The sequence below is a fragment of the Nocardioides sediminis genome (assembly GCF_003047295.1).
Taxonomy (GTDB): Bacteria; Actinomycetota; Actinomycetes; order Propionibacteriales; family Nocardioidaceae; genus Nocardioides; species Nocardioides sediminis.
This window is the reverse complement of sequence record NZ_PZYZ01000001.1, coordinates 339093-564197: the sequence shown is the minus strand read 5'-3', so window position 1 is coordinate 564197 and position 225105 is coordinate 339093. Positions and strand designations below refer to the sequence as shown.

Below are 225105 nucleotides of genomic sequence, written 5' to 3'. Positions count from 1 at the left end.
GGCCTCCCCCGGAGACGTCCAGGGTCTCCTTGGGGAAACGGGCGTGCCCGCCCGTCACGTAGCTGATGATCCCCACGGAGTCGTCGGCGAACCGGATCGTCGCGTGCAGGTCACCGCCCGTCGCGGCCGGGGCCTGGACCGCGTGCACCTCCACGGGGGGCTGGCCGGTGACGGCGCTCAGCAGGTCGACGAAGTGGCCCCCCTCCCCCGCGAACCGCGAGCCCTCGAGGCCCTCGTCCAGGTACCAGCTCGACGGGGCCAGGCGTCCGGCGCTGACCAGGTACCGGGCGCTCACCGGTCCGTCGACCCTGCCGAGACGCTGCTGGAGGTCGACGACCAGGGGGGCGAAGCGCCGGTTGAACCCCACCATCAGCCGGTCGTTCCCGGTCCGCTCGATCGTCTCGACCACCTGGTCGACCTGGTCGAGCGTGAGCGCGAGCGGCTTCTCGACGAAGACGGCCTTCCCGCGCTCCAGCGCCCGGCACACGAGGTCGGCGTGGGAGTGGTGCCGGGTGACCACGAACACCGCGTCGATGGCCGGGTCGTCGAGCACCGCGGCCGCGTCAGTCCTGGCGGTCCCGAAGCCGAACTTGCGCTGGGCGTTGATGGCCGAGAGCGACCGGGTGGTCGCCACCGCGGCGAGCTCCACGCCCTCCTGCCGTGCCAGCTGCGGCAGGAGCATGGACGTGGCGTAGTTGCCGGCGCCGATGAAGCCGAGCCGCACGTCCCTGCCCGAGACCCGCGGCGCCGGCCGCGGCGCGGGCGCGGCGGCCGACGGCGCCGGGCGAGCGACCTCCGGCCGGGACGGCTCGACGGCCGCCTGCGGGTACTCCAGCAGGAAGCCGACACCGTCGAGCTCGCCGGTCCGCAGCTCCTCGTAGAGCGAGGCGGCCTCCCCGATGCCCCGGATGCCCGACACGAGCGTCGCGACCTCGACGCCGTCGCTGGCGATCAGGTCGAGGAAGCACGCCAGGTTGCGCCGCTCGGTCCACCGGACGTAGCCGGCCGGGTAGTCGATCCCGTCGAGCTCGTAGCGGTCGTCGTACCTCCCCGGTCCGTAGGACCGCGAGAACCGGACGTCGAGCTCCTTCTCGTAGTAGTCGTTCCACGGCAGGTCCAGCCGGGTCTTGCCGATGTCGACCACCCGGGCCCGGTCGCGCGCGAGGCGGGCGGCGAGCTCGACCGGGCCGTTGGACGAGCCGCCGGCCGCGAGGAACACGTGGTCGGCACCGAGGCCCGCCGTCGACGCTGCGAGTGCCTCGCTGATGACGGCCACCCCGTCGGGGTCGGGCCCCGCACAGGCGATGGCACCCGCCTTCTCGGCCATCCGGCACCGCGCCGGGACCGTGTCGACGCCGACGACGCGGACCCCCGCGGCCACGAGGAGCCGCACGACCAGCTGGCCGACGAGCCCCAGCCCGATCACGCACGCCGTCTCGCCCAGCTGCACCTCGCCGCGGCGTACTCCCTGCATGGCGATCGCGCCCACGGTGGCGAAGGCGGCGTGCTCGGGAGCGATGCCGTCGGGCACGGGGACGCACAGGTTGACCGGCACCCAGTTGAGCTCCGCGTGCAGGGCGAACTCGTTGCCCGCGGCAGCGACGACGTCACCCACGGCGATGTCGGTCACACCGTCGCCCACCTCGACCACGACGCCGCACAGGGAGTAGCCGAGCGGCGTGTAGCTGTCCAGGCGGTTCATCGCCTTCTGGTAGGTCGCGAGCGGACCCTGCTGGGCCACCGAGTCGACCAGCTTGCGGACCTGGTCGGGCCGGGCCCGGGCCTTGCCCAGGAGCGACAGGCGGGCCTCGCTCACCTTCATCATCTCGGTCCCGGTCGAGATGAGCGAGTACGTCGTGCGCACCAGCACGCCCCCCGGCCGGCACGCCGGCGGGGGCACGTCGAGGACGGCGAGCTCGCCGGTGCGGTAGTTCTGGGCCACCTGCCTCATGCCGCGGCCACCCCCTTCTCGCGAGCGTTGCGGTACCAGAGCTCGAGGCTCAGCAGCTGCCACACCTCCTTGGAGCGGTCCCGTCGTCCGCTGCGCTGGTCGGCGACCAGGCGGAGCAGGGGCTCACGGCGTAGGAACCCGGTCCCGACGAGCTCGCCACCGACCAGCACGTCGTCGACGACCTCCCTGAGGTCGTTGGTCACCCACGCACGCAACGGCGCCCCGAACGACGCCTTGGGCCGGTCCACGATCTCGTCGGGCAGCCAGGTCCTGGCCACGTCCTTGAGTGCGGCCTTCTGCACGCGCCCACGGATCTTGGCCGGTCCCGGGAGGGAGAAGGCCGCCTCGAACACGAGCGGATCCACGAACGGCACCCGCACCTCGGTGGAGGCCGCCATGCTGGCCCGGTCGGTGTAGGTCAGGTTGAGGCCCGGCATGAACAGCCGGGAGTCCGCCAGGCACATCCGGCTGACGTGGTCGCCGAGTTCGTTGTCGTCGTAGACCTCCCGGTGGGCGTCCAGGACCCGGTCGACCTGTCCGGCCAGGTCCGGAGCGAGCAGCTCGAGCAGCTCGTCGCGCCCGTGCAGGGTGTAGCTGCGTCGGAACGCCTCCTCCTCCGGCAGCTCGGCGAAGCTGAGGAAGCGCTGCGCCCACCGCACCGTGCGGAGCCCGCGGCCGCCGGCGACCACGGGGAGCCGATCCACGACCGGGGCGACCACGCCACGGCGCAGGGGTGCCGGCAGCCGGCGGTAGCGCGCCGCCAGGACGCACGCCAGGTGCTTGCGGTAACCCCCGAAGAGCTCGTCGGCGCCCATGCCGGAGAGCAGCACCTTGACCCCGCCGGCGCGGGCGGCGTCGCACATGAGCAGCGTGTTGATGGCTGCGGGGTCCCCGATCGGCTCGTCGAGGATGTCCACCATGCGTGGGAGCAGGTCCACCACGTCCGGCGCGATCTCGATCTCGTGCAGGCGGATCCCGAGGTGGTCGGCCATCCTCCGCGCGTAATGGGCGTCGTCGGGCATCGCCTCGAGACGATGGTCCTGGGCACGGAAGGCGATCGTGTAGGCCTCGATGCCCGGGTCGCTGCGGTGGGCCAGCGCGGTCACGATGCTGGAGTCCAGCCCACCGCTGAGGAAGGACGCGACCGGCACGTCCGCCACCAGGTGTGCCTGCACCGACGACTCGATGGTCGCCCGCAGGTCTGCCGGCGCGCCGGCAGCGGCCCGGGCGGCCACGTCGGCCGGGCTCCAGTACTCGCCGCCCACCGCCGTGCCGTCGGGCCGGTACTCGACCCACGTCCCGGGCGGCAAGCGGTGTACCCCCTGCACCGCGTCGTGCTCCTGCGGGAGCCAGTAGTACAGGACGGAGGCCACCATCCCGGCAGGGTCGACACGCAGCTCGTGGCCCAGCGCCGCGACGACGGCCTTGAGCTCGGAGGCGAACACCACGCCGTCTCCCCGCCGCATGACGTACAGCGGCTTGATGCCGAGCGGGTCACGCGCCAGCGTCAGCCGGCCGGTGGCGGCGTCGTGGATCGCGAACGCGAACATCCCCCGGAAGCGGGGCAGCGCGGCGGTCCCCCAGGCGCGCCACGCCTCCAGCACCACCTCGGTGTCGGAGTCGGTCGTGAACTGCACGCCGAGGGCCGCGAGCCGGGCGCGCAGCTCGCGGTAGTTGTAGAGCTCGCCGTTGTAGCTGAGCGTCAGGCCCTGCTTGGACATCGGCTGGTCAGCCGCCGACGAGAGGTCGATGATCGACAGCCGCCGGTGGGCCAGCTGGACGCCGCTGGTCGGCTCGACGAGCTCCAGCACGCCGGACGCGTCCGGACCGCGATGGGCCAGTACGTCGATCATCGTGCCCACGACCACCTTGCCGTCGGGCTGCTGGAAGGCACCCGCCACGCCGCACATGGCTCAGCCCTCCACCGGCACGAGGACGGGACGGCCGACCAGGCCGGCGAAGACCCGCAGGTAGGCGGCCTCCTGGTGCCTCCAGGCGAGCTTGTCCAGGATGCGCGCCCGGCCGCGCGCCCCGAGCCGCCCGCGCTTCTCCGGGTCGTCCACGAGCGCCACCAGCTCTTCGGCGAAGGACTCCGCGCCGTCCTGCGCGTAGACCGCAGCGTCCTGGGCCGAGACCCTCGTCTCCTTCAGGTCGAAGGCGACGACCGGCAGAGCGAACGCCATGTACTCCATCGTCTTGTTCATCGTGGAGACGTCGTTGAGCGGGTTCTCGGGGTCGGGGCACAGGCCGACGTCAGCGGTCCTCAGCACTGCCGCCACGGTTTCGTCGGGCACCCGGCCCGTCAGCTCGACGTGGTCCCGCAGTCCCAGCCGGTCCCGCTGCGCGACCAGCTCCTCGAAGCAGTCGCCCGATCCCATCAGCGTGAAGGCGATGTCGGTGCGGCCCCACCGGTTGACCACGACGTCCGCCGCAGCCAACGCCAGGTCGACCCCGTCCTGCGGTCCCATGACGCCGAGGTACGCCGCGAGGTGGGCATGGCCGCGTCGCCGGGCGGGGTCCGCGGGGCCGGGGCTCAGCCGCTCCGGGTCCGGTCCCGTCCTGACCACCGTCACGTGCTCGGGCCGCTTGCCGCCGCGACGCCGGGCGATCTCGGCGTACGAGTCGTTGGTGGAGACGACCCGGTCGGCGGTCCTGAAGGTCATGCGCTCCAGCCAGAGCAGGGCGCGCAGCGGGAGGCGGGACCCTGTCGGGAACCGGGACTCGTACAGCTCGGGGCACAGGTCGTGGTGGTCGAAGACGAAGGCCGACCCGTCCAGGAGGCGCAATAGCCTCGCGAGCGGCCAGAAGATGTCCGGCGGGTTGCACGCCTGCACGACCGCGAAGGCGCCGCCGCGGCGGCGCTCGTCCAGGGCCCGGATGGTGGTGGCGAGGAAGGAGTGGGTGAACTCCGCGACGAACCCGATGCCGCCCTTGCCCGGGGCGCGCGAGCGGTAGGTCCGCACGGTCACTCCGTCGATCACCTCCCGGCGCGCGGACTCGGGACCTCGAGGGCAGATGACGGTGACGTCGTAGCCGGCGCGGGTCAGCGTCCCGCACTCCAACCAGACGCGACGGTCGAAGGGCACGTGCAGGTTCTGCACGATCACCAGCACCCGGGGCCGCCCGTGGGCGCGGTGGACCTCTCGCGCCCGAGTCACCAGAGCACCCCTTCGTACCCGGCGAGCCCCTCCACCGCCGGGCCGAGTCCCCCGTTGAGGTCGATCACCAGTGAGGGGTCCGCCGCGACCGTGGCCGCGACCACCTCCGGCCCGCCGTCGGAGACGATCGCCACGTCGGCCCCGTCCAGCGCCTCCTCCGGCGTGTCCGTCAGCAGCCGGCCGAGGTGCGGCAGCCGCTCCTCCACGTGCCGGAGGTTGGCTCCCACCAGCCGGGCGGGGTTGACCAGCGGGTCGTAGATGCGCACGTCGAACCCCTTGCCGATCAACCGCTCGGCGAGGTCGACGTTGGGGCTCTCCCGCAGGTCGTCGGTGCCGGACTTGAAGCTGAGCCCCAGCAGGGCGACGCGGCGCTGCTCCGTCGCCAGGACGCGGTCGACGGCGGCACGCAGGACCAGGTCGTTGGTCTGCATGACCCCCGACAGGAGCGGGGCGTCCACGTCGTCGATCCGCGCGAGGTGCAGCATCGAGCGCAGGTCCTTGGGCAGGCACGAGCCGCCGAAGGCGAAGCCGGGCCGCAGGTAGCGCGGGGAGATGTTGAGCTTGGTGTCCCGGCAGAACAGGCTCATCACCTCGCGGGTGTCCACGCCGTGACCGCGGAAGACCCGGGCGACCTCGTTGGCGAAGGAGACCTTGGTGGCGTGGAAGGCGTTGCACGCGAACTTGAGCGCCTCCGCCGTGGCGACCGACACCCGGTGGCACGGCGCGTCGACGAACCCGAAGAGCTCCTCGAGCTGCCCGCTGGCGGCCACGTCGTCGCTCCCGACCACGATGTAGGGCGGCTCGAAGAAGTCGCTGACCCCGAAGCCCTCGCGCAGGAACTCCGGGCACATGGCCGTCGCGACCGCCCAGCCGTCCGGGAGCGGCCCGGCGAACCGGGGGGCGACCAGCTCCTCACCGGTGCCGGGTGGCACCGTGCTCCGGATGACGACGGTGTGGTGCCCGCCCGGCGGCGGCGTCGCCACCTCCAGCGCCCGGCGTACGTCGTCCAGGGCGCGTTCCACGTAGGCGAGGTCGGTCGCTCCCCCGGGCGCCGACGGCGTCCCCACGCAGATGAGCGAGACGTCGGCGCGCTCGAGGGCGGGCGCGGCCGTCGTCGTGGCCCGGAGACGGCCGGCGGCGACCGCCTCGGACACCAGCGGGGCGAGCCCGGGCTCGACCACGGGACTGGCGCCGCCATTGACGGTGTCCACCTTGCCCGGGTCGACGTCCACCCCGACCACCTCGTGACCGCCGGAGGCCAGGCACGCGGCGGTGACCGTCCCGACGTAGCCCAGTCCGAAGACAGCAACCCTCATCCGTCGTTCCAATCTCGTGCGGATCACGTGCGCGGGCCCCCGACGGGCCATGCTGATCAGACGCCCGGGGGAGGAACCGCAGATCTCTCGCCCATTCCCCCAACTTTCGGGATGGGCTCCCGACGCCCCGCGGGGCAGTCCCGCGGGCGCACCGAGGTGACCGTCCACGGCGCGGCGACCGGGCTCGGCGTGGCCTCGAGGTGGGCGACTCCGCCATGATGTGCCGCATGCCGCACACACACGAACGCCCCGCCCGCTGATGGCCACCTCGCTGCGCAAGGAGCTGGCGTACGACGCCGAGGCCGACGCCGTCGCCGCCATGCTCGTCGACGCCTCCTTCCGTGAGGAGGTGCTGGCGCGCATGCGGGTCCTGCGGGGATCCGCGACCGTGGAGGACCGCATCGTCAGGATCGAGCAGGTGCAGTCGGCGGCCGGCATCCCGTCGTTCGCCCGCAAGATCGTCGGGGACGAGATCGACATCCTGCAGGTGGAGGACTGGACGGCCGGTCACACCGCCGAGGTCCAGGTCACCATCCCCGGCAAGCCCGGGGACATGAGCGGGACGGCCCGGCTCGAGCCGGCGGGGGGTCGGACCCTCGAGGTCGTCGAGCTCACGATCACGGTCGGCATCCCCTTGGTCGCCGGCAAGATCGAGAAGCTCGTCGCCGACATGCTGCACAAGGCCCTGGACAAGGAGCACGAGGTCGGTCGGGAGTGGCTGGCCCGATGACCCCAGGTCCGCTCGCCTCGGCCTACGGCCCGCTCGCCGACGTGGTGGCGGGGCTGGGCGACGCGGACGCCTGGACCCCGACCGGTTGCCTCGGGTGGGTGGTGCGCGACCTCGTGACCCACCTGCGCGCCGACACGGTGCGGGCGCTCGTGGCGGTCCACACGCCGGCCGGCCGCGCCGCCGACTGCGACGCCGTGCGCTACTGGGCGGACTGGGGAAGCGACGCGGACGCCGACGAGGAGACCCGGCGCTGGACGCGCGCCGAGTCGCTCCCCTGGTCCTGGACGGGTCTGCGGGACCGGTACGTCGAGTCCGCGGCCGCGGCGGCGCGCGCGTTCGAGGCGGCCGACCCGGCCGCGGTCGTCGCGACGCAGGGGCACGCGCTCACCGTCGCCGACCTGACCAGCACCCTGGTCGTGGAGGCCACGCTGCACCACGTCGACCTCGTGACGTCGCTGGACGCCCCGGGCCCGCCTCCGGAGGGCATGACCGAGGTGCGCCGCGTCGTCGAGGCCCTCCTCGGTCCGGCGGCGTCGGTCTCCGGCTGGACCGACGAGCGGGTGGCCCTGGTCGGCACGGGGCGGGCGGTCCCGACGTCCGACGAGGTCGCCGACCTCGCCGGCGCGCGGGTCCCCGTCTTCACCTGACCTGCGTCAGTCGTCCTCCTCGTGGCGGCGTCGCCAGACGACCACCGCGAGGAGCACGACCGGACCGAACGCGAGCAGGAGCGTGAGCGCCTGCTCGTAGGGGTGCAGGGACCCCATGTGGAGCACGGTCACCTGCAGCCCTCGCTCACTCGGTGTCCATGTAGGGGTAGCGGTGGTCGGTCGGGGGCACGAAGGTCTCCTTGATCGACCGCGGCGAGGTCCAGCGCAGCAGGTTGACCGCGGCGCCGGCCTTGTCGTTGGTCCCCGACGCCCGGCCGCCGCCGAAGGGCTGCTGCCCCACGACCGCACCGGTCGGCTTGTCGTTGACGTAGAAGTTGCCGGCCGCGAAGCGCAGGGCGTTGCGGGCCCAGGCCACCGCCGTCCGGTCCTGGGCGATGATCGCACCGGTGAGGGCGTACGGCGCGAAGGACTCCATCTGGTCCACGACCTTCTCGAAGCGGTCGTCCTCGTAGACGTGCACCGCCAGGATCGGGCCGAAGTACTCCTCGGAGAACATCTGGTCGGTCGGGTCGGTGGACACCACGATCGTCGGACGGACGAAGTAGCCCACCGAGTCGTCGGTCTGCCCGCCGGCCAGCAGCGTGAGGTGCTTGTTGGCCCGCACCCGGGCGATCGCCTTCTTGTGCTTGGCGAACGCCCGGTCGTCGATCACCGCACCCATGAAGTTGGAGAAGTCGGTGACGTCACCCATCGCGAGGCCCTCGGTGTCGGCCACGAGCTGGTCCTTGATCTTGTCCCAGACCGAGCGGGCGACGTAGGCGCGGGAGGCGGCCGAGCACTTCTGGCCCTGGTACTCGAAGGCACCGCGCAGCATCGCGACACGGGCGACGTCGGGGTCGGCCGACGGGTGGACGACCACGAAGTCCTTGCCGCCGGTCTCGCCGACGATCCGCGGGTAGGCGCGGTAGGAGGAGATGTTCTCCCCCACGGTGCGCCACAGGTGCTGGAAGGTCGGCGTGGAGCCGGTGAAGTGGATGCCGGCCAGGTCGGGGCTGGCGAGCGCCACCTTGGAGACGTCGAGCCCGTCGCCGGGGAGCATGTTGATGACGCCGGGCGGCATGCCGGCCTCCTCCAGCAGCTCCATGGTCAGCGACGCGGCGAGCTGCTGGGTGGGCGAGGGCTTCCACAGCACGGTGTTGCCCATCAGCGCGGGCGCGGTCGGCAGGTTGCCGGCGATCGCGGTGAAGTTGAACGGGGTGATCGCGTAGACGAAGCCCTCGAGCGGGCGGTGGTCCGTCCGGTTCCAGATGCCGGGGCTGTTGGCGATCGGCTGGTCGGTGAGGATGCCGCGCGCGTAGTGCACGTTGAAGCGCCAGAAGTCGATGAGCTCGCAGGCCGAGTCGATCTCGGCCTGGAAGGCCGTCTTGGACTGGCCCAGCATCGTCGCGGCGTTGATCCGCTGGCGCCACGGGCCGGCCAGCAGGTCGGCGGCCTTGAGGATGATCGCGGCCCGGTCGTCGAAGGACATCGCCTGCCACTCCGGGGCCGCCGCGGCCGCGGCCTTGACCGCCGCCTCCGCGTCCTTGGTGGTCGAGTTCTTGAACGTGCCGAGCACGTGCTGGTGGTCGTGGGGCTGGACGACCTTGATCTCCGCGCCCCCGCCGTTGCGCCGGCGGCCGTTGATGTGGGCACGCAGGGTGTGCTGCTTGGCCTCGAGCCGCGCGAGCTCGACCTTCAGGGCCGCCCGCTCCGGCGTCCCGGGGGCGTAGGTGAGGTTCGGCTCGTTGACCGGAGCCGGAGGTGTGGTGATCGCGTCCATGGGGCCGACCCTAGCGACCCCCGATCATCCCTTCGAGCAGCCCCGGGACCTCCTGGGTGGCGTACCAGGCGAGGTCGTCGTCCGGGTCCGCGTCGTCGTCGGTGTCCACGTGCACCGACGCCACGAGCCGCCAGGGCACCGATCGCGTCCCGTCGGGGGCCTCGACGACCAGCACGACGCGACGTCCGGGGCCGGGAAGCAGCGCCGCCGAGGCGTCGGCGGCGGTCATCAGGGCGGCGTACTCCGCCTCCTCGGACTCGTCCTCAGCGGTGATCGGGTCGGCGTCCACGGGCACGGCCTGCCCGGCGAGGTAGTCCGCCAGGAGCTCCGGGGTGGCCGGGACGTAGGCGCGGACGCTCATCGGCGCTCCTCCTCGCGACGTCCCCGCGGCGCCCTCTTGCGGGCGTCGCTGGCCGACTCGGCGAGCTCGTCGAGCGCCTCGACCAGGCACTGGCCGAGGGTGTCCACGTCCGGCACGGCGTCGCGGTCGGCGGTGATGCCGTAGAAGACGCCCCCGTTGTACGACGTCACGCCGACGGCCAGCGTGTGCTCGGGCAGGAGCGGGTGGACCGGGTAGGTCTCCACCATCTCCGCCCCCGCGGCGTACAACGGGAACTGCGGTCCCGGCACGTTGGTGACCGAGAGGTGGAACCCGCGCCGGGCCTCGGCCGCCGCGACCCGCGACCCCAGGGCGTGGAAGGTCGTGGGAGCGAAGCCGGAGATGCCCGCCAGGCGCCGGGCCGAGACGGCGCGGCCGGTCTCCTTGTGCGCCCGGAAGCCGTAGCTGACCTGGTGCAGGCGCACCACCGGGGACGGCTCGCTGATCGGCAGGTTGACGAGGTGGCCGGCCACCTGGGTGCCCAACGAGGTGGCCTCGAGGTCGTCGTCGATGACCGACATCGGCACCATCGCCCGGATCGTGCGCACGCCCGCCATGGACTCGGTGCGGGTCATCAGCCAGCCCCGGAGCGCGCCGGCGACGGTGGCGAGCACGACGTCGTTGATGGTCCCGCCGTGGACGCTGCGGATCCGCTTGTAGACCTCGAGCTCGGTGCGGACGGCGAGGAAGCGTCGCTGCTGGGACAACGGCCGGTTGATCGGGCTGCCGTGGACCGTGCTCCGCCCGGCGAGGGCGCCGGCGACCCCGCCGACGCGGTGGGCGACGGCGCTGACGGTGCGTGCGGCCGACTCGGCATTGGCCTGCACCGTGCGGACGGCGGTGCCGGGCCGCTCGAGGGTCTCGGTGAGCGCGCCCACCGCCAGCCCGAGCGCCGTCGGGCGGCGACGCGGCTGCCACTCGTCGTGGCCGAGGTCGGGCGCCTCCGGGGTGGTGTCCAGCAGCACCTGGCCGATGTCGACGGTCTCGCGGCCGTCCACGAGGATCTGGTGGCTCTTGGTCAGGACCGCCACGCGGCCGCCCTCGAGGCCCTCGACGAAGTAGATCTCCCACAGCGGCCGGCTGCGGTCGAGCGGTCGGGACGCGATCCGCGCCACGAGCTCGCGCAGCTGGTGGTGGTCGCCGGGACGGGGCAGGGCGGAGCGGCGTACGTGGTAGCCGATCTCGAAGTCTGGGTCGTCCACCCAGACCGGGTTGGCCAGCCGCCCGGGCACGGGCTGGAGGCGCTGGCGGTAGCGCGGCACGAAGGCGATGCGGTCGGTGATGAGCTGGACGAGGCGGGCGTGGTCGAAGCCGGACTCACCGGGGTCGAAGATCTCGACCGTCGCGTTGTGCATCGGCGTCGAGGGGGACTCGGTGGCCAGCAAGGCCAGGTCCCGCGGCCGCAGCCGCTCGGTCATGAAAGCCCCTTCGTCGTGGTGTCGGACACTCCTGGCCGCCCCGGGGACGGCCCGGGCGGCGGCCGTGTTGCTCCACGTGGGATTCTGGCAGAGGCTCCCACCCCGAGCGTGCGGAGTCCAACGCCGACACGGGGTCCTCGGCCCCGACGCCGACCCGACGGAGGACACACATGCGCGCGACGCGGCTCGCCCCGCTGGCCCTGACCCTGCTGCTCGCCCTGGGCCTCACCGCCTGCGGCGACGACAGCACGACCGAGCCGGAGGCCGGCACCAGCGAGACGCCGTCGGCCACGTCGAGCCCCACCGAGAGCACCAGCGAGGGCGAGTCTGCCTCGCCCGACGACTCGACCCAGTCGCCGGAGCCGAGCCGCCCCACCATCGAGATCACCTTCGATGGCGACACCGTCGACCCCAACGGCGAGCGCGTCGAGGTGCCGATGGGCGAGGAGATCGACCTCGTCATCACCGCCGACCGACCCGGCGAGCTCCACGTGCACTCCACGCCCGAGCAGGAAGTGGCCTACGAGGCCGGCACCAGCACCCACTCGCTGGTGATCGACCAGCCGGGCGTCGTCGAGGTCGAGTCCCACGACCCCGCGCTCGTGGTCGTCCAGCTCGAAGTCCGCTGAGGTGGGCGGGAACCCGACCGGCGACCTCCTCGCCCACGGCATCGGCGGCGCCAAGGACCTGCCCATCCCGCTCGAGCTCGCCATCGCGGGGGCGGTGGCCGCGCTCGTCGTGTCCTTCACCGTGCTCGCCGTGGCCTGGCGCAGCCCGCGGTACGACGCCGCGACCAGCGGCCGCCCCGCCCCCGCGTGGCTCGACCGGCTCACGTCCTCGACGCCCTGGCGGGTGGTGCTGCGCGCCGTGGGCTTCGCGTTCTTCCTCTACGTCGCCGCGGCCGCCGTCTTCGGCCAGGACACCTTGGTCAACCCGTTCCTCGGCGTCTTCTACGTGCTGCTGTGGGTCGGCCTCGTGCCGGCGTCGGTCCTGCTCGGGCCGGTCTGGAAGGCGCTGAGCCCCAGCCGGACCATCAATGCGGTCCTGGCCCGGGTCTCCGGCACCGACCCCGAGGTGGGCATGTACGCCTACCCCGAGCGGCTGGGCTACTGGCCGGCCGCCGTGGGGCTGTACGCCTTCGTCTGGCTGGAGCTCGTCTACCCGCACTCCACCGAGATCGGTCCGGTGCGGCTGTGGTGCGCGGTCTACCTCGGGGTGATGCTGATCGGCGGTGCGCTGTTCGGCAACCGCTTCTTCGAGCGGGCCGACCCCTTCGAGGTCTACTCCTCGCTGGTGGCGAAGCTCTCGGTCTGGGGCCACCGCGACGGCCGGCTCGTGCTGCGCAGCCCGCTGGCCAACCTCGACACCGTCCCCGTCGCGCCCGGCCTCGTGGGCGTCGTGGCCGTGCTGTTCGGCAGCACGGCGTACGACTCGTTCAAGGAGGCCAGCCCCTGGGTCCGGTTCGTCCAGACGACGTCGATCCCGTCAGGGCTCATCGACAACGTCGCACTGCTCGTCTTCTGCGTGGGCGTCGGCGTGATCTTCGCGGCCGGGGCCATGGCGACCGGGGTCGGGCCCGGGACGAGGCGCTCGACGCTGCCCGACCTCTTCGCGCACTCGATCGTGCCGATCATCGTGGGCTACATCATCGCCCACTACCTGACCTACCTCGTCGAGTACGGCCAGACGACGCTGGTGCAGCTGAGCGACCCGTTCAGCCGCGGCGACGACTACCTCGGCACGGCCGATCTCGCGGTCAACTACTGGCTCTCGTTCCACCCTGACTTCCTGGCCCGGCTCAAGGTCGGGGCGGTCGTGGTGGGTCACGTGCTCGGCGTGATCGCGGCCCACGACCGGGCGGTCAGGATCCTCCCCCGGCGCCACCAGCTCACCGGGCAGCTCTCGCTGCTGGTGGCGATGGTGTTCTTCACCGTGGGCGGGCTCTACCTGCTGTTCGCCGCCTGAGCCACGCGGGTGTCACCGGACCGACGTACGCCGGTGGGGCGGTGCGTCAGCTGACACCCGGGACGGGTCCGTAGGGCCAACCCTGGGGGTAGTAGTTGATCACGGTGATCGACTCGCAGGTCTCGCGCTCGGCGCGGATCTTGTCGAGCGGGTCGATGCGGCCGACGTAGATCACGCGGTCGTTGTTGCCCTCGCGGGACGTGCCGATGTCGTCGTAGTCGTCGCAGTAGAACTCGTCGCGGGCACCGTCGTCGTACAGGTAGATGGTGTCGTTGCCCTGCTCGCCGAACACCGAGTCCTCGCCGGGGCCGACGAAGAACGTGTCGTCGCCCGGGTCGCCCTTGACGTAGTGGTCGTTGCCGTCGCCGTCGATGACGACGTCGTCGCCGTTGCCGCCCTGCAGCGCGTAGTCGTCGCCGGGGCCGCCGTCGATCCAGTCGTTGTCGTCGAGGCCGAGGAGCTTGTCGCGGCCGTCGCCGCCGCGGATCACGTCGTTGCCCGGGCCGCCGTTGATCTCCGGCAGCCGGGTGGCGGCCTTCTTGTCCTTGTTCTTGGACTTGTCGGGGGCGATCCCGTCGTCGCCGGGTCCGCCGTCGAGCACGTCGTTGCCCGGCCCGCCGTTGATGTTCTCGGCACCGTCGGCGCCGTAGATGCTGTCGTCCCCGGACGCACCGGCGAGCTGGTCATCGCCGAGACCACCGTCGATGGTGTCGTTGTCGCCGTTGCCGTCGATGCGGTCGTTGCCGTCGCCGCCGGCGATCGAGTCGTTGCCCGTGCCGCCGTCGATGCGGTCGCCCTCGGTCCCGCCGTCGATCGTGTCGTCACCCGCGGCGCCGACGAGCCAGTCGGCACCCGCGACGCCGTAAAGGGAGTCGTTGCCGCCCTGGCCCTGCAGCTTGTCGTTGCCGCCCTGGCCGATCAGGGCGTCGTTGCCGGGGCCACCGATGAGGGTGTCCCTGCCGGCGCCGCCGTCGAGCTGGTCGTGGTCGGCGCCGCCGTAGACGGTGTCCCGCCCGCCGCGCGACGAGACCCGGTCGTTGCCGGACAGCGCCTTGATGGTGTCTGCCTTGCCGGTGCCGTTGATCCGGTCGGCCGTTCGGGAGGCCGTGATCTGGGCACCGATGGCGGGTCCCGCCACCAGGGTGAGGCAGATGGTCAAAGCTGCAGGCGCGCCGAGGCGCGCGCGGATACTCTGCATGGGAGTACTCCAAAGACGGGTTGACACCGGGGGGACCACCCAGTGTGCCCGCTTGAGACTCTCTTGTCAGATTCTTGAGGAAGATGGCCTCGTCCGACTAGTCAGCCCACGCCACGCCGGCGACCAGCTCGTCGACCCCGTCGCCGACCGGGCGCTTCAGGGGTCGCTGACTCCGGCCATGTCGCGTCGACCAGGGCGTCGTAGGCGCGCAGCAGTGATGAGTCGCCGGTCTCCGGCAGCGCACGCCCCGCGACCAGCGCACGGTCGGTGGCCGCCCGGTCGTCGGGCAGGAAGTGCAGTCCCAGCACGCGGGAGAAGCCCTCGACCATGCCGGCGATCTCCCGCTCGGACCAGCCCAGGCTGGGCCGCATCCGGTTGACGACGACCCGCACCGGCGCGCCCCCGGTGCGGTCGCGCAGCTCCACGAGGCCGCGCGCCAGCCGCGACAGGCCGACCGGGTCGGCGGACCCGACGACGACCACCTCGTCGGCGAGGTCGAGGGCGGCGAGGGTCATCGCGTTGCGCGAGGGGCGCGAGCCGAAGTCCTGCCCCGGCTCGTCCTCGAGGCTGAAGCCGGTGTCCACGACCACGTCGCCCCGCTCGAGCGCGCGTTCGAGGGTCTGCTCGAGGGCCGTGGCCCGCACCTCGAGCCACCGGTCGGCGCGCGGCAGCCCGGTGACGACACGGAGCCGGTCCCCGACCCCGCGGCAGGTCGAGTCGAAGCGCTCCGCGAGGTGTCCCGACCCGGCGAGGCGGGCCGCGGAGAGGATGCCCGAGACCTCGTCGAGGATGCCGAGCTGCTGGGCCACGCCGCCGCCGTAGGGGTCGGCGTCGACCAGCACCGTGTCGCGTCCGCGCTGGGCGAGCAGCGAGGCCATGGTGACGGCGGTGGTGGTGCGCCCCGGGGCGCCACCCGACCCCCACACCACCACGAGGCGGTGCTCCGGTGTCGTCGCGGGCGCGGGCTCGCCGAGATCGCCGGGCTCGGCGCGGACCCGGGTGTCGGCCACGCCCTCCACCGTCGTGACCGCCCCGGCGAGCGTCGCCAGGTCGTCGAAGGCCACCAGGGCACCGATGTCGACGCGCTGCGCGCGGGTGAGCACGTCGGGGTCGTCGGTGCGGGAGACGACGGCGACCGGGCGCACGGCGTAGCGCCGCAGGTGGGCCACGGCGGCGGGGTCGAGGCCCGGCGCCTCGAGCCCGACCACGGCGACGTCCGCCTGGCCGCTGGTGGCCGTGGCGAGCAGGTCGTCGACGTCGACGCAGCGCTTGAGCACGACGACCCCGTCCTCGCCGTCGAGGCGGGTGAACGCCTCGGACTCCCAGGAGGCACCCGAGGCCATCATCAGCACGCAGATCACGGGTCAGCCCTGCCCGAGGACGCGCACCCGCTGCTCCTCGCTCGCCGCGAGGAGCTCGGCGAGGGCCTCGGACTCGCCGCGCGGGACACCCAGCACGAGCTGGCGACCGCCGCCGACCGACCCGAGCGACTCGGTCGCGGTCGGCGCGTCGATGACCACCACGTCGCTGAGCACCGGCCCGGACGGCCGGTTGCCCCGGCCCGAGTCCGGCCCCGGCACCACCCACAGCTCCACCACCGAGCCGGTGGTGATGCCGCTGGGCACGAGCTCGACGGGGAACGACAGCGACAGGCTCACCGTGCCGGTGTCCTCGGCCGAGCCGAGCGCCCCTGCGGGGACGAGCTCGCCGGCCCCGAGGCCGCGCACCAGCTGCAGCTCGTCGGGCAGCGGGTCGTCGGTCGCCAGGTAGCGGTCGAGGTCGGAGGGCTCCGCGAACCGCACGGACGACGCCACGAGGTCCTGGGCGGTCAGGGTGTCCCCCGCGGCCAGGTCGGAGGCGGCCGACCACACCGTCACGGAGTCGTCGGCGCCGCCGAGCAGGCGGGCGCCCGCCACCACGGAGACGGCGACCAGGGCGACCCCCACCCACAGCCGGGGATCCCGCCAGCCGGGCGGCCGGGCGCGGGTGGCCGGGATGACGGGGGCGTTGGGGGGCAGGTCGACAGTGGCGCGGGTCCGAGACACGGCGACATCATGTCCACCTACGCCGTTTCCCACACCTCGTCCTCCACAGGCGAGCCGGCGACCGCCGGAGCGCTCCCGTCCCGTCCACAGTCCCGCCGGGTCGTCGCGCGACGCGTGCCGGAGTTTGGCACGATGACCCCATGCCGGACTCGCCCCGCTTCCTCACGCTGGCCGACGTGGCCGAGGTGCTCAACACCTCCAGCGCGCAGGTCTACGCCCTGGTCCGCCGGGGCGACCTGCCCGCCATCAAGATCGGCGGGCGCGGGCAGTGGCGCGTCGAGGGCTCCGAGCTGGAGAAGTTCATCGAGCGGATGTACGCCGAGACCAAGACGTTCGTGTCCGACCACCCGTTCGTGGAGAGCGACGCAGGGCGCGGCGAGGCGGGACAGCCGGGGCAGCCGGGCTAGCCCACCTCGCCGTCGAGGGTGACCTCGACGGTGCGGTCCTCGCCGTCGCGACGGACCGTGAACTCGATCGTGTCGCCGGGCTGGTGGGTCCGGATGGCGACGATCAGGGCGATGCCGTCGGTGACCGGCTCGCCGTCGACCCGGGTGACGACGTCGTCCGCGAGGAGCCCGGCGTCCTCGGCGGGCGTCCCGTCCATCACCTCGGTGATGACCGCGCCCTCGGAGTCGCGGCCGCCGGTGCGGACCTGTGCGCCGATCACGGGGTACTGCGCCTCGCCGGTGGCGAGGATCTGGTCGGCAGTCGTCCGCACCTGCTCGATCGGGATGGCGAACCCGACGCCGATGTTGCCCGACGACTCCCCCATCAGGCTGCCACCCGTGGTGGCGATGGCGGAGTTGACGCCGACGACCTCGCCGGCGAGGTTGACGAGCGGTCCGCCCGAGTTGCCGGGGTTGATGGCGGCGTCGGTCTGGACGGCGTTGATGTAGGACGACTCGTTGTCGGAGTCACCCGTGGTCACCGGCCGGTTGAGGGCGCTCACGATGCCCGAGGTGACCGTCTGGCTCAGGCCCAGCGGCGACCCGAACGCGACGACCGGGTCCCCGACGTTGAGCACCGTGGACGAGCCGAGCGCAGCCGGGACCAGGTTGTCGACCTCCTCGACCTGGAGGATCGCCAGGTCGTAGACGGGGCTGCGGCCGACGACCGTGGCCTCGTGCCGCTCGCCCTCCGCGTCGACGACGAGGATCGGACCCTCGTCCTGCGCGGCGGAGGCGACCACGTGGTTGTTGGTGACGATGTGCCCCTGGCGGTCGAGCACGAAGCCCGACCCAGTCGCCCCGCCGGCCTCGCCGTCGAGGGAGGCGAGGATTTGCACGGTGCTGGGCAGGAGTGCCTGTGCGACGGCCGGCACCGAGCCGTTGTCGGCCTCGAGCGGCGCGGCGTCGCGTGTCTGCACGGCGTCGAGACCGCCGTCGTACCGGCCGTCCTCCTCGCCGAGGCGGTCGTAGCCCAGGGCACCCAGGAACCCGCCGAGCAGGCCGACCACGAGCGCCAGCACGGTGACGGCGGGCCACACCCACCGCGAGACCGGCCGGCGGTCGGCGGGCGGCTGCAGCGGCAGCGGCGTCGTCGCGGCCTCGCCGGCGAAGAACCCGCCGAAGGAGCGCGTCTCGCCGGCCGCCTGGCCGGGGCCGCCCGGCCCCCAGGACTGCTGCGGGATGGGCGACAACGGCGGTGCGGGGTAGGGCTGCTGGGCCCCCTGCTGGCCGCGGTGGGGCGGCGGGGTCGGGGCGGGGTCTGCCGTGGGGCTCGGCGAGGCCTGCGGAGGCTGCGACCCTTGGCTGGGAGGCGTCCACCCGGAGAGCGGCTGGGTCGGCTCCCCGTCGTGCACGGGCTCGTCCACCGGCTCGTCCACCCGCGTCCCGTGCTCCCCGGACGCACCGAGGCTCACCTCGGGCAGCGGGTCGTGCTGCTCGGGCGGGGTGCGGTGGTCCGGGTGCTCCTGGTCGCTCACGGAGACAGTGTCCCCCGCGCCGCGATGTCGCCGAGCAGGTGGCGGACGGAGCGGTCCTGGCCGGACGACTGCTGCGAGCCCTGGCGAGCCGGGTCGAGGATCGAGCCGGACACCGAGGAGGGCGAGGGTGCGGGCGTCCGCGTCCGGCGTACGGGACGCACCTTGGCGTCGACGCTCGAGGTCGTCGTGGGGCGGTTGAGGTCGGTGGCCGGCGCGCGCCGCTCGACCTGGGGCGACCCCGCGGCGCCGAGGGCGAGCACGCCGACGACGGCCGCGCCGGCGGCCCCACCGCCGATCGCGGCCAGGCCCCGGTGGCGGGGGCGGGAGCCGGTGGGGAAGGGGGCGGGGCGCATCGCCGACGTCGGGCAGAGCAGGGAGTCCTTGAGCCGCGCGGGCGCGCCCTCGCCGTCGTCGAGGGAGAGCCGCGCCAGGCGGGTCTTGACCCAGCCCTCGCGCTCGACGAGGTCACGGCAGGGGTGGCACGCGTGGACGTGCTCCCACAGCCGCTCCTCCTCGGCGGCCGGCAGTCGGCCGTCGAGCAACGCGCTGACGCGGGACCCGAGGTGGCTCACCGGGCGACCCCCACCTCGTCGGCCGGCGCCGGGCCGGCGTACCGCTGGCGACCGTCGACGGGCGCCCGGTGCGCCAGCGCGCCACGCAGCATCGCCCGGCCGCGGTGGATGCGGGAGCGCACGGTGCCGAGCTTGGCGTCCATGATCTCCGCGATCTCCTCGTAGGTGAGGCCCTCGACGTCGCACAGCACGACGGCGGCCCGGAAGTCGGGGGGCAGCGTCGCGAGCGCGCTCTCGATGTCGTCGTCGAAGGTCTGGTCCGCGTACGCCGCGTCGGGCGCCGGCGACGCGCTCTCGAGGCGGGCGGCGCGCTCGTCGGACAGGGCGTCGAAGCGGATCCGCTGCTTGCGGCGTGCCCCGTCGAGGAACAGGTTGGTGGTGATGCGGTGCAGCCAGCCCTCGAAGGTGCCGGGGGTGTAGGAGTCCAGCGAGCGGAAGACGCGGACGAAGACCTCCTGGGTCAGGTCCTCCGCGTCGTGGCGGTTGCCGGTCAACCGGTAGGCCAGGCGGAAGACGCGGTCGGAGTGCTGCTCGACGACCTCGTCCCACGTCGGGACGACGCCGACGCCCCGGTCCGTGCTGCCGGTGCCGGTCGGGTGGTCCACGGTCTCCCCCTGCTGGGTGGTGCGGCGCTTGAACAGTGCTCTGGCCTTCCTCAACCTAGGGACCGGTCCTGAGAGGACCCTGTGAGCCGACCCCCCACGTTGCTGGGAATCTCGCGGGGACCACTGGTGGCTGCCCTGCACAACGGTCGGACCGCCCCCCGTGTTCCCGGCTGCCCCGGCCCGGCGCTGCGCGATAGAGTCGCCGCACCTTGACGCGCCGCAGCGACCCGGCTGCCGTGCGCGTGCGACCCAGGAGGCCACCATCACCACGCCGATCAAGCCCGCGAGCTGGACCTACGCCGAGGAGTTCGTCACCGAGGACGACGTCCTGGCCGCCGCCCGCTCCCGCGCCGAGGAGGTCGGGGTGACCCCCGTCAGCCCGGGTGCCGGCGCCGCGCTGCGCTTCCTCGCCTCCGTCCTCGACGCCCGCGCGGTGGTGGAGATCGGCACCGGCACCGGCGTCTCCGGGCTGTGGCTGCTGCGCGGCATGCGTGCCGACGGCGTGCTGACGACGGTCGACATCGAGGCCGAGCACCAGCGGCTGGCCAAGGAGACGTTCGGCGAGGCCGGCGTCCCCGCCAACCGCGCGCGCACCATTGCCGGCGCCGGGCTCGACGTGCTGCCGCGGCTCACCGACGGTCACTACGACCTGGTCTTCTGCGACGGCGACAAGCGCGAGTACGGCGAGTACCTCACCGAGGCGCTCCGGCTCCTGCGTCCCGGCGGCGTGGTGGCCTTCGACAACGCCCTGTGGCACGACCGGGTCGCCGACCCGGCCCAGCGGGACGAGGAGACGGTGGCGATCCGCGACCTCGGGCGGACGGTCGCCGCCCACGACTCGCTGATGTCGGTGCTGCTCCCCGTCGGCGACGGCCTGCTGTGCGCCAAGAAGGTCTGGTCGCCCGAGGCCTGAGGCCCGACGACCCGCGGGCCACCTCGGGCGCGGCCGCGGTCAGGCTCGGGCGGTGGCGGTGAAGCCGTCCCAGCCCTCCGCGACCGCGACGACCTCGCACTCCTCGACGAGGATCGGCGGACTGCCGATGATCTGCGAGCCGGGGGCCTCGGCCGCTCCCTCGACGAAGGCACGCTGGAACTGCTCCCGGGCCTCGTCGGAGCCGAAGACGTAGGAGCCTTCGAACCACTCCCCGCGACGCATCCGCCACGTCTTGAAGGCGAGCCCGGCCATGCCGGTGAAGCGGGCGTGAGAGGTCTCGGCGACGTACGACGCCAGCCGCTCCTCGACACCCTCGGGCGCGTCGACCAGCGACCAGCGCACGGTCAGGCCCCTCACCGGCCCACGCCCTCGAGCGGGGACTCCGAGCCGAGCCAGGTGAGCAGGAGGCGCGGACCGAAGCCGGTGGGGCCGGTCGTCCACTCGTAGCGCTCGGCCGGGGCCTCGGCGATCGAGGCGAAGTCGATGTGCGCCCACGGCACGTCGCCGGCGAAGTGCTGCAGGTAGAGCGCGGCCGTGATCGCGCCGGCACCGCCGGCGGCGTTGTCGCCGTCGGCGACCCGCGAGCTGACCTTCTCCTCGTAGTCGGCGACCAGCGGCATCCGCCACAGCAGCTCGCCCGACTCGGCAGACGCCGCCGCGAGCGCGGCGGAGATGCCCTCGTCGTTGGCGAAGTAGCCGCCCGTCCCCTGCCCCAGGGCGACCTTCATCGCGCCGGTCAGGGTGGCGACGTCGACGAGCACGTCGGGCTCCACCTCGGCCACGGCGTAGGCCATGGCGTCGGCCATCACGAGACGGCCCTCGGCGTCGGTGTTGTTGACCTCGCTGGTGCGGCCGCCGTAGTGGCGGACGACGTCACCGGGTCGCATGGCGGAGCCGCTGATGGCGTTCTCCGCCGCCGGCACCAGCCCGACGACGCGCACCGGGCAACCGACGTCGCGCAGCGCGGCCATGGTGGCGAGCACCGCGGCGCCGCCGGACATGTCGCGCTTCATCGACAGCATGCTCTCGGCGGGCTTGATGTCGAGGCCGCCGGTGTCGAAGGTGATGCCCTTGCCCACCAGGGCGACCGTGGGGGTACGCCGCCCGGCGCCGGGCGGGGTGTAGTCGAGGCGGATCAGCCGCGGCGCCGAGTCGGACGCGCCGCCCACGGCGAGGATCCCGCCGAAGCCCTCGGCGGCCAGGGCGTCCTCGTCCCAGACCCGGACGTCGAGGCCGGCCTCGGCCGCCAGCTCCTCGGCCTGCTCGGCCAGCCACGCGGGGCTTTTGAGGTTGGCGGGCACCGTGGCCAGCATCCGGGAGCGCCAGCCGGCACCGCCAAGAGCGATCGCGCGCACCAGCTCGTCGTCGTACGCGCCGTCGTGGTCGTCGACCCCGGCGAGGACGACGCGGCCGACGGGCCGTTCGGCCGGGCCGCCCGAGCGCCAGTGGAAGGCGAAGGAGCCGAGCGTCGCACCGACGACGAAGGCCGCCAGGGCGCCCTCGGGCGCGATGGCGGTGATCGAGGTGACGACGCTGCCGCGGTCCTTGGTCGCCCGGGCGACCGTGGCGCCGGCGCGCCGGAAGTCGGTCACGGTCTGGTCGCCGAGGCCCACCAGGAGGACCAGGGCGACCGCGTCGGACACGACGGGGACCGTGGTCACCTCGCCCGTGCGACCGGTGGCACGGCTCGACTCGAGGACGCCGAGGAGGTCGACGCCGAGCGCCTCGGACGCCTCGTCCGCACCGGGCCCGAGGAAGACGTCACCGTCCTCGCCGGGAAGGACCGGGAGGGCCCAGACCTCGGCGCCGCCGATCTGGTGGGGCAGTGCCGGGCTGAGTGCGAACTCCGGAGGGGAGACCTGCGAAGGGAGCTGGGGGGATACGGCCACGATCAGCCGACGACGTCCTTGAGTGCGTCCCCGAGCGCGCCCGCCTCCTCGGCGTTGAGCTCGACCACCAGGCGTCCACCACCCTCGAGCGGGACGCGCATGACGATGCCGCGGCCTTCCTTGGTGACCTCGAGCGGTCCGTCCCCAGTCCTGGGCTTCATGGCGGCCATCGGCGCAAACCTCTTCCTGATTCAGCTCAGTGGGCCGCGGGGGCTCCACATGCGAAATCGAGGCGGCGGGCCGCCTCGACGAAGTCGATCGTCATCCATTATCCCTCATGTCGCAGGTGATCGGCACCACAGGGCTGGCAGACTCCCGCCCATGCATGCCCGCTCGGCCCTCTTCGACGTCTACGGCGACCACCTGCGCACGCGCGGGCACCGTGCGGCCGTCGCTGACCTGGTGCGGCTGCTCGACCCCATCGGCATCGCGGCGCCCGCCGTCCGCACGGCGATCTCGCGGATGGTGGCGCAGGGATGGCTGGAGCCCGCCACCGTCGACGGGGCACGCGGGTACGCCGCGACGCCGCAGGCCATCCGCCGCCTCGAGGAGTCGGCCGACCGCATCTACCGGCGGCGTGAGGAGCGGTGGGACGGCTGCTGGCAGCTGCTGCTGCTCGACCCGTTCCCCTCGCGCGCCGTGCGGGCCGCGGTGCTGCGGGACCTGCCGTTCCTGGGCTACGCGGCCCTGGACGACAAGCTGTGGGTGAGCCCGTGGGTCCGCACCGAGCTCGCCGAGACGCTCGCCCGGGCGGGCGCCACGGCCACGACGGCACGAGCGCTGGACTTCGACCCGCCGGACTCCCCCGTCCGTGCGTGGGACCTCGAGGCCATCGGGGCCCAGTACGCCGCGTGGCTCGACGACGCGGCCAGCTCGGTCGCCGCGCACCTCGCCGCCCACGAGGACCGGGACGAGGCGGCGTTCGCCGCCCGCTTCCACCTCGTGCACGAGTGGCGCAAGTTCCTCTTCACCGACCCGGGACTGCCCAGCCAGCTGCTCCCCCCGGACTGGCCGGGCCGCCGGGCGACCGACTACTTCCGTCGTGAGGCCGACCGGCTCTCGCGCGCCTCGCAGGCGTTCGTGGCCCGCACGTTGACGCCCTGATGATCGGGCAGACTGCGCGCATGACCTCGACCGATCCCGTCCTGCTCGACGTCGACGCCGGCGTCGCCACGATCACCCTCAACCGCCCCGACGCCATGAACGGCCTCGACGTGGCCACCAAGGAGCTGCTGCGCGACACGGTGCTGCGCGTCGCCGAGGACCCCGAGGTGCGCTGCGTGGTGCTGACCGGCAACGGCCGGGCCTTCTGCGTGGGCCAGGACCTCAAGGAGCACCTCGCGGGACTGCGCGGCGACAACAGCGTGCCGCTGTCCAGCACCGTGGAGCAGCACTACAACCCGACCGTCCTCGCCCTCGCCACGATGCCCAAGCCGGTCGTCGCCGCGGTCAACGGCGTCGCCGCGGGCGCCGGCGCGAGCCTGGCCTTCGCCGCGGACTTCCGGGTGCTGGCCGACTCGGCGGCGTTCAACACCTCCTTCGCCGGGGTGGCCCTCTCCTGCGACACGGGGGCGAGCTGGACGCTCCCCCGGCTGGTCGGGCGGGGCCGGGCGATGGAGCTGCTCTACTTCCCGCGCACCGTGCCCGCCGAGGAGGCGCTCGCACTGGGGCTGGCCACGCAGGTCGTCCCGGCCGCGGACCTCACGGCCACCGTCCGCGAGCTGGCGCTGCGCCTGGCCGCCGGGCCGACGGTCGCCCTCGGGTCGATCCGCCAGGCGGTCGAGCACTCCTCCGCCCACTCCTTCGAGGAGTCGCTGGCCTTCGAGGCGGACAAGATGGCGCTCACCGGGGGGACCGAGGACCACCTCGCCGCCGTGGACGCGTTCATGGCCAAGGAGAAGCCGACCTTCCACGGCCGCTGACCGGGCCGCGGAGTCACCGGCTGCCCGGTGGTTCAGTGGGTTGGCGCGTGTTACAGCGTGCGCGAACCCACTGGATCACCGGCCGCCCGGTGATTCCCGGCGGGCGCCGAGGACGCGGAGCAGCTGGCGCGGGGCCTCGACGACCATCCGGCGCCGGGGCGGCCGGGCGGCGTACTCGATGGTCAGGGCAGCGCCGGCGAAGCGAGCGTTGTACCAGCTGGTCATGGTGCCGTGGCACCGGCCACCGCAGTTTAGGTTGGTGGTCGGGAGCCGCAGGGCGCGCGCCAGCCGGCGGGCGAAGCGAGGGTCCTTGGTGTCGGTGTCGACACCGTTGAGGGGCTGGTGGAAGCTCAGCACGCGTCGTGGCCGCACCTGGCTCAGGAACCCCATCACTGCACGCGTCTCCGGCTCGCTCGCGGCCCGCGGGCCCGACTCGTAGCTGCCGTCGAGGTCGACCCAGTCGTGGGGGAAGTTGCGGTTGAGGTCGACGCCGCGAGCGTTGCGGCGGGTGTGCCGCGCCAGGCCGTCGGGGTTGACGACGGGCACGACCCACAGGTCGATGCCCCTGATCGGGCGGCCGTCGCGCAGGGCGGCGAGGATCTGCCGGGTGTGCGGCTCGTTGCCGTGCATGGTGGACAGCATCACGACCCGACGCCTGCCGGGCTCGCCCAGCCGCCAGGCGTGGATCGGCCGCCCCTGCACGGAGCGGCCGATGACGCGGTGCTCGACCACCGCCGCCGGCCGCTGGGTCGACGCAACGGCGGTCGCGGGGCTGGTCCCGCCCGACGAGGCGGTGCCCGACTGGGCCGGAACGGTGGCCAGGGCCCCGGTGAGCACGGCGCCCAGGGCGAGCGCGACGAGGCGCCTCACACCGCTGCGGTGAGGTAGGCGTAGGTGAACACGAGGACGCCGACGAGCAGACCGACGTGGGCGAGCACCGAGAGCCCCGGCCCCTCGCTCCAGCTGTCGGTGGCGCGGTCGTCGGCGTGCCGGCCACGCGTGGGGAGCCACCTCGACAGGATGAGCAGCCCGGCGACCGCCGTGACCCAGAAGAACGCGAGCGCCACGATGCCGACCACGGCGCCACCGAGGGACGAGTCCTCGGGGAAGGCCAGGAACAGCACCCACAGCAGCACGGCGACGGTGCCGGCGACGGTGTGGACCATCAGCAGGCGCCTGCTGATCTGGAACTGACCGGCGACGGCCCCTCCCCGAGCCAGTCGCAGCCGGGTCAACACCACGACCACCGCGGCCAGCGGGGTGAGGATGTAGACGAGGATCTCGATGAGCATCCGGGCATCCTGCCCTAGCCAGGGTCGGCGTCGCCACGCGGAGCATCGCCCCGCGGTGGGTCGCCGGCACCCTGATCGCCGTCCACCTGGGTGGCGAGGCGCTCGAGCAGCGCGTCCACCTCGGACATCCGGTAGCCCCGGAACGCCAGGGAGAAGCGCACCCCGCGGACGTCGTCGCCGGTGAGCGGTCCGGCCGCCGGGACGCGGACGTCGGGACGGTCGTCGTACTCCTCGGGGAGGGAGCCACCGCGTCCGGAGGCCACCACCGCGACACCACCCATGGCCAGCACCAGCAGGATCGCGAAGAACCAGGTCACGGCGTCGTCACTCCGGCCGCTCGGGGGACGGGGTGGGCACGGCGTCCGCCCGGGCGGCGACCATCATCGCCACGGCCTCGTCGACGTCGTCGGTGAGCGTGATCATGTCGAGGTCGTCGGCGCTGATCTTGCCCCCGGCCAGCACCGTGTCGCGCATCCAGGCCAGCAGGCCGCTCCAGTAGTCGACGCCCATCAGCACGATGGGGAACGAGGTGACCTTCTGCGTCTGGACGAGGGTCAGCGCCTCGAAGAGCTCGTCGAAGGTGCCCAGGCCGCCCGGGAGGACGACGAAGCCCTGGGCGTACTTGACGAACATCGTCTTGCGGGCGAAGAAGTAGCGGAAGTTGATGCCATAGTCGACCCACGAGTTGAGGCCGGCCTCGAAGGGCAGCTCGATGCCGAGCCCGATGCTCGTGCCGCCGGCCTCGCTGGCGCCCTTGTTGGCCGCCTCCATCGCGCCGGGACCGCCGCCGGTGATGACGGCGAAGTCCTCCTCGACGAGCCGGCGGCCCACCCGCTCGGCGGTCGCGTAGTCGGCCGAGTCCGCGGGTGTCCGGGCGGAGCCGAAGACGGCGATGGCCGGGCCCACCTCGGCCAGCGCACCGAAGCCCTCGACGAACTCCGCCTGGATGCGGAGCACGCGCCACGGGTCCTCGTGGACCCAGTCCGTCGGCCCCCGGGAGTCGAGCAGCCGCTGGTCGGTGGTGCCCGACTCGACCTGGCCGCGCCGCTCGAGGATCGGGCCCTTGTACCTGTCCCTCATCCGAGCCACTCCTTGAGGATCCGCTCGCACCGCTCGATGTGCTCGACGGGCACGTGCTCGTCCTGCTTGTGGGCGTACATCGGGTCGCCGGGGCCGAAGTTGACCGCCGGGATGCCGAGCCTGGTGAACTGCGCGACGTCGGTCCAGCCGAACTTGGGCGCGGGCTCGGCGCCGACCGCCTCGACGAAGGCCTTGGCGGCGGGCCGGTCGAGTCCCGGGAGCGCGCCGGCGGCCATGTCGGTCACGGTGACGTCGTACCCCTCGAAGAACTCGCGGACGAACGCCTCGGCGCCCGCCTCGTCCCGGTCGGGGGCGAAACGGAAGTTGACCTCGACCACGCACTCGTCGGGGATGACGTTGCCGGCCACCCCGCCGCGGATGCCGGTGGCGTTGAGGCCCTCGTGGTAGGCCAGTCCGTCGATGACGGGCTGCCGGGCGACGTACTCGTTGAGCCTGGCCAGGATCGGGGCGGCCTTGTGGATGGCGTTGACGCCCTTCCAGCTGCGGGCCGAGTGGGACCGCTCGCCGGTCGTGCGCACGTCGACGCGCATCGTGCCCTGGCAGCCGGCCTCGACGCTGGCGTTGCTCGGCTCCATGAGGATCGCGAAATCGGCGTCGAGCAGGTCGGGGTCGCTCTCGGTGAGCTTGCGCAGGCCGTTGTGGACCGAGTCGACCTCCTCGGCCTCGTAGAAGATGAAGGTGAGGTCGCGCTCGGGCTCGGTGAGGTCGGCGGCGAGCTTGAGCATCACAGCGTCGCCACCCTTCATGTCGCAGGTGCCCAGGCCGTGCAGGATCCCGTCCTCGAGCCGGGAGGGCAGGTTGTCGTTGAGCGGCACCGTGTCGAGGTGGCCCGCGATCACCACCCGCTCGCCACGACCGAGCTCGGTGCGCGCCACGATCGTGTGGCCACGGCGGGTCACCCTCAGGTGCGGGATCCCCTGCAGCGCGGCCTCCACCGCGTCGGCGATCTCCTGCTCGTGGTGGGAGACCGACTCGATGTCGACCAGCTGCTGGGTGAGGGTGACGACGTCGGCGGACAGGTCGATTCTCGGCATGGCCTGATTCAACCAGCCGCCGACGATCAGGCGCGGGCGACCTCGACGACGACCTCGGGCGCGTCGGCGTAGGCAACGCGGGTGGCGAGCGTCTCCTCCGCGAGCAGCGCCTCGTGGGTGCGGGCGGCGGCCAGCACGTCGGCCGGTCCGGAGACCGTCAGCGAGATCCGGTCGCTGACCTGCAGCCCCGCGTCCTTGCGGGCCTGCTGGACGGCACGCACCAGGTCGCGGGCGGTCCCCTCGGCCGTCAGCTCGGGCGTCACGACCGTGTCGAGCACCACGAACCCACCCCGGGGCAGCATCCCGACCGCGGCCCCGTCGTCGGCGGAACCGGCGACGGTCTCCAGGGTGTACTCCCCCTCGACCAGCGCCAGACCGCCGGAGGTGACGGTGCCGTCCTCGGCGACGGACCAGTCGCCGGTCTTGGAGCCCTTGATGGCGTGCTGGACGTCCTTGCCCAGGCGCGGGCCCGCGGCGCGGGCGTTGACCGTGAGCTTCTGGGAGACGCCGTACGACGCCGCCTCGGGCGCGTCCGGGGCCAGCAGGTCGACGGCCTTGAGGTTGAGCTCGTCGGCGACCAGCGACTCGAAGCCCGACAGGTCGGCGTCGGCGACGACCGTCAGCCGCGAGAGCGGGAGCCGGTTGCGCAGGCCGGCGGCCTTGCGCAGCGCCGAGCCGGACGAGCAGACGTCGCGGACGGCGTCCATCGATACGACCAGGCCGTGGTCGGCCGGCAGGTCGTCGACCAGCGGCCAGTCGGCCAGGTGGACCGACCGCCCGCCGGTCAGGCCGCGCCAGACCTCCTCGGTCGTCAGCGGCATGAGCGGCGCGGTCACCCGGCACACGACCTCGAGCACCGTGTAGAGGGTGTCGAAGGCGTCGGCGTCCTCCTCCCAGAACCGGTCCCGCGAGCGGCGGATGTACCAGTTGGTCAGCACGTCGAGGAAGGCACGCGTGGAGTCGCAGGCGTTCGCGACCTCGTAGTCGTCGAGCTGCTGGGTCATCGCGGCGACGTACTCACGCAGCTTGGCCAGGACGTAGCGGTCCATCGGGTGGGACAGAGCGTCGGTGCGCCCCAGGACACTCCGGGCGTCGTGGCCCTGCCCGTCGGAGGCCGCGTTGGCGTAGAGGCTGAAGAAGTACCAGCTGTTCCACAGCGGGATGAGCACCTGGCGCACGGAGTCGCGGATGCCCTGCTCGGTGACGACGAGGTTGCCGCCGCGCAGGATCGGGCTGGACATGAGGAACCAGCGCATGGCGTCGGCGCCGTCGCGGTCGAAGACCTCGCGCACGTCGGGGTAGTTGCGCAGCGACTTGGACATCTTCTGCCCGTCGTTGCCCAGCACGATGCCGTGGCTGAGGCACGTCTCGAACGCGGGGCGGTCGAAGATGGCGCCGGCCAGGACGTGCATCGTGTAGAACCAGCCGCGGGTCTGGCCGATGTACTCGACGATGAAGTCGCCCGGGAAGTGGTGGTCGAACCAGTCCTTGTTGTCGAACGGGTAGTGCACCTGCGCGAAGGACATCGAGCCGGAGTCGAACCACACGTCCAGCACGTCGGTGACGCGGCGCATCGTGGACTTTCCGGTCGGGTCGTCGGGGTTGGGCCGGGTGAGGTCGTCGACGAACGGCCGGTGCAGGTCGGGCTCGCCCTCGGCGTTGCGCGGCAGCGTGCCGAAGTCGCGCTCGATCTCCTCGAAGCTGCCGTAGACGTCGAGGCGCGGGTACTCCTCGGAGTCCGACTTCCACACCGGCACCGGGCTGCCCCAGAAGCGGTTGCGGGTGATCGACCAGTCGCGGGCGTTCTCCAGCCACTTGCCGAAGGAGCCGTCCTTGATGTGGTCGGGCACCCACCGGATCTGCTGGTTGAGCTCCATGAGGCGCTCCTTGACCGCGGTCACCTCGACGAACCAGGAGGAGACGCCCTTGTAGATCAGGGGCTCGCGGCAGCGCCAGCAGTGCGGGTAGGAGTGGTCGTAGGTCTCGCGGCGCAGCAGCACGGTGCCCGGCGTGACGGACCCGCCGGGCTCGCCGCGGGTGACGGCCTTGAGGTGGTCGATGATGTGCAGGTTGGCGTCGAAGACGAGCATGCCCTCGTACTCCGCGACCGGGAACGTGAAGCGCCCGTCCTTGCCGACCGGCATCACCGGCTCGATGCCCTCGCGGTCGGTGACGACCTTGTCGTCCTCACCGAAGGCGCCGGCGGTGTGCACCAGCCCGGTGCCGTCGGTGGTCGTGACGAACTCGGCCGCCACCAGGCGGAAGGCCCGCTCGTGGCCGAGGTAGTAGCCGAACGGCGGGGTGTAGGAGCGCCCCACGAGGTCGGCGCCGCGGTGGCGCGAGACCACGGTCGGCTCGTCGGCGTCGGGGAAGAGCTCGCGCTTGTACGCCGCCAGCCGCGGCTCGGCGACCAGGTAGCGCGCCGTCTCGTCGGCGCCCGGGACGGGCCCCTCCACCACGACGTACTCGATGTCCTCGCCCACCATGACCGCGAGGTTGGACGGGAGCGTCCACGGGGTCGTCGTCCAGACGAGCGCGAGCACTCCCCCGAGCTCGTCGTCGCCCTCGAGGCGCACGCCCACCGTGACGGCCGGGTCCTGGCGGACCTGGTAGACCTCGTCGTCCATGCGCAGCTCGTGGTTGGACAGCGGCGTCTCGTCGTTCCAGCAGTAGGGCAGGACGCGGAAGCCCTCGTAGACCAGACCCTTGTCGTGGAGCTGCTTGAAGGCCCACATGACCGACTCCATGAACTCGGGGTTCATGGTCTTGTAGTCGTTGTCGAAGTCGACCCAGCGGGCCTGGCGGGTGACGTAGTCGCGCCACTCGCCGGTGTACTTCAGGACCGACTCCCGGCAGGCGGCGTTGAACTTCTCGATGCCCAGCTCGTGGATCTCGTCGGTGGTCTTGAGGCCGAGCTGGCGCATCGCCTCGAGCTCGGCGGGCAGGCCGTGGGTGTCCCAGCCGAAGCGGCGCTCCACGCGGCGGCCGCGCATCGTCTGGTAGCGCGGCACGAGGTCCTTGACGTAGCCGGTCAACAGGTGGCCGTAGTGCGGCAGGCCGTTGGCGAATGGCGGGCCGTCGTAGAAGACGAACTCGTTCTCGCCGTCGGTGCCGGCCTCGCGCTGCTCGACGCTCGCCGTGAACGTGTCGTCGGCGTCCCAGTAGGCCAGCACGGCCTCCTCGATCGCCGGGAAGGCCGGCGCGCTGGGGACGGACGTCGCGGACGTGTGGGAGACCTTGGGGTAGGCCATCGGGGACTCCTGCGGGTGGTCGGTCTGGCGTCGTACGACTCGGGCTGCTGCCACGAGGACGACTGCGCCGACTTCTCGGACGCGACCGCGGTACCACCTCGCTTGCGCCGCCTCCCGGCGGTGCCGCTCGTTGTCGGCTGTGACGGGCCAACCCGTCCGGTTCTAGTGAGTCGCCGCTGGGGTGCGACGACCGTTCTTCCGGAGGCTCGCCGCTGATGACGGCTCGAACGCCTGTGCCGCGATCGTACGGCGAGGCGCGGAGGGGGCGCCAATCGGATTGCGGGCGCGGACCGGGCGCGGTTGGGTGGCGCCATGACGCAGATCGGCTTCAACGGGATGTGGCTCCCCCGTGACCAGGACCCGCGGATGAGCGACGCACCCAGCCGCGGCGAGCGCGCCGTGCTGACGGAGTACCTCGAGCACTACCGCGCGACCCTCGAGCTCAAGTGCGAGGGCCTGACGCCGGAGCAGCTCGGCACCCGGTCGGTGCCGCCGTCGACGATGTCGCTGCTCGGCATGGTCCGGCACATGGCGCGCGTGGAGCAGTCGTGGTTCCGGCGCATCCTCGAGGGCCGGCACGAGCTGCCGCGGCACTTCCAGGACGAGGACGGCGGCTTCGACTTCGGCGAGCCGACGCAGCAGCTGGTGGACGAGGCGTTCGCGCTGCTGCGCGAGGAGGTGGCGCACGCCCGCGAGGTGCTCGAGCGCACCGCCCTCGACACGCTCGTGGACGTGCACGGCGAGCAGGTCGAGGTGCGCGACGTCGTCGTGCACATGGTCGAGGAGTACGCCCGGCACTGCGGGCACGCGGACCTGCTGCGGGAGCGCCTGGACGGCAGGACCGGTCAGTAGGGACGGCCGGACCGGCCAGTGGTCCTTCGGGGTGGGCCGACTCCGTAGGCTTGCCGCCGTGACTGACGACGCTCCCCGCTCCGCCTGGGGCCACGGCCTGGTGACCCTCGACCCCGCCGACCACGTGCTCGACGCGTGGTTCCCCGCCCCCGCCCTGGGGACGCGTGACGGGGAGGACGTCCCCGACGCCCTGGTCGCGCTCGCCGGTCCCGACGACGCCCGCGGCGTACGACGCGAGCTGCGGGTCGTCGAGATCGCCGACCTCGGTGCCGCTCCGGCCACCACCGAGGACGTGTGGCTGCGGCTGCACCTGCTCTCGAGCCGGCTCGTGCGCCCCCACGAGATCTCCATGGACGGCGTCTTCGGCCTGCTGACCAACGTCGTGTGGACCAGCGCCGGACCGTGCGCGGTCGAGGGCTTCGAGCTCACCCGCGCCCGCCTCCAGCGGGAGGTCGGCCACGTGACCGTCCACGGCGTCGACAAGTTCCCGCGCATGGTCGACTACGTGCTGCCGAGCGGGGTCCGGATCGCCGACGCCGACCGCGTCCGCCTCGGCGCCCACCTGGCGAGCGGCACCACCGTGATGCACGAGGGCTTCGTCAACTTCAACGCCGGGACGCTCGGCGCGTCGATGGTCGAGGGCCGCATCTCCGCGGGCGTCCTGGTCGGCGACGGCTCCGACGTCGGCGGCGGCGCGTCGATCATGGGGACCCTGTCGGGCGGCGGCAAGGAGACCATCTCCATCGGTGAGCGCTGCCTGCTCGGCGCCAACGCCGGCATCGGCATCTCGCTGGGCGACGACTGCGTCGTGGAGGCCGGCTGCTACGTCACCGCCGGCACCAAGGTCACGCTGCCCCAGGAGGACGGCAAGGTCGTCAAGGCGCTGGAGCTCTCGGGGGCCAGCAACGTGCTCTTCCGCCGCAACTCGGTCAGCGGCGCGATCGAGGCCGTGCCGTGGAAGGGTGAGGGCATCGCCCTCAACACCGCGCTGCACGCCAACGACTAGCCCGGTGGAGCCCGCCGTGGCCACCGCCGGGAGGCCCGCATGACCACGCGGGGCAGGGTCGTCGTCGGCGCCCTGGTGGTGGCCCTCGTCGTCGCCGGCGTCGGCGTGCTGGTCAACCGGGAGGGCGGCACCCCCTTCTTCGACTCCCCCGGCTGCACCGCGGAGGTGGACGGGGTCGTCGTCGACCTGAGCCTCGAGCAGGCCGAGAACGCTGCCCTGATCACCGCCATCTCGATCCAGCGCGGCCTGCCCGCACGCGCCGCCAGCATCGCGCTCGCGACGGCGTACCAGGAGTCCAAGATCCTCAACATCGAGCACGGCGACCGCGACTCGGTGGGGATCTTCCAGCAGCGCCCCTCGCAGGGCTGGGGCACGGTGCCCGAGATCCTGGACCCCGTCCACTCGACCAACGCCTTCTACGACGCGCTCCTGCAGGTCGAGGGCTACGAGACCATGGAGATCACCGACGCCGCGCAGGCCGTGCAGAGGTCGGCGTACCCGGACGCGTACGCCGACCACGAGGCGGACGGTCGCGCCCTCGCCTCGGCGCTGACCGGCAACCACCGGGCGGCGTTCTGGTGCGACACCCCCGGCGACGCGGACGAGGCCGGCGACCGCCTCGACGGCACGGGACTGGTCCGGCGTGCGGCAGCCGTCCGGGAGGACGTCGAGTCGGCGTTCGGGCCGCTCTCGTTGGGGGGCTTCGAGCCGGCCGGGGTGTCGACGGGGCACATGGAGGGGTCCGCGCACTACGAGGGCCGTGCGATCGACATCTTCGTGCGACCCGTCAACCCGGACAACCGCAAGCGGGGCTGGGCGATCGCGCACTACCTCGTCGCCCGCGCGGACCGCCTGGACATCGAGACGATCATCTTCGACGGCCGCATCTGGCGGGCGGGCTCGCGCAGCGACGACGGGTGGCGGGACTACCGCGTGCCGTCCTCCTCCCGCGGGGACCGTGCCATCCTCGAGCACCGCGACCACGTGCACGTCGACGTCGCCGACTGAGGCGCCCTCACGGGGGACCCTGGCCGCGCCTGACCTGGAGCTCCACGCACGTGCGTGGAACTTCAGCCCTTGACGGTCCGTAGACCCCGCACTTCCACGCTGTTGCGTGGAACTCCACGAACGGTGGCGCGCGGTCTGATCCACCCCCCACAAATGGGGTAAGAGCCGCCGAGCGCCCCGTGGCGGCCGCGGCCGCCGACCTAGCGTCCCCGGCATGCGTACATCGACCATCTACACCATCGGAACGGCGCTCACCCGAGCGCAGGGAACGGACGTCGACGTCGAGGTCCTCGTCAACGGGCAGTGGCTGCGGGGGCACGTGACGGCGGTCGACGGCCACGGCCTCGTGCTGCACGGCGACGACGACGTGCTGTCTGTCCTGCGGATGGATGCCATCAGCGCCGTCCAGGTCCGACAGTCGGCGGCCTTCGAGGCCATCGAGGAGAAGGACGCGCACCACCACCAGCCCCAGGACGCCACCGTGCACCCGATGCCGGCGGCCGACGGCGGACCGTCGTGGGCCCAGCCCGAGGCCGCGTGGGGACGTCGCGAGGCGGCGCCGACCGTCGGCGTGCCGCCCCGGACGTACGACGCGGGCCCCATCGTGATGCCCGGGCCGGCGGCGCCGGTCTCCCCGAGCCGCCCGGTGGAACGCCCCGGCATCGGTCCGATCGTGGCGCCGTTCGCGCAGCCCGACCAGGGCCTGCACACCAAGCTGCGCCCGATGCGCCCGGGTGCCCTCGCGGTCGAGGCGATCTGACCCGAGGGCCCGGTCGCTAGCTGGCCGCCGCGAGGCGGGCGACCGCCGCGTCGATGCGCTCGTCGGTGGCCGTGAAGGCGATGCGGACGTGCCGGCGACCGGCGGGGCCGTAGAACTCACCGGGAGCCACCAGGATGCCCTGGCCGGCCAGCGTGGCCACGGTCTCCCAGCAGTCCTCGTCGCGGGTGCTCCACAGGTAGAGCGAGGCCTCGGAGTGGTCGATGCGGAAGCCGGCGCCCATGAGGGCCTCGCGCAGCTTGGCGCGGCGGGCGGCATAGCGGGCGTGCTGCTCGACCACGTGCGCGTCGTCGTCGAGGGCCGCGACCATCGCGCGCTGCTGCGGACCGGGCATCTGGAGCCCGAGGTTCTTGCGCACCGCGAGCAGCTCGCCCACGACCGCCGGGTCACCGGCCACGAACGCGCAGCGGTAGCCGGCGAGGTTGGACCGCTTGGACAGCGAGTGGACGGCGAGGATCCCCTCGTGGCTGTCGCCGCAGACGTCGGGGTGCAGGACCGAGACGGGGGTCGTGTCCCAGGCGCACTCGAGGTAGCACTCGTCGGAGACCAGGAGCGTGCCCCGGTCACGGCACCAGTCGACCACCTTGCGCAGGTGCTCGACGGGCAGCACCCGGCCGGTGGGGTTGGACGGGCTGTTGAGCCACAGGAGCCGCGGCACCTCGGGCCCGAGCGAGGTCAGCGAGTCGGTCGCGACCGCGCGGGCGCCGGCCAGCGTGGCGCCGACCTCGTAGGTGGGGTAGGCCAGCTGCGGGTAGACGACCAGGTCACCGGCGCCGATGCCCAGGTGGACGGCCATCGAGCCGATCAGCTCCTTGGAGCCGATGACCGGCAGCACGCCGTCGAGTCCGAGGCCGGTGACGCCGAAGCGCCGGCCCAGCCAGTCGATCGCCGCCTGCCGGGTGGCCTCGAGCCCGATGGTCGTCGGGTAGCCCGGGTTGTCCGCCGCCGCGGCCAACGCCTTCTGCACGACCTCGGGGGTCGGGTCGACGGGCGTGCCGATGGAGAGGTCGACGATGCCGTCGGGGTGCGACCGCGCGCGGGCGGCGTACGAGGTGAGCTTGTCCCAGGGGAAGTCCGGGAGCCGGGCCGAGACCCGAGAGGTCACTCGTCGTGCTCCTGCGGGGGCAGCGCGGCGACGAGGGGGTGGTCCTTGTCGATCTCACCCATCTTGGCGGCGCCGCCGGGCGAGCCGAGGTCGTCGAAGAACTGGACGTTGGCGTCGTAGTACTGCTTCCACTCCTCGGGGGTGTCGTCCTCGTAGAAGATCGCCTCCACCGGGCACACCGGCTCGCACGCACCGCAGTCGACGCACTCGTCGGGGTGGATGTAGAGCATGCGCTTGCCCTCGTAGATGCAGTCGACGGGGCACTCGTCGACGCACGCACGGTCCTTGAGGTCGACGCACGGCTGGGCGATGACGTAGGTCACCGGATCCTCCTGGAGGCAAGGGGCGAGGGGCGAACGTGACCACTCTAATATCCCGGCATGCCCTCCGCGCCGGACCCCCACACCGTGGGCAGGCACCTGCTGGGACCCCACGTCGTGGGGCAGCGGGTGGTGGTCAGGCACGTCGTCCGGGGCGAGACCGGCCCCACCGGCGGGCCGGCCCTCAACGACGTCCTGGGCACCTGCGTGTCGTGGTCCGGCGGGGTCGTCGTGATCGAGTCCGAGCGTGGTCGCGTCGAGGTGGCGGTCGCCGACATCGTGTCCGGCAAGCCCGTCCCGCCGCGCCCCTCGGTACGGCACCGCGACTCCCCGCGCTCGGTCGAGCTTCACACGCACGTGCTGTGGCCGGACCTGGTCGCCGAGCCGCTCGGCGAGTGGGTGCTGCGCTGCGCCCCGGCGTACGACGGACGGTTGCGGCGGCGGGCCAGCTCGACGCTGGCGATGGGCGACCCCGGGATGCCGCTCGCCGAGGCCGCGGACACGGTCCGCCGGTGGCACCGCGAGCACGACCGCGAGCCGATGGTGATGGCCGTCCTCGGCTCCGAGGTCGAGTCCGGGCTCCTGGCGCTGGACTGGCGGGACCTCGGGAACGGGTCGGCGCACTGCCAGGTGGCGGGGGTGGCGCGGGCGCTCCGGTCCTGCGACGCGGTCTCGGCCGGTCGCGCGGCACCGGTGCCGCGCCTCGAGGAGGAGCCCGACCGGCTGGTGGTCCACCTCGGCGACGGCGCGGCGACCGGTCGCGCGACGCTCGACGGCGACTGGGTGGTGCTCGACTCCCTCGACGTGGACCCCGGCCAGAGGCGGCAGGGGCTCGCCACGCACGTCCTGGCCGAGCTGCTCGACTGGGCGGCCTCGCGCGGCGCGCTGACCGCGGTGCTCCAGGTCGAGACCGACAACCCGGGCGCGGCCCGGCTCTACGAGCGGCTGGGGTTCGTCACCCACCACACCTACCGCTACCTCGTCGCCCCCGCCGGGACGTCCTGAGAGGCGAGGTCCCCGCACCGGGCCCGCGAATCGAGTTGCCGACCCGCCCCGCGCGGATGCATCATCAGCGCGACCGCGGTGGAGCGTGACGCCCTCCCTGCACACCGGCAGACGAGCCGCGGTCCGCGCGTCCGGCGTCACCGACGAGAGGCCGGCCGCCGAAGACTTGGCCGGCGAAGGTGTGGTGGCACCGCGACCTAGCCCCCGCCCACACCTCCAGGGCCCACGCCAACTGGAGGTCGACATGAGATCGCTCTGCACATCCCTGCCCATCCTCGCTCCCGGCTCGCCGGTCACGCTGGAGGGGTGGGTCCACCGCCGCCGGGAGCTGGCCCGGGTCACCTTCCTCGTCGTGCGCGACCGCAGCGGCCTGGCGCAGGTCGTGCTGCCCGCCGGGAGCGTCGTACCGCCCGAGGAGACGGCCGTCCGGGTGACCGGCACGGCCACCGCCAACGCGCAGGCGCCGGGCGGCGTCGAGGTCACCGAGGCCGTCGTGGAGGCGCTCACCGACCCGGCCGCGACCCCGCCGGCCGAGCTGTGGCGCCCGCAGCTCGACGTCCAGCTGCCCACCCTGCTCGACCACGCCCCGGTCCTGTGGCGCCACCCCGCCCAGCGGGCCCGCTGGGAGGTGGCCGCGGCGTCGCTGCGCGGGTTCCGGAGCAGCCTCGACGACCTGGGCTTCACCGAGATCGCCACGCCCAAGCTGGTCGACTCGGCCACCGAGTCGGGCTCGACGGTCTTCGAGGTGGACTACTTCGGCCGTCCGGCCTACCTCGCGCAGAGCCCGCAGCTCTACAAGCAGCAGCTCGTCGGTGTCTTCGAGCGCGTCTACGAGGTGGGTCCGGTCTTCCGCGCCGAGCCGCACGACACCGTCCGCCACCTCGCCGAGTACCGCTCGCTCGACGTCGAGCTCGGCTTCGTCCGCGACCACCGCGACGTGCTCGCGGTGCTGCGCGAGGTGCTGGCCGGGATGGTGGCCGGCATCGGGTCGTACGCCGCCGAGGCCGCGTCGAGGGCGGGCGCCCGCCTCCCGGTGGTGCCGGCCGAGATCCCGGTGGTCCACTTCGCCGACGCGCTGGCCCTGGTGGGCGCGCCGGAGGACGAGCCGGACCTCGCTCCCGAGCACGAGCGGGCCCTGGGAGCGTGGGCGCTGGAGGAGCACGGGTCGGACTTCCTGGCCGTCGAGGGCTACCCGATGGCCAAGCGGCCGTTCTACACCCACCCGCAGCCGGACGACGCCCGCTGGTCCAACAGCTTCGACCTGCTGTTCCGGGGGCTGGAGCTGGTCACCGGTGGGCAGCGGCTGCACCGCGCCGGCGACTACGAGACGGCGCTGCGGGCGCGCGGCGAGGACCCGGCCGCCCACGCGGCGTACCTCCAGGCCTTCCGGCACGGGATGCCGCCCCACGGCGGGTTCGCGATCGGGCTCGAGCGCTGGGTGGGCCGGCTCGTGGAGGCCGCCAACGTCCGCGAGGTCACGCCCTTCCCGCGCGACCTGCACCGGCTCTCCCCCTGAGCCGCGCGCCGGGTGACGGCTGACGGCTGGCGGCTGACGGCGTCCCGGGCAGCGTCCGACGGTCCGGCGACCGTGCCGTCGGACGTCCTGCGGGACGTCCGACGGTCCGGTGCCCGAGGCCGCCGCCTCGTCGGACGTCCCGGCCGACGTCCGACGAGTCGGCGCCCACGCGGCGTGTTGGATGGTGGGCATGAGCCTCTCGGAGAGCACCGCGCCCACCACCGCCGACCGGGTCCGCCAGGTCGTCGTCACGCTCGCGGAGGTCTTCTGCGTGCTGGGGACCCTGGTGGGCACCGGCGTCATCGGCACCCGGGTCGAGGAGTCGTCCGGCGGCGCGCTGGCGGCCGACGCGACCCTGCTGGCGCCGCTGGGACCGGCGTTCTCGATCTGGTCGGTCGTGTAAGCCGGCCTCGCGGCGTACACGGTCTGGCAGTGGCTGCCGTCGGTCGCCGCCTCCCCACGGGCCCGCGCGACCGGGTGGCCGGCCGCCGCCTCGATGGCGCTCAACGCCGCCTGGCTGCTGGTCACCCAGCAGGGCTGGCTGTGGGCGAGCGTGGCAGTGATCGTCGTGCTCGTGCTGGTCCTCGGAGTGCTGGTGCAGCGGCTCGCCGACCTCGGCCCCGGCGCGACGCCGGCGGACCGCGTGGTCGTGGACGGGACGTTCGGGCTCTACCTGGGCTGGGTGTGCGTGGCCGTGTGCGCCAACATCGCCGCCACCCTGGTCGCGGAGGGCGTCACCCCGTCGGCCCCGGTCGCCGACGCGATCGCGGTGGTCGCGCTGGCCGTGGTCGTCGGGGTCGCGGCACTGGTGCTCGCGCGCACCGGCCGCCGCTGGACGTTCGCGGCCGCCGCCGCGTGGGGCCTCGCCTGGATCGCCGCCGGCCGGCTCACCGACGACCCCGAGTCGCTCGTCGTCGGGGTCGCCGCGGTCGTGGCGGCGCTGGCCGTGCTGGCGCTCGCCGCCCGGGCACGACCGGTCGGCGCCTGACGCACGCGGGGCGCGTCCGGGCCGAGGCGGATCAGCCGACGTTGTCCTCGGCGTTCGGGTTGGTGCAGATCACCGTGTCGCTGGGCGTGTAGGTCGTCGAGAACACCTCGGGCTCGCGGGTCTCGGTGTTGGCCCCGACCGGCTCGAAGTAACGGGTGACGTCGATGTCGAAGCCCCCGTACCCCTCGTTGGCGTGGCACTGCAGCGTGTTCACGCGGCGCACCTCGGGCTCGGTGATGTTGTGCCGCTCACCGGTCGAGCTGGTGATGTCCCAGTGCTTGGTGGAGTACATCGACACCGTCACCACGCCGGACGACGACGGCGTCGACGGGGTGACGTTGGTGTCGATGAGCACGCCGTACGGCGTGTCGTTGCGGAAGCGCAGGTCGACCGCGCCCCAGGCGACGGTGGCCTCGCGACCGATCGGGTAGCGGTCGATGTAGAACGAGTGCGGCTTGTGCTCCACGTCCTCGAGGCCGGCGAAGAACATGCCGTTGAAGAGCGTCGTGGCCATCTGGGAGACGCCGCCACCGAGGTCCTGGATCAGGATGCCGTCGGAGATGACGTAGCCCTCGGTGAAGCCGTTGGCCTCGGTGCGCTCGCCGACGGTGTCGTTGAGCGAGAAGGTCTCCCCCGGCTCCAGCACGTAGCCGTCGATGATCTCGGCGGCCCGGCCGAGGTTGACGTTGCGGTACTCGGCGTGCGGGTAGTAGGTGGTGAAGGTGGACACCCGCTCCTTGATCTGCAGGGCGCGGGCCTCCCTGGTGGTGACGTCGGGACGCGCCACCTTGGCGTCGACGGCCAGGGTGCGCTCGTCGCCGGACCCGGCCACGAGCTCGAGGAAGGAGCCGGCGATCTGCTCCTCGTCGTAGGTGACGCCCGGCTTGGCGGGGACGACCTGCGGCCGGCCGTCGACCAGGGCCACGGTCGCGTCGACCGGGGCGCCGCCGACGGAGACCTTGCCCTCCAGGACGGCACCGAGCGCCTGGTCGTCCAGGCGCGGGACCAGCTCGCCGTCGACCGCCTCCATGCTCAGGGCCCGGGTGTAGTCGGCCGGCTGGAGGCGCACGGTCGACTGCTCGAAGGTCAGCGTCACCGGTCCGGAGACCGCGGCGTTGGCGAAGGAGTCGCGGGCCTCGGCGAGGTCGCCCGCGTCGATCTCGGGCTCCTGCTCGACGAGGGTGAGCTCGGCCGTCTCGCCCTCGAGCCAGGCGCCGGCGAGGGCCTCGCCGGTCGCGGCCGGGTCGAGCGCGCGGCCGGTCCGCGGCTTCGTCTCGGTGATGCGGGCCCCCTCGAAGGCCAGCGCCCCCTCCCGCGGGCTGCGCCCGTGCTCGGCGTCGAGACGGGTGACAAGTGCGCCCAGCGCGGCCTCGTCGACGATCACCTCGGCCTCGAGGTCGTCGCCGCCGGTGAAGTAGTTCCAGAGCCGGACGGGGTCCCAGCTCTCCTCGCCGCCGGCCTCGGCCACCGACGCCTCGTAGTCGACGTCCAGCCCGGCCTCCGTGGCCTCCACGGTGACGGGGGTGCCGTCCAGGTCGGCCTCGATGGGGGTGCTCACCTGGTCGGCCAGCCCGGCCCGGAGCCGGTCGGCCGCCTCGGCCTGCGGGTGGCCGCCGATGTTGACCCCGCTGACGGTGGTCCCCCGCGGCACCCGGTCGCCGGCGGCGTAGTGCGCCGCGACGTACAGCCCGCCGAAGACGACGATCAGGGCGAGCAGCAGCCAGAGCACGACGCGGCCGCCGGCCTTGTCCTGCTGGTCTCGGCCGGCGTCGACTTCGGGGGTGGAGAGGAACGACACGCCCCGCATCCTAGGTCGGGGTGGGTGAATCCCCCGGATCGTCGCGCGACCCGCGAGTAGGTCCGCTGGTGGCCAGCGCCACCAGCAGGACGACGAAGGAACCCACGAGCAGGGCGTAGCCGAGGAGGTTGCCGGGGACCAGGTAGTCGCCCTCGGGGCGGGGTGCCATCGCCCATCCCACCGCCCCCATCCAGCCGATCATGAAGCCGACCCGGGCCCACCCCCGGGGCAGGGCGCGCGTGCACGCGGCCGCCGTCGCCAGGCCGAGGAGGAGGCCCCAGCCGCGCTGGTGGACCAGCACCGTGGCCAGGCCTCCCGCCGCGCCGACGACCAGCAGCGCGAGGACGAACGCGCCCCCGCGGACCAGCCGGAGCACCGGCGTCAGAGCCCGGCGAAGAGGTCGGCCTCGAACCCGTCCTCGCCCACCGGGCCGCGCGGGCCCTTGGCGAGCACGTAGTACTCGTCGCCCCAGAAGGCGTGGCCGGACTCGGCCCCGGCGAAGAACGGCCCGTCGGGGTCGACCTGCGTGCGGTGCAGCTTGAGGGCCTCCATCTTGGTCGTGGCCCAGGCCTGCCCGTCGATGCGGGCCGAGATCAGCTCGTCGGCGGTGAAGAAGGGCCCGAGCTCGCCGTCGGGGTCCATCCCCTCGTAGGTCGTCGTGTCCCCGGTGGCCCGGATCTCGCGCAGGCTGTCGCGCATCCGCGCCTCACTGATGGCACACCAGTAGACCTTGGCCACGTCGTGGGGCTCCCCCAGGTCGCGCTTGTAGGTCGGGGCCGCGGCCAGCGCCGTGGCGTAGGTCGCGACCCGGTGCGCCTGGATGTGGTCGGGGTGGCCGTAGTTGCCGAACTCGTCGTAGGTCACCAGCACCTGCGGACGCACTTCGCGGATGATCCGCACCAGCTCGTCGGCCGCCTCGCGCAGGTCGGCGTGCCAGAAGGCGTTGTCGGGCACCACCTCGGCGGCGACCGCGTGGCCGTCGGGGTGCCAGGCCATCCCCGAGTCGTGGAAGCGGCCGAAGCCGCCCAGCCACCGGTGGTCGGTGACGCCGAGCGCGGCCATCGCCTCGGCGATCTCGCCCCGGCGGCGCTCGCCGAGCCCGCCTTCCTTGTCGTAGGCCAGGTGCTCGAGGTCGGGGACCAGCACCTCGCCCATCTCGCCGGCGGTGCACGTGACGACGGTGACCGAGCGCCCCTCGGCGACGTACCTGGCCATCGTGGCGCCGTTGTTGATCGTCTCGTCGTCGGGGTGGGCGTGCACCAGGAGCAGGCGCTGGTCTGCGGCGCCGTCCTGAGCCGGCGACGCGTCAGCGGCGTCGAGTCGAAGGGACATGCCTCCAGCCTAGGACCGCGCCCGACAGCGCGGCCTAGGTCCCCGGGGAGGCGACCGCCGCCCGTCGGGTGCCGAGCGCGACCCCGGCCACGGCGACCGCGAGGCCGACCAGCTCGAGCGGCCCGAGGGTCTCCCCCAGCACCATCCAGGCCAGCACCGCGGTCACCGGCGGGGACAGGAAGAAGAGGCTCGCGCCCGCTCCCGCGCCGCCGGCGCGCACGAGCGTCCCCAGCAGCAGGAGCCCGACGATCGAGTTGACGATCGCCAGGAACGCCACCGTGAGGCCACCGCGTACCGGGTCGCTCACGGCGTCGGCGCCCTCCAGGGCCAGCGCGAGCACCGCCAGCGGCGGCACCGACACGCTGAACTGGATGGCCGCCGACCACCACGGGTCCGGGGCGTGGCCGATCCAGCGCTGTCCCAGCGTGCCCAGGCTGAGGGTCACCGCGCCGAAGACACCCAGCGCCACCGCCCACGGTCCGCCGGCCCCGTCGATGTCGGGACCCAGCACGATGACGACGCCCGCCACCCCGATGGCCAGCCCGACCACCTGCCGCGGCGAGAGCCGCTCCCCGAGGAGGACGGCGGCCAGGACCGCGGTGAGCACGGGCGTCAGCGCGTGCAGGAGGGACGCCAGGGTGGCGCCGAGCCCGGCGTCGAAGGCGAGGTACATCGCGCCGAACTGCACGGCGTTCATCGCCAGCCCGGTGAGCGCGATCCGGCCCAGGTCGGCCCGGTCGATCCGCAGCGGCCCGCGCAGCAGCCGGGCGACCAGCAGGGCGATGACGGCGGCCACCACGAAGCGCAGCGCCAGCAGGGTGAACGGCGCGACGTGCTGCACGCCGTAGGGACCGGAGATGTAGCCCGAGGACCACACCAGCACGAACGCGGCGGCCGGCAGCAGCGGCAGCGAGCCGACCGGGCGCCGGGCCGTGCCGGTCGCGGAGGGGGCGACCGGTCCGGTCACTGCTCTCCCCGCTTGACCCGCCGCGGGGCGGCGGGCAGGTCCAGCGGGGGCAGGGGTGGCGCGGCGGGCGACGTGTCCTCGGCGTCGAGCCACCCGTCGTACTCGTCGACGAGCATCTCCACCATCAGCTCCGGGGCGTCGGAGAGCACCGCCCACGGGTGGTCCTCGTCGTCGTCCTCGCCGGCGAGCCGCTCGCGGACGACGCTCGCCTCGAAGCCGTCGGCGCGCAGCCGCGCCGCGACCGCGCGCGCGTCGTCCTCGTCGAAGAAGATCGCCCTCACCGCCGCATCATCCCAGCCAGGTGCGGGAGGAAGGGACGGTCGGGCTCCAGCCAGTCGACGTCGCCCAGGTCGGCCGCGGCCAGCCAGCGGACCGCGTCGTGCTCGGTCGGCTCCGGCTCGCCGTCGACGAGCAGGGCCGCGGCGACCCGCAGCTCGTGGGTGGCGCCGATGGGTGCGGCGCCGGGCAGCCAGGACGTCACCGAGATGGTGCAGCCGAGCTCCTCGGCAACCTCGCGGACCAGCGCGTCGTCGGGGGTCTCCCCCGGCTCCACCTTGCCGCCCGGCAGCTCCCAGCGCCCCGCAGCGGCCGAGGGCGTCGTACGCCGGGCCGCCAGCAGCCGCCCGTCGCGGAGGATCGCGGCACCCACGACGGGGACGCGCGGCTGGTCGGTCACCCGGTCGACCCTAGTGGGACGGAACCAGCCGGTGGCCGCGGCCGGCACGCTCCCGCATGACCCCCCGGGGCGGTCCCGGCGACGGTGTCCCGCGACTACGGTGGGGCCATGCGTGAAGCCGGTGAGTCCGCTCCCCCGCCCGGAAGCGGGCAGACCAGCTCCCGGGTCGAGGGCGTGCACCTCCAGCGCACCGACGAGAACGCCCGGGAGATCGCCACCCTGGCCGCCGTGCTCGGGGAGCCCGCGGGGCTCGACGGCCTGCTCGCGGACCTGAAGTACCGCCTGCGACCGGCGAGGGTGGTGCCGAGGCTGCTCGGCCGTGCCGTCCGCGAGGCCTACCGCTGGGACGCGTACGACGACCGCGACGAGCTCTGGTACCCCCAAGGCATCTCCACCAGCGCCGACTCGTCCGCCACCGAGGTGATCGGTGCGGGCGGCCGCCGGGTGCTGGTCACCACGTGGTACTCCACCGGCCGCGACGGCATCAAGCGCGGGTCCCGCGTCACCTTCGTCGACCTCGACACCCTGGAGTACCGCCACGTGCTCCTGGTGGTCCCCGTCCTCGACGAGGCCGGCACCCTCCAGCTGCGTCCGATGAGGATCCACGCCGGCGGCATCGTCTGGGCCGGCCCCTGGCTGCACGTCGCGGCCACGAGCCGCGGCTTCGTCACCGCCCGGGTCGACGACATCATGCGGGTGCCCGGGGACGACGACCACCCCGACGAGATCGGCGTCGACGGCACGCGGGTGGCCTCGTTCGGCCACCGCTACGTGCTGCCCGTGCGCTCGACGTACCAGGCGTTCACCGACGAGGGACACCAGAGGCTGCGCTACTCCTTCGCCTCGCTCGACCGGCGCTCGGACCCGCCGGCGCTGGTGGCCGGCGAGTACGCGCTGGACCCCGACGCGACCACCCGGCTGGCGCGCTACCCGCTCGACCCGGCCACGTGGCAGCTGGCGAGCGGCGAGGACGGCATCTCGCGCCCGCTGGCCCTCGATCACGGCGGCGTGCGGCAGATGCAGGGCGTGGTCGTCGCCGGCGGCCGCTACCACGTGAGCGTCTCGCAGGGACGGTGGATGCCCGGGATGATCGCCTCGGGGCAGCCGGGCGCGATGCGCCTGCGACGCTGGGCCGTCCCGATGGGTCCCGAGGACCTGGCCTACTGGCCCTCGACCGACCGCATCTGGACCGTCACCGAGCACCCGCGACGCCGCTGGATCGCGTCTCTCGACCGCGCCTGGCTGGACCGCCGATGACCGGCCGGCCGTCCCGCACCGCGTCGGACGCCATGGTGACGCAGCCGTGGACCCACGGCAGCGCGACCACCGTGGCCCAGGCCCACGAGGCCTTCACCGACTCCCACGTGCACATGCTGCTGCTGACCGACGGGGACGAGCTGCGCGGCACCCTGGTCCGCGACGACCTGGTCGACGGCCTCGACCCCGACGCCCCGGCGCTCGACGCAGCGACCCTCCACGCGCGGACCGTCGACCCCGGTCGGGACCTCGAGGAGGCCCTGCAGGTGATGCGCGACCGCGGCACGCGCCGGCTGGCCGTCGTCGCGGACGACGGCCGGCTGCTCGGCCTGCTCTGCCTCAAGCGGACGCTCGACGGGTTCTGCAGCGACGACGACGTCCGCTCCCGGGCCCTGGAGCACGGCAGGCTGCACCGGCTCGGGCGCTGAGGCCCGACCGGCTCAGGCCGACCGGCTCAGGCCGGGCGGGGGAAGCGGGCCAGCTGGCGGCTCTGCGCGACGAGGCGGCCCGCGGAGTCCCAGACCTCGCAGTCCTCCTCGAACATCCCGCCGGCGACGTTGCGGGTGCGGTGGGACACCTTGAGCCAGCCCGGCGCCGGCACGGCGCGGACGTGGGCGGTGAGCTCGATCGTCGGGGCCCAGCCGGGGTGGCCGAGGTCGAAGGTCACCGGCGGCAGCGCGTCGAGCACCATCAGCAGCTGGACCGGGTCGGGGTCGCGGCCGTCGGCCAGCCGGAACCACGCCTGGAGCAGGCCGCGGCCACTGGGCTCACCGACCGCCCAGCCCACGCACGCGGGGTCGAGCCGCATGTCGAAGCGCTCCATCAGGGGCGGCGCCTGGGCGCCGGGGGCCGCAGACGTGGGGAAGCACTCCTCGAGCGGCGGCAGGTCGGGCTCGACCGCCGTGGTGCGCACGTCGTCGGGCAGCGTGGACAGGTCGCCGTACGTCGCGAGGGCGGTGATGCGCACGTCCCGGCCCTGGCTGAGCTCCGCGGCCACGGTGGCGGTGCTGCCGCCGTCGCGCACCACCCGGGTGCGGACGGTGGCCGGGCCGGGGCGCGAGGCGGAGACGTAGAACGCGCTGACCGCGAAGGGGTCCGGCTTGGCCGGCACGGTCTCGGCGACGGCGCGGCCGATCACGCCCAGCAGGTAGCCGCCGTTGACCCCGCCGCCGACGACCCAGCCCGGGTCGAGCTCGGCGGAGAACCCGTCGGGCGTGGCCTCGACGGCGGTGTGCAGGTCCCACTCGTGTCCCATGGGCCGCAGTCTGTCAGGCGGTGTCAGCGGGCCGGGGGGCGCTCAGGCTGCGCGCAGCGTGGTGACGCGCTTGACCAGCCGGCGCAGCGGGGTGTCGCGCTCGACGGCGAGGCGGTTGCCCGCGGCGTCGAGGCCGAGGAGGGGCAGCAGGTCCTGGCGGCCCTCGCGCTCGGCCATCAGCAGGATCGCGTCGCGGTCGTACTCCGCGGCGAGGTCGGCGGCCGTGGCGAGGTCGTCGTTGGCGACGGCGGCGTTGATGGCGTCGACGTACGACGCGTGCAGGGCGTTGAGCTCGTCGATCAGGCGGGTCATCCCAGATCCTCTCGTGGTCGTCCCCTCCAGTGTGGCCAGCGGATTGGAACGATCCAAGTCCGTGGCGGTGTGACCTTGGCCGCGTCACGTCCCGACGCTGCGGCCGATCGACGCGCGCAGCCGCTCGGCGGCCGGCGACAGCCGGCGGTCGAGCCGCCAGGTCAGCCCGATGGTGCGGTGGGCGCCGGCCGCGCCCTCGATCTGCACGCCGGCCGCGCCGGACACCCCGGCCAAGGCCTCCGGCACGATCGCCACCCCCAGCCCGGCCGCGACCAGGCCCTCGACGGTGCCGAGGTCCTGGCTCTCGAAGGAGACCGCGAGACCCACCCCTGCCTCGCGGAGCAGGTCGTCGACGAGCGACCTCGAGCCGAAGCCGGGGGGCGTCGTCACCAGCTCCTCTCCCTCGAGCTCGTCGAGCGTCAGGAGCTCCCGGCCGGCCAGCCGGTGGGTCGGCGGCACCACGACCACCATCCGCTCCTCCTGGAGCACCAGCCAGCCGCCGCCGGGCGCCGGGTGCGAGGTGATGGCGAGGTCGACCGCACCGCGGGCCAGGTCGTCCTCCATCTCGTGGGCGGGCTCCTGGCTGAGCAGCACCCGGACGCCGGGCGCCTCGGCGTGGAAGTCGCGCAGCAGGCGCGGCACCAGCGAGGTGGCCATCGAGTCCAGGAAGGCCAGCCGCGCCACCCCGGTCTCCGGGTCGAGCTCGCCCGCCACGTCGGTGACCAGCTGGGCGTAGCGGTCGACGACCTCGCGCGCACCCGCGACCACCGTGGCCCCGACCGGGGTGAGGTGGACGCCACCGGGGGCCCGGACGAAGAGGGCTGCCCCGAGCTCGCGCTCCATCCGGGCCAGCGCCCGGGAGAGCGTCGGCTGACTCACCCCCAGGGCGGCGGCCGTGCCGGTCACGTGCTGGTGTTCTGCCACGGCGAGGAGCCACTCCAGGTCCCGGATCTGCATCCCGTCACCATACGGCTCGCGCATGAAGTCCGGCCGATCTCGACATTGGACGCATCGACCGCGGACGGCGGACACTCGGTGGACCATGTCGTCCCCCGCCGCCCCGTCCCGTGCCGCCGCGGGCGAGGGCTACCTGCCCGGGACGGCCGACTACCGGCGGGTCGTGGTCGCGCTCTTCGCCGCCGGAGTCGTGACTTTCGAGCTGCTCTACAGCACCCAGGCCATCCTCCCGGCGCTGGCGAGCCGCTTCGAGGTCTCCACGACCGAGGCCACCCTGACGGTCTCCCTGACCACGCTCTCCCTCGGCCTGGCGATGCTCGTCGTGGGGCCGCTCTCCGACGTGGTCGGCCGCACCAGGCTCATCCACCTGTCCATGCTGCTCTCGACGGCCTGCGCGATCGGGTGCGCGCTGGCGCCGTCGTGGACCGCCCTGCTGGTGCTGCGCTGCCTCATGGGCGTGGCGCTCGCCGGCCTCCCCGCAGCCGCCACGGCGTACCTCCGCGAGGAGCTGCACTCCTCCACGCAGGCGCGCGCCGCGGGCCTCTACATCGGCGGCACCGCGCTCGGCGGGATGACCGGACGCCTGCTGACCGGGTACGCCGCGGACCTGGGCGACTGGCGGTGGGCCCTCACCAGCGCGGCCGTCCTCGCGGCGGCCTGCGCCCTCGTCGTACGACGCCTGCTCCCGGCCTCCCGCAACTTCGTCGCCGCCCCCACGGGGGCCCGCCCGATGCTCCGGATGGCGCGCCGCGCGGTGAGCGACCCCGCGCTGCTGGGGCTGTACGCCATCGGCGGCTGCGCGTTCGGCGCGATGGTGGCGATGCTCAACGTGGTCACCTTCCGGCTCGAGGGACCGCCGTTCGGGCTCGGCCTCGGGGCAGCGAGCCTGGTCTTCCTGGTCTACCCGCTGGGCGCCGCGAGCGCCGCCTCCTTCGGCCGGCTGGCCGACCGGTTCGGCCGCCGTGCGGTGCTGCCCGTCGGCGCCGTGGTCGCCGCCTCCGGCGCCCTGCTGACGCTGTCCACGTCGCTGGTCGTGCTGGTCGGCGGGCTCTCGCTGCTGGCCATCGGGTTCTTCGGGCTGCACGGGGTGGCCAGCGGCTGGGTGCCGGCCCGGGCGCACGCCGGCGGGGTCAGCGCCGGCCAGGCGGCGTCGCTCTACACGTTCACCTACTACCTCGGCGCCGCGGTCTTCGGGAGCCTCGGGGCGGCCGCGTGGACCGGCGCCGGCTGGACAGGGGTCGTGGCCGTGACGGTCGCCCTGCTGCTCGTCACCGGCGGCATCGCGCTCGCGCTGCGCAGCACGCGCTCGCTGCTGGCCTGACACCGGCGCAGCGTCGCGTGGACGAGTCCGTCGGGGTCATGGACCGGCGCTGCCACCGGTCGTAGCGTCGGGTGGGCGGGGGCGGAAGGAGCCCACGATGGAGCGCAGCCTCAGGTGCCGGGTCGGTGTCCACACGTGGAAGGTGCGGCGCGAGCCGGGCGTCGAGCCCTATCTCGCGTGTCGGCGCTGCGGCAAGGCCAAGCTCGTCGACCTGCGCGGCGGCACGGTCGCCCGGGGCACCTCGGACATGATCGAGGGGTACCGGAAGAAGCCCTGATCGCCGAGGCGTCAGGACAGCGCCGCGACGACCGACCTCGGCGAGGGGTTGGTGTGGGGCTGCCCGTCGATCACCACGGTGGGCACGGTCTCGTTGCCGCCGTTGACGCTGCGCACGTACGCCGCCCCGTCCGGGTCGGCCCAGATGTCCACCCACACGGCGTCCCGGCCGCGCCTGCCCAGCACCAGCCGCAGCAGCTGGGTGAACGGGCAGCCGCGGCGCCAGTAGACGACGACCCTGCCGTCGGCCGCCGCGCGGGCGCCCTCGGCGGCGGACACGGAGACGGGCTGGTGACCGAGCATGTCCTCGAGTATGCGTCGGCCGTCCTCACGACCATGCACGTCGACGCAGGTGCGTGGAAGTGCAGCCCTGAACCGCAACCCGGACCACGAACATCCGCGCAGGTGCGCGGGAGTGCAGCGCACACTGCGTACGCTCGCGCCGTGCCCTCCAGGACCCGAGCCGCGACCTACGCCCGGCGCCGCAAGCGCCGCATGGGCCAAGTCGTGCACGACCTGACCGAGGAGCAGTGGGCGGCGCTGCGGTCGCTGTGGGGCGGCTGCGCCTACTGCGGTGCCGACGTCGCGGCGCTCCAGAAGGACACGATGCTCCCGATCTCCCGGGGCGGCCGCTACACGCTCGCCAACGTCGTGCCGGCCTGCGGGTCCTGCAACGCCAGCAAGTGCAACACCGAGGTGACCTCGTGGATGCGCCGCAAGAAGCTGGACGAGGGCCGGTTCCTGGTGCGCCAGGCCGAGATCGCGCGCGCCGCGGCGGCGGGCCCGACCCCTACCTCGCCACCCGGTCCCGGGTAGCCCCCGTCGGCGGCAGTCCCTGCGCGAGGTCGTCGATCTCGTCGTGGAAGGCGTCGAGGATGTGCTCGGGGTCGGGGATCACGGTGGTGTCGGTCTTGAAGCCGACCCGCACGGTCCCGGCGTAGGTGAAGATGCAGGTGCCGAGGGTCTGGTCCCCCGACCCGGGCACCCACCCGAGCATGCTGGTGATGCGGGTCCCGGCCAGGTAGCGCGGCTCGCGCGGGCCCGGGACGTTGGTCGTGACACCGCTCGCCTTGCCCGCGAAGAAGGTCACCAGGCCGCGCCCCAGGCGCCGGCCCAGCAGGCCGATCCCCTGGATCATCGCGAAGGTGATGACCGGCTCGGGAGAGCGCTTGATCCGGTCCATCCGCCGCTTGGTCTCGGCGAGCCGCTCGGTCGCGGTGGTCAGCCCCGAGGGCAGCAGCAGGACGACCAGGGCGAACCGGTTGCCGAGCTCGCGGGGCAGCGGCAGGTGTATCGGGCGCAGGTTGACCGGGACCATCGTGGGCACGTCGACCGGGGTGTCGCCGCGCTCGACCTGGTAGCGCTCGACCGCGCCGGCGAGGGCGGAGACCAGGACGTCGTTGACGGTGGCTCCCGAGCTCCTCGCGATGTCCTTGACCAGCTGCAGGTCGACCGGCTCGGACCAGACGGCCCGCTTGTGCGACCCGGCGTCCCCGGCCAGTGCCGTCTCCGGGTTGCGGGTGAGCAGCAGCTTGGCGAGCACGCGGGCGCCGCTGAGACCGGTGCGGATCCCCGCCACGACCCCCGCTCGCACCCGGGCCGGCCGGAGCGCGTGCGTCACCTCGGGTGCAGCACGCCGGGCCGCCTCGATCAGGTCGCCGACGCCGTGGTGCCGCGCCCCTCCGCCGTCACGACCGTCGGTCTCGGCGTCGGCCGTCGCGTCGGTCAGGGACAGCAGGACCTGGGTGAGCGCGATCCCGTCGGCGAGGGCGTGGTGCAGCCGGACGTAGATCGCCGACCCCTCGTCGAGCCCGTCGACGAGGTGGATGTCCCAGAGCGGTCGGTCGCGCGGAAGGGGCTCGGCGAGGAACCGCCCGACGTACTCCTGCAGGGCGGCGGCGTCACCGGGTGCCGGCAGCCGGACCTCGCGCACGTGGTCGGAGGGGTCGAAGTCGGGGACGTCGCGCCACCGCGACCTCCTCCACCGCGGACCCGGGACGGGGCGCCGCGAGAAGACCGGGTAGGCGTCGACGAGCCGGCGCTGCACCACCCGGTCGAACCGGTCCCGGTCCACCGGGCCCTCGAGGAACATGACGCACTCGATGACCATCAGGTTCTGGACCCGGTCCATGTTCAGCCAGATGGCGTCGACGGGGTTGACGCGATGCTCTCTCACCGCCCGAGCCTGTCACGCCGGGCAAGCGTGAGTGAAGACGGCGCGGCTCCTGCGAGGTGGCTCAGACGTTGAAGCGGAACTCCACGACGTCGCCGTCGGCCATGACGTAGTCCTTGCCCTCCATGCGTACCTTGCCGGCCTCCTTGGCCTTGAGCATGGAGCCGGCATCCATGAGGTCGTCGAAGGAGACGATCTCGGCCTTGATGAAACCCTTCTGGAAGTCGGTGTGGATGACGCCGGCCGCCTCGGGGGCCGACGCGCCCTTCTTGATCGTCCAGGCCCGCGTCTCCTTGGGTCCTGCCGTCAGGTAGGTCTGCAGGCCGAGGGTGTCGAAGCCGACCCGGGCGAGCTGGTCGAGGCCGGACTCGGTGATGCCCATCTCGGCGAGCATCTCGTGGGCCATCTCGTCGTCGTCCATCTCGGCCAGCTCGGCCTCGAACTTGGCGTCGAGGAAGATCGCCTCGGCCGGGGCGACGAGCTCCTGCATCCGGGCGCGCAGGTCGTCGTCGGCGAGCTCGTCGGCGTCGCAGTTGAAGACGTAGATGAACGGCTTGGCCGTCAGCAGCGACAGCTCACGGATGAGCTCGCGGTCGATCTTCGCGCTGATGATCGGGGTGCCGGACTCGAGGGCCGAGAGCGCCTCGCGCGCGGCGTCGAGAACGGGGGCCTTGGACTTGTCGCCGCGGACCTCCTTCTCCAACCGCGGGATCGCCTTCTCGACGGTCTGGATGTCGGCCAGGATCAGCTCGGTCTGGATGGTCCCGATGTCGGAGGAGGGGTTGACCTCGCCGTCGACGTGGGTGACGTCCTCGTCGCGGAAGACCCGCGTCACCTGGCAGATGGCGGCGGACTCGCGGATGTGGGAGAGGAACTTGTTGCCCAGGCCCTCACCCTCGGAGGCGCCGCGCACGATGCCGGCGATGTCGACGAACTCGACCGTCGCGGGCAGGACCTTGGCCGAGCCGAAGACATCGGCCAGCCGCGGGAGCCGGTCGTCGGGGACGCCGACGACGCCGACGTTGGGCTCGATCGTGGCGAACGGGTAGTTCGCTGCCAGCACGTCGTTCTTGGTCAGGGCGTTGAAGAGCGTCGACTTGCCCGCGTTGGGGAGACCGACGATGCCGATGGTGAGAGCCACGGGCGGGGAGTCTACGGCCGTCCGCAGCCCCGCCCGAATCCCGCGAGCCGCTCGTGGTTTGGCCGGGCGACCACCCGCCTTGTTGAATCGAGTGGTCCCGTCCCCGGCCCTCGAAGGACCCATGCCCTCCTGGCTTCGCGAGATGCTCGTCATGCTGCAGTTCCTCAGCCCGACGACGACCCCCGTGCCGGACCTCGTGGTGCCGGAGACCCCGCTCGTCTCGGCCACGACGTCGGCGGGCCCGGTCGAGGTCTACAACGACGGCTTCGACCAGCCCTATGCCGAGCGCTGGGCCCACGTGTCGAGCTCCAACGCCGACCGGATCACCCAGACGACGTACGACGGACGCACCGTGCTGGAGATGCGCCCCGAGGCCCACCTGCAGTCCCTCTCCCCCGTCCCCTTCGAGGTCGGCACGACCTACCGCGTCTCGGCGACCCTGCAGATGCCGAAGGAGACCGGCGTGCACCCGGCCTTCTGGCTGCGCACCGACGACACCCAGCGGGTCGGCGAGATCGACGTCGTCGAGAGCTGGGGCGGCAAGCCGCGCTGCGAGCGCGTGCTGGCGGCCTACTACTGGCGCTACTCCCCGCCGCTCGGGGACAAGGCGTGCCTGGGCGACAAGTACCCCGAGGACATGACCGAGTGGCACGAGTACGCCGTGGAGTTCACCTACATGGGACCCGGCCAGGACGCCGCCGCCGAGTCCCCCGTGCCCACCCGCTTCTTCGTCGACGGCGTCGAGACGTGGTCGACGAACCACGCCCCCGTGGCCCCCGAGCACATGCGCCTCCAGGTCAAGCGCAACTGCCCCGACGAGGAGCAGCCCAGCTGCGGCGAGACGTCGACCTCACCGTCGATGTACGTCGACCAGGTGCGTGTGGAGAAGATCGGCCGGCAGTCCACGGGCACCCCGGCCGACCTCGTCGCCATCCGGGAGCCGGCCACCGGGGGTGGCGAGGCCCACGTGCTCGACCCCGCCTCGGCCTACGCGACGTACTCCAACCGGACCCTGCTCCCCCTGGAAGGACCCGACTGGCGCTTCGCCACCGGCGACTTCGACGGGGACCGGATGACCGACGTCTTCGCCGCCCTGCCGTCGGGCGGCGGGACGGCGCAGGTCAAGGTGCTCGACGGGTCCGACTACCTCCACTCGTTCCTCAGCCACGCGACGGTCGTGCAGCGCGACACCCGGCTCGGGAAGGCGCGCTTCGCCGCCGGTGACTACGACGGCAACGGTCGCGACGACCTGTGGGTCGTCGACCTGGACGACGACGGCCGGCTGGGGGTGAGCGTGCTCGACTCGTCGACCGGCTTCCAGACCGAGCTCGTCGACGCCGCCACCGCCGCCCCGGCGCTGGACCCCGACCGCTGGCAGGTCGCGACCGGCGACTACGACTTCGACGGGCGCGACGACCTCTACCTCGTCGACCTGCAGTCCGACGGCCGCACGGCCGTGCACGTGCTCGACGCCGAGACCGGCCTCACCACCTTCCTGGCGCAGACCTTCACCTCGGCGCCGGCCGTCGACCCGACCAGCTGGTCGGTGAGCACCGCCGACCACAACGGCGACGGCCGCGACGACCTGATGATGGTCAACCGGGCGGGGACGACGACCGAGGTGCACGCCCTGGACGCGGCGACCGGCTTCTCGACGTACCTCCTCCAGACCGCGACGGCGATGGGACCGACGAACGACGACACGTGGACGGTCGGCGGCTGAGTCCACGCCCGTGGGCGCGTGGAAAACTCGGGGCATGACCCAGGCACCCGCCACCCCACCGCCCGCCGGGCTGCGCGAGCCCGCGCACCAGGTGTCGCCGCGCGCCGTCGGCTACTGGCGGATCGCCGCGACCATCCCGTCCGCCGTGGTGGCGGTCCTCGTCGTCGGCGGGTACGTCGTGTGGTGGCTCACCGAGGGCAGGCCGTCCTGGTGGGCGCTGGTGCTCGCCGGCCTCGTCCTGGTCGTGCTGGTCGTCTACCCGGTGGTCATGCCACCGGTGCGCTACCGCGTGCACCGGTGGGAGGTGACGGACACCGCGATCCACACCCGCGCGGGCTGGATCACCATCAGCTCGCGCATCGCGCCCCTCAGCCGGGTGCAGACCGTCGACTCCCGCCAGGGTGCGTTGATGCGCCTGTTCCGCCTGGCGTCCCTGACGGTGACGACGGCGTCCGCCGCCGGACCGATCACCATCGACTGCCTCGACGCCGAGCAGGCGCGGGAGCTGGTCGCCACCCTGACCGCGATCACCGGCGCGAGCGAGGGCGACGCCACGTGAGCGACGACCGGGGTCGTCAGCAGGTCGAGGAGCCCGAGGAGTGGCAGCGGCTCGACCCGCGCAACCTGCTGCTCGACCCGGTGAAGGCACTGGGCCAGTTCCTCGTGCCGGCCGTGATCGCCCTGGTGGGCCTGAGCGCACGCAACGACGGCCTGCCGTGGTGGTCGCTCCCGGTCGTCGTGCTCGGGGCCATCGCGTTCGGCGTGCTCCCGTGGCTGACCACCGGCTGGCGGATCACCGACACCCAGTTCCAGAAGCGCACCGGCCTGCTCAACCGGACGACCTCCACCGCCCCGCTCGACCGGGTCCGCAGCGTCGACCTCGAGGCCTCCCTGCTCCACCGCGTGCTCGGCCTGGCCAAGGTCCAGATCGGCACCGGCGTCGACGACGACCGGATCACCCTCGACGCCGTGTCACGGGAGCGGGCCGCGGGGCTGCGCGCCCACCTGCTCGCCCGGCGGCAGGTCGCCGTACCGGCTCCGGCCGGCGCGCCGCACGAGCTCGACGACGGGTCCGGCGAGGCGAACGGGCCGGCCGTCTCGGCACCCGCGCCGGAGACCCTGCTCGCTGCCGTCGACTGGTCGTGGCTGCGCTTCGCCCCCTTCAGCCTGGGCCGGCTGGTCCTGCTCGCCGGCCTGGTCGGCCTGCTGGGGCAGTTCGGCGAGGACCTGCCGTTCCTGGACGAGGAGCACCTGACGGACGGCTGGCGGTGGGTGACGTCGTTCGCCGTCTGGCTGGTGGCCGCCGTCGTCCTGGTGGCCGGCCTCGTGCTCTGGGTGCTGGTGGCGGTGACCGGCTACGTCGTGCAGTGGTGGGACATGCGCCTCACCCGCGGCCAGGGGTCGCTGCACCTGACCGCGGGCCTGTTCACCACGCGCTCGATCAGCGTCGAGGAGACCCGGGTCCGGGGCGTGGAGCTGCGTGAGCCCGTCCTCCTGCGCCTCGTCGGCGGTGGCGAGCTGTCCACCCTCGCGACCGGCGTCGGGAGCGAGGGCGTCACCCGGATCCTGCCCCCGTGCCCGCGCCCGGTCTGCGTCGGCGTCGGCGACGACGTCCTGGGCGCACCCGGTCGCCTGACGACGGACCTCACCCCCCACGGTCCCCTCGCCCGGCGCCGCAGCCACGTGCGGCAGGCACTCACCGTCCTCGACCTCGCCCTGCTCTCCGTGCTGCCCGTCGTCCTCCTCGACGTCGCCTGGCTCGGCTGGTGGCTGCCGGTCGCGGTGGTCGTCGTCGGCCTCCCGCTCGCCGCCGTGGTCGCCGAGGCGTCGTACCGGCACCTGGGGCACGCCCTCGACCCGACCCACCTCACGGTGGGGCACGCCCAGGTCGCGCGGCTCCGCACGGTGCTGGAGACCGACGGCATCATCGGGTGGGTGCTCACCGAGTCCTGGTTCCAGCGCCGGCTCGGGCTCGCCGACCTGGTCGCGACCACCGCCGCCGGTGCCGAGAAGGTCCTGCTGAGGGACGTCCCCCGCGACCGGGCGATCGCACTGGCCGACACGGCGACCCCCGGCGTGCTGACGGCCTGGACCGCCTGACGACGTGGGGCGTCCGGGCACACGAACGCCCCTCCAGCTCGGGACAAGAGGGGCGCTCGCGGGTCTTGCGTGGGCTCGGGCCTCCGGAATCAGGCTCCGTACAGCGCCACGATCCCCTGCCGGTCGGTGGCCGTCATGCTCAGGTCGTCGCTCGACCCGTTGCACTGCGGGTAGTGCATGATCGACGCCGAGTCGTAGGCCGTCAGCGGACGCCAGTTGTTGTCCTCGAAGCAGGTGCCGGCCTCGGGGCGAGTGTGCTCGTGGCGGAACCCGAGGGCGTGGCCGAGCTCGTGGGCCATGATGTTGGACGGGGTCCACGAGCCGGAGTTCATCAGCGAGCCGGCGTTGACGAGCACGTTGCGCTGGCGGTCGGCGGTGCTCGGGAAGAACGCTCGGGCGATGTACTGCGTCGTGTTGGTCGGCTCGACCGAGAAGAGCACCGCGTTGTTGCGGACGCTGCAGTTGGAGTCGTTGGCCGACAGGTGGGTGAACTCGACGCGACTGGACGCCGCCTCCCACTGACCGGCGCCGGCGGCCATCGCGTTGACCACGTTGGTGTACTGGCTGCCGAACTTGGTGCTGACGCAGTAGGTGAGGTCGAGGGCCTGGGAGGCGCTCCACTTGTCGTCGGCGCCGCCGACCGTGTTGACGACGAGACCGTTCTCCGTCGTCTTCTTCGGGCTCCCGACCATGGAGTCGTAGAAGGTCTTGAGGTCCCCGGTCGTGGCCACCGGCTCGTCACCGTTGACGACGTACTGCTGGTCGACGTCCTTGAAGGTCTGCGAGTGGAACTCCGAGAACGACGGGATGTCGCTGTCGGTTGCTGCGATCGCCGGCGTGGCCATGCTGGTGGACATGGTGGTGGCCAGCACGGCGACGGATGCGAGAGCGAACTGCCCGAGACGGCTGCGCTGCATGGAGGATCTCCTCAGGGGGTGGTGGTTGAAGGCACACTCCGCCCGGGGGTCCCGCAGGGGCACCTGTTTCCCGAGAACAGTGCGTGGGGAGAACCTCCCCCACGAGGATCGCCCGTGTAAAGGGCTGGGAACGGAAAAACTTCCGACCACATCCGTGGGGATGGGACCCCCCTCCTAGGGTGGTGCGGTGCGCATCGCCACCTGGAACGTCAACTCCCTCCGCTCCCGCATCGACCGCGTCGAGGCCTTCCTCCAGCGCCACGACATCGACGTCCTGGCCCTCCAGGAGACCAAGGCCCGCGAGGACCAGCTGCCGCTGATGGGCATCGAGGCACTGGGGTACGACGTCGCCGTCGCCGGCACCAACCAGTGGAACGGCGTGGCGCTGATGTCGCGTGTGGGCCTCGACGACGTACGGGTCGGCTTCGACGCCATGCCCGGTTTCGGGGACCCGCTGGCCGCCGAGTCGCGGGCGATCGGCGCCCGCTGCGGCGGCATCGACATCTGGTCGCTCTACGTGCCCAACGGGCGCAAGCCCGACGACCCCCACTACCTCTACAAGCTCGACTGGCTGGCCCGGCTGCGCGAGGCCGCGGGGTCCTGGCTCGACGGCGACACGGCGCTGGTCGGCGACTGGAACATCTGCCCCACCGACGACGACGTCTTCGACCCCGAGCAGTTCCGGAAGTCGACCCACGTCACGCCCCCGGAGCGGGCGGCGTTCCAGGCGTTCCTCGACGACGGCTACGTCGAGGTCACCCGGAAGCACGCGCCGGGCTACACCTACTGGGACTACTACCGGCAGCGCTTCGAGCGCGACCGCGGCCTCAAGATCGACTTCGTGGTGGCCTCGCCGTCGCTCGCCGGCCGGGTGACCGGTGCGTTCATCGACCGCGACGAGCGCGACCCCGCGCAGGGGACCGGATCGCCGTCGGACCACGCCCCGGTCGTCGTCGACCTGGACTAGCGCCTCCCCGGCGTTGTCGGTGCCGTGGTCCATGCTCGCCCCATGGACCTCCTGACGACCTCGGTGACCCTCCTCGTCGGCCTCGTGCTCGGCGGGCTGATCGGCGTTCTCTGGGTCCGTTCGCGGCCCCAGGAGCCGGGCGTCGTGGCCGCCCTCCAGGAGCGGGACCGCCGCGAGTCCGCCGACCAGGCCCTGGTCCGCGAGGGGCTCGCGCGCCTGCACGACCAGCTGCGCGACCTCGACCACTCCCGGGCGTCGTGGCAGGGGCAGTTCAGCCAGCAGGTCGCCGACATGCGGCTGACCACCGAGTCGCTGCGCCGGGAGACCTCGTCGCTGGCGACGGCGCTGCGCAAGCCGCAGGTGCGTGGACGGTGGGGCGAGCTGCACCTGCGGCGGACCATCGAGCTGGCGGGGCTCGTCGACCGCTGCGACTTCTCCGAGCAGGTCCAGCTGGCCGACGGCGTGCTGCGGCCCGACGTGGTCGTCCACCTCGCCGGCGGCAAGTCCGTCGTGGTCGACGCCAAGGTGCCACTGGACGCCTTCCTCGACGCGACGGCTGCCGAGGACGACGCGGAGCGTGAAGCCCACCTGCGTCGCCACGTGCGCCAGCTGCGCACCCACGTCGACCTCCTCGGTGCCAAGGCCTACTGGCGGGCGCTGGACGAGACCCCCGAGTTCGTCGTCATGTTCGTGCCCGCCGAGGCCTTCCTCGCGGCCGCGCTCGAGACCCAGGGCGACCTGCTCGAGCACGCCGCCGCCCGCCAGGTCGTGCTGGCGACGCCGACCACGCTGATCGCGCTGCTGCGCACCGTGGCGCACGGCTGGTCGCACGAGACGCTGGCCAGCCAGGCCGCCGAGGTGCAGCGGCTGGGCCGTGAGCTGCACGAGCGGCTCGGCACCCTGGGTGGCCACCTCGACAAGGTGGGCCGTTCGCTCGGTGCAGCCGTGTCGTCCTACAACGCGGCCGTCGGCTCCCTGGAGGGACGGGTGCTGGTCACCGCCCGCCGCTTCGGCGACCTCGGCGTGACCGCCGACGACCTCGACGCGCCCCGGCAGGTCGAGGAGGCGCCACGCGCGCTGTCGGCCCCCGAGCTCACCGCGCCGGACCTGTCCGCGCTGGACGACGTGGCCCGGCCGGGGGCGGCCGTCCTCGACGCACCACTCGCGGACCCCGCCGCCGGTCGCGAGCCCGGTCGCGACGACCGCGGGCGCAGCGGTCGGGGGGCCGACCGCCGCGGCGCCTGAGCCCGCCCCACCCGGACGGGCCGTCAGCGCCAGCGGTGCCGGCTGCTCGGCGTCGGGTGGTCCTCGGGCACGTCGCCGACCTTGACCTCCACGCCGTACCGCCACGGGTCGCGCAGGGGCAGGTACGCCCCGCTCCAGAACGTGCCCGGGTCGAACCACTGCGCCTTGCGGTCGTCGGCGACCAGGCCCATCTCCTGCATCGTGAGCGCGACCACCTCGGCGCAGAACGCCGCCTCGGGGCGCACGGGGCGACCTCGCTTGCGGCGGGCGACGTAGGCGTCCCGTCCCCGCAGCCAGCGGGCGGCCAGTCTGGTCGTGGTGGGGAACGACACGCCGTCGAGGCGGGCGATCGCGCGGAGCAGGGCGTCCTCCTCGGGCCGACCCACCTCCGGGCTGACCTGGCGGAGCCAGGCCTGCTGGCCGTACCTGTGCTGCCACTGCCCGACGGCGGCTCGCAGGTCGTGCAGCTGCACGCCGCGGTGGTGACCGCCGGTCCAGACGTCGGGGAGGGACTTCCCGAGCTCGGCGTGCCACAGCAGCGGCGGCAGGTCGTCGATGACCACCGCCATCCCGACGTGGTTGACGGGCGAGTTGGTGAGGGTCTGGATCGCCCGGTCGGCCACCGTGCGTCCACGGAAGAGCCACAGGTCCCCCGTCCGGGTCAGGTCGGCGGCCGCGTCGAGCGTGAGGTGTGCGGCGGTGGGGTGTTCGGACATGGCGGACAGTCTGGCCCACCGGGCGCGTGCACGGACCGAGTGCGACAGTCGGGACTCCGCGGGGGCACTAGCCTGCTGCCATGGCGCACGCGTGGTGGAAGTGGCTGGGGCTGGCCGGGGTCGTGGGGGTCGCGGTGACCGGCGCCGCGGTGGCCCGCCAGGAGCGCGAACGTCGCGCCTACTCCCCCGACGAGGTCCGCGAGCGGCTGCATGCCCGGCACGCTGCCTCCGAGGGAACCGTCGGGGACGGGACGTAGTCCCGGCGCGGCTCCCCCCGCCGACGGCACGCCCGTCCTACGGTGTGCCGCGTGAGCCAGACGAAGGCCCCGCCGCGCTCGGTGTGGACCGACGGCATCGAGCCCGGTCCGCAGGCCGTGGCCCTCGGCGTGGCCGTCGCGCTCAGCGTCGTGGTGGTCAACCTCGCGCTCGTCGGTGAGCTCAGCCTGTTCTTCGACCTGTGCTTCGTCGTCCTCTGCCTCGGGGTCGCCCTCGTGGTGAGGCCACACGACTTCTTCGCCGTCGGCGTGCTGCCCCCACTCATCATGGTCGCGATCTTCACGCTCCTCGGGGCGGTCGCGCCCGAGACAGTGGCCGACGCCGGCGACGGCGTCCCGCAGGCCGTGCTGTCCGGGCTCGCCCACCACAGCACCGCGCTCGTCGCCGGCTACGTCCTGTGCCTGGGGACCCTCGCCCTGCGTCGCCGCTCGCTCGTCCGCGACTCGCCGACGACCGACTGAGCCGGGCGGCAGCCGTCCGCTTGGCACGATCATGACCATGCGCCGACCCACCCTGCTCGTCACCCGGCTGACCACCGGCCTCCTGCTGCTGCCGCTGGCCGCCTGCCAGGGCGGGGACCCGGCCGGGCCGGCCTTCGAGGAGCTGGCCGCGGGACTGTCCGCGCGCGACCTGTCCGGCGTACCCGTCGACGACCCGGCCGCCGGCGACCAGCTCGCCGCCATCTGGGCCGCCGTCCCCGAGGACCAGCCGATCGAGGTCGACGCGACCGGCGTGACGACCGAGGACGACTCGGCGTCCGCGACCCTGGACTGGACCTGGCAATTCGACGGCGCCGAGTGGTCCTACGAGACGCCCGTCGAGGCCACCCGGGTGGACGACGCCTGGCAGGTGCGGTGGACGCCCGCCCTCGTCGCGCCCGACCTGGTCGAGGGCGAGGTCCTCGCGCTCACGACCCTGTCCCCCGAGCGCGGCGAGGTGGTCGGGGCGGGGGACGCCACGATCGTCGGCGCCCGTCCCGTGGTGCGCCTCGGCCTGGACAAGACGCAGGCCACGCCGGACCGGTGGAGGTCCTCGGCCCGCGCGATCGCCCGCGAGCTCGACCTGGGCGTCGCGGACTACGTCGCGCGGGTCGAGGCCGCCGGCGAGAAGGCGTTCGTCGAGGCACTGGTGCTGCGCGCCGAGGAGGCCGCCACCACGCTGACCCCGGCGTACGGCGGGATCCCCGGCGCGGTGCGACTCGACGACGAGGTGCCACTCGCGCCCACCCGCGAGTTCGCCGCTCCCCTGCTCGGTGTCGTCGGCGAGGCGACCGCCGAGGTGATCGAGCAGTCCGACGGCGCCGTCGCCGCCGGTGACGTGGTGGGGCTCTCCGGGCTGCAGGCGCGGTACGACGACCAGCTGCGCGGCGCCCCCGGCACACGCGTCAGCGCCACGGGTGGCGAGGCCGACCGCACCCTGTTCGAGCAGGCCCTGACCCCCGGCCGGCCCCTGCGGCTCACCCTGGACCCGACGTTGCAGCAGAAGGCCGAGGAGGTCCTCGCCGGCACCGGACCCGTCAGCGCCCTCGTCGCCCTGCGGCCGTCCGACGGCGCGATCCTCGCGGCCGCCAACGGACCGGCCAACGACGGCCTCAACGCCGCCACGTTCGGCCAGTACGCACCGGGCTCGACCTTCAAGGTCGTCACCTCCCTCGCGCTCCTGCGTGCCGGCCTGGCTCCCGAGGCGCCGGTCTCCTGCGACGCGACCACGGTGGTGGACGGCAAGACCTTCAAGAACTACGACGACTACCCGGCGTCCGGCATCGGCCGGATCACCCTGCGCCAGGCCGTGGCCGGCTCGTGCAACACCGCCTTCATCTCCGAGCGGGGCCGCCTCGACGACGGGGCACTGGCGGACGCGGCGGGCTCGCTCGGCCTCGGGATCGACCGCGACCTCGGCTTCCCGGCGTACTTCGGGCAGGTGCCGCCGCCCGAGGGTGAGACCGAGGGGGCGGCGGCCCTGATCGGGCAGGGCAAGGTGCTCGCCTCGCCGATGGCGATGGCCGCCGTCGCCGCGTCGGTGCGGGCGGGCACGACCGTGACCCCGCGCCTCGTGCTCGACCACGAGGTCCCGGCCGCGACCGAGCCCACACCCCTGACACCGCAGGAGGCGGAGCAGCTGCGCGGCCTGATGCGCGCGGTGGTCACGGAGGGCTCGGGCCGCTTCCTGGCGGCCCTGCCCGGGGAGGTCGGCGCCAAGACCGGCACCGCGGAGCACGGCACGCCGGACGCCTCGGGCGCCCTGCCCACCCACACCTGGATGATCGCCACACAGGGCGACCTCGCGGTCGCGGTCTTCGTCGAGACCGGGGTGTCGGGGTCGCAGACGGCCGGGCCGCTGCTGGAGGAGTTCCTGCGCTGAGCCGTCGCCGGGGCGGCGGAAGGCTCGTCAGGCCTCGAAGCGCGAGGCGTCCCCCGCACCGTGGCGCACGACCTCGGGGGCGCCCTCGGACCAGTCGATGACCGTGGTGGGCTCGGCGGTGACCTCGCCGGACTCGATCACGACGTCGACGACGTGGTCGAGGTCCTCCTTGATCTCCCAACCCATCGTGCGGGCGTCCTCCTCGCCAGGCAGGATCAGGGTGCTGGTGAGGATCGGCTCCCCCAGCTCCTCGAGGATCGCGCAGACGAGCACGTGGTCGGGGATGCGGACGCCGACGGTGCGCTTCTTGGGGTGCATCAGCCGCTTGGGGACCTCGCCGGTGGCCGGGAGGATGAAGGTGTAGGGACCGGGCGTGGCGGCCTTGATCGCGCGGAACGCGTTGTTGTCGACGTGGACGAACTGCCCGAGCTGGGAGAAGTCCTTGCACATCAGCGTGAAGTGGTGCCGCTCGTCGAGGTCGCGGATGCGCAGGATCCGGTCGCGCCCCTCGCGGTTGCCCAGCCGGGCCCCCAGCGCGTAGCCGGAGTCGGTCGGGTAGGCGATCAGCTGGTCGTCCCGCAACGCCTCGACGACCTGCGACACCAGGCGCGGCTGCGGGTTGTCCGGGTGGATGTCGAGGAAGCGGGCCATCTCGTCAGGCCCTCTGCGCGGCCCGCAGGTCGCGGCGCAGCTCCGGCGGCAGGGCGAAGATCAGGGACTCCTCGGCGGAGTGGACCGCCTTCGCGTCGGGGTAGCCGCGCTCGGCGAGGAAGGAGAGCACCCCGTCGACGAGGTCCTCGGGCACCGAGGCGCCCGAGGTCACCGACACCGTGCTGACGCCCTCGAGCCAGGCCTCGTCGATCTCCGAGGCGTCGTCGACGCGGTAGGACGCCTTGGCGCCGGCCTCGAGGGCGACCTCGACGAGCCGCACGGAGTTGGAGGAGTTGCCCGAGCCGACCACGATCACGAGGTCGGCGTCCTTGGCGATCTCCTTCACCGCGAGCTGGCGGTTCTGGGTGGCGTAGCAGATGTCGTCGCTCGGCGGGTCGAGCAGCAGCGGGAACTTCTCGCGGATCGCGGCGACGGTCTCGAGGGTCTCGTCGACCGACAGCGTGGTCTGCGAGAGCCAGGCGACCTTGGCCGGGTCGCGCACCTCGATGTGGGCGACGTCGGCGGGCGACTCCACCAGCTGGATGTGGTCGGGGGCCTCGCCGGCGGTGCCCTCGACCTCCTCGTGCCCGGCGTGGCCGATGAGGAGGATGTCGTAGTCGTCGCCGGCGAACCGCTTGGCCTCGTGGTGCACCTTGGTCACCAGCGGGCAGGTGGCGTCGATGGTCTTGAGCCCGCGCTCCTGCGCCTCGGCGTGGACCGCCGGGGAGACGCCGTGGGCGGAGAACACGACCGTCTGGCCGGCGGGGACCTCGTCGAGCTCCTCGACGAAGACCGCACCCCGGGACTCGAGGTCGGAGACGACGTGCTTGTTGTGCACGATCTGCTTGCGGACGTAGACCGGGGCGCCGTACAGGTCCAGCGCCTTCTCGACCGTGATGACCGCCCGGTCGACGCCGGCGCAGTAGCCGCGCGGCGCGGCCAGCAGGACGTTCTTGGCGGTCTCGGGGTCGAGGACCGGGGGCAGGCCGAGGTCGGTGCTCATGGGAGCGAGTCTAGGAGCCGCACGTGCAGGTCGCACTGTCGGCGCCGTCCCCTAGGGTCGCTGCGTGCCCACCCTGCGCGACGCCACCCTCGAGTCACCGGCACCGGTGCGTGCGGTGGCCAATGCGGTCAGCCAGTGGATCGACCGGTTGGGGGCCGTGTGGGTGGAGGGTCAGATCGCCCAGGTCAACCGCCGTCCGGGCGTCGGCACCGTGTTCATGACGCTGCGCGACCCCATCGCCGACATCTCGATGACGCTCACCTGCCAGCGCACCCTCTTCGACTCCCTCAACCCCCCGCTCGTCGAGGGCGCCAGCGTCGTCGTGCACGCGCGCCCGTCCTTCTACGCCAACCGCGGCAGCTTCTCGCTCTACGCCCGCGACATCCGGATGGTCGGGCTCGGCGAGCTGCTGGCCCGCATCGAGCGGCGCCGCCAGCTGCTGGCCGCCGAGGGGCTCTTCGCGCCCGAGCTCAAGCGCGACCTGCCGTTCCTGCCCGCCCGGGTCGGCCTGGTCACCGCGCCGGGCAGCGCCGCGGAGCGCGACGTCCTCGACAACGCCCGGCGGCGGTGGGCGGCGGTGGAGTTCACCGTCGCGTACGCCGCGATGCAGGGTCCGCGGTCGGCCAGCGAGGTCATCGAGGCGCTGGAGAAGCTCGACGCCGACCCGGGCGTCGACGTGATCGTCGTGGCCCGCGGCGGCGGCTCGGTCGAGGACCTGCTGCCCTTCTCCGACGAGGCCCTCCTCCGGGCCGTCCACCGCGCCCGCACCCCGGTGGTCTCCGCCATCGGCCACGAGCAGGACTCGCCCCTGCTCGACCTCGCCGCCGACGTGCGGGCCTCGACCCCCACCGACGCCGCCAAGCTCCTCGTGCCCGACATGGCCGAGGAGCTCGCCGGGGTGACCTGGGCTCGCGACCGGGTCCGCTCGGTGGTGACCCGCATCGTCGACCGCGAGCAGGAGCGCCTCGACCAGCTGCGCTCGCGACCGGTGATGGCCGACCCCCGCACCCTGCTCGCCGCCCGCAGCGACGAGCTCGGCCAGCTCCTCGAGCGGGCCCGGCGCACCCTCGGCCACCGGCTCGACCGGGCGGCCGACGACATCGGCCACCAACGCGCCCGGGCCCGTGCCCTCTCGCCGCTGGCCATCCTCCAGCGCGGCTACGCCGTGCTCCAGGACGCCGACGGGCACGTCGTCACCTCGGTCGCCGGGATCGCCGCCGGCACGGACGTGAGCGTCCGGGTGGCCGACGGGCGCGTGCTGGCGCGGACGACCGGCGTGGATGCCGACACCAGCAACGACCACTCCCGCACCGAAGGAACCGACGATGAGTGACTCCCCGACCCCCGACCAGGACACCCCGACCTACGAGGCCGCCCGCGAGGAGCTCGTCGAGGTCGTCCGCACGCTGGAGGCCGGCGGCACCACCCTCGAGGAGTCGCTCGCCCTCTGGGAGCGCGGCGAGCGCCTCGCGCAGGTGTGCCAGGCGTGGCTCGACGGCGCGCGGGAGCGCCTCGACGCGGTCATCGAGGGCGACGGCTCCTGACCGGCCGCCGCCGGCGGACCTAGCGTCGCAGGAGACCGACGATCTCCTCGATGTCCTCGGCCGGCGCCGACCCGTAGACCAGCACCGTCTCGTCCCCGACCTCGGCGGAGTAGCCGGTGTCGCCGCCGTCGTCGGTCCAGGTGGTCCAGGTGCTGGCGAGCTCGCTGTCCAGGGTGACCTCGTCACCCTCGACCGCGTCCTCGTCGATCGCGACGGCCGCCATGTCGTCGGCCGACTCCACCTCCTGGCGGATGCCGACGAAGCGGCCCTCGTCGGTGAGCATCCCCATCGTCCACGCCGGCGTCTCGTCGCGGCTCAGGTCGACGCTCGTGGCCCGCCACCCCGCGGGCAGCTCGCGGGGGTGCGCCAGCTCGAGCCCGGAGTCCGCCGCCGCGGCGACCGCGTCCTGGTAGTCGACCGGCGGGACCTCGACCTCGGTCTGCTCGCGCAGCGAGCCGCGCAGCAGGACGAAGCCCCCGATCACCACCAGCGTGATCAGCATCGCCCCGATCATCCCGGCCATCGAGCGCTGGTGGCGCGACGGCCGACCGCTGGGTTCGGGGGCAGGGGTGCTGACGCCGGGCTCGCTCACGCCCCGATCCTCCCGCACCCACCCCAGCGGAACGGAACCGGAGGGTGCGCCGGTCGGGGCGTCCGGGGCGATGGGACACAATCGCGGCATGACGACCTACCGCCTCGCCGAGGCCGCCGACGTGCTGGGCGTCAGCGTCGACACCGTGCGCCGGTGGGTCGACGCCGGTCGCCTCCCCGCCCTGCCGGGCGACGGCCGCACCCCGGCCACGATCCGCGGCACCGACCTCGCGGCGCTGGCGGAGTCGCTGCTCGACGAGCCCGACCGCGAGCTCAGCCGGGCCAGCTCGGTCAGCGCTCGCAACCGGCTGGGCGGGATCGTGACGAGGGTCAAGAAGGACCACGTGATGGCCCAGGTCGAGATGGTGTGCGGGTCGCACCGGATGGTGTCCCTCATGAGCACCGACGCTGCGGAGGAGCTCGGCCTCGAGCCCGGGGTGCGCGCCGTCGCCTCGGTCAAGTCGACCAACGTCGTGGTGGAGGTCCCGTGAGGCGACCGCCCAGGGCGGTCCTCGGCGTCGCCGGGCTGCTCGTCGTGCTCCTCGTGGTCGCCGTGGTCGTGCGCTCCTGCACCGGGCCGGAGAAGACGATCGAGGTGTACGTCGACGCCTCGCTGCGCCACGCCTTCGCCGACCTCGGCGAGGCCTTCGAGGAGGAGCACGACGTCGCCGTGGAGCTCACCGTCGACTCCGCCGGTGGGCACGTCCTGACCCTGATGGACTCCGCGACGATGCCCGACGTGCTGGCCGCGGGGGATCCCTACGGCCTCGTCCAGGTCAACGGCCTCCTCGCCGGCGAACCCCTCGTCCTCGCGGAGGACCACCTGGTGATCGCCGTGCCCCGGGGCAACCCCGCCGAGATCGAGGACGTCGACGACCTCGCGGGCCAGGAGGTGGCCGTGTGCCACATCAACGAGGCCTGCGGCCGACTCGCCCACTTCGCACTGCTCTCCGCCGGCATCGAGGTCCGCCCTGTCGAGGGTTCCGAGTCCGCGGCCACCACCGCCGAGGTCGTCGAGGGAGAGGTCGACGCCGGCCTCGTCCTCGCCTCCGAGGCCGACGCGGCCGGGGACGCGGTCGAGGTGATCGAGCTGCCGTGGGCGGGCGACCGGGTGTCCTACCCGTCGATCTCCCTCCTCGACGGCGGGCCGGACCCCGACGAGGGCCAGGAGTTCATCGATTTCGTGGTCGGCGAGACCGGCCAGGAGATCCTGGCCGACCACGGGTTCGCACCGGCCGAGAATCCGCATCTGCAGCCAGAAGACTGACAATCTTGCCGCACGTGCGACACACTCTGCGCATGACCGTTCGACGACGTGCGCTTGCCTGCCTGGTGCCGGCCCTGGTCGTCGCGGCCAGCGCCTGCGGCGGTGGCTCGGGCGCCGGCTCCGCCGGTGACGACTCCGACACCGGTGAGCTGACCGTCCTCGCGGCCGCGTCCCTCACCGACGTGTTCACCGAGCTGGGCGAGCGGTTCGAGGCCGAGCAGGACGCCGAGGTCACGCTCAGCCTCGGCAGCAGCACCGACCTGGCCGAGCAGGCCGGGGACGGTGCTCCCGGGGACGTGCTGGCGACGGCCGACACGACGTCGATGGGCCTGGCCGAGGAGGCCGGGGTCACGCGCGAGGTGAGCGAGTTCGCGACCAACGTGCTGGTCGTGGTGACCGCGCCCGGCAACCCGCTCGGCATCGAGAGCCTCGACGACCTCGAGGGCACGAGCTGGGTGCGCTGCGCGGACGAGGTCCCCTGCGGCCGGGTCGCCGTCGAGGTCCTCGACGCGGCCGGCGTGACCGCGGAGCCGGCCAGCCTGGAGGAGGACGTCCGGGCGACCCTCGACAAGGTGACGTCCGGGGAGGTCGACGCCGGTCTGGTCTACGCCAGCGACGCGGTCGCCGCCGGCGACGCGGTGGCGACCGTGGAGGTCCCCGAGGCGGCGGAGGTCGAGACGACGTACGCCGTCGCGACGCTCGAGCAGAGCGTCGACGGGGACCTCGCCAGGGCCTGGGTCGACCTCCTCCTCTCCGACGAGGGTCGCCGCGTCCTCGAACAGGCGGGCTTCACCATGCCGGACGCCCCCTCGTGACGCGCGACCCCTTGGGGCGGCCGCCCGCGGCGCTGATGGTGCCGGCCGCCGTCGCCGTGCTGCTGCTCGTCGTCCCGCTGGTCGCGATGGTCGCGGCGACGGACTGGGCGACGCTGCCGGAGCAGCTCACCTCCGAGCCGGTGCTGGACGCGCTCCGCCTCAGCGTGGTGACCTCGACCGCGGCCATGCTCGTGTGCCTGGTGCTCGGGCTGCCCGTCGCGTGGCTGCTCGCGCGGGTGGCCTTTCGTGGTCGAGGCCTGCTGCGGGCGCTGGTGACGGTCCCGTTGGTGCTGCCGCCCGTGGTCGCCGGCATCGCGCTGCGCAGCGCCTTCGGGCGCACCGGGGTGATCGGCGAGCCGCTCCTGGAGCTGACCGGCTTCGCGTTCCCCTTCACGACGTGGGGCGTCGTGCTGGCCCACGTCTTCGTGTCGCTGCCCTTCGTGGTCATCGCGATCGAGGGAGCCCTGCGTTCCGCCGACCCGGTGTACGACGCCGCGTCCGCCACCCTGGGAGCCACCCGGTGGACCACCTTCCGCAGGGTCACCGTGCCGCTGGCGATGCCCGGGATCCTGGCGGGCATGGTGCTCGGCTGGTCCCGGTCACTGGGCGAGTTCGGCGCCACCATCACCTTCAACGGCAACTACCCGGGCACCACGCAGACGATGCCCACCCTCATCTACGTGGCGCGGCAGAGCGACCAGGACGCCGCGCAGGCACTGAGCCTGATCATGCTCGCGCTCTCGATCGCCGTGCTCCTGCTCCTCCGCGACCGTTGGCTGGGCACGCCGTGAGCGCAGGGGGGCTCGAGGTCGACCTCGAGGTGCCCGGGCGCGTGCGGGCGGCCTTCTCGGCGCGGCCCGGCCGGGTGGTCGCCCTCATCGGCCCCAACGGCGCGGGCAAGAGCAGCCTCGTGCACGCGCTCGCCGGCCTCGTGCCGGCGCAGGGCCGGGCGCACCTCGACGGGGTCGACCTGCTCCCGCTGTCGGCCCGCGAGCGCGAGGTGGGACTCGTCTTCCAGGACCGCGCCCTCTTCCCGCACCTGACGGCGCGCGAGAACGTCGCCTTCGGTCCGCGGTCCCGCGGGGTCCCCCGCCGGGTGGCACGGGAGCGGGCGGACCACTGGCTGGGGAGGATGGGGCTGCCCGAGCTGGCCGGTCGACGGCCCCGTCAGCTCTCCGGCGGCCAGGCCCAGCGGGTGGCGATCGCCCGGGCGCTGGCCACCGAGCCTCGCCTGCTGCTCCTCGACGAGCCGATGGCGGGCCTCGACGTCGGGGTCGCGATGGCGCTGCGGCTCGAGCTGGCCCGGCACCTGCGCGACTACGACGGCGTCACGCTGCTCGTCACCCACGACGCGATCGACGCCCTCACGCTCGCCGACGAGGTGGTGGTCCTCGACGAGGGCCGCGTCGCCCAGGAGGGGACCCCCGACGACGTGGCCGCCCACCCCCGCACCGACCACGTGGCGCGACTGGTCGGTCTCAACGTCCTGCGCGACCAGGAGGGGTTCACCTCCTTCCGCCCCCGCGACGTCACGGTCAGCCTGCGGCGTCCCGAGGGTTCCGCCCGGCTGACCTGGTCGGGACCGGTGGCCAGCGCGCAGCAGCACGGGGACGCCGTACGACTGCTGGTCGACACCCGGCCGCCGCTGCTCGCCGACGTCACCCCGCAGGCGGTCGCGGAGCTGGGGATCGCGCCGGGGCGGGAGGTGTGGCTGTCGGTCAAGGCGACCGCCGTGAGGAGGTACGGCGCCGTCCCCGAAGGCCGCTAGCATGCGCCCATGACCCCGAGCGAGACCGCCGTGCCGAAGCCCGACCGCAACCTCGCCCTGGAGCTGGTGCGGGTCACCGAGGCGGCCGCGATGGCCGCGGGCCGCTGGGTCGGCCGGGGCGACAAGAACGACGCCGACGGCGTGGCCGTCAACGCGATGCGCGTGATGATCTCGACCATCGGCATGCGCGGCACCGTGGTGATCGGCGAGGGCGAGAAGGACAACGCCCCGATGCTCTACAACGGCGAGGAGGTCGGCGACGGCACCGGCCCCGAGTGCGACGTGGCGGTCGACCCCATCGACGGCACGACGCTGACCGCCAAGGGGATGAACAACGCCATCGCAGTGCTCGCGGTGGCCCCGCGCGGGACGATGTACGACCCGTCCGCCGTCTTCTACATGGAGAAGCTCGTCACCGGTCCGGAGGCGGCCGACGTCGTCGACATCCGCGTGCCCGTCGCCGAGAACATCCACCGGGTGGCGAAGGCCAAGAACAGCTCTCCCCACGACGTCACCGTCGTGCTGCTCGACCGCCCCCGGCACGCGAAGCTCGTGGAGGAGATCCGGGAGACCGGCGCGCGCATCAAGTTCATCGAGGACGGCGACGTCGCCGGCGCCATCATGGCCGCCCGGCCCGACACCGGCATCGACCTGCTGATGGGCATCGGCGGCACCCCCGAGGGGATCATCGCGGCCTGCGCGATGAAGAGCCTCGGCGGCGTCATCCAGGGCCGTCTGTGGCCCCAGGACGACGACGAGCGGCAGAAGGCGCTGGACGCGGGCCACGACCTCGACCCCGACTTCGTGCTCAGCACGGACCAGCTGGTCACCGGCGACGACTGCTTCTTCGTCGCCACCGGCATCACCGACGGCGAGCTGATGCGCGGTGTCCGCTACCGCGCGGACGGGGCGACCACGGACTCGCTGGTGATGCGGTCGCGCAGCGGCACGATCCGGCGGATCACCTCCGAGCACAAGCTCTCGAAGCTACGCGATTTCTCCGCGATCGACTTCGACAACTGACGCGCCCGGCCGCAGGCCGCGCACGACCTCGGCGATGACCCGGGGATCCATCGCCATCCCCAGGTGCGAGGCTCGCACCTCGACCGGCTGCGCGGCGGGGTCCAGGCAGGCCCGCCAGTCGACGATGCCGTCGCGCCTGCTGTAGATCGCGGTGAAGTCGATGCCCTCGGGAAGGGCGGCGCGCCCCTCGTCGAAGCTCTGCCGCGCGCACGCGCCGGCGACGCAGTCCTCCGACATCAGTCCCGAGACGCCTGCACGGCTCAGCCGCACGAGGACCGCGACGCTCACCGAGAGGCTCACGTGGTGTGCGCCGGGCGCGAGCACCGGGCTGCCCAGGGTCACCAGTCCCGAGACCAGGTCGGGACGCCGGGCGGCCACGCCGCGCGCCAGCATGCCGCCCAGGCTGTGGCCGACCACCCGCACCCGCGACCCGCGCCGCTGGGCGATGGACTCCAGGCGCAGCTCGAGCTGGGCCGCCGCGTCGAGCGTGCACCCCACGTTGGCGTGGATCTGCGACCGGTAGGCGCGGAACCCCTGCTGCACCAGGGCGCGTCGCATCAGGCCCAGGCTGCCGTCCCCGGCCATGAACCCGGGCACGAGCAGCACCGGGTCGTCCACGCGGGCGACCGCTCGCACCGAGTACGGCGGGGGCCGACGACTCCGCTGCCCGACCGCCGCCAGCGCGTAGCGTCCTGCCTCGCCGACCACGCGCCCCTCGCCCAGGACCGCCCGCGCCAGGGGGCGGTCGAAGCCCTCCGGCCGCAGGAAGTCGGCCAACGTGGTGAGCGTCACACAGTGACGGTAGCGCCGAAGCGTCCGGAAAGCGGGGACCTGGCGGCCGATTCGCCCACGTGGGGGTGGAGGGGTCCACCACCCGTCGCCCCGACTGCGGTTCACTGGACACATGTCCACTGCACGAACCCCCCGGCCCGAACCGCGGCCCGACCGGACACCGGGTGACGTCGTCGTCTCCGACGAGCTCTTCGCGCCGGTCAGTCCCGGCATCGAGCTCTGCTACCAGACCTTCGGCTCGCCCGACGACGAGCCGCTGCTGCTCGTCATGGGACTGGGCGGTCCGATGACGTGGTGGGACGCCGACCTGTGCGAGCGCCTGGCCCGCGCCGGCTTCTTCGTCGTCCGCTACGACAACCGGGACACCGGCCGGTCCACCAAGGTCCGGGCACGGGTGCGCCGCTCGCAGCTCCTCCGCGCGTTCGCCACCGGGCGCGCGCGGGCGCCGTACTCGCTCGACGACATGGCCGCCGACGGCCTCGGCCTGCTGGACCACCTCGGCATCGAGTCGGCCCACGTCGCCGGCGTCTCGATGGGCGGCATGATCGCGCAGACCATGGCGGTCGCCGCGCCCTCGCGGGTGCTGTCGCTGACGAGCATCATGTCCACGACCGGCCGACGCACCGTGGGCTGGCAGAGCCCGTCGCTGCTGCCCATGCTCGTCGCCCCGCGCCGGCCCGGCCGGGAGGCCTACGTGCAATCCAGCGCCGCCATGTGGAAGGTGATCGGGTCCCCGGGCTACCCGTCCGACGCCGAGGTGCGCCGTCGGCGCGCCGAGGAGACCTTCGACCGCGGCTTCGACGCGTCTGGCGTGATGCGCCAGATGCTCGCCGTCGTCACGCAGCCCAACCGGACGGTGCGGCTGCGCTCGCTCGGCATCCCCGCCACCGTGATCCACGGGCTGGCCGACAAGATGGTGCACGTCTCCGGAGGCCGGGCCACCGCAGCGGCCGTGCCAGGAACCGAGCTGCTGCTGATCGACGGGATGGGGCACGACATGCCCGAGCAGCTCTTCGACACCTTCGTCGACGCCATCCGGCGCACGGCCGACCGTGCGGACCGCACGCGCTGAACTCCCCTACCACGTAAGGGATTCCGCCTCCTCGGCGGTGTGGTCGCCTTGCCAAATGACTCCGCAAGGACTAGACGTGACGTACACCACAGACAGGGGAGGAACGCATGCACCGTCCCTCACGACGCCGTGCGAGGCGTCGAGCACCACGGAAGGCCGTGGCCGTCGCTGCGGCGATCGTCTGCACCGCATCACTGGCCGCCTGCTCGGGCGACGACGGCGGCGCGCCCGAGCTCACCTGGTACATCAACCCCGACGCCGGCGGCCAGGACGCCGTCGCCGAGGCGTGCAGCACCGACGCCTACACGATCTCCACGCAGGTCCTGCCGCAGGACTCCAGCCAGCAGCGCATCCAGCTCGCCCGCCGGATCGCCGCCGACGACCCATCGATCGACCTGATGAGCCTCGACCCGCCGTTCACGGCGGAGTTCGCCAACGCCGGCTACCTCGCCGAGATCCCGCAGGACATGCAGGACGCCTTCCGGGAGCAGGCCTTCGACAGCGCGGCCGAGGCAGCGACGTGGGAGGACGAGCTGGTCGTGGCGCCCTTCTGGTCCAACACGCAGGTGCTCTGGTACCGCAAGTCCTTCGTGGAGAAGGCCGGGATCGACATGGACCAGCCGGTCACCTGGGACCAGATCATCCAGGCCGCCAGCGAGAACGGCGGAAAGATCGGCGTCCAGGCCAACAAGTACGAGGGCTACTCCGTGTGGATCAACGCCCTGATCTCGGGGGCGGGGGGCCAGATCGCGTCCGAGACCGATCGGGGCGCCGACGCCGAGATCGACATCGCGTCCGAGGCCGGGCAGGAGGCCGCCCGGGTCATCGAGGAGCTGACCGCGTCCGAGGCGGCACCCGCCGACCTCTCGGTGTCCAACGAGGGCACCTCCGGCACCACCTTCGGCGGGGACCAGGGTTCGTTCCTCGTCAACTGGACCTACATCTGGGGCAACTACGGCGACGACCGGCTCGGCGACGACATCGGCTTCGCCCGCTACCCCCAGACCGTCGAGGGCGAGGAGTCGCGACCGCCGTACGGCGGGATCGGGATCGGCGTGAGCTCGTCCTCCGACAACGAGGAGGAGGCGATCGAGGCGCTGGAGTGCCTGACCAGCCCCGAGAACCAGGGGCTCAACGCCGAGCTGACACAGAACATGCCGTCCAGCGAAGCCGGCTACGACCAGCCTGCGCTGAAGGAGCTGTTCCCGCCCGAGCTCGTCGCGCTGTTCCAAGAGTCCCTGGAGACCGCCGCACCCCGCACGGTGTCGCCGTACTGGAGCGACATGTCCAGTGCCATCCAGAGCACCTGGCACCCGCCGTCGGCGGTCGACCAGGAGACTCCTGAGCAGTCCGCGAACTTCATCGAGGAGATCCTGAACGGAGATTCGCTGCTATGAGCACCGCCGTCGCACCCGACTCAGAGCGGGACACCGGTCGCGCCACCAAGGCCAAGGACAGCGACCGCTCGGTCGCCGAGAACCGGCTCGGGCAGAAGCTCGTCGCCCCCGCGGTCATCATGATGGTCCTGGTCACGGCGTGGCCGATGGCCCAGGCCCTCTACCTCTCGCTCTTCCGCTACCGCCTCACCACTCCCGACGACCGGGAGTTCGTGGGGCTCGGCAACTACGGGACGGTCCTCACCGACTCGTTGTTCTGGCGGGACACCTGGAACACCGTGCTGATCATGGTGATCACCGTCGGCGTCGAGCTCGTCATCGGCTTCGCCTTCGCGATGGTGATGCACAAGATCATGATCGCCCGGGGACTGATGCGGACCTCGATCCTGATCCCCTACGGCATCATCACCGTGGTCTCGGCCTTCGCCTGGCAGTTCGCGTTCTCGCTCAACAACGGCTTCGTCAACTCCTGGCTGCCGTTCTTCGAGGACAACTTCAACTGGTTCGGCGACCACTGGCCGGCGATGTTCGCGATCATGGTCTCCGAGATCTGGAAGACCACGCCGTTCATGGCACTGCTGCTCCTCGCCGGCCTCTCGCAGGTCTCCGAGGACATGCTGGAGGCGGCCGAGGTCGACGGTGCCTCCTGGTGGCAGCGGCTGTGGAAGGTGATCCTCCCCAACATGCGGGCGGCGATCATGGTCGCGGTGCTCTTCCGGGCCCTCGACGCCTACCGCATCTTCGACCAGATCTACATCATGACCAAGGGCGCGCAGGACACCGAGTCGATCTCGTTCCTGACCTATCGCCAGGTGATCGAGCAGATGCAGCTCGGCATGGGCTCGGCCCTGTCGGTGCTGCTGTTCCTCTCGGTGCTGATCCTGGCATTCGGGATCGTCAAGCTGTTCCGCGTCGACCTGGCGCAGGCGAGGGGTGAGGGCTGATGAAGAAGAAGACCGGAATCGGCACCTGGATCGGCTTCGTGCTGATCCTCGTCTGGTGCCTGCTGCCCGTGGCGTGGATCGTCTCGCTGTCCTTCAAGTCCGTCGAGGAGACCTCGACGGGCAGCCCGCAGTTCCTGCCCAAGGACCCGACGGGCGAGAACTACTCGGCCATCCTCGACAACGGGGACTTCACCCGGGCGCTGCTCAACAGCTTCGGCATCTCGCTCATCGCGACCCTGCTGTCGGTCATCTTCGCCACGCTGGCGGCGTACGCCATCGCCCGGCTGGAGTTCAAGGGCAAGCGGCTCGTGCTCTCGATGGCCCTGGCGATCGCGATGTTCCCCGTCGTCTCGCTGGTGGGCCCGCTGTTCGACATGTGGCGCACGTTCGGCCTCTTCGACACCTGGCCGGGCCTGATCATCCCCTACATGACCTTCACGTTGCCGCTGGCGATCTGGACCCTCTCGGCCTTCTTCCGCGAGATCCCGTGGGAGATGGAGCAGGCGGCCCAGGTCGACGGCGCCACCTCGTGGCAGGCCTTCCGCAAGGTGATCGTCCCGCTCGCGGCACCCGGTGTCTTCACCGCCGCGATCCTGACGTTCTTCTTCGCCTGGAACGAGTTCGTGCTCGCCATCTCCCTGACGTCGACGACCGCGTCACGGACCGTGCCGGCCCAGATGTCGTTCTTCGTCGGGCCCGACCCGTTCAACCCGCCGTACAGCCAGCTGGCCACGGCGTCCGTCATCGTCACGATCCCCGTGATCGTCATCGTCCTGCTGTTCCAGCGCAAGATCGTCGCCGGTCTCACCTCCGGCGCAGTGAAGGGTTGATCTCACATGGCTGCCATCGACATCAAGAACATCGTCAAGAAGTACGGCGACGGGTTCCCCGCCGTCAACGACGTCAGCATCGACATCCAGGACGGCGAGTTCATGATCCTCGTCGGCCCGTCGGGCTGCGGCAAGTCCACCCTGCTGCGGATGATCGTGGGACTCGAGGACATCACCTCGGGCGACATGATGATCGGCGACAAGCGGGTCAACGACCTTGCCCCGCGTGACCGCAACCTGGCGATGGTGTTCCAGAACTACGCGCTCTACCCGCACCTGAGCGTCTACGAGAACATCGCGTTCCCGCTGCGGCTGGCGGGCGCGTCCGACGACGAGGTGGACAAGAAGGTCCGCAACGCGTCCAAGACGCTCGAGCTCGACGAGCACCTCGACCGCAAGCCCGGCAACCTGTCTGGCGGCCAGCGGCAGCGCGTGGCGATGGGTCGCGCGATCGTCCGCGACGCGGACGCGTTCCTCTTCGACGAGCCGCTCTCCAACCTCGACGCCAAGCTGCGTGGCCAGATGCGCACCGAGATCTCCCGGCTGCAGAAGCGGCTGGGGATCACCACGGTCTACGTCACCCACGACCAGACCGAGGCGATGACGCTGGGCGACCGGGTCGCGGTGCTCAAGCGGGGCGTGCTCCAGCAGCTCGCCACCCCGCGCGAGCTCTACACCAACCCCGGCAACCTCTTCGTGGCCGGCTTCATCGGCTCCCCGCCGATGAACTTCGTGCCCGCGGAGGTCGACGGCACCACGGTCAAGATGCCGTTCGGCACGGTGGAGATCCCCCGGGACAAGGCCGAGCGCGCCCAGGGCAAGGGCCTGCTGATCGCCGGCATCCGGCCCGAGCACTTCAACGACGCGACGGTCGTCGACGAGGACAAGCGTGCGGGCCACACCTTCCGCGCCAACGTCGACGTCGTGGAGTGGCTGGGCAACGAGGCCTACGCCTACATCCCCTTCGAGGCGCCGCCGGAGGTGCAGAAGCAGCTCAGCGACCTCGAGCACGAGCTCGACGGCGACCAGATGCGCACCCAGCTCGTCGTCTCGCTCGACGGAGCGAGCCGCATCGCGGAGGGCGACGAGGCCGAGATCTGGGTGGACGCCACCAAGATCCACCTCTTCGACCCGTCAACCGGGGAGAACCTCACCGTCGACGAGTCGCGCGCCGGCCGGATCCCCGAGCGCGAGGACCCGAACGCCAAGAAGCAGGCCGAGAAGATGGCCGACGAGGGTGAGGAGATCCACTCCTCCGAGGAGGTCTGACCGCTACCGCCCGTACGACGACGAGGCCCGCACCGAACCTCACGGTGCGGGCCTCGTCATGTCCGCGTCAGTGGCGGACGATCCAGGCTCGTCGTGTCAGTGGCGGACGATCCAGGCGCCCGTGTCGGGAGGCAGCAGGGCGGCCACCCCGGGGTCCGAGGCCACGAGGAGGTCGTTCCCGGGCAGCCGCACGGCCTCCGTGCCCGTGTTGACCCAGCACTCCACCCCGCCACGTCGGAAGGCGAGCACGTCGTCGGGCGCGTCGACCCAGGCGAAGTCGTCGACGCCCAGGAGCCGCTCGCGGCGCAGGCGCAGGGCGGTCCGGTAGAGCTCCAGCGTCGACGCGGGGTCACCGGTCTGCGCGGCGGCGGTGAGCGGCCCCCAGTCGTCGGGCTGCGGCAGCCAGGTCTCCGCGGCGGCACCGTCACCGAATCCGTACGGGGGCACGGACCCGCTCCACGGCAGCGGGACCCGGCACCCGTCGCGCCCGGGGTCGGCGCCGCGCGTCTGCTCGAAGATCGGGTCCTGCCGCCGGTCGTCCGGCAGGTCCTCGTACTCGGCGAGCCCCAGCTCCTCGCCCTGGTAGAGGTAGGCCGTGCCGGGCAGCGCCAGGACGGCGAGGATCGCGGCCCGCGCCCGTCGTACGCCGAGCTCGAGGTCGCCGGGCTCGGTGGCGAACCGCTGGCGGTCCCACACGGCCTCCTCCATCCGCGTGGACTGCGTCCTGCTGAACCGGGTGACCTGGCGGACCACGTCGTGGTTGGACAGCACCCACGTGGAGGGCGCCTCGAGCTCGTCGGACAGCCGGAGGGAGTCCTCGATGATCTCGCGCATGATCCCGGACCGGAACGGCGCCCGCATGAAGTCGAACTGGAACGCGGTGTGCAGCTCGTCGGGCCGGAGGTACTGCGCGAGGCGGGCGGTCTCGGGCACCCATGCCTCGGCGACGAAGATGCGCGGAGGGTCGTAGGAGTCGGCCACCTTGCGCCAGCCCCGGTAGATCTCGTGGACGTCGTCGTGGTCCCACGCCGGGTGCGGGTCGTTGTGGGACACCACGCCCTGCGGTCCCGCGTCCGGGAGGCCGGGCGTCTTGGCGAGCCCGTGCGCCACGTCGATCCGGAAGCCGTCGACGCCCCGGTCGAACCAGAAGCGCAGGACGTCCTCGAACTCCTCGCGCACCTCGGGGTTGGTCCAGTCGAGGTCGGGCTGCTCGGGCGCGAAGAGGTGCAGGTACCAGTCGCCGGTCGCCAGCCGCGTCCAGGCCGGACCCCCGAAGTTGGACTGCCAGTCGTTGGGCGGCTCCGAGCCGTCCCCCTTGCCGGGGCGGAAGATGTAGCGCGCCCGGGCGCGCTCGTCGCCCGCCAGGGCCTGCTGGAACCAGGGGTGGTCGGAGGACGTGTGGTTGGGCACCACGTCGAGGAACACCTTGAGGCACACCGCCCTCAGGTCCGCGAGCAGCGCGTCCGCCTCGGCGAGGGTGCCGTAGGTCGGCTCGATGTCGCGGTAGTCGGCCACGTCGTAGCCGGCATCGTGCTGGGGCGACGGGTACCACGGGTTGATCCACACCGCGTCGACGCCGAGGTCGACCAGGTAGGGGATCCTGCTCTGCAGACCGGCGATGTCACCGACACCGTCGGCGTCGCCGTCCTTGAAGGAGCGGATGTAGCACTGGTAGACGACGGCTTCGCGCCACCACGTGTCCTCGGGGGTGTTCGTCATGGCGCCCACCCTCTCAGGGTTGCCGCGGTCCGGGCGAGGACGACCGGCCGGGCCTCGTCAGTAGTGGCCGAGCATCTTGCGCGGCGTGCCGGGCGGCGGCAGTCGCACCACCTGCACCGAGCCCATCAACGCCACGCCCCTGACCCGGATCACCGGCGAGTCCGGGCCGACCTCGGCCGCCACCTTGTCCTTGCCCTGGCCGTAGTCGCCCATGATGGGCGTGCCGTCGACGACGGCGTGCATGTGGGCCGGGATGAGGATCTTGACGTCGCCCATGATCGCGCTGGCGTTGATCGTCGTCTCCCGGGCGGACAGCACCGCCTGGCGCAGGTCGAGGGTGATGCTGCCCATCAGCGAGAACGCCGCGTGGTGGGGCGGGACGTGCCAGGCCCCGCGCCGCTTGCAGTCGCCCATGATCGCCGTCGAGGACGCGTGGCCCACGGCGGGGACGCCGCCCGCGCGCGGCACGGACGGGACCGGCGGCGGGGTGGGGTGGACGGCGTGCAGGTCGGCCGTGATCGGGACCAGGTCGGCGTACGTCTTGGCGCCCCAGGTCAGCTCGAGGCGCTCGTCGAGCTCGTCGAGGTCGAGGCGCCCCTCCCCCGCTGCCTCCCGCAGCACCTCGGCCACCCGGTGCCTGTCGGCGTCCGAGATGCGCATCCGGCTCGGGTCCCCCGGGACGTTCGTCCCCTCCAGCTCGCCCATGGCCCGAGCCTAGCGAGCGTCGCGCGCGGCGAGGTGCTGGTAGTCCTTGGACGACACCCAGTAGCCGCCCCAGTCCCAGCCGATCCGCGCGAAAGCCTCCACCACCGGGTCCGCCACCCGGATCACGCCCGCCGGGACGAGGGCGCCGGTCGACCGGTCGATCCGCGCGAACCCGCGTCCCGACGGAGGGACGACCGATCCCGGCCGCACGTAGGGGTTCTGGATCGGGTTGACGTCGATCGCGGCGCCGTAGGCGTGGTCCGACCAGCCGGCCTGCCCGGCGACCCGACGGCAGTTGAAGCCCGAGGTGTTGTTGGCCGCCATCGACCGGTCGTCGTCGCCGTCGTAGTCGTCGACGAGACGCATGCGCCGGATCGGGAACCCCACGTCGTACAGGCGGCCGAAGGCGCGCGTGACGTCGCGTGCGTACCGCCGGTGGACGACCATCTCGCCGGTCCGTGCACGACCGTCGTAGTCCCGGTGGGTCATGCGGAGGTAGCGCAGGTCGCGCAGCGGGACCGGGCACCCGGGCCGGTGGCTGGTGCGCATCCGCTCGGCGAGCGCCGGTCCGATGCGCCGGACCGAGGAGGCGTACGCCGGGTCGGCGGCCTGTTCCCCGCCCCGCTCCTCCGCCAGCCCGGTGCACCGCTGGAGGTCGACCCACTGGTCGACCGCGGCGCCCCGGGCCGATCCGGCCAAGGGGCGCGGGCGCCCGCCGGCGGCGATCAGCGCCGGCTCCCAGGCCGCGTCGACCACGCCGTCCCGGTCCACCCGGAGCGACAGGACCCCCGTGTCGGGCTGACGGTCGTGGTACCAGACGAAGTTGCCCAACCCGTAGCCGACATAGGTGTCGCCCGACCAGCCGGCGCCACCCAGCACGTGGGAGTGGCTGCCGACCACGACGTCGGCGCCGGCCTCGGCCAGCTGGCGACCGAGCAGGCGTTGCTTCTGGGTCGGGCACGACTGGCGCTCACGGCCCCAGTGGAGGTAGACGACCACGACGTCGTCGACCTCGGCGGCCGAGCGCACCGCCCTCAGCAGCGCCGCGGGGCGCGCGCGGCGCGCCGCGGCCACCCCGGCGCTGTCCGGGCCCGCTGCCCACACGTCGCTGCTGCCCTCGCGGAAGACGGAGTCGGCGGCCAGGAAGGCGAGGTCGACCCCGTTCTCGGTGACCCGGTGGGGGGTGAGCGCCTCGGGCTCGTCGCGGCCGATGCCGATCAGCGCGACGTCCGCGTCCCGGCCCGCCCTCAGGGTGTCGGCCAGTCCCACCCGGCCGTAGTCACCGACGTGGTTGTTGGCGACGCTGACGACGTCGACGCCAGCGTCGGCCAGCACCTCGAGCGCCCGCGGCGAGGTGCGGAAGTGGTAGCGGTTGTCGGCGTCCTCGAGCTCCTTGGGGTCACGACGACCCCGCTCGGTGATGGCGCTCTCGAGGTTGAGCATCGCCAGGTCGGCCTCGCGCAGGACCCCGGCCATCGGGCCCAGGGCACCGCGGGGGTCCTCGAGCAGGCGGGTGAGGTGCTCCTCGAAGTGCACGTCCCCCGCGAACGCGAGCGTGACCTCGCCGGAGGGCTCGTCGGGACCGGCCCCGCCGGTCGTGCTCGCAGGGATCCCCGGCTCGGCGGCGGCCGGGTCCCCGGGACGCTCGGGGCCGACCGTGCACGCAGCCAGGGCCAGCCAGACGGCGAGGCCGAGCGCCGCGGTCCCTGCCCTGCTGGCCAACCGTCCCGCCACGTCCGCTCCCGTCCGTCCCCCGGTGAGCCGATTGTGCCTCGGGGGTGGTCACCGTGCGGGGCGGACCGCCGGCGACCAGTCAGCGAAACGCAGTGGACAGCGTCGGCGGGAGCGGTCGATCCTGAGGACGGGTCTCGGGTCCTCGGCGATCGGAGACGGGATGAGCGCACTTCCCCGTCCGGACCTGCCGCCCGGCGCCCACCGCGACCTCGTCGACGCGCTCCACGAGCTCCACCACCGTGCGGGCTGGCCGTCGCTGCGCACCCTGGCCCGCGAGACGGGCGTCTCGCACACCACCGTCTCCCACGCCTTGTCCTCGGCGAAGGTGCCGGGCTGGGGAACCCTCGAGCTCCTGGTCGAGGCCCTCGGCGGCGACACGCGCGCCTTCCAGGACCTCTGGCTCGAGGCCACGACGCCTGCGGGCGAGGGCGTCCCGACCGCCCCGCGCATCGCTGGGCGCAGGGCCGAGCTGACCGCCGTACGCCGTCATCTCGAGCAGGGCACCGGGCTCCTGCTCGTCACCGGCGAGGCGGGCATCGGCAAGACCACGCTGGCGGAGGCGGCCGCCGACGCGGCACGGTCGCTGGTGGTCTCGACCCGCTGTCTCCCCCTGTCGCGCCAGACGCCGCTGATGCCCTTCATCGACCTGTTGCGGACCCTGCTCGGGGTGGACGGCGGCCGGCCGTTCGCGGCAGCGCTCGACGCCTGCCCGCCGTACGTCGCCAGCAGCCTCGACGCCCTCCTCCCCGAGCTCGAGAAGCCGCGGTCCGACCCGGCCACCGACGACTACGCCCGTCAGCGCGTGCTCGCTGCGGTGCGGGCCGTCCTCGATGCCCTGGCGGGGTCGCAGCGCCTCGGCCTCGTCCTGGACGACCTGCACTGGACCGACACGACCACCCTCGACCTCGTCGAGCAGCTGGCGACGCGCGACCCGCGGGTCGCCATCGTGGGGACGTGGCGGCAGCACGACGCCGAGACGTCGGAGGACCACACGACGTGGTGGACCCGCGTCCGCCGCCAGGTGGCGCGGCAGGTCGTCGAGGTCGGCCCGCTCGACCGCGCCGGCACCGCCGACCAGCTGGCCCTGCTCGGCAAGGACGCGTCCCCCGAGCGGGTCGACGCCGTCTACCGCCGCACGCTCGGACACCCTCTCTTCACCGCCCAGCTCGCGGGGCCGGACGACGACACGCGGCTCCCGCCGCTGCTCACCGACCTGCTCGACGCGCGGCTCGGCGACCTGGAGGGCGCCGAGTGGGCGGTGACCCGGCTCCTGGGGGTGGCCGACCGCCCCCTGCCGGCCGAGCTGGTCGCGCCGACCACCGGTCTCGACGACGACACGGTCACCGAGGCCCTGCGGGCGCTGGACCGCCGTCACCTGCTGGAGCTCGGGGAGCACGACGTCTCGCTGGCCCACCCGCTGATCGCCGAGAGGGTCCGCCGTCGCCTCGTCCCGGGCGAGGCCGTCACCGTGCACGGCCGGCTCGCCCGCCGCGTCGCCGCACGCGAGGACGTCTCCCCCGCCGAGGTCGCCGCGCACTTCCGGGCCGCCGACGAGCCGGAGCAGGAGTTCGTGTGGCGGATCCGGGCCGCCCAGGAGGCCCACGAGCGCACGGCGTCGAAGGAGGAGGCGGACCACTGGCTCCGCGCCCTCGAGATCTGGCCGACGGGCTCCGAGGCCCGGGCGACGCCGGTGCGGCGAGCCGCCGCCCACCTCGCTGCCGTCAACGCCCTCGACGGGGCCGGTCAGGAGCCGCGCGGCCTCGCCCTGGCCGTCGCCGCCCTCGGACCGGGTCTCTCGATGGACCGTGACGACCGGATGGAGCTGGCGATCCGCGCGGCGGGCATCACCTGGGGCCAGCACGGGCCGGAGCGGGCCCTGGAGATCCTCGACGACGCGGAGGCCGCCTACGGCGAGGGCATGTCCCCGGACACGCGGATCCGGTGCCTGCGGCTGCGCGCCAGCCTGATGTCCAAGTCGGGGCACAGCCAGGCGGCGCTCGGGGTGCTCGAGGAGGCCGTGTCGCTGAGCGACCGGGCCACCGACCCCGACGTCCTGGTCCGGCTCTTCGCGACGCGGGCCTGGCACCTCGGCTTCGGCGGCGACCTGGCCGCGGCCAACCGGTCCTTCGACCGCGCCCGGGCCGTGCTGCGCGAGGCGTCGACCCCGGACCGCGAGGCCTTCGTGGCGATGATGCACACCGACGTGCTGCTCCACCACGGACGGCCGGCCGCCGAGGCCGATGCCGTGGCCCGCTCCGCACTGCGGCAGATCGACGAGCTCGACCTGCGCTCCACCATCACCAACATGGTGCGGTCCAACGTGGCGGAGGCCTGGCTCAACGCGGGCAGGCCGTCGGTGGCGGGCTCGCTGCTCGTCGGCGACGAGCGCACCGCCGACGACTACTCCCTGTGGCCGCTGCGCTGGGTGGCCGCCCGCATCGACATCGCGGCCGGGCTGCCCGACCAGGCCCTCGAGCTGCTGGGGAGGCCCTACCAGCGGGACCTCTTCGCGGAGCTGACGCTCGCGCTGCCCACCGGTGAGGCACTGCTGTGGGCCGGCCGCGCCGACCTGGCCGTCGAGCTGCTCGACGAGCTGGTCTGCCGGTCCCTGCCCACGGACACGGTCGTGATCGCGGGCCCGGTCCTGGTGATGCTAGCGCGCGCCGTGGCCGACCGCCGCGACGCCGGCTCGGGGCACGACTCCTCGTCGGGTCCGGACGACGCGTCGCGGCTCAGGGCCCTGCGCCAGGACGCCCGCGTCGACCCCCTCGGACCGGGACCCGTTCCGGTCGTCCGACCGGCCTGCACCGCGCAGTGGGAGGCAGAGGTGGCGCGGGCGTCCGGTCGCGACACGGTGGAGCACTGGACCCGGGCCGCCATGGAGTGGGACCGGCTCGAGCGTCCGCACGAGTCGGCGTACTGCCGGTGGCGCGCAGCCCAGGGCGCGCAGCGCGACGGCCGGGCGGCGCTCGCCACCCGGCTGCTGCGGCACGCTGCGACCGATGCCACCGAGCACGTCCCCCTGCTCCGGGCGATCAGCGCCGCCACGTCGGGTGACGACTGACCGCCCGGCCAGGGGACCGCTGCCCCTAGGGCATGTAGTCCACGACCCGGGCGCTGAGCTCGGACGCCGGGAAGCGAGGCGGCGTCTCCACGAGCTGCCACGAGGGCGTCGCGCAGGTGGGCTGCGGTCCATCGAGGGCGGTGTTCCAGTGCGCCCGGACCATGAAGCAGGGACGGTCCCCGTCCGGGGTGTCGGAGGCCACGGCACCGGTGGCCGCGGTCAGTGTGGTGGTGACGACGATGGCGGTCGCGGCGCCGACGACGGCAGCGGTACGACGCAGGTGCGTGCTGTGCATGGCGTTCTCCCCTGGCTGGGCCCGGCAGCACACGGAACTGGCGGGCATGCCTCCAGAGTCGATCCGCCCGACCCCCGGTTGACGGGGGTTGACGAAGGTTGACGCCTCAGGCGCTCAGGTCGCCCTCGGGCAGCTCGCGAGCAGGCCGCGGGAGCGCCAGCCGGCGCGCGACGGCGACGGCGGCGGCACGGCCGGCCCGGTTGGCGCCGATCGTGCTGGCGGACGGGCCGTAGCCGACGAGCTGCACCCGCGGGTCGCGGACGGCCGTGACCGCGCCCTGCACAGCACCGCCCACCTCGAGCTGGATCCCGCCCGCCGGGGAGCGCAGGCCGAGGGGCGCGAGGTGGCCGACCGCGGGGCGGAAGCCGGTCGCCCAGAGGATCACGTCGACGGGCTCGAACGCCGCGTCCGCCCAGCGCACGCCGGTCGTTTCGATCCGCTCGAACATCGGCCTGCGCCGGTAGGCGCCGAGGCGCTCGGCCTCGCGCTCCTGCGGGCGGAGGGACAGTCCGGTGACGCCCACGACGCTCGCGGGCGGGAGCCCACGGCGTACCCGGTCGGCGACCAGGGTGACCGCGGCCAGCCCGGCCTCCGGGTCGAAGTCGCCGGTCCGCCACACCGGCTCGCGGCGCGTGACCCACAGGGTGTCGGCGACCGGGGCGAGCTCGCCGAGGTGCTGCACCGCGGAGGCGCCGCCACCGACGACGAGCACGCGCCGGCCGGCGAAGTGCTCCGGGCCGGGGTAGGCGGCGGTGTGCAGCTGCTCGCCCGCGAAGGTCTCGATGCCCGGGTAGTGGGGCACGAAGGGCTGGGTCCACGTGCCGGTGGCGTTGACGAGGGTGCGGGTGCGCCAGGTGCGCTCCCCCGCGCGGACGACCAGGAGCTCGCCCTCGCTGGTCACCTCGTCGACGACGACGGGGCGGACCACGGGGAGGTCGAAGCGTCGCTCGTAGTCGGCGAACCACGCGGGCACGACGAGGTTGGCAGGCGCGTCCGACCGTCCGGGCGCGGGGGCATCCGGGAGGTCGGCGACGCCGTGCACGTCCTCCATGCTCAGCGAGTCCCACCGGTGCTGCCACGCGCCGCCCGGCCGTTCGCCGGCGTCGAGGACCACGTGGTCGATCCCGCGCCGGGCCAGGTGCCGCGACGCGGAGAGCCCGGCCTGGCCGGCGCCGATGACGAGTGAGTCGAGGCGGGAGTCGTGGGCGGGCACACCGGCTCAACGTCCGGGCGCCGTCGGCTATGCCCGGCCCCGCGGCGTACCCTGAGCGCTCGTGACTGACGCTGAGTTCCGCTACTCCGACCTCCTGCCCACCGGCGCCGACGACACGCCGTACCGGCTCATCACCACCGAGGGTGTCTCGACCACCGAGGTGGACGGGCAGACCTTCCTCCGCGTCTCGCCGGAGGCGATCCGGCGGCTGACCGCGGAGGCGATGCACGACATCAGCCACTACCTCCGGCCCGCGCACCTCGCCCAGCTGCGGCGGATCATCGACGACCCGGAGGCGTCGGGCAACGACCGCTTCGTCGCTCTCGACCTGCTCAAGAACGTCAACATCTCCGCCGGCGGCGTGCTGCCGATGTGCCAGGACACCGGCACCGCGATCGTGATGGGCAAGAAGTCCGAGGGCGTCCTCACCGGCATCGACGACGGCGAGGCGATCAGCCGCGGTGTGTACGACGCGTACACCAAGCTCAACCTGCGCTACAGCCAGCTCGCGCCGCTGACGACCTTCGAGGAGAAGAACACCGGCACCAACCTGCCGGCGCAGATCGAGATCTACTCGACCCCGCAGACGTCGGGGAAGCCGGAGTACAAGTTCCTCTTCATGGCCAAGGGCGGCGGCTCGGCCAACAAGTCGTTCCTGTTCCAGGAGACCAAGGCGATCCTCAACCCCGACCGGCTGCTGACCTACCTCGACGAGAAGATCCGCTCCCTCGGCACCGCCGCCTGCCCGCCCTACCACCTCGCCGTGGTCATCGGCGGCACCAGCGCGGAGTACGCCCTCAAGACGGCGAAGTACGCCTCCGCGCACTACCTCGACAACCTGCCGACGTCGGGCTCGATGGCCGCCCACGGCTTCCGCGACCTGGAGCTCGAGGACGAGGTCTTCAAGCTGACCCAGTCCTTCGGCATCGGCGCGCAGTTCGGCGGCAAGTACTTCTGCCACGACGTCCGCGTCGTCCGGCTCCCCCGTCACGGCGCGTCCTGCCCCGTCGCCATCGCCGTCTCGTGCTCGGCCGACCGCCAGGCGCTGGGCAAGATCACTCCCGAGGGTGTCTTCCTCGAACAGCTCGAGACCGACCCGGCGCACTACATGCCCTCGGCCGGCGTCTCCGACGAGATCGCGGCGGGTGAGGTCGTGCGGATCGACCTCAACCAGCCGATGTCGTCGATCCTCGAGGAGCTCTCTCGCCATCCCGTCAAGACGCGACTGTCCCTCACCGGACCTCTCGTCGTGGCCCGCGACATCGCGCACGCCAAGATCAAGGAGCGCCTCGACGCCGGCGAGGAGATGCCGTCGTACATGAAGGACCACCCGGTCTACTACGCCGGTCCGGCCAAGACCCCGACCGGGATGGCGTCCGGGTCGTTCGGCCCCACGACCGCCGGCCGGATGGACTCATACGTCGAGCAGTTCCAGGCCGCCGGCGGGTCCATGGTGATGCTCGCCAAGGGCAACCGCTCCCGCGTGGTGACGGAGTCGTGCGACACCCACGGCGGTTTCTACCTCGGCTCGATCGGCGGCCCCGCCGCGCGCCTCGCCCAGGACTGCATCACCTCGGTGTCGGTGCTGGAGTACGAGGAGCTCGGCATGGAGGCCGTCTGGAAGATCGAGGTCGAGGACTTCCCGGCGTTCATCGTGGTCGACGACAAGGGCAACGACTTCTTCACCGATCCCTCCGGCGCCGTCAACGTGCCCATCTCCGGGATCCGGGTGCGCTCGGCGGAGTAGCGCGTCTGCCGCCTCGTGCCCGTCGGCCCGCGTCGCGGTGCTGCGGTGCGTCCGACGCTCCGGCCGCCGGCCCGGCGGACGTCCCGCCGGACGTCCGACGAGGTGGTCGCGAGCGCCGGGGCAGCTGCAGCGCCCTGGCGACCGACTCGGCAACCACCCCGACGGATGGGCCGAGCGACACGACCCGGTCCGCCGACGGGCAGGATGGAGCACATGTCAGCCCCCGCCTCCGTCGAGATCGCCCGCGCCGAGTCGCCCCGGGGCGAGCTGGTGCTCCGGCGACGTACCAACCCCGGCGCCGCCGACGTGGTCGAGCTCCGCGTCAACGGCGTCTTCGTCATGGACACCCTCGAGACGAGCACCGAGCTCGAGCTGGCCGGCGTGGCGCTCGACCTCGTGGACGACCCCCGGGACGTCGTCATCGGCGGGCTCGGGCTGGGGTTCACGCTGCAGCGCATCCTGGCCGACGTCCGCGTGGAGCGCGCCACCGTCGTGGAGATCGAGGAGCCGCTCGTCGGGTGGATGCGCGACGGCACCGTGCCCCACGGGCCGGCGCTCCTCGCCGACCAGCGGGTGCGGATCGTCAACGCCGACATCCTGATGGCGATCGCGGAGGCGCGCGACACCCACGACCTGCTGCTGCTCGACGTCGACAACGGCCCGGGCTACCTGGTGCACGACGGCAACGCCGGGGTCTACGAGCGCGACTTCCTCGCCCGGTGCCGGGAGATCCTCAACGACCACGGCGTGCTCGTCGTCTGGTCCGCCTCCCGCTCACCCGAGCTGCTGGCCGCCCTCGAGGACGTCTTCGAGGCTGCCGAGGAGCTGGCGTACGACGTCCTGCTCCAGGACCGCCCGGAGCAGTACTTCCTCTACGCCGCGCGCCGGTCGGACGAGCCACCCCAGGGGTGAGTCAGCCGGACGCCGTCTCGGAGTAGCGTCGCGCCCATGAGCCAGACACGCACCGAGCGCGACTCGATGGGCGAGGTCGAGGTCCCGGCCGACGCCCTGTGGCGCGCCCAGACCCAGCGCGCCATCGACAACTTCCCGATCAGCGGCACGACGCTCGAGCGCCGCCACGTGCAGGCACTCGCACTGGTCAAGGGTGCGGCCGCCCGCGTCAACGGCGACCTCGGCGTCATCGGCGCCGAGCAGGCGTCCGCGATCGCCGACGCCGCCGCAGCGGTGGCCACCGGCGAGCACGACGACCACTTCCCGCTCGACGTCTTCCAGACCGGGTCGGGCACCAGCTCCAACATGAACACCAACGAGGTGCTCGCCTCACTGGCGGCCCGCGCCGGCGTCGACGTCCATCCCAACGACCACGTCAACGCCTCGCAGAGCAGCAACGACACGTTCCCGACGTCCATCCACGTCGCCGCGACCCTGGCCGTCGTCGAGGACCTGCTGCCGGCGCTCGACGTGCTGGCCGCGTCGCTGGAGGCCAAGGCGACCGAGTTCGCCGGACTGGTGAAGTCCGGCCGCACCCACCTGATGGACGCGACCCCGGTGATGCTCGGCCAGGAGATGGGCGGGTACGCCGCGACCGTGCGCTACGCCGCCGAGCGGCTCGAGGCGGTCCTCCCCCGGGTCCGTGAGCTGCCGCTGGGCGGCACCGCGGTCGGCACCGGCATCAACACGCCGCCCGGCTTCGCCGCCGCCGTCATCGAGCGGCTCGCCGCCGACACCGGGCAGCCGTTCACCGAGGCCCGCAACCACTTCGAGGCCCAGGGCACCCGGGACTCCCTGGTCGAGCTCAGCGGCGCGCTGCGGACGTACGCCGTGGGCCTGACCAAGATCTGCAACGACCTGCGCTGGATGTCGTCCGGCCCCACGACCGGGCTCGCCGAGATCCACCTGCCCGACCTCCAGCCGGGGTCGAGCATCATGCCCGGCAAGGTCAACCCGGTGCTGCCCGAGGCGACGCTGATGGTCTGCGCCCAGGTCGTCGGCAACGACGCGACCGTCGCCTGGGCGGGCGCCTCCGGGAGCTTCGAGCTCAACGTCATGATGCCGGTGATGGCGCGCAACCTGCTCGAGTCGATCCGGCTGCTGTCGACGTCGTCGACCGTGCTCGCCCGGCGCTGCGTCGACGGGATCACCGCCGACGTCGAGCGGATGCGTGCGTACGCCGAGTCGTCGCCGTCCGTGGTCACCCCGCTCAACAAGCACGTCGGCTACGAGGAGGCCGCCCGCATCGCCAAGCAGGCCATGAAGGACGGCACCACCATCCGCGAGACGGTGCTGGCGATGGGTTACGTCGAGCGCGGCGACCTCACCGAGCAGCAGCTCGACGAGGCGCTCGACGTCGAGCGGATGACCCACCCGTGAGCGGCCTCAGCGACCCCGAGCACGTGCGCAGCCAGTACGCCACCGAGGACCGGCTCGAGACCCGCCGCTCGGTGTGGCACCCCACCGCCGACGGCCTCGACCCGGCGACAGAGGCGCTGCGCGCCATCGACCGTGCGCTGGTGGGCGACGCCCGGGTGCTCGAGGTCGGGTGCGGCACCGGCGTGATGGCCAGCCGGATCCACGACCTCCCGGGCGTCACCCTGGTCGCCACCGACTTCTCGCCGCGCTTCGTCGAGCTGACGGCCGCTCGCGGGATCGACGCGCGGCAGGCCGACATCTGCTACCTGCCCTTCGACGACGGCTCGTTCGACGTCGTCTACGCCGGCTGGATGCTCTACCACGTGCGTGACCTCGAGCGCGCGCTCAACGAGGTCCGCCGCGTGCTGCGTCCGGGTGGCACGTTCGTCGCGGTGACCAACGGCAACGACCACCTGGTCGACCTGCGGCGCGAGGCGGGCGGGCACCCCGAGGTCTCCCGGTTCAGCAGCGAGACCGGCGAGTCGGTGCTGCGACGCCGCTTCGACGACGTACGCCGGCACGACCTGGCGACGCGGGCGGTCTTCCCCGACCACACGAGCGCCCAGGCCTACCTGGACTCGACCGACGAGGGACTCGTGCTGGCGCCGTTCGACGGCGCCCGTGAGTACGCCGGAGCGGTCACGGTGTTCGAGGCGCGCTGACCCGACGCCGCGAGGGCGGTCAGTACCAGTTGTTGGCGGTCTTGAACGACCAGGCGTTGCACGGGGTCCCGTAGGTGTCCTGGATGTAGCCCAGGCCCCAGCGGATCTGCGACTCGGCCGAGGTCATGTAGTCGGCCGGCAGGTCGTGCAGCTGGGTCAGCGCCTGCGGGATCCCGTACGCCGAGGACGTGGGGTTGTCGGCGTCGATGCGCCAGTTGGACTCGCTGACGTAGAGCGAGTCGAGGCAGGAGAACTGCGAGGAGTCGAAGCCGAACTCCGGGAGCAGCGCCCGGGCAATGTCACGCGGGTCCGAGCTCGAGACGTCCTCCGACCGGGTCACGGCCGGGCCCTTGGCGACCGACAGCGCGGCGCGCTTGGTCGCGTCGGTGGCCCCGCGGCGGTCCGACCGGGAGACCGGTACGACGGACTCGCGACGCTCCAGGGCGGTGTCCTGGCCGGTGTCGCCGGCTGCGTCCTCGGCGGCGTCCCGGGACGTGGGCTCGGAGTCCGCCGAGGCGACCGTGACGCCACCCACGGCGGCGGAGGCGAGGTCGGAGGCGGTGCCCGTCGACGAGCCGAGCACACCACCGGCGACGCTCACGCCGGTCACCGCTGCGGCGACGCCGGTGAGCACCACGGAGGTGCGGATCACGCGGGCCGAGGCGGAACGGGCCGCCTTGCGCTTGCCGGGGGCGCGGTGTCGGGGGGCGTGCTTCTCGGGCTCGGGCGCGGACGTCGACAGGGACTTGAAGGGCACAGGAAAGCTCACGGGGGTAGACAGCAGGTGATGACGCGACCGGTCCGGGGTGCCACCTGCCAGGAACGGGGGGGAGCCGGCGGGCAACGGGACGCTCAGGTCACGAAACGATCACGGGCAACCATGCAGGAGGTCGGGAGCCCGTGCAAACCGAACGCGGGAACTCGTTCCACTTTCTCGTCCACACCGGGCACAGTGACCTCACCAGCCACACGGGTCACGTCGTCGCCGCCTGCGGAGGGGCGTGGCGAGATTCCCGTCACCCCACGAGTGCAGGCAGCGGTCCGGCTCGCACCCGGGACGTGGGTGCGAGCCGGACCGTCGTACGCCGGCAGGACCGGTCAGAGGGTGACGTTCTCCAGCATCTCGGTGACCAGGGCCGCGATCGGGGACCGCTCGGACCGGGTCAGGGTCACGTGCGAGAACAGCGGGTGGCCCTTGAGCTTGTCGATCACCGCCACGATGCCGTCGTGGCGTCCGACACGGAGGTTGTCCCGCTGCGCGACGTCGTGGGTGAGCACCACCTTGGAGTTGGCCCCGATCCGCGACAGCACCGTGAGCAGGACGTTGCGCTCCAGCGACTGGGCCTCGTCGACGATGACGAACGCGTCGTGGAGGGAGCGGCCGCGGATGTGCGTGAGCGGCAGCACCTCGAGCATCCCGCGGTCCATCACCTCGTCGATGACGTCGGGCGTGGTGAGGGCGCCCAGGGTGTCGAAGACCGCCTGGCCCCAGGGCGACATCTTCTCCGACTCCGAACCGGGCAGGTAGCCCAGCTCCTGGCCGCCCACCGCGAAGAGGGGACGGAAGACGACCACCTTCTTGTGCTGGCCCCGCTCGAGGGTGGCCTCGAGGCCCGCGCACAGCGCCAGGGCCGACTTGCCGGTGCCGGCCCGGCCGCCCAGCGACACGATCCCGACCTCGGGGTCCAGCAGCATCTCCAGCGCGATCCGCTGCTCCGCCGAGCGCCCGTGGATGCCGAACGCCTCCCGGTCGCCGCGGACGAGGTGCACCTGCTTGTCCGGACCCACCCGTCCCAACGCCGTGCCCCGGTCGGAGAGGAGGACCAGGCCGTTGTGGCACGGCAGGTCGCGCGCCTCGGCGAGGTCGACGACCCCGTCGTCGTACAGCTCGTCGAGCTCGGCGGAGGTCACCTCGAGCTCGGCCATGCCGGAGTAGCCGGTGTCGGAGTCGCTGACGGCCTCCGCGCGGTACTCCTCCGCGTCCAGCCCGACCGCCGAGGCCTTGATCCGCAGCGGCAGGTCCTTGGAGACCAGCGTGACCTGGTGGCCCTCGTCGGCCAGGTTGCGCGCGACTGCGAGGATCCGGGTGTCGTTGTCGCCCAGCCGGAAGCCGGAGGGGAGCGACGTGGGGTCGGTGTGGTTGAGCTCGACCCGGACGCTGCCGCCCTCGTCGCCCACCGGGACCGGCTCGTCGAGCCGACCGTGCTTGACGCGCAGCTCGTCGAGGCTGCGCAGCGCGGTCCGCGCGAAGAAGCCGAGCTCTGGGTGGTGGCGTTTGCCCTCGAGCTCGGTGATGACGACGACCGGGAGCACCACCTCGTGCTCCGCGAAGCGCCGCAGGGCTCCGGGGTCGGCCAGCAGGACGCTGGTGTCGAGGACGTAGGTGCGGTGCTGGCTGACCTGCTTGTTCGCGCTCACGGAGTGACTACCCCTATCGGACCGGCGCGTCGCACCACACCCGGCCCAGTCAATCGATGGACCGGACGGCTCCTCGAAGCGGTGCGTTGCTTCCCACAGCGTGCCTCCCGATACAGCAGGCTTCCCCACCTGCCGATACGTCGGAAAGTACGCCCGTGGTGGGAGCCATCCGGGGCGACACGCCCGACCGCGGGATGAACGTTGTGTTACCCGCTCCGCCACGCGCCGCGGGGCTCAGGACCCGAAGCGGCGCTCGCGCTCGGCGTACGCCCGGATGGCACGCAGGAAGTCGACCCGGCGGAAGTCGGGCCACAGCGCCTCGCAGAAGTAGAACTCCGAGTGCGCCGACTGCCAGAGCAGGAAGCCGCCGAGCCGCTGCTCGCCCGACGTGCGGATGACGAGGTCGGGGTCGGGCTGGCCCTTGGTGTAGAGGTGGTCGGAGATGTGCTCGACGTCGATGACGTCGGCGAGCTCCTCCAGGCTGGTCCCGCGCGCGGCGTGCTCGTGGAGCAGGGAGCGTACGGCGTCCGCGATCTCGCGACGCCCGCCGTACCCGACGGCGATGTTGACCAGGATCCCGTCGACGTCGCGGGTGGCCTCCTCGGCGTCCTTGAGCTTCTGCGCGGTGTGCGCGGGGAGCAGGTCCAGGGCGCCCACCGGGTGGATGCGCCACCGGCCGGTGGCGGCCAGCGACTCGACGGCGCCCTCGATGATCGTCAGCAGCCCGGTGAGCTGCTCGGGCGGCCGGTTGGTGAGGTTGTCGCTGGACAGCAGCCACAGCGTCACCACCTTGACGCCGACCTCCTCGCACCAGCCGAGGAGCGGGAAGATGTTGTCCGCACCTGCCTGGTAGCCGCCCGCCGTGTCGATGCCCACGGCCTTGGCCCAGCGCCGGTTGCCGTCGAGCATGACACCGATGTGCTGCGGGATGCGATCGGCCGGGAGATTCTTCACGACCCGGTGCTCGTAGGCCGGGTAGACCACCCGACGCACCGCGTCCTTCAACTTCGCCACCTCCTGATGGTAACCGCGTCCCAGGGTGTCGTCCGTGCACGACGACCCGTGGCGACCACGGTCAGGACGGAGCTCCCGACCCCGACGACGCGGTCGCCCGAGGCCTCCCGGACGCCACCCTCACGAGGCGTTCCATGTGACTAGTTCACCCGGGCCGGGTAGTTTCGGGGCATGAACGACCTCATCCGCCACCGGTTCGACGGGCTCCACGAGCGCGTCGACGGCGCGACGGAGGCCATCCACGAGGCGATCGCGGAAGCCAAGCCGCACCTTCGTGGCTGGTTGCACCTCGCTACCACTCCCCTGACCCTCGCGGCCGGCATCGTCCTGATCGTGCTCTCCCCCGACACCCTCACCCGGGTCGGCTCGGCGGTCTTCACCGCCTCCGCCCTGGTCCTGTTCACCGTCTCCGCGATCTACCACCGCGGCACCTGGTCCCCCGGCACCCACTCGGTGCTCCGGCGCTTCGACCACTCCAACATCTTCGTGCTGATCGCGGGTTCCTGCACGCCGTTCGGGCTGCTGCTGCTCGAGGGCCGCGACCAGTGGTTGATGCTCGGTCTCGTCTGGGGCGGCGCCCTGGGCGGCGTCGCGATGAAGGTGTTCTGGAAGGGCGCCCCCCGCTGGCTCTCCGCACCGATCTACATGGCGCTGGGCTGGGCCCCGGTGTTCTTCTTCGGTGACTTCATCAGCGGCGCCATGGACCGGTACGGCGCGAGCACCGGCACCGCGGTGATGGTCCTGGTCGCGGTCGGCGGCGCGCTCTACACGATCGGCGGCGTCGTCTACGGCACCAAGCGCCCCAACCCGTGGCCGCGCTGGTTCGGCTTCCACGAGGTGTTCCACACCTTCACGATCCTCGCGTTCGTGACCCACTACGTGGGCGTCTCGGTGGCGACCTACTCGCTGCGCTGAGCGCGCTCCCGCTCCTCGCGGAGGCGGGTGAGTCCGCTCACGTCGGGGAACACCGCGCCAGCTCCAGGCGTCGTACGGGGGAACGCCCGTCCCCGACCCCCGTGACGCCGATGACCGAACCCGACCAGAAGCCCACCCTCGACCTCTCCCTCCCCCAGGTGGTCGCCGGCGCCGTGGCGGCCGCCGCGGCCACCGTGCTGAGCTCCCGCCTGGGCCTGGTGGGCACCGTGCTCGGCGCCGTCTTCGCCAGCATCGTCTCGGCCGTGGTCACCGCGTCGGTGGCCGGCTGGTGGCACCGGGCGCACCACGCGTCCCGCACCGCCCGCGAGTGGGTCCCCCAGCGGGTGCGTGGCCTCGTGGTCGGGGCCGGCGCCCTCGGCCTGCTCGTGGTCGCCTTCCACACCGGCGTGGACCTGCTGACGCAGGACCTGCCGCGCGGCACCTTCGCCGCCCGCTGGCTCGCCGAGGTCGGCCTCACCCGAGGATGAGCCACGCGAACACGGACAGCGCCGCGACCGCGACCGTGGCAGCGACTGCGACGGCCAGCCGCGGCGACCGCGCCGCGAGTCGCTCCGTGGCCTGGTAGCCCAGCAGGATGACGGCCAGCCCCACGGTGACGTGGAGCAGCACGGCGAGCATGACACCCGCGATGACACCGGCCCTCCAGAAGCGTCCCCACAGCACGCTGAGCAGCAGCGGGACGGCCACCGCGCCGGCAAGCCCGCCGAGGAGCTCCCACCACCAGGCGCGCTCGTCCATCCACGGCACCCGCCACGCGAACGGCCAGGACTGGTCGAGCAGGTCGGCGGTGGCGGAGTAGCCGAGGTAGACGACCAGCGCGATCGATGCTCCGACCCCGAGGCGGTGGGCCCAGCGCATCGCGGGCGACCACGACGGCGAGCGGGGCAGGCCTCCCGGCACCAGGACGGTCGCGGCCGTCACGGCGGTCCAGACGATCCAGCGCCGGACGACGCCGGTGCCGGTGTCGGCCATCGCGTCGCGGAAGACCCGGTCGGCCTCGACCCGGTCGATCGTGTGCCGCTCGGTGGAGTCGTAGGACGGCTCCCCGCCGCCCGCGACCAGGGCGTCGTGGACAAGCGCGGCCGGCAGGTGGGCGCCGGTCTTGGGCACCAGCCAGGTGAACAGCGCCGGCGTCGACGTCAGGTCGGTGCGGAAGTCAGTGCTCGCCGGCACGAGGATCTCGCCGAGATGACGGTCGTCGTAGGCGATCCGCCGCTCGAGGCTGAAGACCTCCAGCCCCGACTCGAGGTGCCGCTCCAGCACGATCCGCGGGTCGTGGGCGCGGTCGGGAGGCAGGCCGATGCGGTCGCCGACGGGCAGCACGCCGCCGTCGTAGAAGCGACGCGGCTGCGGGCGCACCTGCGCGCCGGTGGTGGTGACGGGCTGGCTCCGAGACATGGGCCCACTGTGGCACCGGCCACCGACGCCGGCACGCGGACACAACCGCCGCTCGTGGTGCATCTCGCGCCGTGCCGACGGGGTTGCCGGCCGGGTTCTGTCCGCGTGTCTACGTGAGGTCGGCAGGGTTCGTGGTCGGGGCGGCGCAGACGTGGTGCCGGCAGACGTACGCCGCGGGGCGGCCGCCGACCTCGTCGCGCGCCTGCATCAGCGGGATCGCCGACTCACCGGGCGCGGCCACGACCACCACGGCGCCGGGCAGGGCGAGCGCCGCCCGGGCCAGGGCGTCGCGTTCCTCCCCCGGCCGACCGACGACCGCGATCTCGCGGGGTCCGTCCAGCATCGCCTCGGCGGCCGCCAGCGACCACCCGGCGAAGCGGGGGGCCTTCTCGGCCAGCGTGGCGACCGTCGCCAGCGCTTCCTCGGCCGCGTCCCGGTAGGCCTCCTCGCCCGTCAGCGCGGCGAACCCGACGAGGGCGTGGACCGTGGCCGACAGCCCGCTGGGCGATGCATTGTCGGAGGGGTCGCGCGGCCGGGCGACCAGCGCCTCGGCGTCGACCGCGGTGTCGTGGAAGCCGCCGTCCTCGGCGCGGAACCGGTCCAGCGCGTCGTCCAGGAGCAGCCGGGCGTGGTCGAGCCAGGTTCCGTCGGCGGTCGCCGCGGCGAGGTCGACGAACGCGGTCGCCACGCAGCCCAGGTCCTCGAGGACACCGGCGGGCGTCCCCACGGCGCCGTCGCGCGAGACGCGGCGGAGCCGGGCGCCGCCCTCGCCGGCGTCCACCAGGTGCACGTCGACCAGCAGCCGGCCGGCGGCCACCGCCGCGTCGAGCCAGTCCTGCTCCCCCAGTCGCTGCCAGGCCGCGACCAGCCCGCTGATCGCCAGGCCGTTCCACGCGGCGACCACCTTGTCGTCGCGGGCGGGCCGCACGCGCTCCTCGCGGGCGGCGACGAGCCGACGGCGTACGTCCGCCCACCGCTGGAGGTCCTCCCCGCCGGGCGGGTGGCGCAGCTGCAGCGTGGACGTGCCGTGCTCGAAGGTGCCCGCGGGGGTGACGCCGAGCAGGTCGGCCGCCCACGCGCCGTCGTCCGGTCCCAGGACCTCCGTCAGCTGCTCGGGGGTCCAGACGTAGAAGGTGCCCTCGGCACCCTCGCTGTCGGCGTCCAGGGCGCTGGCGAAGCCACCCTCGGGCGTGCGCAGCTCGCGGAGCAGGAACTCGGCGGTCTCCCGCGCCACCCGGTCCCCGAGCCCGGTGCCGAGCCGGGCGTGGAGCGCGAGCAGCAGGCCGTTGTCGTAGAGCATCTTCTCGAAGTGGGGCACCACCCACCCCCGGTCGACGGAGTAGCGGGCGAAGCCGCCGCCGAGCTGGTCGTACATCCCGCCCCCGGCCATCGCCTGCACGGTGCGGCCGAGCATGTGGCGCGCCTCCTTCACCCGCTCGGCCATCGGCGAGCCCTCCGCGGCCGGGCGGGCGGCGAAGCGGCGCAGGAGCTCCAGCACCATCGAGGGCGGGAACTTCGGGGCGCCGCCGAAGCCGCCCGCCATCGGGTCGAACTCGCCGGCCAGCACACCGACGGCCTGCTCGACCGCGTCGGCGGTGATCGGCGCCGCGGTGAGGGCGGCGGACGCGTTGAGGTGCTCGCGCAGGTTGTCGGCCACGCGGCGTACGTCCTCACCCCGCTCCCGCCAGGCCTCGGCGAGCCCCTGGAGCACCTGGGTGAAGGACGGCTGGCCGTGGCGCGGGGTCTCGGGGAAGTAGGTGCCGGCGAAGAACGGGCTGCCCTCGTGGTCGAGCACGCAGGTCATCGGCCAGCCGCCGTGGCCGGTCATCGCGGTGGTCGCCTGCATGTAGACCGCGTCGACGTCCGGACGCTCCTCGCGGTCGACCTTGATGCTGACGTAGTGCTCGTTGAGGTAGGCCGCCGTCGCCTCGTCCTCGAACGACTCGTGGGCCATCACGTGGCACCAGTGGCACGCGGCGTACCCGACGCTCAGCAGCACCGGCACGTCGCGGCGTCGGGCCTCGGCGAACGCCTCGGGCCCCCACTCCCACCAGTCGACCGGGTTGTCGGCGTGCTGGAGGAGGTACGGCGACGTGGCGGCGGCGAGACGGTTGGCCATGCCCCCAGCCTGTCAGGCGGGACGAATCACGCCAGCGAGAGGAAGAGCTTCTCCATCTTCTTCACGTCCACGCTGTCGACGCCGTCGCCGGCGGTGAGGCACTGCTGCAAACCACTGGCCACGATCGCGAACCCGGCGCGGTCGAGCGCCTTGGAGACCGCGGCGAGCTGGGTGACGACGTCCTCGCAGTCGCGCCCCTCCTCGAGCAGGCGCAGCACGCCCGCCAGCTGGCCCTGGGCGCGCTTGATGCGGTTGATGACCGGGGTCATCTCGGTGGCGTCGAGCTCCATCAGTCCTCCTCGGACAGGGCGGCCAGGGCCGCGGTCAGGCGTTGCTTGGCGTCGGCGGCGACGGAATCGAGGGCACGGTCGTCGGCCAGGCCCATCATCGCGTCCGGGTCGAAGGCCTCGACGACCGTGGTCCCCTCCTCCACCGAACGGACCACCACGTTGCACGGCAGCACGGCGGCGATCGAGGGGTCGACCTGGATGGCCTCGTAGGCCAGCGGGGGGCGGCAGGCGCCCAGGATGACCTGGGGCGGGAGGTCGACGTCGAGCTTGGCCTTCATCGTGGCGGCGAGGTCGATCTCGGAGAGGATCCCGAAGCCCTGGTCGCCCAGCGCGGCCCGCGTGGCGTCCAGCACCTCGGCGTACGGACGGGTGATCGTGGTGGACATCGTGTAGCTGCCCATCAGGCGCTCCTCTCCTCGGCGGCGGCATCGGTGGCGCGGGCCTTCTGCATCTCGAGGTCCACGTCGAGCTCGCGGACGGCCGTCACCAGCTGTTCCAGACTAGTGGCGGGCAGGGCGCCGGCCTGCGAGAAGACCAGCACGCCGTCCTTGAAGGCCATCAGGGTCGGGATCGAGGAGATCCGGGCCGCCGCGGAGAGCGCGGGCTCGGCCTCGGTGTCGACCTTGCCGAACACGATGTCGGGGTGGGTCTCGCTGGCCCGCTCGTAGACGGGGGCGAACTGGCGGCAGGGCCCGCACCACGAGGCCCAGAAGTCGACGAGCACGATCTCGTTCTCCGCCACGGTGGTCTCGAAGTTGTCGGCGCCCAGGGTCAGGGTGGTCATCAGCTGCTCCTTCATGTTCCTTCGGTGGGTACCGGGGGTTGCGGCGACGTGCCGCGGAATACCCCCGGGGGTCTTTTGCATTCAGCGTATATACCCCCTAGGGTATTCCTCAACCGCCGAGGGAACCCACCACGGAAAGGAATCGCATGTCGCACCACACCCCCGAGATCTCGCTCGAGGAGTACGCCGCCGAGCGCGAGCACGGCGTGACCATCGACGTCCGCGAGCGCGCGGAGTTCGCCCAGGCCCACGTGCCGGGCGCCGTCCTCGTGCCCATGGGCCAGCTGGCGTCGCGCCTCGACGAGATCGACCGGTCGGCCCGCGTCCACGTCATCTGCGCCTCGGGCAACCGCTCGAAGGCCATGACCGACCTGCTCGTCGCCGCCGGCTTCGACGCCGCGTCGGTCGCAGGAGGCACGCGTGCCTGGGTCGATTCCGGCCGCGCCGTGGGGGTGGGTCTCTGATGTCCGACCTCGACGTCATCCCGATCGAGACCCCGACCCTCGGCGACCGCAGCTACCTCGTGCACGACGGCGAGGTCGCGTTCGTCGTCGACCCGCAGCGCGACATCGACCGCGTCCTCGACCTGCTCGAGGAGCACGGCGTGCGGCTCACCCACGTCTTCGAGACCCACATCCACAACGACTACGTCACCGGCGGCCTCGCCCTCGCGCAGCGCACCGGTGCCCAGTACCTCGTCAATGGCGAGGACGACGTGTCCTTCACCCGCACTCCCCTGGCGGACGGACAGGTCGTCGAGGTGGGTGGACGGATGCGCGTCACCGCGCTGGCCACCCCCGGCCACACGTTCACCCACCTCTCCTACGCCCTGACCGACCGAGGCCCCGACGGCGACGAGCACGTGGCGGTCTTCTCCGGCGGCTCCCTGCTGTACGGCGCCACCGGGCGCCCGGACCTGCTCGGTCCCGAGCACACGGACGCCCTGGTGCGCCACCAGCACGCGTCCGCGCACCGGCTCGCCGAGCTGCTCCCCGACGAGGCCGAGGTCTTCCCGACCCACGGCTTCGGCTCCTTCTGCTCCGCGACCCAGTCCGAGGCGACGGAGTCGACGATCGGGCAGGAGAAGCGGTCCAACCCGGTGCTCACGCAGGACGAGGAGACCTACGTCCGCGAGCTGCTCGACGGCCTGGGGGCCTACCCGGCGTACTACGCCCACATGGGGCCTGCCAATGCCGGCGGTCCGTCCGAGCCCGACCTGTCCCCGCCGTCCGTGGCCGACGCCGCCGAGCTTCGCCGGCGCATCGAGACCGGCGAGTGGGTCGTCGACCTGCGCAACCGCACCGCTTTCGCGGCCGGCCACGCGCCGGGCACGCTCAACTTCGGGCTCGACGGCGGCTTCGCGACGTACCTCGGCTGGCTCGTCTCCTGGGGCACCCCGATCACGCTCCTCGGCGAGACCGCCGAGGACGTGGCCGAGGCGCAGCGTGAGCTCGTGCGCATCGGCATCGACCGGCCGGCAGCGCACGCCACGGGTGGCCCGGAGGACTGGACCGACCGCGAGCTGGCGTCCTTCCCGACGGCCACCTTCGCCGACCTCGCAGACGTGCGGCACCACCGCGAGGTGGTCGTGCTGGACGTGCGCCGCACCGACGAGTACGACGCGGCCCGCATCGCGGGGGCGGTCAACGTGCCCATCCACGAGCTCCCCCGCCGCCTCGACGAGGTGCCCGCGGGCGAGGTGTGGGTGCACTGCGCCGGTGGCTACCGCGCGTCGGTCGCGGCGTCGTTCCTGTCCGCCGCCGGCCGCTCGCTCGTCGCCATCGACGACTCGTTCGACAACGCCGGGCAGGTCGGCCTCCACCTGGTGGGCCCCGAGGCCTGACCCCGTCGCCCTGACCCCACGCACGCACAGAAACGGAGCACACCATGTGCCGAGCAGTCCGATGCAAGACCTGCGGCAAGACCACCTGGGCCGGCTGCGGCCAGCACGTCGACCAGGTGATGGCCGGCGTCGCGCGCGACGACCGCTGCCAGGGCCACCCCCGGGCCGAGCGCGAGTCCGGCGGCTTCCTGTCGAAGATCTTCGGCCGCTGACCCCCTGACCGGGTGGCGGGACGCACTCCCCCGAGCGTCCTGCCACCCTCCCCCCGGGTGGGGGAACGCATCCCCCCGAGCGTTCCCCCACCCTCCCCCCTGACGCGGATGCGCCCGGGGCACGGTCCTGTCCGTAGGGTCGCGAGGATGAGGGAGACCTTGAGGGAGAAGATCAACAGACGGCTGGGAGACCAGGTCTGGTGGAACGACGTCCTCCAGCTCGTCAAGACGGTGCTCGCGGCCGTGATCGCCTGGGTGCTGGCCGCCAGCGTGTTCGAGCTGCCGCAACCCTTCCTCGCTCCGTGGGCCGCGTTGCTGGTCGTCCACGCGACCGTCTACCGGACGTTCTCCAAGGGCACGCAGCAGGTGGCGGCCACCGTCGTCGCCGTCCTGCTCGCCGCCCTGGTCGGTGAGCTCTTCGGCCTCACCAACGCCTCGGTCGCGGTGCTGCTGGTCGTGGCACTGGTGCTCGGCGCGGTGCCGTGGCTGGGCGCGGAGGCGACCACCATCGCCACCACCGGCCTCGTCGTGCTGACCACCGGCTACGAGAGCGACGTCATGCTCATCTCCCGCCTGCTCGACACCGCCATCGGCGTCGTCGTCGGGCTCGCTGTCAACGTGGTCGTCTGGCCGCCCCTGCGCCGCAGCACGGCAGCCTCGGCGATGGACCACATCGACGAGGCGATCGGCGACCTGCTGACCGACATGGCCGGCGGCCTCGGGGACGGCTGCCAGGAGGAGGACGTGACCGGCTGGATCGAGCGCACCCGCGCCCTGGAACGTGACCTCGACCGCGCGTGGGCCCTGGTCCGCCAGGCGCAGGAGAGCGCCCGGCTGAACCCCCGCCGCCCAGCCCGCCAGATGAGGGACCCCCAGCAGTGGCACGGGCTGCTCCGTCGCATGGAGCAGTCGCTCGCGGAGATCCGCAGCCTCGCCCGCACGCTCGGGGGCCAGCAGGCCCACCGCGAGCGGTGGGGCGAGGCCTTCGCCGACCCGTGGATCGAGATGCTCGGGGACACCGGGCGGGCCGCGAGCGCCGCCGACGCGGCTGCGCTGCGCGAGGTGCGCACGCGCCTCGAGGCGTTCACCGAGGACCTGCGCACGACCGAGCGCTCGTCCGAGTGGCCGATCTACGGGGCGCTCATCATCAACCTGCGCAACATCATCGACTCGATGGACGTGGTCGCGGAGGCCAACCCGATCCTGGGCCGGCCGCTGCGCCTGCGGATCCCCGGAGGGCCCGCCGAGGCCGCGCAGGGTTGACCGGGAGGGCGACCGTAGGGTGCGCCCATGACGACCGCCCGCACCGTCCCCGTCACCACCGAGATGGACGGTGACGAGCTGGACGCGCTGGACGCGTGGCACCTGGCCCGCCACCACGGCCTGAGGAAGATCGCCGTCGAGTCGTTCGTCCGGTTCCGGTACGGCGACGGCTTCACCAACTCCCGCGCGCTCGCGCTGCAGGCCTGCCTCGCGGTCGTTCCCTTCCTGCTGGCGCTCACCGGGCTGGCCGCCGACATCGACGAGGAGCGCCCGGCCCGGGTCGTGGCCCACGTCGTCGACTCGCTGTCCCCCGGCGCGGGAGAGAGCGACGCCCTCACCTCCGCGGTCGAGGACTCCGACGCCTCCGAGGCCGCCGGTGAGGTCGCGCTCGCCTTCGGTCTCGCCTTCGCGCTGGTCTCGATGACCACGGCCATGGCCCAGGTCGAGCGGGGCGCCAACCGCATCTACGGCATCCGCCGTGACCGCAAGGCCCTGGCCAAGTACGGCCGCGCGGCGGTGCTCACCGCCGTGCTCGCCGGCCCCGTGGGGACCGGGTTCCTGATGATCGTGGGAGGCAGGGCGTTCGGCGAGGCGATGGCCGAGGGCTACGGGTGGTCCGACGACGCGGTGCTGTGGTGGAACGTCCTGCGCTGGCCCATCGGTCTCGCACTCCTCGTCCTCACGATCGCGGTGCTGCTCGACCACGCGCCGCGGCGTCGTCAGCCCGCCCTGTCGTGGCTCGCCCTCGGCTCCGGGATCGCCGTGCTGCTCAGCGCGATGGCGACCGTCGGTCTCGCCCTGTACGTCTCGCTCAGCGGCTCCTTCGGCAGCGTCTACGGCCCCTTGGCCGGCATCTTCGCGCTGCTCCTGTGGGCCCTGCTGTCCTCGATCGCGCTGTTCCTCGGCACCGCCGTGTGCGCGCAGCTCGAGGCGCTCCGCGCGGGCCAGGTCGACCCCGTGGTGGACGACCCGGGCCGTCCGCACGCGCGCACCGTGGACGACTGACGGGGACTACCGTGGGCTCCATGGAAGCAGCCGACTGGGACGCGCGGTACGCCGCGGCCGAGCTCGTGTGGTCCCGCGGGCCCAATGCCTTCGTCGAGGCGGAGTGCGCCGGGCTCCAGCCGGGCCGGGCCGTCGACCTCGCCTGCGGGGAGGGACGCAACGCCATCTGGCTGGCCGGCCACGGCTGGCACGTGACGGCGGTCGACTTCTCGCAGGTCGCCCTGGACAAGGGGCGCCGGCTCGCCGCCGACCTCGAGGGTGACGGGACCGTCGACTGGGTGTGCGCGGACGCGACGCAGTGGCGGGGCGCGGACCTCGACCTCGCCGTCGTCGCCTATCTCCAGGTCCCGGCGGGCGATCGTCGTACGGCGGTGCGCAACGCCGTCACGTCGCTCCGTCCGGGCGGCACCCTGGTCTGGGTCGGCCACGACAGCACCAACCTCACCGAGGGCACCGGGGGCCCGCAGGACCCGGCGGTGCTCATGACCGCGGAGGACCTCCTCGACGACCTCGAGGGCATCCCCGTCGACGTCGAGCGAGCCGAGCGGGTGGCCCGGGCCGTGACCGCCGAGGACGAGCACGGTGCCGAGGTGGCGCGGACGGCGTGGGACTGCTTCCTCCGGCTCCGCCGGGCATGACACAGCGGCTCCGCCGGGCATGACCTGCGGCTACGTCGAGCCCTGACGTCGTCGCTCCCACCTCGAGGCGCCGACGAGCACCGCCCAGGCGAGCAGCGCGCCGGCGACGATGTCCACGACGTAGTGCTCCGCGTAGTAGACGAGCGCGACCGACATCGACGCCGGGTAGACGAGCAGCAGCCACCGACCCGGGGACCGCAGCCGCTGGACGCCGTACATCGCGATCAGGAACGCGATGCCGGCGTGGAGGGAGGGCATCGCGGCGACCGGGTTGCCGACGCCCTGCAGCAGCACGTCGATCCGGTCCAGGCCGATCTCGGACCACCCCCGGCCGGTGATGCGGGAGGTGTGGCCCAGCTCGCCCATCTCCGACGCCATCCACGGCGGCGCCATCGGGAAGGCGATGTAGACGACGAGCGCGCCGAAGCAGATGCCGACGTACCGCCGCATCCAGCGTTCCCACTCCGCCCTGCTCCGTGACCACAGGACGGCGGCGATGGTGAGGCCGGCGACGAAGTGCGTGGCGTAGACGGAGGTGAAGTAGAGGTCGAACAGCCGGGGATCGCTCTCCTTGACGCACGGGTCGCCGCACCAGGCCGCCTGCAGCCGCTCGGTGGGGGTGACGCCGCCACCCAGCCACCGGTCGAGGGTGATGGGCATCTCCACGTGGACGGGCAGGCCCAGCTCGTCGGTCAGCCCACGGCTGTAGAAGTAGACGACCAGTCCGGCGACGGGGAGCCACCAGTCACGCAGGAAGGCCAGGTGCGACCGCCACGGAGCGTCGAACCGCGCCGCGATGGTCGCGGCCCAGAGCCACAGGACGACCTGCAGGCTGTCGTTGGGGATGCCGAGGGTCACCACCCAGGTTCCGAGGAGGACGACGTACGCCGTCACCGCGGCGACCCTGCGCGCCCGGCCGGAGACGCGGCGACCGGGGCTGCGCACGCTCGGATCCCCGAGTCGCGTGCGGGACAGCTCCGTCGCCTGGCTCATCTCCCTCTCTCCCGGAGACCGCGGCCCCCTCGAGGCGTCCATCCACGGTCGCACAGGGCCAGCGGGTCATGACCAGGGTCGACCGCCCCTATACCTCAGCGTCGGTAGGTGCCTCGACCGCTGACACCCCTCCCCGCGGGCCCGGCGGGACACCACGTCCCTCGACACCGTCGGTGGCCGGGGCTAGCGTCACAGGTCCATCGCCCGCCGCCCGCCACCCGGGCACCTCGGATGCGGGCACGACAGATGCGGAGCGACATGTCAGCACGACGTTGGACGGCCGTCCTCACCGGACTGGCCCTTCCTCTCGGGATCGTCACCACCATCGCCACCACCACGCCGGCCCACGCCATCCCCACGGAGTCGCACTGCGGCACCGAGGCGTCCGGCTCGGGCAACAACGGCTTCGTCGACCACGCCCAGCTCACCAGGACGCTCGAGGGCATCGAGCGCTCGACCAAGGGCGTCGTGGACGTCGAGGTCGTGGGCGAGAGCCACCAGGGCAGGGAGATCTACACCGCCCGCGTCGGCGAGGGCGACACGGTCGTGTTCGTCGAGTCCCAGATCCACGGCAACGAGAACCACGGCACCGAGGCGCTCCTCGACCTGCTCCGCCGCTGGGGCGGGTCGACCAGGGAGGCCGCCGCCCTCCGCGAGGAGGTCACGATCGTCGCGATCCCCCGCCTCAACGTCGACGGCGGCGAGCGCGACACCCGGCAGAACGAGATGACCTGGGACGACGTCGTCGCCGCCTTCCCGCAGCTCGCGGGGGTCGCGCCGGCGTGGAACTACAACACCCGGGTGGGCGGCTTCGACGTCAACCGCGACTTCAACCCCGACCTCGACTACGTCCCGCAGCCGGCGGACTTCCCCGGCAACAGCGCCGACACGGGCTGGTACATCACGCCCGAGGCGCAGACCGTGCGCGACGTCTACCGCGGACTCGAGACCGAGTTCGGCACCGTCGACTACTTCGTCGACCTCCACAACCAGTGGTCGTGCTACGCCACCGAGGACCTCGAGAGCATGTCGCCGCTGTCGATCTCGGCGAAGTTCATCGACGACCCGAGCGAGTTCGGCAGCTGGCCGAAGTTCGACATGGAGGCGTCCCAGCGGGCCAACGTGGCCGTCTACGAGGCCCTCCAGGGCCACGGCGAGTCGGGGTACGGCGACCTGACGCTCTACCCCCAGGACACCAACCTCCCCGGCACCGCCCTCGGCTCCTTCGCGCTGCGGGGCAGCGCGGTGGTGCTCTTCGAGACGTCCAGCCAGACCCAGTACGACGGCATGAAGCGCAACGGCATGCTGCGCAAGCAGATCGAGATCGGGCTCGGCGGCCTCGTCGACTCGGTCGCCGACGGGTCGATCGCCGACAAGGACCCGGCGGTCTACGACACCATCCCGCAGCGGGTCTTCCTGCCCGCGGACTGACGGCCCCGGGCCGGGTGCACCATCCGGGTCGTGGGCGGTCCCAAGCGCTCCGTGCGCCGGGACCGCCCACGGCCCGACCCGTGGCCGCGACACCCTTGACACTGGTCAGACTCTCTGACGACTATGGTCAGAACCACTGACCACCCAGGGGAGCCCGTCATGTCCCGACTGCCTCCGGTCCGCGTGGTACGGGCCGCCACGGCCGCCCGCGCCGCGATCCAGACCCTCACCCGGCGGATGGTGCCGCCGGAGGTCGCCCTGCTCGAGCTCACCTCGGGCTTCATGGCGACCCACGCCATCTACGCCGCGGCCAGGCTCGGCATCGCCGACGTCCTGGCCGACGGACACCTCGCCCCGGACGACGTCGCCGCCGAGATCGGCACCGACGCCGACGCCACCCACCGGCTCCTGCGCGCCCTGGCCAGCCTCGGGGTCCTGCACGAGGACCCCGAGGGCCAGTACTCGCTGACGCCGCTCTCCCAGGGCCTGCGGACCACGACGCCCGACTCGATGGTCCCGGTGGTCCTGTTCCTCGGCGACCCGCTCTACCAGGCGCCGTGGGGACAGCTCACCCGCACGGTGCAGACCGGCACTCCCGGCGCCGAGGCGGTCCTCGGGATGCCCATGTGGCAGTACCTCGACCACGACCCGGAGTTCGCCGCGAGGGTCAACGACGCGATGACCCGCCTGACGGACCTCGACTGGCCGGCCGTCCGGGCGGCGTACGACGTCTCCGGATTCTCGACCATCGTGGACGTGGGTGGCGGGCACGGCCGGCTGCTCTCCCTGATGCTCGACGCGGCGCCCTCCGCCAAGGGCGTGCTGCTGGAACGGGCCGCCCTCGTGGACGGGGCCGAGCGGCTCCTGGCCGAGGCGGGCGTCCTGGACCGTTGCCGGGTCGAAGCCGGGTCGTTCTTCGAGAGCGTCCCCGACGACGGCGACCTCTACGTGCTCCGGCGCGTCATCCACGACTTCGACGACGAGCAGGCGGTGGCCGTCCTGACGACCGTGCGCCGCCACATGCCCGCGGGCGCGCGCCTCGTCGTGCTGGAGAGCGTGGTCCCCTCCGACAGCACGCCGCACTTCGCCAAGGCCCTCGACCTCGACATGATGGTCTTCGTCGGCGGCCGCGAGCGCACCGAGCGCGAGCTCACCACGGTGCTGGACCGCGCCGGGCTCCGCGTGACGCGCGTCGTCCCCACCATCTCGACGCTGTCCGTGGTCGAGGCCGTCCCCGCCCGGCACCCGTGACTCCCGACGGTCGCCGCCGACCGGTCGGGTGCAGCATGATCGGCGGATGACCGCACCCGAGCCGACCCCCGCCGCCGCACCCGCCCGGGGCGGGACCCGTCCCGTCCTCGTCGTCGTGGGCGCCGGTCCCGGCGTGAGCGGGTCGGTGGCCCGGCGCTTCGCCGACGAGGGGTACGACGTCGGGCTGCTGGGCACGGACCAACGAGTGCTCGACGACCTCACCACCGACCTCGAGCGGCGCGGCGCGACCGTCCGCTCAGCCACCGTCGACGTCACCGACACCGGTGCCGCGACCAGCGCGGTGCGGGGCATGGGCGAAGCCTGGGGGCACGTCGACGTCCTCCACTTCAACCCCAGCGCCTACCGCGAGAAGGACCCGCTGGAGCTGAGCGTCCCCGAGCTGCTCGAGGACGTGGCGCTGGGCGTCGGAGCACTGCTGACGGCGGTCCAGGCGGCGCGTCCCTTCCTCGCGGCCGGGAGCAGGATCAGCGTCACCGGCAGCATGGCCGCCGACCGCCCCTGGCACGGCGCCGCCTCGCTCGGCGTGCAGAAGGCCGGCGTGCGCAACCTCGTGCGCAGCCTCGACGCCACGCTGGCGCCGGACGGCATCCGGGCGGTCTCGGTCACGGTCCGCGGCACCCTGGCACGGGAGGGCGACTTCACCCCCGACCGCGTCGCCGACGCGATCTGGGGGGCCGTCACCACGGCCGAGGAGGAGTGGGCCAGCGAGGTGCCCTACTCCGGTCAGGCACGGGGCTAGGCCCGCAGCACCTTGTCCATCGCCTTGCCCCGGGCGAGCTCGTCCACCAGCTTGTCGAGGTAGCGGATCCGTCGCATCAGCGGGTCCTCGACGTCCTGCACGCGCACCCCGCACACCACACCCGTGATCGCGGAGGCCCGCGGGTTGAGCCGAGCCTCGGCGAAGAAGTCCTCGCAGGTCGTGCCGTCCGCCAGGTGACGCGCCAGCTCCACCTCGTCGTAGCCGGTCAACCACTCGATGACCTGGTCGAGCTCGGCCTTCGTGCGCCCCTTGCGCTCCACCTTGGCGACGTAGTGCGGGTAGACCGAGGCGAAGCTCGTGGTGAAGATGCGGCTCATCCTCGCAGGGTAGTCCTCACGACCCGCCCGCGCGCTGGACCGCCAGCTCGGTCCGGGAGCGGACGCCGAGCTTCGCGTAGATGCGGGTCAGGTGGTACTGCACCGTCTTCATCGAGACGAACAGCTCGGCCGCGACCTCGCGGTTGGACAGGCCGCTGGCGACGAGGGCCGCGACCGCCTCCTCCTGGGGTGTCAGCGCGTCCACCGGCTGCTCGACGCCGCGCGCCGCATGCACGCCCCCCGCCTTGAGCTCGCGGTCGCAGCGGGCGACGTACGTCGTCGCACCGAGCGCCGCGTAGAGGTGGCGGGCCGTGGCCATGACGGCGTCCGCCTCGCGCCGCTTGCCGGCGCGGCGCAGGGTCTGGCCGTAGGCGAAGCTGACGCGCGCCCGGTCCCAGCGCAGCGGGGTGTCGGCCAGCAGGGCACGCGAGTGCTCGAAGGACTCGCGGGCGGCGTGCAGGTCGCCCTGGGCGCCCAGCAGCCGGCCGCGCGCGTAGCCCAGGCGTGCCGTCGCCGATCGGTGCCCGCGCTCGTGGGCGAGCGCCTCGTGCGGGCGCAGGAAGGCGTCCGCGTCGTCGTACCGTCCCTCGACGACCAGCGCGTTGGCGTAGACGTCGGGCCACGGCCAGGCGCCGGGCTCGTCCACACCGGGGCCCGCCCAGGGCTCCCGCAACGGCTCGAGGGCGCGGACGACGCCCGCGTAGTCGGCGCGCGCCTCGGCCACCTGGGCCCGGGCCAGGCACGACGACACCCGCATGATCTCGTAGTCGCGCACGCCGGCCTCGCCGTCGCGCAGCGCCTGCTCCGCGCCGTCCCAGTCGCCGCGCAGGGCGAGCACCTGGGCGCGGGTCCAGCACAGCAGCGGGCCGACCAGCGTCATGCCCGAGCGCTCGACGAGCTCGACGCCGTCGCGGACCGTCCGCAGGGCGTCGTCCCAGTCACCGGTCACGAACTGAGCCCGCGCCAGCCAGGCGTGCGCCCACAGCGAGATCCGGGTGGACCCGCCCGAGAAACCGGTCGGCAGCGCCGACTCCAGCGCCGCCCGGGCCTCGTCGACCTCGTCGACCACCAGGTGCAGCCAGCCCTTGCCCATGGTCACGCGCTGGGCCTGCGCGCCGTGCCCCACCTCCGCCGCGAGCCGCTCGTAGTCGGCCAGCGCCTCCCGCGGGCGTCCGGTGCCGGCGACCCCGAGCCCCCGGATCGCCGCGGCCTCGACCGCGGCCGGGGATTCCGCCGGGACGAGGGCGATCGCGCGGTCCGCCCACTCGACCAGGTCAGCGCCGCGGATCCGCGCCAGGCTGTGCAGCACCCAGCGCTGGCAGATCGTCGCCGCGACGTCCGGCTCGCGCTCGACGTTGACCAGGTCCCACGCGCGCCGCAGCCAGGTCTCGGCCTCGGCGGGACGGCCGCGGACCACGGCGAGGTAGCCCAGCACCGCGTTGCGCAGCGGCGTCTCGCGCAGGCTCTCCACCTCGGGCAGCAGCGTCACGGCGGCGAGAGTGTCCCCCGAGCCGACCAGGGCGTCGACCGCCCGCGCGAGCCGCAGCTCGCGCAGCGTCACCTCCTCCGTGAGCCGGCTGGCCCGGGCGAGCAGGTCGGCGGCCGCGGCCCAGGAACCCGTCGCGGCCTGCTGGACGGCCAGGTCCTCGAGCTCGTCGGCCAGGGTCGGGTCTGGCAGCACGGTGGCGGCCACGCGGTGCAGCAGCCGCGCCGCGGGGTCGGCCACCACGGTCGCCGCACGCTCGTGCCACTCGGCGGTCCGCCGTGGTCCGAGGCGGGCCAGGACGGCCGCCGCGACCATCGGGTCCGCGGGGGCGAGCGTGTGCGCCCGGCGCCGCTCGCTGACGCGCAGCAGCCCGGCTGCCACGGCCCCGTCGAGGGCGGCAAGCGGGTCCGGGGTCCCGGCCAGCCTCGCGGCGTCGGCGACGGACGTGCCCGCGCCCAGCACGCACACGGCCTCGACGAGGGCGGCGACGTCGGGCTCGAGCGCCCGCATCCGGGCATCCACGTCGGCCGCGACCACGGACGGTGCCGGGAGCTCGGGGTCGAAGCTCGCCCAGGTGTCGCGCGGCAGCTCCTCGACCAGCCGGACGACGTGTGCCGGCAGTCCACTGGTGTGCACGCGGAGCCGCTCGGCCAGGGACGCGTGGAGCGCGACCCCGTGGGCTGCGGCGAGCTCGTGCACGCCGCGCGCGTCCAGCGGGGGTACGACGACCCGGTCCCGCACCGCGTCGAGCAACGTGGCGGTCGCGGGCACCGGCTCCCCGACGCTCGTCACCAGGAGCACCAGGAACGGGCGGTCCCGGTGGTGGTGCACCGCGGTGGACAGCGCTTGGAGGGATGCGGGATCGGCGACCGCCGCGTCGTCGACGACCACCAGCCCGGGCCGCTCCGTGGTGCCGCCGGCACGCTCGGCCAGCAGCGCGGCGACGTCGAGCAGGTCGGCGGGCAGCTCGGCCGTCCGGAGCAGCTGCGAGGCGACCCCGAGCTCGACGCCCGTCTCCCAGGCGGCGCCCCGTGCGGTCAGGGCGGCGCCGTGCCGTGCGGCGTACGACGTCACGAGGCTGGTGCGGCCCGAGCCGGGCGACCCGGTGACGACCGCCTGCGCGGGACCGAGCTCGCCGACCCGGGCCATCAGCTGGTCCAGGTCGGCGAGCTCGGCCTCACGGGCGATCAGTGCCGGGTCGGCTGCGGTCACGCCGCAACCGTAGACCCCACCTCCGTCGCCGGCTCCTCGCGAACGGGCGCGGGCTCCGCGTGCCGGGACCGCGGGACCAGGCTGGTGACCAGCGCCCCGAGGAGGGAGACCACGGCGAACAGCTGGAAGGCCGTGGAGCCGCCGACCCCGGCACCGACGAGCACCCCGCCGATGATCGGGCCGACGATGCCGCCCAGCCGGCCGAAGCCGGCGCACCACGCCACCCCGGCCGCGCGGGCCGTGGTCGGGTAGTAGTTGGACACGAGCCCGTAGATGAGCACCTGGGTGCCGATCGTCCCGACGCCGGCCAGCGCCACGGCCGCGAAGAGCAGGCCGGCCGGCAGGTCCAGGGGCAGCATGGCCAGGGTGATCGCGGCCAGGACGAAGGTCGACGCGACGACCCGCTTGGCCCCGAGCCGGTCGGCGGCCAGGGACGCGGCGAGGCCGCCCACGATCGCACCGAGGTTGAGGATCAGCAGGAAGGTCAGCGAGTAGGCCTTGCCGTAGCCCTGCTCCCCCATGATCTGCGGGAGCCAGGTGTTGAGGCCGTAGGTCAGCAGCAGGCCGGCGAAGCTCATCATCCCGAGGAGGAACGTCGGGAGCGCGAGCCCGCGGGTCGCCAGGGCCGGGAAGCCGACCTTGTCGGGAACGTCGGTCTCGGGCGCCGGGACAGGCAGGCCGGTGCGGGCGGCGACGCGCTCGGCCTCGGCGTACCGGCCGCGGGCCACCAGCCACTTGGGCGACTCGGGGAGGAACAGCACGGCGAGTGGGAGGAGCAGCACGATGGGCAGGGCGCCGACCCAGAACAGCCCGCGCCAGCCGATCGCGTCGCCCAGCCCGAGGGCGACGAGGGCGGCGAGGACGCCGCCGGCCGGGATGCCGCTGTAGACGATCGCGTTGTAGCGGTTGCGCTGGCCCGGCGGCGCGAACTCCGCGACCAGGGCGCCGACGGTCGCGACGAGCGCGCCGACCCCGACCCCGGTGAGGAACCGGAACAGCCCGAAGGTCTGCACGCTCTGGGTCGTGGCCGTGATCGCCATCCCGATCGAGAACCACGCAAGGTTGACCAGCATCACCTTGCGGCGGCCGATCCGGTCGCCGACGGCGCCGGCGGTGAGGGCGCCGACCAGCACGCCGATGAGGGCATAGCTGCCCAGCGTGCCGGCCTGGGTCGGGGTCAGCGTCCCGAGGTGGCTGGGGTCGGCGAGGAGGGGTCGGCACGACGGTGCCGTAGACGACCAGGTCGTAGCCGTCGAAGACCAGCGCGGCCGTCGAGAGGGCGACGACCCAGGCGACCGACCGGCGGCGGCGCCGGTCGAGTGCCTCGTCGGGTCGCCGTTCCGTGGCGGAGGTGCGTTCGGGCATGACGGTTTCTCCAGTCTGCTGGTGGCAGCGGTGAGGGAGGTGGTGAGGGAGGTGGTGAGGGAGGTGGTGCGGGCTGGCGGGACGTCAGCCCAGGTCACCGCCGGCGACCGGGAGGACGGTGCCGGTGATGTACGACGCCTCGTCGGAGGCGAGGAAGGTGATGGCGGCGGCCTGCTCGTCGAGCGTGCCGTAGCGGTGCAGGAGCGAGTGCTCGAGCGTCTGGTCGACGTGCGCCCGGAACCAGGCCTTCTCCTGCTCCGTGCGCGCCTCGGGGGTCCCGCGGGAGATCCGGCGCGGCGGCGCCTCGGTGCCCCCGGGCGCGGTCGCGACCACGCGGATGCCGGCGTCGGCGTACTCGAGGGCGAGCGAGGCGGTGATCGCGTTGATGCCGCCCTTGGCGGCGCTGTAGGGGATCCGGTGGATGCCGCGGGTGGCGGCCGAGGACACGTTGACGATCACGCCGCGCCCGCGGTCGACCATGCCGGGCAGCACGGCGCGGCAGGCGTAGAGGGTCGTCATCAGCGAGCGGTCGACCTCCGCGGCGATCTCGGTGTCGGTGAACTCGGTGAACGGCTTGAAGTTGATCGCGCCGCCGACGTTGTTGACCAGCACGTCGACCCGGCCGAGGCGACCGTCGGCCTCCTCGACCATGGCGCGCGCGCCGTCGTACCGCTCCAGGTCGCACAGCACGGGGACGGCGCCGAGCTCCTCGGCCAACCCCGACACGAGGTCGGAGCGGTCGGCCAGCACGAGCGTGCCGCCCTCGGCGGCGATCCGGCGCGCGGTGCGCTCGCCGATGCCCTGGGCGGCCCCGGTGACGACGACGACCTTGCCGGCGAAGCGGCCGGGCGTCACGAAGGCCGGGCGCTGCTCGACCTCGGCGTCGGCCATCGCGCGGCGCATCGTCGCCTTGGAGCGCTCCGCGTGCTCGATCACGAGGGTGCGGGCGGCCTGGCGGTCGCCCGACTCGATCGCGTCCACGAGGTCGAGGTGGTCCTGCGCGCAGCGCGGCTCGCACCAGGTCGCCGTCCGCAGCACCTCCTCCATCCGGCCCTTCACGCCGAGGGCCTGGTAGGCCTGCAGCAGGTGCTCGTTGCCGGTGAGGGTGAAGAGGTAGTCGTGGAAGGCCGCGTTGGTCTCGGTGTACGCCGCGGCGTCGACGAACCGGTCGCCCTCGACGTAGGGCACGCAGCCCTCGGCGAGCAGGCGGTGGCCCGCCAGCTGCCGGCTGGTGAGGCGGCCCAGGACCAGCTCGAGGGCGCCGAGCTCGAGCGCCTGGCGGGCCTCGAAGATCGCGTCGGACTCGGTGACCGAGGGGTGCTCCTCGCCGATCTCGTAGCCGCCGGCGGCGACGACCTCCGTTGCCTGCGGCTCGGGCTCGACCAGCGGCGCGAGGTCGGTCGCGGCCAGCATCTCCTGGCCGGCGACCTCGCGGGAGGCCGCGCGGGGCACGGCGTACGACGCCCCGGCGCCCAGCGGCGACAGGTCCGACGCCGGCAGCACCTCCCGACCCGCGATCGCGCGGGAGACGAGGTGCCGCGGGACCCGCGCGAGCGGTGCGCCAGCCACCTTCTGCGCGGCCGGCTTCGTGGCTGCCTCACCGCCGGCCGGCGCGTCACCCGGGGACTCGCCCGCGAGCGGTGCCTCAGCCACCTTCTGCTCAACCGGTTCTGTGGCTGGCGCACCGCCGGCCGGGGTGTCGAGGGCAGGGGTGTCGAGGGCCGGTGTGTCGCCGGCCGGGGTCGCGGGTCCGGAGAGCGCGAACTTCTCGTAGTAGAAGCCGGTCGGCACGACGCCCTGGTCGGCGAAGTGCGAGCGCACCGCCTCGACCATCGGGGGCGGGCCACAGAGGTAGACCGCGACGTCGCCGCCGTACAGGTGCTCGGGCCGGACCAGCGTCGTCACGTAGCCCTTGTTCTCCGCCCGGCTCGACGGGTCGGATACGCAGTGGTCCCAGGTGAGCGACGGCATCGAGGCCGCGAGCTCGGCGAGCCGGTCGAGCTCGACCAGGTCGTCGTCGGTGCTCACGCCGTAGACGAGGTGGGTCGGTCGCGTGCTGCCGGTGTCCCGGAGCCGCCGGAGGATCGAGAGGATCGGCGCCAGGCCCGTGCCGCCGGCGAGCAGCAGCAGGGGACGCTCGGCCTCGCGCAGGAAGAAGCTGCCGTGCGGTCCGGTGAAGCGGACCTCGTCGCCGACGGCCGCCTGCTCGGACAGCCAGGTCGACATGACGCCGCCGGGGGTGAGCTTGACCAGGAAGGACAGCTCCTTGTCGTCCGGGGCGCTGCTGAAGGAGTAGGACCGGGTCTCCTCGGTGCCGGGCACGGCGACGTTGACGTACTGGCCGGGCAGGAACGCCAGCTGGTCCCGCTCGGGCGTCTCGACGGTGAAGGCGACCGTGGTCGGGGAGAGCCGCTCGAGGCGGGTGATCTCACCGGTGTAGGTCGCCGCGCGGGTCTTGGCGACCTCGCTGGTGCTGGCGATCTGGAGCACGAGGTCCGAGCGCGGCTTCATGCTGCACGGCAGCACGTAGCCGTCGGCCGACTCGGCGGGCGAGAGCGCGTCCTCGATGTAGGTGCCCCCGTCGTACTCCCCCGACTCGCACAGCGCCTTGCAGGTGCCGCAGGCGCCGTCGCGGCAGTCGAGCGGGATGTTGATGCGCGAGCGGTACGACGCGTCGGCGACGGTCTGGTCCTCGGCGCACCGGATGAAGCGGGTGACGCCGTCCTCGAAGCTCAGCGCGACCTGGTGGGCCGTCGGCTGGGTCGTGTCGGTCGTGGTCATCGCAGTGGTCATCGCAGGCGACCTCAGAAGTGGTACACGTCGACGACGTGGTGGATGTAGTCGTTCTTGAGCACCACGGTCTTGCGACGGATGAGGGGCGAGGGTCCGGAGAAGTCGATCGTGGCGAACGTCGTGCCGTAGTAGGGGTCGATCGTCTTGTAGCGGAAGTACATGGTGTGCCAGTTGAAGCGCACGTCGACCAGCGCACCGCGCTGCTCGATCACCTCGACGTTGGTGATGTTGTGGCTGGTGCGCGGCTCGGGGATCGAGGTCGCCGACGAGCGCTCGGTGCGGATCCGGAAGACCCGGTCCTCCAGGCCACCCTTGTTGGGGTAGTAGATCAGCGAGATGTCGCGCTGCGGGTCTTGAGTGAGCTCGTCGTCGTCGCCCCAGGCGGGCATCCAGTAGACGACGTCGTCGGCGTAGCACTCGAGCCACTTCTCGAACTCGCGGTCGTCGAGGTGGCGCGCCTCGCGGTAGAGGAACTGCTCGACCGCGTGCTGGAGGACGAGGTCGGCGGTGACGTCCAGGTCGGTGCCGGTCTGCTGGGTCGTGGTCATGGCGTCGGTGCCCATCGCGCTCAGGCCCCCTTCTCGGTCTCGAGCGCGGCGCGCATGGTGTCGAGCCAGTAGCCGTGCTGGACGGGGTAGAGCCCCTCGTCCTCGTTCTTGAGGCCCGCCGAGATCACGCCCGGCATGTCGAGGGCGGTCGCGACCTCGTCGGGCCCGGTGAGCCAGTGCTCGGCACCGCGGCTCATGTCGTTCCACGGCGCGGCGGTGGCCCGGAAGGTGAGCTGGCAGGAGCGGAACTCCTCCAGGTCGTCGGGGGTCGCCATGCCGGAGGCGTTGAAGAAGTCCTCGTACTGCCGGATCCGCCAGGCCCGCGACTCGGCGCTCTCGCCCTTGGGGGCGATGCAGTAGATGGTGACCTCGGTCTGGTCCGGCGCGATCGGCCGGAAGTGCCGGATCTGCGTGGAGAACTGGTCCATCAGGTACACGTTCGGGTAGAGGCACAGGTTGCGGCTGCCCTTGACCATGAACTCGCCCTTGGCGTCGCCGTACCTCTCCTTCAGCTCCTCCATCCGGTCCCACAGGGGTCGGTCCTCGGGGTTCCCGGCCCACGTCCACAGGCACAGGTGACCGTTGGGGTAGGACCAGTAGCCGCCGCCCGACTTGCCCCAGCTGCCGGCGTCGAGGGTCTTGGTGGAGTTGGCGGACTCGCCGGTGTTGCGGCGCGAGGTGGTGGCCGCGTAGTTCCAGTGGGTCGCGGTCACGTGGTAGCCGTCGGCGCCGTTCTCGGCCTGCACCTTCCAGTTCCCGTCGTAGGTGTAGGTCGACGAGCCGCGCAGCACCTCCAGGCCCTCGGGCGACTGGTCGACGAGCATGTCGATCACCTTGGTGGTGTCGCCGAGGTGCTCCTCGAGGGTGCTGACGTCGGGGTTGAGGCTCCCGAACAGGAAGCCGCGGTAGCTGTCGAACCGCGCCACCTTGGTCATGTTGTGCGACCCGTTGGTGTCGAAGCTCGCCGGGTAGCCGGCGCCGTCGGGGTCCTTGACCTTGAGCAGCGTGCCGTCGTTGCGGAAGGTCCAGCCGTGGAACGGGCAGGTCAGCGTCGTCCGGTTGTCGGTCTTGCGGCGGCAGATCATCGCCCCGCGGTGCGCGCAGGCGTTGATCAGCAGGTGCAGCTCGCCGTCCTTGTCGCGCGTGATGACGACCGGCTGGCGACCCATGTACGTCGTGAAGTAGTCGCCCGGCTCGGGGAGCTGGCTCTCGTGGGCGAGGTAGATCCAGTTGCCCTCGAAGATGTGCTTCATCTCCAGCTCGAAGAGCTCCTCGTCGGTGAAGATGCGCCGGTTGGCCCGGTAGGCGCCGGCCTCGGCGTCCTCGACGACGGCGTCGGCGAGCACTCCCTCCAGGTGGGTCGTGCGGTCGGAGAGCGTCTCGGTCATGGGGTTCCTCCAGGCGTTCCGTGCTGGCTGTCGGGTGCTCCTGCTGGGCGTTCGCAGAACAGTGGCACCGCGTGGCGGTCGTCACACGAGGGCAATGCCTAGGTCTGGCCCGGGGGGTCATTGATCGGCGGGGCTTATCGATCGGCCGGATCTTTTCGGCGGACCCTCGAGGGGTCGACAATGAGGAATGGCGATCGAGCACTGGGACGCGGTCCCGCTCCCCCTGGCCCCTGCCGACCTGCCGGGCGACCTGACCCGCACGCAGCTGCGCGAGCAGCTCCGGGACGCCTCGACCGCCGTCGTCCTGCGCCACCGCCTGGCCGGCCAGCTCGCCGCCCTGCACGAGCAGGGACGTCGTGTCCGGGGGCACGAGGACGGATCGGTGCACGCGATGCGCATCGCCGCGCGACGGTTGCGCTCGGCGCTCACCACCTTCGGCCCGGTCCTCGAGGGCGGGACGCCCGACGGGGTCCGCGACGAGCTGCGGTGGCTGGGGCAGGAGCTGAGCCCGGCCCGGGACGCCCAGGTGCTGCGCGAGCGCCTCCTCGCGATGCTGGAGGCCCAGCCTCCGGAGCTGGTCCTGGGTCCGGTGGCGAGCCGTATCGACGACGGGCTGCGCGGCGCCGAGCGGCGCGGCCGCGAGCGGGCGCTGCGCGCCCTCGAGGACGAGAGGAGCGCCCGCCTGCTCGACGCCCTGGACCAGCTCGTCCTCGAGCCGCCCCTCGGTGCCCGAGCGCAGGAGCCGGCCCGCGACCTCCTGCCCGACCTGCTGCGCCGCGACCTCGAGCGGCTGCGCCGCGCCGTCGAGGCCGCCGAGGAGCGCGAGGGGCAGGACCGGGACCTGGCCCTGCACGAGGCGCGCAAGAAGGCCAAGCGGCTGCGGTACGCCGCGGAGGCGGCCGCGCCGGTCCTGGGCAAGCGTGCCGACAAGCTGGTCCGCCGGGCGACGGCGGTGCAGCGTTCGCTCGGGGAGCACCAGGACTCCGTCGTGTCCCGGGCCCTGCTCCGCGAGTACGGCGCGCAGGCGCACGGCGAGGCGGAGAACGGCTTCACCTTCGGCCGGCTGCACGCGCTCGAGGAGGCGCGCGGCGAGGCGGCGGTCCGGGACTTCGAGAAGGCGTGGCGGCGGATCCGGACAAAATCCTGGGTCTGACCCAGGGTGTCATTGATCAACGGGACCTATCAATCATCGCCTAACGCGTCCTTGTCATCGATGAATATTCAGACCTACCGTGAATTGATCGTGGTGACGGCCACCACACCCCCGCCGGGCACTCCCGTCCGGACACCCACACACCCCAGAGCCGTACGGAGGTCGAGGACATGGAGCTGCGCCACCTGCGCTACTTCGCCGCCGTCGCGGAGACCCGTCACTTCGGCCGCGCCGCCGAGCGGCTCCACCTCGCGCAACCCGCCCTCTCGCAGGCGATCCGCCAGCTCGAGAAGGAGCTCGGCACCGCGCTGTTCACCCGCACCACCCGTCACGTCGCCCTGACCCCCGCGGGCGAGTTCCTGCTCGGCGAGGCCACCCGCGTGCTCGACGCCGTCGAGGACAGCGTGCGCGGCGTACGTCGCATCGCCGATGGCCGCCTGGGCCTGGTCCGCATCGCCTTCACCGGCTCGGCCGCCTTCACGGAGCTGCCGCGCATCGCCCGGGCCGTCAAGAGCGACCTGCCCGGCGTCGCCCTGGAGATCCACGCCGACCTGCTGACCCCCGCCCAGACCGCCGGGCTGCTCGACGGCAGCCTCGACATCGGCATCCTGCGCCCCCCGGTGTCGGGCGAGGGGCTGGCGCTGCGCACGATCGAGATCGAGCCCCTGGTGCTGGCCGCGCCCGCCGACCACCGGCTGGCCACCGAGCCGGTGGTCGCGATGGCCGACCTGCGCACCGAGGAGCTCATCCTCTTCGCCGACTCCCACTCCGCGGTCAACGACGCGGTGCTGCGCAGCTGCACCGAGGCCGGCTTCGCGCCCCGCAAGGAGCACGAGGCGCCCGGCACCGCCGCCCTGCTCGCCCTCGTCGCCGCCGGGCTCGGCATCGCCCTGGTGCCCGCGTCCGCCCGTGCCCTGCCGCTCGCCGGCGTGGTCTTCCGCGACGTCACCGACAGCGCCACCGTCGAGCTCGCCTGCGCCTGGCGCGCCGACACCGACTCCTCCCTGGTCCGCGCGGTGCTCGCGTCGCTGGAGTCCGCCGGCACCTTCCCCGACTCCCCCGTCCGGGCAGCCGAGCCCAGCCCGTCCAGCCCGTCCCGCCAGCAGGCACCGACCCACCAGTCCGAAGAGGCCGACCGATGAAGATCACCGCCGTCGAGGCGATCCCCTACGCGATCCCCTACGCCAAGCCGCTCAAGTTCGCCAGCGGCGAGGTGCGCGTCGCCGAGCACGTGCTGGTGCGCGTGCACACCGACGACGGGGTCGTCGGGATCGCCGACGCCCCGCCGCGTCCGTTCACCTACGGGGAGACCCAGGCCGGTGTCGTCGCGGTCATCGACTCCCTCTTCGCCCCCGCCGTGGTGGGGCTGGGCCTGATGGAGCGCGAGCAGATCCACGCCCGGCTCAACCGCACCGTGGCCAACCCCGTCGCCAAGGCCGCCCTCGACATGGCGGTGTGGGACGCCCTGGGCCGCACGCTCGGCTACCAGGTCAACGAGCTCCTCGGCGGCTGGTCCGACCGCATGCGCGTCTCGCACATGCTCGGCTTCGACTCCCCCGCCGCGATGGTCGCCGAGGCCGAGCGGATGCGCGACACCCACGGCATCACCACGTTCAAGGTCAAGGTGGGCCGTCACCCCCACACCCTCGACACCGCCGTCGTCCGCGCCCTGCGCGAGGGTCTCGGCGAGGAGGTCGAGCTGTACGTCGACGGCAACCGCGGCTGGTCGGCGTCCGAGTCGGCCCGCGCCATGAGGGAGATGTCCGACCTGGGCCTCACCTTCGCCGAGGAGCTCTGCCCCGCCGACGACGTCCTGGGCCGGCGCTGGCTCGTCCAGCAGCTCGACGTCCCCTTCATCGCAGACGAGTCCGTGCCCACACCCGCCGACGTCACCCGCGAGGTCCTCGGCGGCTCGGCCACCGCGGTCAGCATCAAGACCTCCCGGACCGGCTTCACCCAGAGCCGGCGGGTGCACCACCTCGCCGAGGGACTCGGCCTCGAGGTCGTCATGGGCAACCAGATCGACAGCCAGCTCGGCTCCGTCTGCACCGTCTCCTTCGGCGCTGCCTTCGAGCTCACCTCACGGCGCGCCGGGGAGCTGTCCAACTTCCTCGACATGAGCGACGACCTGCTCACCGAGCCCCTGGAGATCCGGGACGGCGAGCTGACCATCCGACCGGGCGCCGGGCTCGGGGTCGAGATCGACCCGGACAAGCTCGCGCACTACCGCCAGGACTGACCGCACCACCGATCCGCACCACCGATCCGCATCACCGACCTGCACCACCGATCCGCACCATCCCGAGGAGATTCCGCCATGACCACCACCGCCCACCCCACCGAGACCGCCAGCGCGGCCGCCTCCGGCGCCAGCGCCACCGAGCGGTTCCACACCGACAAGTCGCCCTTCGAGGCCGTCAAGGACGTCCCGAAGGAGCGCGTCGACACCCTGGCCCGCGAGGTCCTCGAGGCCATCTATGCCACGGTCCGCAAGCACAAGGTCACCTACGACGAGTTCAACGCCCTCAAGGCGTGGCTGATCAGCGTCGGCGAGGACGGCGAGTGGCCGCTCTTCCTCGACGTGTGGCTCGAGCACGTCGTCGAGGACGTCGCCACCGAGCACCGCGAGGGCAACAAGGGCTCGATCGAGGGCCCCTACTACGTCCCGGACGCCCCCGAGCAGGGCGCCCGCGGCACCATCCCGATGCGGGAGGACGAGGGCGGCACCCCGCTCGTGTGGAGCGGGCAGGTCACCTCGACCGACGGCTCCGCCCTCGGCGGCGCCAAGGTCGAGCTCTGGCACGCCGACGACGACGGCTTCTACTCCCAGTTCGCCCCCGGCATCCCCGAGTGGAACCTGCGCGGCTCGTTCACCACCGACGAGGAGGGCCGGTTCGAGATCACGACCGTGCAGCCCGCGCCCTACCAGATCCCCACCGACGGCTCCTGCGGCAAGCTGATCGCCGCCGCCGGCTGGCACGCCTGGCGCCCGGCCCACCTGCACGTCAAGGTGTCGGCGCCCGGCCACGAGCTGCTGACCGCGCAGCTCTACTTCCCGGGCGACGAGCACAACGACGACGACATCGCCAGCGCCGTCAAGCCCGAGCTGATCCTCGACCCGAAGCAGCAGGACGACGGCACCGCGACCGTCGACTACGGGTTCGTCCTCGACCCGGTCAAGGGCTGAGCCGGGTGCTGTACCTGGTCCGGATGGACGTGCGCCTGCCCGACACCCTGGTCGGGCAGGCGCGCGCCGACCTGCTCGCCCGCGAGAAGGCCTACAGCCAGGAGCTGCAGCGGTCGGGCGAGTGGCCCCACATCTGGCGGGTCGTCGGCGAGTACGCCAACTACTCGGTCTTCGACGTGGACTCCCACGACCGACTGCACGAGGTGCTGTCCGGGCTCCCGCTCTTCCCCCACATGGACATCCAGGTCACGCCGCTGGCGTCGCACCCCAGCGACGTCCGTGCCTGACCACGTCCGACCGCGTCCGACCGGGCCACCTGAGCACGGCCCGCCGCGTGGGGCGGGCACCCGGTCCGGCCAGCACGGGGTGGCCCGGGTCGGGTCTCGGTGGACGTGTCCCTCTTGTCGACACCAGTCACCGGATCTGATCTGCGGCGATGCGCTCGCGGACCGTGGCGACGGTCGGGACGTGCGCGGCCGGCGCGGGGACCCGCGAGGCGCGGCAGTGCTGCGCCTCGACCTAGGGACGCTCGACGGCCTCCGGGCCGCGGAAGCTGCCCGGGAGCAGGTCGGTGGCCAGGACGCTGAGCGGGCCTTCGGGCGAGGGGACGATCACCCGGCACCGAGGGTAGTAGTCGACAAGGACCTGGCGGTCCCGTCCGCAGGGGCTCAGGACACCGCGCCCACCGTCCCCCACCGCAACGATGGTGAGGATCTCCCGTGCTCCGCCGGCGCGGGCTGACGCGAGGGCGACGAGCTCGGCGCAGGGCCCGCCAGTGAAGTGGTACAGGTTCACGCCGGCGAACATGCGAGCGTCGTCCGCCAAGACGGCAGCCCCCACGGTGTGGACCCCGTCGTCGTCGACCGAGGCGGCATCGGTGTTCGCGTCGATGGTCCGGGTGGCGAGGTCGAGCAGGGCGAGGTCGCCGTCGTTCAGGGCGCGGCCGCTGGGGAAGAACATGACTCTAGGGTGACGGACCGCCGGACGCAGGCAGTAGCCAGGTCGGGGTCGTGAACGCCCGATGCCAGTGCCGATGCTGTCCGTCCAACGTCGGACACACACGCGACCCAGCACGGGGTGGCTCGGGTCGGGTCTCAGGCCCGGTGGTCCGCGCCGTCGTCGGGACGCGGGGACTGCTCGTCGCGGTCCGCCGACCCGCCGGCCGTCGGGTCTACCGGCTCGTCGCCGTACAGACCGGCGTCCTTGGCCGCCTGCGCCTTGCGGAGCTGCTTGACGAGGCTGAAGCCCAGGACGGCCACCGAGACGGCCAGCAGCAGGAAGATGATCAGCGCCGTCCAACCGGCCTTGACGTCCTCGGGCTCGGGCGTCTTGTCGGACAGGGGGATCAGCAGCAGGTCGAGCATGGGTCCAGTATCCGCCAGGCCTCCCAGCCCGGCGTCACCAGGGCACCGGCTGACCGTCAGGCGGGACCGTCAGGCCGGGTCGGGCGTGATCCCGGCGAACAGGTCGTCCTCGGGCACCGACGACTCGACGTGGCTCACCACGAGCTCGTAGTCCTCGGTCGGCCAGGTCTTCTGCTGGATCTCGCGCGGGATCGCGAACCAGAAGCCGTCCGGATCGATCTGGGTGGCGTGCGCCAGCAGCGCCTGGTCGCGCACGCCGAAGTACTCCCCGCACGGCACCCGCGTGGTGATCCGGTCGTCCCAGTCCGGCTCGCGCTCCCAGTTCTTCAGCCGCTCCTCGTAGGGCGACTCGAGGTCGTGGGCGAGCATCGCCTCGTGGAGCGCGTTGGTCTTCGCCCAGCTCCAGCCGTGGTGGTAGTAGAGCTTGGCCGGCTGCCACGGCTCCCCCGCGTCGGGGAACCGCTCGGGGTCGCCGGCCGCGTGGTAGGCCGCCACCGAGACCTCGTGGCAGCGGATGTGGTCGGGGTGCGGGTAGCCGCCGCGCTCGTCGTACGTCGTCATGACGTGCGGTCGGAAGTCGCGGATGAGCCGCACCAGCCGCTCGGTCGCTTCCTCCAGCGGCACCAGCGCGAAGCAGCCCTCGGGCAGCGGGGGCAGCGGGTCGCCCTCCGGCCAGCCGGAGTCGACGAAGCCGAGCCAGTCCTGCCGCACGCCGAGGATGTCGCGGGCGCGGTGCATCTCCTCGCGCCGGATCTCGGTGATGTTCTCCCAGACGTCGGGTCGGTCCATCTTGGGGTTGAGGACCGATCCCCGCTCGCCGCCGGTGCAGGTGACGACGTGCACGTCGACGCCCTCCGCGACGTACTTCGCCGTCGACGCGGCGCCCTTGCTCGACTCGTCGTCGGGATGGGCGTGCACGTGCATCAGGCGCATTCCGGCGCGGGGACCGCTCGACGGGGACCTGCGGACGTCGGACGGGAGCACCGGCGCTCCGTCGAACGTCGACCGGACTGCTCGGGCGGCGCGGTGGCTGTTGCCGGCGCTCTCGGCGTCGTCGGTGCTGGCGGCGCGGTCGGGGGTCTCCTGCGGCATGGTTGGAGCATAGTTTCTAGGCTGGGGGCGTGAACCAGCCGCCGCCGACCGGACCGCCGACCCCACCGTCGGCCTCACCCCGGGGCACCGACCTCTCCGAGCGGTACGGCGTGCCCGCCCCGTGGCGACGTACCGCGCTGCTCGCGAGCGTCGCGGTCGTCGCTCTCGTCTTCGTCGGGTGGGTCGCGTGGGCGGCGTGGTTCCACGGCAGCCCGGCCGTGGAGTCCGAGCTCACCGCCTACGACGTCGCGGGCGAGCACTCGGCGACCGCCGTCGTGCAGGTCTCCCTGGAGCGGGGAGTCGACGCGAGCTGCCGCGTCCGGGCCCTTGCCGAGGACCACATGACGGTCGGGGAGCTCGCCTTCACCCCCACCGACGGCCGCAACGAGGTCGAGGTGCGCACCGAGCGCCGGGCCACGAGCGTCGAGCTGGTGGGCTGCACGACGCCCGACCAGCAGCGCCCCCGCTGACGTCCGGCGCGCCTGCCGGTCACGGGCGGCCCGGTCCACCCACCCCGTGGGGTGGACGATCGGCCTGCGTCGACGCGTCCGGGTTGCTAGTGTGGAGGTCTGCCCGCGTGGCAGCGCCGGCCCGTCGTCGGCCGCGAGCGCACCGCACGAACGCAGACAGTCACCATCACCACCACGACGTGGGGTGCAGATCGTCGCACCCACACTGACTCTCGATCCACACCGTAGGAGTACGACATGACCCAGGACGCCGGCACCATCTGGCTGACCCAGGACGCCTTCGACAAGCTCCGGGCCGAGCTCGAGGACCTCAAGGGTCCTCGCCGCCAGGAGATCATCGAGCGCATCTCCGCGGCTCGTGACGAGGGCGACCTCAAGGAGAACAGCGGCTACCACGCCGCCAAGGACGAGCAGGGCAAGCAGGAGGCCCGCATCCGCCAGCTCGAGGACATGCTGCGCCGCGCCGAGGTCGGCGAGACCCCGCCCAACGACGGCGTCGTCGAGCCCGGCATGGTCGTCACCGTCAAGATGGTCGACTTCGACGAGGAGGAGAAGTTCCTCCTCGGCGCCCGCGAGAACCTCGCCGAGGGCGACAAGCTCGACGTCTACTCGCCGCAGTCGGCGATGGGCGCCGCGATCAACGGCAAGTCCAAGGGTGAGACCGTGACCTACGAGGCCCCCAACGGCAAGGCCGTCACCGTCGAGATCCTCGACGCGGAGCCCTACCGCTCCTGACCCGCTGGCATTCCACGAACGGCCCCCGTCCTCGGACGGGGGCCGTTCGTCACTCGTAGACCCGGTAGCCCCGCTCGCGCAGCCGGGCCATGACGCCCTCGGCGTGCTCGGCCCCGCGCGTCTCGAGCTGGATGCGCACCTCGACCTCGTTGAGGGTCAGGGTCGGCGAGATCCGCTCGTGGGCGACCTCGAGCACGTTGGCGCCCGCCTCGCCGACCTCGTGGAGCAGGCCCGCCAACCCGCCGGGCAGGTCGGGGATGACGACGCGGAGGTAGAGGTAGCGGCCGGCGGCGGCCAGGCCGTGGCGGATCACCTTGCTGAGCAGGAGCGGGTCGATGTTGCCGCCCGAGAGCACGGCGACGGCCGGGGTCTCGAAGGCGGTCGGGTCGTCGAGGATGGCCGCCACGGCCGCCGCGCCGGCGGGTTCCACGACCATCTTGGCGCGCTCGACCAGGGCCAGCAGCGCCCGCGACAGCGACTCCTCGGAGACGGTGATGATGTCGTCGCAGTGCTGCTGGACCGCGGCGAACGTGATGTCGCCGGGACGGCCGACCGCGATGCCGTCGGCCATCGTGGTCATCGACTCCAGCGCCACCGGGCTGCCCGCCTTGAGCGACCCGGGGAACGCAGCGGCACCCTCGGCCTGCACCCCGACCACGCGCACGTCGGGACGCAGCGCCTTGATGGCGATGGCCATCCCGGCCAGCAGTCCGCCGCCGCCGGTCGGCACCAGCACCGTGCGCACCTCGGGTGCCTGGTCGAGCACCTCGAGCCCGGCGGTGCCCTGGCCGGTGACGATGTCGCGGTGGTCGAAGGGGTGGATGAGGACGGCCCCGGTCTCGTCGGCGAAGCGGCGCGCCTCGGCGAGCGCGTCCTCGAGGTAGCGGCCGTGGAACCGCACGTCGGCGCCGTACCCCCGGGTGGCCTTCTCCTTGGGGATCGGCGCGCCCTCGGGCATGAAGACGGTCGACCGGATGCCCAGCGTGCTGGCGGCCAGCGCGACGCCCTGCGCGTGGTTGCCGGCGCTGGCCGCGACCACGCCGTGCGCGCGCTCCTCCGGTGAGAGTCGCGAGATGCGCAGGTAGGCGCCGCGGATCTTGAAGGAGCCGGTGCGCTGGAGGTTCTCGCACTTGAGGCTGACCGGCCCGCCGGCCAGGGCCGAGAGCCAGCGGGACTCCTCCATGGGTGTGCGCACGGCGATGTCCGCGAGCACCTCGCGGGCGACCTCGATGTCGGCGAGGGTGACGGGGGCCGCCGGGTCGGGTGCGGTGTCGGGGGTGTGGTCGTCGGTCACGCTTCGGTTCCTTCTCGTCCTGCCGGCTGGTCGGGCTGGTCGTGCTCGTCCACTCGTTCCTCCACCTCGGCCTCCTCCTCGTCCGAGGTCACCGGGGAGTCGAAGTCCTCGGGTTCCGGGTCGCTGGCGAGGTGGTTGACCACGGCGTTGGCGGCGGCGGCGAGGGGTACGGCGACCAGCGCGCCGGCGATGCCCGCCACCAGCACGCCGCACCCGATCGCGACGATGACGCCGAGCGGGTGGAGGGAGACGAAGCGGCCCATGAGGAACGGCTGGAGCACGTGCCCCTCGATCTGCTGGACCAGGATCACGCCGCCCAGCATGAGCAGCGCGGTGATCGGTCCCTGGTCGACGAGGGCGACCAGGATGGCGACGAGGCCGGCGACCGTGGCGCCCACCATCGGCACGAACGCACCCAGGAAGACGAGCACGCCGATCGCCAGCACGAACGGCACGCCGAGGACGGCGGCGACGGCCATGACGCCGAGGGCGTCGACCAGCGCCACCAGCACCGTGGCCCGGACGAACTGGGTCAGGGAGATCCACGCGACCCGGCCCGAGCCGTCGACGTGCTCGCGTGCCGCGCGCGGGGCCAGGCGCACCAGCCAGGCCCAGATGCGGTCGCCGTCGGCGAGGAAGAAGTAGGTGGCGAACAGGATGATGAAGAAGCCCGCCACCACGTGCCCGACCACGGTGCCGACCTCGGTCACCCGGGTCAGCGCGCCGCCCTCGCGGGACTGCTCGGTGATGGTGCGCTGGGCTGACTCGATCCAGCCCTCGAGCTGGCTGTCGGTGAGGTTGAGCGGCCCGGACAGCAGCCATCGCCGGACCTGCCCGAGGCCCTCGACCACGGACGCCGCGAGGTCCTGGGCGCCGGTGGCGACCTGCTGGCCGACGTAGGTCAGCAGCAGCCCGACGAAGGCGATCCCGACGATCATCACCATGCCGGTGGCCAACGGCCGCGGCAGCCCGACCGACTGGAGCCGGGCCACGGCCGGCCCGACGAGCGCGGCGATCAGCAGGGCGATCGCCAGCGGCAGCGTGATGACCGCGAAGTAGGCGAGCACCCGGGCGATCCCGAGCGCGGCGACGGCGATGATGATGATCCGCCATGACCAGGCAGCGGCCAGGTCGAGCCCCCACGGCACCTGGGCGCGACTGAAGTTGCTGGTCCCGGTGGTGATGGCGATCGGCTCGGGGCGGCGCTCGGCCCGCAGCGCGGCCCACTGCTGCACCAGCTGGGAGGCCCGGCGCTCGCGGCGCGCGTCGTCGGCGTCGCCCGCAGCGCCGTGCCCGGCGTCGTGACCGGTGCTCACCGGCTCGTCTCCCTCACGGGTGCAGGCTACTCATCGGCGGCGCTCACCCGACGGCGGCACTCACTCGGTGGCCGCAGTCGCCAGCCGCTGCACCAGCCGGTGCGCCGCCACGGGGTGCTCGGCGACGAGAAGCCCGGCGGCGGCCAGCACGTAGTCGCGGTCCACGACCACCCGCGGCGACCGCGGGAGCTGCCACCCGCCCTCGACGTGCGCCCCGGTGCTGGGCGCGAGCACGCGTCGTACGACGCCGTCGGTGCCGTGCCGCAGCACGCCGCCTGACCCCACGAGCAGGTCGACCTCGCGCAGGTCCTTGCCGGTGCGCTCGACGACGCGGCCCTCGGGGCTGACGACGACCTTGCTGCGGCCGGCGTGGCGGCGCAGCGCGAGGGCGATCGCGGCCCGGGCGATCGCCTCGTCGGCGTCCCGTTCCTCGGCCTCGTGCTCGGGGTCGTCGGCGGGCAGGAAGCCGGGGTCGTCGTGCCGCCGCGACGCCGCCGCGGCGAGCTCGGGCAGCCCGGCCTCCTCGACCGTGCTGACCGCCGACCACCGCATGCCCAGGTCGCCCTCGACGGTGCGGGTCACGGGGGTCTGGGCGACGACGTCGCGTGCCAGGCTCGCGTCCTCCGGGTCCAGCTCGACCACGCTGTGCACGTCGGTGGTGGCGCCGCCGACGTCCACGACGACGACGTCGCCGGCGCCGGGGGCCTCCGGGCCGAGGCCGCGGGCGAGCAGCTCGACCCCGGTCAGGACGACGTCGGGCGTGGCTCCGCGGACCAGGGACGTGAACTCGTGGCCGTCGGCCGCGACCCGGGAGCTGAGGTGCTTGCCACCGATGACGTGCGCCAGGAACATCTCGCGGATGGCCGCCCGCGCGCTGTCGGGGGCGAGGACGCCGATGCGGGGCACGACGTTGTCGGCGAGCACGACCGGCAGCCCGCCCAGGACCGCGGCGACGTCGGTCTGCGCCTCCACGTTGCCGGCCACCACGACCGGCCCGCGCCACCCGCCCTCGACGATCCCGCGAGCCGCGGCCAGCAGCGGTTCGGCGTTGCCGCCGTCGGTGCCGCCGGTCAGCAGGACCACGTCGGGCTCGCCGAGGTCGGCGAGGTCGTCACCGCGGCTCACCGCCCGGACCGCGACGACCTTGCCGCCGCTGGACAGCGCCACGCGACGGCCGGCCTCGGCGGTGACGAGCTCCTCGTTGCCCACGACGGCGATGCGCAGGCCACCACCGGTGCTGGAGCAGGCCAGCACCTCGGCGTCGCGGGCGCGGGGGTCCCGGTCGGCGAGCGCCGCCAGGCACGCGTCGTACGCGTCGAGGACGTCACCGACCACCTCCCCGTCCGGCAGCGCCGTCGGCAGGGTGGTGGGGTGGCTGGCGGCCGCGACGATCCGTCCCTGCTCGAGGTCGACCAGCGCCGCCTTGGTGAACGTGGACCCGAAGTCCACGCAGACAGCCGTGCTCCCGGCCTCAGGGCTGTTCATGGCCGGGGTCCGTCAGCTCGCGCCCAGGGCGCGGTCGAGGTCGGCGAGGAGGTCCTCGGCGGTCTCGATGCCCACGCTGAGGCGGACCAGGTCGGCCGGGACCTCCAGGTCGGTGCCCGCGACGCTCGCGTGCGTCATCCGCCCCGGGTGCTCGATGAGCGACTCGACGCCGCCGAGGGACTCGCCGAGGGTGAAGACCTGTGCCGACTCGCACACCCGCAGCGCCTGCTCGACGCCGCCCTTCACGCGGAAGGAGACCATCCCGCCGAAGCGCTTCATCTGCCTCGCGGCCACCGCGTGGCCCGGGTGCGACTCCAGACCCGGGTAGATCACCTCGGTGACCGCGGCGTGGGAGCCGAGGAACTCGACGACCTTCTCGGCGTTGTCGCAGTGCCGGTCCATCCGCACGCCCAGGGTCTTGAGCCCTCGGTGGGTCAGGAAGCAGTCGAAGGGACCGGCCACGGCGCCCATCGCGTTCTGGTGGAAGGCGAGCGCGTCGGCCAGCTCGTGGTCGCGGACGACCAGCGCACCGCCGACGACGTCGCTGTGCCCCCCGACGTACTTGGTGGTGGAGTGCACGACCACGTCGGCGCCGAGGGTGAGCGGCTGCTGGAGGTACGGCGAGGCGAAGGTGTTGTCGACGACGAGCAGGGCACCGGCGTCGTGCGCGACGGCGGCGAGCGCCTCGATGTCGCCGACGTTGAGCATCGGGTTGGTGGGCGTCTCGACCCAGACCAGCTTCGTGCGGCCGGGCTGGATCGCGGCGCGGACGGCGTCGACGTCACTGATGGCGGCCGGGCTGTGGTCCAGGCCCCAGACCTTCTCGACCTTGTCGAATAGTCGGAAGGTGCCGCCGTAGGCGTCGTCGGGGATGACCGCGTGGTCGCCCGGGCGGGTGAGCGCGCGGACCAGGGTGTCCTCGGCGGCGAGGCCGCTGGCGAAGGCGAGCCCCCTCTCCCCCATCTCGACGGCCGCCAGGACACCCTCCAGGGCGGTACGGGTCGGGTTGGCGGAGCGGCTGTACTCGTAGCCGCCCCGCAGCCCGCCGACACCGTCCTGCTTGTAGGTGCTCGTGGCGTAGATGGGCGGGATGACCGCCCCCGTCATCTCGTCCGGCTCGTAGCCGGCGTGGATCGCTCGCGTCTCGAAACCGGTCTTGTGCGTGTGCTCCTGGGTCACCCGGCGAGAGTAGTCCTCGGCCGCCCCCGCCGGGGATCCGGGCGACGAGCGACCTCAGGACTCAGCGAGCTGCGCCGGCTCCGGGCGCCGAAGGTCGATCGGTGCCTCTCGCGCCGGCCGCCGGGTTCGGGGCGATGCTGCTGGGACGGGCCGCCCAGCTGCCGAAGACCTGGAAGAGACCAGCACCGGACGCCTGGGCATAGATGCTGGCGCCGAACGGGTCGGCCGGAGCACCGAAGCACGTCCCGCTCGAGTTGCAGATCCCGCGGTTGGCGCTCACGGGCCCGAACGTCGCGCCTTCGAAGACGCACAGGTTGCCCGGTGCGGCGTTCGGCGCGGCGGCGGTACCCGAGCAGCCAGTGGGGACGGGGTCCCCGACCTTGATGTAGTGGGTTGCTGGCGCGGCCGAGAACGTGTGGCCGAAGGAGATGCCGTTCGACGCCAGAGCTGAGCCCGTGCCTTCGCCCGAGACGAAGTAGCTACCTCGGATGAGGCTCGGGTACGGCGCGTACCGCGCGTCGCTCTCGGCCTTCGTGTAGGACGACCCGGCGGTCGCATAGCTGCCCTTGGCCTGGTAGCGCGCGTCGGACTCCGTCCTCGTCCAGACATCCGTCTTGGTGTAGGTGTCCGCCTTCGCTGCGAACGTCTTGTCGGCCTTCGACTTCTTGTAGTAACGCTTGTCGGCGTAGGGCTGGAGCTCCTGCTTCCAGATCTTCTTCCAGTTCGTCGCCGCCAGCTGCGCCACCTCGGCACCGGCGGGGGTCACGGCCAACAGGCCGCCTCCCACCAGGACACCGATCATGACTGCGACGAGTCCTCGCCGCATCCTGCTAGGTGTGTTCATGCTTCCGGTCCTCTCGCGTTCCTTGCGTGGTGGGGGGAAGCTCCTAGAACAGTGCGCCCGATCGGCCACCGAGCGCACCGGTGGGTGCCCAACCGTCTAGACCACCGGACTCGTTTCCACCAGGGCTCGGCGAGGCGGTCCACGGCCGGTGGCGCGCCCCTTCCCTCGATCGGGCCGGAGTCGGACCATCGAGGGATGACCACCACCAACCCCGCACCCGACGCGGCGGGCGCCCCGCCCGAGTCCGCCGCGGACCGGGTCCTCGGCGCCATCCTCGGCGGCATGGACCTGCTCGCCATCTACCTCGGGGACCGGCTCGGGTACTACCGGAGCCTCGCCGACGACGGGCCGGCCACCGCCTCCCAGCTCGCGGTCCGGACCGGGACCGACGCGCGCTACACCCGCGAGTGGCTCGAGCAGCAGGCCGTCACGTCACTCCTCGCCGTCGACCCGTCCTCGAGCCCGGACGACCCGGTCTTCCTCCTGCCGGACGGGTTCCGGGCGGTGCTCACCGACGGATCCAGCCTCGACTACCTGGCCCCCGTCGCGAGGCTGGTCGCGTCCGTCGGCCCCGCGCTCCCCGACCTGCTCGAGGCCTACCGTCACGGGACCGGCGTCAGCTGGGACGACCTCGGCGACGACGCGCGGACGGGCCAGGCCGACGCCAACCGCCCCTGGTACGAGCACCGCCTCGCCGACGCCCTCGCCTCCGTCCCTGACGTGCACGCCCGGCTGGGCCGGCCCGGCGCCCGGGTCCTCGACGTGGGTTTCGGGGGCGGGTGGTCCACCATCGCGCTGGCACGCGCCTACCCCGACGCCACGTTCACCGGCATCGACATCGACGCCCCGTCGGTGGCGATGGCACGCGAGCACGTGGCCGCCGCCGGGCTCGAGGACCGCATCACCCTGATGCACGGCGACGCGGGCAGCCTGGAGGGTCACGGGTACGACGCCGCCTTCGCCTTCGAGTGCGTCCACGACATGCCGCGCCCCGTCGAGGTCCTCTCGGCCGTCCGGCGCGCGCTCGCGCCCGGCGCGCCCCTGGTGGTGATGGACGAGGCCGTGGCCGACGCCTTCGCCCCGGACGGCGACGAGCTGGAGAGGCTGATGTACGGCTTCAGCCTGTTCGTCTGCCTCCCCGACGGCTTGTCCTCGCCGCCCAGCGCGGGGACCGGGACCGTGATGCGTGCCTCGACGCTGGCGGCGTACGGGCGGGAGGCGGGCTTCACCACCTGCGAGACGCTGCCGATCGAGGACTTCGGGTTCTGGCGGTTCTACCGGCTCGCGTGACGGGACGCCCCGGCCGGCCTTGTCCGCCCAGGGAGAATGGCGCCATGTTCGGATTCGGCAAGCCCACCACCCTCCCGTCACCCGACGAGGCCCTCCCGGGTCGCGATTCCTCGCCCTGGACGCTCGGCGAGCACGTCGTCCTCAAGACGCCCGTGGTGTCCGACGAGGTCCCGGCCGGCCACGAGGTCGCGATCTTCGGCCTGGGCTGCTTCTGGGGCGCCGAGGAGATCTACTGGCAGGTCCCGGGCGTCTGGTCGACCTCGGTCGGGTACGCCGGCGGCCACACCGCCCACCCGTCGTACGAGGAGGTCTGCTCGGGCCGCACCGGTCACACCGAGGCCGTGCGGATCGTCTTCGACCCCGCCGTGGTCTCGTACGCCGACCTGGTGAAGAGGTTCTTCGAGATCCACGACCCGACCCAGGGCATGCGCCAGGGCAACGACGTCGGCACGCAGTACCGCTCGGCGATCTACTTCACGAACCCGGAGCAGGAGTCGATCGCTCGGGAGCTGACCGAGCTGTACGGCGACGAGCTCGCCCGCCGCCGACTCGGGTCGATCACCACCGAGATCCGGCCGGCGTCAGAGGCGGGCTGGTACTACGCCGAGGACCAGCACCAGCAGTACCTCGCCAAGAACCCCTTCGGCTACCGCTGCCACGCCAACACCGGAGTGAAGTTCCCGGCCTGAGCTGTCGATCCCGGCGCTTCTCGTCCGTCATGGTGGTAAGCGCGGGCATCGGGTCCGCGCACGGACGACAGGAGCGGCCATGGGCCAGTACGCCATCTACTTCAACCAGCAGTGGGTCGGCGACCACGCCGCCGAGTGGTTCCAGTCGCGCGTCGAGCCGTCGGCGGCAGTCATCAGGGAGATGAAGCAGGCCGGGGTCCTCGTCTTCGCCGGCGGCCTCGACGAGAGGATCCAGGACGCCTTCCACGCTGACGCGACGAGCGGCACGCCGATCGTCACCGACGGGCCCTACGCCGAGACGACGGAGTTCCTCGGCGGGATCACCGTCATCGACGTGCCCGACGAGGAGGCTGCACGCTACTGGGCCGGGAGGGTCGCCGAGGGATGCGGGTGGCCGCAGGAGGTGCGCCGCTGCCAGTAGGGGGTCTGGTCTCCCTCGCGCCGCGGGGTCCGTACCCTCCCGGCGTGAGCAGTCCCCTCAGCACGCGCGTCGGTCAGGTCTTCATCCCCGTCAGCGACATGACCGCGGCCGTCGGCTGGTACGCCGAGCTGTTCGGCTTCGACGCCGACACCGGTCGCCTGGGTCACGAGGACACGATCTTCGACATCCCGACCGAGGGCCCGCCGTACGTCTGCCTGGACGCCAACCAACCGGACGTCCTGCCGTCGGGGCCGGCTCGGTGCTTCTTCCTGACCGACGACCTCGAGGCAACGGTGGCGCACCTGGGCACGCTGGACGTTGCCCACGTGTCTCCGATCGAGGACATCGGCAGCCTGCGGTTCGTGACGTTCAAGGACCCTGACGGCAACGTGCTCATGGCGGCCGAGCGCCGCTGAGCGCGGGCACCCCCACTCGTGCTCCTACCTGCGTCGGTGGAAGCGGAGGTCGCCGTTGGGGAGGCGGTCGTGGAGGTAGCGGTCGTCGTGCGCCCGATGATGGTGATGACCGCAGAGGAGGACCCCGTCGGCAAGGTCTGTCTTCCCGCCCCTCGACCACGGCACCAGGTGGTGCGCCTCGCACCACGCGGCCGGGATGTCGCAGCCCTCGGCGCGGCAACCGCCGTCGCGCAGGCTCATGGCCTTGCGCTGGCCGGACGTGTAGAGCCGCTTGGCCTTCCCGAGGTCCAGCAGTTCCGACTGGCCGCCGAGGACGGCGGGGACCACGTGGGCGGTGCACGCCAGCCGCCGCGCCTCGGCGGCGCTGATGCGGCCGCCGGTGTCGGTGGTCGCGACCCCGACCCCGGAGAGCAGGGTGTCGAGGTCCATGGTCACCACGACGGTGGTGGCGGTCCCGCCATGGACCGGGAGCCGGGCGGGGTCGAGGTGCTCGAGCAGCTCGCAGAACGCGTGGCCGAGCCGGACGGGGTAGGTCAGCTCGCGCCGGGCGTCGGTCTCTCCCGGGGTGCCGTCCTGCTTGCGGGGGTTGGTCCACGCGTGCAGATAGGTCAGGAGCCGGTCCGCGGTGGCGTCCGGGACTCGTATCCTGATCGTCGTCGTCCCGTCACCATGCGAGTGGGTCGTGAGGCTGGTGGTCCTGCGGGCGGCGCGTTCCTCGGCCTCGAGACGCTTGCGCTCCTCGTCCTCCTCGACCTCCGGAGCGACCACGTCGAGGATCCGGCGGCCCAGGACGCGCAGCTCCCGGGGCGCGAACGACGCCGCGTGCTCGACCAGCACCCGCTCCGCCTCGTCCAGGATCTCGGCCGCGATCACCTTGGGCAGCGCCTCCAGCGCCCGGGCGATGACGTCGGCCTGCGCCGTTGACACCTCACCCGAGCCATGTGCCTCTGCAAGGACCGTCCACCGGGTCAGCGACCGTGCCAGCACCATGTCGCGCCGCGCCGCACCCCGGTCCACCCGAGTCTCGCGCTGGCACCATGCCGCGATGTCCCGGTCCCCGGTCCCCTCGGCAACATCCTCGGCGACGGCCACGACCCGGAGTCGGGTGGAGTCCAGACGAGCGGTCAGCCGCGCGAGCTGGACCAGCGCCTCGGCCTTCTCGGCCGCGGACAGGTACAGCATCTCGACGGCCTCGACCTTGTCCAGCGCGGCAGCGATCGCCTCGCCCGCCTCTGCGACCAGGTGTCCACTCGTCATCTCAGCCCCCGCCGGATCGGCAGCCGGGCCGTCCCCGTGGCGGTCCCGGCTGCGTACAGCCGAGTCTAATCGAACATGTGTTCGATTGCCAGCGCGAGGGCCATCCTGTGGATCGGCGATGTCTCAGGACTTCGGGTGACAGTTCTGCAGCAGGACAGCGGTGACACTCCAGCGGTCCGAAAGTGCCCTGTCGGCACGATCCAGCGCGACGGAAGTGCCCGGTCGGCACGGATCGGCATCTGACTAGGCTCCACACGTGACCGACGGTGCCGTTGCCCATGCCCTGGTCGTCGTGGACGTGCAACGTGCCTTCGTCAACGGCCCGCAGGCCGTCCCCGCGGCGACACCCCTGCTGACGGCCGTGGAGCAACAGCTGGACCGTGCGCGTGCCGCCGGCTGCCTGGTCGTCCACCTGCAGAACCACGGAGACCCAGGCGCGCCCGACCAGCCGGGGACGGACGGATGGTGCCTGGCCCACCAGACCGCTCCCGGTGAGACCGTGATCGGCAAGACGGACGACGACGGCTTCGAGGGAACCGACCTCGAGGAGCTCCTGACCGCCGCCGGGGCACGCACGCTGTCGATCTGCGGACTCATGTCCGAGATGTGCGTGGCCGCCACCGCCCGCGGCGCACTCCGGCATGGTTTCAGCGTGGTGCTGGCGCGCGACGCCCATGCCACCCAACCCGTGCCGGACCAGGGGCCCCGGGCGCCGGCCGTGCCGGCCCACCTGGTGGCGCGGGTCGCCGAGTGGTCACTCGGCGACGAGGTCGTCGTCGTGGACGAGTCCAGCGAGATCACCTTCACGCGTCCCTGACTCGGCGCCCGGCGACCTCCCCACAACCTTCACGATTCCTCCGCCATCACGCCCCTCCCACGCGCCTACGTTCGCGGCAGACCGCACCGGAGCGACGAGGAGGCACCGTGATCGAGGTACGAGGACTCACCAAGCGCTACGGCGACGTGACCGCCGTGGACGACTTGACCTTCGACGTCCGGGAGGGGCTGGTGACCGGCTTCCTCGGACCCAACGGCGCCGGCAAGTCCACGACGATGCGGATGGTCCTCGGCCTCGACCGGCCCACCGCGGGCCGCGCGCTGCTCCACGGCCGCCCCCTCACGTCGTACGCCGAGCCGTTGCGCGAGGTGGGCGCCCTCCTGGACCCCGGCTCGATGCACCCGGGGCGCACCGGCCGCAACCACCTGCGCGTGGCCGCGCGCACCAACGGCGTACCCGACGAGCGCGTCGACGAGGTGCTGGAGCAGGTCGGGATGGCCTCCGCGGCCCGGCGACGGATCAGGACCTACTCGCTGGGGATGCGGCAGCGCCTCGGGATCGCCGCGGCCCTGCTGGGCGACCCGCGGGTGCTCCTGTTCGACGAGCCGGTCAACGGGCTGGACCTCGACGGCGTCCGGTGGATCCGCGGCCTGCTCCGTAGCCTGGCCGACGAGGGACGCACGGTGCTGGTGTCCAGCCACCTGATGAGCGAGATGCAGCAGACGGCCGACCGGCTCGTCGTCATCGGTCGCGGGCGGCTGGTCGCGGACGCGACGATGGAGGAGGTCCTGGCCGGACTCGGCGGCCGGCAGGTCCGCGTGCGGACGACGGGCCTGGACCTCCTGGCCTGCCGGTTGCGGGCGCGTGGACGGGTGGTCCGTCAGGTCGACGAGCAGGAGGCGGTCGTGGACGGCAGCGACGCCCGCGAGGTCGGGGACGCCGCCCACCACCTTGGCCTGGCCGTGCACCACCTCTCGGAGGTCGAGCAGTCCCTGGAGCAGGCCTTCCTGGAGCTGACGGGTGACGCGGTCGAACACCACGGCGGCACCGAAGCCGTGTCGCGGACGAGCGTGGAGGCAGCCCGATGACCACCCGGGCCGACGTCGCGCCCAGCCCCGGCACAACACCCACGCGGGCGCGCGTCCTGGCCCGCACCTGCCGGGCCGAGTGGACCCGCCTGTGGACCGTCCGCACGACGTGGTGGTTCGCCGCCGCGGCCGCCGTCGCGATGGTCGGGCTCGGACTCGTCGCCGGCAGCGACGCGGCCGGCAACCCGGACCCGCCGTACGGCGAGCCGGCCTGGGTCGCGCCCGCGATCGCGTCGCTGCCGACCCAGTTCGCGCTGCTGGGACTCGCGCTCGTCGCGGTGACCTCGGAGTACGCCACATCGGCCATCGTCCCGACGCTCCAGTGGGCGCCCCGGCGCTCGACGTTCTTCGCAGCGCGCGTCCTCGTGGTCGTCGGCACCGCCACCGGGCTCGGCGCGCTCCTCGCCGTGGTGAGCGGGATCGCCGCCCACGCGATGGCGTCCGACATCCTGGTGCTGCCGGTCGACGACGGCCTCTCGGTCGTCGGCACGTCGGCCTTCGTCTTCGCTGCGGGCTGCGCCCTCGCCGTCGGGCTCGGACTCGTGCTGCGGAGCACGGCCGGCGCGCTCGTGGCCGTCTTCCTGCTCATCCTGCTGCTGCCCTTGTTGCTGCCGCAGTTCGGCTACCGGTGGATGACCGAGGTCGCCGAGGTGCTGCCGGGCACGAGCGCGGTCTTCCTGCTGACCGGCGAGTCCGGGGCGGAGTCGATCACCGAGACGTCGGCCGTCGTCACCATGCTGGTGTGGGCGGCGGGCGCGCTCACCCTCGGCTGGCTGCGCCTGGTGCGCGACGACGCCGACCGGTGAGGGCTATGCCTCGTCGCTGTAGAGCGGCCCGGGATCGCCGTACGATACGCGTCGAACCCGACCGGGCAGCGCGGCCCCGAGCGCGTCGGCAGCCTGCTCCGTGCACCCGACGCTGAGCTCGATCTCCTCGTCGACCTCGCACGCGAGGCACCAGGCGCGGTCCTCGGGCCAGACGAGGTGCGGCTCCTGCATCCGTCCGGCCGACTCCCCTTCCCACATCAGCGCCGGCGCGTCCCGGAGCACCTCGACCGGACCGGTGAAGAGCAGCATCGTCCGGTTCGGCACCGGCACGCGTGGAGCACCCGGCGGTGGAGGCGTGCCCGCCCACCCCTCCCAGACCGCGGCGTAGGCGGTGTCCGGTGTGGTCGTGTGCCCGGCCAGCACCGACAGAGCGTCACGCACGGGGTCGCTCTCCAGGTCCGTGGGAAGGGCGATGCGGACGTACGCCGCGAAGCCCGGCGGCCCGAGACGCACGAGGTGCATCCAGTCGACGTCGCGCCGCAGCAGCCACGACGCCGGTGAGGCGTCCGCTGCCGCGCGCACCTCCACCGCTACAGCCCGAGGCTCCGCGCCGCGGCCCGGACGGTCTCGGCCGATGCCGCGAGCTGCGTCTCCTCCTCGGCGCTCAGCGGCGTCGCCAGCACGCTCTCGACGCCGGCGCGACCGACCACGGACGGCATCGAGAGGCAGACGTCCGACAGACCGTGGACACCGTCCAGCAGGGAGGTCACCGGCAGCACCCGGTGCTCGTCGTGCAGGACCGCCTCGAGGATCCGGGAGACGGCCAGGCCCACCGCGAGACTGGTCGCACCCTTGCCGGCGATGATCTCGTAGGCCGCGGTGACCACGCTCTGGTGGATGCGCGCGCGCCCGGCCTCGTCGAGGCGCGAGCCACCTGACTCCCAGTCCTGGACGGGAACGCCGCCGATGGTCGCCGTCGACCACAGCGGCACCTCGGAGTCGCCGTGCTCGCCGGCGATGTAGGCGTGCACGTTCTGGACGGCGACCCCGGTGTGCTCGGCGATGAGGAACCGCAGCCGCGAGGAGTCCAGCACCGTGCCCGAGCCGAAGACCCGCTGCGCCGGCAGGCCGGAGAACTGCAGCGCGGCGTAGGTCACCACGTCCACGGGGTTGGTGACCAGCAGCAGGAGGGCGTCGGGCGCCAGCCCGACCAGCCTGGGGACCAGGTCGCGGCACATGGCGACGTTCGCGGCCGCGAGGTCGAGGCGCGTCTGGCCGGGCTTCTGCTTGGCGCCGGCGGTGATGACCACGACGTCCGCACCGGCGCACACCGAGAGGTCGTCGCTGCCGGTGATCCGCGCCATCGGCGTGAACTGCATCCCGTGGTTGAGGTCGAGCACCTCGGCGCGCACCTTGCCCGCGTTGACGTCGAAGAGCGCCAGCTCGCGGCACACGCCGCGGATCTGCGCGGCGTAGGCGATCGCCGTACCCACCGCTCCGGCACCGACGATCGCGACCTTGGACATGCCCGCACTCTGGCACGCCCGACGCGGTACGTCGACGGGGTCGCCCGTTCGCCGGACCCGGCGGGCGGTGCTCGCCTACCGTCCCGTCATGGGCCTGTTCCTGTCCGCCACGGCGGTGCGGCACGCGCCGGCCGACGACGTGGCCACGGTGGTCGAGTCGTGGTGCTCGGACCACTTCGTCGTGTGCACCGAGGCCACCGGTCGCGACGTGCCGAGCGGCAAGAGGGTCGACGTCCACGCCCCGGTCGACGGGTGGACCACGGTGCTGTGGCCGACCTACTTCCAGTCCTACGTCGAGGTGGCCGAGCACCTGTCGGCCACGCTGGGCACGACCGTCTCCGCGGTCGACGTCTACGACAGCGACTGCTGGCAGCGGGTGCTGGTCGATCGCGGCGAGGTGGTCGACCGCTACGCCACCGACCCCCGCTACCTCACCAGCAGCCTCGAGTCGATCGAGGACGTCGCACCGCGCTGGCGTGGGAACCCCGATGCCGTCGCGGCGCTCCTCGGCTGCGACGCCCGCAACGTCGCCCGGCACTACCGACGCAACCGCCGCGACCGCACCTTCGACGACTGGGGCTTCGTCGCGCTGTAGGCCGAGGAAGGCATCACCTACCCGAACCCGCCGGGCAGCCACGCGACGTACGCGCTCGGCGACGACTGGTTCGACGTGCTGCGGCGCGTCCTGCGCCCCTGAGCCGAGACACCTACCCCCGACCCACGGCCAGCCGCACGTCCACGAGGTCGCCGAGCGCGACGCCCTCCGCGCGACGTACGGCGTCCTTGATCGGCAGGAACCAGGTCCCCTCCCGCGGGAACATCGACGTCGTGAAGGACGTCTCCCCCAGCCACGCCGTCACGGGCACGACGCCCCAGTAGGCGACCTCGGCCTTGACCTCGTCGACGAGCTCGGCCTCGTCGGGCGGCAGCGGGACGAAGTGGTAGGGCGCCGGACCGCGCCACTCGACGACCTCGCCGGAGAACTCCAGCTCCATGTCCGCACCCTAAAGCCGTTGCGAGCGCCCGGCGAGCCACCCGAGGGTGGTCCGCATGGATGAAGCGCGCGGAATGGACGGATTCGACCCGATGAGCAGCTTCGGCCCCGAGGTCGCGGAGCAGTACGACGACCACCTTCGCGGCGACGAGGACGTGACGGCCGACTTCCTGGCCGACCTCGCCGGGGACGGCACGGCGCTGGAGCTGGCGATCGGCACCGGGCGCGTCGCCGTCCCGCTCATGGACCGCGGCGTGCAGGTCGACGGCATCGAGCAGTCGCAGGCGATGACCGACCGGCTGCTCGCCAAGCGGCCGGGCGCGCGGGTGACCCTCGGCGACATGGCCTGCGCCGACGCTCCTGGTGACGACTACCGCCTCGTCTTCCTCGTCTTCAACACCATCGGCAACCTGCTCACCCAGGACGACCAGGTCCGCTGCTTCCAGAACGCATCGCGACACCTGGCGCAGGACGGCGTCTTCGTCGTCGAGAACCTCGTGCCGACCGCCCACCTCGAGGGCCGCTCGCAGTTCGTCGAGGCAGAGCGCGTCACCGCCGGCGAGGTCGTGCTCGACGTCAACCGCTACGACCCGGTGACCCAGCAGCTCCAGGAGAACCACGTCCGCATCTCCGCCGCGGGCATCCGGATGGGGCCGATCGCGCAGCGGCTGACCTTCCCCAGCGAGCTCGACCTGATGGCGCGCCTGGCCGGACTGCGCCTGGCGCACCGGTGGGGCGGCTTCGCCGGCGAGCCGTTCACCGCGCGCAGCGAGCGCCACGTGAGCGTCTACGCCCGCGCCTCCTGACGGAGAATGCGAGCCACGTCACCACCGATCGGCGACACTGTGGGCATGACCGAGCTCCCCCGCAAGGCCTTCTCCCGCAGCGCGCGTCTCGCCGCACTGCCGCTGGGGTACGCCGGTCGCACGGCCGTGGGCTTCGGCCGGCGGCTCGGCGGTGCTCCCGCCGACGCCGTGCTGACCGAGGTGCAGCAGCGCACGGCCGAGCAGCTCTTCCGGACCCTGGGTGAGCTCAAGGGCGGCGCGATGAAGTTCGGCCAGGCCCTGAGCGTGCTGGAGGCGGGCCTGCCCGACGAGCTGGTGGCGCCCTACCGCGACCAGCTCACGCGGCTCCAGGACGACGCGCCCCCGATGCCGACGCAGACGGTCCGCGACCAGCTCACCGCCCACCTCGGGCCCGACTGGGCGGACGACCTGGTCTGGCTCGACGGCGGGCCCACCGCCGCGGCGAGCATCGGCCAGGTGCACCGCGGCCGCTGGAGCGACGGGCGCGACGTCGCGGTCAAGGTGCAGTACCCCGGGGCCGGCGAGGCGCTGATGGGCGACCTGCGCCAGCTCGCCCGGGTGGCGCGCAGCGTCGCCCCCGTCTTTCCCGGCCTCGACATCAAGCCGCTGGTCGAGGAGCTCCAGGCGCGCGCCGCCGAGGAGCTCGACTACACCCTCGAGGCGGAGGCGCAGCGCGCCTTCGCCGAGGCCTTCCGCGACGACCCGGACTACGTGGTGCCCGACGTGGTCGCGGTGGGCGGTGAGGCCATCATCACCGAGTGGCTCGACTCGCCCTACTCCCTCGCGCACGTCGTCCGGGAGGGCACCCAGGAGGAGCGCGACCACTACGGCGAGCTGCTCGCCCGCTTCCTCTTCGTCGGGCCCGACCGGACCGGGATGCTGCACGCCGACCCGCACCCCGGCAACTTCCGTCCCGTCCCGGAGCCGGACGGCGGGCCCGGAAGGCTGGGCATCCTCGACTTCGGCGCCGTCGCCCGGCTCCCCGGAGGGCAGCTCCCCGAGGCCATGGGCCGGCTGATCCGTGTCGCCGCCGAGGCGGACCCGGAGTCCCTGGTGGCCGGGCTCCGCGAGGAGGGCTTCATCAAGGACAAGGTGCAGGTCGATCCGCAGCTGGTCCTGGACTACCTCTCCCCCTTCATCGAGCCGGCCCGCGTCGAGAGGTTCCGCTTCACCCGCGAGTGGATGCGCGGGCAGTTCGAGCGGATCAACAACCCGCGCGACCCGGCCTTCACGATGGCCACCAAGCTCAACCTGCCGACGTCGTACCTGCTCATCCACCGCACGTGGCTGGGCGGGCTCGGCCTGCTCAGCCAGCTCGAGGCCGAGGCGCCGTTCCGGGCGATCATGACCGAGCACCTGCCCGGCTTCGCCGCCGACTGACCGCCCGGACGTCCGTCGTCCGGGGACGGAGGACGTGCCACGATGCCGCATGGACTCCTCCACCGCACTCGCTCGTTGGCACGCCGTGGTCCGGAGCCGTGACACAGCGGGACTCCGCGCGCTCGTCGCCGAGGACGCGGTCTTCCGCAGCCCGGCGGTGCACACACCACAGGAGGGACGGGACACGGTCGTCGGCTACCTGACTGCCGCGTTCACCGTCCTCGGGCCGCACCTCGCCTACGAGCGCGAGTGGCTCGGCGAGGACAGCGCCGTGCTCCAGTTCCGCACCGAGGTCGGTGGCCTCGACGTGCACGGGGTCGACCTGATCACGTGGGGCGAGGACGGCCTCATCACCGACTTCACGGTCATGGTCCGTCCGGCGAAGGCCCTCCAGGTGGTCATCGAGCACATGGGTGCCGAGCTGATGAGGATGCTCGAGGCCGGCGCCGACTGAGCGCCGGCCGGCTCAGTCGCCCACCCAGAAGCCGCGGCCGCCGCCCATCCAGTCGCCGAAGTGGTCGCGGTACGACGCCCGCGAGCCGAGGTAGGACCCCACGACCGCCGCCCCGAGGTCGTCGAGCTCGGGGCTGACCACCTTGCCGTCGACGCGCCGGGCCATCGACTCGATGAAGCGCGCGAGCCCCGGGTCCTCGCCCAGCCGGAAGAACGTCGTCTGCGCGCCCAGCCGCTGGGCGTTGTCGAGCTCGCGGACGGCGTTGGCGATGGTCACCGGGTGCGGCGGGTAGTCGAAGAACACCTCGCCGTCCGCCTCGAGATGGGCCGTCGGCTCGCCGTCGGTGACGACGAGGAGCACCGGTTGGGCGCTGGGGTGCTTGCGGAAGTGGCGGTTGGCGAGCAGCAGCCCGTGGTGCAGGTTGGTCCCCTTGTCCCACTGCGCGTCCAGCGCCGTCAGCTGCTCGATCTCCATCACCTGCGCGTGCCGCCCGAAGGCGATCAGCTGGAGGGCGTCGCCACGGAACCGCGAGCTGATGAGCTGGTGCAGCGCGAGTGCCGTGCGCTTCATCGGCACCCAGCGACCGTCCATGGCCATGGAGAAGGACGTGTCCACCAGCAGCGCGACCGCCGCCTGGGTGCGGGCCTCGGTCTCCTGGACCTCCACGTCGTCGATGCGCAGCCGGACGGGCAGCGCCGGGCCGCCCTCACCAGTGGTCCGCACGATCGCGTTGGTGACGGTGCGCGTGACGTCCCACGGCTCGGTGTCGCCGAACTCCCACGCCCGGGTGGCGCCCGACAGGTCGCCGGCGGCACCCGCGTGCCGCGTCTCGCGTTGGCCCTGCCGCCCGCTCATCCGGGTGGCGACGTCGCGCAGGAGCGCCTTGCCGAGCTGCCGCATCGCACGGGGCGAGAGCCGCAGCTCGCCGTCGGAGCCGCGCTGGAGGTAGCCGGAGTCCCGCAGCGCCCGCTCGAGCTCGGCGAGCGTCCGTGCGTCGACCGCGGCCTCGTCCCCGAGCTGGCGGGCGAGCGCGTCGAGGTCGACGTCGTCCATCCGCGCGCCGCCGTAGGACTGGGAGAGCTGGTCCGACAGCGCGTCGAGCTCGGCGAGGTCCTGCAGCGCGCCGGTGCCGTCGCCGAGGCCGAGGCCCTGCTCGCCCTCGAAGCGCTCGGAGCCGCTCCAGTCCTCGCCGGGGCGCAGCGCCTGGAGGTTGGCGTCCATCCGGGCCAGCTGCTCCATCAGCTCCGGCGACCCGAAGGCCTGCTGCGAGAGCTCCATCAGCTCGGCCCGCTGCTCGGGCGTCATCGAGTTGAGCATCCGCTGCGCCGCAGCGGCGCGCTGGGCGAGGGAGTCGAGCAGCTCGTCGATGTCCTGCGGGTCCTCGGGAAAGAAGTCCCCGTGCTTGTCCATGAAGTCGCGGAAGTCCTGCTCGGTGTCCTCACCCCGCGCGTGCTTCTCCAGCAGCTCGTTGAGGTCGCCGAGCATCTCGTTGACGGCCGCCCGGTCCTCGTCGGTCGCGCCCTCGAGCGCCTGCTTCATGCCGGCGAACCGCTGGTCGAGCAGCTCCCTGCCGAGCAGGTCCTTGATCTCCTCGTAGGCCTCGCGGGCCTCGCCGCTGCGCCAGTCGTACGACGCCAGCTCGCTCACCGCGGCCGCCGTCGAGGCCGGCAGCTGGTCCAGCTGCATCTCGCGGAAGGCGCGGTCGTCGTCGTCCATCGTCACGTCGCGGGCGAGCTGGCCGCGCTCGGCGAGCACCGCCTTGTCGAGCAGCTCGCGCACCTGCTGCATGGTGCCGTCGAGGTCGTGGCGACGCAGGATGTCGCGACGGCGCTCGGCGACCCGTCGGGCCAGGTCGTCGAGGCCGCGCTGCCCCTCGCCGCCCCGGCGCAGGAACTCCCGCATCGCCCGCTCGGGCGAGTAGCCGGCCATCACGTCCTGGCCGATGTGGTCCAGGGCCTCGGCGAGGTCGACCGGGGGCGCCAGCGGGTCGCCCCCGGCGTACCGGCGGTAGCGGCTCACGGCTGCCCCCCGAGGTCCTTGCGCATCCAGACGTCGTCCGGGTAACGGCCGTCGGAGACCCGCTCGACCTCGCTGAAGCCGCGGGCGCGGTAGAAGTCGTAGGCCTGCCGGTTGCCGTCGACGACCTCCAGCCACAGCTCGTCGCCCTCGACCCGCGACTCGACCTCCGCCAGCAGCCGGCTGCCGATGCCGCGCCCGTGGTGGGCGGGGTGGACGTAGAGCTTCCACATCACCTCGCGGTCGCCCGTGACGTGCGGGAAGTCGCGGTAGGACTGCGACAGCCGACCGAGGTTGGCCAGCGCGACGACCTCCCCGTCGGCCTCGGCGACGAGGTGGGTGTTGCGCTGCAGCGACGTCGTGAACACCGCGGGCGTCCACCACTCGTCGATCATCCGCTGGGCGTAGTCCGCGTCGATCGGACCGTAGGTCGGGGGCACGACGGCGCGGCCGAGCGCGACGAACGCCGGGATGTCGTCGAGCGTCCCGGGCCGCAGGGTGATCGCACCGGCCTCAGCCATACACGGTCTCCCGACCACCGGACTCCTTGCCGACCTTGCGGGCGAGGTAGAGGCCCTCGAGGGCGAGCTCGATCGCGGCGGCGCGCTCGCCGTCGTCGGTCGCACCGAGCCGGTCGGTGACCTGGTCGTAGAGGTCGGACTCGCCGAGGACGGGCAGCCCGGCCAGGAAGTCACGGGCGGACACCTGCTCGCCCGTGGTGACCATCGAGCCGGCCTCGATCGCCTCCACCAGCAGGGCCAGGTCGATGCCGCGCAGGTGCTGGCGGACCGTCTCGGCGACCGCGGTGCGCAGCAGGTGGGTGAGGATCTCGGACTCCCGGCCCTCCTCACCGGTCTCGAACTCGACCTTGCCGCCGAGCACCTCGACGGCGGTCTCGAGGTCGACGATGCGGGCCACCGGCCGCTCCTCCCCCTGGACCGTGGCCCGGTGCAGCGCGGACGCGGCGATCGTCTCGGCGCCGGCGATGGCGAAGCGGGCGCTCACCCCCGAGCGCTGGTCGACGCTGCCGGACTCGCGCAGGTGCCGGGTGAAGCGGGCCAGGATCTCCACGACGTGGTCGGGCACGTGTGCCTGGAGCGTGGCCTCCTGCCGGATGACCCGGACCTCGGCCTCGAGCTCGGCCGGGTAGTGGGTGCGGATCTCGGCGCCGAATCGGTCCTTGAGCGGGGTGATGATGCGCCCGCGGTTGGTGTAGTCCTCGGGGTTGGCGCTCGCCACCACCAGCACGTCCAGCGGCAGCCGGAGCACGTAGCCGCGGACCTGGATGTCGCGCTCCTCCATCACGTTGAGCATCGCGACCTGGATCCGCTCGGCCAGGTCGGGCAGCTCGTTGATGGCCACGATGCCGCGGTGGCTGCGCGGGATGAGCCCGAAGTGGATCGTCTCCGGGTCGCCCAGCGACCGGCCCTCGGCGACCTTCATCGGGTCGACGTCGCCGATGAGGTCGGCGACGGAGGTGTCCGGCGTCGCCAGCTTCTCGGCGTAGCGCTCGTCGCGGTGCCGCCAGGAGATGCGCAGGTCGTCGCCGTACGTCGCCGCGGCCTGCCGGCTCTGCACAGTGATGGGCTCGTAGGGGTGCTCCCCGAGCTCGGAGCCGGAGATCACCGGCGACCACTCGTCGAGCAGGCCCACCAGGGTGCGCAGCAGCCGGGTCTTGCCCTGCCCGCGCTCGCCGAGCAGCACGACGTCGTGGCCGGCGAGCAGGGCCCGCTCGAGCTGGGGAATCACCGTGTCCTCGAAGCCGTGCAGGCCCGGCCACGGGTCGACGCCGTCGCGCAGGCGGGCGAGCAGGTTGTCGCGCAGCTCGTGGCGCAGGGTCTTGAACCGGTGTCCGGAGGCGCGCAGCTCGCCGACCGTGGTCGGCAGCTGGGTGGTCAGCTGGTCGTGCGTGGGAGTCTCGGTCACCCCGTCCACGCTAGACCCGCCCACAAGCCTCAGAGTGAGCAACGGACCGCGGGGTCGGGACCTATGCCCCTGCTGGCCGGTCCCCCGCGCGGCAACGATGGGAGTCGACGACCGGGGGCCGACGTCGCGGTGGACGAGCATCGGAGGTGTGCCATGAGCGAGCTGAGGGAGCTGAGCCGCAGCGAGTGCGAGACGCTGTTGCGACGAGGCGTGGTCGGTCGCGTGGCGATCGCCGCCCCGACCGGACCGCACATCGTGCCGTTGAACTACTCGGTCAGCGAGGGGTCCGTCGTCGTCTGCACGACGCCGTACAGCCTCTTGGGCACCTACGGCCGCGACAGCCTGCTCGCCTTCGAGGTGGACCACTTCGAGCACGCCCGGCAGCGCGGCTGGAGCGTGGTGGTGCGTGGCCGCGCCGAGCCCGTGGAGGACCCCGGCGAGCTCCGCACCCTGGTCCGCGTCCTCCCCCGACCGTGGGCCGCCGGTCGGCGATCGCTCTACCTCCGGATCCCGCTGACCGAGGTGACCGGGCGTCGTCTCGGCGATGGCTGGGACCTCGAGGCGACGATGCCGGTCCGACGCGTCCTGTGAGGCGTCGTTGCGTGACCTGGGCGGGGGTCCACGACAGACTGGACGGGTGACGACTTCCGGCCACCCCGCCCTGACCGGTCCTGCCCAGGCCCTGCTCGACGCAGTCACCGCGATCGCGAGCGACCTCGACCTCACCAGCGTGCTGACCCGCATCGTCAGCGCCGCGACCGAGCTGACCGACGCGCAGTACGGCGCCCTCGGCGTGCTCGGGTCCGACGGCCGGCTGGTCGAGTTCATCACCACCGGGATCGACGACCAGACCCGGGCGCTGATCGGCGAGCTCCCGCACGGCGAGGGAATCCTGGGCGTGATCATCCAGGACCCGTCGGGGCTGCGCCTCGAGGACCTGTCGGCCCACCCTCGGTCGGTCGGCTTCCCGCCCAACCACCCGCCGATGACGTCGTTCCTGGGCATGCCGGTGCGCATCCGCGGCACGGTCTTCGGCAACCTCTACCTGACCGAGAAGCGCGGCGGGCGGCAGTTCTCCGAGGAGGACGAGCAGCTCGTGGAGGCCCTGGCCCGCACGGCCGGGCTGGTGATCGACAACGCCCGGGCCTACGGCCTCAGCGAGCGGCGTCGGCGATGGCTCGAGGCGAGCGCGGAGATCGGCGACGAGCTCCAGCCTCCCGTCCACCTCGAGGGCGCCCTGACCAAGATCGTGCACACGGCCCGGGACGTCTCGGGGGCCCGGGCGACCGTGCTGCTCTCGTCCGAGTCCCCCGACGGCGACACGGTCGCGGCGGACGACGGCGACCACCACCTCGTCCGGACACTGTCGCGGCACGTGCGCGAGGCCGTCGAGCTCGACGGCATGGCGCCCCCGCAGCTGATGCGCGTGGACGGCCACGACGCCGTCGTCATCCCGGTCCGCGCCCACCTCGCCCCGGTGTCGGCGCTCGCGGCCCTCTTCGACCGCTCGTCGCCGTTGCACGAGGCCAGCGAGCGGGAGATGCTGGCGACCTTCGCCGACCAGGCCGCGCTGTCCCTCGACCGTGGCCAGGCGGTCGCGGACCGCCAGCAGCTCGCGCTGATCTCGGACCGGGAGCGCATCGCCCGGGACCTGCACGACGTGGTGATCCAGCGGCTCTTCGCCTCCGGCCTCCAGCTCCAGGGCGTGGCCGCGATCGCCCCGTCCCCGGAGGTGGCGCGCCGTCTCGACGAGGCGGTCTCCTCCCTCGACGACACGATCAAGGCGATCCGCGGCACGATCTTCGAGCTCCAGGACAAGCAGCAGTCCTCGCTGCGCGCCGAGATCCGCAACCTCGTGCGGGAGTACGTCCCGGTGCTCGGCTACAGCCCGCTCGTGCGCACCACCGGTCCGCTGGACACCGCCGTGCCCGCCGCCGTCGCCGAGCAGCTCCTGCCCGTGCTGCGCGAGGCGATCTCCAACGTCGCCCGGCACGCGCTGGCCCAGAGCGCCGAGGTCGACGTGCGGGTGAGCGCCCAGGAGCTGGTCCTGACCGTCTCCGACGACGGCAGCGGCCTGCCTCCCGACCGCACCGAGAGCGGGCTGCGCAACGCCCGTCGTCGCGCCGCCGACCTGGGCGGCACGCTCGAGCTGGGCTCGGGCTCGCCGCGCGGTACGACGCTCGTCTGGCGGGTCCCGCTCGGCTGACGCGCACGCACGAAGAGACCCGCCCGGTGGGGGCCGGGCGGGCCGTAGGTGGTGTTCTCGTGGTGCCGGTCAGGTCACTGGAGGACGGGGTACTTCTTGACCAGCGAGGTCTTGCGCCACTGGCGGCCGAGGCCCCAGGTCGCACCCGCTGCGGCGAAGTAGAGCACCGCCATCGCGATGACGCCGATCAGGTGGTCGTCGACGACCGGGTTGTTCTCCAGCGGAAGCACGGCGAGGTACATGAACGCGTACATCAGCGCGCCGGCCGCGGTGCCGATCCGCATGCCCACTCCGAGGAGGAGGGTCACGCCGATCCCGAGGAGGCCGATCATGAACAGCCAGTCGACCCAGGCCTGTCCGGCCATGTTGGTCCACATGTCCTTGAACGGGTTGTCCGCGGGGACCCCGAAGGTCAGGAACCCCTCGGTCGGGCTGCCACCGTTGAGCCAGGCGGCGTCCTGGGCCATGAAGTCGATGCCAGTGCGGGAACCGTCCTCGGCGTACTGGGCGCCGGTGCTGAAGCCGAGCGCGAAGGTCTTGTCGAGGAAGGCCCAGAGGAAGGTGACACCGAAGGCGATCCGGAGGGCGGCGATGGCGCGGTCGAGGCCGATGCCCGTCTCCCTGGTCTCCGAGGTGGTGACGCCCTCACTGGTGAGGTGGTGGTGACGATGGATGACGGCCATGACGATTCCTCTCGAGTAGTGGTGCCGGTCTTCCTTGCACCTCCACTCTCGTCGTCACGGCCTCCCACGGGGCAGGGGACGAGGTCCCCGCCGCCTGGCCGAAGGTCCCCTAGGTCCCGGGACCCAGGAGCTTGGACGCGAGCACCGCGGCCTGCGTGCGCCGCTCGAGGCCGAGCTTGGCCAGGATGCTGGACACATAGTTCTTGACCGTCTTCTCGGCCAGGAACATCCGCTCCCCGATCTGCCGGTTGGTGAGTCCCTCGGCGATCAGGCCGAGCAGCTTGAGCTCCTGCTCGGTGAGCTCGGCGAGCTCGGGCGCGGTTGCCGGACCGTTGCGCACCCGCTCCAGCACCCGGGCGGTCAGGGTGGGGTCGATGAGCGAGTTGCCGGCGGCCACCTGCCTGATCGCGGTGACCAGGTCGCTGCTCCGGATCTCCTTGAGGACGTAGCCCGACGCCCCCGCCATGATCGCGGCGAACAACGCCTCGTCGTCGTCGTACGACGTGAGGATCAGGGCGCGGATGGTCGGGTCCACGGCGCGGACGGCCCGGCACACCTCGATCCCGGAGCCGTCGGGCAGGCGGGCGTCGAGGACGGCGACGTCGGGTCGCAGCGCGGGGATGCGCGCCGTGGCCTCGACCGCCGACGCGGAGTCGCCGATCACCTCGATGTCGTCCTGCCGCTCCAGGAGGAACCGCAGGCCCTCCCGTACGACGTCGTGGTCGTCGAGAAGGTACACGCGGATGCTGTCGCTCACGGAGGACATTCCAGCAGATCAGCGCGCCGCGTGGGGTCCGCCGGGTGCATTCGGCGTGGCCCCGGTGGTTGGCCCTGTCGAGTCATGGTGCCGGTCCGGGGCGGAGCGCACGATGGTGGCAACGAAGGAGGCGCACCATGTCGCTCGCACACAGCGGGGTCGCGTTGATGCTCCCGGTCAACGACGTCGACCGCGCCCGGCAGTTCTACAGCGAGTCGCTCGGACTCACGTTCATCGACCTCAACGACGAGGGCAGCGCCATGTTCGAGCTCGGCGGCGACGCCCAGCTGGTGCTGCTCCCCCGCCCCGGCAGCACGCCCTCCGAGAGCACCGCCATGAGCTTCGAGGTCGACGACGTGACCGGGGAGATCCGTGACCTCGAGGGACGCGGCGTGGTCTTCGAGGACTACGACCTGCCCGACCTCAAGACCGTCGACCACGTCGCCGAGATGGGCAGCGAGAGGGCGGCCTGGTTCAAGGACCCCGACGGCAACGTGATCTGCCTGCACCAGCAGGCCTGAGCCGGTCAGGCCCCGGGACGGCGCCGGGTCACAGGTCGACGGCGCCGTCCACCGACTCCCGGATGAGGTCGGCGTGCCCGGCGTGCCGGGCGTACTCCTCGACCAGGTGCACCAGGACCCAGCGCAGCGTGGCGTGCTCGCCGTCGCCGCGCGGGCGTCGTGCGGGCTGGTCCAGCCCGCCGTCGGCCAGCGCCTCGTCCAGCGCGGCGTCCGACCGCGCCACCTCCTCGTCGAAGAGCCGGCGGAGCTCCTCGGGCGTGTCGTGCCGCGCCGAGCTCCAGTCCCAGTCCTCGTCGGCCTCCCAGTCGACGTCCGCCCAGATCCCCGCGGGCGGCCGGTCGTGGAGCGCGATGCTGAACCACCACTGCTCGACGAAGGCGAGGTGCTTGAGCATCCCGCCCAGGGTCATCACCGCGGGGTGGTCCGGGATCCGCGTGGCGAGCTGGTCCGCGCCGAGGCCGGCGGTCTGGGCGCGGATGGTGTCGCGGTAGTAGTCGATCCACGCGCGCAGCATGGAGGTCTCGTCGGCGGCGAAGGCGGGGTTGCGTGGATAGCTGGACACGACGGTCACGCTAGCGGCGCAGCGTCGGACCGGCACCCGGACTAGGCTCGCCCCGTGTCGCTGGTCCGCCCCTGTCCCTGCTGCTCCGGTGAGGCGTACGACGCGTGCTGCGGGCCGCTGCACCGCGGCACCGCGCAGGCCGCCACGCCCGAGCAGCTGATGCGGTCCCGCTTCGCGGCGTACGCGCTCGGCGACGTCGACCACGTCTTCCGCACCTGGCACCCGCGCACCCGTCCTGACGACCTGTCGCCCGACCCACGGCTGACGTGGACCCGGCTCGAGGTGCTCGACGCGACGGGTGACGAGGTCGAGTTCCGGGCGCACTACGAGACCTCGGCGGGCCCGGGGGTCCTGCACGAGCGCAGCGTCTTCGAGCGGCGCGGTGGTCGCTGGGTCTACGTGTCCGCGGTGGACTGACGGGTTCTCGCGCGCGTGCGCAGGTATGCGGCCCGGCCGGGGGCCCGGGATGCGCGCGTGCGCAGGTATGGGGCGCGGCCGGGGGCCTGGGTTGCGCGCGTGCGCAGCTCTCGCGGTCCCCTCACACCGAGGGCGAGGCACCTGCGCAACCGCACGATCGATCCGACCTGCTCCCCTGTCGCGCACCTGCACGACCCGCGTGCTCAGCAGACCGCACTCCTGCGCACGTGGGCGACCGACACGGTGACCCACCCGCCATACCTGCGCACGGGCGCAGCTGGGCCTCGCCTACCCCGGGGCGCGGTCGGTGAGGCAGTAGCGCATCCCTGCGGGGTCGGCGAGCACGGTCCAGGCGTCCCGCTCGTCCACCACCCGCGCGCCGAGCGAGGCGTGCCGCACGACCTCCCGGTCACGCGAGCTGCAGGCGACGTCGAGGTGCGCACGGGCGGGGCCGTCCTCGTCGTCCAGGCGCTGGAGCAGCAGCCGCAGGGCCTGGCCCTCGGGCCGCACCAGCCGCTCGAACTCGGCGAAGGACGACCCCGTCCGGTCCCAGCCGAGCAACTGCTGCCAGAACCCGGTCTCGAGGTCGTAGGTCGCGCGCGGCACGTCGAGGCACACCTGGTCGACCAGGCTCGTCGAGAGGTCCGCCCACCGTGACGGCGGCGCCGGCCGCGAGGCCGGGTGCGTGACCAGGCAGAAGGTGAGCCCGCCGGGCGACCGCATGACGACGTGGCCGGGGTCGGCCACCTCGGTCGCTCCGAGCGCGGAGGCGCGTGCGGCGGCCGCCCGGGGGTCCGGCACGTGCACGTCGAGGTGGACGCGGGGCTCGCCGTCACCGATCCGCTGCATGCGCAGGTGGTCGTCGGCGTCGTCGGGAGGCACCAGGGTCAGGAACTCCCCGTCCACGCCGCGTCGGTCCGAGGGCGGCCAGCCGGTGACGGCGGACCAGAAGGCGACGGACTCCTCGAAGGCGTCGCCGGGAACGTCGATGAAGGCGCTCAACCAGAACACGTGCCGAGCCTAGGCACTCCAGCGCCGGGTGGGCACCCGTCGGGTCCCCGGAGGTCACCCGGCGGCCGCCCGTCCGGCGATCACAGCGTCGGGCCCTCACCCCGCAGCTTGTCCACCTCGGCCATCGCGTCGCGGAGCTGGCCCAGCCACTCCTCGGCGTGCTCGCCGACGAGCCGGACCGACCAGGCCAGCGCGTCCGAGCGCGAGCGGGCGACACCCGCGTCGACGAGCGTGTCCAGCACCTGCCTCTCGGGCTGGCGCAGCCGGGTCATCACCGGCGCTGCCACGTGGGTGAAGAGGGCCGTCGTGTCACCGAGGCGCGCGCCCCAGGACACCTTGCGCTGGTAGCGACTCTCCGCCTCCAGCGCGATCTCGATGCGCCGTTCGCGCGTCTCGGAGCGGAAGCGACCGATCCGGCCCTCGGCCTCGGCACCCGACGGGACGTCCTCGGCGGTCCGGTCGTCGTGGAGGGTGCCGATCACCACGATCTCCTCGCGGTCGACGCTCACCTCCACGTCGTCGAACCAGCCATCGGGCAACCGGCCCGTGAACCAGTCCGCGGCGTCGTCGGCGTCCGGCAGGTCCGCGACCTGCCAGCCGCCCCGGCGGCCGCGACCCTCGCCTCGACTGTTCTTGGTGTTCATCATGCTTCTCCTTTGCGTTCATTACATAATTACACCGTTACAGACGTCAGACAAGGGCACCAGCGCCGCCGCAATGGACGACGGTCGCTCGACCTCCCCAGCGGGACGCCCGGACACCGGCCCGGGAGACGCGTCAGGAGGCGTCCCGGACCACGAGGTCCAGGAACTCACCGATGGTGAGGCCGGCCTCCAGGCTGTGGCGGAAGTGGGCCCCGCGGTCCACCGCGTACCGGTTGCGACGGCCCACCTTCTCCTTGCGCACGTAGCCCTGGTCGACGAGGTCGCGCACGATCTGCTGCACCGCCCGCTCGGTGATGCCGACGACCTCGGCCACGTCGCGCGTCCGGGCGTCGGGGTCGCGGGCCAGCGAGACCAGCACGTGTCCGTGGTTGGACAGGAAGGTCCACTCCGCCCGGCTCACGCGAAGCACGATACGCGATCGGCGTTTCGTACGTCGCGTGAGCCGAGACCGCCTCTCAGGTGAGCAGGGCGCCGGGTCCGGCGTCCCGCCCGGCGGCCGGCCCGCCGCCGGTCCGCCGTACGGCGAGGTGGCGGGCCATTCGCCGCCGGGTGCTGCTCCGACACGGTCCGAGACGACCGTGGTCGCGCAGCAGCCAGAGGCCGAGCCAGACAGCGAGGGTCAGGGCGAGGATCAGGTCGACGATCACGGGGTCACCTCCGGTCGATCGGGTCGAGGCGAGGGTCGGTCTCCGTGGTCGCCGGCCGCTCGCGGGTGGCGCGGAGGCTGGCCGCCACCGCGACGGCGATGCTCGCGGCGATGACGGTCAGGGAGAGCCAGATCGGCACCTTCCAGACGTCGAGCAGGAGCATCTTGATGCCGACGAACACGAGGATCACCGCGAGGCCGGCCTTGAGGAAGACGAAGCGGTGCATCAGGTCGGCGAGCAGGAAGTACATGGCACGCAGGCCCAGGATGGCGAACGCGTTGCTCGTGAAGACGAGGAACGGCTCCTGGGTGACGGCGAAGATCGCCGGGATGGAGTCGACCGCGAAGATGATGTCGGTCGTCTCCACCATCACCAGCACGAAGAACAGCGGGGTGGCCACCCACCGGCCGGCGCGGCGGACCCAGAACTTCTGGCCGTGGTACTCCTCGGTCGAGGGCACCCGCTTCTTCACCCAGCGCAGCACCGGGTTGCGCGACGGGTCGAGCTGGTCGTCGCGGTGGCGGAACATCTTCCACCCGGTGTAGACGAGGAACGCGCCGAAGACGTAGAGGATCCAGGCGAAGTTCTCGATCAGCACCGCACCGCCGGCGATGAAGATCGCCCGGAACACCAGCGCGCCGAGGACGCCGTAGAACAGCACCCGGTGCTGGTACTCACGCGGCACCGCGAAGTAGGTGAAGATCAGCGCGAAGACGAAGACGTTGTCGACGGCCAGCGACTTCTCGATCAGGTAGCCGGCGTAGTACTCGCCGCCGGCCTGCGGCCCGTAGGCCCACCAGACCACGGCCCCGAAGCCCAGTCCGAGGCCGACCCAGAGGGCCGACCAGAGGGCGGCCTCCCGCACCGAGACGACGTGGGCCGTCCGGTGCGCGAACAGGTCGACGGCGAGCATCACCACGATGACGGCGAGGACCGCGGCCCACGCCCAGAAGGGGACGTCCATGTGTGCACCTCCGAGGAGCCCGGCGACGCCGGGCGGGTCGGAGGTCTCTCCCCCGTGCCGACGAGCTCTCGCTCGCCCGCGCGGGCGGCGCACCGGGCCGGGCAGGGCCGGCCGGACTGACGGTGGCACCGAGGTGGGTACTCCCCTCGTGCGTCCCATTATTCACGAAGTGAACTTCGTAATTCAAGGCGCATCCCGAATCGATCCCGGTTCCTCGCACCCGGTCAGACCCAGCGCTCGCCGGCCTCGTCCAGCACGCCGGTGCCTGCCGTCACCGCAGCGACCTGGGCGGCGAGCACGGCCGGGTCGGTGGCGCCCAGCAGCAGCCGCACCGACGCGCCGTGCTCGACGCCGAGGACGGTCACTCCCCGCGCCCGCAGCTCTCCCTCCACGCGGCCGGCGTCGGCGTGCCCCACGACCAGGGCGAGCTCGGTGACCAGGACGCGACGCCGTGTGCCCGCCTCGGCGAGGGCGGCGCGCACGGCGTCGCCGTACGCCCGCACGAGACCGCCGGCCCCGAGCAGCGTGCCGCCGAACCAGCGGGTCACGACGGCGACCACGTCGGAGACCCCGGCCCCGCGCAGCACCTCCAGCATCGGGGCACCCGCGGTGCCGGCCGGCTCGCCGTCGTCGCTGGAGCGCTCGACCTCCGAGCGCGGTCCGAGCACGAACGCCGAGCAGTGGTGGCGTGCGTCGTGGTGGGCCGCCCGCTGCTCCGCGACCACGGCGCGCGCCGCGGCCTCGTCCTCCACGTGCCGGAGCACGCACAGGAAGCGCGAGCGCCTGACCTCGACCTCGGCGGAGGCGTCGCGGCCGATGGTGAGGTAGGACGTCACGGTGCCGGGTCGGGCGCGCGGTGCGGGGCAGGACCCGGCTCGGGCTCCGTCCGCGGCTGAGTCTCGGGCTCGGGCGGGTCCTCGGGCTCGGCCTCGTCCTCGGGCGTGGACTCCTCCCACGAGACCGACACCCGCTCGAAGCCCTTGTGGCGCTGCATGCGGGCGTACGCCGCGTAGGCGCGCCGGTCGGCCGCCGTCAGCTCCACCGAGTCGGTGAACGGAGTCAGGAGCGCTCGGGGGTAGAGCCGCCGGGCGAGCACCACGTTGATCTCCATGGCCAGCACCGCCATCACCGCGCCGATGAACAGGAAGCCGACGAGGCCGAGCACGAGTCCGAAGGTCTTGGTCATCGCCGACGTGCCGACCAGCACCTCGGCGACGTACAGCGCGCCGCCGAGCTGGAGCAGCTGCCACATGACGGCCAGGGAGAAGCCGCCCGGTGCGGCCCGCCGCAAGCTGTGCTGGCCGGTGGCGGCGAAGCGGAACAGGGCGGTCAGCGCGATGCCGGTGACCAGCACGCTCGCCAGGGTGAGCAGCCAGCGCTCCCCCTGCTCGAAGAACGTCGTGGTCGTGCTCGCCACCGTCGACAGCACCGAGATGCCGAGCAGCGCGGCGCCGGCGGTGACCAGGAGGATCAGGCTCTTGAGCCGGGCGTAGAACGGGTTGGGCCGCGCGTTGCGCGGCACCGACCAGGCGACATGCATCGCGTTCTGCAGGGACTGGGCGAGCCCCAGCGCGCCGTACAGCGCGGCGAGGGTTCCGAACGCGACGCCGGCGGCCGAACCGCGCAGGCCCTCCGGACGCCCGAGCTGGTCGCCGATGATCGGGAACTGTGCAAGCGCGGAGTCGAGGATCTCCTCCTGCCACTCCGGCCGGGCACCGAGGACGAAGCCGAGGATCGAGGTGCCGAGAAGCATCAGCGGGAAGATCGCGACGAAGGCGTAGTAGGTCAGCATCGCGGCCAGGTAGTTGCCCTGGTCGTCGAAGAACTTGTAGACGACGGCGAGCGGGAACCCCACGACGGGGTGCCGCCGCTGGAACCCGTCGATCCGCTCCACCACGCTCACGGCTGCACGCTACCGGGGGGAGCGTCGCGATCCGCTCACCAGACGCCGAGCAGGCCCCCACCGAGGCGGACCACGAACGCGGCCACCACGACGAGGAAGAAGATCCGCACGAACCGGGCGCCCCGCGCCACGGCGACGCGGGCGCCGGCGTACCCGCCCACGATGTTGGCGGCGGCCATGAGCAGGCCGAGCTTCCACATCACCGCGCCCATCGGCACGAAGACCACGAGCGCGGCCAGGTTGGTGGCCCAGTTGGCCAGCTTGGCCTTGGCGGAGGCCTCGAGGAAGTTGTAGCCGAGCAGCCCGACCAGCGCGAAGACGAAGAACGAGCCCGTGCCCGGACCGATGGCGCCGTCGTAGAACCCGACGGCGAGGCCCGTGACGGCGACGGCCCACAGGTGCGTCCCGCCGCTGAAGCGCAGGTTGGTCAGGGTCCCGACCGATGGCTTGAACCACACGTAGGCCCCCACCAGGACCATCACCACCAGGATGATCGGGTCGAACGCGCTGCGCGGGAGCATCGAGGCGACGAAGGCCCCACCCAGGGAGCCGGTGAACGCCGCGGCCATCAGCGGGCCGAAGGTGCGCGGGTCCGGCCGCACGCGCCGGAAGTACGTCGCCGCGCTGATCGAGGTCCCGCAGAAGGACGCCAGCTTGTTGGTCGCCGCCACCTGCACGACGGACGCCCCGGGGAGGCCGATGAGCAGGGCGGGCAGCTGGATGAGGCCACCGCCGCCGACGACCGCGTCCACGAAGCCGGCCGCGAGCGCCGCGAGCATCAGGAGCAGCACGGTCTCCGTCGTCAGCTCCACGGCGCCAACCCTAGGCTGGGCGACGTGCGCATCGTCTCCCTGCTCCCGTCCACCACCGAGATCCTCTTCGCCATCGGGGCCGGTGACGACGTCGTCGGCGTGACCTTCGAGTGCGACCACCCGGCGGAGGCTCGCAGCCGCACCATCGTCTCCACCAGCGCGATGCCGGAGGGGCTGTCACCCCGGGAGATCGACGACTTCGTGGCCGCCGCGATGCAGCGTGGTGACGACCTCTACCACCTCGACGAGGGCGCCCTGTCCGGGCTGGACGCCGACCTGGTCGTCACCCAGGACCTGTGCGCGGTCTGTGCCGTCGACGTGTCGGTGGTGGACGACGCGCTCGCCCACCTCGGCTGCACCGCCGAGGTGCTCACCATCGACCCGCACACGCTGGCCGAGGTGCTGGAGTCGATCCGCGTCCTCGGACGGGCCACCGGTCGCGAGGTCGAGGCCGACGCCCTCGTCGAGGACACCCACCGGCGCCTCGCCGACGTCGTACGACGCGTGGGCACCCGCCCACGCCCCCGCGTGGCGCTCCTGGAGTGGACCGACCCGCCGTTCGCGCCCGGCCACTGGATCCCCGAGATGGTCGACCTCGCCGGCGGCGACCCGGTGCTGGGGACCGCGGGCGAGAAGAGCGTCCGGGTGACGTGGGACGACGTCCGCGACGCGCGTCCCGACGTGGTCGTCGTGGCGCCGTGCGGCTACGACCGCGACGGGGCGCAAGCGCTGGCCGACGAGCTCGTCGCCTCGGGCGTCCTGCCTGACGGCGTCCCCGTGCACGCGGTCGACGCCAACGCCTCGTGGGCGCGGCCGGGCACCCGGCTCATCGACGGGATCGAGGAGCTGGCCGACGTGCTGGGACGCGTCGCTACGACCGGGTGACCGGCTGCACCACGACCTGGTCGTAGCCCTCCGGCACCGGCTGGCCGAAGCCGGGGCAGAACAGGTCGCCCTCCTCGTCGGGGCCCAGCTCGCTGGTGGAGTTGCACTTGACCGTGGCGAGCGCGTCGCCCTCGGCGACGAAGACGAACTCGAGCAGGGCCGACCGTGCCTCGTCGTCCTCGTTGACGACCCTGGCGCGCACGAGCGGGTGCTCCTGCTCCTCCATCGCCACCTGCTCGGTGATCGTGTCGTACTCCCAGCCGGCCGGGACCGTCCAGCCGTCCCAGGTGAACTCCTCGCCGACCTCGACGGTGAGCGGGGCCCGGGGGTCGGTCTCCTCCTCGCCGCCACAGGCGCCGAGCGCGAGGGCGGGGACGAGCGCGAGCAGGGCGGCAGCGCGCAGACGGGTGCCCGTGGAGCGTGTGGACCTCATCGGCTCAGCCCTTCGCCAGGAAGGCGAGCAGGTCCTGCCGGGTGAGCACCCCGACCGGCTTGCCGTCCTCGTGGACGAGCGCGGCGTCGGCCTTCTCCAGCAGGTGCACCGCCTCGCGCGCCGGCGAGGTGGAGCCGATGGAGGGCAGCGGCGCCGACATGTGGTCCTCGACGGGGTCGGTCAGCTTGGCCGTGCCGGCGAAGAGCGCGTCGAGCAGCGCACGCTCGGAGACGGAGCCGGCCACCTCGGCGGCCACGATCGGCGGCTCGGCGCGGACGACCGGCATCTGCGAGACGCCGTACTCCTGGAGGATGTGGACGGCCTCCGCGATCGTCTCCGAGGGGTGCGTGTGCACGAGGTCGGGCAGCTGCCCGGACTTGCCGCGCAGCACCTCGCCGACGGTGCGCGAGTCGCTGTCGGTCTCGGTGGCGAAGCCGTACTGGCCCAGCCAGGCGTCGTTGAAGACCTTGGTCAGGTAGCCACGACCCGAGTCGGGCAGCAGCACCACGATGACCGCGTCGTCGCGACCCTCGGCGGCGAGCTCGTGGGCGAGCTGGCGGGCGGCGAAGGCCGCCATGCCGGAGGAACCGCCGACCAGCATGGCCTCCTCGCGCGCCAGGCGCCGGGTGAAGGCGAAGGAGTCGGCGTCGGAGACCTCGATGATGCGGTCGGCGACCGTCTTGTCGTAGGTCTCGGGCCAGAAGTCCTCGCCCACGCCCTCGACGAGGTAAGGGCGTCCGGAGCCGCCGGAGTAGACCGACCCGGCCGGGTCGGCGCCGATGACCTGGACGTCGGGGTTCTTCTCCTTGAGGTAGCGGCCGATGCCGCTGATGGTGCCGCCGGTGCCGACGCCCGCCACGAAGTGCGTGATCTTCCCGTCCGTCTGCTCCCAGACCTCCGGACCGGTGGTCTCGTAGTGGGAGCGCGGGTTGTGCGGGTTGGAGTACTGGTCGGGCTTCCACGCGCCGGGCTGGGAGGCGAGCCGGTCCGAGACGTTGTAGTAGGAGTCCGGGTGCTCCGGCGCGACCGCGGTCGGGCAGACCACGACCTCGGCGCCGTACGCCTTGAGGACGTTGCGCTTGTCCTCGCTGACCTTGTCGGGGCACACGAAGATGCACTTGTAGCCCTTCTGCTGGGCCACCATCGCCAGGCCGACACCGGTGTTGCCGGAGGTCGGCTCGACGATCGTGCCGCCCGGCTGGAGCTCGCCCGAGGCCTCGGCAGCCTCGATCATGCGCGTGGCGATGCGGTCCTTCACGGACCCGCCGGGGTTGAGGTACTCCACCTTCGCCAGGACGAGCGGCCCGGTTCGCGGGGACCCGTCGGCAGTGGTGGGGAGGTCGAGGGAACGGTCGAGCCGCACCAGCGGTGTGTTGCCGATGAGGTCGAGCAGGGAGTTCACGTACTTCACTCGGCCAATCTAGCCACCTACCGGCCCGTAACATGAAGTCGTGGGTACCGCCGCCGCCGCTCGCAAGCTCGCCTCCGCCGCCGCCTTCGGCGGTGGTGGCCTCTCGGTGCTCGGGGCGGGGCTGTACGGCGTGCTGGTCGCCGAGGCCAAGCTGGCGCGCAGGACCATCGGCATCATCACCGAGGACCCGCCGCCCGACGCCACCGGCTGGTACGGCCGGGGCCGCCCGGGACCGGCCATCAAGATCGCACTGCTCGGCGACTCCAGCGCCGCCGGCTACGGCGTCGAGCGCGTCGAGGACACGCCCGGCGCGCACCTGGGCAGCACCGTCGCGGCGCAGGCCAACCGCCGGGTCCACCTGCGCGAGCATGCGGTCGTGGGCGCCCAGTCCAGCGACCTGGCCAGCCAGGTCGACGCCGCGCTGGCCACCGCCCCGCACGTCGCGGTCATCCTCATCGGCGCCAACGACGTCACCCACACCGTCACGCCGTCCCAGTCCGTGCGGCACCTCTCCGAGGGCGTACGCCGCCTGCGCGACGCCGGCGTGGAGGTGCTGGTCGGCACGTGTCCCGACCTGGGCACCATCAAGCCCATCGCTCCCCCGCTGAAGCAGGTGGCGCGCTCCTGGTCGCGGCGGCTGGCCGCGGCGCAGACGATCGCGGTCGTCGAGGCCGGCGGGCGCACCGTGTCCCTGGGCTCGGTCCTGGGACCGGAGTTCGCCGCCGCGCCCGCGCTGCTCTTCGGCCCCGACCAGTTCCACCCGAGCGCCGACGGCTACCGCCAGCTGGCCGGCGTCCTCATCCCCTCGACGCTCGCCGCGCTGGGCCTGGGCCCGGCCGACGAGGAGCTGCCCGAGGCCTTCCGCGGCGAGGGCGTCATGCCCGTGGCCGCGGCGGCCGCCCGGGCCGTCAACGTCCCGGGCACCGAGCTCGACGGCACCGAGGTGTCCGGTTCGCAGCGCGGACTGCGCGGCCGCTGGGTCGAGCTGCGCCGCCGCCGCCGCCGTCCGGGCGGGGAGACCGAGTCGCCGGAGGAGTCCGAGGACGGCACGAGCCCCTCGTCCGAGGACGAGGGGCTCGCGGAGACGCGGTAGCCGGCCGGGCCGGCCGCGGTCAGTCCTGCTGGAAGATCGCGAGGATGCGCAGCAGGTTGGTGTAGATCCACACGAGGCTGACGGTCAGCGCGAACGCCGCACGCCAGGACTCGCGCTCGGGGAGGCCGGCGGCCACACCCTGCTCGACGAAGTCGAAGTCGAGGATCAGCATGAACACACCGAGCACCAGGCCACCGATGGCGAACAGCAGACCGATGCCGCTGAAGCCGAAGAAGCCGATCTGGTTGCCGAAGAAGCTGAGCACCATCTCGAGGAGGCCGAGCGCCACCATGCCGAACATCGCGGCGACGACGAAGGTGCGGAACTTGTTGCTGACCTGGATGTTGAAGAACTTGTAGGCGGCCAGCGTGCCCGCGAAGGCGGCGAAGGTGCCGATGACGGCCTGGATCACGATGTCGTAGCTGACACCGGCGGCCATCGGGATGAACTTCGAGAACGCACCCAGGGCGACGCCCTCGAGGGCCGCGAAGGCGATGACGAGCGCCGGGCTGATGACCCGCTTGAACGAGTTGACCATCGACAGCGCGAAGGCGCCGAACGAGCCCACCATCAGGGCGAGGTAGAGCTTGCCGATGGCGTCGGAGTCGGCCGCGCCGGACTCGGTGATCGAGTCACCGGTCCAGAACCAGGTGATGGCCGCGGCGAGGACCACGACGAACAGCGAGATCGCGGTCTTCTGCACGACGGTGTCGACGGTCATCCGGCCCTGGTCGACCTCGGGGCCGGCCGTGCCGGTGCCCCACTGGGACGGGTCGGTCTGGCCGTACGGGGACTGCGGAGCCTGGCCGTAGCCCGGGTAGGACTGGCCGCCGCCGGCGTAGGTCTGGTTGCCGTACGCGTTGGAGCCGGTGCCGTTGAACGACTCGGACCGGGCAAAGACAGGGTTGTTGCTCTTCATGGTCTCTCCTTGGAGGCCGCTGTGGTTGCACCCACCTTACTCAGGTGGACATCACGTCAAACGTGCGAACCGGCGCCGGTGTTCCCGCAGGTGGGTGCAGCGGCGGGCGCGTGGCGCGTCGTACGGCGTGGTGCCCCGACTGGGACTCGAACCCAGACTGCGCCGCTTTTAAGGCGGCTTCCTCTGCCGATTGGGATACCGGGGCTACAGGTAGGTCTTGCGAGCGTAGATCGCGTGGGCGCCGGCCACGCGGTCGAGGAACAGCAGGCCGTCGCAGTGGTCGATCTCGTGCTGGAGCGCGCGGGCCTCGAAGGCCCCGGCCTCGATCGTCACCTCCTCGCCGCTGCCGGGCAGCTGGCCGCGCACCGTGATGCGGCTCGGGCGCTTCACGTCCCCGGTCAGGTCGGGGACGCTCATGCAGCCCTCGCGGGCCCTCTCGTTGCGGCTCGCCTCCACCACCTCGGCGTTGCACAGCACGAACGTGCCGTGGTGGTCGCGGGCCTTGGGGTGCTGCGACACGTCCACGCAGAAGACCTTGGCCGACTCCCCCACCTGCGGCGCCGCGAGCCCCACGCAGCCGGGCGAGACGCGCATCGTGGCGACGAGGTCGGCGGCGAGCTGCACGACCTCCGGCGCCGTCGGGTCGACGCGGGCCCCGTCGGTCGCCAGCACGCGGTCGGGGGCGCGTACGACGTCACGGACGCGGCCGACGACGTCGAGGTCGGCCTCGGTCCAGGCCGCCACGAGGGAGTGGGTGCTCACAGCTCGTCGGACTCCGCGGGACGCAGGGTGACCCCGACGCCGAGCTGCTCGGCCACCGCCCGCAGAGTGCCCTCCAGGGCGTCGGCGTCGACCTCGGCCGGCAGCTCGAGCTCGGCGATCAGCAGGTAGAGGTCGCCGGTCAGGCGGGTGGTCAGGTCGGTGACGTTGCCGCCGACCCCGGCGATCTCGCCGATGACCGCCGACACGATCCCAGGGCGGTCCCCGCCGTGCACGGTGAGCACCCACGGGGTGCCGACCGGCGCCGGTGCCTGCTCGTCGGGGACCTCGCGCACGGTGACGGTGAGGGTGCCGTCGGCGGCGAGCGGCGCCAGCGCCCGCTCGATCTCCTCCGCGCCCGCGTCGCCCGCGCACACCAGCGTCATCGCGAAGTGACCCCGCAGCAGCGTCATCGTGGAGTCCTCGAGGTTGAGGCCCAGGTCGGCGATCCGACCGGTCGTGCCGGCGATGATCCCCGGGCGGTCGTGGCCGAGGACGGTGATGGCGTGGAGGGTCACGGCGGACATTGTGTCAGCGCCGTGTCAGCGTCCGGCCGGTCCCTCGGCCAGCTCCCGCGCCCGGCGGAACACCGCGTCCAGCATCTCCGGGGTGAGCCGTCCGGTGAACGTGTTGTGCTGCGAGGGGTGGTAGCTGCCGAGCAGCGTGAGGTCGCCGATCCGGACCTCGGCCGCGTGCCCGAAGCGGGGCCGGGGGCGCGGCACCTCCACGCCCGTCGCGGCCAGCCCCGTGAGGGCACCGCCCCAGCCGTAGGCACCGAGCGCCACCAGCACGCGGACGCGGGGCGCCAGCAGCGCCAGCTCGGTGCGCAGCCACGGGGCGCAGGTGTCGCGCTCCTCCGGCGTCGGCCGGTTGTCCGGCGGGGCGCAGCGCACGGTGGCCACCATGCGGGTGTCGACCAGCCGCTGGCCGTCGCCGGCGTGGACGCTGGTGGGCTGCGTGGCCAGGCCGACCCGGTGCAGGCTCGCGAAGAGCCAGTCGCCGCTCGAGTCGCCGGTGAAGACGCGGCCGGTGCGGTTGCCGCCGTTGGCCGCCGGGGCCAGCCCGACGACCACGATGCGCGCGTGCGGGTCGCCCCAGCCGGGGATGGGCCGTCCCCAGTAGGGCTGGTCGGCGAACGACGCCCGCTTGTCGCGCGCCACGTCCTCGCGCCACCGCACGAGTCGCGGGCAGGCGGAGCAGACGCTCACCCGCGCGTCGAGCTCGTCGAGGTCGGCGGTCGTGGCGAGGCGTCGTACGCCGCCGGCCGAGCGCGCGACCCGGGTGCCGGGAGCGGCCGGGTCGCCCGGCCACCCGGTGCCGGGCGGCACGGGCGAGGGGAACGCCTGTCCGGTGAGGGGGTGCGGCAGCTCGACGACCATGCGTCGCTCAGGCCCGGCCGGCCGGCCTGGCCGCGGTCGGGATCGACGCGGCGATGCCGTGCAGGAGGTCGGCCTCGGAGACGAGGTAGGTCGGCACCGAGGTCCGGGCGAGGATGCCGGTCCAGATCAGGGCACCGGCCCCGATGACGTCCGCACGCCCGGGGTGCATGTAGGGCAGCGCCCGGCGCTGCTCGACGCTCATCGCGACCAGGTCGTCGCAGTAGGCGAGGGTGTCCTCGACCGACAGCTCGGCCCCGTCGAACGCCTCGCGGTCGTAGGCCGGCAGGCCCAGCACGCCGCACGCGATGGTCTTGACGGTGCCGGACGTCCCCATCACGGTACGGGCGCGTGCGACGTCGATGCCCGAGTCGTCGAGGTGCCGGACGACGTCGGCCACGCACTCGGTGACCTGCTCGACCGCGGGCGGGTCGGAGTGCAGGTGCCGCTCGTGCAGGCGCACCGACCCGACGTCCATCGACACCGACTCCCGCGGGCCGTCCTCGCCCACGACGAGCTCGGTCGACCCACCGCCGATGTCGACGACCAGCACCGGTTCGGCGGGCCTGGGCTCGAGGCCGTCGACGGTGCCGGCATAGACCAGTGCCGCCTCCTCGGCGCCCGACAGCACCTCGGGGGTCACGCCGAGCCGAGCCTCGACGCCCTCGACGAAGACGGCGGAGTTGCGTGCGTCGCGGGTGGCCGAGGTGGCGCAGAACCGGGTGCGACCCGCGGGCACGTCGTGCTCCCGCAGCATCCCGGCGAGCTCCTCGACGGCCGCGAACGTCCGGGCCAGCGCCTCCTGCCCCAGCTCGCCGCTCGTGTCGACCCCCTGTCCGAGGCGTACGACGCGCGAGTCGCGCAGCAGCACGTCGACGCCCCCGCCGGTGCGGGGCCGACCGACCAGGATCTTGATCGAGTTGGTCCCGCAGTCGATGGCGGCCACGGTCGGCGAGTCGTCAGGCACCCGGTCATTGTGCCCGCACCGGGGTCAGGCCATCCGCAGGAACTCCAGGTGCTGCTCGTACTGGTCGAGGCAGTCGTGGATCACCTGTGACGAGCGGTAGCCCATCACGTCGTAGTCCTGCGCGCCCGTGTCGAGGTGCACGTCGAGCTTGGCGTACTCGTCGCGGCCGCCCACCATCCGTCCGCCGTAGGCCGGGACCGGGGACAGCGTCACCTGGACCCGGTAGCGGAACGGGTGGTCGGGGTGGTTCGGGTCGTCGGCCCGCAGCTCGACGAACCGCCCGCCGTGGGGGTCGTCCTCCGACGGCGGGGCGACGCCGCTGACCGCGCTGGCGTCGACACCCCGGGCCGACAGCTCGGCGGCGACCTCGGCCAGCGCCGGGGCGATGACCTCGTCGAGGTGGCGCTCGGCGTCGTCCACGTCGACGAAGTTGGTCACGCGGGCGATCCGGGCCCGCCACGACTCGCGCTCACCCTCACCGGCGGCAGGGCGGTGGTGGAGCCCGCCCTCGACCCGCTGGAGCTCGCGGTGCAGGGCCCTGTACAGCCCCCACATGACCATGATCATCACGATGGCGAAGGGCAGCCCCATGATCACCGTGGCGTACTGCAGGGCGTAGATGCCGCCGACGGCGAGCACCGCGATCGTCAGGAGGCCGGTGACCGCGGCCCAGACGATGCGGAGCCAGGCGGCGCAGTCCTCCTGCACGTGGCGCAGCCGTGAGCACAGGTTGCCCATGACCAGCGCTCCGGAGTCGGCCGAGGTGACGTAGAAGAGCAGGCCGACGAACGTGCCGACCGCGATCACCACGCCCGCGAGGGGGTAGTCCTCCACCAGCATGAAGAACCCGCGGCCGTCGTAGTTCTGGGCCGCCTCGGCGAACGCCTCGTCGCCGCCGCGCACCCGGTCGAGGGCGGCGTTGCCGAAGATCGAGACCCACATGACGATGTAGGCGAACGGGATGACCATCGTCCCCGCGACGAACTGCCGGATCGTGCGCCCGCGGGAGATGCGGGCCAGGAACAGCCCGACGAACGAGGCCCAGGCCACCCACCACGCCCAGAAGAACAGGGTCCACAGGTTCATCCACTCGTTGGCCTGGTCGAAGGCCATGGTGTCGAGCGTCAGGCCGGGGAACGAGGCGACGAAGTCCCCGACGTTCATGACCACGCCCTCGAGCAGCATCTCGGTCTTGCCCGTGATCAGCACCCAGCCGGCCAGCCCCAGGGCGAGCAGCACGTTGAGCTGGGACAGGAAACGGATGCCCTTGTCGACGCCGGTGGTGGCCGAGATCGCCGCGATGGTGATCGCGAGCACGGCCAGCCCGATCTGGGCGCCGAGGCCGACCGGGATGCCGAAGAGCTCGTTGAGACCGATGTTGAGGAAGACCACGCCGATGCCCAGGCTGGTGGCCACGCCGAACACCGTGCCGAGGACCGCGGCGGTGTCCACCGCGTGCCCGAGCACCCCGTCGATGCGTCGCCCGAAGATCGGGTAGAGCGCCGAGCGGACGGCCAGCGGCAGGTTGAGGCGGTAGGCGAAGAACCCGAGCGCCATGCCCATCAGTGCGTACATCCCCCAGCCGGTGATGCCGTAGTGGAAGAGCGTCCACACGGTGGCCTCACGGGCCGCCTGCACCGTCCCGCCGTCGCCGACCGGCGGGGCGACGTACTGCGTCACCGGCTCGACGACGGAGAAGAACATGACGTCGGTGCCGATGCCCGCCGCGAACAGCATCGATGCCCACGCGAAGGTCGAGAACTCCGGCCGGGAGTGCTCCGGGCCGAGCCGCATCGTGCCGTAGCGCGAAATGCCGAGGAAGAGCACGAAGACGAGGACCGCGGTGCCGAGGGCGATGTAGAACCAGCCGAACGCGCTGCCCACCCACACCGTCCAGTCGTAGATCGTGTCGTAGGCGGCGTCTGGGGTCGCGATCGCCCAGAGCGCGACGGCCACCACACCGACCAGCGAGGCGCCGAAGACCGGCCACTTCACCGGCGGCTTGGAGCTCGCGGCGGGCTCGGTGTCCGGGGCGTCCGGGGCCGTGGTGGGGGTGGTGTCGACGCTCATGGTCGGTCTCCTGTCCGGTGTGCGAGTCGGGCGCCGGCGGCGCTCGGCAGCTCGGTCGTGGTGTCCCAAGCGTCGTTGCGCGGGTCGCCGGGCGGGTACGGCGGCGTGCCGGTGCCGTGGCGGTACCAGGGCACGTCGAGGCCGGGCAGCGGCGTGTTCCCCGCGATCAGGTCGGCGGCCTTCTCGGCCACCATCATCACCGGGGCGTAGATGTTGCCGTTGGTGACGAAGGGGAAGACCGAGGCGTCGACGACCCGCAGGCCCTCGGTGCCGTGCACACGCATCGACGACGGGTCGACGACCGCCGCGTCGTCGGTGCCCATCTTGGCCGTGCACGACGGGTGCAGCGCGGTCTCGCCGTCGCGGCGCACCCAGTCGAGGATCTGCTCGTCGGTCTCCACCGAGGGTCCGGGCGAGATCTCGCCGCCGCTGAAGGCCGCGAACGCGGGTTGCTCGAGGATGCCGCGGGCCGCCCGGACCATCTCCACCCACTCGCGCCGGTCGTTCTCGGTGGAGAGGTAGTTGAAGAGGATCGAGGGGTGCTCGTAGGGGTCGGTCGACCGGATGTGCACGTGGCCGCGGGTGTCGGCGTACATCGGGCCGATGTGCACCTGGTAGCCGTGGATGCCGTGCTCGGTCTCGGCCGGCTTGGAGCCGTCGTACCGGATCGCGATCGGCAGGAAGTGGAACATCAGGTTGGGCCACCCGACCTCGTCGTTGGAGCGGATGAACCCGCCGGCCTCGAAGTGGTTGGACGCCCCGACGCCGCGTCGGCCGAAGAGCCACTCCGCGCCGATCCGCGGCTTGTGGTGGTGGGCCAGCCACGGGGCGATGGAGACCGGCTGGGTCGAGGCGTGCTGGACGTAGACCTCGAGGTGGTCCTGCAGGTTGCTGCCGACACCGGGCAGCTCGACGCGGGTGGTCACGCCGGCGGCCTGCAGCACCGCCGGGTCGCCGATGCCGGCGAGCTGGAGCAGCTGCGGGGAGTTGAAGGCGCCGCCGCAGAGCACGACCTCGCCGGCGGTGACGGAGCGGTGCAGACGCCCTCCACGTGTGTAGTCCACGCCGGTGCAGCGGTTGCCCTCCATGCGCAGGCCGGTGACCATCGCCAGCGTCTCGATCCGCAGGTTCTTGCGGTGCTCGACCGGGTGGAGGTAGGCGCGGGCGGCGGAGAGCCGCCGGCCGCGGTGGACGTTGCGGTCGAACTTGGCGAAGCCCTCCTGCCGGTATCCGTTGACGTCGTCGGTCAGCGGGTAGCCGGCCTGCTGCACGGCCTCGAAGAAGGCGCCGAACAGCGGCGAGCTCGCGGGGCCACGCTCCGTCACCAGCGGGCCGGACCCGCCCCGCCAGGCGTTCGCCCCGGTGCTGCCGTCCTCGAGGAGCACCGTCTCCATCCGCTTGAAGTAGGGCAGGCAGTGGGCGTAGTCCCACGCCTCCATGCCGGGCTCGGCCGCCCAGCGCTCGTAGTCCATCGGGTTGCCGCGCTGGAAGATCATCCCGTTGATCGACGACGAGCCGCCCAGGACCTTGCCGCGGGCGTGGTAGATCTTGCGGCCGCCCATGTAGGGCTCGGGGTCGGACTCGTACTTCCAGTCGTAGAGCCGGTTGCCGATCGGGTAGGGCAGGGCCGCCGGCATGTGGATGAAGGGGTCCATCCGAAAGTCGCTGCGACCCGCCTCGAGGACCAGCACCCGCGTGGACGGATCGCTGCTCAGCCGGTTGCCGAGCGCCGATCCGGCCGAGCCCCCGCCGACGATGACGTAGTCGTAGTGCTCACTCATGACCGGTCCTCCTGCGTCCTGTCGGCGAACCAGCCGGCGGGCGCCGGCCGGATGTTGTGCCACACGTGCTTGGTCTCGCGGTACTCCTCGAGCCCGGCGTGCCCGAGCTCGCGGCCGATCCCGGACTGCTTGAAGCCGCCCCACTCGGCGCCGGGGACGTAGGGGTGGTAGTCGTTGATCCAGATGGTGCCGTGCCGCAGGCGCCGCGCCACCCGCTCGGCACGGCCGGCGTTCTCCGTCCACACCGCCCCGGCGAGCCCGTAGACCGTGTCGTTGGCGATCGCGACCGCGGCGTCCTCGGCGGCGTCGCGGTCGGCACCGGAGAAGGTCTCGACCGTCAGGACGGGGCCGAACGACTCGTCCCGCACGCAACGCATGTCGCGGGTGCAGCCGTCGAGGACCGTCGGCTCGAAGTACCACCCGTCGGCGTAGTGCTCCCCCTCCGGCGGACCGCCCCCGCAGCGCAGGGTGGCGCCGTCCTCGAGGGCGTCGGCGACGTAGGCAGCGACCTTGGCCCGGTGAGCCTCGCTGATGAGCGGGCCGGTCTCGGCGTCGTCGTCGAAGGGTCCGCCGAGCCGGATCTGCCGGGCCCGCGCGACGATCGCGTCCACCACCTCGTCGTGGACGCTCTCCTCGACCACCAGCCGGGCCCCGGCCGAGCACACCTGGCCGGAGTCGAGGAAGACCGCGGTGAGGGCGTTGTCGATGGCGGCGGGCAGGTCGGCGTCGGCGAACACGACGTTGGGGTTCTTGCCACCGAGCTCGAGGGCGATCCGCTTCACGGTGGGTGCGGCCGCCGCCATGATCGCCCGGCCGGTGACCAGGCCGCCGGTGAAGGAGACCAGGTCGACGTCCTCGTGGCCGGTCAGCGTCGGGCCGACCGTCGCACCGGCGCCGAGGACGAGGTTGGCCACTCCCTGCGGCAGGCCCTCCTCGGTGAGCGCCCGCATCAACCAGATCGAGGTGTGCGGCGTCAGCTCGGCGGGCTTGAGCACGAACGTGTTGCCCGCCGCCAGCGCCGGCGCGACCTTCCAGCTCGTCTGCAGCAGCGGGTAGTTCCAGGGCGTGATGAGCGAGCACACCCCCACCGGCTCGTGCATGACCCGGCTGGAGACGTCGGCCATCCCGGTGTCGACGACCCGGCCGGCGTCGGCGGCGGCGAGGTCGGCGAAGTGGCGGAAGACGGCCTCGATGTCGTCGACGTCGATCTGCGACTCGACGAAGCGCTTGCCGGTGTCGAGGCTCTCCAGCCGGGCGACCTCGTCCTTCTCGGCCGCCAGCCGGTCAGCCACCCGGCGCAGCAGCGCCGCGCGCTCGAAGGCGGACGTGTGCGGCCACGGTCCGTCGTCGAAGGCCCGGCGGGCCGCGCGCACGGCCGCCTCCGCGTCGGCGGCGGTCGCCTCGGGGACCTCACCGACCTCGGTCTGGTCGGCGGGGCACCGGATCGTCCGGGTGCCTCCGTCCGACGCCTCGCCCCAACGCCCGTCGATGAAGAGTCCGCTCATCTTCCAGTGACTACCACCCCAATGGGTGGTTGGACCAGAGCGGACCCGAACCTTCCTGCCTGTCGGTCCCCGACCGGACCGGTCCGGGGTCGTGGCGTCGGTCGCGGCGGCGGCGGGTCAGGCGTGGTCCTGGTCGTCGCCGCCGACCTCCGGGATCGACTCCGGGGCCGGCTCCGGGGTGACGCACGGACCGCTCGCCCACCACTCGCCCAGCAGGTCGAGCACCTCGTCGCCGAGCGGGTTGACCCCACGCCCCTGGGCCAGCGACTGGCCGGCCAGCACGTGGAGGCACTTGACCCGGTCGGGCATCCCGCCGGCACTGATCCCGGCGATCTCGGGGACGTCCTGGCCGGCGCCGGCGGCGAGCTCGTCGCGGGCCGCGAGGTAGGCCTCGTGGGCGGCCCGGTAGGCCGCGGCCAGCTCGGCGTCCTCACCGAGGCGGTCCTGCATCTCCTTCATCAGGCCCGAGCCCTCGAGGGTGCCGATGCGAGAGGCCGCGCGCGGGCAGGTGAGGTAGTAGGTCGTGGGGAACGGGGTCCCGTTGGGCAGCCGGGGCAGCGTGGTCACCACGTCGGGGTTGCCGCACGGGCAGCGGTGCCCGACCTCGTGGATGGCGCGGGGCTCACGGCCGAGCTGGGCCGCGACGGCGGCGACGTCGGCGGGGGCGACCCCGGGACCGGCCTCCGGCTCGGGGACTGGTGGGGTCACTGCTGTCCGGCCTTGTCGATCTTGACGCCGTCGATCACCGAGGGCGTCTCGGGCTCGGGCGGGGGTGGGTTGCCGGCGAGCTCCACGGAGTCCCAGGCCGGCGACCACCAGGCGGTCGGCTCGATCTTGAGCACGTCGTCGGGGTCGTTGAGCGTCGCCTGCTGCTCCAGCGGCCGGCCGTCCTCGTCGAGGACCTGGAAGCCGGTCTCGCCGGGCATGAGGTAGCCGAAGCGCGCCCGCGCCTGCGCCTTGACGTAGGCCGGGTCCTCCCAGCGCTGCTTCTCGCGCTCGAGGTCGTTGATGCTGGCCTCGCGCTGCGCGATGGCGGCCTTGAGGTCGGCGATGTGGGAGCGCTGCTGGATGTAGGCCCGCAGCGACGACGCGTAGGACACGGTCAGCACCGCGAGGACGAGGACCAGCACGGCGGCCCGCCCGGTCGGTCGCGGACGACGTGGCCTGGCGGGGGCGGCCCCGGGCGCGCGCGTGCCCTCCGGGGTGGCCGGCCGGGACGCCGCGGACCGGGCGCGCTGCGTGCGCGCACCGGGCCGCGTGTTCCCGCCGGGTCCACCCCGGGGAGTGCGACGCTGCTTGGGGGGCTGTGGAGCCATGTGGAGCAGTCTGCCCCGATCAGGCCTTGAATCGCGGGAAGGCACCCGCCCCGGCGTAGCGAGCCGCGTCACCCAGCTCGTCCTCGATGCGGAGCAGCTGGTTGTACTTCGCGACCCGCTCGGAGCGGGCCGGCGCGCCGGTCTTGATCTGGCCGCAGTTGGTGGCCACGGCCAGGTCGGCGATGGTCGTGTCCTCGGTCTCGCCCGAGCGGTGGCTCATCATGCAGCGGAAGCCGTTGCGGTGGGCGAGGTCGACGGAGTCGAGGGTCTCGGTGAGCGAGCCGATCTGGTTGACCTTGACCAGCAGGGCGTTGGCGGACTGCTCGGTGATGCCGCGGCCGAGGCGCTCCACGTTGGTCACGAACAGGTCGTCGCCGACGATCTGGGTCCGGTCGCCCAGCTGGGCGGTGAGGGTCTTCCAGCCCGACCAGTCGTCCTCGTCGAGCGGGTCCTCGATGGAGACGATCGGGTACGCCGAGACGAGCTCGGTGTAGTAGGCCGTCATCTCCTCGGCGGACTTCTTCTGCCCCTCGAAGGCGTACTTCTTCTTGTCGTGGAACTCGCTGGCCGCGACGTCGAGCGCCAGGGCGATGTCCTTGCCCAGCTTGAGGCCGGCGGCCTTGACGGCGTCGGCGATGAGGTCGAGGGCCGCGCGGTTGGAGGAGAGGTCGGGCGCGAAGCCGCCCTCGTCGCCGAGGCCCGTGGCCAGGCCCTTCTTCTTCAGCACCGACTTGAGGGCGTGGTAGACCTCGGCGCCCTGCTGGAGCGCCTCGGCGAACGTGGCCGCACCGATCGGGGCGATCATGAACTCCTGGATGTCCACGTTGGAGTCCGCGTGCGAGCCGCCGTTGAGGATGTTCATCATCGGGACCGGCAGCAGGTGGGCGTTGGGGCCGCCGACGTAGCGGAAGAGCGGCAGGCCGGCCGACTCCGAGGCCGCCCGGGCTGTGGCCAGCGAGGCCCCGAGGATCGCGTTGGCGCCGAGCTTGGCCTTGTTGGGAGTGGCGTCCAGGTCGAGCATGGCCTGGTCGACGAGGCGCTGGTCGTCGGCCTCGAGGCCCACGATGGCCCCGGCGATGCCCTCGACGACGCCCGTGACGGCCTTCTGCACGCCCTTGCCGAGGTAGCGCTTGCCGCCGTCACGCAGCTCGACGGCCTCGAAGGCGCCGGTGGAGGCGCCGCTGGGCACGGCGGCGCGGCCGAACGCGCCGTCCTCGAGGAGGACCTCCACCTCGACGGTGGGGTTGCCGCGCGAGTCGAGGATCTCGCGGGCGCCGACTGCTGCGATGGATGCCACGGGTTGCTCCTACGGGTTGGGGAAAGGGCTCGGGTGCGGTCCGGTGGGACGCGGCCTCAGCCTATGGGCCCCGGGCCGCGCCCGGACACCGCGACCACCTCCCGGCGCCTCCCGGTGCGGGCGGCATGATGCTGAGCATGAGCGAGACCGACAGCCTGGCGCGCGGCCTCGGGACCGGGGACGCGGTCGTCGTCGGGCTGTCCGCGATGATCGGCGCCGGGGTGTTCGCGGCCTTCGCGCCCGCCGCCGCGACCGCCGGGTCGGCGATCTTCCTGGCCTTGGGCGTCGCGGCGGTCATCGCCCTGTGCAACGCGGTCGCGTCGGCCCAGCTCGCCCAGTCCTACCCCTCCTCGGGGGGCACCTACCTGTTCGGCCGCGAGGTCCTCGGCCCGTGGTGGGGTTTCCTCGCCGGGTGGGGGTTCGTGATCGGCAAGACCGCCTCGTGTGCCGCGATGGCGATGACGTTCGCGGCGTACGCCGTCCCGGCCGGCGGGTGGTGGCAGCGCCTGGCCGCCGCGCTCGCCGTCGCCCTGCTGACCCTGGCCACGCTGCGCGGCATCACCCGCACCGCTCGGCTGGCGCGGGTGCTGCTGGGCGCCACGCTGCTCGTCCTGGTGCTGGCGGTCGCGCTCGCCGGCATGACGCACTCCCCCGCCCCGTCACCGCTGCCGGACCCGGACGGGTTCCTCGGCGTGCTCCAGGCGGCGGGCCTGCTCTTCTTCGCGTTCGCGGGGTACGCCCGCATCGCGACGCTGGCCGAGGAGGTGCGCCGGCCCGAGGTGCTGGGCCACGCCATCCTGGTCGCCCTCGGCGTCGCGGTCGTGGTGTACGTCGCCGTGGGGCTCGCCCTCGTGCACGCGCTCGGGGCGGACCTCCCCTCGAGCTCCGCGCCGGTCTCCGACGCCGTGGCCGCCGCCGGTGCCGACTGGGCCGCGCCGGTGGTCCGCGTCGGCGCGGCGGCCGCGTGCCTCGGCGCCCTGCTCGCGTTGCTGGCCGGGGTCACCCGCACCGGGCTCGCCATGGCGCGCGAGCGGGACCTGCCCGCACCCCTGGCCCACGTCGACCCCGTCCACCGGGTCCCCGACCGCGCCCAGCTGGCGCTCGGCGCGGTCGTCGTCGTGCTGGTGCTCACCGTGGACCTGCGCGGCGCGATCGGCTTCTCCTCGTTCGGCGTGCTGCTCTACTACGCCGTCGCCAACCTCGCGGCCCTGCGCCAGCCCGCCGAGCAGCGCCGGTGGCCGCGCCCGATGCAGGTCGTCGGGCTGGCCGGCTGCCTGCTGCTCGCGGCGTTGCTGCCGGCGGCGTCGGTCCTCGCCGGGCTCGCCGTGCTCGCGGTGGGGGTGGTCGGGCGGCTGGTCGCCCTGCGCCGCCGCTGACCCACCCAACCGCCCCCGGCTGGCCCGCGAGCGGTGTTTGCGCCACGTTCCGCCCGCCCCGGATCGTGGCTGGCCCACCGCCCGGGCGGCGTGTCCCCGGCGACACCCCGGCCGGCGGTGCGTGAGCCACGTTCGGTCGCGCCGAAGTTGTGGCTGGCTACCGCTCCCGGCGAGTCGCGGGCGCGGCCGGCGGGCCGGTCAGCCCTCGGCGGCCTCGACCCGTCGTCGTACGGCGTGGCGCAGCGCCTGCTCCGGGTCGACGCCGGCGGCGCGGGCCTCCGCGACGAGGTCGAGCAGCCGCTCCCCCAGCTCCGCGGCGCCACCGGTCTCCGGGACGTCCGACGCGGCGGCGCCCCCGGCGACCGGGGCGTCGGACGTCCCGGGCGACGTCCGACGGAGCGGCTGCCCCGGGTCGACGCCGGCGGCGCGGGAGAGCCGGTCGAGCACCTTGTCGGCGTACAGCAGCGCGGGCAGGGCGGGCGGGAGCCCGTCGGTGACGGAGGTCCGCTGCGACTTCTCCCGGGCCTTGAGGCGCTCCCACTCGGCGTTGACGTCCTCGGCGGTGAGGCCCGCGGACCCGGCACCCTCCCCGAACACGTGCGGGTTGCGACGGCGCAGCTTGGCGACGATGTCGGCCGCGACGTCGTCGATCGTCCACTCCCCGCGCTCCTCCGCGATCGCGGCGTGGAAGTAGACCTGGAGCAGCAGGTCGCCGAGCTCCTCACGGAGGTGGTCCCAGTCGCCGGATGCCTCGCCGACGTCGATCGCCTCGAGGGTCTCGTGCGCCTCCTCCTGGAGGTAGCGCGCCAGCGAGGAGTGGGTCTGCTCGGCCTTCCACGGGCACTCGGACCGCAGCCGCCGCATCACCTCGACGAACTCGACGAGGGGCTCCCCCGACGCCGGCTGCGCACTCGGCCCCGGCACGGGCTCAGCCGCAGCGGTGGGTCTCGGGCAGCGTGTTGGCGTAGGTGGCGTCGGGCTCGGTCTCCAGACCGGCCTGGGCCGCCTCGCCGACCGCCACCGAGAGGTTGGTGTCGACGGGGGTGAGGGTGCCGTCGACCATCTCCACGCCGTAGCGAGGGTCGACGACGACTCCGTTGCGGTCGGGCCACGAGGTGAAGATGTCGGTGCCCGCCTCGGTGACCTGCTCCACCGTCGGGTCGGTGAAGCCCTGGGCCTCCAGCTCGGCGCGCCCGACCTGCTCGAGGATGTCGGTGGCGAGCGCGTTGGCGCTCATCACCTCGACGTAGTCCTCGCGCACCTCCTCGGGGAAGGCCTCCGCGGTCCGCTCGCGCTGCGCGACGTCGCGCTCGTAGGCGGCCCCCGGCTCGACGCCGTACTCCTCGGCGATCTGGTGCGCGGTCTCCGACAGCGTCATGAGCTGGACGACGCCCTGCCGGATGAATCCCATCGGCACCACGGTGCCGCTGCCGCGGAACTCGTCGCCCAGCGCGGTGCACAGGTGCTGGGAGGCCCGGTCGACGGTGCGCGTGGAGATCGTCTCGTCGCCCACCTGGACGGCCACACCGGGCTTGGCGCTGCCCGCGCACCCGGTCAGCACCAGTCCGGAGAGGGCCACGGCCCCCACCGTCCGCACGGCGGTCTTCAGGCGGGTCTTGCTCACGCGTCACTCCTCGACGACTGGGGCTGCACGATCACCCGGGCTGCTGGGCGGCGGGTGGGTCGATGATGGTGTCGATCACACCACGGGCCCATTCAAGCAGGGCGATCCCGGCGATCGGCTTGCCCCCGACCACGGCGGTCTGCGGGCGCGGCACGAGGATCGTGCTCACAGGCGCCTTGACGATCGACTTCGGGTAGACCCGGTTGAGGCGTACGACGCGCGACTCGGGCAGGTCGACGGGTGCGAACCGCACGTGCTTGCCCGCGATCGTCACCTCCCGCACCCCGGCCCGGCGCGCCCGGGCGCGGAACCGCGCCACGATCATCAGCGACTCCACGACCGCCGGCGGCTCGCCGTACCGGTCGACGAGCTCCTCGCGCAGCTGGTCGACGTCCTCGTCGCTCCGCACCTCCGCGAGCCGCTTGTAGATCTCGAGGCGGAGCCGCTCGGAGGGGATGTAGTCGTGCGGCAGGTGCGCGTCGACAGGAAGCTCGATGCGGACCTCGGTGACCTCCGGCTCGGCGTCGCCCTTGAAGTCCTGCACCGCCTCGCCGACCAGCCGGACGTAGAGGTCGAAGCCGACGTCGGCGATGTGGCCGGACTGCTCGCCACCGAGCAGGTTGCCGGCGCCGCGGATCTCGAGGTCCTTCATCGCGATCGCCATGCCGCCGCCGAGGTCGGAGTGCTGGGCCAGGGTGGCCAGGCGCTCGTGGGCCGTCTCGGTCAGCGGCTTCTCGGCCGGGTAGAGGAAGTAGGCGTAGGCCCGCTCCCGGGACCGGCCGACCCGGCCACGCAGCTGGTGCAGCTGGGACAGGCCGAGCGCGTCGGCGCGCTCGATGATCATGGTGTTGGCGTTGGAGACGTCGAGGCCGGACTCCACGATCGTCGTGCAGACCAGCACGTCGAAGCGCTTCTCCCAGAAGTCGAGCATCACCTGCTCGAGCTGGTGCTCCCCCATCTGGCCGTGCGCCGTGGCGACCCGCGCCTCCGGGACGAGCTCACGGATGCGGGCGGCGGCCTTCTCGATCGAGTTGACCCGGTTGTGGATGAAGAAGACCTGGCCCTCGCGCAGCAGCTCGCGCCGCACAGCGGCGATCACCTGCCGGTCCTCGTAGGCGCCGACGTAGGTCAGCACCGGGTGCCGCTCCTCGGGCGGGGTGGTGATGGTGGACATCTCCCGGATGCCGGTGACGGCCATCTCCAGCGTGCGCGGGATCGGCGTGGCGCTCATCGAGAGCACGTCCACCGAGGTGCGCAGCCGCTTCATCTGCTCCTTGTGCTCGACGCCGAACCGCTGCTCCTCGTCGACGATGATGAGGCCGAGGTCCTTCATCCGGATGTCCGGGTTGAGGAGGCGGTGCGTGCCGACCACGATGTCGACCTCGCCGGTCTCGAGACCGGCGATGACCTCCTTGGCCTCCTTGTCGGTCTGGAACCGCGAGAGCCCCTTGAGCACGACGGGGAAGCCGCTCATCCGCTCGGTGAAGGTGCTCAGGTGCTGGGTCACGAGCAGCGTCGTCGGCACCAGCACGGCGACCTGCTTGCCGTCCTGCACGGCCTTGAACGCCGCCCGGACCGCGATCTCGGTCTTGCCGTAGCCCACGTCGCCGCAGACCAGCCGGTCCATCGGGACCGTACGACGCATGTCGGCCTTGACCTCGTCGACGGTGCTGAGCTGGTCGGGGGTCTCGTTGAACGGGAAGGCGTCCTCGAGCTCGCGCTGCCACGGGGTGTCGGGGCCGAAGGCGTGGCCCTGGGTCGCCTGCCGCGCGGCGTAGAGCTTGATCAGCTCGGCCGCGATCTCGCGGACCGCCTTGCGGGCGCGGTTCTTGCGCTTGGTCCAGTCGCCTCCGCCCAGCCGGTCCAGGCTGGGCTGCTCGCCGCCGACGTAGCGGGTCACCTGGTCGAGGGTGTCGGCCGGCACGAAGAGGCGGTCCGGCGGGGCGCCACGCTTGGACGCGCCGTACTCCAGGACGAGGTACTCCCGCGTCGCGCCGGCGACCTCGCGCTGCATCATCTCCACGAACCGGCCCACGCCGTGCTGCTCGTGGACGACGAAGTCGCCGGCCTTGAGCTCGAGCGGGTCGATCTGCTTCTTGCGCCGCGCCGGCATCTTGCGCATGTCGCGCGTGGAGGCCTTCTGGCCGCTCAGGTCCTCGCCCGTCACCAGGGCGAGGCGCACCGACGGGTCGACGAGGCCCTGGGTGATGCAGCCGGTCGTGACCGAGACGACGCCCTCGGCGGTCGCGTCCAGGCCGGCCGGCACGTCGTGCTCGCCGAGCACCTCGACCATCCGCTCGGCCGGCCCGTGGCCGAGGTGGACGACGGTCACCCGGTAGCCCTCGGACAGCCATCCCTTGACGTCGACGATCGCGCGCTCGAGGTCGCCGCGGTAGGCCTCGGCGGGCTGGGCAGCCAGCGCCCGGGACTGCACCGCACCCACCACCACGTCGAGGTCGACGTCCCCCGGCGCGTCGGTCTCGATGCCGAACGGGCTCACCGTCCACCAGGCCAGCCGGCGGTCCAGCACGTGCTCGCGCACGTCGGCGACCTCGCGGTACGACGCGGTGGACAGGTCGATGGGCGACTGGCCGCCCCCGGCCGCCGCCGCCCAGCTGGCGCCGAGGAACTCCTCGCTGGTGGCCACCAGGTCGTGCGCGCGGCGGCGGGCACGCTCGGGGTCCAGCACCAGCACGGTGGTGTCGTCGGGCATCAGGTCGACGAGCAGCTCCATCTCGTCGACGAGCGCGGGGGCCAGGGACTCCATGCCCTCGACCGCGATGCCGGAGGCGATCTTGTCGGTGAGCTCGAGCAGCTGCGGGTGCGCACGGCCCAGCTCGGCCGCGCGACGGCGTACGTCCTCGGTGAGCAGGAGCTCACGGCACGGTGGGGCCCACAGGCGCTCGACGGTGCCCATCGTCCGCTGGTCCGCGACCGCGAACGACCGGATCTCCTCGACGTCGTCGCCCCAGAACTCCACCCGCAGCGGGTGCTCCTCGGTCGGCGGGAACACGTCGACGATGCCGCCACGGACGGCGAACTCGCCGCGCTTCTCGACCATGTCGACGCGGGTGTACGCCGCGTCCGCCAAGCCGCGGACGACGTCGTCCATCGCGGTCGTCTGGCCCGGGACGAGCTCGACGGGCTCCAGGTCGGCCAGTCCCTTGACCTGCGGCTGGAGGAGCGAGCGGATGGGCGCGACGACCACCGAGAGCGGGCCGTTGGTGGCGTCCGTGCCGGGATGGCGCAACCGGCGCAGCACGGCCAGGCGGCGCCCGACGGTGTCGCTGCGCGGGCTGAGCCGCTCGTGGGGCAGCGTCTCCCAGCTCGGGTAGTAGGCGACGCGGGCGGGGTCGACGAGGTCGACCAGCTCCTCCACCAGGTCCTCGGCCTCGCGGGCGGTCGCGGTGACCGCCAGAACCGTGCGACCCGCGCCCACCAGGCCGCGGACCACGAAGGGACGCACGGCCGCCGGGCCCGTGAGGTCGAGCGGGGCGACCTGCCCGGCCTCGGCCATCGCGTCGGCCAGCACGGGGCCGGCCAGCAGGTCGTCGGCCACCTCGGTGAGCGTGGTCATCGCGTCCTCTCGTCACTGCCTGGCCGACGGGTCGCGCGCGAGGGCACGCCGTCGAGCCCCCGTCCCGGACCGGGCGGGGGTGCGCCGGCCAGTCTACGAAAGCCCCGCATGGTCGGACCGCTCGGCTCGTGCCGGCCGTCGACGGGGCCGGACCACGCCACACGCACAGGACCCCCGGCACGCGGGCCGGGGGTCCTGCAGGAGCTGGGCGATGCCGTGCGTCAGGGGGTGACGGTCACGGTGATCGGCTGGGAGTAGATGTACTCCGCGAACGACGCGGTCTCGGTGTAGAAGGCCCGGTAGGTCCAGGTGCCGACGCCTCGCTCCTGGGCGTCGGAGAGGAAGCTGGACGAGAACGAGAACGTGCCGTCGCCGCCGACCGAGGACATGCAGCAGTAGTCGGTGGAGTCACTGCCGCCCTTGACGTTGCCGTTCAGGTACATGTCGACCCACCCCGTCGTGGCGACCTTGCCCTTGTACCTGACCGTGCCGGTCAGGGCGGGCGAGGGCAGGTCGTAGGAGGGCGTCGAGGCGGAGATGGTGAACGCGGCCTGGGAGACGTTGAGCGCGGAGTCCCAGACGACGGTCTTGGTCGAGGCCTTGCTCTTCTTGTACTTGGCCTTGACCTTGTAGGTGCCCGGAGCGAGCTCGATGGGCAGCGTGTACTTGGCCTTGCCCTTCTTGATCTTGGCCTTCTTGACGAGGTCGCCGCCGAGGTAGAACTTCACCTTGCCCTTCGCGCGGATCTTCGCGGTGATCTTGTTGCCGGGAAGCCCGTAGTGCGTCCCGGGCTTGGCCTTGACGAGCTTGATCGCCTTCTTCTTGGCAGGGCGCTCACTGACGTCGGTGACGGTCGGGGTGGCAACGGCCGCGGAGGACACGACGGCCGCCGGGACGGCGGTGGCGAGGGCGAGGGTCGCGGTGGCGACCACGCGGGACAGCTTGTTCATGCGGGAGGGTCTCCTCGGTACGGGTCGGTGATCTGACAGGGGGTGACACGGGGTGGGACCGACGCGACCTCGCGCCCGTCCTCCGCAGCGCACGCCCTCTACCCGGTGCTGCACCCCGACAAACACGCGAGGCGCCGGCCAGGTGGGCGCGTGCGGCCCGCCTCGCCTCCGGCCTCGACATCGGGGCGGTCGGCGGGGTTTGCACGACACGCCAGGGGGTAGCGTCCCGCCGGCGGGTCACGGGGTCCGCCGCACACACGGGGCGCCGTCGGCGTCCATCGAAAGGGGATACGGGGCACATGCGCTTCACTCGACTCATCGCGGGCCTGACCACGGCCGGCCTCCTCGGACTGGCACCGGTGGCGATCAGCTCACCGGCCGAGGCTGCTGTCACCTACACGACCTCCAGCTCCATCGCCGCCAGTGCGTCCCAGGTGATCTACGGCGAGGACGACCTGTCCATCAACGGGGCCGTCCTCACGGCCGCAGGCGGCAGCGTCTACTACGGCTCGGTGGCCCTGCAGGTCTACTCGGCCAAGAACCCGGTGTGGACGACCATCCAGACCGATGACTCCGCGGGCAGCTACTTCTTCTTCGACATCAAGCCCGACTCCAACTCGCTCTACAAGGTCGTCTACAGCGGCACGACGGCCTCCAACGGTGACGTCTACACGCCCAGCGAGTCGGCCCCGCTGGCCGTCGGCGTGCAGCGCAAGGTGGTGCTCAAGAACCCCAGGGGCACCCTGATCAAGGGCAAGGTCACGCCGGACTACGGCAAGAAGCCGATCAAGGTGCAGAAGAAGGTCGGCAAGAAGTGGAAGAAGTACAAGACCTTCAAGACCAGCAAGGCCGGGAAGTACAGCTTCAAGCTGCCGGCACCGCGCCGCGGCAAGTGGAAGTGGAAGATCACGGTCAAGGGCGACGCCAGCTACACCACCTGGTCGACCACCGGCACGACGTACAGCTACCGCTCCGTCGCGCCGCGCGTCTCGGTGAAGTGACCCTCCACCACCCCTGAGCACGGCAGAGCACGCCACTCGGCCCCGGAGCAGCGGCTCCGGGGCCGAGTCGCGTCCCGGGGGGGTCTCAGTCCGCCGCGGGGTGCGGGGTCGCGTCGACCTCGGCCTGCGAGCGCAGCACGCAGAACTGGTTGCCCTCGGGATCCTCGAAGACGACCCAGCCGGTGCCCGGCCCGTGCTGCCCCCGGAGGTCGGCGACCTCGCGGGCCCCGAGCGCACGCACCCGCTCCACCTCGTCGTCGCGGGACCCGGACCGCGGCCGCAGGTCGAAGTGGATCCGCTTGGCCGGCAGCTCGGCATCGGGGACCTCGACGAAGAGCAGGCGGTGGCCCGAGTCCGGGTCGAGGACCATGCACTCCTCGTGGCCCGGCAGGTTGGGGTCGCCGTCGACGTCGACGTAGCCGAGCAGCTGCTTCCACCACTCGGAGAGCTCGTAGGCGTTGCTGCAGTCGACGGTCGTGTGGGCCACGAAGGAGGTCATGGGCTCCACGGTGGCAGGCGTCGCCGACGCCGCCAACTGGGCGTGGGTCGGTCCGGGTCTCAGTCGGTGCCGTGGTCGCGCACGAAGGCGATGATCTGCTCGGCGAGCTCCGGCCGGCAGACGATGAGGTCGGGCAGCGAGGTGTCGTCCTCGTTGTAGACCAGCGGCGACCCGTCGACCCGCGAGCAGTGCAGCCCCGCCGCACGGGCCACCGCGACCGGGGCGGCGTTGTCCCACTGGTACTGGCCGCCGGCGTGCACGTAGGCGTCGGCGAGGTCGCGCACCACGCTCATGACCTTGACGCCGGCCGAGCCCATGGGCACCAGCTCGGCGTCGATCTCGGCGGCCAGGGCCTCCACGAACGCCGGCGGACGGGTGCGGCTCACCGCGATGCGGGGGCGCTCGGCCGTCCGGGCCGACACCGCGCGCGGCGTACCGGTGCTGAAGGTCTCGCCGAGGGCCGGCTGGGCGACGGCACCGGCCACCAGGTCGCCGTCCTCCCACAGCGCGACGTGGACCGCCCAGTCGTCACGGGGCGGCTCGGAGAACTCCCGGGTCCCGTCGAGCGGGTCGATGATCCACACGCGGCGGGCGTCGAGACGGCCCTTGTCGTCGGCCGCCTCCTCGCTCAGCACCGCGTCGTCGGGGCGGTGCTCACCGAGCACGCGGGCCAGCACCTCCTGGGCAGCGGCGTCACCGGCGTCCTTGAGGGCGCGTCCCTCGAGGCCGTTGTCGGCGGCGCCGGCACGCACCTGCAGGAGCACGGCCCCTGCCTGCTCGGCCGCCCAGACGGCGAAGGCGTGGTCGTCGAGCTCGCGGGGGTCGGGATGCGTGTCAGTCACCCGCGCAGCCTAGCGAGGCCGACGCCCCGGACCGGGACGGGATCAGGCCTGCGTGCGGGAGGAGCCCGGCGTCGAACCGACGCCCTCGATGTCGTGCCTGCGACGCAGGATCGCCGCGGCCGCGAGCTGGGAGCTGACCCCCAGCTTGTTGCGGCCCGCCTTGATGTGGCTGCGCACGGTGGTGAGGGCCACGCCCAGGGCCTCGGCGATCTCCGCGACGGACTCGCCCCGCGACACCCGCTCGAGCACGTCGAGCTCGCGCGGGGAGAGCCGCGAGAGCCGCCCGGCCATCTCCTCGAACTGGCTGGTGACCTCCTCCCACTCCCGGATCATCGACGCACGGCTCTGGGGGTCGACCACGTCGTCGCCGGCGAGCACGTGCTGGATCGTCTCGACCAGGTCGTCGAGGGAGACCTGGGAGGACAGCACCGCCTCCGCACCGCTGGACATCAGGGCCACCCAGATCATCCCGGTCGGGGCGGAGGTCAGCACGATGCAGCGCGCCGGGCAGGTGGCGACCCGCTCCCGGGCACGCCGCAGGTCGCCGGGACCGTCCACGTCGTCGAGGAGCAGCACGAGGTCGTCGGGCCGCACCAGGGACCGGGCCCACGGCGTCCCCTCGTCGGGGAGGCGCAGGCACAGCGCAGGCAGGTCCCGTCCGTGCAGGGCCGCCTGCACGGTCTGGCCCAGCAGGGCCAGCCGCGCCGCGACGTGGATCGTCGGGCCGCCGCGCTGCGCGGGGGCCGGCGACGGGCGGTGGGGTGGTGACACTCGTCGTCCTCACAGTGGTTCCGGCGGTGCATCGTGCGTCGTACGAGACGTGGTGCGCGACACACTGTGTTCCCAATGTGGCCCCTCGAGGGCACCCCATCAAGGATCTGCGCCGAATTGGGGACGAGGGTCCTGTCTAGCCCATACCACAATTGGGGTAGGGCCTAGAAAATTTTCCTGTACGTCGGCGCGCCGCGGGCCTAGCGTGTGTCTCGCAACACAGGTGGTTCGAACGTGATCCGGGGGCCGGGGGGCTGATCGATCGAGACGGACCGCATCCACACGAACGCCCGCGCAGGCACCCGGGGGGGTCCTCCTGCGCGTCTCCCCGGCAGCAGGGTCTCGGGGGAAGGTTCGTAAACGGGTGATGGTGACTTGGTTGAGCCGTCAGAGGGTGGGCGGCCCGTTCTACATCGCGGCAGCAGCGGCCATGGCCGCGCTCGGCGTGGCAGTTCTCGGCACGACGCGGGACGCATTCGTCGTCCCCCCGTCGCTCCTCGTGGGGACGGCGGCAACGGTCCTGGCCCTGGCGGCCGCGATCCTCTTCTACGTGACGTGGCGCGTCACGCCGACGGTGACCCACGGCTGGTGGGCCGCCGCAGCGCTCTTCGGCTGCACGCAGGCCCTCGCGGTGCCTCGTGCCGGGATCCTCGGCGTCGACGAGACGACCACGCGACCCGGCTGGCAGGGCATCGCCAACCTGGTGGCCGCTGTCGTCGTGCTGGCCCTCGTGGTCGCCGGCACCCGGGCCACCCGCACTCCCGACCCACTGGTGCTGGGCCTGTCCCTGGGCGTCCTGGGGTGCCTGGGACGGATGTGGGTCACCGGGCTCGAGCCGCTCACCGCACCGCAGCTGGCGGTGGACCTGACGATCGCGGCGGTCACCTCGATCCACGTCCTGGTCGTCGTCGTGCTCCTGCGCCACCCGGTGGCCGACGGCTGGACGACCCCGCGCGTGCTCGCCCTCTTCCTGCTGCTCGGGTCGGCCAACCTGGCCCAGACCCCTGTCGAGCAGCAGCCGTGGGTCGAGGCCGGCGTCGCGGTCGCGCACCTGGTCGGCGCCTGCCTGTTCCTGGGCGTCTCGTTCGCGCTGATGCGCGACTTCCTGGTCAAGCAGGAGCGGACCACCAACGACCTCACCGACCGCCTCGAGGCGGCGGAGGCCATGGGCCGCGACGGGCGGGAACGGCTGCACGAGATCCGCAGCACGGTGGCGGGCATCAGCAACGCCTCCCGGCTCCTGCACGACGGCAAGGTGGCGCCCGCCACCCGGCGCCGGCTCGACGAGAACATGCACAAGGAGATGGAGCGCCTCGAGCGGCTCCTGGACAACCGTCAGCCCGCCCAGCCCGAGCCGGTCGACCTCGACGCGACCATCGACCCGCTGCTGGAGCTCCACCGGGCCCGGGGACGGCGCATCATCTGGCAGCCCACGGGCCAGGTCGTGCGCGGCCGTCGGGACGACATCGCCGAGGTCATCAACATCCTCCTCGAGAACGCCGCGACCCACGCCAAGGACACCGAGAGCCGGATCCAGGTCACCCGGGACCACGACGACGTGGCGATCGAGGTCACCGACGGCGGCCCGGGCGTGCCGCCGGAGGTCCGGGACGGCATCTTCGAGTGGGGCGTGCGTGGCGACTCCTCGTCCGGCCAGGGCATCGGGCTCAACGTCGGGCGCCGGCTGCTCTCCGAGCAGGGCGGGTCGCTGACGCTCGCCGAGCCACACGAACCAGGCGCCACCGTGCGCTCCTCGACCGGAGCCACGTTCGTGATCCGGCTCCCCGCTGCTCGGAAGGGCGACTGACATGACCGAGCCTCCCAAGTCGCGCAGCCGCGTGCTCATCGTCGAGGACCACACGCTGTTCGCCGAGTCGCTCGAGGTGGCCCTCTCCCTGGAGGGGTACGACGTCCGGCGGCTGCCGCTGCCCGAGGAGGGCGGGTCGCTGGCCACGCTGCGCTCGCTCGCCCTGCGCATCAACCCGCGCATCGTGCTCCTCGACCTCGACCTCGGTCGCTTCGGCGACGGCGCCGCGCTCATCGCACCGCTCTCGCGGGCCGGCGCCAACGTCGTGGTCGTCACCTCGTCGGTGGACCGCGCCCGGTGGGGCGGCTGCGTGCGCAGCGGCGCCCGCAAGGTGCTGTCCAAGTCGGCCCCCCTGCAGGAGACGCTGGCCACCGTGCGCCGCCTCCACCAGGGCCTGCCGGTGATGTCCGCCGACGAGCTCGAGGGGCTGCTCCGGGCCTGGGGCGCCGACGCGCTGGAGAACCAGGACAAGCGGCGCCGGCTCGAGACGCTCACCCCGCGCGAGCGGCAGGTGCTGTCCCAGCTCATGGACGGCAGCACGGTGCGGGAGATCGCCAGCACCAGCGTCGTCTCCGAGGCGACGGTGCGCACCCAGGTCAAGTCGATCCTCGGCAAGCTGCAGGTCTCCTCGCAGCTGGCCGCGGTCGGCATGGCTCACCACGTCGGGTGGCAGCCGGTGACCGGCCAGACCAGCGGGAATCTGCCGCATATGCGGCATGCGGGGCCGGCACGCGATTCCTAGGCTCCTTGCATGGCCCGGAACACCGGGTCGACGGGGAGGAGCACCATTCGTGACTGAGCAGGTCTCGGCCCGGGTGGCACGTCTGGTGCCGCCGTCGCCGCGCACACCCGTCGACGCCGTCGGCACGCCCGCCCCGGGGCCTGTCGCGGTGCCGGCACTCGCCCCGGGCGAGCTGTCCGCACCCGTCGAGGTGCGCCGGCCGGCCCGGCAGTGGTGGCGGGTCCCGTTGCGCGCGTCGGTCGACGCCGCCACCGTCGTGCTGTGCGCCGCCGTGCTCGACGCCCTCGGCTCCCCGGTGCCACTCGTGGTGACAACCGCGGCCGTGGTCCTGTGGCCGGTGCTCCTGCTCGTCCTCGGCGGTCCCAGCACGGGGCCCGTCCGTCAGGCCCGCACGTCGGCCCTGACCGGCGTGCTGCGGGCGCTGTGCGCCGCCGCCGTCATCGCCTGGCTGGCAGTCCCGGTGGCCGGCACCCTCGCGTCCCCGACGGAGGTGGCCCCGCTGCTCGCGCTGCTGGGCGCCACGGCCGTCCTGGGCGCGTCCCTGTTTCCCCTGGCCCGGCCCGTTCGTGTCGTCCTCGCCGGAGCAGCCTCCGACGTGTCCACTGCCCTCGCCGAGCTGGGTACAAGCCCCCGGTTCGACGTCGTCGGTGTCTGCTTGCCCCCACGGCAGGACGACCAGCCGGGCCAGGGGGCCCACCTCTTCGAGGACGAGGTCTCGATGTGGACCGGGTTCCCGCAGGCCGCCGAGTTCGCGGCCCGTCAGGGAGCCGACGCCCTCGTCCTGCTGCCCGGCAGCGAGCTCCCCTTCACGACCGTGCGTCGCCTCCTGTGGGCCTCCCCGGCGCAGCACCTCAGCGTCTACGTCGGCACCGGGCTGCTCGACGTACGGCCCTCGCGGACCTCGGTCGTCCAGGGCGTCGGCCTCGACCTGCTCCACGTCCGCCCGGCGCCCACCCGCGGACCGCGCCGCCTCGTCAAGGAGGTCGGCGAGCGGGTGGCCGCACTGATGGGCCTGGTGGTCCTGTCCCCACTCCTCCTCGCGGTCGCGGTGATGATCCGCCGCGAGAGCCCCGGGCCCGCCCTCTTCCGGCAGCAGCGCGTCGGCAAGGACGGCAAGCTCTTCACGATGGTCAAGTTCCGGACCATGAGCCGGACGGCCGAGGAAGACCGCGTCGAGCTGGCGCGGCTCAACGAGTGCGACGCCGTGCTGTTCAAGATGCGTGCCGACCCACGTGTGACCCCGCTGGGGCGCTGGTTGCGGCGCTACTCCGTCGACGAGCTGCCCCAGCTGTGGAACGTCGTCACCGGCGACATGTCGCTGGTGGGTCCCCGACCGGCCCTGCCCGAGGAGGTCGAGCGGTACGACGTCGACCCGCGCCGCCGGCTGGTCGTCAAGCCCGGGTTGACGGGGCTCTGGCAGGTCTCGGGACGCTCGGACCTCACGTGGCCCGAGACGGTGCGTCTCGACGTCCAGTACGTCGACAACTGGTCGCTGGGCCTGGACCTGTCCATCCTGTGCCGCACCATCGGGGCGGTCCTGGACCACCGCGGCGCCTACTAGCCGTCGCGCTCCGGTCCGACCCGCGCCCAGGCACGCAGGCCCACGCCGATGCAACACGCTGATGCACACGCTGGGGCACACGACCACGCCCACGACAGGCCGACGGCGAGGCCCATGACCGGGTCGAGCGGACCCACCGCGCCCGCTCCGACGGGCGCGTCACGCCACCTCGTGCACGTCGCCCAGCGCCACTAGTCCGTCCGGGGGGTCTGCTTTGCGCTCCACGTCCAGGGCGGCCGCCGCGGACGTGCCCGATTTGGGGGGCGCCGGCCGCTCGGCGGGCGACGAGTGCGCCCGTACTTGCCCCATTTGTGGCATGCCCCGAGCCTGCGCCCTACCTACTCTTTAGGTACGGCAGCGGCTCTCCCCCGGCACCTCACCAGTGCAGTCCCAGCCAGTTCCGGGCGCGCGTTCCGGACACACCGCCACGGCTCCGAAGGGACCAGCATGACGACGATCGTGGGTTACGCACCCGGGGTGTACGACCTCTTCCACGTCGGTCACCTCAACATCCTCAAGCACGCCCGGGAGCGGTGCGACCACCTCATCGCCGGCGTCGTCTCCGACGAGATGTGCCTCCAGGCGAAGGGGCACCTGCCGTTCATCCCGTTGGTCGAGCGCATCGAGATCGTGCGTCACATCTCCTGCGTGGACGACGTCTTCGCCGAGACCGTGCCCGACAAGGTCGACACGTGGGGGGTCCTGCGCTTCGACCGGATCTTCAAGGGCGACGACTGGCGCGGCACGCCGAAGGGCGACCGGCTCGAGTCCGACTTCTCACCGCTCGGGGTGCAGGTCGTCTACCTGCCCTACACCGCACACACGTCGAGCACCGAGCTGCGCCGCGCACTGGCCGCACTCTCGGCGTCCGGCGGGGCTCCCCGGGGACGGGCAGCCGGCGTCAACGGCGTCGGCGTGCCCCATCAGCGATGAGCACGGCCAGCGACGGTCCCGAGGAGACGCGACATCTCCTCGCGGTAGCGCGCCGCGGTGAAGGACTCCAGGGCGACCCCCCGACCGCGCCGTGCGAGGGACTGCGCCAACGCCTCGTCCTCGAGCAGCCTGGCGGTCGCGTCGGCGAGCGCCCGGGGATCACCCCACGGCACCAGGAGGCCGGTCTCTCCGTCGCGCACGGTCTCCAGGTGTCCCTGGACGCCCGTGGCCACGACCGGCCGGCACGCCAGCTGCGCCTCGACGACGGCGTTCCCGAAGGACTCCCCCAGCGACGGCGCCAGCACGATGTCGGCTCGCTCAAGCGCGGACCAGACGTCCGTGGCATAGCCGGTGAGGGCGACCCGGCCGGCCAGGTCCGGTCGGGAGGCCCGCTCGCGCAGCTCGTCCACGAAGGACTCGCCACCCGGGGCCGGGCTGCCCACGAGCTCGAGCTCGACGTCGTACCCGAGACGGACCAGGGCGGCGACGGCCTCCAGGGCGACGTCGCATCCCTTGCGCCGGGTCAGCCGTCCGACGACGACGAGGCGGGCACGCGATCCTCGCGCCCGCGGACCCGGATCGGTCGGCGGTGGCTCGACGCCGTTGTGGACCACGGTCGAGCGCCGACGCACGAAGGGTGCGACACCGCCGAGGGACTCCAGGGTGGTGCGGCTGTTCATCACCACCACCGCGGCGAGGGCCAGGGGCGCGGCCATGACGCGCCGCACCACGCGCGGGTCCTTGTCCTCGGCCTCGTGGACGTGGACGACCACCGGACGCCGGACCAGGCGCGCCACGGCCGGCCACAACGGCAGCGTGATCGTGTTGACCAGCACCACGTCCGGCGCCACCGAGCGCACCAGCCGGACCATGGCGGGCAGGGCGCGGACAGCACGTCCGACGAGCGCTGCCACGCCGGCAGGGCTGGCGTCCGCCCGGCGCAGGACCGGGGCCGGGACCACCCGGACGGTGGCGCCCAGGTGGGTCAGCCGCTCCGCCAGCGGACCACCGGCCGGCGCGGTCACCACGACCTGCCAGCCCGCGTCCCGGACCGCACGGACCGTCTCCAGCATCTGCAGGTCGGAGCCGTAGACGTCACAGGACGGTGTGGCGATCAGCAGGGTCGGGGCGGACACGTCCGCAGCATAGATCGCTCGCCCGGGCCCCGAGCGGGCAACTGACATGGCGACGAGACTGGGGGGTCCGGGGATGGGCAGGACGACGGAGATGCACCGCGAGGCGGGCGGGAACGCACCGCAGCCAGGTGTCGGGACACAGTTCCGCAGCAACCTGGAGGCGTTGCGCGCCGCCCAGAAGCCGTCGCGGGGCACGGCGGCGTACTCCAGGCTCGTCAACCGGCCGGCGGGGCGGGTGGTGGCGGCGGCGGTCCACGTCCTCGGGGTGACCCCCAACGGGGCGACCGCGATCAGTGCGACCCTCAGTGCTGCCGGGCTGGTGCTGCTGGCCACCCTCGAGCCCTCGTGGTGGCTGGGGGTCGCCGTGGCCGTGCTGCTGGCAGGCGGCTACGTCCTGGACTCGGTGGACGGCCAGCTCGCCCGCCTGCGCGGCTCGGGCTCGCTGAGCGGGGAGTACCTCGACCACACGGTCGACTGCGTCAAGACCGCCACCCTGCACCTGGCGGTGCTGATCTCCTGGTACCGCTTCCCGCCGCTGGAGGACCCGGCGTGGTTGCTGGTGCCGGTCGCCTTCCTGGTCGTCGACATGATGAGCTTCTTCGGCCTGGTGACGATGCCGCTCCTGCGCCGGCTGCACGGCACACCGACCGCTGTGTCCACCACGACTGCCACGACCGAGCACCCGTTGCGCATGTGGGTGATCCTGCCGACCGACTACGGGACGTTCTGCTGGATGTTCCTCCTGCTGGCCTGGCCGCCGCTGTTCCTGGCCGGCTACACGGCCATGTTTCTCGTCAACACCGCGGTGATGGTGCCGGTGCTGGCCAAGTGGTGGCGCGAGCTGCGCGCCATGGACCGGACAGGAGCACGACCATGAGGGTCGCGATGCTCGGGACCCGCGGGGTCCCTGCACACTACGGCGGTTTCGAGACCGCGATCGAGGAGATCGGCCGGCGGCTGGTGGAGCGCGGCCACGAGGTCGTCGTCTACTGCCGCGACGCGGGGCAGGAGATCGTGGAGTCCTACCACGGCATGGAGCTCGTGCACCTCCCGGCCGCCCGCCGCAAGTCGCTGGAGACCCTCTCGCACTCCGCGTTGTCGGTCTCCCACCTGCTGACGCGCGGTCGGCCCTGCGACGTCGCCGTCGTCTTCAACGCGGCCAACGCGCCGTTCGTCCCGCCGTTGCGTGCGGGCGGCGTGCCGGTGGTCGTGCACGTGGACGGGCTCGAGTGGCAGCGTGACAAGTGGCGCGGTGCCGGTCGGCACTACTACCGCGTCGTGGAGGGCCTCGCGGTGCGCTGGGCCGACGCCCTGATCGCGGACGCCCAGGGGATCGCCGACTACTACGCCGACGAGTTCGGGGCACCGACCGAGCTCATCGCGTACGGCGCTCCCGTCCAGGAGGAGCCGAGCGCCGCACGGCTCGCCGAGCTGGGCCTCGGGGCCCGCGGCTACCACCTCGTGGTCGCCCGGTTCGAGCCGGAGAACCACGTGCGCGAGATCGTCGAGGGGTACACACGGTCGCGCGCCCGTCTCCCGCTGGTGGTCGTCGGGTCCGCGCCGTACTCCAACGGCTACACCTCGCAGGTCAAGGCACTGGCCGCGCGGGACTCACGCGTGCGGCTGCTGGGTGGGGTGTGGGACCAGGCGCTGCTGGACGAGCTGTACGCCAACTCCGCGACCTACCTGCACGGTCACTCCGTCGGCGGCACCAACCCCTCCCTGCTGCGGGCGATGGGGGCCGGCACCGCCGTGATGGCCTGGGACGTGGTGTTCAACCGGGAGGTGCTCGGCGACCGCGGGTGGTTCTTCGACCGGCCCGAGACCCTGGCAGCCCTGCTGCACGAGTCGGAGGACCGTCCCGACTGCATGGTCGAGACGGGCCACGCCCTGCGCGAGCGGGCACGCAAGACCTACGACTGGGAGGACGTGGCCGACCTCTACGAGTCGTTGCTGGGGCGGGTCGCCGCGGGTGAGACCATCCGCGGGACGGCGTCCGGCCGGCGCACGCGGCCGGGCGTCCCCCGGCCCTCGGTGGCGACATGACGGGTGGTGCCGTGGCCCTCACTGCTCCCCGCCCGTCGCTCAGGTCGCGCGCGCCCGCCGTGGGCGCGCTGGCCGCCCAGGTCGCCCAGGCACTCGGCAACTTCGTCATCCAGGTGCTCGCCGCTCGCGAGCTGGGAGCCAGTGGCCTGGGCGCGTTCGCGTTCCTCTTCGGCGCACTGGTCATGGCCACCGCCCTGTCCTCGGGCCTGGTCGGTGACTCGCTCACCGTGCTGGACCGCCACGACCCCGCGATCCGAGCGGCGCTGTGGCGGACGGGCTGGCTCGTCGTCGGCCTCTCCTCGGCCGTGGCGCTGGTGGTCGGTGCCACCCGGATCTCGCCGACGGCCGGGATCCTGTTCGCGACCGCGATGGCGTCCTTCGTGCTCGCCGACCTGGCGCGGCGGCTGCTGATGGCCCACCTCCGCTTCTGGACGCTGGCGGTCGTGGACTCGATCGCGCTCGCGGTGGCCGGGCTGGTGCTGGGGGTCTCGGCGCTGGTCGGCCCCTTGGGCCTCGCGCACTTCCTAGCGGCGCTGACAGCGAGCCAGCTCACCGTCGTCCTGCTGGCCGTGCGCCGGCTCCCCGCCGCCGAGAGGACCCTGCCGGGACGGGGCTGGGGCAACTGGCGGGCGGTGACCGGGTACGGGTCGTGGCGGGCGGTCCAGCAGTTCATCCGGCCGACGGCACTCAACGTGGCTCGCTGGATCGTGCTCGTCGCGACCGGCACGGCCGCGGTCGGCCAGCTCGAGGCCGCCCGGGTGCTCGTCGCCCCGGCCATGCTGCTCGTGCAGGGCCTCGGCTCCTACCTGTTCGCCTCCTACGCGGCCGACCGCGAGGTCGGGCTCCCGCGGCTGCGCCGGCGCGCGGACCGCGCCGCGCTCGTGATGATGGGTGGGGCGGTGGTCGTCGGGGCGCTCGTCACGGTCTCGTTGCCCATGCTCGGCCGGCTCCTCGGGTCGGAGACCTTCGACCTCAGTGCCACCGCGGCCCTCGGCTGGGCCTGCTACGCGGCCTCCTGTGCGGCGGTCATGCCCTACGGCAGCCTGGCCGCCGTGCGCGGACGGCAGGCCGCTGTCCTGCTGGTGCGACTGGTGGACGTCGCCGTGTCGCTGGCCCTCGTGGCGCTGCTGCTGCTCGTCGCCGACGCGGATCCGGCGACGGTGCCCTGGGCGCTGTCCGTGGGGTCGTTCCTCGGGGGCCTCCTGTGCCGTCAGGTGCTGCTGTCGGGGCGGACGCCGTCAGGACGGGAGGCATCGTGAACACCCACACGCAGGCTCGCCCGTCCGTCGTCCGGCCCCCGACGCCGCCACGGCTGGTCGTCCTGGCGGCCCACGCCGCCCCGTTCCGCCTCTACGTCGTGTTCCTGCTCCTCCTCGTGGCGTCGGTGGCCTGGCGTCGCGGCGCGTACTTCTCCGGTGGTGTCGACAGCGTCGTCCTGGCCAAGGCAGGGCTCACGATGCTCGCGTTCCTCATCGCCGCTCTCACCCCGCGACCTCGCGGAGCGACGGCCACGCTGCGCGGGGCGCCCCTCCTGTGGCTACTCGCCTACCTGTCCGTCGCCACCGTGGGCGCCTTCCTGGTGGGCGATCCCCTGCCCTCGTTCGTCCTGGCCGCACGTGTCGGGCTGCTCGCGCTCACGGTGCTGCTGGTCATGCTGAGCCACCCGTGGCCCACCGCCCTGTCCGCCCTGGCCGGCTCCATGCTGCTGCTCGCCGCGTTCGGCGCGGCCACGGGTGTGTCCTCCCTCGCCGAGACGGGACGGCTCTACGGCGGCATCCCTCCCCTCAACGCCAACGCGATCTGCTTCCTGGTCAGCGTGCCGCTGGTGATCACGTTCTGGCGTTGCGTCACCGACGGAGGTCGTTGGTTCGAGTACGCCGCGCTGCCCGTCATGCTGGGCGTCGTCTGGCTCACGGGGGCCCGGACCGGACTGGCGGCCCTCGTCCTCGCCCTCCTGCTCGTCCTGGCCATGACGCCGCGGATCCCCGCCGTCGTCGCCGTCCTCTGCGCGGCCTGCGTCCCGTTCGTGCTCTACCTGACGTTCTTCACCGGCCTGCTCGTCGAGTACGTGGGTCGCGGCGGGGTGAGCGACCTGGTGACGCTCAACTCGCGGACCGTGGCATGGCGTTCGGCGCTGGACTACCACGACACGGTGCCGGGCCGGCTCTTCGGCGGCGGGCTGTCGCTCAAGGAGGTCCCGGTGTCCGCGATGTACCGCTCGGAGCAGATCATCGACAGCACCTGGGTGTCGGCGCTGCTCCAGGCCGGCTACCTCGGGCTCGGGCTGCTCGTGCTCCTGGTCCTCTCCACCGCGATCGCCGCCCTCCGGATGCCGCCGCCGTACGCCGCCGTGACCGTCGCCCTCGTCGCGATGCTGAGCGTGGTGAGCATCCTGGAGAGCGGCATGTTCGACACCACTCCGGCCTTCATCCTGTTCTTCATGCTGGTGCTCGTCACCCACCGGGTCCGCGGCCACGACGGGGCGGACAGGCTCGGGGGCGCCTGACCGACCGCGTCCGGCGGGGACCGCGGGAGTCGAGACCCTCCGGAGTGGCCCGACGTCCGTCCCACCCACCTGCGCGGGTGCGCAGGTATGGCGACTGTCGGGAGCCCGAGGTTGCGCGAGTGCGCAGGAATGGCGGCCGTCCCAGGCGCCGGGCCGCGCAGGTGCGCAGGAACGGCCGCACACGCCGTCGGTGGCGCGCCTGCGCAGGGGCAGGGCGGAGCCCGGGGACGACCGAGGCAGGCGGCGACGGCCAGGGTCAGTCGGTGCGCCCGTGCACGACCGACGATCCGCTCTGCTCCCCATTCCTGCGCAGATGGGCGCCCGACCGCCCACTCGGCTCCCCATACCTGCGCAGATGGGCGACCGACCGCCCACTCGGCTCCCCATACCTGCGCACGTGCGCGGAGCGGAGGGACGACCTCGTCAGGGGAGACCCCTCACGTTCGCCGCCCGGCCGAGGTGCTGGAGGCAGGATGCTGGCCAGCCGGGTGCCCCGCGGTGACCGGTGGGTCCCACCGGCGGTCGACGACCCGGCCGAGCTCGGCCTCGTCGACCCGTCGGGGTCACTTCCGAGGCCGCCCCGAGGGGACGGTCGAGGAGTCGTCCTCGGCGCCGGACCCGTCCTCCGTGCTGGGTGACCCGTCCGCGTCGGGCTCGTCGGGGGCGCCGGACCCGTCCTGCGCGCCGGCCCTCGCCGCCGACGTCGCCGACGCCGCGGAGGCGCTCCGGACGTGGGGTTGGTCGTGGGGCGTGTAGTGCTGGAGGTCGCGTCCCCGGACCCGGACCGAGCCCAGCACCGTGCCCAGCAGGGGCACCCGTGCACTCTCGAGCATCTCGACGCACGCCGCCAGCCGGTCACGGTGGGTCGCGCCGGAGCTGACCACCAGCACGACGCCGTCCACGGCGCGACCCAGGACCACGGCGTCGGCGACCAGCCCCAGGGGCGCGGTGTCGTAGATGACCACGTCGAAGCGGTCGCGCAGCGTGGCCACCAGGGACCCCATGCTCTCCGAGCCCAGGAGGGCGGCGGGGTCCGGCGGGAGGGATCCGGCCGGCAGCACCCACAGCAGGTCGTCCTGCCACGGCACCAGCACGTCGTCGAGGCCGACCTCACCGACGAGGACCTCGGACAGGCCGACGCTGCCGTCCAGCCCGAGCATGGTGGCCACGCCCGGTCGACGCAGGTCCGCCTCCACCAGGCAGACCCGCGCGCCGCTCTGCGCCCAGCTCAGGGCCAGGTTGCACGCGATCGTGGTCTTGCCGTCCGCGGCGTCCGGTGAGCTGATCACCACGTGGCGCAGCGAGCTGTCGACCGTCGCGAACTTGAGGGCGGAACGGACCGTCCGGTAGCGCTCGGCACCGGCTCCCTGGTGGTCCAGGACCACGAGGGGCTGGCGGCGCGCCGCCCTGTTGCGCAGCGTCGCGCCCAGCGGCGCCACACCGGTGACGGACCGCACGTCGTCGGCCGACTTGATGCGGCGGTCCAGGGCGTGCCGGGCGAGGGCGGCCGCGAAGCCCACGGCGAGCCCGGCGAGGAGCCCGAGGAGCAGGTTGAGCAGGGTGCGCGGGGAGGAGGGCGCCGTCGGGACCTCGGCCGGCTGGGTCAGGGTCACCTTCACGTTGGGGACCGTGCCGGTCTGGGGAGTCTCGATCTCCTCGATCAGGGCGCCGAGCCCGTCAGCCACCGCGTTGGCGATGAGTGCGGAGCGTGCAGCGTCCTCGTCGGTGACGCTGATCTCCATCAGCACCGTCTCCGGCGGGCTGTTCACCGACATCATCTCGCGCAGCTCGCGGGGCGCGAGGTCGAGCTCCAGGCCGCTGATCACCGGCAGGACCACGTCGGGACTGTTGATGAGCGGCGCGTAGGACTTCACCCGCTGCACCGCGAACTGGGAGTTCTGGAAGTTGTCCGGACTCGAGGGGTCGGACGAGTTGACCAGGACGAACGCGGTGGCGGTGGCGGTGTACCTGACCGGCGCCAGGTAGTTGTACAGGCCCGCGAGCCCGACCCCCAGCACCACGCAGACGAGCCACACCCGTGCCCGCACCCTCAGCACGCGTAGATAGTCAGCCAACGTCACGGCAACGCTCCTAGCCTCACGACCTGCGGCCCCCATTTGGCCGTTGCGGCACCAGCCCCGCCGCTGGCTCCTAGTATTGGCAGCCGGGGGCGGAGACCGTCCGGAAAATGCACAGGTATCCGCCATGCGGGGGACGATCCACATCGACGTCAGGCACAACGGGGCCGGGAAGGCCCAAGTCGGGTACATCGAGCTCAGGGTGCCCGGTCCGGTGCTGCGTGGGCACGTCCGGCTGGCGCGCCGCCTCGGCGAGCTGCCCGCCCCCGTGCGCGTCGTCGCGGTCCCGGGCCCACCGTCGGACGCCCACCGGGTGATGCGGCTCGAGCGCGCGCTGCACCGCCTGTCCGACGACGCCCACCTGCCGGCCCCGGAGGCCGAGCACGTCGACGCCGGTGGTCCGCGGTCCGGGGGCGACCGGGTCGTCGTCGACCTCACCGACGACCCGGGCGAGGGGCTCCGTGCCGCCTTCGACGGCCGTCCCGGTGAGGCGGCCCTGCTGTCGGCGCTGGAGGGCGGACGGCTGCCGCTGGTCGAGGTGCTCGATGCTGCCGGCTCGGTCCTGGCCCGCGGCCGACCGGGCAGCGAGCAGCCCGGTGTGCTGGTCACGGCGTACGCCGAGGTGCTCCCGGGACTGGGGACGCTGCTGCTGGCCGCCCTGCGCGGGCAGCAGCTCGCCGATCCCGCGCCGGACCTGACGCCGTACGACGTCGCGAGCACCTCCCGACCTCTCGCGCTGACGGTGGCGCGCAAGACCGCCGGTGCGCTCGCTCGGCAGGGTTACCGCGCCCTCTACCGCGCGCCGCACTGGCGGGTCGGCTGGCGGCTGCTCGAGCCGAGCGAGCCGGACGTCCTCACGACGCTCGAGCACCCCGCCGGGGGCTGGCAGGACCTGCCCGACGACGGGCACCACTTCTATGCCGACCCGTTCCCCGTCGTGCACGAGGGACGGACCTGGCTCTTCGTCGAGGACTACGACCACCGGGTGGGCCGCGGCGTCATCTCGGTCGTCGGCTTCGACGACGACGGGCCCGTCGGCACGCCGACCACCGTGCTCGAGCACGACGTCCACCTGTCCTACCCCTTCGTGCTCGAGCACGAGGGCGAGGTGTGGATGGTCCCGGAGACGTCGGCCGCGGGCCGGATCGAGCTGCACCGGGCGACCGCGTTCCCGCACCGCTGGACGCTGGAGGCGGTGCTCGTCGAGGGGGTGGAGGCCAGCGACGCGACCCTGCTCGAGCACGGGGGACGCTGGTGGCTGCTCGCCACGGTGCGCCACGGCGGCTCCTTCTCCGACACGCTTGGCGCCTGGTCCGCGGAGAGGCTGACCGGCCCGTGGTCGCCGCACCCGCTCGGCGCCCTGCTCGTCGACATCGCGAGCGCCCGCCCCGCCGGTCGGGTCGAGGTGCGCGACGGGCGCCTGCTGCGCCCGGTCCAGGACAACCGCACCGGCTACGGCGCGTCCCTGCTGCTGATGGAGGTCACGCGGCTCGACGAGGGCGGCTTCGAGCAGCAGGTGCTCGCTCCCCTGGCGGCCGGTCCCCGGTGGCCGGGCCGGCGGCTGCACACCCTCAACCGCGCCGGTCGCCTCGAGGTGGTCGACGGCTCCGCGATGTCCCCCCGGTTCCGCCGCCGACCCCGAGAGCCCCGAGAGCCCCGAGAGCCCCGAGAGCAAGGACGAGCATGAGCCTCACCGTCCACCGCGAGGACGACTTCGACTTCCTCTCCGCCGAGTACGCCGAGCTGTACGCCGCCGCCGACGCGACGGTGTTCCAGCACGGCGTGTGGCTGCACCGCCTCTACCGGGACCTCGCCCCGGCCCGGGGCGCGCGACCGGTCGTCGTCACCGTGCGGCGTGCCGCGTGCGAGCTGGTGCTCGTGCTGCCGCTGGTCGCGACCGGACGCGTCGTACGCACCCTGACCTTCGCCGACCTCGGTGTCGCCGACTACAACCTGCCCGTCGCGTCGCGAGCCGTCCTCGACGAGCTCGCCGCCGACCCCGGGGTCGTGCGCGGCATCGGCGACGCCCTCGGGCGGTGCGACCTCCTCGTGGTCGATCGCGTGCCGGACTCCCCCGGCGCCGTCACGGCGCTGCTCGCCGGGTCGCACGCCCGCCGGCACCGCTACGACACCCACCTGGTGACGCTCGGCGCCACGCCCGAGGAGTGGCGCGGCACGCTCGACCCCAAGTTCGTCCGCCACCTGGAGCGCAAGTACAAGAGGCTGCGGCCCCGGGGCGAGCGGGTCCTGCGGGAGGTGACCGACGTCGCCGAGGTCGAGCCGTTGATGGAGCGCATGCGGGCGTTCCGGGCAGCCCGCTTCGCCGGTCGCCGCGCGGTCGACCTCGTGCAGGACGACGTCGCCTTCGCGTTCTACTGCGCCGTCGCCCGCGACAGCGTGGAGCACGGCGGGCCGGGGCGCCTCGTGGTGCTGGAGGTGGGCGGCGAGGCGGTCGCGATCACCCTCGACCTGGTCGAGCCGGACGGCGAGCTCTACGTGCTGGTCGGCTACGACGTCGAGCGGCTGCGCAACTACTCCCTCGGCCTCCTCATCGTCGACGGCATCGCCCAGGACGCGATCCGCCACGGCAGGTCCTGGCTGGACCTGACGGTCGGCGACGAGGGCTACAAGGCCGACTTCGGCGCCCGGCCCCGCGCCCTCCACCAGGTCCGGCTCCCCCGCACCCTGCGCGGGCACGCCGCCCTCCTGCGCCACGACGGCGAGCTCCTCGGCCGGCGGGTCGCCAAGCAGGGACTCGGCGCGTGGGAGGCGCAGCGCGCACGGCGTCGTACGGCGCGCGAGGAGCGTTCGCGGACCGTCGAGGCGGAGCGGCAGACGACGTCCACCTGAGGACGTTTCCTACCCCGCTGTGGTGATGCCCGGGTTCGTTCCCGGGCCCTACGATGACGGGCAGCCCCCCGAGCCCAGTGAGTCGCCATGCCGCCACGGACCCCACGTCAGGCCCCGCGTCGCCGGCGCCTCCGGCCGGTGCTCGTCTGCGCCCTCGGGCTGACGTGCGCGTGGGGTTTCCTCGAGGTCACCGCGGAACCGCCGCGGCCCGGGGACGGGTCCGGCTGGGCCAGCGCGGCCGGTGCGGACTTGTCGGGGTGGGTGTTCGGCCCGCCGGGAAGCGGGCGCCGACCGGGCGCTCGACCGGCGCCGCCCGCCGACGCCCTGCACGTCGCCCGCGACGGCGACGACCGGGCGTCCGGCTCGAGCACGGCTCCCCTGCGGACGGTCCGCGAGGCGCTCGACCGCGCCGACGACGGCGACACCGTGGTCGTCCACCGGGGCAGCTACCACGAGTCGCTCGAGGTCGACGGCGCCACCGGCGTCACGCTGATGGCCGCCCCCGGTGCGGCGGTCTGGATCGACGGCAGCCGGACGGTCGGGGGGTGGACCGCGTCTGGCGGCACCTGGGTGTCGGCGGGCTGGACACCGGAGTTCGACTCCAGCCCCACCTACACGTGGGGAGAGCCCGACAACACCTCGCCCAACTGGCAGTTCGTCAACCCCGCGCACCCGATGGCCGCGCACCCCGACCAGGTCTGGATCGACGGCGTGGCCCAGCAGCAGGTCGGGTCATTGGCGGAGGTCGGGCCGGGCACGTTCTTCGTCGACGAGCCGGGCGACCGCCTCTACCTCGGGTCCGACCCCAGCGGTCGCGAGGTGCGCGCGAGCGCCCTGGCCAAGGGCCTGAGCGTGCGGGCGGCAGGCACGCGGGTCGTCGGGATCGGCGTACGCCGCTTCGCCAACTCCGTGCCCCACATGGGCGCCGTGACCGTCGAGGCGCCCCGCGTGCGGCTCGTCGGCGTGGCGATCGTGGACAACGCCACCGCGGGCCTGCACGTCATGGACCGCCGCGTCCGACTGGTCGGCGTGCGCGTCTCGGACAACGGGATGATGGGCATGACCGCGACCGACGCGGACGGCCTGCGCATCGACCGGATGCGAGCGACCGGCAACAACCGGGAGCGCTTCAACACCTCACCGGCGGCCGGCGGCGCCAAGATCGGCCGCAGCACCGACGTGGTCGTGCGCGACAGCGTCTTCGAGGCCAACCTCGGCACCGGCCTGTGGTTCGACGAGTCGGTGCTGGGGCTGCAGGTGCTCGGCGGCCGGATGCACGGCAACGCCGTCCACGGCATCTCGCTCGAGCTCTCCGGCGAGGCGCTCGTGGCGGGCAACCTCGTCGCCGACAACGCGGGGAGCGGGCTCAAGGTCAACGACACCAACGACGTCTCGATCTGGAACAACACCTTCACCGGCAACGACCGCGAGGTCGACATCGTGCAGGACGACCGCGACCTCGACCCGCAGGGCAGCCACCTCGACCACTCGCTCGCGCTGACGTTCCGCAACGGTCCCGTCGCCCTCCGCAACAACGTGCTCGCCCAGACGTCCCGCGGCTCCGACTGCCTGCTCTGCGTCGAGGACTACTCGGGCCGGATGACGGCCGAGGACATGCGGGTGACGGCGCGCGGCAACCTCTACCAACGCCCCACGAGCGACCGCCCGGCGACGGTGGTGCGGTGGTCGCGCGGCGAGGACGCCGTCGCGTTCACCACGTTCGGCGCGTTCCGCAGCGCCACCGGGCAGGAGCGGCCGGGTCGGCTGGTCAGCGGCGCGCGGGTGCTGCGCGCCGACCACCGGGTGACGCGGAAGGTCGAGCGGATCGCCCGCAAGGTCGCGCGTCGGCTGCCGGCATCGGTGGCCGCCAAGCTGGGCGTCGACCGCGGGACCCGCCGCCTCGGCGCCTGGTGACCCTGGCCCCCCGTCCTGACACACCGGGGCCTGCGACCTGATCGGACGCACGCGCGACCGACCCCGAGGGTGTCGGCCGGCTGGCCGTCCCTCGGGGTCGGTGGCGGGGGGCGCTAGCGGAGCTTGATCTTCAGCACCCTGCTGGCAGCGGCGGTGGTGGCGTCACCGCCGTACCGCGCCTTCACCTTCAGCTTGCCCCGAGCCGCGTACTTCCCGAGCTTGATGGTGACCTTGCCCTTGCGGAGCTTGCCGGTGAACTTCTTCTTGCCCACCTTCACCGTCACCTTGCCGGTGGCGTTGCCGCCTCCGGTGCGGGCGACCTTCCAGACGACCTTGACGGCCACCTTGCCGCGGACCCGCTTGGTGACGGCCTTCCCCTTGAGGCTCGCCGTCGCCTTCGACGTCGTCGCCGGCGGCGGGGTCCCCGTGCCGGGGGTGGTCGGCGTCGTGGTCGGCGTCGTGGGAGACGTGGTCGGCGGCGGCGTGGGAGGCGTCGTCGGGTCCGGCGGCAGGTCGACGAGCACCGGCTCGGCCGTCTCCGAGATGGTCACGTTCTTCTTGACCGTGTGGGTGGCCCCGTCGTTGTCCGTGACCGTGAGCGTCACCAGGTAGGTTCCGGGACCTGTCATCCGGTAGTCACCCCGCGGGCTCTGCGAGGTGCTGGTCCGGCCGTTGCCGAAGTCCCAGGCATAGGACTTGATCGTGCCGTCCGGGTCGGCCGAGGCCGATCCGTCGAACCTGGGCCGCAGGCCGGCCTCCGTGGCCGTGAAGGCCGCGGTCGGTGCCACGTTGGTCGGGTCGATCACCGTCACCTGCACCGTGGCCGGTGCACTGGACCGCTTGAGGTTGTCGAGCACCGTCAGGCTGACGGTGTAGGTCCCGGCGTTCTCGTAGGTGTGCGTCATCACCGGGGTGTCGCTCTTCGCGGACGTGCCGTCCCCGAAGCTCCACCGGTAGGACTGGACGGCACCGTCGGGGTCGTTCGACGCCGAGCCGTCGAACGTCGCCGTGAGCGCGTTCACCCCCGAGACAGCGACGGACGCCGTGGGAGCCGCGTTCGGCGCCGGCTCGCCGGCGGCCTCGACGTGGGCGGTGAGCTCGGCTGCCGAGAGTGCCCGCTTGTAGACGGCCACCTCGTCGACGTCACCGACGAAGGACCCGGGGATCCCGGCGGCGGTGCCACCGACACGCCAGTAGCCGATCGCCAGGTGCTCGCCGACCGTCACGTCCGCCAGCGTGCCCTGCAGCACCCCGTCGACGTACAGTTGCATGCCGTCCGGGGAGAGCACCCCCGCCGCGTGGTGCCACGCGCCGTCGTTGTAGCTGCCGGAGCTGGCGATGGTCGACATCTCCGCGTCGGGCTTGACGCCGAACGCCACGTGGCCGGCCTCGTCGAGGTAGAGGTGACGGTCCGCCTTGGTGCGGAAGCCGCCCACGTTGTCGCGGCCCACGATGCGACCGCCGGTGGTGGACGTCGTGCGGAACCACGCCTCCAGGGTGAACAGGTCCGGCGGGCTGTCCTGGACGTCCGAGGTGGCCACGCTGTCGGCCGCGCCGGTGAGGCTCGCCCCGAGGTTGGTGGCGTCGGTGTGCACGGCGCCCTGGGTGCCGCGGACAACGCCGGCACCGACGGTCATCGGGTTGAAGCCCACCGAGTCGGCGGCCTTGACGGTCGCGTCACCGTCCTCCTCAGCGAAGCGCCACCAGTGCGTCGGCTCGTCGGTGTGCACGGCCTCGAGGTACTCGCTGTCCTCGCCCTGGCCGGTCACCGTCACAGGTGTCCACGGGGAGTTGGCCGTGAGACCGCTGGGGTCCCGGGCCTGGAGGCGGTACTCGTAGCTCCCCGGCGCCACCTCGTCGGTGTAGGTCATGCCGAGCGGGTTCCAGAAGTCCGCCTCGACGAACCGGCTGTGGACGAGGTTGGACCCCTCGGCCCCCACGGCGCGCCGGGAGAGCCGGTACTCGAGGTACTCGTTGTCCATGTCCTCGTTGGAGTGCCAGCTGATCCGGACCTTGCCGGGCTCCGTGGAGGTGGCCTGGATCGGGTACGACGCGTTGAAGAGCGTCGGCCCCCTGCCCTCCTGCACCAGGTCCGAGACCGCGAACCTCGTCAGGCCCTGCTGGGCCTGGCCGTTGACCCGGGTGAACTCACCGGCCATGACGATGTACTCGTCGTTGCCGGTGACGCTCCACGGGCCCTGGCTCTGCCCGGTGAAGGAACCGGCGTTGATCGAGGGGTACCAGGTGAGCTGGGAGGGCGACGGCTGGCCCTCGAAGTTGAAGTAGCGGCGGTTGTCGGGCTCCCACGTCGCGGTCCCGGTCGCCTCCTTGCCGAAGGCGACGGCGCGGTAGTAGGGGTAGTCGCCCACGCCGCCGGCGCCCTGGGTGACGCCGCCGATGTTCTCGCAGTAGTGGGCGTGGTTGGCCGTGTAGACGGCGCCGTCCTGCGGGTGCACCGAGTAGCTGTCGCCGTGGCAGTCGGCGACCCACTTGAGGGTGCCGTCCCAGTTGACGGCGAAGACGCCTTCGATGGTGCCGGCCTTGATGGTGCTGAAGGTGTAGCCGGCGCCGTAGAAGGCGTCGTCGTCGGCCGCCAGGGTGGTGATCGCGCCGTCCGCGTCGTCCTCGCCGTTGCCGGCGTAGATGAGGTTGCCGGCCTCCATCGGGAGTGCCGCCCCGGTCACCGCGTCCAGCAGCGCCATCCCGTCCCCGGGCTCGGCGGCGGTCGGGTCGTTGTCCTGACCGGGATCGTCGTTGACCTCCATGAACATGCCACCGACCGCGACCCTGCTCCCGTCCGGGCTCACCGCCAGGGCGTTCACGCCGCCGCCGGTGACCCTCGGCGCCCAGTCGAGCAGGTTGCCCGCCGCGTCGAAGGCGGCCAGGTTCCCCCGGGTCTGGTTGCCGACGCCGCCGAAGCCGCCGCCGACGTAGATGTTGCCGTTGCTGCCGACGGCGATGGCCTGCACGGACCCGTTGACCTGCGGGGCGAAGCCGTCGACGAGCTCCCCGGTCGTCAGGTCGAAGGCCGCCAACCGGCCACGCGGTTGCCCGTCGACGGTGCTGAACTCTCCGCCGACGTAGAGCCGGTCACCGTCGACGGCGACGGCCCGGACCTGCTGGTCGAAGGACGGGTCGAAGTCCGTCATCTCCCCCGTGGTCACGTCGTAGGCGACCAGGTTGTCGCGAAGGACCCCCGTCCCCTCCGCGGCGCCCGCGGGTCGCGCCTCGTCGAAGTTGCCGCCGGCGTACACGATGTCGCCGCGCATGGCCTGGGACCACACGACACCGTTGATCTGTGTGGTCGGCAGGGCGTCCGCCGTGACCGTGACCGGGGTCTTCGGGTCGTTCGGGTCCCGCGGGGCCCAGTCGGCGGATGCCGGCCCCTGGCCCAGCACCGCCAGGCCGGACAGCGCCAGTGCGCCGCCCACCGCGATACGTGCGCCTCGCGTCGCGAGGCTCCTGCGTGTCTTCATGTCGGTCTCCCCCGGGGTAGAGCCCTCGGCTCGTGCGGATGTGTGGGTGGTCGTGCGATGTGGCGAAGAGCTGGTGCTGCGTGTGCGGAGCGCTGGAGGGCGGCGTCGTCTCATGGCGTCGGGCCGGCCCAGATGTCGTCGAAGGACGCGATCACGGGTGCGTTGGTGGCCGACCCGGAGAGGTAGGTCCCGACTCCGATGTGACCGGTGGTCTGCAGGGCGGCGGTGCTGTCGGTGACCGACGCCGTCCACGTCGACGGCTCCGCGGTGCCGACCTTCCAGACCTTCGCCCGGAACGTCGTGGGAGAGGTCCCGAAGGCCTGGACCTTCACCTGCAGGCGGTCCGTCGGCGCCACCGTGAGACCGCTGACGGTGCGGCTCTGGAGCGTCGTCTCCGTGCCACCGACGTTGCGCCCCAGGATCACCGAGACGGTGCCCCCGGCGTTGAACTTGGTGTCCATGTAATAGCGGTCGCCGGAGGCCAGGAGCCGCGGTCGCAGGGTGACGTAGGTGCCGCCGCCGGTGGCCACCTTGTCGACGCCGATGGTCGCGCGCATCTCGGTGTCGGAGGACGACACCCCGGTCATCGCCCTGCTCGGACCGGCACCTGCGGAACCCATGCGGATGGTGCCCACGCCGCCGGTGACGTTGAAGTTGCTCGACGTGCCCGAGCCGGTCCAGGCACCACCGAGGTCGGCCGTGCCCCACCCGCCGGTGACGCTGCGGGTGAAGGAGTCCTGCGCGTACGCCGCGGCTGCCGCGCTCACGGTGACCTGCTGGGTCGCGGTGTCCTTGGCGCCGTCGTCGTCGGTGACCTCGAGCGTCACGGTGTAGGTGCCGGCCTCGGTGTAGGTCCGGCTGGCGGTGGCGCCGCTGCCGGTGCTCCCGTCCCCGAAGTTCCACGCGTAGGACGAGATCGTGCCGTCCGGGTCGGCGGAGGCGCTGCCGTTGACGTTGACGGTCAGCCCGTTGGTCGTCGCGGAGAAGGCCGCGTTCGGCGCCGTGTTGGGGGCGACGATGGTGACCTGCTGGGTGCGGGTCGCCGTGTTGCCGGTGGCGTCGGTGACGGTGAGCTTGACGTCGTACGTGCCGCCCGCCGTGTAGGTGTGCGAGGCGGTGGCCCCGGTGGCGGTCCCTCCGTCCCCGAAGGTCCACGCGTACGACGTGATGCCCTGGTCGTCGGTCGAGCCGGAGCCGTTGACCGTGAGCTGCGTGCCGCTCACGTCGGTCGTGAAGCTCGCGACCGGCGGCGCGGACACCGGGACCTGCTTGGTCAGGCTGGTGGTGGCGCCGTCGTCGTCGGTGACCGTCAGCGTGACGCCGTAGGTGCCGGCGGCCGCGTAGGTGTGCGACGGGTTGGCCTGGGTCGAGGTCCCGCCGTCGCCGAAGGTCCAGGCGTACGACGCGATGGTGCCGTCCGGGTCGCTGGAGCCACTGGAGCTGAATGCAGCCGAGAGACCGTTGACCTGGGAGCTGAACTGCGCGACCGGCTTGACGTTGGGTGCTTCCGCCCCCGTGGCGGCCGCGTGGTGTCCAGCGACCTCGGCGGCGCTCAGATCGTGCTTGTAGATGGCGACCTCGTCGAGGCTGCCGTTGAAGTAGCCGCTGCTCGGGGCGGACGGCCAGCCGGAGACGGTGTCCCCGCCGAGCCGCCAGTAGCCGATGGACAGGTGCTCACCGACGGTGACGTCGGCGCGGGATGCGACCTGCTGCCCGTTGACGTACAGCTTCATCCCGGAGGAGGACAGCGTCGCGACCGCGTGGTGCCACTGACCGTTGTTGTAGCTGTTGGGACTGACCACGTCGAGTCGTGAGGCGTTCGGCTTCACGCCGAAGTGCAGGCGGCCCGCATTGTCCATGTAGAGCTGGCGGTCGTGCTTCGTGGAGTTGCTGGTCGTGTTGCGGTTGCTCCAGCCGACCAGCCTGCCGCCCGTGCTCGACGTCGTCTTGAACCAGGTCTCGATCGAGAACACGTCGGGCGGGAAGCCGGCGGTCGCGCCGGCGGCGGAGCCACCGGTCGCACCGCTGAACGTCGAGGCGGTGTCGCTGTCGCCCGAGATCGCGCCCGACGCTCCGCGGGTGACGCCGGCCTGGGTCGTCAGCGGGTCGAAGCCCACCCGGTCGGCCGCGACCGTTGCTCCGGTGGCCTCACCCAGACGCCAGTAGCTCGTCGGCTGGCTGTCGTAGACCGCCTTGACGTAGTCGCTGTCCCTGGCACCCGACGGCGCCACCGTCACGGTCGTCCAGGGCGAGTTGGCGACGTTGCCGAAGGGGTCGCTGACCTGGACGCGGTACTGGTGCGTGGACCCCGGGGTCAGGCTGGAGTGCGAGTCGGTGACCCCCATCGTGAAGGGGTTCCAGTGCCGGGCGAAGACGTTGCGGGTGTGCACCAGTCCGGCTGCGTTCTGTGTGTCGCGGTAGACCCGGTAGGTGAGGTACTCGTTGTCGTTGTCGCGGTTGATGCCCCAGTTGACGCGCACCTTGCCGGCCTCGGTCGAGGAGACGTTGAGCGGGTACGTCGTGCTGAAGTACTGCGGTCCGGAGTCGTTCGGCGCGAGGCCGCTCCTCGCGAAGCGGACCAGGCCCTGCTGGGCGACGCCGTTGATGCGCGTGAACTCGCCGCCCATCACCAGGTAGTCGCTGTTGCCGGTGACGCTCCACGGGCCCTGGGACTGGCCGGTGTAGGTGCCGGCGTTGAAGTTGGGGTACCACCCGAGCTGGGTCGGCGCCGGCTGGCCCGCGAAGTTGGTGTAGCGGCCCTGGTCCGGCTCCCACGTGAGGGTCCGGGTGGCGGCACGGGTGGTCGCGATGCCCCGGTAGTAGGGGTAGGAGCCCACCGACCCGGCGCCTTGGCGGATGCCGTCGAGGTTCTCGCAGTAGTGCGCGTGGCCGGCGGAGTAGACCACCGGGCCGATGGCCATCGCGTCATAGGTGTCGCCGTGGCAGTCGTTGAGGTAGTTGATCGTGCCCCCGTCCCAGCTGGCGGAGAAGGTGCCCTCCCAGGTGCCGCCCGACCTCCCGAAGGTGTAGCCCCCGCCGAAGATGTAGGTGCCGTCGGTGGTCAGCGACGTGATCGCCCCGTCGGCGGTGCCGTTGCGGACCACGGAGTTGACGGCCATGGGCAGGCTGGCGCCGGTGACGGCGTCCACCATGCCGAGGCCGTACCCGGGGTTGCTCGAGCCGTTGAGGGCGGTGAAGGAGCCGCCGACCGCGATCTTGGTGCCCTGCGGGTTCATGGTCAGCGCGTTGACCGCGCCACCCGTCGCCTGCGGCGCCCAGTCCAGCAGCGCGCCGTTGGAGGCGTTGAAGGCCGCGAGGTACTGGCGGCTCGCACTGCCGACGCCGAGGAACGCGCCACCCGCGTAGACCGTGGAGTTGGTCGCGACGATGGCGTCGACGTCGTAGTTGACCGGCGGCGCGAAGGTGCTGACCAGGGCCCCGGTCGCCGTGTTGAACGCGGCGATGCGCCGGCGGGTCTGACCGTTGACGCTCGTGAACTCGCCGCCGACGTAGAGGCGGGTCTTGTCCGGGGAGACCGCCAGGGCCCGGACCTGGCCGTTGAAGGACGGCGCAAAGCTCGTCATCACGCCGGTCGTCACGTCGAAGGCGAGGATGTTGCCGCGGGCGACGGTGTTCTGTCCTGCGGGTGATCCCGCAGGGCGCGCGTTGGAGAAGCTGCCCCCGGCGTAGACCGTGTTGTTGACCATCGCGGTCCGCCACACGACGCCGTTGATCTGCGGCGCCGGGAGCGCGTCGTTGGACACGGTCACCGGCGACGTCGGGTCGTTGGGGTCCTGCGGAGCCGTGTCGGCGCTTGCCGAGCGGGGCGCCATGGAGAGTCCCGCCACGGCCAGGACGATGGCGAGCGTGCCGCTGAGGCGGCGTACGACGGAGGAGCGCTTCTTCACGGAGATCAACCCCAGAGGTTCTCGTAGGAGCGGCTGCGGGGGTGCAACCAGTGGGGGCCGGGGCGGACTGCTCCGACAGGACCCGAGAGGCGACCCGGACGGGTCTGCTCAGCCATCGACGGACCCCGTGAAGGCGACCGTCGGGGCTGAGCCGGTGTAGCTGACCTCGACGCGCACGTCGTCGCGCTGGTCGTCGGGCACGGTGAACACGTAGGTGCCCTGGCGGGACGAGCCCGGCGACAGGTCGCCGGCGAGGGGCTCCGACGACGATCCGAACTGGGTGGCCGGCGTTCGGTCGGCGCCGTAGGAGAGAAAGACCACGACGCTGTCGAGCGACACCGCGTCCTCCCCGTCGTTGGTGGCGGCCACGGTGACGCGCAGGCCGGGACCCGAGATCTCTCCCGGGGCCTTGGCCTCGGCCTGCACGGCGGTGATGGAGGCGAGCTCGACCGTGAGGCCGGTCCTGAAGTCGCCGACGCTCTGCAACGGCACCGGGGCCAGCGTCTGCACCGGCTCCACGGGGACCGTCTCTCCGGTGGCCGTGCCGGGCTCCGCGCCGTCGGTCGTGGCGTCGTCGGCGTCGTCGCCGCTGTCGTCGGCTGCGCCGCCCCCGTCGCCACCCTTGGTGCCGCCGCCCTTGCCGGAGCCACTCGTGCTCGCACCGTCGGTGTCGGACCCCGTGCCGCCTGACCCCGACGTGTCGGAGCCCCCGCTCCCGGCTCCGGCCTTGCCCGATCCCGCCTTGCCCGATCCCGCCTTGCCCGACCCCGCCTTGTCCCGTCCGGTCGACGGTGAGTCGGTGGACTCGCCGGCCGCGGCGTCACCGGACGACGCGCCCGACGTCCGTGCTCCCGCGTCACCGCCCTGCGGTTCGCCGGAGGAGCCCGTCATGGCCCAGACGGCCGCGGCCGCGATGAGGACCACCGCGGCCAGGACGATGATGACGGATCGCTGACGTGATGCTTCGTGCATGCCCTCGGTGCCCTTCTCGGGTCGGCCCTCTGTCCCCACGGGGCCGCTTGTCGAGGACGGTAGGCACCGGCGGGCATGCCACAGGTCTCGGTAAAGGGAGAATGCCCCAGACGGGGTACGGCTTCGACTAGTCCACTCGGTGGGGGTCGGGCTGCTGCACCGCTGGGACGGCGTACTGGCGCGCTTCCTGCGCCGACCTGTCGGCGCCCCTCCGACCCCATGTCGGCCTCAGCCGTGCGGTGGATACCCCATCCGGGGGAGGGCCGGACCCGTGCTGGACCAGGCGGAGAGACGCCGGTGCCGCGCTCGGGCAGGGGTTCAGGAGTTGAAGCGCTGCTGCGTCTTCTCGAGGCCGACGGTCACCAGCGACTCGACGGCGTCGGCGGCGTCCATGACCTGGAACGGCAGGTCCTTGCGCTCGGCGGCGGAGTAGTCGGAGAGCACGAAGTCGGCCACGTCCTGGCGTCCCGGTGGCCGGCCGATCCCGCAGCGCACGCGGTAGAAGTCCCCGGTGCCCAGGCTCGAGCGCATCGAGCGCAGTCCGTTGTGGCCGTTGTCCCCGCCGCCCAGCTTGGTGCGCAGCGTGCCGAACCCGATGTCGAGCTCGTCGTGGATCGCGACGATGCGCTCGGGCGGAACCTTGTAGAAGGTCGCCAGCGCCTTGACCGGGCCGCCGGTCTCGTTCATGTAGCAGCGGGGCCTGGCCAGGACCACGCGGGGGCCGGGGGTGCCGGGCGGCGTGACGCGGCCCTCGACGACGTCGGCGCGCCCGGACTTGTGGGACCTGAACGGCGACCCCATCCGGTCGGCGAGCTCGTCGGTGACGAGGTAGCCGACGTTGTGGCGGTGCCCGGCGTACGACGGACCGGGGTTGCCGAGGCCGACCACCAGCCAGACGTCGTCGCTCATGGGCTCATCCTCGCAGCCGTACCTCCGGCCAGCGGTCGGCACCACCCCGAGAAATGGCGGACGCCGCACCGGGGAGCCCGGTGCGGCGTCGCACGTCGCTCAGGAGGCGTGCCGTGGGGTCACTCGGAGTCCGAGGATCCCTCCGTCTCGCCGGACTCGGCAGCGCCCTCCGCGGCCTCGGCCTCGGCGGCCTCCTCGCCGGACGGCTCGTGCTCGATGCCGGCCTCGGCCTCGGCCTCCTCCAGCTCGGCCTCGAGGGCCTCGGCGGAGATCTGCTGGGTCACGTTGACGATGAGGAGCTCCTCGTCGGCGAGCAGCGTGGTGCCCGAGGGCAGGGTGAGGTCCTTGGCGTGGATCTGGGTGCCGATCTCGGCGCCCTCGACCGACACCTCGAACCACTCGGGGATGTGGGTGGCCTCGGCCTCGACGGAGACCACGGCGTTCTCGGTGACGACCAGCGTCTCGGCGGCGGCGTCGCCCACGACGTGGATCGGGACGTCGACGGTGACCTTCTCGCCGCGCTTGACCGCGACGAAGTCGACGTGCTCGATGACGCGGCGGATCGGGTCGACCTGCACGTCCTTGGTCAGCGCGAGCTGCTCGGTGCCGTCGATGTCGAGCTCGAGCAGCGCGTTGGCGCCGCCGTGCTTGAGGGCCATCATCGTGTCGTGGCCCGGCAGGGTCACGTGGACCGGCTCGTTGCCGTGGCCGTAGATGACGGCGGGGATCTTGTGCTCGCGGCGGATGCGGCGGGCCGCGCCCTTGCCGAACTCGGTGCGGGTCTCGGCAGTGATCTTCTCGGCAGACATGCTCTCTCCTCGGTGCGTGGTGAAGTCTCAGGGCCCCGGAGACGACGAACGCCGCGCTCCCGACAGGAGACGCGGCGCGTTCGGGCGCGAGCCCGGTGCTGCATCTGCCCTGTCGATCACGGAGTCGAGCTCCCTCGCCGAGGCAACTTCCCAAGCCTACGACCGACGTGCGTCGTAGGTCGAATCGAGCGGTCAGATGCGGTCCAGGGTCGCGCCCGTGCGACTCAGCCACTCGAAGACCCGGATCGCCGAGAGGCCCACGGCGAGGTAGCCGACGCCGATGAGCAGCTCGGTGCCGACGAGGCCCGACACCGCACCCCAGGCCGCGCCGTCGGCCAGCATCCGGCTCGCCTCGATGGCGTGGGTCAGCGGCAGCCACCGGCCGACGGCGGCCATCCACCCGGGCAGGTCGTCCAGCGCCACGTTGGTCCCGGTGAAGATGAGCAGCACGAGGAAGAGGACGTTGCCCAGCGTGGCCCCGTCCCGGTAGACGAGGTTGATCGCCCCCATCACCAACCCGAGCCCGGTGGAGGCCAGCGAGCCCACCGCCACCACCAGCGCGATCAGCGGCCACGCGCTGCCCGGGATGTCGGTGTCGAGGAGCATCGAGCCGACCACGACCCCGAACATCGCCACGAACCAGCCGTTGGCGATCACCGGCATCGAGCGGCCCAGGAACAGCGGGATCCGTCGTGCGGGCGTCGCCAGCACCAGCCCCAGCGTCTGCGCGAACCGCTCGCCGCCGATGGTGAAGGTCATCGCGAACATGCACGGGATGGCGGCGTAGTTCAGCGCGTTGCCGATGACGTAGAACTCGTCGTCGCCCACGCCCGCGCTGCGCCCGATGTAGGCGAACAGCAGGATCTGGCAGACCGGTGACACCAGCAGCGACGGGACGAAGATCCAGGGGTTCATCCAGCCGAACAGCGCCCGGTAGCTCATCAGGCCGCCGATGAAGAAGATGCGTGCGCTCGTCACGTCAGTCCCTCACGTCAGGGCCAGCGTCGCGTCGCGGCGGGCCGAGGTGATGAGGCGTACGCCGAGCCAGGCAGCCAGGGCGGCGTACGCCAGGCCGACGGCCGCGCAGATGGCGAGATCGCCCCAGGGGCTCTCGCCCGCCGCCGCGGCCCGCATCCCCTCGACCGCCCAGGTGGGGGCCAGCAACCACGAGACCGGGCGGAGGACGGCCGGCAGCAGGTCGAGCGGCACGACGAAGCCGCACAGCAGCCAGCCGGGGTACTCCAGCGCCGCGCCGAGGGCCCACGAGGTGCGGTAGCGCACGGCGGAGACCGAGAGCAGGAACCCGAACAGCGCGATCGTCACCGCGGCCATCAGGATGCTGAGCACGAAGAGCGGCCAGTTCTCCACCTGGAGGGCGATGTCGAAGAGCCACCAGTCCCACAGGATGGTGGCAACAACGCTGTAGAGGCCGATGGCGGCCATCGCGAAGGTGATCGGCAGGAGCACCAGGGAGAACGGGGTCGGCGCGGCGACGACGAGCTCGAGGGTGCCGGCGCGGCGCTCGCGCTGGACGAGGGTCGTGGCACTCACCGTCTGCGAGGTCCAGATGCCCATGGCGGCGGCACCGATGCCGGCGTACAGCATTGCGGCCGGGTCGCCGTTGACCTGGTAGACGAGCAGCGCCGCGGTGGCGAACATCAGCGGGAAGACGACGGCCAGGAAGCCCTCGAACGGCGAGAACAGCAGGATCTTGAGCTGGAGCCAGAAGCAGACGACCTGCTGACGCACGAGGCTCACCTCGTCACCAGCTCGACGTAGGCGTCCTCCAGCGTCGGGTCCCGGTGGCTCACGCGACCGACGCGCGTGCCGTCGAGGCCGGCCAGCACGTGCTGGGTGACCTCCGCACCGGGCTCGCAGGAGACCACGAGGACCTGCAGCTGCCCGCGGTCCTCGACCACCACGCTGCGGACGCCGCCGGTGCCGCGAGCCACCTCGACGGCGTCGTCGGAGACGCCGTACGTCTCGACCTCGAGGACCCGCCCGGCACTGACCAGCTGCTTGAGCTGCGTCGGGGTGCCCTCGGCGACGATCTCGCCCGAGCGGATCACCGCGATCCGGTCGCACAGCTCGTCGGCCTCGAACATGTAGTGCGTGGTGAGGAGCACCGTCTTGCCCTGCTCGCGCAGCCCCGCGATGGTCGCGCGCAGCTCGCGGGCGCCGACGGGGTCGATGCCGATCGAGGGCTCGTCGAGGAAGAACACGTCCGGGTCGTGCAGCAGCCCGCGGGCGATGTGCAGCCGCTGCCGCATGCCGCGGGAGTAGCCCTCGACCCGCTCCCCCTCCCGGCCGGTGAGCCCGACGAGCTCGAGCAGCGAGCCGATCCGTTCCTTCTGCTCGCGCGGCGGGACGCCGTACAGCTCGGAGAAGTAGCGCAGGTTGTCCAGGCCAGAGAGTCGTTCGTAGAGACCCCGGTCGCCGCCGAAGACGTAGCCGATGCGGCGGCGGACCTCGCGGACGTCGCCCACGACGTCCCGGCCCAGCACCGACGCGCTGCCCGAGGTCGGGATCAGCAACGTGATCAGCATCTTGATCGTGGTGGTCTTGCCGGCGCCGTTGGGCCCGAGCAAGCCGAACAGCTCGCCCGGCGCGATCTCGAAGCTGACGCCCCTGACCGCCTCGACGGTCCTGCGCGTCGGCCGCAGGGCTCCCTGCCTGGTCCGGAACGTACGGCGGAGGTCGCGCGCCTCGACGGCGGGGGTCTCGGTCAGCGGCACTCGCGCGAGGCTACGCCCGTCAAGCCGCCCTGACAGTGATGCCACGCGGGTTTCGACACCGACCGTCGCCGCTTCGCAGGCTCAGCGGCGGGCCGTGCTCAACCGCCCGCGTCACGGACGCTCGCTCGTGCCTCGCGACCGTCCTACGCGTGCCCGTCGAACATGGAGGTGACGGAACCGTCCTCGAAGACCTCCTTGATCGCCCGCGAGATGAGCGGCGCGATCGAGAGGGTCGTCAGCTTGTCGAACTGCTTGTCCGCGGCGACCGGAAGCGTGTTGGTCACCACGACCTCGGTGGCGGACGAGTTCTTGAGCCGGTCGACGGCCGGATCGGAGAGGATCGCGTGGGTCGCGGCGATGATGACGCCCGCGGCGCCCTCGTCGATGCACGCCTCGGCGGCCTTCACGATCGTGCCGCCGGTGTCGATCATGTCGTCGGTCAGGATGCAGATCTTCCCCTTGACGTCACCGACCACGCGGTTGGCGACGACCTCGTTGGCCACGTCGGTGCGTCGGGTCTTGTGGATGAACGCCAGGGGAACGCCGCCGAGCCGGGCCGACCAGCGCTCGGCGACCTTGATCCGGCCGGCGTCGGGCGAGACGACGGCGAGCGGCTGGTCGCCGTACTTCTCGTTGACGTAGTCGGTGAGGATCGGGAGCGCCATCAGGTGGTCGACGGGTCCGTCGAAGAAGCCCTGGATCTGGTCGGCGTGCAGGTCGACGGTGATCAGGCGGTCGGCGCCGGCGGTCTTGAAGAGGTCGGCGACCAGCCGGGCGGAGATGGGCTCACGACCGCGGTGCTTCTTGTCCTGGCGGCCGTAGCCGTAGAACGGCATCACCACGGTGATCCGCTTGGCCGAGGCCCGCTTGAGGGCGTCGACCATGATCAGGTGCTCCATGATCCACTCGTTGATCGGAGCGGTGTGGCTCTGGATCACAAAGGCGTCGCACCCACGGACCGACTCCTCGTAGCGCACGTAGAGCTCGCCGTTGGCGAACTCGTACGCCGACTGCGGCACCAGCGCCGTGTCGAGGAGGTCAGCCACCTCGACGGCCAGCGTCGGGTGGGCCCGACCGCTGAAGACCATCAGGTTCTTCTCGGTCGTCTTCTTCAGTCCGGTCACCGGCTGCGACTCCTCGTTCGGGGGATGGAGTGTCGACGTCAGGATTGTGACGCACTCCGGCCGTCTGGCCCAACCCCAGGGTCCACCTCGCGTTCACCCGGGGCTGCGCCTGTGACCGACGCCTCCTCCGCGGCCGCGGCGGCCTCCGCCTGGGCGGTCCCGGGGCGCCGCTTGCGGACCCAGCCCTCGAGGTTGCGCTGCGGGCCGCTGCTGACGGCCAGCGCGCCGGGCGGGACGTCGCGTCGTACGACGGTGCCACCGGCGGTGCCTGCACCGTCGCCGACCGAGACCGGGGCGACGAAGGTGTTGTTGGAGCCCGTGCGGACGTTGCGGCCCACGACGGTCCGGTGCTTGGCGATGCCGTCGTAGTTGGCGAAGATCGTGCCGGCGCCGATGTTGGTCCCCTCGCCGATCTCCGCGTCGCCGACGTAGGACAGGTGAGGCACCTTGGCGCCGTCGCCGATCGTGCTGTTCTTGGTCTCCACGAAGGCCCCCACCTTGCCCGCGACCCCGATGCGTGAGCCGGGTCGCAGGTAGGAGAACGGCCCGACGTTGGCCCGGTCGCCGATGACGGCGAGCTCGGCGTGGGTGCGTACGACGCGGGCGCCCTCCCCGACCTCGCAGTCCTTCAGCGTCGTGTCCGGCCCGACGACCGCGTCCTCGGCCACCACGGTGGCGCCGAGGAGCTGGGTGCCGGGCAGGATCGTGACGTCCGGCGCGAGCTGCACGTCGGCGTCGATCCACGTCGTGGCCGGGTCCATCACGGTGACGCCGTCCTGCATCCACCGGGTGACGATGCGCCGGTTGAGCTCGCGGCCGAGCTCGGCGAGCTGGGCGCGGTCGTTGGCCCCCTCGGTCTGCCGGACGTCGTCGACCCGGTGCGCGCCGACGGTGAGGCCGGCGTCGCGGGCGAGCTGGACGGTGTCGGTGAGGTAGTACTCGCCCTTGTTGTTGTCGTTGGTGATGCGGCCCAGCGCGTCGGCGAGGAACTCGGCGTCGAAGGCCAGGATGCCGGAGCTGATCTCCGCGATCTCGCGCTGCTCGGGGCTGGCGTCCTTCTCCTCCACGATCGCCTCGACGTCGCCCTCGTCGTTGCGCACGATCCGGCCGTAGCCGAACGGGTAGTCGACGATGCCGGTGAGGATGCTGACCGCGCGCTGCGCCGCCTCGTGCTCCTCGGCGAAGGCGCGGAGGCTCTCGCCGCGCAGCAGGGGCGTGTCACCCGCCGCGACGATCACGGTGCCCTTGGTCGGCCCCGCGGCCTCCATGGCGATCCGGACGGCGTGCCCGGTGCCGTCCTGGGTCTCCTGGACCGCGAGCACCGCCTCGGGCACGAGCTCCTGGATGTGGGGTCCCACCTGCTCGCGCTGGTGGCCCACCACGGCGACGACCCGCTGCGGCTCGACGGCCTGCACGGCGCGCAGGACGTGGCCGATCATGCTGCGTCCACCGATGGGGTGCAGGACCTTCATCGTCTTGGACTTCATGCGGGTGCCGCCGCCGGCGGCGAGCACGATCACGGTGAGGTTGTCCATGGGGCGCAGTCTGCCAGCGACGCTCGGCGCGTCCTCGGGGGCGGTCCCCGGGCGGTGAGCACAGCGAAGGCAGTTCGGTGCTCGTCGTCCCCTGGTGAGCGTGGCCTCGGTCGTCGGGCTCGCGAACTGCCTTCGCTGTGCGCCTGAAACCGCGGGCACGGCATCCGGGAGGGCGAGACCTCGCGCCGTACGACTACTTCACCTGCTCGGGCCGCTCGACCCGACGCGGCGGCCATACCTCGTCTTCTGGGAGGACGACCTGGTCGCCTCGGCGCGCGCGGAGCTCCCGCCGGTCAAGTCCCCTGTCGAGGCCCGGTTCGTCCCGGGCGGGGCGCGCGTACTCCCCCGACGGTTCGCGGCACTCCATGGACGACGTCCCGCCCGACTCACCGCCCGAGCGGTGAGTGAGCCACCTTCCGACGGCACCCGAATGTCGCTGACCGACCGCCGGCCGGCGCGGCGTACGACGACTCGCGTGCGGGCGGTGAGTCAGCCACCTTCCCGGGGCAGCGCACTGTGGCTGGCGCACCGCTGGTCGGTGAGGTGCCCTCGGCGAGCGCGGCGGGACTCGGGCTCCCGCGGCATGACTCCCACAGCGAGGCTGGACCGCCCTACATCATGTAGACGATCGAGTCCTCGCTCCGGCCCTCCACGAAGAGGTCCTCGGCCTTGGCCAGCAGCTTCAGGTACCCGGCGTCGGTGATGGTCTTCACCAGACCGGCCTCCATCGCCGCCATGTCCTCGAAGTCGGTGAACCAGTGCACCGTGGACAACGGGCCACCGACCTGGAGGCCCCACGTGGTGGGGAGCCCCATCGTCTCGGTCACGTACTGCGACACCTCGGCGGCGAAGCCCGCCGCTTCCTGCTGCTTGGCCCCGGCGACGAGCGCGGTCCTGTGGAATCGGATTGTCATGACGTCCTCCCGTGGTTTCGGTTCGGCCAAGGGGCGCGTGCGCACGCCACGGTGCGCACCGGCACCTCGGTCGCTGACGTCTCCACGCTGCCCGGTCGGGAGCGACCCGAATAGAGGCGAAGGGACCGGCCTCCTCGGCGGGTGACCTGGGTCCCGCGGCGAGAGAGGGCGAGGGGCGACGGGGCCCCGTCCGGTCACCGCCGTCGGCGCCGGGACGAGCTGGCTCCCCGGGTAGGAGTCGAACCTACGTCGCTAGTCCTGATTCAAAGTCAGGCGGGCCCTGCCGGCAGACCAACCGGGGATAGGCGGCCAAGCCTAGGGCCCGACCCGGGCAGGACTGCCGAGACCCGGCAGACCAACCGGGGACAGGCGGCCAAGCCCAGGGCCCGCGCCCCGTCGTCCCGGCGACACCTCCACCGGATCAGGGCGATTCCCGATGCGCGGTGTCGGCGGTCCCGGCTAGCGTCGTCGTCGTGACGGTGACCCAGGGAGCCGAGCCGACGGTGATCAGCACCGTCGGGCTCACCAAGCACTACGGGCACGTGCACGCCCTCCACGACCTCGACGTGGAGGTGGGCGAGGGGGTCACGGGCCTGGTCGGCGCCAACGGGGCCGGCAAGTCGACGCTGATCAAGATCCTGCTGGGGCTGCTCGAGCCCACCGCCGGCAGTGCGCGGGTGCTCGGCCACGACATCGCCACCGCGGGAGAGGAGATCCGCCGGCTGGTGGGCTACATGCCCGAGCACGACTGCCTGCCGCCCGACGTGAGCGCCAGCGAGTTCGTCGTGCACATGGCACGGATGTCCGGGCTGGGGCGGTCGGCGGCGCGCGAGCGGTCCGCCGACGTGCTGCGGCACGTGGGCCTCGACGAGGAGCGCTACCGGCCGATGGGCGGCTACTCCACGGGCATGAAGCAGCGCGCCAAGCTCGCCCAGGCCCTCGTCCACGACCCGCGGTTGGTCTTCCTCGACGAGCCGACCAACGGCCTCGACCCCGCCGCGCGAACCGACATGCTCGGCCTCGTCCGGCGCATCGGCAGCGACTTCGGCATCGCCGTGCTGGTCACCTCCCACCTGCTCGGCGAGCTCGAGCAGGTCAGTGACCACGTCGTCGTGCTCGACGCCGGGCACCTGCTCCGCTCCAGCGCGACCGGGGACTTCCTCGAGCAGACCGGCCGCCTGCTGGTCGAGGTGATCGGCGGGACCGAGGAGCGCGACCGCTTCGGCGAGGCACTCGCGGCCGCCGGGCTCACCTGCCGTCCCCGCGGCACGACCATCGCCATCGAACCGCCGCCGGCGCACCTCGCCGTGCACGACGTGGTCCGCGACACCGCCGCCGACCTCGGGCTGGGCCTGATGCGTCTCCAGCCCGACCGCCGCCACCTCGAGGACGTGTTCCTCGACGACGCCGCGCCGGCCCGGGGCGGTGCCCGTGGCTGACCAGCGCGCCGGCGTCATCCACGACCTCGGCTACCGCCACTACGACGGCCCCCGCGACGGGGTGGCGACGATCGCCCGCACCCTGTTCGTCACCGGCCTGCGGCATGCGTTCGGGCTCGGGCGCTCCGGCAGGTCCAAGATCCTGCCGTTCCTGCTGCTCGGCATCGCCGTCGTACCGGCCGCCGTCGTCGTCGGCGTGGTGACCTTCCTCCCGGTCTCCGAGCTGCCCCTCACCTACGCCGGCTACACCAACCAGATCCAGCTGGTGGTGAGCCTGTTCGCGGCCGCCCAGGCACCGGTGCTGTTCTCCCGCGACCTGCGCCACCGCTCGATCGTCCTCTACCTCGCACGCCCGCTCCCCGCCCACGTGCTGGCCCTGACCCGCTGGTTCTCGCTCACGACCGCGCTGCTCGTGTTCATGCTGCTGCCGGCCCTCGTCCTGTACGTCGGAGGCCTGCTCGCCGGGCTCGACGTCGGCGGCCAGACCGTCGACCTCCTCAAGGCCGTCGCGCTCCTCGTGCTGGTCGCCGCCATGGTCGCCGGCATCACCGGCTTCATCTCCTCGGTGTCCCTGCGGCGAGGCTTCGCCGTGGTCGGCTCGATCGTCGCGCTGGTGGTGGTGCCGGGCGTCGTGACCGCCGTCCAGGCCATCGCCTCCGAGGAGGGCGCCGACGAGGTCGGGGTCGCCGCCGGGCTCGCGTCGCCGTGGTCGCTCAACAGCGGGCTGGCCGACGCGTGGGGCGCCGGCGTCACGGTCTTCACACCGCCCACCGGGGCCTGGGTGGCGGCGTACGTCGTCGTCGCCCTGCTCGTCGCGGCACTCGGACTGGCCGCGATCGTGGCCCGCTTCCTCAGGGTGGGGTCCCAGTGAGCGGCCCCGGGAGCACGCTGGTCCTCGACTCGGTCTCGCGATGGTTCGGCAACGTCGTCGCGGTCAACGACGTGTCGCTGACCATCGGGCCGGGGGTGACCGGGCTGCTCGGCCCCAACGGCGCGGGCAAGACCACGCTGATGGCGCTGATGAGTGGCTTCCTCGCGCCCTCCGCGGGCACCGTCGCGCTCGACGGCGAGCCCGTGTGGCGCCACACCGAGGCCTACCGGCGCATCGGGCTGGTGCCCGAGCGCGAGCTGAGCTTCGGCTACCTCACCGGGCGCCAGTTCGTCCGCGCCAACGCCGACCTGCACCGGCTGCCCGACGCGGCCGGCGCCACCGAGCGGATCCTGGCGGAGGTCGACATGGTCGAACCAGCCGCCCGACGCCTCGACACCTACTCCAAGGGCATGCGCCAGCGGGTCAAGATCGCCGCCGCGCTGGTGCACGACCCGGCCGTGCTGCTCCTCGACGAGCCCTTCAACGGCGTCGACCCGCGCCAGCGGATGCACCTGATGGAGCTCCTCCGCCGGCTCGGGGACGAGGGCCGCACGGTGCTGTTCAGCTCCCACATCCTCGAGGAGGTCGAGCGCCTCGCCCGACACATCGAGGTCGTGGTCTCCGGCCGCCACGCGGCCTCCGGCGACTTCGGCGCGATCAGGAGGCTGATGACCGACCGCCCCGTGCAGTACGCCGTCGCCTCCAGCGACGACCGCGCGCTCGCCACCCTGCTCATCGCCCAGCCGTCGGTGCGGGCCGTGCGCCTCCGGCCCGGCGGCGGGCTGGACGTCGAGGTCGACGACCTCGGCACCTTCGCCGTCGGCCTGCCCCAGTGGACCCGGGCGCAGGGCATCACGCTCCACGACCTCTCCCCCAGCGACGAGTCGCTGGAGAGCGTCTTCGCCTACCTGGTGGCCAGATGAGGACCGACCGATGAACGCCACGATCGTCAAGCTCGCCGCACAGGCCCTGCTCGGCCGCCGCCGCTTCTGGCTGCTGCTGGCCTTCCCGGTGCTGCTCGTCGCGCTGACCGCCACCGTCGCGGCTCTCACCGACGGCGACGCGGCCTGGCCGCTGCTCCCCGGCCTCGGCTACCCGGTGGTGCTGCCACTGGTCGCCGTGCTCGCCGCCTCGTCGGTGCTGGGCCCCGAGGTCGACGACGGCTCGATCGTCTACCTGCTCTCCAAGCCGGTCAACCGCCACGCGATCGCCGTCAGCAAGTGGGTGGTCGCGTGGGCGGCGACGATGCTGGCCGGGGTGCTGCCGCTCTGGGTCTCGGCTCTCGTCGCGGGCGGCGGTGACCGAGCGACCGCCGCAGGCATCGCGGCGGCGGTGGCCGGGACGGCGTACTCCGCGCTCTTCCTGGCGATCTCGGCCGTCACCCGGCACGCCGTGATCGTGTCGCTGCTCTTCGTGCTGATCTGGGAGGGGCTGCTCGGCAACCTGCTCAGCGGCGTCGCGTGGCTCAGCGTCGCCCAGTGGGGCCTGCGGATCGGGCACGAGCTCTCCCCCGAGCTGCCCGACCCGACCAACCTGCCGTGGGCGCTGCTCGCCAGCGTGGTGGTGACGGCCGGTGGGGCGTGGTTCGCCGGCGACCGCCTCCGGTCGTTCTCGCTGCGAGGCGAGGACTAGGCACCGGGACCAGGCACTAGGGTCGGCCGCGTGGACCTGCCCGTGATGCCACCCGTCCAGCCGATGCTCGCCAAGGCGGTCAAGGGGATCCCCGACCCGGCGAAGCACGGGGGCCTGGTCTTCGAGCCCAAGTGGGACGGCTTCCGCTGCATCGTCTTCCGCGACGGCGACGAGGTCGAGCTGACCAGCCGCAACACCAAGCCGCTGACCCGTTACTTCCCCGAGCTCGTCGCCGCGATCAAGGAGCAGCTGCCCCAGCGCA

General features: G+C 72.8%; 222 protein-coding genes and 2 tRNA genes (2 of these 224 running past the window's edge). 100 read left to right on the top strand and 124 right to left on the bottom strand.

Annotated features, from left to right (window positions below):
* The 4 genes in view from DAI17_RS02700 to DAI17_RS02685 are tightly spaced (at most 3 nt apart) and all read right to left on the bottom strand, a layout consistent with a single transcriptional unit that may run on beyond the window.
* On the bottom strand, nt 1-1951 hold the 5' portion of the coding sequence (locus DAI17_RS02700; protein WP_107771335.1) for a bi-domain-containing oxidoreductase. It extends 236 nt beyond the left edge of the window; 1951 of the gene's 2187 nt are visible here — the first part of the coding sequence; the start codon lies at nt 1949-1951; the stop codon falls past the left edge of the window.
* Nucleotides 1948-3861, bottom strand: a complete 1914-nt coding sequence (gene asnB / locus DAI17_RS02695) for an asparagine synthase (glutamine-hydrolyzing) (RefSeq protein WP_107771334.1) — start codon at nt 3859-3861, stop codon at nt 1948-1950. The genes DAI17_RS02700 and asnB overlap by 4 nt, the downstream gene beginning before the upstream one ends.
* Before the next feature lie 3 nt (nt 3862-3864).
* Complete coding sequence (locus DAI17_RS02690; protein WP_234412105.1) at nt 3865-5109, bottom strand: glycosyltransferase family 4 protein; 1245 nt, start codon at nt 5107-5109, stop codon at nt 3865-3867.
* On the bottom strand, nt 5106-6425 hold the full coding sequence (locus DAI17_RS02685) for a nucleotide sugar dehydrogenase (protein WP_107771332.1): 1320 nt from the start codon (nt 6423-6425) through the stop codon (nt 5106-5108). Before DAI17_RS02685 ends, DAI17_RS02690 begins: the two co-directional genes overlap by 4 nt.
* A 259-nt stretch (nt 6426-6684) precedes the next feature.
* On the opposite strand from DAI17_RS02685, the gene DAI17_RS02680 reads away from it, so the two are divergent.
* Together DAI17_RS02680 and DAI17_RS02675 are read left to right on the top strand one after the other, a co-directional pair.
* Entirely contained in the window at nt 6685-7155 is a 471-nt protein-coding gene (locus DAI17_RS02680) for a DUF2505 domain-containing protein (RefSeq protein ID WP_107771331.1), read from the top strand.
* Entirely contained in the window at nt 7152-7802 is a 651-nt protein-coding gene (locus tag DAI17_RS02675) for a maleylpyruvate isomerase N-terminal domain-containing protein (RefSeq protein ID WP_107771330.1), read from the top strand. Before DAI17_RS02680 ends, DAI17_RS02675 begins: the two co-directional genes overlap by 4 nt.
* 6 nt (nt 7803-7808) lie before the next feature.
* On the opposite strand, the gene DAI17_RS21650 is transcribed toward DAI17_RS02675, so the two are convergent.
* From DAI17_RS21650 to DAI17_RS02660, 4 genes are read right to left on the bottom strand one after another with little or no spacing between them, the layout of a single operon-like run.
* Nucleotides 7809-7934 carry a hypothetical protein gene (locus tag DAI17_RS21650; RefSeq protein WP_267894707.1) on the bottom strand — a complete coding sequence of 42 codons (126 nt, stop codon included), beginning with the start codon at nt 7932-7934 and terminating at the stop codon, nt 7809-7811.
* Between the two features lie 13 nt (nt 7935-7947).
* Complete coding sequence (gene pruA / locus DAI17_RS02670) at nt 7948-9582, bottom strand: L-glutamate gamma-semialdehyde dehydrogenase (RefSeq protein ID WP_107771329.1); 1635 nt, start codon at nt 9580-9582, stop codon at nt 7948-7950.
* A 10-nt stretch (nt 9583-9592) separates the two neighbouring features.
* Nucleotides 9593-9943: a DUF6912 family protein gene (locus DAI17_RS02665; protein WP_107771328.1), complete on the bottom strand. Its 351-nt coding sequence runs from the start codon at nt 9941-9943 to the stop codon at nt 9593-9595.
* A complete protein-coding gene (locus DAI17_RS02660; RefSeq protein ID WP_107771327.1) occupies nt 9940-11379 on the bottom strand; it encodes a WS/DGAT/MGAT family O-acyltransferase in 1440 nt (479 codons plus the stop codon). Before DAI17_RS02660 ends, DAI17_RS02665 begins: the two co-directional genes overlap by 4 nt.
* A gap of 170 nt (nt 11380-11549) precedes the next feature.
* Between DAI17_RS02660 and DAI17_RS02655 the strand changes: the two genes are divergently transcribed.
* Entirely contained in the window at nt 11550-12008 is a 459-nt protein-coding gene (locus DAI17_RS02655; protein ID WP_107771326.1) for a hypothetical protein, read from the top strand.
* Nucleotide 12009: 1 nt separating this feature from the next.
* Nucleotides 12010-13344, top strand: a complete 1335-nt coding sequence (locus DAI17_RS02650) for a hypothetical protein (RefSeq protein WP_107771325.1) — start codon at nt 12010-12012, stop codon at nt 13342-13344.
* 46 nt (nt 13345-13390) lie between these two features.
* Here the strand turns inward: DAI17_RS02650 and DAI17_RS02645 are convergent, their stop codons facing one another.
* From DAI17_RS02645 to DAI17_RS02635, 3 genes are all read right to left on the bottom strand, one after another.
* Complete coding sequence (locus tag DAI17_RS02645) at nt 13391-14542, bottom strand: calcium-binding protein (RefSeq protein ID WP_107771324.1); 1152 nt, start codon at nt 14540-14542, stop codon at nt 13391-13393.
* A 101-nt stretch (nt 14543-14643) separates the two neighbouring features.
* Nucleotides 14644-15903 carry an AAA family ATPase gene (locus tag DAI17_RS02640; protein WP_107771323.1) on the bottom strand — a complete coding sequence of 420 codons (1260 nt, stop codon included), beginning with the start codon at nt 15901-15903 and terminating at the stop codon, nt 14644-14646.
* Between the two features lie 3 nt (nt 15904-15906).
* The gene (locus DAI17_RS02635; protein ID WP_107771322.1) at nt 15907-16587 is read right to left on the bottom strand and encodes a CpaB family protein; all 681 of its coding nucleotides are present in this window, start codon (nt 16585-16587) and stop codon (nt 15907-15909) included.
* A 140-nt stretch (nt 16588-16727) separates the two neighbouring features.
* Between DAI17_RS02635 and DAI17_RS02630 the strand changes: the two genes are divergently transcribed.
* The gene (locus DAI17_RS02630) at nt 16728-16994 is read left to right on the top strand and encodes a helix-turn-helix domain-containing protein (protein ID WP_107771321.1); all 267 of its coding nucleotides are present in this window, start codon (nt 16728-16730) and stop codon (nt 16992-16994) included.
* On the opposite strand, the gene DAI17_RS02625 is transcribed toward DAI17_RS02630, so the two are convergent.
* Genes DAI17_RS02625 through sigE form a run of 3 tightly spaced genes read right to left on the bottom strand, consistent with a single transcriptional unit; the run spans nt 16991 to nt 19688 of the window.
* Entirely contained in the window at nt 16991-18511 is a 1521-nt protein-coding gene (locus tag DAI17_RS02625) for a S1C family serine protease (RefSeq protein WP_107771320.1), read from the bottom strand. The two genes, DAI17_RS02630 and DAI17_RS02625, sit on opposite strands and share 4 nt — an antisense overlap.
* Entirely contained in the window at nt 18508-19083 is a 576-nt protein-coding gene (locus DAI17_RS02620; protein WP_107771319.1) for an anti-sigma factor, read from the bottom strand. The genes DAI17_RS02625 and DAI17_RS02620 overlap by 4 nt, the downstream gene beginning before the upstream one ends.
* On the bottom strand, nt 19080-19688 hold the full coding sequence (sigE, locus tag DAI17_RS02615) for an RNA polymerase sigma factor SigE (protein ID WP_234412103.1): 609 nt from the start codon (nt 19686-19688) through the stop codon (nt 19080-19082). Before sigE ends, DAI17_RS02620 begins: the two co-directional genes overlap by 4 nt.
* A gap of 262 nt (nt 19689-19950) precedes the next feature.
* Between sigE and DAI17_RS02610 the strand changes: the two genes are divergently transcribed.
* Nucleotides 19951-20601 (top strand): O-methyltransferase, encoded by a 651-nt coding sequence (locus tag DAI17_RS02610; RefSeq protein ID WP_107771734.1) that lies wholly within the window; start codon nt 19951-19953, stop codon nt 20599-20601.
* Between the two features lie 39 nt (nt 20602-20640).
* On the opposite strand, the gene DAI17_RS02605 is transcribed toward DAI17_RS02610, so the two are convergent.
* Genes DAI17_RS02605 through DAI17_RS02595 form a run of 3 tightly spaced genes read right to left on the bottom strand, consistent with a single transcriptional unit; the run spans nt 20641 to nt 22681 of the window.
* Nucleotides 20641-20979 (bottom strand): hypothetical protein, encoded by a 339-nt coding sequence (locus DAI17_RS02605; RefSeq protein ID WP_107771318.1) that lies wholly within the window; start codon nt 20977-20979, stop codon nt 20641-20643.
* On the bottom strand, nt 20976-22511 hold the full coding sequence (locus tag DAI17_RS02600; protein ID WP_107771317.1) for a leucyl aminopeptidase family protein: 1536 nt from the start codon (nt 22509-22511) through the stop codon (nt 20976-20978). The genes DAI17_RS02605 and DAI17_RS02600 overlap by 4 nt, the downstream gene beginning before the upstream one ends.
* A gap of 2 nt (nt 22512-22513) precedes the next feature.
* Complete coding sequence (locus DAI17_RS02595; RefSeq protein WP_082574674.1) at nt 22514-22681, bottom strand: DUF3117 domain-containing protein; 168 nt, start codon at nt 22679-22681, stop codon at nt 22514-22516.
* A 151-nt stretch (nt 22682-22832) separates the two neighbouring features.
* Here DAI17_RS02595 and DAI17_RS02590 point away from each other — a divergent pair, with 151 nt between their 5' ends.
* Both DAI17_RS02590 and DAI17_RS02585 read left to right on the top strand, forming a co-directional pair.
* Nucleotides 22833-23615, top strand: a complete 783-nt coding sequence (locus DAI17_RS02590) for a PaaX family transcriptional regulator (protein ID WP_107771316.1) — start codon at nt 22833-22835, stop codon at nt 23613-23615.
* Between the two features lie 20 nt (nt 23616-23635).
* Nucleotides 23636-24433 (top strand): enoyl-CoA hydratase/isomerase family protein, encoded by a 798-nt coding sequence (locus DAI17_RS02585; RefSeq protein WP_107771733.1) that lies wholly within the window; start codon nt 23636-23638, stop codon nt 24431-24433.
* 75 nt (nt 24434-24508) lie between these two features.
* On the opposite strand, the gene DAI17_RS02580 is transcribed toward DAI17_RS02585, so the two are convergent.
* From DAI17_RS02580 to ileS, 6 genes are read right to left on the bottom strand one after another with little or no spacing between them, the layout of a single operon-like run.
* Nucleotides 24509-25303, bottom strand: coding sequence for a M14 family zinc carboxypeptidase (locus DAI17_RS02580; protein ID WP_159081318.1), 795 nt, complete (start codon nt 25301-25303; stop codon nt 24509-24511).
* A complete protein-coding gene (locus DAI17_RS02575) occupies nt 25300-25725 on the bottom strand; it encodes a hypothetical protein (protein ID WP_107771314.1) in 426 nt (141 codons plus the stop codon). Before DAI17_RS02575 ends, DAI17_RS02580 begins: the two co-directional genes overlap by 4 nt.
* Before the next feature lie 14 nt (nt 25726-25739).
* A complete protein-coding gene (locus DAI17_RS02570; RefSeq protein WP_234412101.1) occupies nt 25740-26042 on the bottom strand; it encodes a DivIVA domain-containing protein in 303 nt (100 codons plus the stop codon).
* A gap of 7 nt (nt 26043-26049) precedes the next feature.
* Nucleotides 26050-26805 carry an LOG family protein gene (locus tag DAI17_RS02565; protein WP_107771313.1) on the bottom strand — a complete coding sequence of 252 codons (756 nt, stop codon included), beginning with the start codon at nt 26803-26805 and terminating at the stop codon, nt 26050-26052.
* Nucleotides 26802-27860 (bottom strand): succinyl-diaminopimelate desuccinylase, encoded by a 1059-nt coding sequence (dapE, locus tag DAI17_RS02560; RefSeq protein WP_107771312.1) that lies wholly within the window; start codon nt 27858-27860, stop codon nt 26802-26804. The genes DAI17_RS02565 and dapE overlap by 4 nt, the downstream gene beginning before the upstream one ends.
* A 26-nt stretch (nt 27861-27886) precedes the next feature.
* Complete coding sequence (ileS, locus tag DAI17_RS02555; protein WP_456093749.1) at nt 27887-31165, bottom strand: isoleucine--tRNA ligase; 3279 nt, start codon at nt 31163-31165, stop codon at nt 27887-27889.
* Nucleotides 31166-31423: 258 nt separating this feature from the next.
* Between ileS and DAI17_RS02550 the strand changes: the two genes are divergently transcribed.
* The 4 genes from DAI17_RS02550 (at nt 31424) to DAI17_RS02535 (ending at nt 34737) form a co-directional block, all read left to right on the top strand.
* Nucleotides 31424-31963, top strand: a complete 540-nt coding sequence (locus DAI17_RS02550; RefSeq protein ID WP_199904898.1) for a DinB family protein — start codon at nt 31424-31426, stop codon at nt 31961-31963.
* Nucleotides 31964-32021: 58 nt separating this feature from the next.
* Nucleotides 32022-32969: a 2,3,4,5-tetrahydropyridine-2,6-dicarboxylate N-succinyltransferase gene (dapD, locus tag DAI17_RS02545; protein ID WP_107771310.1), complete on the top strand. Its 948-nt coding sequence runs from the start codon at nt 32022-32024 to the stop codon at nt 32967-32969.
* 39 nt (nt 32970-33008) lie between these two features.
* Nucleotides 33009-33977, top strand: a complete 969-nt coding sequence (locus DAI17_RS02540; protein WP_107771309.1) for a hypothetical protein — start codon at nt 33009-33011, stop codon at nt 33975-33977.
* A gap of 214 nt (nt 33978-34191) precedes the next feature.
* A complete protein-coding gene (locus tag DAI17_RS02535) occupies nt 34192-34737 on the top strand; it encodes a hypothetical protein (RefSeq protein ID WP_107771308.1) in 546 nt (181 codons plus the stop codon).
* Nucleotides 34738-34753: 16 nt separating this feature from the next.
* Here DAI17_RS02535 and dapC read toward each other — a convergent pair whose 3' ends face one another.
* Together dapC and fdxA are read right to left on the bottom strand one after the other, a co-directional pair.
* Entirely contained in the window at nt 34754-35860 is a 1107-nt protein-coding gene (gene dapC / locus DAI17_RS02530) for a succinyldiaminopimelate transaminase (protein WP_107771307.1), read from the bottom strand.
* Entirely contained in the window at nt 35857-36183 is a 327-nt protein-coding gene (fdxA, locus tag DAI17_RS02525) for a ferredoxin (RefSeq protein WP_056885930.1), read from the bottom strand. Before fdxA ends, dapC begins: the two co-directional genes overlap by 4 nt.
* Before the next feature lie 57 nt (nt 36184-36240).
* On the opposite strand from fdxA, the gene DAI17_RS02520 reads away from it, so the two are divergent.
* The 4 genes from DAI17_RS02520 (at nt 36241) to DAI17_RS20835 (ending at nt 39689) form a co-directional block, all read left to right on the top strand.
* A complete protein-coding gene (locus DAI17_RS02520) occupies nt 36241-37185 on the top strand; it encodes a GNAT family N-acetyltransferase (RefSeq protein WP_107771306.1) in 945 nt (314 codons plus the stop codon).
* A 244-nt stretch (nt 37186-37429) separates the two neighbouring features.
* A complete protein-coding gene (gene aspS, locus DAI17_RS02515) occupies nt 37430-38701 on the top strand; it encodes an aspartate--tRNA(Asn) ligase (RefSeq protein ID WP_107771305.1) in 1272 nt (423 codons plus the stop codon).
* A 190-nt stretch (nt 38702-38891) separates the two neighbouring features.
* The gene (locus DAI17_RS02510) at nt 38892-39104 is read left to right on the top strand and encodes a hypothetical protein (RefSeq protein ID WP_159081317.1); all 213 of its coding nucleotides are present in this window, start codon (nt 38892-38894) and stop codon (nt 39102-39104) included.
* A 93-nt stretch (nt 39105-39197) separates the two neighbouring features.
* Nucleotides 39198-39689 (top strand): hypothetical protein, encoded by a 492-nt coding sequence (locus DAI17_RS20835; RefSeq protein WP_159081316.1) that lies wholly within the window; start codon nt 39198-39200, stop codon nt 39687-39689.
* Between the two features lie 31 nt (nt 39690-39720).
* On the opposite strand, the gene DAI17_RS02500 is transcribed toward DAI17_RS20835, so the two are convergent.
* The 6 genes from DAI17_RS02500 to DAI17_RS02475 are packed head-to-tail and all read right to left on the bottom strand — an operon-like array spanning nt 39721 to nt 44462.
* Nucleotides 39721-41487, bottom strand: coding sequence for a VanW family protein (locus DAI17_RS02500; RefSeq protein WP_159081315.1), 1767 nt, complete (start codon nt 41485-41487; stop codon nt 39721-39723).
* A 10-nt stretch (nt 41488-41497) separates the two neighbouring features.
* A complete protein-coding gene (locus tag DAI17_RS02495; RefSeq protein ID WP_107771302.1) occupies nt 41498-41863 on the bottom strand; it encodes a hypothetical protein in 366 nt (121 codons plus the stop codon).
* A 5-nt stretch (nt 41864-41868) separates the two neighbouring features.
* Nucleotides 41869-42819: an N-acetyl-1-D-myo-inositol-2-amino-2-deoxy-alpha-D-glucopyranoside deacetylase gene (mshB, locus tag DAI17_RS02490; protein WP_107771301.1), complete on the bottom strand. Its 951-nt coding sequence runs from the start codon at nt 42817-42819 to the stop codon at nt 41869-41871.
* A gap of 34 nt (nt 42820-42853) precedes the next feature.
* Nucleotides 42854-43786 (bottom strand): DMT family transporter, encoded by a 933-nt coding sequence (locus tag DAI17_RS02485; RefSeq protein ID WP_159081314.1) that lies wholly within the window; start codon nt 43784-43786, stop codon nt 42854-42856.
* A complete protein-coding gene (locus tag DAI17_RS02480) occupies nt 43783-44067 on the bottom strand; it encodes a hypothetical protein (protein WP_107771299.1) in 285 nt (94 codons plus the stop codon). The genes DAI17_RS02485 and DAI17_RS02480 overlap by 4 nt, the downstream gene beginning before the upstream one ends.
* Nucleotides 44064-44462, bottom strand: a complete 399-nt coding sequence (locus DAI17_RS02475; protein WP_107771298.1) for a (deoxy)nucleoside triphosphate pyrophosphohydrolase — start codon at nt 44460-44462, stop codon at nt 44064-44066. The genes DAI17_RS02480 and DAI17_RS02475 overlap by 4 nt, the downstream gene beginning before the upstream one ends.
* A gap of 108 nt (nt 44463-44570) precedes the next feature.
* On the opposite strand from DAI17_RS02475, the gene DAI17_RS02470 reads away from it, so the two are divergent.
* The gene (locus DAI17_RS02470) at nt 44571-45719 is read left to right on the top strand and encodes a hypothetical protein (protein WP_159081313.1); all 1149 of its coding nucleotides are present in this window, start codon (nt 44571-44573) and stop codon (nt 45717-45719) included.
* A complete protein-coding gene (locus DAI17_RS02465; protein ID WP_107771296.1) occupies nt 45716-46147 on the top strand; it encodes a CBS domain-containing protein in 432 nt (143 codons plus the stop codon). The genes DAI17_RS02470 and DAI17_RS02465 overlap by 4 nt, the downstream gene beginning before the upstream one ends.
* Before the next feature lie 26 nt (nt 46148-46173).
* On the opposite strand, the gene DAI17_RS02460 is transcribed toward DAI17_RS02465, so the two are convergent.
* The 3 genes from DAI17_RS02460 to DAI17_RS02450 all read right to left on the bottom strand — a co-directional run bounded on the left by DAI17_RS02460 (nt 46174) and on the right by DAI17_RS02450 (nt 48243).
* Nucleotides 46174-46974 (bottom strand): thioesterase family protein, encoded by an 801-nt coding sequence (locus DAI17_RS02460; protein ID WP_107771295.1) that lies wholly within the window; start codon nt 46972-46974, stop codon nt 46174-46176.
* Nucleotides 46975-47016: 42 nt separating this feature from the next.
* The gene (locus tag DAI17_RS20830) at nt 47017-47286 is read right to left on the bottom strand and encodes a hypothetical protein (protein WP_159081312.1); all 270 of its coding nucleotides are present in this window, start codon (nt 47284-47286) and stop codon (nt 47017-47019) included.
* Between the two features lie 84 nt (nt 47287-47370).
* Nucleotides 47371-48243 (bottom strand): LysR family transcriptional regulator, encoded by an 873-nt coding sequence (locus DAI17_RS02450; RefSeq protein ID WP_107771294.1) that lies wholly within the window; start codon nt 48241-48243, stop codon nt 47371-47373.
* Between the two features lie 85 nt (nt 48244-48328).
* Between DAI17_RS02450 and DAI17_RS02445 the strand changes: the two genes are divergently transcribed.
* On the top strand, nt 48329-49564 hold the full coding sequence (locus tag DAI17_RS02445) for an MFS transporter (RefSeq protein WP_107771293.1): 1236 nt from the start codon (nt 48329-48331) through the stop codon (nt 49562-49564).
* Between the two features lie 97 nt (nt 49565-49661).
* Nucleotides 49662-49841 carry a hypothetical protein gene (locus DAI17_RS02440; protein WP_107771292.1) on the top strand — a complete coding sequence of 60 codons (180 nt, stop codon included), beginning with the start codon at nt 49662-49664 and terminating at the stop codon, nt 49839-49841.
* 11 nt (nt 49842-49852) lie between these two features.
* Here the strand turns inward: DAI17_RS02440 and DAI17_RS02435 are convergent, their stop codons facing one another.
* Nucleotides 49853-50143, bottom strand: coding sequence for a glutaredoxin domain-containing protein (locus DAI17_RS02435; RefSeq protein WP_107771291.1), 291 nt, complete (start codon nt 50141-50143; stop codon nt 49853-49855).
* Nucleotides 50144-50284: 141 nt separating this feature from the next.
* On the opposite strand from DAI17_RS02435, the gene DAI17_RS02430 reads away from it, so the two are divergent.
* Nucleotides 50285-50656 carry an HNH endonuclease gene (locus DAI17_RS02430; RefSeq protein WP_234412099.1) on the top strand — a complete coding sequence of 124 codons (372 nt, stop codon included), beginning with the start codon at nt 50285-50287 and terminating at the stop codon, nt 50654-50656.
* Here the strand turns inward: DAI17_RS02430 and DAI17_RS02425 are convergent.
* Complete coding sequence (locus DAI17_RS02425; protein WP_199904897.1) at nt 50631-52016, bottom strand: wax ester/triacylglycerol synthase family O-acyltransferase; 1386 nt, start codon at nt 52014-52016, stop codon at nt 50631-50633. The genes DAI17_RS02430 and DAI17_RS02425 overlap by 26 nt on opposite strands.
* A gap of 61 nt (nt 52017-52077) precedes the next feature.
* Nucleotides 52078-53154 (bottom strand): redox-regulated ATPase YchF, encoded by a 1077-nt coding sequence (ychF, locus tag DAI17_RS02420; RefSeq protein ID WP_107771729.1) that lies wholly within the window; start codon nt 53152-53154, stop codon nt 52078-52080.
* A 121-nt stretch (nt 53155-53275) separates the two neighbouring features.
* Between ychF and DAI17_RS02415 the strand changes: the two genes are divergently transcribed.
* Genes DAI17_RS02415 through DAI17_RS02405 form a run of 3 tightly spaced genes read left to right on the top strand, consistent with a single transcriptional unit; the run spans nt 53276 to nt 56977 of the window.
* On the top strand, nt 53276-54877 hold the full coding sequence (locus tag DAI17_RS02415) for an FG-GAP-like repeat-containing protein (protein WP_159081311.1): 1602 nt from the start codon (nt 53276-53278) through the stop codon (nt 54875-54877).
* 34 nt (nt 54878-54911) lie between these two features.
* Nucleotides 54912-55436, top strand: coding sequence for a PH domain-containing protein (locus DAI17_RS02410; RefSeq protein WP_107771288.1), 525 nt, complete (start codon nt 54912-54914; stop codon nt 55434-55436).
* Entirely contained in the window at nt 55433-56977 is a 1545-nt protein-coding gene (locus DAI17_RS02405) for a PH domain-containing protein (protein ID WP_159081310.1), read from the top strand. Before DAI17_RS02410 ends, DAI17_RS02405 begins: the two co-directional genes overlap by 4 nt.
* A gap of 89 nt (nt 56978-57066) precedes the next feature.
* Here DAI17_RS02405 and DAI17_RS02400 read toward each other — a convergent pair whose 3' ends face one another.
* On the bottom strand, nt 57067-57894 hold the full coding sequence (locus DAI17_RS02400) for a M57 family metalloprotease (protein WP_107771286.1): 828 nt from the start codon (nt 57892-57894) through the stop codon (nt 57067-57069).
* Nucleotides 57895-58081: 187 nt separating this feature from the next.
* Between DAI17_RS02400 and DAI17_RS02395 the strand changes: the two genes are divergently transcribed.
* Together DAI17_RS02395 and DAI17_RS02390 are read left to right on the top strand one after the other, a co-directional pair.
* A complete protein-coding gene (locus DAI17_RS02395; protein ID WP_107771285.1) occupies nt 58082-58861 on the top strand; it encodes an exodeoxyribonuclease III in 780 nt (259 codons plus the stop codon).
* Between the two features lie 42 nt (nt 58862-58903).
* Nucleotides 58904-60106, top strand: a complete 1203-nt coding sequence (locus tag DAI17_RS02390) for a DNA recombination protein RmuC (RefSeq protein WP_107771284.1) — start codon at nt 58904-58906, stop codon at nt 60104-60106.
* A gap of 23 nt (nt 60107-60129) precedes the next feature.
* On the opposite strand, the gene DAI17_RS02385 is transcribed toward DAI17_RS02390, so the two are convergent.
* Nucleotides 60130-60822: a hypothetical protein gene (locus DAI17_RS02385; protein ID WP_107771283.1), complete on the bottom strand. Its 693-nt coding sequence runs from the start codon at nt 60820-60822 to the stop codon at nt 60130-60132.
* An 80-nt stretch (nt 60823-60902) separates the two neighbouring features.
* On the opposite strand from DAI17_RS02385, the gene DAI17_RS21175 reads away from it, so the two are divergent.
* Genes DAI17_RS21175 through DAI17_RS02375 form a run of 3 tightly spaced genes read left to right on the top strand, consistent with a single transcriptional unit; the run spans nt 60903 to nt 63459 of the window.
* Complete coding sequence (locus tag DAI17_RS21175) at nt 60903-61079, top strand: hypothetical protein (protein ID WP_199904896.1); 177 nt, start codon at nt 60903-60905, stop codon at nt 61077-61079.
* A 51-nt stretch (nt 61080-61130) separates the two neighbouring features.
* Nucleotides 61131-61559: a DUF6542 domain-containing protein gene (locus tag DAI17_RS02380; protein ID WP_107771282.1), complete on the top strand. Its 429-nt coding sequence runs from the start codon at nt 61131-61133 to the stop codon at nt 61557-61559.
* Between the two features lie 37 nt (nt 61560-61596).
* The gene (locus tag DAI17_RS02375) at nt 61597-63459 is read left to right on the top strand and encodes a penicillin-binding transpeptidase domain-containing protein (RefSeq protein ID WP_107771728.1); all 1863 of its coding nucleotides are present in this window, start codon (nt 61597-61599) and stop codon (nt 63457-63459) included.
* A gap of 27 nt (nt 63460-63486) precedes the next feature.
* Here the strand turns inward: DAI17_RS02375 and DAI17_RS02370 are convergent, their stop codons facing one another.
* Together DAI17_RS02370 and DAI17_RS02365 are read right to left on the bottom strand one after the other, a co-directional pair.
* Complete coding sequence (locus tag DAI17_RS02370; protein WP_107771281.1) at nt 63487-64110, bottom strand: L-threonylcarbamoyladenylate synthase; 624 nt, start codon at nt 64108-64110, stop codon at nt 63487-63489.
* Between the two features lie 4 nt (nt 64111-64114).
* A complete protein-coding gene (locus DAI17_RS02365) occupies nt 64115-65113 on the bottom strand; it encodes a 4-hydroxy-3-methylbut-2-enyl diphosphate reductase (protein WP_107771280.1) in 999 nt (332 codons plus the stop codon).
* Nucleotides 65114-65177: 64 nt separating this feature from the next.
* Between DAI17_RS02365 and xseA the strand changes: the two genes are divergently transcribed.
* Together xseA and DAI17_RS02355 are read left to right on the top strand one after the other, a co-directional pair.
* Entirely contained in the window at nt 65178-66446 is a 1269-nt protein-coding gene (xseA, locus tag DAI17_RS02360) for an exodeoxyribonuclease VII large subunit (RefSeq protein WP_234412097.1), read from the top strand.
* A complete protein-coding gene (locus DAI17_RS02355; protein WP_107771279.1) occupies nt 66439-66657 on the top strand; it encodes an exodeoxyribonuclease VII small subunit in 219 nt (72 codons plus the stop codon). Before xseA ends, DAI17_RS02355 begins: the two co-directional genes overlap by 8 nt.
* A gap of 19 nt (nt 66658-66676) precedes the next feature.
* Here DAI17_RS02355 and DAI17_RS02350 read toward each other — a convergent pair whose 3' ends face one another.
* Nucleotides 66677-67249, bottom strand: coding sequence for a DUF4245 domain-containing protein (locus DAI17_RS02350; RefSeq protein ID WP_159081309.1), 573 nt, complete (start codon nt 67247-67249; stop codon nt 66677-66679).
* A gap of 88 nt (nt 67250-67337) precedes the next feature.
* On the opposite strand from DAI17_RS02350, the gene DAI17_RS02345 reads away from it, so the two are divergent.
* The 6 genes from DAI17_RS02345 to glpX are packed head-to-tail and all read left to right on the top strand — an operon-like array spanning nt 67338 to nt 72121.
* The gene (locus tag DAI17_RS02345; protein WP_107771277.1) at nt 67338-67739 is read left to right on the top strand and encodes a TOBE domain-containing protein; all 402 of its coding nucleotides are present in this window, start codon (nt 67338-67340) and stop codon (nt 67737-67739) included.
* Nucleotides 67736-68515, top strand: coding sequence for a molybdate ABC transporter substrate-binding protein (locus tag DAI17_RS02340; protein ID WP_107771276.1), 780 nt, complete (start codon nt 67736-67738; stop codon nt 68513-68515). The genes DAI17_RS02345 and DAI17_RS02340 overlap by 4 nt, the downstream gene beginning before the upstream one ends.
* A 32-nt stretch (nt 68516-68547) precedes the next feature.
* Nucleotides 68548-69330, top strand: coding sequence for a molybdate ABC transporter substrate-binding protein (gene modA / locus DAI17_RS02335; protein WP_107771275.1), 783 nt, complete (start codon nt 68548-68550; stop codon nt 69328-69330).
* Complete coding sequence (locus DAI17_RS02330; protein WP_234412095.1) at nt 69327-70121, top strand: ABC transporter permease; 795 nt, start codon at nt 69327-69329, stop codon at nt 70119-70121. The genes modA and DAI17_RS02330 overlap by 4 nt, the downstream gene beginning before the upstream one ends.
* Nucleotides 70118-71098, top strand: coding sequence for a sulfate/molybdate ABC transporter ATP-binding protein (locus DAI17_RS02325; RefSeq protein ID WP_107771273.1), 981 nt, complete (start codon nt 70118-70120; stop codon nt 71096-71098). Before DAI17_RS02330 ends, DAI17_RS02325 begins: the two co-directional genes overlap by 4 nt.
* Nucleotides 71099-71107: 9 nt before the next feature.
* On the top strand, nt 71108-72121 hold the full coding sequence (gene glpX / locus DAI17_RS02320) for a class II fructose-bisphosphatase (protein WP_107771272.1): 1014 nt from the start codon (nt 71108-71110) through the stop codon (nt 72119-72121).
* On the opposite strand, the gene DAI17_RS02315 is transcribed toward glpX, so the two are convergent.
* On the bottom strand, nt 72086-72913 hold the full coding sequence (locus DAI17_RS02315) for an alpha/beta fold hydrolase (protein WP_159081308.1): 828 nt from the start codon (nt 72911-72913) through the stop codon (nt 72086-72088). The genes glpX and DAI17_RS02315 overlap by 36 nt on opposite strands.
* Nucleotides 72914-73025: 112 nt before the next feature.
* On the opposite strand from DAI17_RS02315, the gene DAI17_RS02310 reads away from it, so the two are divergent.
* From DAI17_RS02310 to DAI17_RS02290, 5 genes are all read left to right on the top strand, one after another.
* The gene (locus DAI17_RS02310; RefSeq protein ID WP_107771271.1) at nt 73026-73985 is read left to right on the top strand and encodes an alpha/beta fold hydrolase; all 960 of its coding nucleotides are present in this window, start codon (nt 73026-73028) and stop codon (nt 73983-73985) included.
* Between the two features lie 158 nt (nt 73986-74143).
* Nucleotides 74144-75382 carry a sugar ABC transporter substrate-binding protein gene (locus tag DAI17_RS02305; RefSeq protein WP_159081307.1) on the top strand — a complete coding sequence of 413 codons (1239 nt, stop codon included), beginning with the start codon at nt 74144-74146 and terminating at the stop codon, nt 75380-75382.
* Entirely contained in the window at nt 75379-76326 is a 948-nt protein-coding gene (locus DAI17_RS02300; RefSeq protein ID WP_107771269.1) for a carbohydrate ABC transporter permease, read from the top strand. Before DAI17_RS02305 ends, DAI17_RS02300 begins: the two co-directional genes overlap by 4 nt.
* On the top strand, nt 76326-77156 hold the full coding sequence (locus DAI17_RS02295) for a carbohydrate ABC transporter permease (protein ID WP_107771268.1): 831 nt from the start codon (nt 76326-76328) through the stop codon (nt 77154-77156). The genes DAI17_RS02300 and DAI17_RS02295 overlap by 1 nt, the downstream gene beginning before the upstream one ends.
* A 6-nt stretch (nt 77157-77162) precedes the next feature.
* On the top strand, nt 77163-78425 hold the full coding sequence (locus tag DAI17_RS02290; RefSeq protein WP_107771267.1) for an ABC transporter ATP-binding protein: 1263 nt from the start codon (nt 77163-77165) through the stop codon (nt 78423-78425).
* Between the two features lie 96 nt (nt 78426-78521).
* Here DAI17_RS02290 and DAI17_RS02285 read toward each other — a convergent pair whose 3' ends face one another.
* The 3 genes from DAI17_RS02285 to DAI17_RS02275 are packed head-to-tail and all read right to left on the bottom strand — an operon-like array spanning nt 78522 to nt 82571.
* A complete protein-coding gene (locus DAI17_RS02285; protein ID WP_107771266.1) occupies nt 78522-80144 on the bottom strand; it encodes a glycoside hydrolase family 13 protein in 1623 nt (540 codons plus the stop codon).
* Between the two features lie 57 nt (nt 80145-80201).
* Nucleotides 80202-80849 carry a DUF1707 SHOCT-like domain-containing protein gene (locus DAI17_RS02280; RefSeq protein WP_107771265.1) on the bottom strand — a complete coding sequence of 216 codons (648 nt, stop codon included), beginning with the start codon at nt 80847-80849 and terminating at the stop codon, nt 80202-80204.
* A 9-nt stretch (nt 80850-80858) separates the two neighbouring features.
* Nucleotides 80859-82571 carry a CapA family protein gene (locus DAI17_RS02275; RefSeq protein ID WP_159081306.1) on the bottom strand — a complete coding sequence of 571 codons (1713 nt, stop codon included), beginning with the start codon at nt 82569-82571 and terminating at the stop codon, nt 80859-80861.
* Between the two features lie 172 nt (nt 82572-82743).
* Here DAI17_RS02275 and DAI17_RS02270 point away from each other — a divergent pair, with 172 nt between their 5' ends.
* The gene (locus tag DAI17_RS02270) at nt 82744-85647 is read left to right on the top strand and encodes an ATP-binding protein (RefSeq protein WP_107771263.1); all 2904 of its coding nucleotides are present in this window, start codon (nt 82744-82746) and stop codon (nt 85645-85647) included.
* A gap of 25 nt (nt 85648-85672) precedes the next feature.
* On the opposite strand, the gene DAI17_RS02265 is transcribed toward DAI17_RS02270, so the two are convergent.
* Together DAI17_RS02265 and DAI17_RS02260 are read right to left on the bottom strand one after the other, a co-directional pair.
* Nucleotides 85673-85942 (bottom strand): hypothetical protein, encoded by a 270-nt coding sequence (locus DAI17_RS02265; protein ID WP_107771262.1) that lies wholly within the window; start codon nt 85940-85942, stop codon nt 85673-85675.
* Nucleotides 85943-86048: 106 nt separating this feature from the next.
* A complete protein-coding gene (locus DAI17_RS02260) occupies nt 86049-87155 on the bottom strand; it encodes an FAD-dependent oxidoreductase (RefSeq protein WP_107771261.1) in 1107 nt (368 codons plus the stop codon).
* Between the two features lie 61 nt (nt 87156-87216).
* Between DAI17_RS02260 and DAI17_RS02255 the strand changes: the two genes are divergently transcribed.
* The 4 genes from DAI17_RS02255 to DAI17_RS02240 all read left to right on the top strand — a co-directional run bounded on the left by DAI17_RS02255 (nt 87217) and on the right by DAI17_RS02240 (nt 91934).
* A complete protein-coding gene (locus DAI17_RS02255) occupies nt 87217-88902 on the top strand; it encodes a fumarate hydratase (protein ID WP_107771260.1) in 1686 nt (561 codons plus the stop codon).
* Nucleotides 88903-89115: 213 nt separating this feature from the next.
* Nucleotides 89116-89814, top strand: a complete 699-nt coding sequence (locus DAI17_RS02250) for a spermidine synthase (protein ID WP_199904895.1) — start codon at nt 89116-89118, stop codon at nt 89812-89814.
* A gap of 36 nt (nt 89815-89850) precedes the next feature.
* Nucleotides 89851-91233, top strand: coding sequence for a class II fumarate hydratase (locus DAI17_RS02245; protein ID WP_107771258.1), 1383 nt, complete (start codon nt 89851-89853; stop codon nt 91231-91233).
* A complete protein-coding gene (locus DAI17_RS02240; protein ID WP_107771257.1) occupies nt 91230-91934 on the top strand; it encodes a class I SAM-dependent methyltransferase in 705 nt (234 codons plus the stop codon). The genes DAI17_RS02245 and DAI17_RS02240 overlap by 4 nt, the downstream gene beginning before the upstream one ends.
* Before the next feature lie 19 nt (nt 91935-91953).
* Here the strand turns inward: DAI17_RS02240 and DAI17_RS02235 are convergent, their stop codons facing one another.
* The 3 genes from DAI17_RS02235 to DAI17_RS02225 all read right to left on the bottom strand — a co-directional run bounded on the left by DAI17_RS02235 (nt 91954) and on the right by DAI17_RS02225 (nt 95366).
* Nucleotides 91954-92703: an aggregation-promoting factor C-terminal-like domain-containing protein gene (locus tag DAI17_RS02235; protein WP_199904894.1), complete on the bottom strand. Its 750-nt coding sequence runs from the start codon at nt 92701-92703 to the stop codon at nt 91954-91956.
* A gap of 329 nt (nt 92704-93032) precedes the next feature.
* Complete coding sequence (locus DAI17_RS02230; protein ID WP_107771256.1) at nt 93033-94352, bottom strand: PhoH family protein; 1320 nt, start codon at nt 94350-94352, stop codon at nt 93033-93035.
* Nucleotides 94353-94586: 234 nt separating this feature from the next.
* The gene (locus tag DAI17_RS02225; RefSeq protein WP_107771255.1) at nt 94587-95366 is read right to left on the bottom strand and encodes an isoprenyl transferase; all 780 of its coding nucleotides are present in this window, start codon (nt 95364-95366) and stop codon (nt 94587-94589) included.
* Nucleotides 95367-95537: 171 nt separating this feature from the next.
* On the opposite strand from DAI17_RS02225, the gene trhA reads away from it, so the two are divergent.
* Nucleotides 95538-96281 carry a PAQR family membrane homeostasis protein TrhA gene (gene trhA, locus DAI17_RS02220; protein WP_107771254.1) on the top strand — a complete coding sequence of 248 codons (744 nt, stop codon included), beginning with the start codon at nt 95538-95540 and terminating at the stop codon, nt 96279-96281.
* A gap of 110 nt (nt 96282-96391) precedes the next feature.
* A complete protein-coding gene (locus tag DAI17_RS02215; RefSeq protein ID WP_107771253.1) occupies nt 96392-96769 on the top strand; it encodes a hypothetical protein in 378 nt (125 codons plus the stop codon).
* On the opposite strand, the gene DAI17_RS02210 is transcribed toward DAI17_RS02215, so the two are convergent.
* From DAI17_RS02210 to trxA, 5 genes are all read right to left on the bottom strand, one after another.
* The gene (locus tag DAI17_RS02210) at nt 96756-97700 is read right to left on the bottom strand and encodes a DUF1353 domain-containing protein (RefSeq protein ID WP_159081305.1); all 945 of its coding nucleotides are present in this window, start codon (nt 97698-97700) and stop codon (nt 96756-96758) included. The genes DAI17_RS02215 and DAI17_RS02210 overlap by 14 nt on opposite strands.
* 109 nt (nt 97701-97809) lie before the next feature.
* On the bottom strand, nt 97810-99819 hold the full coding sequence (locus DAI17_RS02205; RefSeq protein ID WP_107771251.1) for a thioredoxin domain-containing protein: 2010 nt from the start codon (nt 99817-99819) through the stop codon (nt 97810-97812).
* A gap of 26 nt (nt 99820-99845) precedes the next feature.
* The gene (locus tag DAI17_RS02200) at nt 99846-100109 is read right to left on the bottom strand and encodes a metal-sensitive transcriptional regulator (protein ID WP_107771250.1); all 264 of its coding nucleotides are present in this window, start codon (nt 100107-100109) and stop codon (nt 99846-99848) included.
* Nucleotides 100109-100510 (bottom strand): DUF302 domain-containing protein, encoded by a 402-nt coding sequence (locus tag DAI17_RS02195; protein WP_107771249.1) that lies wholly within the window; start codon nt 100508-100510, stop codon nt 100109-100111. Before DAI17_RS02195 ends, DAI17_RS02200 begins: the two co-directional genes overlap by 1 nt.
* A complete protein-coding gene (trxA, locus tag DAI17_RS02190) occupies nt 100510-100893 on the bottom strand; it encodes a thioredoxin (protein ID WP_107771725.1) in 384 nt (127 codons plus the stop codon). Before trxA ends, DAI17_RS02195 begins: the two co-directional genes overlap by 1 nt.
* Nucleotides 100894-101039: 146 nt before the next feature.
* Between trxA and DAI17_RS02185 the strand changes: the two genes are divergently transcribed.
* The 6 genes from DAI17_RS02185 to DAI17_RS02160 all read left to right on the top strand — a co-directional run bounded on the left by DAI17_RS02185 (nt 101040) and on the right by DAI17_RS02160 (nt 105854).
* Nucleotides 101040-101357: a rhodanese-like domain-containing protein gene (locus DAI17_RS02185; RefSeq protein ID WP_107771248.1), complete on the top strand. Its 318-nt coding sequence runs from the start codon at nt 101040-101042 to the stop codon at nt 101355-101357.
* Nucleotides 101357-102736 (top strand): MBL fold metallo-hydrolase, encoded by a 1380-nt coding sequence (locus DAI17_RS02180; RefSeq protein ID WP_107771247.1) that lies wholly within the window; start codon nt 101357-101359, stop codon nt 102734-102736. The genes DAI17_RS02185 and DAI17_RS02180 overlap by 1 nt, the downstream gene beginning before the upstream one ends.
* Before the next feature lie 44 nt (nt 102737-102780).
* Nucleotides 102781-102948 carry a hypothetical protein gene (locus tag DAI17_RS02175; RefSeq protein WP_107771246.1) on the top strand — a complete coding sequence of 56 codons (168 nt, stop codon included), beginning with the start codon at nt 102781-102783 and terminating at the stop codon, nt 102946-102948.
* Nucleotides 102949-103095: 147 nt separating this feature from the next.
* Complete coding sequence (locus tag DAI17_RS02170) at nt 103096-104211, top strand: aromatic acid exporter family protein (RefSeq protein WP_159081304.1); 1116 nt, start codon at nt 103096-103098, stop codon at nt 104209-104211.
* A gap of 27 nt (nt 104212-104238) precedes the next feature.
* Nucleotides 104239-105216, top strand: a complete 978-nt coding sequence (locus tag DAI17_RS02165) for a YihY/virulence factor BrkB family protein (protein WP_107771244.1) — start codon at nt 104239-104241, stop codon at nt 105214-105216.
* Between the two features lie 20 nt (nt 105217-105236).
* Nucleotides 105237-105854, top strand: a complete 618-nt coding sequence (locus DAI17_RS02160) for a class I SAM-dependent methyltransferase (protein WP_107771243.1) — start codon at nt 105237-105239, stop codon at nt 105852-105854.
* 30 nt (nt 105855-105884) lie between these two features.
* Here the strand turns inward: DAI17_RS02160 and DAI17_RS02155 are convergent, their stop codons facing one another.
* Nucleotides 105885-106799 (bottom strand): phosphatase PAP2 family protein, encoded by a 915-nt coding sequence (locus tag DAI17_RS02155; RefSeq protein WP_159081303.1) that lies wholly within the window; start codon nt 106797-106799, stop codon nt 105885-105887.
* A 306-nt stretch (nt 106800-107105) separates the two neighbouring features.
* Here DAI17_RS02155 and DAI17_RS02150 point away from each other — a divergent pair, with 306 nt between their 5' ends.
* From DAI17_RS02150 to DAI17_RS02140, 3 genes are all read left to right on the top strand, one after another.
* Entirely contained in the window at nt 107106-108278 is a 1173-nt protein-coding gene (locus tag DAI17_RS02150) for a M14 family zinc carboxypeptidase (RefSeq protein ID WP_107771724.1), read from the top strand.
* 159 nt (nt 108279-108437) lie between these two features.
* The gene (locus DAI17_RS02145; protein WP_107771241.1) at nt 108438-109529 is read left to right on the top strand and encodes a methyltransferase; all 1092 of its coding nucleotides are present in this window, start codon (nt 108438-108440) and stop codon (nt 109527-109529) included.
* A gap of 46 nt (nt 109530-109575) precedes the next feature.
* Complete coding sequence (locus DAI17_RS02140) at nt 109576-110289, top strand: SDR family oxidoreductase (RefSeq protein WP_107771240.1); 714 nt, start codon at nt 109576-109578, stop codon at nt 110287-110289.
* Here DAI17_RS02140 and DAI17_RS02135 read toward each other — a convergent pair.
* The 6 genes from DAI17_RS02135 to benA all read right to left on the bottom strand — a co-directional run bounded on the left by DAI17_RS02135 (nt 110286) and on the right by benA (nt 119419).
* A complete protein-coding gene (locus DAI17_RS02135) occupies nt 110286-110627 on the bottom strand; it encodes a DUF2200 domain-containing protein (protein WP_107771239.1) in 342 nt (113 codons plus the stop codon). The genes DAI17_RS02140 and DAI17_RS02135 overlap by 4 nt on opposite strands.
* A gap of 16 nt (nt 110628-110643) precedes the next feature.
* The gene (locus DAI17_RS02130; RefSeq protein WP_199904892.1) at nt 110644-113325 is read right to left on the bottom strand and encodes a helix-turn-helix transcriptional regulator; all 2682 of its coding nucleotides are present in this window, start codon (nt 113323-113325) and stop codon (nt 110644-110646) included.
* Nucleotides 113322-114458 carry an MFS transporter gene (locus tag DAI17_RS02125; protein ID WP_234412092.1) on the bottom strand — a complete coding sequence of 379 codons (1137 nt, stop codon included), beginning with the start codon at nt 114456-114458 and terminating at the stop codon, nt 113322-113324. The genes DAI17_RS02130 and DAI17_RS02125 overlap by 4 nt, the downstream gene beginning before the upstream one ends.
* A 316-nt stretch (nt 114459-114774) precedes the next feature.
* The gene (gene benC, locus DAI17_RS02120) at nt 114775-117483 is read right to left on the bottom strand and encodes a benzoate 1,2-dioxygenase electron transfer component BenC (RefSeq protein WP_325049842.1); all 2709 of its coding nucleotides are present in this window, start codon (nt 117481-117483) and stop codon (nt 114775-114777) included.
* 11 nt (nt 117484-117494) lie between these two features.
* Complete coding sequence (benB, locus tag DAI17_RS02115; RefSeq protein WP_234412090.1) at nt 117495-118046, bottom strand: benzoate 1,2-dioxygenase small subunit; 552 nt, start codon at nt 118044-118046, stop codon at nt 117495-117497.
* Between the two features lie 5 nt (nt 118047-118051).
* Nucleotides 118052-119419 (bottom strand): benzoate 1,2-dioxygenase large subunit, encoded by a 1368-nt coding sequence (gene benA / locus DAI17_RS02110; protein ID WP_107771237.1) that lies wholly within the window; start codon nt 119417-119419, stop codon nt 118052-118054.
* A gap of 187 nt (nt 119420-119606) precedes the next feature.
* On the opposite strand from benA, the gene DAI17_RS02105 reads away from it, so the two are divergent.
* The 5 genes from DAI17_RS02105 to catC all read left to right on the top strand — a co-directional run bounded on the left by DAI17_RS02105 (nt 119607) and on the right by catC (nt 124046).
* Nucleotides 119607-120572 carry a CHAD domain-containing protein gene (locus DAI17_RS02105; protein ID WP_107771236.1) on the top strand — a complete coding sequence of 322 codons (966 nt, stop codon included), beginning with the start codon at nt 119607-119609 and terminating at the stop codon, nt 120570-120572.
* A gap of 170 nt (nt 120573-120742) precedes the next feature.
* The gene (locus DAI17_RS02100; RefSeq protein WP_107771235.1) at nt 120743-121714 is read left to right on the top strand and encodes a LysR substrate-binding domain-containing protein; all 972 of its coding nucleotides are present in this window, start codon (nt 120743-120745) and stop codon (nt 121712-121714) included.
* Nucleotides 121711-122811, top strand: coding sequence for a mandelate racemase/muconate lactonizing enzyme family protein (locus DAI17_RS02095; RefSeq protein ID WP_107771234.1), 1101 nt, complete (start codon nt 121711-121713; stop codon nt 122809-122811). The genes DAI17_RS02100 and DAI17_RS02095 overlap by 4 nt, the downstream gene beginning before the upstream one ends.
* Nucleotides 122812-122889: 78 nt before the next feature.
* Nucleotides 122890-123759: a catechol 1,2-dioxygenase gene (gene catA / locus DAI17_RS02090; RefSeq protein WP_107771233.1), complete on the top strand. Its 870-nt coding sequence runs from the start codon at nt 122890-122892 to the stop codon at nt 123757-123759.
* A 5-nt stretch (nt 123760-123764) separates the two neighbouring features.
* Nucleotides 123765-124046: a muconolactone Delta-isomerase gene (catC, locus tag DAI17_RS02085; protein ID WP_107771232.1), complete on the top strand. Its 282-nt coding sequence runs from the start codon at nt 123765-123767 to the stop codon at nt 124044-124046.
* Nucleotides 124047-124278: 232 nt separating this feature from the next.
* Here the strand turns inward: catC and DAI17_RS02080 are convergent, their stop codons facing one another.
* From DAI17_RS02080 to mca, 3 genes are all read right to left on the bottom strand, one after another.
* Nucleotides 124279-124719, bottom strand: a complete 441-nt coding sequence (locus tag DAI17_RS02080) for a cytidine deaminase family protein (protein WP_107771231.1) — start codon at nt 124717-124719, stop codon at nt 124279-124281.
* A gap of 134 nt (nt 124720-124853) precedes the next feature.
* Nucleotides 124854-125123, bottom strand: a complete 270-nt coding sequence (locus tag DAI17_RS02075) for a hypothetical protein (RefSeq protein ID WP_107771230.1) — start codon at nt 125121-125123, stop codon at nt 124854-124856.
* A 69-nt stretch (nt 125124-125192) separates the two neighbouring features.
* On the bottom strand, nt 125193-126056 hold the full coding sequence (mca, locus tag DAI17_RS02070) for a mycothiol conjugate amidase Mca (protein WP_107771721.1): 864 nt from the start codon (nt 126054-126056) through the stop codon (nt 125193-125195).
* Nucleotides 126057-126244: 188 nt separating this feature from the next.
* Here mca and DAI17_RS02065 point away from each other — a divergent pair, with 188 nt between their 5' ends.
* Both DAI17_RS02065 and greA read left to right on the top strand, forming a co-directional pair.
* A complete protein-coding gene (locus tag DAI17_RS02065) occupies nt 126245-126685 on the top strand; it encodes a DUF4307 domain-containing protein (protein ID WP_107771229.1) in 441 nt (146 codons plus the stop codon).
* 237 nt (nt 126686-126922) lie between these two features.
* Entirely contained in the window at nt 126923-127420 is a 498-nt protein-coding gene (gene greA / locus DAI17_RS02060) for a transcription elongation factor GreA (protein WP_107771228.1), read from the top strand.
* A 49-nt stretch (nt 127421-127469) separates the two neighbouring features.
* Here greA and ilvA read toward each other — a convergent pair whose 3' ends face one another.
* The 5 genes from ilvA to DAI17_RS02035 all read right to left on the bottom strand — a co-directional run bounded on the left by ilvA (nt 127470) and on the right by DAI17_RS02035 (nt 133496).
* Nucleotides 127470-128714, bottom strand: a complete 1245-nt coding sequence (gene ilvA, locus DAI17_RS02055; RefSeq protein ID WP_107771227.1) for a threonine ammonia-lyase — start codon at nt 128712-128714, stop codon at nt 127470-127472.
* Complete coding sequence (locus DAI17_RS02050; protein WP_107771226.1) at nt 128711-130030, bottom strand: AI-2E family transporter; 1320 nt, start codon at nt 130028-130030, stop codon at nt 128711-128713. The genes ilvA and DAI17_RS02050 overlap by 4 nt, the downstream gene beginning before the upstream one ends.
* Before the next feature lie 60 nt (nt 130031-130090).
* Nucleotides 130091-131515 carry a glutamate mutase L gene (locus DAI17_RS02045; protein WP_107771225.1) on the bottom strand — a complete coding sequence of 475 codons (1425 nt, stop codon included), beginning with the start codon at nt 131513-131515 and terminating at the stop codon, nt 130091-130093.
* A gap of 12 nt (nt 131516-131527) precedes the next feature.
* Nucleotides 131528-132694, bottom strand: a complete 1167-nt coding sequence (locus DAI17_RS02040) for a cystathionine gamma-synthase (protein ID WP_107771224.1) — start codon at nt 132692-132694, stop codon at nt 131528-131530.
* A 61-nt stretch (nt 132695-132755) separates the two neighbouring features.
* Nucleotides 132756-133496, bottom strand: coding sequence for a hypothetical protein (locus DAI17_RS02035; RefSeq protein WP_107771223.1), 741 nt, complete (start codon nt 133494-133496; stop codon nt 132756-132758).
* 237 nt (nt 133497-133733) lie between these two features.
* Between DAI17_RS02035 and DAI17_RS02030 the strand changes: the two genes are divergently transcribed.
* The 4 genes from DAI17_RS02030 (at nt 133734) to DAI17_RS02015 (ending at nt 136354) form a co-directional block, all read left to right on the top strand.
* Nucleotides 133734-134828: a class I SAM-dependent methyltransferase gene (locus DAI17_RS02030; protein ID WP_107771222.1), complete on the top strand. Its 1095-nt coding sequence runs from the start codon at nt 133734-133736 to the stop codon at nt 134826-134828.
* 44 nt (nt 134829-134872) lie between these two features.
* Nucleotides 134873-135517, top strand: a complete 645-nt coding sequence (gene msrA / locus DAI17_RS02025) for a peptide-methionine (S)-S-oxide reductase MsrA (protein WP_107771221.1) — start codon at nt 134873-134875, stop codon at nt 135515-135517.
* 79 nt (nt 135518-135596) lie between these two features.
* On the top strand, nt 135597-135938 hold the full coding sequence (locus tag DAI17_RS02020) for a YciI family protein (RefSeq protein WP_107771220.1): 342 nt from the start codon (nt 135597-135599) through the stop codon (nt 135936-135938).
* A 44-nt stretch (nt 135939-135982) separates the two neighbouring features.
* Nucleotides 135983-136354, top strand: coding sequence for a VOC family protein (locus tag DAI17_RS02015; RefSeq protein WP_107771219.1), 372 nt, complete (start codon nt 135983-135985; stop codon nt 136352-136354).
* Between the two features lie 24 nt (nt 136355-136378).
* Here the strand turns inward: DAI17_RS02015 and DAI17_RS02010 are convergent, their stop codons facing one another.
* Complete coding sequence (locus tag DAI17_RS02010; protein WP_107771218.1) at nt 136379-137611, bottom strand: HNH endonuclease signature motif containing protein; 1233 nt, start codon at nt 137609-137611, stop codon at nt 136379-136381.
* 256 nt (nt 137612-137867) lie between these two features.
* Here DAI17_RS02010 and DAI17_RS02005 point away from each other — a divergent pair, with 256 nt between their 5' ends.
* The 3 genes from DAI17_RS02005 to DAI17_RS01995 all read left to right on the top strand — a co-directional run bounded on the left by DAI17_RS02005 (nt 137868) and on the right by DAI17_RS01995 (nt 140283).
* Entirely contained in the window at nt 137868-138428 is a 561-nt protein-coding gene (locus DAI17_RS02005; RefSeq protein ID WP_107771217.1) for an isochorismatase family protein, read from the top strand.
* 107 nt (nt 138429-138535) lie between these two features.
* Nucleotides 138536-139477 carry an ABC transporter ATP-binding protein gene (locus DAI17_RS02000; protein ID WP_107771216.1) on the top strand — a complete coding sequence of 314 codons (942 nt, stop codon included), beginning with the start codon at nt 138536-138538 and terminating at the stop codon, nt 139475-139477.
* On the top strand, nt 139474-140283 hold the full coding sequence (locus tag DAI17_RS01995; RefSeq protein WP_107771215.1) for a hypothetical protein: 810 nt from the start codon (nt 139474-139476) through the stop codon (nt 140281-140283). Before DAI17_RS02000 ends, DAI17_RS01995 begins: the two co-directional genes overlap by 4 nt.
* 3 nt (nt 140284-140286) lie before the next feature.
* On the opposite strand, the gene DAI17_RS01990 is transcribed toward DAI17_RS01995, so the two are convergent.
* Both DAI17_RS01990 and DAI17_RS01985 read right to left on the bottom strand, forming a co-directional pair.
* Entirely contained in the window at nt 140287-140826 is a 540-nt protein-coding gene (locus DAI17_RS01990; RefSeq protein WP_159081302.1) for a hypothetical protein, read from the bottom strand.
* An 8-nt stretch (nt 140827-140834) separates the two neighbouring features.
* Entirely contained in the window at nt 140835-141770 is a 936-nt protein-coding gene (locus DAI17_RS01985; RefSeq protein ID WP_107771213.1) for an L-lactate dehydrogenase, read from the bottom strand.
* A gap of 88 nt (nt 141771-141858) precedes the next feature.
* Here DAI17_RS01985 and DAI17_RS01980 point away from each other — a divergent pair, with 88 nt between their 5' ends.
* Nucleotides 141859-142365, top strand: a complete 507-nt coding sequence (locus DAI17_RS01980; RefSeq protein ID WP_159081301.1) for a hypothetical protein — start codon at nt 141859-141861, stop codon at nt 142363-142365.
* 112 nt (nt 142366-142477) lie between these two features.
* Here DAI17_RS01980 and DAI17_RS01975 read toward each other — a convergent pair whose 3' ends face one another.
* Nucleotides 142478-142765: a DUF1905 domain-containing protein gene (locus DAI17_RS01975; protein ID WP_107771211.1), complete on the bottom strand. Its 288-nt coding sequence runs from the start codon at nt 142763-142765 to the stop codon at nt 142478-142480.
* A gap of 55 nt (nt 142766-142820) precedes the next feature.
* Here DAI17_RS01975 and DAI17_RS01970 point away from each other — a divergent pair, with 55 nt between their 5' ends.
* Genes DAI17_RS01970 through DAI17_RS01960 form a run of 3 tightly spaced genes read left to right on the top strand, consistent with a single transcriptional unit; the run spans nt 142821 to nt 145404 of the window.
* On the top strand, nt 142821-143570 hold the full coding sequence (locus tag DAI17_RS01970; RefSeq protein WP_234412088.1) for a class I SAM-dependent DNA methyltransferase: 750 nt from the start codon (nt 142821-142823) through the stop codon (nt 143568-143570).
* A 45-nt stretch (nt 143571-143615) separates the two neighbouring features.
* Nucleotides 143616-144950, top strand: coding sequence for an ABC1 kinase family protein (locus DAI17_RS01965; RefSeq protein WP_107771209.1), 1335 nt, complete (start codon nt 143616-143618; stop codon nt 144948-144950).
* A 49-nt stretch (nt 144951-144999) separates the two neighbouring features.
* Nucleotides 145000-145404 (top strand): nuclear transport factor 2 family protein, encoded by a 405-nt coding sequence (locus tag DAI17_RS01960; RefSeq protein ID WP_107771208.1) that lies wholly within the window; start codon nt 145000-145002, stop codon nt 145402-145404.
* A 12-nt stretch (nt 145405-145416) separates the two neighbouring features.
* Here the strand turns inward: DAI17_RS01960 and DAI17_RS01955 are convergent, their stop codons facing one another.
* Genes DAI17_RS01955 through DAI17_RS01945 form a run of 3 tightly spaced genes read right to left on the bottom strand, consistent with a single transcriptional unit; the run spans nt 145417 to nt 149346 of the window.
* Nucleotides 145417-147423, bottom strand: a complete 2007-nt coding sequence (locus tag DAI17_RS01955; protein ID WP_107771207.1) for a vWA domain-containing protein — start codon at nt 147421-147423, stop codon at nt 145417-145419.
* Complete coding sequence (locus tag DAI17_RS01950) at nt 147420-147941, bottom strand: GNAT family N-acetyltransferase (RefSeq protein WP_107771206.1); 522 nt, start codon at nt 147939-147941, stop codon at nt 147420-147422. The genes DAI17_RS01955 and DAI17_RS01950 overlap by 4 nt, the downstream gene beginning before the upstream one ends.
* Nucleotides 147934-149346, bottom strand: coding sequence for an ATP-binding protein (locus tag DAI17_RS01945; protein WP_234412086.1), 1413 nt, complete (start codon nt 149344-149346; stop codon nt 147934-147936). Before DAI17_RS01945 ends, DAI17_RS01950 begins: the two co-directional genes overlap by 8 nt.
* A 153-nt stretch (nt 149347-149499) precedes the next feature.
* On the opposite strand from DAI17_RS01945, the gene DAI17_RS01940 reads away from it, so the two are divergent.
* Nucleotides 149500-149937: a pyridoxamine 5'-phosphate oxidase family protein gene (locus tag DAI17_RS01940; RefSeq protein ID WP_159081300.1), complete on the top strand. Its 438-nt coding sequence runs from the start codon at nt 149500-149502 to the stop codon at nt 149935-149937.
* Nucleotides 149938-149983: 46 nt separating this feature from the next.
* Nucleotides 149984-151552 (top strand): GAF domain-containing sensor histidine kinase, encoded by a 1569-nt coding sequence (locus tag DAI17_RS01935; RefSeq protein WP_199904890.1) that lies wholly within the window; start codon nt 149984-149986, stop codon nt 151550-151552.
* A gap of 74 nt (nt 151553-151626) precedes the next feature.
* Here DAI17_RS01935 and DAI17_RS01930 read toward each other — a convergent pair whose 3' ends face one another.
* Nucleotides 151627-152235, bottom strand: a complete 609-nt coding sequence (locus DAI17_RS01930; RefSeq protein ID WP_107771203.1) for a hypothetical protein — start codon at nt 152233-152235, stop codon at nt 151627-151629.
* A gap of 109 nt (nt 152236-152344) precedes the next feature.
* Nucleotides 152345-153001, bottom strand: a complete 657-nt coding sequence (locus DAI17_RS01925; protein ID WP_107771202.1) for a response regulator — start codon at nt 152999-153001, stop codon at nt 152345-152347.
* A 128-nt stretch (nt 153002-153129) separates the two neighbouring features.
* Between DAI17_RS01925 and DAI17_RS01920 the strand changes: the two genes are divergently transcribed.
* Nucleotides 153130-153513 (top strand): VOC family protein, encoded by a 384-nt coding sequence (locus DAI17_RS01920; protein WP_107771201.1) that lies wholly within the window; start codon nt 153130-153132, stop codon nt 153511-153513.
* A 28-nt stretch (nt 153514-153541) separates the two neighbouring features.
* On the opposite strand, the gene DAI17_RS01915 is transcribed toward DAI17_RS01920, so the two are convergent.
* Nucleotides 153542-154075, bottom strand: coding sequence for a DinB family protein (locus tag DAI17_RS01915; protein ID WP_199904889.1), 534 nt, complete (start codon nt 154073-154075; stop codon nt 153542-153544).
* Between the two features lie 54 nt (nt 154076-154129).
* Here DAI17_RS01915 and DAI17_RS01910 point away from each other — a divergent pair, with 54 nt between their 5' ends.
* Nucleotides 154130-154492, top strand: a complete 363-nt coding sequence (locus DAI17_RS01910) for a YchJ family protein (RefSeq protein ID WP_107771200.1) — start codon at nt 154130-154132, stop codon at nt 154490-154492.
* Between the two features lie 288 nt (nt 154493-154780).
* Here the strand turns inward: DAI17_RS01910 and DAI17_RS01905 are convergent, their stop codons facing one another.
* The 8 genes from DAI17_RS01905 to DAI17_RS01870 all read right to left on the bottom strand — a co-directional run bounded on the left by DAI17_RS01905 (nt 154781) and on the right by DAI17_RS01870 (nt 160494).
* Nucleotides 154781-155503 (bottom strand): VOC family protein, encoded by a 723-nt coding sequence (locus tag DAI17_RS01905; RefSeq protein WP_107771199.1) that lies wholly within the window; start codon nt 155501-155503, stop codon nt 154781-154783.
* 80 nt (nt 155504-155583) lie between these two features.
* Nucleotides 155584-156147, bottom strand: coding sequence for a hypothetical protein (locus tag DAI17_RS01900; protein ID WP_107771198.1), 564 nt, complete (start codon nt 156145-156147; stop codon nt 155584-155586).
* A gap of 133 nt (nt 156148-156280) precedes the next feature.
* Nucleotides 156281-156568 (bottom strand): helix-turn-helix transcriptional regulator, encoded by a 288-nt coding sequence (locus DAI17_RS01895; RefSeq protein WP_199904888.1) that lies wholly within the window; start codon nt 156566-156568, stop codon nt 156281-156283.
* 55 nt (nt 156569-156623) lie between these two features.
* On the bottom strand, nt 156624-156815 hold the full coding sequence (locus DAI17_RS01890) for a hypothetical protein (protein ID WP_107771196.1): 192 nt from the start codon (nt 156813-156815) through the stop codon (nt 156624-156626).
* Between the two features lie 4 nt (nt 156816-156819).
* Nucleotides 156820-157779 (bottom strand): TerC family protein, encoded by a 960-nt coding sequence (locus DAI17_RS01885; protein ID WP_107771195.1) that lies wholly within the window; start codon nt 157777-157779, stop codon nt 156820-156822.
* Between the two features lie 224 nt (nt 157780-158003).
* A complete protein-coding gene (locus DAI17_RS01880; protein ID WP_107771194.1) occupies nt 158004-158615 on the bottom strand; it encodes an IMPACT family protein in 612 nt (203 codons plus the stop codon).
* Complete coding sequence (locus tag DAI17_RS01875; RefSeq protein ID WP_234412085.1) at nt 158612-159682, bottom strand: YihY/virulence factor BrkB family protein; 1071 nt, start codon at nt 159680-159682, stop codon at nt 158612-158614. The genes DAI17_RS01880 and DAI17_RS01875 overlap by 4 nt, the downstream gene beginning before the upstream one ends.
* A gap of 35 nt (nt 159683-159717) precedes the next feature.
* Nucleotides 159718-160494, bottom strand: a complete 777-nt coding sequence (locus DAI17_RS01870) for a TSUP family transporter (protein ID WP_234412082.1) — start codon at nt 160492-160494, stop codon at nt 159718-159720.
* 24 nt (nt 160495-160518) lie between these two features.
* On the opposite strand from DAI17_RS01870, the gene DAI17_RS01865 reads away from it, so the two are divergent.
* Entirely contained in the window at nt 160519-161379 is an 861-nt protein-coding gene (locus tag DAI17_RS01865) for a cobalamin-binding protein (protein WP_107771193.1), read from the top strand.
* On the opposite strand, the gene DAI17_RS01860 is transcribed toward DAI17_RS01865, so the two are convergent.
* Nucleotides 161366-161812, bottom strand: a complete 447-nt coding sequence (locus DAI17_RS01860; protein ID WP_107771192.1) for a hypothetical protein — start codon at nt 161810-161812, stop codon at nt 161366-161368. The two genes, DAI17_RS01865 and DAI17_RS01860, sit on opposite strands and share 14 nt — an antisense overlap.
* A 4-nt stretch (nt 161813-161816) precedes the next feature.
* Nucleotides 161817-163223: a cystathionine beta-synthase gene (locus tag DAI17_RS01855; protein ID WP_107771191.1), complete on the bottom strand. Its 1407-nt coding sequence runs from the start codon at nt 163221-163223 to the stop codon at nt 161817-161819.
* 40 nt (nt 163224-163263) lie between these two features.
* Here DAI17_RS01855 and DAI17_RS01850 point away from each other — a divergent pair, with 40 nt between their 5' ends.
* Entirely contained in the window at nt 163264-164316 is a 1053-nt protein-coding gene (locus DAI17_RS01850) for an SGNH/GDSL hydrolase family protein (protein ID WP_107771190.1), read from the top strand.
* A gap of 19 nt (nt 164317-164335) precedes the next feature.
* Here DAI17_RS01850 and DAI17_RS01845 read toward each other — a convergent pair whose 3' ends face one another.
* From DAI17_RS01845 to eno, 12 genes are all read right to left on the bottom strand, one after another.
* Nucleotides 164336-165235: a Bax inhibitor-1/YccA family protein gene (locus DAI17_RS01845; RefSeq protein WP_107771189.1), complete on the bottom strand. Its 900-nt coding sequence runs from the start codon at nt 165233-165235 to the stop codon at nt 164336-164338.
* Nucleotides 165236-165363: 128 nt separating this feature from the next.
* Nucleotides 165364-165440 (bottom strand) — tRNA-Leu (locus tag DAI17_RS01840).
* Complete coding sequence (gene def, locus DAI17_RS01835) at nt 165440-165997, bottom strand: peptide deformylase (protein WP_107771188.1); 558 nt, start codon at nt 165995-165997, stop codon at nt 165440-165442. The genes DAI17_RS01840 and def overlap by 1 nt, the downstream gene beginning before the upstream one ends.
* Nucleotides 165994-166521: a glycine cleavage system protein R gene (locus tag DAI17_RS01830; RefSeq protein WP_234412077.1), complete on the bottom strand. Its 528-nt coding sequence runs from the start codon at nt 166519-166521 to the stop codon at nt 165994-165996. Before DAI17_RS01830 ends, def begins: the two co-directional genes overlap by 4 nt.
* Before the next feature lie 15 nt (nt 166522-166536).
* Nucleotides 166537-167373 carry a uracil-DNA glycosylase gene (locus DAI17_RS01825; protein ID WP_107771187.1) on the bottom strand — a complete coding sequence of 279 codons (837 nt, stop codon included), beginning with the start codon at nt 167371-167373 and terminating at the stop codon, nt 166537-166539.
* A 7-nt stretch (nt 167374-167380) separates the two neighbouring features.
* Entirely contained in the window at nt 167381-168337 is a 957-nt protein-coding gene (locus tag DAI17_RS01820; RefSeq protein ID WP_199904887.1) for a Ppx/GppA phosphatase family protein, read from the bottom strand.
* Nucleotides 168338-168361: 24 nt separating this feature from the next.
* Nucleotides 168362-170407, bottom strand: coding sequence for a choline BCCT transporter BetT (gene betT, locus DAI17_RS01815; RefSeq protein WP_107771186.1), 2046 nt, complete (start codon nt 170405-170407; stop codon nt 168362-168364).
* Nucleotides 170404-172188, bottom strand: a complete 1785-nt coding sequence (gene betA, locus DAI17_RS01810) for a choline dehydrogenase (RefSeq protein ID WP_107771185.1) — start codon at nt 172186-172188, stop codon at nt 170404-170406. The genes betT and betA overlap by 4 nt, the downstream gene beginning before the upstream one ends.
* A complete protein-coding gene (locus tag DAI17_RS01805; RefSeq protein ID WP_107771184.1) occupies nt 172185-173693 on the bottom strand; it encodes an aldehyde dehydrogenase family protein in 1509 nt (502 codons plus the stop codon). Before DAI17_RS01805 ends, betA begins: the two co-directional genes overlap by 4 nt.
* A gap of 117 nt (nt 173694-173810) precedes the next feature.
* Nucleotides 173811-174401, bottom strand: coding sequence for a DUF501 domain-containing protein (locus DAI17_RS01800; RefSeq protein ID WP_107771183.1), 591 nt, complete (start codon nt 174399-174401; stop codon nt 173811-173813).
* Nucleotides 174398-175009: an FtsB family cell division protein gene (locus DAI17_RS01795; protein WP_107771182.1), complete on the bottom strand. Its 612-nt coding sequence runs from the start codon at nt 175007-175009 to the stop codon at nt 174398-174400. Before DAI17_RS01795 ends, DAI17_RS01800 begins: the two co-directional genes overlap by 4 nt.
* Before the next feature lie 19 nt (nt 175010-175028).
* Nucleotides 175029-176306: a phosphopyruvate hydratase gene (gene eno / locus DAI17_RS01790; protein ID WP_107771181.1), complete on the bottom strand. Its 1278-nt coding sequence runs from the start codon at nt 176304-176306 to the stop codon at nt 175029-175031.
* 137 nt (nt 176307-176443) lie between these two features.
* Here eno and DAI17_RS01785 point away from each other — a divergent pair, with 137 nt between their 5' ends.
* The gene (locus DAI17_RS01785) at nt 176444-177682 is read left to right on the top strand and encodes an APC family permease (protein ID WP_107771714.1); all 1239 of its coding nucleotides are present in this window, start codon (nt 176444-176446) and stop codon (nt 177680-177682) included.
* Nucleotides 177683-177880: 198 nt separating this feature from the next.
* On the opposite strand, the gene DAI17_RS01780 is transcribed toward DAI17_RS01785, so the two are convergent.
* The 4 genes from DAI17_RS01780 to DAI17_RS01765 form a co-directional block, all read right to left on the bottom strand.
* On the bottom strand, nt 177881-178606 hold the full coding sequence (locus DAI17_RS01780; protein WP_234412076.1) for a MazG family protein: 726 nt from the start codon (nt 178604-178606) through the stop codon (nt 177881-177883).
* 4 nt (nt 178607-178610) lie between these two features.
* Entirely contained in the window at nt 178611-179306 is a 696-nt protein-coding gene (locus DAI17_RS01775) for a hypothetical protein (RefSeq protein WP_107771180.1), read from the bottom strand.
* Nucleotides 179307-179337: 31 nt separating this feature from the next.
* Nucleotides 179338-182883, bottom strand: a complete 3546-nt coding sequence (gene mfd, locus DAI17_RS01770) for a transcription-repair coupling factor (protein ID WP_107771179.1) — start codon at nt 182881-182883, stop codon at nt 179338-179340.
* A 221-nt stretch (nt 182884-183104) separates the two neighbouring features.
* Nucleotides 183105-183833: a hypothetical protein gene (locus DAI17_RS01765; protein WP_107771178.1), complete on the bottom strand. Its 729-nt coding sequence runs from the start codon at nt 183831-183833 to the stop codon at nt 183105-183107.
* A 299-nt stretch (nt 183834-184132) separates the two neighbouring features.
* Here DAI17_RS01765 and DAI17_RS01760 point away from each other — a divergent pair, with 299 nt between their 5' ends.
* A complete protein-coding gene (locus tag DAI17_RS01760; RefSeq protein WP_107771177.1) occupies nt 184133-184834 on the top strand; it encodes a hypothetical protein in 702 nt (233 codons plus the stop codon).
* 85 nt (nt 184835-184919) lie between these two features.
* Here the strand turns inward: DAI17_RS01760 and DAI17_RS01755 are convergent, their stop codons facing one another.
* From DAI17_RS01755 to DAI17_RS01745, 3 genes are read right to left on the bottom strand one after another with little or no spacing between them, the layout of a single operon-like run.
* On the bottom strand, nt 184920-185333 hold the full coding sequence (locus tag DAI17_RS01755; RefSeq protein ID WP_107771176.1) for a VOC family protein: 414 nt from the start codon (nt 185331-185333) through the stop codon (nt 184920-184922).
* A 59-nt stretch (nt 185334-185392) separates the two neighbouring features.
* Nucleotides 185393-186175, bottom strand: a complete 783-nt coding sequence (locus DAI17_RS01750) for a 3'(2'),5'-bisphosphate nucleotidase CysQ (protein ID WP_107771175.1) — start codon at nt 186173-186175, stop codon at nt 185393-185395.
* A 42-nt stretch (nt 186176-186217) separates the two neighbouring features.
* A complete protein-coding gene (locus DAI17_RS01745; RefSeq protein WP_107771174.1) occupies nt 186218-186946 on the bottom strand; it encodes a helix-turn-helix transcriptional regulator in 729 nt (242 codons plus the stop codon).
* 379 nt (nt 186947-187325) lie between these two features.
* Between DAI17_RS01745 and DAI17_RS21705 the strand changes: the two genes are divergently transcribed.
* The 4 genes from DAI17_RS21705 (at nt 187326) to DAI17_RS01725 (ending at nt 191989) form a co-directional block, all read left to right on the top strand.
* A complete protein-coding gene (locus DAI17_RS21705) occupies nt 187326-188753 on the top strand; it encodes a sensor histidine kinase (RefSeq protein WP_325049841.1) in 1428 nt (475 codons plus the stop codon).
* Between the two features lies 1 nt (nt 188754).
* Complete coding sequence (locus tag DAI17_RS01735) at nt 188755-189495, top strand: response regulator transcription factor (RefSeq protein ID WP_107771172.1); 741 nt, start codon at nt 188755-188757, stop codon at nt 189493-189495.
* A gap of 49 nt (nt 189496-189544) precedes the next feature.
* On the top strand, nt 189545-191056 hold the full coding sequence (locus DAI17_RS01730) for a sugar transferase (protein WP_159081299.1): 1512 nt from the start codon (nt 189545-189547) through the stop codon (nt 191054-191056).
* Nucleotides 191057-191503: 447 nt separating this feature from the next.
* Nucleotides 191504-191989, top strand: coding sequence for an adenylyltransferase/cytidyltransferase family protein (locus DAI17_RS01725; protein ID WP_107771170.1), 486 nt, complete (start codon nt 191504-191506; stop codon nt 191987-191989).
* Here DAI17_RS01725 and DAI17_RS01720 read toward each other — a convergent pair.
* On the bottom strand, nt 191980-193125 hold the full coding sequence (locus tag DAI17_RS01720) for a glycosyltransferase family 4 protein (RefSeq protein WP_234412075.1): 1146 nt from the start codon (nt 193123-193125) through the stop codon (nt 191980-191982). The two genes, DAI17_RS01725 and DAI17_RS01720, sit on opposite strands and share 10 nt — an antisense overlap.
* A 73-nt stretch (nt 193126-193198) precedes the next feature.
* Between DAI17_RS01720 and DAI17_RS01715 the strand changes: the two genes are divergently transcribed.
* The 4 genes from DAI17_RS01715 to DAI17_RS01700 are packed head-to-tail and all read left to right on the top strand — an operon-like array spanning nt 193199 to nt 197677.
* On the top strand, nt 193199-194002 hold the full coding sequence (locus DAI17_RS01715) for a CDP-alcohol phosphatidyltransferase family protein (protein WP_199904884.1): 804 nt from the start codon (nt 193199-193201) through the stop codon (nt 194000-194002).
* The gene (locus DAI17_RS01710) at nt 193999-195171 is read left to right on the top strand and encodes a DUF1972 domain-containing protein (RefSeq protein WP_107771167.1); all 1173 of its coding nucleotides are present in this window, start codon (nt 193999-194001) and stop codon (nt 195169-195171) included. Before DAI17_RS01715 ends, DAI17_RS01710 begins: the two co-directional genes overlap by 4 nt.
* A complete protein-coding gene (locus tag DAI17_RS01705; protein WP_159081298.1) occupies nt 195168-196430 on the top strand; it encodes an MATE family efflux transporter in 1263 nt (420 codons plus the stop codon). The genes DAI17_RS01710 and DAI17_RS01705 overlap by 4 nt, the downstream gene beginning before the upstream one ends.
* Nucleotides 196427-197677: a hypothetical protein gene (locus tag DAI17_RS01700; RefSeq protein WP_107771165.1), complete on the top strand. Its 1251-nt coding sequence runs from the start codon at nt 196427-196429 to the stop codon at nt 197675-197677. The genes DAI17_RS01705 and DAI17_RS01700 overlap by 4 nt, the downstream gene beginning before the upstream one ends.
* A gap of 563 nt (nt 197678-198240) precedes the next feature.
* On the opposite strand, the gene DAI17_RS01695 is transcribed toward DAI17_RS01700, so the two are convergent.
* Nucleotides 198241-199758, bottom strand: coding sequence for a polysaccharide biosynthesis tyrosine autokinase (locus DAI17_RS01695; protein ID WP_159081297.1), 1518 nt, complete (start codon nt 199756-199758; stop codon nt 198241-198243).
* Nucleotides 199759-199882: 124 nt separating this feature from the next.
* On the opposite strand from DAI17_RS01695, the gene DAI17_RS01690 reads away from it, so the two are divergent.
* From DAI17_RS01690 to DAI17_RS01680, 3 genes are all read left to right on the top strand, one after another.
* Nucleotides 199883-201442 (top strand): glucosamine inositolphosphorylceramide transferase family protein, encoded by a 1560-nt coding sequence (locus tag DAI17_RS01690; RefSeq protein WP_199904883.1) that lies wholly within the window; start codon nt 199883-199885, stop codon nt 201440-201442.
* On the top strand, nt 201439-202605 hold the full coding sequence (locus DAI17_RS01685) for a GNAT family N-acetyltransferase (RefSeq protein WP_107771163.1): 1167 nt from the start codon (nt 201439-201441) through the stop codon (nt 202603-202605). Before DAI17_RS01690 ends, DAI17_RS01685 begins: the two co-directional genes overlap by 4 nt.
* 87 nt (nt 202606-202692) lie before the next feature.
* Nucleotides 202693-204519 carry a NosD domain-containing protein gene (locus tag DAI17_RS01680; RefSeq protein ID WP_159081296.1) on the top strand — a complete coding sequence of 609 codons (1827 nt, stop codon included), beginning with the start codon at nt 202693-202695 and terminating at the stop codon, nt 204517-204519.
* Between the two features lie 113 nt (nt 204520-204632).
* Here the strand turns inward: DAI17_RS01680 and DAI17_RS01675 are convergent, their stop codons facing one another.
* The 12 genes from DAI17_RS01675 to DAI17_RS01620 all read right to left on the bottom strand — a co-directional run bounded on the left by DAI17_RS01675 (nt 204633) and on the right by DAI17_RS01620 (nt 221203).
* Nucleotides 204633-207995: a PKD domain-containing protein gene (locus DAI17_RS01675; protein ID WP_159081295.1), complete on the bottom strand. Its 3363-nt coding sequence runs from the start codon at nt 207993-207995 to the stop codon at nt 204633-204635.
* 110 nt (nt 207996-208105) lie between these two features.
* A complete protein-coding gene (locus DAI17_RS01670) occupies nt 208106-211903 on the bottom strand; it encodes a PKD domain-containing protein (protein WP_107771160.1) in 3798 nt (1265 codons plus the stop codon).
* A gap of 108 nt (nt 211904-212011) precedes the next feature.
* Nucleotides 212012-212914, bottom strand: coding sequence for a COG1361 family protein (locus DAI17_RS01665; protein ID WP_107771159.1), 903 nt, complete (start codon nt 212912-212914; stop codon nt 212012-212014).
* A gap of 279 nt (nt 212915-213193) precedes the next feature.
* Complete coding sequence (gene pth / locus DAI17_RS01660) at nt 213194-213784, bottom strand: aminoacyl-tRNA hydrolase (protein ID WP_107771158.1); 591 nt, start codon at nt 213782-213784, stop codon at nt 213194-213196.
* Between the two features lie 119 nt (nt 213785-213903).
* Nucleotides 213904-214593, bottom strand: a complete 690-nt coding sequence (locus DAI17_RS01655; protein ID WP_107771157.1) for a 50S ribosomal protein L25/general stress protein Ctc — start codon at nt 214591-214593, stop codon at nt 213904-213906.
* 192 nt (nt 214594-214785) lie between these two features.
* Nucleotides 214786-215571 carry an ABC transporter permease gene (locus tag DAI17_RS01650; RefSeq protein WP_107771156.1) on the bottom strand — a complete coding sequence of 262 codons (786 nt, stop codon included), beginning with the start codon at nt 215569-215571 and terminating at the stop codon, nt 214786-214788.
* A gap of 9 nt (nt 215572-215580) precedes the next feature.
* On the bottom strand, nt 215581-216342 hold the full coding sequence (locus DAI17_RS01645; protein ID WP_159081294.1) for an ABC transporter permease: 762 nt from the start codon (nt 216340-216342) through the stop codon (nt 215581-215583).
* 5 nt (nt 216343-216347) lie between these two features.
* Entirely contained in the window at nt 216348-217328 is a 981-nt protein-coding gene (locus DAI17_RS01640) for an ABC transporter ATP-binding protein (RefSeq protein ID WP_234412074.1), read from the bottom strand.
* 143 nt (nt 217329-217471) lie between these two features.
* Nucleotides 217472-218452: a ribose-phosphate diphosphokinase gene (locus DAI17_RS01635; RefSeq protein ID WP_107771154.1), complete on the bottom strand. Its 981-nt coding sequence runs from the start codon at nt 218450-218452 to the stop codon at nt 217472-217474.
* A 38-nt stretch (nt 218453-218490) separates the two neighbouring features.
* A complete protein-coding gene (gene glmU, locus DAI17_RS01630) occupies nt 218491-219987 on the bottom strand; it encodes a bifunctional UDP-N-acetylglucosamine diphosphorylase/glucosamine-1-phosphate N-acetyltransferase GlmU (protein ID WP_107771153.1) in 1497 nt (498 codons plus the stop codon).
* Nucleotides 219988-220598: 611 nt separating this feature from the next.
* On the bottom strand, nt 220599-220901 hold the full coding sequence (locus DAI17_RS01625) for a hypothetical protein (protein ID WP_107771152.1): 303 nt from the start codon (nt 220899-220901) through the stop codon (nt 220599-220601).
* Nucleotides 220902-221121: 220 nt separating this feature from the next.
* Nucleotides 221122-221203: transfer RNA gene (locus DAI17_RS01620), tRNA-Gln, on the bottom strand.
* Between the two features lie 171 nt (nt 221204-221374).
* Here DAI17_RS01620 and DAI17_RS01615 point away from each other — a divergent pair.
* The 5 genes in view from DAI17_RS01615 to DAI17_RS01595 are tightly spaced (at most 30 nt apart) and all read left to right on the top strand, a layout consistent with a single transcriptional unit that may run on beyond the window.
* Nucleotides 221375-222340 (top strand): ABC transporter ATP-binding protein, encoded by a 966-nt coding sequence (locus DAI17_RS01615; protein ID WP_234412073.1) that lies wholly within the window; start codon nt 221375-221377, stop codon nt 222338-222340.
* Complete coding sequence (locus tag DAI17_RS01610; RefSeq protein WP_159081293.1) at nt 222333-223211, top strand: ABC transporter permease; 879 nt, start codon at nt 222333-222335, stop codon at nt 223209-223211. The genes DAI17_RS01615 and DAI17_RS01610 overlap by 8 nt, the downstream gene beginning before the upstream one ends.
* Nucleotides 223208-224134 carry an ABC transporter ATP-binding protein gene (locus tag DAI17_RS01605; protein ID WP_107771150.1) on the top strand — a complete coding sequence of 309 codons (927 nt, stop codon included), beginning with the start codon at nt 223208-223210 and terminating at the stop codon, nt 224132-224134. The genes DAI17_RS01610 and DAI17_RS01605 overlap by 4 nt, the downstream gene beginning before the upstream one ends.
* 10 nt (nt 224135-224144) lie before the next feature.
* Nucleotides 224145-224843 carry an ABC transporter permease gene (locus DAI17_RS01600; RefSeq protein ID WP_107771149.1) on the top strand — a complete coding sequence of 233 codons (699 nt, stop codon included), beginning with the start codon at nt 224145-224147 and terminating at the stop codon, nt 224841-224843.
* A 30-nt stretch (nt 224844-224873) separates the two neighbouring features.
* A protein-coding gene (locus DAI17_RS01595; protein WP_107771148.1) for an ATP-dependent DNA ligase crosses the window boundary here: on the top strand, nt 224874-225105 show its 5' portion. 869 nt of this gene lie beyond the right edge of the window; 232 of the gene's 1101 nt are visible here — the first part of the coding sequence; the start codon lies at nt 224874-224876; its stop codon lies beyond the right edge, outside the window.

What these genes read in the sequence shown, in the direction of transcription:
- aspS (WP_107771305.1), top strand. Translation starts at nt 37,430, where the DNA reads ATGAGATCGCTCTGCACATCCCTGCCCATCCTCGCTCCCGGCTCGCCG.
- glmU (WP_107771153.1), bottom strand. Translation starts at nt 219,987, where the DNA reads ATGGACAACCTCACCGTGATCGTGCTCGCCGCCGGCGGCGGCACCCGC.
- DAI17_RS01785 (WP_107771714.1), top strand. Translation starts at nt 176,444, where the DNA reads ATGAGCGAGACCGACAGCCTGGCGCGCGGCCTCGGGACCGGGGACGCG.
- DAI17_RS02030 (WP_107771222.1), top strand. Translation starts at nt 133,734, where the DNA reads ATGACCACCACCAACCCCGCACCCGACGCGGCGGGCGCCCCGCCCGAG.
- DAI17_RS02290 (WP_107771267.1), top strand. Translation starts at nt 77,163, where the DNA reads ATGGCTGCCATCGACATCAAGAACATCGTCAAGAAGTACGGCGACGGG.
- DAI17_RS01675 (WP_159081295.1), bottom strand. Translation starts at nt 207,995, where the DNA reads ATGAAGACACGCAGGAGCCTCGCGACGCGAGGCGCACGTATCGCGGTG.
- DAI17_RS01805 (WP_107771184.1), bottom strand. Translation starts at nt 173,693, where the DNA reads ATGAGCGGACTCTTCATCGACGGGCGTTGGGGCGAGGCGTCGGACGGA.
- DAI17_RS02685 (WP_107771332.1), bottom strand. Translation starts at nt 6,425, where the DNA reads ATGAGGGTTGCTGTCTTCGGACTGGGCTACGTCGGGACGGTCACCGCC.
- DAI17_RS02565 (WP_107771313.1), bottom strand. Translation starts at nt 26,805, where the DNA reads ATGAGGGACAGGTACAAGGGCCCGATCCTCGAGCGGCGCGGCCAGGTC.
- DAI17_RS01760 (WP_107771177.1), top strand. Translation starts at nt 184,133, where the DNA reads ATGCGCTTCACTCGACTCATCGCGGGCCTGACCACGGCCGGCCTCCTC.
- DAI17_RS02170 (WP_159081304.1), top strand. Translation starts at nt 103,096, where the DNA reads ATGAGGGAGACCTTGAGGGAGAAGATCAACAGACGGCTGGGAGACCAG.
- DAI17_RS01625 (WP_107771152.1), bottom strand. Translation starts at nt 220,901, where the DNA reads ATGACAATCCGATTCCACAGGACCGCGCTCGTCGCCGGGGCCAAGCAG.
- DAI17_RS02550 (WP_199904898.1), top strand. Translation starts at nt 31,424, where the DNA reads ATGACGCAGATCGGCTTCAACGGGATGTGGCTCCCCCGTGACCAGGAC.
- DAI17_RS01710 (WP_107771167.1), top strand. Translation starts at nt 193,999, where the DNA reads ATGAGGGTCGCGATGCTCGGGACCCGCGGGGTCCCTGCACACTACGGC.
- DAI17_RS01900 (WP_107771198.1), bottom strand. Translation starts at nt 156,147, where the DNA reads ATGAACACCAAGAACAGTCGAGGCGAGGGTCGCGGCCGCCGGGGCGGC.
- DAI17_RS21175 (WP_199904896.1), top strand. Translation starts at nt 60,903, where the DNA reads ATGGCGCACGCGTGGTGGAAGTGGCTGGGGCTGGCCGGGGTCGTGGGG.
- DAI17_RS02270 (WP_107771263.1), top strand. Translation starts at nt 82,744, where the DNA reads ATGAGCGCACTTCCCCGTCCGGACCTGCCGCCCGGCGCCCACCGCGAC.
- DAI17_RS02080 (WP_107771231.1), bottom strand. Translation starts at nt 124,719, where the DNA reads ATGTTCTTCCCCAGCGGCCGCGCCCTGAACGACGGCGACCTCGCCCTG.
- DAI17_RS02365 (WP_107771280.1), bottom strand. Translation starts at nt 65,113, where the DNA reads ATGAGCACCGACCTCGGCCTGCCCCCGGTCCTCGACCCCGAGACCGCC.
- DAI17_RS02310 (WP_107771271.1), top strand. Translation starts at nt 73,026, where the DNA reads ATGTCCACTGCACGAACCCCCCGGCCCGAACCGCGGCCCGACCGGACA.
- DAI17_RS02575 (WP_107771314.1), bottom strand. Translation starts at nt 25,725, where the DNA reads ATGCTCATCGAGATCCTCGTCTACATCCTCACCCCGCTGGCCGCGGTG.
- DAI17_RS02450 (WP_107771294.1), bottom strand. Translation starts at nt 48,243, where the DNA reads ATGCAGATCCGGGACCTGGAGTGGCTCCTCGCCGTGGCAGAACACCAG.
- DAI17_RS02175 (WP_107771246.1), top strand. Translation starts at nt 102,781, where the DNA reads ATGTGCCGAGCAGTCCGATGCAAGACCTGCGGCAAGACCACCTGGGCC.
- DAI17_RS01755 (WP_107771176.1), bottom strand. Translation starts at nt 185,333, where the DNA reads ATGACCTCCTTCGTGGCCCACACGACCGTCGACTGCAGCAACGCCTAC.
- DAI17_RS02100 (WP_107771235.1), top strand. Translation starts at nt 120,743, where the DNA reads ATGGAGCTGCGCCACCTGCGCTACTTCGCCGCCGTCGCGGAGACCCGT.
- DAI17_RS02245 (WP_107771258.1), top strand. Translation starts at nt 89,851, where the DNA reads ATGAGCCAGACACGCACCGAGCGCGACTCGATGGGCGAGGTCGAGGTC.
- benB (WP_234412090.1), bottom strand. Translation starts at nt 118,046, where the DNA reads ATGGGCACCGACGCCATGACCACGACCCAGCAGACCGGCACCGACCTG.
- DAI17_RS02655 (WP_107771326.1), top strand. Translation starts at nt 11,550, where the DNA reads ATGCGCGCGACGCGGCTCGCCCCGCTGGCCCTGACCCTGCTGCTCGCC.
- asnB (WP_107771334.1), bottom strand. Translation starts at nt 3,861, where the DNA reads ATGTGCGGCGTGGCGGGTGCCTTCCAGCAGCCCGACGGCAAGGTGGTC.
- DAI17_RS01930 (WP_107771203.1), bottom strand. Translation starts at nt 152,235, where the DNA reads ATGGCCGTCATCCATCGTCACCACCACCTCACCAGTGAGGGCGTCACC.
- benA (WP_107771237.1), bottom strand. Translation starts at nt 119,419, where the DNA reads ATGACCGAGACGCTCTCCGACCGCACGACCCACCTGGAGGGAGTGCTC.
- DAI17_RS02660 (WP_107771327.1), bottom strand. Translation starts at nt 11,379, where the DNA reads ATGACCGAGCGGCTGCGGCCGCGGGACCTGGCCTTGCTGGCCACCGAG.
- DAI17_RS02200 (WP_107771250.1), bottom strand. Translation starts at nt 100,109, where the DNA reads ATGGAGCTCGACGCCACCGAGATGACCCCGGTCATCAACCGCATCAAG.
- benC (WP_325049842.1), bottom strand. Translation starts at nt 117,483, where the DNA reads ATGACCACTGCGATGACCACGACCGACACGACCCAGCCGACGGCCCAC.
- DAI17_RS02535 (WP_107771308.1), top strand. Translation starts at nt 34,192, where the DNA reads ATGCGTACATCGACCATCTACACCATCGGAACGGCGCTCACCCGAGCG.
- DAI17_RS02045 (WP_107771225.1), bottom strand. Translation starts at nt 131,515, where the DNA reads ATGAACAGCCCTGAGGCCGGGAGCACGGCTGTCTGCGTGGACTTCGGG.
- DAI17_RS01985 (WP_107771213.1), bottom strand. Translation starts at nt 141,770, where the DNA reads ATGTCCAAGGTCGCGATCGTCGGTGCCGGAGCGGTGGGTACGGCGATC.
- DAI17_RS02145 (WP_107771241.1), top strand. Translation starts at nt 108,438, where the DNA reads ATGTCCCGACTGCCTCCGGTCCGCGTGGTACGGGCCGCCACGGCCGCC.
- DAI17_RS02400 (WP_107771286.1), bottom strand. Translation starts at nt 57,894, where the DNA reads ATGCAGCGCAGCCGTCTCGGGCAGTTCGCTCTCGCATCCGTCGCCGTG.
- DAI17_RS02140 (WP_107771240.1), top strand. Translation starts at nt 109,576, where the DNA reads ATGACCGCACCCGAGCCGACCCCCGCCGCCGCACCCGCCCGGGGCGGG.
- mshB (WP_107771301.1), bottom strand. Translation starts at nt 42,819, where the DNA reads ATGTCCCTTCGACTCGACGCCGCTGACGCGTCGCCGGCTCAGGACGGC.
- greA (WP_107771228.1), top strand. Translation starts at nt 126,923, where the DNA reads ATGACCCAGGACGCCGGCACCATCTGGCTGACCCAGGACGCCTTCGAC.
- DAI17_RS02180 (WP_107771247.1), top strand. Translation starts at nt 101,357, where the DNA reads ATGTCCGACCTCGACGTCATCCCGATCGAGACCCCGACCCTCGGCGAC.
- DAI17_RS02010 (WP_107771218.1), bottom strand. Translation starts at nt 137,611, where the DNA reads ATGACGAGTGGACACCTGGTCGCAGAGGCGGGCGAGGCGATCGCTGCC.
- DAI17_RS01655 (WP_107771157.1), bottom strand. Translation starts at nt 214,593, where the DNA reads ATGTCTGCCGAGAAGATCACTGCCGAGACCCGCACCGAGTTCGGCAAG.
- DAI17_RS01995 (WP_107771215.1), top strand. Translation starts at nt 139,474, where the DNA reads ATGACCACCCGGGCCGACGTCGCGCCCAGCCCCGGCACAACACCCACG.
- DAI17_RS02590 (WP_107771316.1), top strand. Translation starts at nt 22,833, where the DNA reads ATGCATGCCCGCTCGGCCCTCTTCGACGTCTACGGCGACCACCTGCGC.
- DAI17_RS02075 (WP_107771230.1), bottom strand. Translation starts at nt 125,123, where the DNA reads ATGCTCGACCTGCTGCTGATCCCCCTGTCCGACAAGACGCCCGAGCCC.
- mca (WP_107771721.1), bottom strand. Translation starts at nt 126,056, where the DNA reads ATGCGCCTGATGCACGTGCACGCCCATCCCGACGACGAGTCGAGCAAG.
- DAI17_RS01950 (WP_107771206.1), bottom strand. Translation starts at nt 147,941, where the DNA reads ATGGCTGAGGCCGGTGCGATCACCCTGCGGCCCGGGACGCTCGACGAC.
- DAI17_RS01680 (WP_159081296.1), top strand. Translation starts at nt 202,693, where the DNA reads ATGCCGCCACGGACCCCACGTCAGGCCCCGCGTCGCCGGCGCCTCCGG.
- DAI17_RS01600 (WP_107771149.1), top strand. Translation starts at nt 224,145, where the DNA reads ATGAACGCCACGATCGTCAAGCTCGCCGCACAGGCCCTGCTCGGCCGC.
- DAI17_RS02300 (WP_107771269.1), top strand. Translation starts at nt 75,379, where the DNA reads ATGAGCACCGCCGTCGCACCCGACTCAGAGCGGGACACCGGTCGCGCC.
- dapE (WP_107771312.1), bottom strand. Translation starts at nt 27,860, where the DNA reads ATGCCGAGAATCGACCTGTCCGCCGACGTCGTCACCCTCACCCAGCAG.
- DAI17_RS02390 (WP_107771284.1), top strand. Translation starts at nt 58,904, where the DNA reads ATGGACCTCCTGACGACCTCGGTGACCCTCCTCGTCGGCCTCGTGCTC.
- DAI17_RS02630 (WP_107771321.1), top strand. Translation starts at nt 16,728, where the DNA reads ATGCCGGACTCGCCCCGCTTCCTCACGCTGGCCGACGTGGCCGAGGTG.
- DAI17_RS20830 (WP_159081312.1), bottom strand. Translation starts at nt 47,286, where the DNA reads ATGACCCGCCTGATCGACGAGCTCAACGCCCTGCACGCGTCGTACGTC.
- DAI17_RS02585 (WP_107771733.1), top strand. Translation starts at nt 23,636, where the DNA reads ATGACCTCGACCGATCCCGTCCTGCTCGACGTCGACGCCGGCGTCGCC.
- DAI17_RS01925 (WP_107771202.1), bottom strand. Translation starts at nt 153,001, where the DNA reads ATGTCCTCCGTGAGCGACAGCATCCGCGTGTACCTTCTCGACGACCAC.
- DAI17_RS01980 (WP_159081301.1), top strand. Translation starts at nt 141,859, where the DNA reads ATGGGCCTGTTCCTGTCCGCCACGGCGGTGCGGCACGCGCCGGCCGAC.
- DAI17_RS02035 (WP_107771223.1), bottom strand. Translation starts at nt 133,496, where the DNA reads ATGATCGGTGTCCTGGTGGGAGGCGGCCTGTTGGCCGTGACCCCCGCC.
- DAI17_RS02345 (WP_107771277.1), top strand. Translation starts at nt 67,338, where the DNA reads ATGACGACCTACCGCCTCGCCGAGGCCGCCGACGTGCTGGGCGTCAGC.
- DAI17_RS01860 (WP_107771192.1), bottom strand. Translation starts at nt 161,812, where the DNA reads ATGAGGTCCACACGCTCCACGGGCACCCGTCTGCGCGCTGCCGCCCTG.
- DAI17_RS02370 (WP_107771281.1), bottom strand. Translation starts at nt 64,110, where the DNA reads ATGGCCCGCTTCCTCGACATCCACCCGGACAACCCGCAGCCGCGCCTG.
- DAI17_RS02375 (WP_107771728.1), top strand. Translation starts at nt 61,597, where the DNA reads ATGCGCCGACCCACCCTGCTCGTCACCCGGCTGACCACCGGCCTCCTG.
- DAI17_RS02510 (WP_159081317.1), top strand. Translation starts at nt 38,892, where the DNA reads ATGAGCCTCTCGGAGAGCACCGCGCCCACCACCGCCGACCGGGTCCGC.
- DAI17_RS02445 (WP_107771293.1), top strand. Translation starts at nt 48,329, where the DNA reads ATGTCGTCCCCCGCCGCCCCGTCCCGTGCCGCCGCGGGCGAGGGCTAC.
- msrA (WP_107771221.1), top strand. Translation starts at nt 134,873, where the DNA reads ATGTTCGGATTCGGCAAGCCCACCACCCTCCCGTCACCCGACGAGGCC.
- DAI17_RS01725 (WP_107771170.1), top strand. Translation starts at nt 191,504, where the DNA reads ATGACGACGATCGTGGGTTACGCACCCGGGGTGTACGACCTCTTCCAC.
- DAI17_RS01965 (WP_107771209.1), top strand. Translation starts at nt 143,616, where the DNA reads ATGACCGAGCTCCCCCGCAAGGCCTTCTCCCGCAGCGCGCGTCTCGCC.
- pth (WP_107771158.1), bottom strand. Translation starts at nt 213,784, where the DNA reads ATGAGCGACGACGTCTGGCTGGTGGTCGGCCTCGGCAACCCCGGTCCG.
- DAI17_RS01885 (WP_107771195.1), bottom strand. Translation starts at nt 157,779, where the DNA reads ATGGACGTCCCCTTCTGGGCGTGGGCCGCGGTCCTCGCCGTCATCGTG.
- DAI17_RS02135 (WP_107771239.1), bottom strand. Translation starts at nt 110,627, where the DNA reads ATGAGCCGCATCTTCACCACGAGCTTCGCCTCGGTCTACCCGCACTAC.
- DAI17_RS02195 (WP_107771249.1), bottom strand. Translation starts at nt 100,510, where the DNA reads ATGGGCAGCTACACGATGTCCACCACGATCACCCGTCCGTACGCCGAG.
- DAI17_RS01845 (WP_107771189.1), bottom strand. Translation starts at nt 165,235, where the DNA reads ATGAAGAGCAACAACCCTGTCTTTGCCCGGTCCGAGTCGTTCAACGGC.
- DAI17_RS20835 (WP_159081316.1), top strand. Translation starts at nt 39,198, where the DNA reads ATGGCGCTCAACGCCGCCTGGCTGCTGGTCACCCAGCAGGGCTGGCTG.
- DAI17_RS01735 (WP_107771172.1), top strand. Translation starts at nt 188,755, where the DNA reads ATGACCGAGCCTCCCAAGTCGCGCAGCCGCGTGCTCATCGTCGAGGAC.
- DAI17_RS02675 (WP_107771330.1), top strand. Translation starts at nt 7,152, where the DNA reads ATGACCCCAGGTCCGCTCGCCTCGGCCTACGGCCCGCTCGCCGACGTG.
- DAI17_RS02465 (WP_107771296.1), top strand. Translation starts at nt 45,716, where the DNA reads ATGACCGGCCGGCCGTCCCGCACCGCGTCGGACGCCATGGTGACGCAG.
- DAI17_RS02295 (WP_107771268.1), top strand. Translation starts at nt 76,326, where the DNA reads ATGAAGAAGAAGACCGGAATCGGCACCTGGATCGGCTTCGTGCTGATC.
- DAI17_RS02540 (WP_107771309.1), top strand. Translation starts at nt 33,009, where the DNA reads ATGACCACGCGGGGCAGGGTCGTCGTCGGCGCCCTGGTGGTGGCCCTC.
- DAI17_RS02680 (WP_107771331.1), top strand. Translation starts at nt 6,685, where the DNA reads ATGGCCACCTCGCTGCGCAAGGAGCTGGCGTACGACGCCGAGGCCGAC.
- DAI17_RS02250 (WP_199904895.1), top strand. Translation starts at nt 89,116, where the DNA reads ATGTCAGCCCCCGCCTCCGTCGAGATCGCCCGCGCCGAGTCGCCCCGG.
- DAI17_RS01795 (WP_107771182.1), bottom strand. Translation starts at nt 175,009, where the DNA reads ATGGCTCCACAGCCCCCCAAGCAGCGTCGCACTCCCCGGGGTGGACCC.
- DAI17_RS02020 (WP_107771220.1), top strand. Translation starts at nt 135,597, where the DNA reads ATGGGCCAGTACGCCATCTACTTCAACCAGCAGTGGGTCGGCGACCAC.
- DAI17_RS02645 (WP_107771324.1), bottom strand. Translation starts at nt 14,542, where the DNA reads ATGCAGAGTATCCGCGCGCGCCTCGGCGCGCCTGCAGCTTTGACCATC.
- trhA (WP_107771254.1), top strand. Translation starts at nt 95,538, where the DNA reads ATGAACGACCTCATCCGCCACCGGTTCGACGGGCTCCACGAGCGCGTC.
- DAI17_RS02160 (WP_107771243.1), top strand. Translation starts at nt 105,237, where the DNA reads ATGGAAGCAGCCGACTGGGACGCGCGGTACGCCGCGGCCGAGCTCGTG.
- DAI17_RS02355 (WP_107771279.1), top strand. Translation starts at nt 66,439, where the DNA reads ATGAGTGACTCCCCGACCCCCGACCAGGACACCCCGACCTACGAGGCC.
- DAI17_RS02460 (WP_107771295.1), bottom strand. Translation starts at nt 46,974, where the DNA reads ATGGGACACGAGTGGGACCTGCACACCGCCGTCGAGGCCACGCCCGAC.
- DAI17_RS02095 (WP_107771234.1), top strand. Translation starts at nt 121,711, where the DNA reads ATGAAGATCACCGCCGTCGAGGCGATCCCCTACGCGATCCCCTACGCC.
- DAI17_RS01920 (WP_107771201.1), top strand. Translation starts at nt 153,130, where the DNA reads ATGTCGCTCGCACACAGCGGGGTCGCGTTGATGCTCCCGGTCAACGAC.
- DAI17_RS01690 (WP_199904883.1), top strand. Translation starts at nt 199,883, where the DNA reads ATGCGGGGGACGATCCACATCGACGTCAGGCACAACGGGGCCGGGAAG.
- DAI17_RS01825 (WP_107771187.1), bottom strand. Translation starts at nt 167,373, where the DNA reads ATGGTCGTCGAGCTGCCGCACCCCCTCACCGGACAGGCGTTCCCCTCG.
- DAI17_RS01940 (WP_159081300.1), top strand. Translation starts at nt 149,500, where the DNA reads ATGAGCGAGCTGAGGGAGCTGAGCCGCAGCGAGTGCGAGACGCTGTTG.
- DAI17_RS02205 (WP_107771251.1), bottom strand. Translation starts at nt 99,819, where the DNA reads ATGGCCAACCGTCTCGCCGCCGCCACGTCGCCGTACCTCCTCCAGCAC.
- DAI17_RS02210 (WP_159081305.1), bottom strand. Translation starts at nt 97,700, where the DNA reads ATGTCTCGGAGCCAGCCCGTCACCACCACCGGCGCGCAGGTGCGCCCG.
- DAI17_RS01765 (WP_107771178.1), bottom strand. Translation starts at nt 183,833, where the DNA reads ATGAACAAGCTGTCCCGCGTGGTCGCCACCGCGACCCTCGCCCTCGCC.
- DAI17_RS02385 (WP_107771283.1), bottom strand. Translation starts at nt 60,822, where the DNA reads ATGTCCGAACACCCCACCGCCGCACACCTCACGCTCGACGCGGCCGCC.
- DAI17_RS02595 (WP_082574674.1), bottom strand. Translation starts at nt 22,681, where the DNA reads ATGGCCGCCATGAAGCCCAGGACTGGGGACGGACCGCTCGAGGTCACC.
- catA (WP_107771233.1), top strand. Translation starts at nt 122,890, where the DNA reads ATGACCACCACCGCCCACCCCACCGAGACCGCCAGCGCGGCCGCCTCC.
- betA (WP_107771185.1), bottom strand. Translation starts at nt 172,188, where the DNA reads ATGAGTGAGCACTACGACTACGTCATCGTCGGCGGGGGCTCGGCCGGA.
- DAI17_RS01715 (WP_199904884.1), top strand. Translation starts at nt 193,199, where the DNA reads ATGGGCAGGACGACGGAGATGCACCGCGAGGCGGGCGGGAACGCACCG.
- glpX (WP_107771272.1), top strand. Translation starts at nt 71,108, where the DNA reads ATGACCCCGAGCGAGACCGCCGTGCCGAAGCCCGACCGCAACCTCGCC.
- DAI17_RS01970 (WP_234412088.1), top strand. Translation starts at nt 142,821, where the DNA reads ATGGATGAAGCGCGCGGAATGGACGGATTCGACCCGATGAGCAGCTTC.
- trxA (WP_107771725.1), bottom strand. Translation starts at nt 100,893, where the DNA reads ATGACCACCCTGACCCTGGGCGCCGACAACTTCGAGACCACCGTGGCG.
- DAI17_RS02265 (WP_107771262.1), bottom strand. Translation starts at nt 85,942, where the DNA reads ATGCACAGCACGCACCTGCGTCGTACCGCTGCCGTCGTCGGCGCCGCG.
- DAI17_RS02440 (WP_107771292.1), top strand. Translation starts at nt 49,662, where the DNA reads ATGGAGCGCAGCCTCAGGTGCCGGGTCGGTGTCCACACGTGGAAGGTG.
- DAI17_RS02150 (WP_107771724.1), top strand. Translation starts at nt 107,106, where the DNA reads ATGTCAGCACGACGTTGGACGGCCGTCCTCACCGGACTGGCCCTTCCT.
- DAI17_RS02665 (WP_107771328.1), bottom strand. Translation starts at nt 9,943, where the DNA reads ATGAGCGTCCGCGCCTACGTCCCGGCCACCCCGGAGCTCCTGGCGGAC.
- mfd (WP_107771179.1), bottom strand. Translation starts at nt 182,883, where the DNA reads ATGACCACGCTCACCGAGGTGGCCGACGACCTGCTGGCCGGCCCCGTG.
- DAI17_RS01830 (WP_234412077.1), bottom strand. Translation starts at nt 166,521, where the DNA reads ATGTCCGCCGTGACCCTCCACGCCATCACCGTCCTCGGCCACGACCGC.
- DAI17_RS02215 (WP_107771253.1), top strand. Translation starts at nt 96,392, where the DNA reads ATGACCGAACCCGACCAGAAGCCCACCCTCGACCTCTCCCTCCCCCAG.
- DAI17_RS01975 (WP_107771211.1), bottom strand. Translation starts at nt 142,765, where the DNA reads ATGGAGCTGGAGTTCTCCGGCGAGGTCGTCGAGTGGCGCGGTCCGGCG.
- DAI17_RS01685 (WP_107771163.1), top strand. Translation starts at nt 201,439, where the DNA reads ATGAGCCTCACCGTCCACCGCGAGGACGACTTCGACTTCCTCTCCGCC.
- DAI17_RS02410 (WP_107771288.1), top strand. Translation starts at nt 54,912, where the DNA reads ATGACCCAGGCACCCGCCACCCCACCGCCCGCCGGGCTGCGCGAGCCC.
- betT (WP_107771186.1), bottom strand. Translation starts at nt 170,407, where the DNA reads ATGAGCGTCGACACCACCCCCACCACGGCCCCGGACGCCCCGGACACC.
- DAI17_RS01705 (WP_159081298.1), top strand. Translation starts at nt 195,168, where the DNA reads ATGACGGGTGGTGCCGTGGCCCTCACTGCTCCCCGCCCGTCGCTCAGG.
- DAI17_RS02520 (WP_107771306.1), top strand. Translation starts at nt 36,241, where the DNA reads ATGCCCTCCGCGCCGGACCCCCACACCGTGGGCAGGCACCTGCTGGGA.
- DAI17_RS01960 (WP_107771208.1), top strand. Translation starts at nt 145,000, where the DNA reads ATGGACTCCTCCACCGCACTCGCTCGTTGGCACGCCGTGGTCCGGAGC.
- DAI17_RS02435 (WP_107771291.1), bottom strand. Translation starts at nt 50,143, where the DNA reads ATGCTCGGTCACCAGCCCGTCTCCGTGTCCGCCGCCGAGGGCGCCCGC.
- DAI17_RS02415 (WP_159081311.1), top strand. Translation starts at nt 53,276, where the DNA reads ATGCCCTCCTGGCTTCGCGAGATGCTCGTCATGCTGCAGTTCCTCAGC.
- DAI17_RS02280 (WP_107771265.1), bottom strand. Translation starts at nt 80,849, where the DNA reads ATGGGCGAGCTGGAGGGGACGAACGTCCCGGGGGACCCGAGCCGGATG.
- modA (WP_107771275.1), top strand. Translation starts at nt 68,548, where the DNA reads ATGACCGTTCGACGACGTGCGCTTGCCTGCCTGGTGCCGGCCCTGGTC.
- pruA (WP_107771329.1), bottom strand. Translation starts at nt 9,582, where the DNA reads ATGGACGCGATCACCACACCTCCGGCTCCGGTCAACGAGCCGAACCTC.
- DAI17_RS02285 (WP_107771266.1), bottom strand. Translation starts at nt 80,144, where the DNA reads ATGACGAACACCCCCGAGGACACGTGGTGGCGCGAAGCCGTCGTCTAC.
- DAI17_RS02470 (WP_159081313.1), top strand. Translation starts at nt 44,571, where the DNA reads ATGCGTGAAGCCGGTGAGTCCGCTCCCCCGCCCGGAAGCGGGCAGACC.
- DAI17_RS02165 (WP_107771244.1), top strand. Translation starts at nt 104,239, where the DNA reads ATGACGACCGCCCGCACCGTCCCCGTCACCACCGAGATGGACGGTGAC.
- DAI17_RS02105 (WP_107771236.1), top strand. Translation starts at nt 119,607, where the DNA reads ATGGCGATCGAGCACTGGGACGCGGTCCCGCTCCCCCTGGCCCCTGCC.
- DAI17_RS02185 (WP_107771248.1), top strand. Translation starts at nt 101,040, where the DNA reads ATGTCGCACCACACCCCCGAGATCTCGCTCGAGGAGTACGCCGCCGAG.